Origin of the sequence: Pedobacter steynii (assembly GCF_900103665.1) — a bacterium.
Taxonomy (GTDB): Bacteria; Bacteroidota; Bacteroidia; order Sphingobacteriales; family Sphingobacteriaceae; genus Pedobacter; species Pedobacter steynii.
This window is the reverse complement of sequence record NZ_FNGY01000001.1, coordinates 461,372-692,057: the sequence shown is the minus strand read 5'-3', so window position 1 is coordinate 692,057 and position 230,686 is coordinate 461,372. Positions and strand designations below refer to the sequence as shown.

At 40.3% G+C, this 230,686-nt stretch carries 182 protein-coding genes and 1 riboswitch (2 of these 183 cut by a window edge); of the genes, 55 read left to right on the top strand and 127 right to left on the bottom strand.

What is annotated here, in order from left to right; all coding sequences use genetic code 11:
- Nucleotides 1–671, bottom strand: the 5' portion of a protein-coding gene (locus BLQ87_RS02710) for a FecR family protein (protein WP_074604581.1). The gene continues 337 nt to the left of window position 1, outside the view; only the first 671 of its 1,008 coding nucleotides appear in the window; it begins with the start codon at nucleotides 669–671; the stop codon falls past the left edge of the window.
- A gap of 161 nt (nucleotides 672–832) precedes the next feature.
- Nucleotides 833–1,426 (bottom strand): RNA polymerase sigma factor, encoded by a 594-nt coding sequence (locus BLQ87_RS02705; protein ID WP_074604580.1) that lies wholly within the window; start codon nucleotides 1,424–1,426, stop codon nucleotides 833–835.
- Between the two features lie 429 nt (nucleotides 1,427–1,855).
- Between BLQ87_RS02705 and BLQ87_RS02700 the strand changes: the two genes are divergently transcribed.
- Complete coding sequence (locus BLQ87_RS02700; protein ID WP_074604579.1) at nucleotides 1,856–3,016, top strand: GNAT family N-acetyltransferase; 1,161 nt, start codon at nucleotides 1,856–1,858, stop codon at nucleotides 3,014–3,016.
- 36 nt (nucleotides 3,017–3,052) lie between these two features.
- Here BLQ87_RS02700 and BLQ87_RS02695 read toward each other — a convergent pair whose 3' ends face one another.
- Nucleotides 3,053–4,507, bottom strand: a complete 1,455-nt coding sequence (locus BLQ87_RS02695; RefSeq protein WP_074604578.1) for an amidohydrolase family protein — start codon at nucleotides 4,505–4,507, stop codon at nucleotides 3,053–3,055.
- A gap of 507 nt (nucleotides 4,508–5,014) precedes the next feature.
- Between BLQ87_RS02695 and BLQ87_RS02690 the strand changes: the two genes are divergently transcribed.
- From BLQ87_RS02690 to BLQ87_RS02665, 6 genes are all read left to right on the top strand, one after another.
- Entirely contained in the window at nucleotides 5,015–6,190 is a 1,176-nt protein-coding gene (locus BLQ87_RS02690) for a hypothetical protein (RefSeq protein WP_074604577.1), read from the top strand.
- 115 nt (nucleotides 6,191–6,305) lie between these two features.
- A complete protein-coding gene (locus BLQ87_RS02685) occupies nucleotides 6,306–6,956 on the top strand; it encodes a head GIN domain-containing protein (RefSeq protein ID WP_083361652.1) in 651 nt (216 codons plus the stop codon).
- An 11-nt stretch (nucleotides 6,957–6,967) separates the two neighbouring features.
- Nucleotides 6,968–8,494 (top strand): DUF4833 domain-containing protein, encoded by a 1,527-nt coding sequence (locus tag BLQ87_RS02680; protein WP_074604575.1) that lies wholly within the window; start codon nucleotides 6,968–6,970, stop codon nucleotides 8,492–8,494.
- A 50-nt stretch (nucleotides 8,495–8,544) separates the two neighbouring features.
- A complete protein-coding gene (locus BLQ87_RS02675) occupies nucleotides 8,545–9,150 on the top strand; it encodes an RNA polymerase sigma-70 factor (RefSeq protein ID WP_245723782.1) in 606 nt (201 codons plus the stop codon).
- Between the two features lie 12 nt (nucleotides 9,151–9,162).
- The gene (locus tag BLQ87_RS02670) at nucleotides 9,163–10,122 is read left to right on the top strand and encodes a FecR family protein (protein WP_074604573.1); all 960 of its coding nucleotides are present in this window, start codon (nucleotides 9,163–9,165) and stop codon (nucleotides 10,120–10,122) included.
- Nucleotides 10,122–11,912 (top strand): peptidase associated/transthyretin-like domain-containing protein, encoded by a 1,791-nt coding sequence (locus BLQ87_RS02665; protein ID WP_074604572.1) that lies wholly within the window; start codon nucleotides 10,122–10,124, stop codon nucleotides 11,910–11,912. The genes BLQ87_RS02670 and BLQ87_RS02665 overlap by 1 nt, the downstream gene beginning before the upstream one ends.
- On the opposite strand, the gene BLQ87_RS02660 is transcribed toward BLQ87_RS02665, so the two are convergent.
- The 15 genes from BLQ87_RS02660 to BLQ87_RS02590 all read right to left on the bottom strand — a co-directional run bounded on the left by BLQ87_RS02660 (nucleotide 11,909) and on the right by BLQ87_RS02590 (nucleotide 28,756).
- Complete coding sequence (locus tag BLQ87_RS02660) at nucleotides 11,909–12,592, bottom strand: SIR2 family NAD-dependent protein deacylase (RefSeq protein ID WP_074604571.1); 684 nt, start codon at nucleotides 12,590–12,592, stop codon at nucleotides 11,909–11,911. The genes BLQ87_RS02665 and BLQ87_RS02660 overlap by 4 nt on opposite strands.
- Complete coding sequence (locus BLQ87_RS02655; protein WP_074604570.1) at nucleotides 12,552–13,502, bottom strand: HTTM domain-containing protein; 951 nt, start codon at nucleotides 13,500–13,502, stop codon at nucleotides 12,552–12,554. The genes BLQ87_RS02660 and BLQ87_RS02655 overlap by 41 nt, the downstream gene beginning before the upstream one ends.
- Nucleotides 13,503–13,513: 11 nt before the next feature.
- Entirely contained in the window at nucleotides 13,514–13,990 is a 477-nt protein-coding gene (locus tag BLQ87_RS02650; protein ID WP_074604569.1) for a hypothetical protein, read from the bottom strand.
- A gap of 61 nt (nucleotides 13,991–14,051) precedes the next feature.
- The gene (locus BLQ87_RS02645) at nucleotides 14,052–14,480 is read right to left on the bottom strand and encodes a hypothetical protein (protein WP_074604568.1); all 429 of its coding nucleotides are present in this window, start codon (nucleotides 14,478–14,480) and stop codon (nucleotides 14,052–14,054) included.
- A gap of 141 nt (nucleotides 14,481–14,621) precedes the next feature.
- Nucleotides 14,622–17,390 carry a CHAT domain-containing protein gene (locus BLQ87_RS02640; RefSeq protein WP_074604567.1) on the bottom strand — a complete coding sequence of 923 codons (2,769 nt, stop codon included), beginning with the start codon at nucleotides 17,388–17,390 and terminating at the stop codon, nucleotides 14,622–14,624.
- A gap of 15 nt (nucleotides 17,391–17,405) precedes the next feature.
- Nucleotides 17,406–18,779, bottom strand: a complete 1,374-nt coding sequence (locus BLQ87_RS02635; protein WP_074604566.1) for a S8 family serine peptidase — start codon at nucleotides 18,777–18,779, stop codon at nucleotides 17,406–17,408.
- A gap of 12 nt (nucleotides 18,780–18,791) precedes the next feature.
- On the bottom strand, nucleotides 18,792–19,532 hold the full coding sequence (locus BLQ87_RS02630) for a hypothetical protein (protein WP_074604565.1): 741 nt from the start codon (nucleotides 19,530–19,532) through the stop codon (nucleotides 18,792–18,794).
- The gene (locus BLQ87_RS02625) at nucleotides 19,529–20,116 is read right to left on the bottom strand and encodes an RNA polymerase sigma factor (protein ID WP_074604564.1); all 588 of its coding nucleotides are present in this window, start codon (nucleotides 20,114–20,116) and stop codon (nucleotides 19,529–19,531) included. The genes BLQ87_RS02630 and BLQ87_RS02625 overlap by 4 nt, the downstream gene beginning before the upstream one ends.
- 322 nt (nucleotides 20,117–20,438) lie before the next feature.
- Nucleotides 20,439–21,023, bottom strand: coding sequence for a DUF6580 family putative transport protein (locus tag BLQ87_RS02620; protein ID WP_074604563.1), 585 nt, complete (start codon nucleotides 21,021–21,023; stop codon nucleotides 20,439–20,441).
- Between the two features lie 102 nt (nucleotides 21,024–21,125).
- On the bottom strand, nucleotides 21,126–22,229 hold the full coding sequence (locus tag BLQ87_RS02615) for a DUF5074 domain-containing protein (RefSeq protein WP_074604562.1): 1,104 nt from the start codon (nucleotides 22,227–22,229) through the stop codon (nucleotides 21,126–21,128).
- A 27-nt stretch (nucleotides 22,230–22,256) separates the two neighbouring features.
- Nucleotides 22,257–23,372, bottom strand: a complete 1,116-nt coding sequence (locus BLQ87_RS02610) for a PKD domain-containing protein (protein WP_074604561.1) — start codon at nucleotides 23,370–23,372, stop codon at nucleotides 22,257–22,259.
- A gap of 132 nt (nucleotides 23,373–23,504) precedes the next feature.
- A complete protein-coding gene (locus BLQ87_RS02605; protein ID WP_074604560.1) occupies nucleotides 23,505–24,608 on the bottom strand; it encodes a YncE family protein in 1,104 nt (367 codons plus the stop codon).
- Nucleotides 24,609–24,643: 35 nt separating this feature from the next.
- Nucleotides 24,644–25,495 (bottom strand): cell surface protein, encoded by an 852-nt coding sequence (locus BLQ87_RS02600; protein ID WP_143010310.1) that lies wholly within the window; start codon nucleotides 25,493–25,495, stop codon nucleotides 24,644–24,646.
- A 47-nt stretch (nucleotides 25,496–25,542) separates the two neighbouring features.
- Nucleotides 25,543–26,694: a YncE family protein gene (locus BLQ87_RS02595; protein WP_245723781.1), complete on the bottom strand. Its 1,152-nt coding sequence runs from the start codon at nucleotides 26,692–26,694 to the stop codon at nucleotides 25,543–25,545.
- A 1-nt stretch (nucleotide 26,695) separates the two neighbouring features.
- On the bottom strand, nucleotides 26,696–28,756 hold the full coding sequence (locus BLQ87_RS02590; RefSeq protein ID WP_074604558.1) for a TonB-dependent receptor: 2,061 nt from the start codon (nucleotides 28,754–28,756) through the stop codon (nucleotides 26,696–26,698).
- A 97-nt stretch (nucleotides 28,757–28,853) separates the two neighbouring features.
- Nucleotides 28,854–29,059, bottom strand: a riboswitch (cobalamin riboswitch).
- Nucleotides 29,060–29,172: 113 nt separating this feature from the next.
- Between BLQ87_RS02590 and BLQ87_RS02585 the strand changes: the two genes are divergently transcribed.
- Nucleotides 29,173–30,426: a serine hydrolase gene (locus BLQ87_RS02585; RefSeq protein ID WP_074604557.1), complete on the top strand. Its 1,254-nt coding sequence runs from the start codon at nucleotides 29,173–29,175 to the stop codon at nucleotides 30,424–30,426.
- Between the two features lie 12 nt (nucleotides 30,427–30,438).
- Entirely contained in the window at nucleotides 30,439–30,573 is a 135-nt protein-coding gene (locus tag BLQ87_RS34160) for a hypothetical protein (protein ID WP_262502357.1), read from the top strand.
- A 196-nt stretch (nucleotides 30,574–30,769) separates the two neighbouring features.
- On the opposite strand, the gene BLQ87_RS02580 is transcribed toward BLQ87_RS34160, so the two are convergent.
- The 4 genes from BLQ87_RS02580 to BLQ87_RS02565 all read right to left on the bottom strand — a co-directional run bounded on the left by BLQ87_RS02580 (nucleotide 30,770) and on the right by BLQ87_RS02565 (nucleotide 36,193).
- Nucleotides 30,770–31,648 (bottom strand): polyphosphate kinase 2 family protein, encoded by an 879-nt coding sequence (locus tag BLQ87_RS02580; RefSeq protein WP_074604556.1) that lies wholly within the window; start codon nucleotides 31,646–31,648, stop codon nucleotides 30,770–30,772.
- 204 nt (nucleotides 31,649–31,852) lie between these two features.
- Complete coding sequence (locus tag BLQ87_RS02575) at nucleotides 31,853–34,486, bottom strand: TonB-dependent receptor (protein WP_172664801.1); 2,634 nt, start codon at nucleotides 34,484–34,486, stop codon at nucleotides 31,853–31,855.
- A gap of 153 nt (nucleotides 34,487–34,639) precedes the next feature.
- Nucleotides 34,640–35,581: a FecR family protein gene (locus BLQ87_RS02570; RefSeq protein ID WP_172664800.1), complete on the bottom strand. Its 942-nt coding sequence runs from the start codon at nucleotides 35,579–35,581 to the stop codon at nucleotides 34,640–34,642.
- Between the two features lie 60 nt (nucleotides 35,582–35,641).
- On the bottom strand, nucleotides 35,642–36,193 hold the full coding sequence (locus BLQ87_RS02565) for a sigma-70 family RNA polymerase sigma factor (RefSeq protein WP_074604554.1): 552 nt from the start codon (nucleotides 36,191–36,193) through the stop codon (nucleotides 35,642–35,644).
- 1,187 nt (nucleotides 36,194–37,380) lie between these two features.
- Here BLQ87_RS02565 and BLQ87_RS02560 point away from each other — a divergent pair.
- Nucleotides 37,381–38,196 (top strand): hypothetical protein, encoded by an 816-nt coding sequence (locus BLQ87_RS02560; protein ID WP_074604553.1) that lies wholly within the window; start codon nucleotides 37,381–37,383, stop codon nucleotides 38,194–38,196.
- Nucleotides 38,197–38,293: 97 nt separating this feature from the next.
- Here the strand turns inward: BLQ87_RS02560 and BLQ87_RS02555 are convergent, their stop codons facing one another.
- Entirely contained in the window at nucleotides 38,294–39,238 is a 945-nt protein-coding gene (locus tag BLQ87_RS02555; protein WP_074604552.1) for an AlbA family DNA-binding domain-containing protein, read from the bottom strand.
- Nucleotides 39,239–39,358: 120 nt separating this feature from the next.
- Nucleotides 39,359–40,237 carry a DUF4238 domain-containing protein gene (locus tag BLQ87_RS02550; RefSeq protein ID WP_074604551.1) on the bottom strand — a complete coding sequence of 293 codons (879 nt, stop codon included), beginning with the start codon at nucleotides 40,235–40,237 and terminating at the stop codon, nucleotides 39,359–39,361.
- A gap of 594 nt (nucleotides 40,238–40,831) precedes the next feature.
- Between BLQ87_RS02550 and BLQ87_RS02545 the strand changes: the two genes are divergently transcribed.
- From BLQ87_RS02545 to BLQ87_RS02525, 5 genes are all read left to right on the top strand, one after another.
- Entirely contained in the window at nucleotides 40,832–41,299 is a 468-nt protein-coding gene (locus BLQ87_RS02545) for a hypothetical protein (protein WP_074604550.1), read from the top strand.
- A gap of 372 nt (nucleotides 41,300–41,671) precedes the next feature.
- Nucleotides 41,672–42,166, top strand: a complete 495-nt coding sequence (locus BLQ87_RS02540; protein WP_074604549.1) for a hypothetical protein — start codon at nucleotides 41,672–41,674, stop codon at nucleotides 42,164–42,166.
- Entirely contained in the window at nucleotides 42,159–42,755 is a 597-nt protein-coding gene (locus BLQ87_RS02535) for a helix-turn-helix domain-containing protein (protein WP_074604548.1), read from the top strand. The genes BLQ87_RS02540 and BLQ87_RS02535 overlap by 8 nt, the downstream gene beginning before the upstream one ends.
- On the top strand, nucleotides 42,752–43,177 hold the full coding sequence (locus BLQ87_RS02530) for a hypothetical protein (RefSeq protein ID WP_074604547.1): 426 nt from the start codon (nucleotides 42,752–42,754) through the stop codon (nucleotides 43,175–43,177). The genes BLQ87_RS02535 and BLQ87_RS02530 overlap by 4 nt, the downstream gene beginning before the upstream one ends.
- A gap of 354 nt (nucleotides 43,178–43,531) precedes the next feature.
- The gene (locus BLQ87_RS02525; RefSeq protein ID WP_074604546.1) at nucleotides 43,532–44,242 is read left to right on the top strand and encodes a hypothetical protein; all 711 of its coding nucleotides are present in this window, start codon (nucleotides 43,532–43,534) and stop codon (nucleotides 44,240–44,242) included.
- Between the two features lie 243 nt (nucleotides 44,243–44,485).
- Here BLQ87_RS02525 and BLQ87_RS02520 read toward each other — a convergent pair whose 3' ends face one another.
- Entirely contained in the window at nucleotides 44,486–45,634 is a 1,149-nt protein-coding gene (locus tag BLQ87_RS02520) for a PIN domain-containing protein (protein WP_083361648.1), read from the bottom strand.
- A gap of 466 nt (nucleotides 45,635–46,100) precedes the next feature.
- Here BLQ87_RS02520 and BLQ87_RS02515 point away from each other — a divergent pair, with 466 nt between their 5' ends.
- Together BLQ87_RS02515 and BLQ87_RS02510 are read left to right on the top strand one after the other, a co-directional pair.
- Nucleotides 46,101–46,997: a DNA-processing protein DprA gene (locus BLQ87_RS02515; RefSeq protein WP_074604544.1), complete on the top strand. Its 897-nt coding sequence runs from the start codon at nucleotides 46,101–46,103 to the stop codon at nucleotides 46,995–46,997.
- On the top strand, nucleotides 46,997–47,644 hold the full coding sequence (locus BLQ87_RS02510) for a hypothetical protein (RefSeq protein ID WP_074604543.1): 648 nt from the start codon (nucleotides 46,997–46,999) through the stop codon (nucleotides 47,642–47,644). Before BLQ87_RS02515 ends, BLQ87_RS02510 begins: the two co-directional genes overlap by 1 nt.
- Before the next feature lie 129 nt (nucleotides 47,645–47,773).
- On the opposite strand, the gene BLQ87_RS02505 is transcribed toward BLQ87_RS02510, so the two are convergent.
- Together BLQ87_RS02505 and BLQ87_RS02500 are read right to left on the bottom strand one after the other, a co-directional pair.
- Nucleotides 47,774–50,362: a DEAD/DEAH box helicase gene (locus BLQ87_RS02505; protein ID WP_074604542.1), complete on the bottom strand. Its 2,589-nt coding sequence runs from the start codon at nucleotides 50,360–50,362 to the stop codon at nucleotides 47,774–47,776.
- Nucleotides 50,359–51,288, bottom strand: a complete 930-nt coding sequence (locus BLQ87_RS02500) for a HamA C-terminal domain-containing protein (RefSeq protein ID WP_074604541.1) — start codon at nucleotides 51,286–51,288, stop codon at nucleotides 50,359–50,361. The genes BLQ87_RS02505 and BLQ87_RS02500 overlap by 4 nt, the downstream gene beginning before the upstream one ends.
- Nucleotides 51,289–51,527: 239 nt before the next feature.
- Here BLQ87_RS02500 and BLQ87_RS02495 point away from each other — a divergent pair, with 239 nt between their 5' ends.
- From BLQ87_RS02495 to fucP, 3 genes are all read left to right on the top strand, one after another.
- A complete protein-coding gene (locus BLQ87_RS02495; RefSeq protein ID WP_074604540.1) occupies nucleotides 51,528–53,186 on the top strand; it encodes a DUF6035 family protein in 1,659 nt (552 codons plus the stop codon).
- An 81-nt stretch (nucleotides 53,187–53,267) separates the two neighbouring features.
- Entirely contained in the window at nucleotides 53,268–54,842 is a 1,575-nt protein-coding gene (locus BLQ87_RS02490; RefSeq protein ID WP_074604539.1) for a hypothetical protein, read from the top strand.
- 164 nt (nucleotides 54,843–55,006) lie between these two features.
- Entirely contained in the window at nucleotides 55,007–56,239 is a 1,233-nt protein-coding gene (gene fucP, locus BLQ87_RS02485; protein WP_074604538.1) for an L-fucose:H+ symporter permease, read from the top strand.
- Nucleotides 56,240–56,692: 453 nt separating this feature from the next.
- Here the strand turns inward: fucP and BLQ87_RS02480 are convergent, their stop codons facing one another.
- The 5 genes from BLQ87_RS02480 to BLQ87_RS02460 all read right to left on the bottom strand — a co-directional run bounded on the left by BLQ87_RS02480 (nucleotide 56,693) and on the right by BLQ87_RS02460 (nucleotide 65,384).
- Nucleotides 56,693–57,814 (bottom strand): glycoside hydrolase family 76 protein, encoded by a 1,122-nt coding sequence (locus BLQ87_RS02480; RefSeq protein WP_074604537.1) that lies wholly within the window; start codon nucleotides 57,812–57,814, stop codon nucleotides 56,693–56,695.
- Between the two features lie 77 nt (nucleotides 57,815–57,891).
- On the bottom strand, nucleotides 57,892–59,700 hold the full coding sequence (locus BLQ87_RS02475) for a RagB/SusD family nutrient uptake outer membrane protein (protein WP_074604536.1): 1,809 nt from the start codon (nucleotides 59,698–59,700) through the stop codon (nucleotides 57,892–57,894).
- A 20-nt stretch (nucleotides 59,701–59,720) separates the two neighbouring features.
- Nucleotides 59,721–63,047 (bottom strand): SusC/RagA family TonB-linked outer membrane protein, encoded by a 3,327-nt coding sequence (locus tag BLQ87_RS02470; protein WP_245723780.1) that lies wholly within the window; start codon nucleotides 63,045–63,047, stop codon nucleotides 59,721–59,723.
- Between the two features lie 385 nt (nucleotides 63,048–63,432).
- A complete protein-coding gene (locus BLQ87_RS02465) occupies nucleotides 63,433–64,671 on the bottom strand; it encodes a FecR family protein (protein WP_074604535.1) in 1,239 nt (412 codons plus the stop codon).
- Nucleotides 64,672–64,724: 53 nt separating this feature from the next.
- A complete protein-coding gene (locus tag BLQ87_RS02460) occupies nucleotides 64,725–65,384 on the bottom strand; it encodes an RNA polymerase sigma-70 factor (RefSeq protein ID WP_083361647.1) in 660 nt (219 codons plus the stop codon).
- A gap of 248 nt (nucleotides 65,385–65,632) precedes the next feature.
- Between BLQ87_RS02460 and BLQ87_RS02455 the strand changes: the two genes are divergently transcribed.
- From BLQ87_RS02455 to BLQ87_RS02445, 3 genes are all read left to right on the top strand, one after another.
- Nucleotides 65,633–66,679, top strand: coding sequence for a S66 family peptidase (locus BLQ87_RS02455; RefSeq protein WP_074604534.1), 1,047 nt, complete (start codon nucleotides 65,633–65,635; stop codon nucleotides 66,677–66,679).
- A 107-nt stretch (nucleotides 66,680–66,786) separates the two neighbouring features.
- Nucleotides 66,787–67,326: a Crp/Fnr family transcriptional regulator gene (locus BLQ87_RS02450; protein WP_245723779.1), complete on the top strand. Its 540-nt coding sequence runs from the start codon at nucleotides 66,787–66,789 to the stop codon at nucleotides 67,324–67,326.
- A gap of 77 nt (nucleotides 67,327–67,403) precedes the next feature.
- Nucleotides 67,404–68,183 carry an alpha/beta hydrolase gene (locus BLQ87_RS02445; RefSeq protein WP_074604532.1) on the top strand — a complete coding sequence of 260 codons (780 nt, stop codon included), beginning with the start codon at nucleotides 67,404–67,406 and terminating at the stop codon, nucleotides 68,181–68,183.
- Nucleotides 68,184–68,353: 170 nt separating this feature from the next.
- Here the strand turns inward: BLQ87_RS02445 and BLQ87_RS02440 are convergent, their stop codons facing one another.
- From BLQ87_RS02440 to BLQ87_RS02345, 19 genes are all read right to left on the bottom strand, one after another.
- A complete protein-coding gene (locus BLQ87_RS02440) occupies nucleotides 68,354–70,090 on the bottom strand; it encodes a trypsin-like peptidase domain-containing protein (protein ID WP_074604531.1) in 1,737 nt (578 codons plus the stop codon).
- Nucleotides 70,077–71,300 (bottom strand): TlpA disulfide reductase family protein, encoded by a 1,224-nt coding sequence (locus tag BLQ87_RS02435; protein ID WP_143010309.1) that lies wholly within the window; start codon nucleotides 71,298–71,300, stop codon nucleotides 70,077–70,079. The genes BLQ87_RS02440 and BLQ87_RS02435 overlap by 14 nt, the downstream gene beginning before the upstream one ends.
- 137 nt (nucleotides 71,301–71,437) lie before the next feature.
- On the bottom strand, nucleotides 71,438–72,547 hold the full coding sequence (locus BLQ87_RS33150; RefSeq protein WP_083361646.1) for a TlpA disulfide reductase family protein: 1,110 nt from the start codon (nucleotides 72,545–72,547) through the stop codon (nucleotides 71,438–71,440).
- Between the two features lie 69 nt (nucleotides 72,548–72,616).
- Nucleotides 72,617–74,140 (bottom strand): PKD-like family lipoprotein, encoded by a 1,524-nt coding sequence (locus tag BLQ87_RS02420; RefSeq protein WP_074604529.1) that lies wholly within the window; start codon nucleotides 74,138–74,140, stop codon nucleotides 72,617–72,619.
- 31 nt (nucleotides 74,141–74,171) lie between these two features.
- Complete coding sequence (locus BLQ87_RS02415) at nucleotides 74,172–74,954, bottom strand: DUF4843 domain-containing protein (protein WP_083361645.1); 783 nt, start codon at nucleotides 74,952–74,954, stop codon at nucleotides 74,172–74,174.
- Between the two features lie 15 nt (nucleotides 74,955–74,969).
- A complete protein-coding gene (locus BLQ87_RS02410) occupies nucleotides 74,970–76,400 on the bottom strand; it encodes a RagB/SusD family nutrient uptake outer membrane protein (protein ID WP_172664798.1) in 1,431 nt (476 codons plus the stop codon).
- Nucleotides 76,401–76,410: 10 nt separating this feature from the next.
- The gene (locus BLQ87_RS02405) at nucleotides 76,411–79,683 is read right to left on the bottom strand and encodes a SusC/RagA family TonB-linked outer membrane protein (RefSeq protein ID WP_074604526.1); all 3,273 of its coding nucleotides are present in this window, start codon (nucleotides 79,681–79,683) and stop codon (nucleotides 76,411–76,413) included.
- A gap of 295 nt (nucleotides 79,684–79,978) precedes the next feature.
- A complete protein-coding gene (locus BLQ87_RS02400) occupies nucleotides 79,979–81,100 on the bottom strand; it encodes a FecR family protein (RefSeq protein ID WP_074604525.1) in 1,122 nt (373 codons plus the stop codon).
- Between the two features lie 70 nt (nucleotides 81,101–81,170).
- Entirely contained in the window at nucleotides 81,171–81,737 is a 567-nt protein-coding gene (locus BLQ87_RS02395) for an RNA polymerase sigma-70 factor (RefSeq protein WP_074604524.1), read from the bottom strand.
- A 638-nt stretch (nucleotides 81,738–82,375) separates the two neighbouring features.
- The gene (locus BLQ87_RS02390; RefSeq protein ID WP_074604523.1) at nucleotides 82,376–83,203 is read right to left on the bottom strand and encodes a DUF5672 family protein; all 828 of its coding nucleotides are present in this window, start codon (nucleotides 83,201–83,203) and stop codon (nucleotides 82,376–82,378) included.
- Between the two features lie 266 nt (nucleotides 83,204–83,469).
- Nucleotides 83,470–84,156 carry a glycosyltransferase gene (locus tag BLQ87_RS02385; RefSeq protein ID WP_074604522.1) on the bottom strand — a complete coding sequence of 229 codons (687 nt, stop codon included), beginning with the start codon at nucleotides 84,154–84,156 and terminating at the stop codon, nucleotides 83,470–83,472.
- A 48-nt stretch (nucleotides 84,157–84,204) separates the two neighbouring features.
- Entirely contained in the window at nucleotides 84,205–84,981 is a 777-nt protein-coding gene (locus BLQ87_RS02380) for a TlpA family protein disulfide reductase (RefSeq protein WP_074604915.1), read from the bottom strand.
- A gap of 464 nt (nucleotides 84,982–85,445) precedes the next feature.
- Nucleotides 85,446–86,078 (bottom strand): glycosyltransferase, encoded by a 633-nt coding sequence (locus BLQ87_RS02375; RefSeq protein WP_074604521.1) that lies wholly within the window; start codon nucleotides 86,076–86,078, stop codon nucleotides 85,446–85,448.
- A 49-nt stretch (nucleotides 86,079–86,127) separates the two neighbouring features.
- Nucleotides 86,128–87,714: a cysteine peptidase family C39 domain-containing protein gene (locus tag BLQ87_RS02370; protein WP_074604520.1), complete on the bottom strand. Its 1,587-nt coding sequence runs from the start codon at nucleotides 87,712–87,714 to the stop codon at nucleotides 86,128–86,130.
- Between the two features lie 520 nt (nucleotides 87,715–88,234).
- On the bottom strand, nucleotides 88,235–88,561 hold the full coding sequence (locus BLQ87_RS02365) for a hypothetical protein (RefSeq protein ID WP_074604519.1): 327 nt from the start codon (nucleotides 88,559–88,561) through the stop codon (nucleotides 88,235–88,237).
- 2 nt (nucleotides 88,562–88,563) lie between these two features.
- Nucleotides 88,564–89,037, bottom strand: a complete 474-nt coding sequence (locus BLQ87_RS02360; RefSeq protein WP_074604518.1) for a J domain-containing protein — start codon at nucleotides 89,035–89,037, stop codon at nucleotides 88,564–88,566.
- A 66-nt stretch (nucleotides 89,038–89,103) separates the two neighbouring features.
- Complete coding sequence (locus tag BLQ87_RS02355) at nucleotides 89,104–89,634, bottom strand: hypothetical protein (RefSeq protein WP_074604517.1); 531 nt, start codon at nucleotides 89,632–89,634, stop codon at nucleotides 89,104–89,106.
- 595 nt (nucleotides 89,635–90,229) lie between these two features.
- A complete protein-coding gene (locus tag BLQ87_RS02350) occupies nucleotides 90,230–90,643 on the bottom strand; it encodes a UPF0758 domain-containing protein (RefSeq protein WP_074604516.1) in 414 nt (137 codons plus the stop codon).
- 21 nt (nucleotides 90,644–90,664) lie between these two features.
- Nucleotides 90,665–91,153 (bottom strand): hypothetical protein, encoded by a 489-nt coding sequence (locus tag BLQ87_RS02345; RefSeq protein WP_074604515.1) that lies wholly within the window; start codon nucleotides 91,151–91,153, stop codon nucleotides 90,665–90,667.
- A 159-nt stretch (nucleotides 91,154–91,312) separates the two neighbouring features.
- Here BLQ87_RS02345 and BLQ87_RS02340 point away from each other — a divergent pair, with 159 nt between their 5' ends.
- Nucleotides 91,313–91,627: a hypothetical protein gene (locus BLQ87_RS02340; protein WP_074604514.1), complete on the top strand. Its 315-nt coding sequence runs from the start codon at nucleotides 91,313–91,315 to the stop codon at nucleotides 91,625–91,627.
- 237 nt (nucleotides 91,628–91,864) lie between these two features.
- Here the strand turns inward: BLQ87_RS02340 and BLQ87_RS02335 are convergent, their stop codons facing one another.
- Nucleotides 91,865–95,503, bottom strand: a complete 3,639-nt coding sequence (locus tag BLQ87_RS02335; protein WP_074604513.1) for an NACHT domain-containing protein — start codon at nucleotides 95,501–95,503, stop codon at nucleotides 91,865–91,867.
- Between the two features lie 210 nt (nucleotides 95,504–95,713).
- Between BLQ87_RS02335 and BLQ87_RS02330 the strand changes: the two genes are divergently transcribed.
- Nucleotides 95,714–97,114 (top strand): hypothetical protein, encoded by a 1,401-nt coding sequence (locus BLQ87_RS02330; protein ID WP_074604512.1) that lies wholly within the window; start codon nucleotides 95,714–95,716, stop codon nucleotides 97,112–97,114.
- Nucleotides 97,115–97,157: 43 nt separating this feature from the next.
- Here the strand turns inward: BLQ87_RS02330 and BLQ87_RS02325 are convergent, their stop codons facing one another.
- The 19 genes from BLQ87_RS02325 to BLQ87_RS02235 form a co-directional block, all read right to left on the bottom strand.
- Nucleotides 97,158–98,072: an SIR2 family protein gene (locus tag BLQ87_RS02325; RefSeq protein WP_074604511.1), complete on the bottom strand. Its 915-nt coding sequence runs from the start codon at nucleotides 98,070–98,072 to the stop codon at nucleotides 97,158–97,160.
- A gap of 79 nt (nucleotides 98,073–98,151) precedes the next feature.
- Nucleotides 98,152–98,328: a histone H1 gene (locus BLQ87_RS02320; protein WP_074604510.1), complete on the bottom strand. Its 177-nt coding sequence runs from the start codon at nucleotides 98,326–98,328 to the stop codon at nucleotides 98,152–98,154.
- A gap of 262 nt (nucleotides 98,329–98,590) precedes the next feature.
- Nucleotides 98,591–98,968 carry a hypothetical protein gene (locus BLQ87_RS02315; protein ID WP_074604509.1) on the bottom strand — a complete coding sequence of 126 codons (378 nt, stop codon included), beginning with the start codon at nucleotides 98,966–98,968 and terminating at the stop codon, nucleotides 98,591–98,593.
- A 67-nt stretch (nucleotides 98,969–99,035) separates the two neighbouring features.
- Nucleotides 99,036–100,034, bottom strand: a complete 999-nt coding sequence (locus BLQ87_RS02310; protein WP_074604508.1) for a hypothetical protein — start codon at nucleotides 100,032–100,034, stop codon at nucleotides 99,036–99,038.
- Between the two features lie 33 nt (nucleotides 100,035–100,067).
- Entirely contained in the window at nucleotides 100,068–101,135 is a 1,068-nt protein-coding gene (locus BLQ87_RS02305; RefSeq protein ID WP_074604507.1) for a hypothetical protein, read from the bottom strand.
- Nucleotides 101,136–101,137: 2 nt separating this feature from the next.
- Nucleotides 101,138–102,220 carry a conjugative transposon protein TraM gene (gene traM / locus BLQ87_RS02300; protein WP_074604506.1) on the bottom strand — a complete coding sequence of 361 codons (1,083 nt, stop codon included), beginning with the start codon at nucleotides 102,218–102,220 and terminating at the stop codon, nucleotides 101,138–101,140.
- Between the two features lie 21 nt (nucleotides 102,221–102,241).
- Nucleotides 102,242–102,463 (bottom strand): hypothetical protein, encoded by a 222-nt coding sequence (locus tag BLQ87_RS02295; RefSeq protein WP_074604505.1) that lies wholly within the window; start codon nucleotides 102,461–102,463, stop codon nucleotides 102,242–102,244.
- A 2-nt stretch (nucleotides 102,464–102,465) separates the two neighbouring features.
- Entirely contained in the window at nucleotides 102,466–103,083 is a 618-nt protein-coding gene (gene traK / locus BLQ87_RS02290; RefSeq protein ID WP_074604914.1) for a conjugative transposon protein TraK, read from the bottom strand.
- A gap of 29 nt (nucleotides 103,084–103,112) precedes the next feature.
- A complete protein-coding gene (gene traJ, locus BLQ87_RS02285) occupies nucleotides 103,113–104,318 on the bottom strand; it encodes a conjugative transposon protein TraJ (RefSeq protein ID WP_074604504.1) in 1,206 nt (401 codons plus the stop codon).
- 9 nt (nucleotides 104,319–104,327) lie between these two features.
- Nucleotides 104,328–105,014, bottom strand: coding sequence for a TerB family tellurite resistance protein (locus tag BLQ87_RS02280; RefSeq protein ID WP_245723778.1), 687 nt, complete (start codon nucleotides 105,012–105,014; stop codon nucleotides 104,328–104,330).
- Nucleotides 104,998–105,660: a hypothetical protein gene (locus tag BLQ87_RS02275; protein WP_074604503.1), complete on the bottom strand. Its 663-nt coding sequence runs from the start codon at nucleotides 105,658–105,660 to the stop codon at nucleotides 104,998–105,000. Before BLQ87_RS02275 ends, BLQ87_RS02280 begins: the two co-directional genes overlap by 17 nt.
- Nucleotides 105,644–106,327, bottom strand: coding sequence for a conjugal transfer protein TraI (locus BLQ87_RS02270; RefSeq protein ID WP_074604912.1), 684 nt, complete (start codon nucleotides 106,325–106,327; stop codon nucleotides 105,644–105,646). Before BLQ87_RS02270 ends, BLQ87_RS02275 begins: the two co-directional genes overlap by 17 nt.
- A gap of 142 nt (nucleotides 106,328–106,469) precedes the next feature.
- Nucleotides 106,470–106,856, bottom strand: coding sequence for a hypothetical protein (locus tag BLQ87_RS02265; protein WP_074604502.1), 387 nt, complete (start codon nucleotides 106,854–106,856; stop codon nucleotides 106,470–106,472).
- An 88-nt stretch (nucleotides 106,857–106,944) separates the two neighbouring features.
- Complete coding sequence (locus tag BLQ87_RS02260) at nucleotides 106,945–109,479, bottom strand: TraG family conjugative transposon ATPase (protein ID WP_074604501.1); 2,535 nt, start codon at nucleotides 109,477–109,479, stop codon at nucleotides 106,945–106,947.
- Nucleotides 109,466–109,843 (bottom strand): DUF4133 domain-containing protein, encoded by a 378-nt coding sequence (locus BLQ87_RS02255; RefSeq protein WP_074604500.1) that lies wholly within the window; start codon nucleotides 109,841–109,843, stop codon nucleotides 109,466–109,468. Before BLQ87_RS02255 ends, BLQ87_RS02260 begins: the two co-directional genes overlap by 14 nt.
- 2 nt (nucleotides 109,844–109,845) lie before the next feature.
- A complete protein-coding gene (locus BLQ87_RS02250; RefSeq protein WP_083361642.1) occupies nucleotides 109,846–110,208 on the bottom strand; it encodes a DUF4134 domain-containing protein in 363 nt (120 codons plus the stop codon).
- Nucleotides 110,209–110,268: 60 nt separating this feature from the next.
- Nucleotides 110,269–110,943: a hypothetical protein gene (locus tag BLQ87_RS02245; protein ID WP_143010308.1), complete on the bottom strand. Its 675-nt coding sequence runs from the start codon at nucleotides 110,941–110,943 to the stop codon at nucleotides 110,269–110,271.
- Between the two features lie 34 nt (nucleotides 110,944–110,977).
- Nucleotides 110,978–111,877: an RteC domain-containing protein gene (locus BLQ87_RS02240; RefSeq protein ID WP_074604498.1), complete on the bottom strand. Its 900-nt coding sequence runs from the start codon at nucleotides 111,875–111,877 to the stop codon at nucleotides 110,978–110,980.
- A 698-nt stretch (nucleotides 111,878–112,575) separates the two neighbouring features.
- Nucleotides 112,576–113,106 carry a hypothetical protein gene (locus tag BLQ87_RS02235; RefSeq protein ID WP_074604497.1) on the bottom strand — a complete coding sequence of 177 codons (531 nt, stop codon included), beginning with the start codon at nucleotides 113,104–113,106 and terminating at the stop codon, nucleotides 112,576–112,578.
- A gap of 602 nt (nucleotides 113,107–113,708) precedes the next feature.
- On the opposite strand from BLQ87_RS02235, the gene BLQ87_RS02230 reads away from it, so the two are divergent.
- From BLQ87_RS02230 to BLQ87_RS02220, 3 genes are read left to right on the top strand one after another with little or no spacing between them, the layout of a single operon-like run.
- Complete coding sequence (locus BLQ87_RS02230; RefSeq protein WP_074604496.1) at nucleotides 113,709–116,720, top strand: SusC/RagA family TonB-linked outer membrane protein; 3,012 nt, start codon at nucleotides 113,709–113,711, stop codon at nucleotides 116,718–116,720.
- A gap of 22 nt (nucleotides 116,721–116,742) precedes the next feature.
- The gene (locus tag BLQ87_RS02225) at nucleotides 116,743–118,170 is read left to right on the top strand and encodes a RagB/SusD family nutrient uptake outer membrane protein (RefSeq protein WP_074604495.1); all 1,428 of its coding nucleotides are present in this window, start codon (nucleotides 116,743–116,745) and stop codon (nucleotides 118,168–118,170) included.
- A gap of 33 nt (nucleotides 118,171–118,203) precedes the next feature.
- Nucleotides 118,204–119,529 (top strand): TlpA family protein disulfide reductase, encoded by a 1,326-nt coding sequence (locus BLQ87_RS02220; RefSeq protein WP_074604494.1) that lies wholly within the window; start codon nucleotides 118,204–118,206, stop codon nucleotides 119,527–119,529.
- 3 nt (nucleotides 119,530–119,532) lie between these two features.
- On the opposite strand, the gene BLQ87_RS02215 is transcribed toward BLQ87_RS02220, so the two are convergent.
- The 17 genes from BLQ87_RS02215 to BLQ87_RS02135 all read right to left on the bottom strand — a co-directional run bounded on the left by BLQ87_RS02215 (nucleotide 119,533) and on the right by BLQ87_RS02135 (nucleotide 143,104).
- Complete coding sequence (locus BLQ87_RS02215) at nucleotides 119,533–120,573, bottom strand: hypothetical protein (protein ID WP_074604493.1); 1,041 nt, start codon at nucleotides 120,571–120,573, stop codon at nucleotides 119,533–119,535.
- A gap of 386 nt (nucleotides 120,574–120,959) precedes the next feature.
- Nucleotides 120,960–121,463 carry a MauE/DoxX family redox-associated membrane protein gene (locus BLQ87_RS02210; protein WP_245723777.1) on the bottom strand — a complete coding sequence of 168 codons (504 nt, stop codon included), beginning with the start codon at nucleotides 121,461–121,463 and terminating at the stop codon, nucleotides 120,960–120,962.
- 318 nt (nucleotides 121,464–121,781) lie between these two features.
- Nucleotides 121,782–122,219 (bottom strand): TipAS antibiotic-recognition domain-containing protein, encoded by a 438-nt coding sequence (locus tag BLQ87_RS02205; protein WP_172664797.1) that lies wholly within the window; start codon nucleotides 122,217–122,219, stop codon nucleotides 121,782–121,784.
- A gap of 124 nt (nucleotides 122,220–122,343) precedes the next feature.
- Entirely contained in the window at nucleotides 122,344–122,937 is a 594-nt protein-coding gene (locus BLQ87_RS02200) for a Crp/Fnr family transcriptional regulator (protein ID WP_074604491.1), read from the bottom strand.
- A complete protein-coding gene (locus BLQ87_RS02195; RefSeq protein ID WP_074604490.1) occupies nucleotides 122,921–123,916 on the bottom strand; it encodes a helix-turn-helix domain-containing protein in 996 nt (331 codons plus the stop codon). The genes BLQ87_RS02200 and BLQ87_RS02195 overlap by 17 nt, the downstream gene beginning before the upstream one ends.
- 56 nt (nucleotides 123,917–123,972) lie before the next feature.
- On the bottom strand, nucleotides 123,973–124,542 hold the full coding sequence (locus BLQ87_RS02190; RefSeq protein ID WP_074604489.1) for a hypothetical protein: 570 nt from the start codon (nucleotides 124,540–124,542) through the stop codon (nucleotides 123,973–123,975).
- 108 nt (nucleotides 124,543–124,650) lie between these two features.
- Nucleotides 124,651–125,313, bottom strand: coding sequence for a cyclic nucleotide-binding domain-containing protein (locus tag BLQ87_RS02185; RefSeq protein ID WP_074604488.1), 663 nt, complete (start codon nucleotides 125,311–125,313; stop codon nucleotides 124,651–124,653).
- A gap of 382 nt (nucleotides 125,314–125,695) precedes the next feature.
- The gene (locus BLQ87_RS02180) at nucleotides 125,696–126,391 is read right to left on the bottom strand and encodes a DUF4369 domain-containing protein (protein WP_074604487.1); all 696 of its coding nucleotides are present in this window, start codon (nucleotides 126,389–126,391) and stop codon (nucleotides 125,696–125,698) included.
- A 51-nt stretch (nucleotides 126,392–126,442) separates the two neighbouring features.
- Entirely contained in the window at nucleotides 126,443–129,253 is a 2,811-nt protein-coding gene (locus BLQ87_RS02175) for a M16 family metallopeptidase (protein WP_083361641.1), read from the bottom strand.
- 100 nt (nucleotides 129,254–129,353) lie between these two features.
- Nucleotides 129,354–131,654 (bottom strand): GH92 family glycosyl hydrolase, encoded by a 2,301-nt coding sequence (locus tag BLQ87_RS02170; protein WP_394331812.1) that lies wholly within the window; start codon nucleotides 131,652–131,654, stop codon nucleotides 129,354–129,356.
- 175 nt (nucleotides 131,655–131,829) lie between these two features.
- Complete coding sequence (locus tag BLQ87_RS02165) at nucleotides 131,830–134,109, bottom strand: Gldg family protein (protein WP_074604485.1); 2,280 nt, start codon at nucleotides 134,107–134,109, stop codon at nucleotides 131,830–131,832.
- A gap of 2 nt (nucleotides 134,110–134,111) precedes the next feature.
- Nucleotides 134,112–135,047: an ABC transporter ATP-binding protein gene (locus BLQ87_RS02160; protein ID WP_074604484.1), complete on the bottom strand. Its 936-nt coding sequence runs from the start codon at nucleotides 135,045–135,047 to the stop codon at nucleotides 134,112–134,114.
- A gap of 32 nt (nucleotides 135,048–135,079) precedes the next feature.
- Entirely contained in the window at nucleotides 135,080–135,928 is an 849-nt protein-coding gene (locus BLQ87_RS02155; protein WP_074604483.1) for a hypothetical protein, read from the bottom strand.
- 10 nt (nucleotides 135,929–135,938) lie between these two features.
- A complete protein-coding gene (locus tag BLQ87_RS02150) occupies nucleotides 135,939–137,360 on the bottom strand; it encodes a RagB/SusD family nutrient uptake outer membrane protein (protein WP_074604482.1) in 1,422 nt (473 codons plus the stop codon).
- Nucleotides 137,361–137,371: 11 nt separating this feature from the next.
- Nucleotides 137,372–140,962, bottom strand: coding sequence for a SusC/RagA family TonB-linked outer membrane protein (locus tag BLQ87_RS02145; protein WP_074604908.1), 3,591 nt, complete (start codon nucleotides 140,960–140,962; stop codon nucleotides 137,372–137,374).
- A 269-nt stretch (nucleotides 140,963–141,231) separates the two neighbouring features.
- Nucleotides 141,232–142,362: a FecR family protein gene (locus BLQ87_RS02140; protein WP_074604907.1), complete on the bottom strand. Its 1,131-nt coding sequence runs from the start codon at nucleotides 142,360–142,362 to the stop codon at nucleotides 141,232–141,234.
- Nucleotides 142,363–142,525: 163 nt separating this feature from the next.
- Entirely contained in the window at nucleotides 142,526–143,104 is a 579-nt protein-coding gene (locus tag BLQ87_RS02135; RefSeq protein ID WP_074604481.1) for an RNA polymerase sigma factor, read from the bottom strand.
- A 334-nt stretch (nucleotides 143,105–143,438) separates the two neighbouring features.
- Here BLQ87_RS02135 and BLQ87_RS02130 point away from each other — a divergent pair, with 334 nt between their 5' ends.
- From BLQ87_RS02130 to BLQ87_RS02120, 4 genes are all read left to right on the top strand, one after another.
- Complete coding sequence (locus tag BLQ87_RS02130; RefSeq protein WP_074604480.1) at nucleotides 143,439–144,140, top strand: hypothetical protein; 702 nt, start codon at nucleotides 143,439–143,441, stop codon at nucleotides 144,138–144,140.
- Between the two features lie 471 nt (nucleotides 144,141–144,611).
- On the top strand, nucleotides 144,612–144,758 hold the full coding sequence (locus BLQ87_RS33685) for a hypothetical protein (RefSeq protein WP_172664796.1): 147 nt from the start codon (nucleotides 144,612–144,614) through the stop codon (nucleotides 144,756–144,758).
- Nucleotides 144,759–144,888: 130 nt separating this feature from the next.
- Nucleotides 144,889–145,230: a hypothetical protein gene (locus BLQ87_RS02125; RefSeq protein WP_074604479.1), complete on the top strand. Its 342-nt coding sequence runs from the start codon at nucleotides 144,889–144,891 to the stop codon at nucleotides 145,228–145,230.
- On the top strand, nucleotides 145,211–145,777 hold the full coding sequence (locus BLQ87_RS02120; RefSeq protein WP_143010307.1) for a GNAT family N-acetyltransferase: 567 nt from the start codon (nucleotides 145,211–145,213) through the stop codon (nucleotides 145,775–145,777). Before BLQ87_RS02125 ends, BLQ87_RS02120 begins: the two co-directional genes overlap by 20 nt.
- A gap of 73 nt (nucleotides 145,778–145,850) precedes the next feature.
- On the opposite strand, the gene BLQ87_RS02115 is transcribed toward BLQ87_RS02120, so the two are convergent.
- From BLQ87_RS02115 to BLQ87_RS02095, 5 genes are all read right to left on the bottom strand, one after another.
- Nucleotides 145,851–147,320 carry a leucine-rich repeat domain-containing protein gene (locus BLQ87_RS02115; protein ID WP_074604477.1) on the bottom strand — a complete coding sequence of 490 codons (1,470 nt, stop codon included), beginning with the start codon at nucleotides 147,318–147,320 and terminating at the stop codon, nucleotides 145,851–145,853.
- Nucleotides 147,321–147,551: 231 nt separating this feature from the next.
- Entirely contained in the window at nucleotides 147,552–149,564 is a 2,013-nt protein-coding gene (gene mobC, locus BLQ87_RS02110) for a conjugal transfer protein MobC (RefSeq protein WP_074604476.1), read from the bottom strand.
- 17 nt (nucleotides 149,565–149,581) lie between these two features.
- The gene (locus BLQ87_RS02105; protein WP_074604475.1) at nucleotides 149,582–150,508 is read right to left on the bottom strand and encodes a DUF5712 family protein; all 927 of its coding nucleotides are present in this window, start codon (nucleotides 150,506–150,508) and stop codon (nucleotides 149,582–149,584) included.
- Nucleotides 150,509–150,510: 2 nt separating this feature from the next.
- Nucleotides 150,511–151,086, bottom strand: coding sequence for a BfmA/BtgA family mobilization protein (locus BLQ87_RS02100; protein ID WP_074604474.1), 576 nt, complete (start codon nucleotides 151,084–151,086; stop codon nucleotides 150,511–150,513).
- Nucleotides 151,087–151,320: 234 nt separating this feature from the next.
- Entirely contained in the window at nucleotides 151,321–151,683 is a 363-nt protein-coding gene (locus BLQ87_RS02095; protein WP_074604473.1) for a hypothetical protein, read from the bottom strand.
- A gap of 229 nt (nucleotides 151,684–151,912) precedes the next feature.
- Between BLQ87_RS02095 and BLQ87_RS02090 the strand changes: the two genes are divergently transcribed.
- Entirely contained in the window at nucleotides 151,913–152,230 is a 318-nt protein-coding gene (locus BLQ87_RS02090; RefSeq protein WP_074604472.1) for a hypothetical protein, read from the top strand.
- Here BLQ87_RS02090 and BLQ87_RS02085 read toward each other — a convergent pair.
- A complete protein-coding gene (locus BLQ87_RS02085) occupies nucleotides 152,227–153,474 on the bottom strand; it encodes a tyrosine-type recombinase/integrase (RefSeq protein WP_074604471.1) in 1,248 nt (415 codons plus the stop codon). The two genes, BLQ87_RS02090 and BLQ87_RS02085, sit on opposite strands and share 4 nt — an antisense overlap.
- Nucleotides 153,475–153,635: 161 nt before the next feature.
- On the opposite strand from BLQ87_RS02085, the gene BLQ87_RS02080 reads away from it, so the two are divergent.
- The gene (locus tag BLQ87_RS02080; protein ID WP_074604470.1) at nucleotides 153,636–156,104 is read left to right on the top strand and encodes a penicillin-binding protein 1A; all 2,469 of its coding nucleotides are present in this window, start codon (nucleotides 153,636–153,638) and stop codon (nucleotides 156,102–156,104) included.
- Between the two features lie 190 nt (nucleotides 156,105–156,294).
- On the top strand, nucleotides 156,295–159,483 hold the full coding sequence (locus tag BLQ87_RS02075) for a basic secretory protein-like protein (RefSeq protein ID WP_074604469.1): 3,189 nt from the start codon (nucleotides 156,295–156,297) through the stop codon (nucleotides 159,481–159,483).
- A gap of 53 nt (nucleotides 159,484–159,536) precedes the next feature.
- Here the strand turns inward: BLQ87_RS02075 and BLQ87_RS02070 are convergent, their stop codons facing one another.
- A complete protein-coding gene (locus BLQ87_RS02070; protein WP_074604468.1) occupies nucleotides 159,537–159,884 on the bottom strand; it encodes a GIY-YIG nuclease family protein in 348 nt (115 codons plus the stop codon).
- Between the two features lie 134 nt (nucleotides 159,885–160,018).
- Here BLQ87_RS02070 and BLQ87_RS02065 point away from each other — a divergent pair, with 134 nt between their 5' ends.
- The 3 genes from BLQ87_RS02065 (at nucleotide 160,019) to bioD (ending at nucleotide 162,625) form a co-directional block, all read left to right on the top strand.
- The gene (locus tag BLQ87_RS02065; protein ID WP_074604467.1) at nucleotides 160,019–160,795 is read left to right on the top strand and encodes an XRE family transcriptional regulator; all 777 of its coding nucleotides are present in this window, start codon (nucleotides 160,019–160,021) and stop codon (nucleotides 160,793–160,795) included.
- Between the two features lie 98 nt (nucleotides 160,796–160,893).
- A complete protein-coding gene (locus BLQ87_RS02060) occupies nucleotides 160,894–162,021 on the top strand; it encodes an aminotransferase class I/II-fold pyridoxal phosphate-dependent enzyme (protein ID WP_074604466.1) in 1,128 nt (375 codons plus the stop codon).
- The gene (gene bioD, locus BLQ87_RS02055; RefSeq protein WP_074604465.1) at nucleotides 162,014–162,625 is read left to right on the top strand and encodes a dethiobiotin synthase; all 612 of its coding nucleotides are present in this window, start codon (nucleotides 162,014–162,016) and stop codon (nucleotides 162,623–162,625) included. The genes BLQ87_RS02060 and bioD overlap by 8 nt, the downstream gene beginning before the upstream one ends.
- 86 nt (nucleotides 162,626–162,711) lie before the next feature.
- On the opposite strand, the gene rplT is transcribed toward bioD, so the two are convergent.
- From rplT to BLQ87_RS02015, 8 genes are all read right to left on the bottom strand, one after another.
- Entirely contained in the window at nucleotides 162,712–163,056 is a 345-nt protein-coding gene (rplT, locus tag BLQ87_RS02050) for a 50S ribosomal protein L20 (protein ID WP_073229174.1), read from the bottom strand.
- A 74-nt stretch (nucleotides 163,057–163,130) separates the two neighbouring features.
- Entirely contained in the window at nucleotides 163,131–163,331 is a 201-nt protein-coding gene (gene rpmI / locus BLQ87_RS02045; protein WP_041887185.1) for a 50S ribosomal protein L35, read from the bottom strand.
- A gap of 26 nt (nucleotides 163,332–163,357) precedes the next feature.
- A complete protein-coding gene (infC, locus tag BLQ87_RS02040; RefSeq protein WP_008238148.1) occupies nucleotides 163,358–163,927 on the bottom strand; it encodes a translation initiation factor IF-3 in 570 nt (189 codons plus the stop codon).
- A 13-nt stretch (nucleotides 163,928–163,940) separates the two neighbouring features.
- Nucleotides 163,941–165,866 (bottom strand): threonine--tRNA ligase, encoded by a 1,926-nt coding sequence (thrS, locus tag BLQ87_RS02035; protein WP_074604464.1) that lies wholly within the window; start codon nucleotides 165,864–165,866, stop codon nucleotides 163,941–163,943.
- Between the two features lie 190 nt (nucleotides 165,867–166,056).
- Nucleotides 166,057–166,785: a (Fe-S)-binding protein gene (locus BLQ87_RS02030; protein ID WP_074604463.1), complete on the bottom strand. Its 729-nt coding sequence runs from the start codon at nucleotides 166,783–166,785 to the stop codon at nucleotides 166,057–166,059.
- A 35-nt stretch (nucleotides 166,786–166,820) separates the two neighbouring features.
- Nucleotides 166,821–168,125 carry an MFS transporter gene (locus tag BLQ87_RS02025; RefSeq protein ID WP_074604462.1) on the bottom strand — a complete coding sequence of 435 codons (1,305 nt, stop codon included), beginning with the start codon at nucleotides 168,123–168,125 and terminating at the stop codon, nucleotides 166,821–166,823.
- Nucleotides 168,126–168,170: 45 nt separating this feature from the next.
- Entirely contained in the window at nucleotides 168,171–168,881 is a 711-nt protein-coding gene (locus tag BLQ87_RS02020) for a head GIN domain-containing protein (protein WP_074604906.1), read from the bottom strand.
- Nucleotides 168,882–168,903: 22 nt separating this feature from the next.
- A complete protein-coding gene (locus BLQ87_RS02015; RefSeq protein WP_074604905.1) occupies nucleotides 168,904–170,796 on the bottom strand; it encodes a RecQ family ATP-dependent DNA helicase in 1,893 nt (630 codons plus the stop codon).
- Nucleotides 170,797–170,872: 76 nt separating this feature from the next.
- Between BLQ87_RS02015 and BLQ87_RS02010 the strand changes: the two genes are divergently transcribed.
- On the top strand, nucleotides 170,873–174,127 hold the full coding sequence (locus BLQ87_RS02010; protein WP_074604461.1) for an amidohydrolase family protein: 3,255 nt from the start codon (nucleotides 170,873–170,875) through the stop codon (nucleotides 174,125–174,127).
- Nucleotides 174,128–174,500: 373 nt separating this feature from the next.
- Here BLQ87_RS02010 and BLQ87_RS02005 read toward each other — a convergent pair whose 3' ends face one another.
- Together BLQ87_RS02005 and BLQ87_RS02000 are read right to left on the bottom strand one after the other, a co-directional pair.
- Nucleotides 174,501–175,121, bottom strand: coding sequence for a hypothetical protein (locus BLQ87_RS02005; protein WP_074604460.1), 621 nt, complete (start codon nucleotides 175,119–175,121; stop codon nucleotides 174,501–174,503).
- 26 nt (nucleotides 175,122–175,147) lie between these two features.
- Nucleotides 175,148–176,377 carry a BaiN/RdsA family NAD(P)/FAD-dependent oxidoreductase gene (locus tag BLQ87_RS02000; protein ID WP_245723776.1) on the bottom strand — a complete coding sequence of 410 codons (1,230 nt, stop codon included), beginning with the start codon at nucleotides 176,375–176,377 and terminating at the stop codon, nucleotides 175,148–175,150.
- A 17-nt stretch (nucleotides 176,378–176,394) separates the two neighbouring features.
- Between BLQ87_RS02000 and BLQ87_RS01995 the strand changes: the two genes are divergently transcribed.
- Together BLQ87_RS01995 and purE are read left to right on the top strand one after the other, a co-directional pair.
- Complete coding sequence (locus tag BLQ87_RS01995; protein WP_074604459.1) at nucleotides 176,395–177,534, top strand: 5-(carboxyamino)imidazole ribonucleotide synthase; 1,140 nt, start codon at nucleotides 176,395–176,397, stop codon at nucleotides 177,532–177,534.
- The gene (gene purE, locus BLQ87_RS01990) at nucleotides 177,534–178,025 is read left to right on the top strand and encodes a 5-(carboxyamino)imidazole ribonucleotide mutase (protein WP_073229193.1); all 492 of its coding nucleotides are present in this window, start codon (nucleotides 177,534–177,536) and stop codon (nucleotides 178,023–178,025) included. The genes BLQ87_RS01995 and purE overlap by 1 nt, the downstream gene beginning before the upstream one ends.
- On the opposite strand, the gene BLQ87_RS01985 is transcribed toward purE, so the two are convergent.
- Nucleotides 178,022–178,585, bottom strand: a complete 564-nt coding sequence (locus BLQ87_RS01985) for a YqgE/AlgH family protein (RefSeq protein ID WP_074604458.1) — start codon at nucleotides 178,583–178,585, stop codon at nucleotides 178,022–178,024. The genes purE and BLQ87_RS01985 overlap by 4 nt on opposite strands.
- A gap of 49 nt (nucleotides 178,586–178,634) precedes the next feature.
- Between BLQ87_RS01985 and pdxH the strand changes: the two genes are divergently transcribed.
- From pdxH to BLQ87_RS01965, 4 genes are read left to right on the top strand one after another with little or no spacing between them, the layout of a single operon-like run.
- The gene (gene pdxH / locus BLQ87_RS01980) at nucleotides 178,635–179,285 is read left to right on the top strand and encodes a pyridoxamine 5'-phosphate oxidase (RefSeq protein ID WP_074604457.1); all 651 of its coding nucleotides are present in this window, start codon (nucleotides 178,635–178,637) and stop codon (nucleotides 179,283–179,285) included.
- A 26-nt stretch (nucleotides 179,286–179,311) separates the two neighbouring features.
- Nucleotides 179,312–180,202, top strand: a complete 891-nt coding sequence (locus tag BLQ87_RS01975; protein WP_074604456.1) for a 3-hydroxybutyryl-CoA dehydrogenase — start codon at nucleotides 179,312–179,314, stop codon at nucleotides 180,200–180,202.
- Between the two features lie 35 nt (nucleotides 180,203–180,237).
- Nucleotides 180,238–181,260 carry a Holliday junction branch migration DNA helicase RuvB gene (gene ruvB, locus BLQ87_RS01970; RefSeq protein ID WP_074604455.1) on the top strand — a complete coding sequence of 341 codons (1,023 nt, stop codon included), beginning with the start codon at nucleotides 180,238–180,240 and terminating at the stop codon, nucleotides 181,258–181,260.
- A gap of 53 nt (nucleotides 181,261–181,313) precedes the next feature.
- Nucleotides 181,314–182,822, top strand: a complete 1,509-nt coding sequence (locus tag BLQ87_RS01965; protein ID WP_074604454.1) for a bifunctional GNAT family N-acetyltransferase/carbon-nitrogen hydrolase family protein — start codon at nucleotides 181,314–181,316, stop codon at nucleotides 182,820–182,822.
- Between the two features lie 67 nt (nucleotides 182,823–182,889).
- On the opposite strand, the gene BLQ87_RS01960 is transcribed toward BLQ87_RS01965, so the two are convergent.
- Nucleotides 182,890–183,102 (bottom strand): hypothetical protein, encoded by a 213-nt coding sequence (locus BLQ87_RS01960; RefSeq protein ID WP_074604453.1) that lies wholly within the window; start codon nucleotides 183,100–183,102, stop codon nucleotides 182,890–182,892.
- Between the two features lie 81 nt (nucleotides 183,103–183,183).
- Here BLQ87_RS01960 and queG point away from each other — a divergent pair, with 81 nt between their 5' ends.
- Complete coding sequence (queG, locus tag BLQ87_RS01955) at nucleotides 183,184–184,125, top strand: tRNA epoxyqueuosine(34) reductase QueG (protein WP_074604452.1); 942 nt, start codon at nucleotides 183,184–183,186, stop codon at nucleotides 184,123–184,125.
- A gap of 69 nt (nucleotides 184,126–184,194) precedes the next feature.
- On the opposite strand, the gene BLQ87_RS01950 is transcribed toward queG, so the two are convergent.
- From BLQ87_RS01950 to BLQ87_RS01920, 6 genes are all read right to left on the bottom strand, one after another.
- The gene (locus BLQ87_RS01950; RefSeq protein ID WP_074604903.1) at nucleotides 184,195–184,758 is read right to left on the bottom strand and encodes a TlpA family protein disulfide reductase; all 564 of its coding nucleotides are present in this window, start codon (nucleotides 184,756–184,758) and stop codon (nucleotides 184,195–184,197) included.
- A gap of 661 nt (nucleotides 184,759–185,419) precedes the next feature.
- Nucleotides 185,420–185,935 carry a hypothetical protein gene (locus tag BLQ87_RS01940; RefSeq protein ID WP_074604450.1) on the bottom strand — a complete coding sequence of 172 codons (516 nt, stop codon included), beginning with the start codon at nucleotides 185,933–185,935 and terminating at the stop codon, nucleotides 185,420–185,422.
- A 52-nt stretch (nucleotides 185,936–185,987) separates the two neighbouring features.
- Nucleotides 185,988–189,479: a DUF6443 domain-containing protein gene (locus BLQ87_RS01935; RefSeq protein ID WP_074604449.1), complete on the bottom strand. Its 3,492-nt coding sequence runs from the start codon at nucleotides 189,477–189,479 to the stop codon at nucleotides 185,988–185,990.
- Nucleotides 189,480–189,529: 50 nt separating this feature from the next.
- The gene (locus tag BLQ87_RS01930) at nucleotides 189,530–193,369 is read right to left on the bottom strand and encodes a hypothetical protein (protein ID WP_143010306.1); all 3,840 of its coding nucleotides are present in this window, start codon (nucleotides 193,367–193,369) and stop codon (nucleotides 189,530–189,532) included.
- 347 nt (nucleotides 193,370–193,716) lie between these two features.
- Nucleotides 193,717–195,579, bottom strand: coding sequence for a M1 family metallopeptidase (locus tag BLQ87_RS01925; RefSeq protein ID WP_074604446.1), 1,863 nt, complete (start codon nucleotides 195,577–195,579; stop codon nucleotides 193,717–193,719).
- Nucleotides 195,580–195,659: 80 nt separating this feature from the next.
- The gene (locus tag BLQ87_RS01920) at nucleotides 195,660–196,643 is read right to left on the bottom strand and encodes a 3'-5' exonuclease (protein WP_074604443.1); all 984 of its coding nucleotides are present in this window, start codon (nucleotides 196,641–196,643) and stop codon (nucleotides 195,660–195,662) included.
- Nucleotides 196,644–196,830: 187 nt separating this feature from the next.
- Between BLQ87_RS01920 and BLQ87_RS01915 the strand changes: the two genes are divergently transcribed.
- The gene (locus BLQ87_RS01915; RefSeq protein ID WP_074604441.1) at nucleotides 196,831–198,804 is read left to right on the top strand and encodes a DUF3857 domain-containing protein; all 1,974 of its coding nucleotides are present in this window, start codon (nucleotides 196,831–196,833) and stop codon (nucleotides 198,802–198,804) included.
- A 2-nt stretch (nucleotides 198,805–198,806) separates the two neighbouring features.
- A complete protein-coding gene (locus BLQ87_RS01910) occupies nucleotides 198,807–200,708 on the top strand; it encodes a DUF3857 domain-containing protein (RefSeq protein ID WP_074604439.1) in 1,902 nt (633 codons plus the stop codon).
- Here the strand turns inward: BLQ87_RS01910 and BLQ87_RS34155 are convergent.
- The 6 genes from BLQ87_RS34155 to mqnE form a co-directional block, all read right to left on the bottom strand.
- Entirely contained in the window at nucleotides 200,705–200,827 is a 123-nt protein-coding gene (locus BLQ87_RS34155) for a hypothetical protein (protein ID WP_262502356.1), read from the bottom strand. The genes BLQ87_RS01910 and BLQ87_RS34155 overlap by 4 nt on opposite strands.
- A 3-nt stretch (nucleotides 200,828–200,830) precedes the next feature.
- Nucleotides 200,831–201,352, bottom strand: a complete 522-nt coding sequence (locus tag BLQ87_RS01905; RefSeq protein WP_245723775.1) for a C40 family peptidase — start codon at nucleotides 201,350–201,352, stop codon at nucleotides 200,831–200,833.
- Complete coding sequence (mutS, locus tag BLQ87_RS01900) at nucleotides 201,352–203,961, bottom strand: DNA mismatch repair protein MutS (protein ID WP_074604438.1); 2,610 nt, start codon at nucleotides 203,959–203,961, stop codon at nucleotides 201,352–201,354. The genes BLQ87_RS01905 and mutS overlap by 1 nt, the downstream gene beginning before the upstream one ends.
- 81 nt (nucleotides 203,962–204,042) lie before the next feature.
- Nucleotides 204,043–204,768, bottom strand: a complete 726-nt coding sequence (locus tag BLQ87_RS01895) for a menaquinone biosynthetic enzyme MqnA/MqnD family protein (protein ID WP_074604436.1) — start codon at nucleotides 204,766–204,768, stop codon at nucleotides 204,043–204,045.
- A gap of 7 nt (nucleotides 204,769–204,775) precedes the next feature.
- Nucleotides 204,776–205,387: a histidine phosphatase family protein gene (locus tag BLQ87_RS01890; protein WP_074604434.1), complete on the bottom strand. Its 612-nt coding sequence runs from the start codon at nucleotides 205,385–205,387 to the stop codon at nucleotides 204,776–204,778.
- Nucleotides 205,387–206,580 (bottom strand): aminofutalosine synthase MqnE, encoded by a 1,194-nt coding sequence (gene mqnE, locus BLQ87_RS01885; protein ID WP_074604432.1) that lies wholly within the window; start codon nucleotides 206,578–206,580, stop codon nucleotides 205,387–205,389. The genes BLQ87_RS01890 and mqnE overlap by 1 nt, the downstream gene beginning before the upstream one ends.
- A gap of 186 nt (nucleotides 206,581–206,766) precedes the next feature.
- On the opposite strand from mqnE, the gene BLQ87_RS01880 reads away from it, so the two are divergent.
- Nucleotides 206,767–207,375, top strand: coding sequence for a YdeI/OmpD-associated family protein (locus BLQ87_RS01880; protein ID WP_074604430.1), 609 nt, complete (start codon nucleotides 206,767–206,769; stop codon nucleotides 207,373–207,375).
- Here BLQ87_RS01880 and BLQ87_RS01875 read toward each other — a convergent pair.
- Nucleotides 207,372–209,552, bottom strand: coding sequence for a S41 family peptidase (locus BLQ87_RS01875; RefSeq protein ID WP_172664795.1), 2,181 nt, complete (start codon nucleotides 209,550–209,552; stop codon nucleotides 207,372–207,374). The genes BLQ87_RS01880 and BLQ87_RS01875 overlap by 4 nt on opposite strands.
- A gap of 170 nt (nucleotides 209,553–209,722) precedes the next feature.
- On the opposite strand from BLQ87_RS01875, the gene BLQ87_RS01870 reads away from it, so the two are divergent.
- The 5 genes from BLQ87_RS01870 to BLQ87_RS01850 all read left to right on the top strand — a co-directional run bounded on the left by BLQ87_RS01870 (nucleotide 209,723) and on the right by BLQ87_RS01850 (nucleotide 219,383).
- Nucleotides 209,723–210,301, top strand: coding sequence for an RNA polymerase sigma-70 factor (locus BLQ87_RS01870; RefSeq protein WP_074604425.1), 579 nt, complete (start codon nucleotides 209,723–209,725; stop codon nucleotides 210,299–210,301).
- A 95-nt stretch (nucleotides 210,302–210,396) separates the two neighbouring features.
- Nucleotides 210,397–211,566, top strand: coding sequence for a FecR family protein (locus BLQ87_RS01865; RefSeq protein WP_172664794.1), 1,170 nt, complete (start codon nucleotides 210,397–210,399; stop codon nucleotides 211,564–211,566).
- Between the two features lie 209 nt (nucleotides 211,567–211,775).
- A complete protein-coding gene (locus BLQ87_RS01860) occupies nucleotides 211,776–215,150 on the top strand; it encodes a TonB-dependent receptor (RefSeq protein ID WP_074604421.1) in 3,375 nt (1,124 codons plus the stop codon).
- Nucleotides 215,151–215,175: 25 nt separating this feature from the next.
- Entirely contained in the window at nucleotides 215,176–216,813 is a 1,638-nt protein-coding gene (locus BLQ87_RS01855; protein ID WP_074604418.1) for a RagB/SusD family nutrient uptake outer membrane protein, read from the top strand.
- A gap of 44 nt (nucleotides 216,814–216,857) precedes the next feature.
- Entirely contained in the window at nucleotides 216,858–219,383 is a 2,526-nt protein-coding gene (locus BLQ87_RS01850) for a zinc-dependent metalloprotease (RefSeq protein WP_074604416.1), read from the top strand.
- A gap of 115 nt (nucleotides 219,384–219,498) precedes the next feature.
- On the opposite strand, the gene BLQ87_RS01845 is transcribed toward BLQ87_RS01850, so the two are convergent.
- From BLQ87_RS01845 to BLQ87_RS01815, 7 genes are all read right to left on the bottom strand, one after another.
- A complete protein-coding gene (locus BLQ87_RS01845) occupies nucleotides 219,499–220,101 on the bottom strand; it encodes a hypothetical protein (RefSeq protein WP_074604414.1) in 603 nt (200 codons plus the stop codon).
- A complete protein-coding gene (locus BLQ87_RS01840; RefSeq protein ID WP_083361637.1) occupies nucleotides 220,098–223,487 on the bottom strand; it encodes a DUF6443 domain-containing protein in 3,390 nt (1,129 codons plus the stop codon). The genes BLQ87_RS01845 and BLQ87_RS01840 overlap by 4 nt, the downstream gene beginning before the upstream one ends.
- 12 nt (nucleotides 223,488–223,499) lie before the next feature.
- Nucleotides 223,500–226,268, bottom strand: coding sequence for a hypothetical protein (locus tag BLQ87_RS01835; protein WP_143010305.1), 2,769 nt, complete (start codon nucleotides 226,266–226,268; stop codon nucleotides 223,500–223,502).
- 346 nt (nucleotides 226,269–226,614) lie between these two features.
- Nucleotides 226,615–227,565, bottom strand: coding sequence for a hypothetical protein (locus tag BLQ87_RS01830; RefSeq protein ID WP_074604409.1), 951 nt, complete (start codon nucleotides 227,563–227,565; stop codon nucleotides 226,615–226,617).
- Between the two features lie 296 nt (nucleotides 227,566–227,861).
- Entirely contained in the window at nucleotides 227,862–228,854 is a 993-nt protein-coding gene (locus BLQ87_RS01825) for a cytochrome-c peroxidase (protein ID WP_074604407.1), read from the bottom strand.
- A 10-nt stretch (nucleotides 228,855–228,864) separates the two neighbouring features.
- Nucleotides 228,865–229,632 carry a sulfite exporter TauE/SafE family protein gene (locus tag BLQ87_RS01820; RefSeq protein ID WP_074604405.1) on the bottom strand — a complete coding sequence of 256 codons (768 nt, stop codon included), beginning with the start codon at nucleotides 229,630–229,632 and terminating at the stop codon, nucleotides 228,865–228,867.
- Between the two features lie 143 nt (nucleotides 229,633–229,775).
- On the bottom strand, nucleotides 229,776–230,270 hold the full coding sequence (locus BLQ87_RS01815) for a lipocalin family protein (protein WP_074604901.1): 495 nt from the start codon (nucleotides 230,268–230,270) through the stop codon (nucleotides 229,776–229,778).
- A 114-nt stretch (nucleotides 230,271–230,384) separates the two neighbouring features.
- Here BLQ87_RS01815 and BLQ87_RS01810 point away from each other — a divergent pair, with 114 nt between their 5' ends.
- Nucleotides 230,385–230,686: the 5' portion of a trans-sulfuration enzyme family protein gene (locus tag BLQ87_RS01810; RefSeq protein ID WP_074604403.1), read on the top strand. The gene runs 814 nt beyond the window's last position; only the first 302 of its 1,116 coding nucleotides appear in the window; it begins with the start codon at nucleotides 230,385–230,387; its stop codon lies beyond the right edge, outside the window.

Sequence of the window (230,686 nt, the reverse complement as noted above, 5' to 3'; positions counted from 1 at the left end):
CCTGTTGCGCCTGTATGATCTAACTTAGCCACCTGTACCTTGCCTGTGGCTACCGATACCACCACCTTTTTAAATGCATCTATCTTAAAAGAGGTCCCAAGGACCTTAGTCTGGACAGCGCCTGTCTGCACAGTGAATGGATGATTTTTATCAGGCTTTACCTCAAAAAAAGCTGCTCCTGAGAGAATTACCTCACGATCTGCCGAACCGAATTTTTTAGGGTAGCGAATGCTGCTCAATGCATCTAAATGTACAACAGAACTGTCGGGCAGGGTAATGACAGCACGTTGTCCCCTAGGATTGGTATATTCCAGCATTACAACCCGCTGATGTTCCGTTATGGCGGTCTTCTGATTGGCATTGAAGTACCACAAGCACATGCTAAACAGTATTAAGCATGCAGCTGCATACCTCATCCATCGGCTATACCTAGAAAAACTATAAGATTTCCTGTTCGCATAGTTTTCTCTGAAATGTTGGTTCCAGCCGGCGTTTTCACTGTCAGTATAGGCGGTATGCTCAAATGTTTCAAAATCTTCTTTCAACAGTTCTTCCAATGCCTCTTTCCATTCGGGCTGGAACAAAAACGCCTCTACCTGCTGCTTTTCACTAGTGCTGCATTCTTTACGTATGTATTTTGTCAATAACTCCCGGTCAACTGATACCGCCATATGCTGATCTTTTATAAGATGCGTTATTAGTTAATTCGTAAAAAATGGAGGAGTTCCCCATACAGAAAATCATTTCTTTCACAAAAAACACACAACACACTGAATACCAGATATTTTTTTTTTAAAACAAATAGATAAAAGCAGGAAAAGACTGGAGAGAACTATAGAAAAAGGTGATAGATGAGACTCGTGATCCCAGCAATGGTAAGGGATTTAGAAACGTGTTTTCTGATGGAGATGACCGCATCCGACAGGTGCCTGTCGACTGTTTTAGTAGACAGCTCCAATTCTCCTGCAATTTCGCGATAGCTCATTTCTCTTTCGCTGCGCATCTCAAATACCAGTTTTTGTCTGGGGCTTAAGCTATCCATACCGGCCCGGTATAAGGTTTGCAATTGATTGGCGAGTAACCTGCCATCGGCATTTTCTGTACTCTGCGGTTCTACAATTAGTGCTTCCAGGTCTATGGTTTCCAGTTTTCTTTTTCGGTAATGGTCGATAAGAGAAACCTGAAGAATACGGAACAATAAAGGGCCAAGGGACATGGTATCCTGGTAAAGCTGTTTTTTCTGTTGCCAAACTTTAAGCATGGTATCCATTGCCAGTTCTTCGGCAAGGCCGGTATCATTGGTGTGCCGTAAGGCAAACTGATGTAGTTTGCCAAAATGCAAGCTAAAAAGGGCATCAAATGATTTTTCATCCCCGTTTCTCCAACGGGCAATCAATTCATTTTCGTCCTTCTGCTTTGCAAACATTTTAACCCATATTTAAATTGCCCAAAATTACATAAGCAAGGGATAATGGCATATTAAATATCTGTTAACTAATTGTGTTACTGGCCTTATATCAACCTCGCCACACGCTGTCTTTCCTGTCTACAGTACCTGCCACTGATTAAATGCTATGGTCAAGACTGAAGCCCATTCTTCTTAAGCAATAAAAAAATCCTGTTTCCATCACTGGCATATGCAGTCCATATGCAGTTCAATTCCGTTTTATTTTTATTAGTGATTATTTAATCATTAACAGGTAGTTGATAGGTCAATCATTGGTCTGAAAGACCTGTTAACTATGTATTTACAATAACGCAACTATTAATTTTAATTAACAACATCCAATAATCATATCAAAAACATTTCGTAACTTGTTATTACACGAATGAATTACTTAATTATGAAACAGATATGGGAAAATTAATAAACGGCATATTTGGCGGATTCCATGGAAGAATCGGCAATTTGGTTGGTTATACCTTAAAAGGTAAATACATCATCAGGAAAATAGGAAGAAGTTCTAAACCGCTCACACCGGGCAGGAAAGCAAACTGCCAAAAGATGACACTCGTAAATGAGATTCTGAGCCCTTCCCTCCCGGCTATACAGGTAGGATACCGCCTTATGGTGGCAGGAACAGACAAAAACGAGTACAACGAAGCGGTTTCTTATAATAAAAGAAATGCCCTTCAGGGTGCATATCCAAACCTCAGTTTGGATTACAGCAAAGTATTATTGAGCATGGGAACACTTCCTGCAGCGATTCATCCTACCATCAGTCAAACAGACGATAAAATCACCTTTAACTGGGAACCAACAGCTGATCAGGCCTATCAGTATGGGAACGATCGTGCAATGCTGGTGGTCTATTTCCCTGATTTAAAAGTATCCCGCTGCGATTTGATCGGTTCAAAAAGAATTGAAGGAGCACATACCCTCAATATCGATCAGGAACATGTACATGAACGCATGGAAGCCTACATTTCTTTTGTCAAAGACAATGGAAGAGAAGTTTCGGATAGTGCCTATGCAGGTGCTTTAAATGCCCGTAAAACCTTGGAAATTTTAGAAAAAGCGGATCCGGAAGCGGAGCGCTCAAACCGGGATTCCGATTATGCCGGTTCGGATTTTGACATCATCAGCTATCGGGAGTATCTTTTGGCTTCAGGCATCGGAGTTCCGGAACCAAAAAGTGGACCGGACAAAATAATAACCAGCCGCTGGTCGATATATGTGCTAAAAAGCAGGGTCAGTGATCAGAGAATTGGCGATTGCTACCTTAGACTCCAACAGAATGATAAATTTACTGCCGAAATGAAGGTTAGCATTGCTCATGAAGAGCAACGTAAGGGTTATGCAAAAGAAGCATCATCAGTAATGATATCCCTCCTGTTTAACAAATCAGAAGTTAACCGCATCGTAAAAATCGTGGATGCTCAGGATTCCGCTGCAATAGCTTTGATGAAAAGTCTGGGCTTCAGAGAAGAAGAACATTTTAAAGAAAGTGCATTTTCAGATGGTAAATGGATCAGTGAATATCAGTTTGCGCTGTTAAAATCGGATTGGGTGTAATTTTTCCTTTATTTGGAATTATAGTTCAACCATCTGTTATTTCCCGCGACCGGGAAATGCAGGGGATTTTTTCTGGCTTAAAATAGTTTGCTCAAACCGTACAAAGTCATTATTCAGTTTAAGCAACAGCTTTTTCTTTACCGATGGCTCCTTGATAAAGGAGTAGTTGATGCTGTTATAGACTATTTTTTTAATATCTTCATAGCTAAACTGAGGATACCTGCCCGCCAGCAAAACGTATTGCTCCGTTAAATTACTCCTCAGTACTCCTGCATCATCTGAACTGATGACCATGGGTACCCCAAATTCTTTATATAGGCTGATCGGGTGCCGGTCGTCCTTTACCTTCAAAATAAACTCATTGCTGGTCAGGTTGATTTCTATGGCCACATCTTTCTCTTTCATATAGTTCAGCAAGTCGTAACTTTTTGACTCATAAGGCAAATCCACCCCATGTCCAATACGGGAAGCACCCGCCTCACGTACCGCAGCATTGATGTGCCAGCTCAGTTCTTCTGGTTTTACCAGGCCCAAAGTCAGCTCTCCTGCATGCATAGAATACTTCACCTGAGGATATTTCTTATGGCAGTACTTAAACATCTGCATGTGCAGCCAGTAATCCCGCATTGCGACATCGTTATTTTCGGGCGACAGAATATTTACACCAACAATTAAAGGATTTTTACTGGCGGCGTCAAATGCAATCAGCAACCTTTTAAACACCTCAGTAGCTTCCAGAATTCTAACCGTATAAGTCTGATACCGCATGGTGAAGGACTCATCGTCTATTTTTAACGATTCATGCAGCTTGGTCACCGTATTTACACTAAAGTTATCTGCACAGGCGATCACGTCTTTTTTAAGCAGCTCCTGATACAAAGTATCCAATAACAACTGGCATTGCTGCACATCGTTTTGTTTTTGAACGAACTGAAGCCCGGGATTGAAACGCAGGTTTAAATCGTCCGTTCTGCCACATTTGGCAGAGGCAAGCATCGTCTCTATATAACTGACATTTTCCTGGACCGCCCTTTTTTTAAGTTCCAGTAAGCCGGAATCTATAGTGTTTTCACTTGCAATGTCAAAATGAGAGAAAGAGTCGAAAAACTGTCTATCAGACGGCCCGCTAACCCCATTATAGTCTTTAACAGACCACCTTTGTAATAACCTGAACTTATATTCGTCCAGCTGCCCTTCTTTTTTGATCTCGCTTAACTTCATCCATTCCTGGTCTGCAGAAGGCCTTTTGTCTTTAACTTCTAACGTGGTTTTGTTGATAAAGTAATCCTGTGCAATCACATAGTTCACAAAGCTTTCTGCATACACAGAACCACTATAGTGATGATGAAGGTCTCCTCCCTTAGGCATTTGCGAAAAAAAGGCAGTCAGCTTTGCAGGATTGTTCCTGATTTTCTCCAGGTAATGATGTACCGTTTGAGCAGAAGCAGAAAAAAACAGAAACGTGAGAATGGTGGTCAGGTACTTTTTCATGGATATGGTTTAGTCAGGCGTTTCTGACCTAGCCACAATATTAAGAAAATGATTTAATTAATTCTTATGTTCCTACATATACCACCCTGCATTTGCATCTCCGGATGTTCAGCGACAAATGTACCTATGCTGGTAACACATCATTTGGATAAGGCACCGGCCGTATCACATCTTTATGTGACCACTACTTGTATTTAAATGCAATTAATTGATCCCAATTTTGTAGAGAGATCAGATTTAAAACACCCCGACCAAATGAGTACAACTCTCCTGATAGCCGGCCTGATGTTGAGGCCCGTTTATACAAAAAAAACGGCTAAAACGTTCCTCCACGGGATGAAACTTATTGTATTTGCTTAGGTACATATAAAAAGCTGCTGTAGAATTGTCATTCCTCGCCACCACCCCGGTGAAAATGCAGGCGGTTTTTTCGTAACAGTTATTTTTTTCAAACCCGACGTAGGGGTAAACCTTCATCTCGTTGTCTCATTTTAAAATAAGACAGAAATGAACACATTTTACAACGAAAAAACGCAACCGTCTAATCCTTTCAAAGGCTTTTTAAAAGCTTTGGGATTTACCGGACTTTTATTATCTGGCCTGAATAGTTTTGCACAGGATAAGAATCCTGGAAAAATCCATATTGGTTTTGTCTATCCCCTGAGTACCAACGGAACCCATGCTCCTTTAGACACGAACCGCTTTTCTTTTCACCTCCTTGCCGGTGTATCCTCTGTAGAAAAAGGCTTTACCTTCGCTGGATTTTCGAATATCGTCCGTAATGAAGCCACGGGAACACAGTTTGCGGCATTCTCTAACCATATTGGTAAAAAAGCCGAAGGACTGCAAATTGCAGGTTTCGCAAATACTTATGGGGAAGGTCAGGGTGCTGCTTTTGCGGGATTTGGAAATATTTCCAGAGGAAATGTCAAAGGCGCGCAACTTGCTGGTTTTGGAAATATAGCCAGGGACGTAGATGGCGCTCAGCTTGCCGGTTTCTTCAACAAAGCAACCTCCGTTAAAGGTGCACAACTCGCTGGTTTCATGAACCTGAGCAACAAGGATGTTTCTTCCAGTCAACTGGCGGGCTTTATTAATAAAGCCGAAAACGTAGGTGGTTCCCAGTTTGCAGGTTTCATCAATATTGCCAAAAAAGTGAAAGGTGTTCAGGGTGCCGGATTCATCAATATTGCAGACAGCAGCGACTACCCTATCGGCATCATTAACCTGGTCAAAAATGGAGAAAAAGGGATTAGTGTCACAACTGATGAAACCACCAGTACCATGCTGTCTTTCAGATCGGGTGGCAAAACATTATACGGCATCATCGGGATCGGTTATAATTTCAAGAATAAAGATGAAGTCTATGCGATGGAGGCTGGTTTCGGAGCACATTGGTTCCAAAGCAAATCATTCAGGCTAAATACGGAATTAACGGGTATGTCGGTAGAGCGTTTCAAAGCCGGAGAATACTTCAAATCTTCTCTAAAAGTATTGCCTGCATTCCGGATCGGAAAACACTTCGAAATCTTCGGTGGCCCTTCACTTAACTTCATCAGTACCAATACTACTGAAGGGAGGAACTTACACACAAAATTCATCCATACCTGGGGAAACAAATGGGGAAATAGCCTTCAGGGCTTATACATCGGCTACGGAGGTGGAATCCAGTTTATCCTTTAATCAAAAAAATACAAACATCAAATTATGAAACCATCATGATCTTACAGATCACACCACAAAATGATTTAACAAGATCATGATCGCTTCATCACCATTAACAAACAAATAAATTCCAATGAAAAAGATCATTACCATCATGTTCATCAGTATCGTCCTGATGTCATGCACCAAAGAAAAACTGACTGCGAGTGGGGATAAAATCACAGAAACCAGAACTCCTGGCAACTTCAACGGTGTCAATATCAGTGGCTCTAAGACAATTTATGTCAACTATGGAACCGAATATAAAGTAGAGATTAAAGGTTCTAAAAACCTGATTCCCTTCTTCAAAACAAGCATTATTAACGACGTTCTTTACCTCTCTTATGAGAAAGTCAATGTACTGCATGACGACCTGGAAGTCCTGGTTACCCTTCCTCAAATTAAAAATGCGGCCCTGAGTGGCAGTGGGAAAATTCTGATTTCCGGAGACTTTCGATTAACCGATAAATTGAAAACTTCTGCCAGTGGTTCGGGAGAAATCAGGGTAGATACTCCTTTTGAGGTCAATGACCTGCTCGTTAACATTTCAGGTTCAGGAAAGATCAATCTTGAAAAAATAGTAGCAAAGGATGCCGATGTAGACATTTCCGGAAGTGGTGATGCGAGAATCAGCATTACAGAAGAGCTCAAAGCAAGAATCAGCGGAAGCGGAAAGCTTTACTATACCGGAAATCCTGAAATAGATTCCAAGATCAGCGGATCAGGGAAATTGATCAAATTTTAATCCTTAAAGTCATGGCAGCAAATACCTCTACCCGGGCAGATTTCATTTCTTTATTTGGAGCAGACAAGATCAATATGGAAGCGATGATCTCCTTACAGGAAAAAGCGCCAAATATTGTAGCTTATGCCCTTCCGGCAGTATTCCTGCTCACCATCATTGAGTTTATTTTCTCTCATTTCGGGGAGCATAAAACCTATGAAAAAAAAGAAACATTGGGTTCCTTACTGGTAGGACTTGGAAATCTTGCTGTGAATATTCTGATGAAAGCGGTCCTGATTTATGGCGCTGTCTGGATTTACAATTTGCTGCCATGGCGAATGGAAATGAACTGGTGGACCTTAATCCCCTGCTTTATCCTATACGATTGCTATAGCTATTGGTCGCACCGCAGCTCCCATTTCAACCGTTTTTTCTGGGCCACACATGTCGTACACCATTCTGCAGAACATTATAACCTTACCGTGGCCTTCAGACAAAGCTGGGTACAGCACTTTAAAACAGTATTTTTTATTCCTCTGGCGATCATGGGATTTCATCCGGTCATTTTCCTCGTAGCGAGCCAACTGAGTACACTCTATCAGTTCTGGGTGCATACAGAAGCGATCGGAAAACTGAGCCCTTTTATAGAGAAATACTTCGGCACCCCATCTAACCACCGGGTTCATCATGGCAGTCAGGCGAAATACCTGGATAAGAATTTTGGCGCCACGTTTATGATCTGGGACCACCTGTTTGGCACCTTTCAATATGAAGAGGAAAAACCGATCTATGGACTAACGACCCCATTAGAGAATAAAACAAATCCTTTTGTCCTGAATTTCCACGAGTATAGGGATATGATGGAAGATGTCCGGAAAAGTGATGGAATCAGAGAATGCCTGTTTTTTATTTTCGCCAGTCCGGGAAAGATCCACCTCCATAAACTGAAACGCGATCCGCAACAGGCAGCGGAAAGAGAAAGCAGTGGCCATACGAAAGCAACGGCGATTATACTGATGATTATGCTGCTGTTAAACCAGGTCCTCAATGCCCAGCCTGTCCGGGAAATTCATCCGCTTCCCGCTCCTGAAGGGAAAAATCTGCCAACCCCTACCGGCAAGCATCTTTTGTTCTTTCTGCAGAGAACTCCAGACGCGAACACCGTGATCTATGAGCTCAATTACAAAGAAGATGGAACACTGGACCCGGAGGCACCCGTTAAGGGCTCCTGGATCAGATATGAAGAGCAGGGGAAGACAAAAGAGCTGACCACTATTGAAAAAAAGTTCGCCTATGGATTGAAATGCAAAGCCCTGGGGAATGACCAGTATGAGATCCGTCTGGTTGCCTATAAAAAGATGCCCATGTACCTCCTGAAATCAGGGCCGGACAACAAATACCACATCTACATTAAAGATGAAGGCAAAAATCTGCTACTGAAAAGGGTGTTTGTAAAGGTGAATGGCGGCTCCTTCTGGTTCCCTAAAGTGACCTATATCGATCTGATTACGGCGAACTCGGAAACCGGAATAGAAATCTTAAAAAGAATTAACATTTAAAAGAATAGATTTAACTACAGTCAGGATAAAAGCAAAGGAAACTAATATATTTGAGTAGAATTATACAAGTGAAATTAACCGATCCCGTTTCCGAGCCCCTCGAGCAACGCTATGACGATGCTGCTTTTGAGCTAATGTTCAAAACGCATTACAAGGCCTTGCATGCGTATGCCAATGTGATGCTTAAAGATGATGACCTTGCAGAGGAAATCGTACAGGGCATGTTTTTAAAATTCTGGGAAAAGCGCGAACTGCTAAACATCCAGACTTCCATAAAATCATACCTCTATAAATGCGTTTACCATGACTGTCTGAATCACCTTAAACACGAAAAAATAAAGTCTAAACACCAGGAATTTACTTACCATACCATGGATACACATCATGAATCCGCTTCGGCGAAAGTAGAGCTTACGGAACTGGAAGTCAATCTGGGAAAGGCTTTGAATGAATTGCCGGAACAATGCCGGACGATATTTCAAATGAGCAGGTTTGAGGAATTGAAATACCGCGAGATTGCAGATCAGCTGGGCCTGTCTATCAAGACCGTGGAAAACCAAATGGGCAAAGCCCTGAGGATATTGCGACTGAAACTCGCCGATTTCCTGACCCTGATTTTATTGGGAATCCTATATTATAAAGATTTTTTGAATTAAGCAAGAACAGCAATGACTGATGAATTATTGATAAAGTTTCTATTGAAAGAGACAAGTGAGGAAGAAAATACAGCCATTCAGGAATGGCTGGCTGCTGACCCTGCGAATATTTCCAGCTTTATTCAATTTGAGAAAATCTGGGAAGCTGGTAAGACCTTGGCACCTCAAAGTAAAGTTGATGAGGAACAGGCCTGGAACAAGTTCAGGGAAAAAACTTCCCAACTGAAAAAAGAAGCTGTGGTGCTTCCGTTAAAGAAAAATTATACCTGGTTAAAAGTGGCAGCAGTATTTGTACTTGCCATTGGGGCATGGACCCTGTACCAGCTCATGACACCGGTTGCCTATACCAATCTGACAGCGAGTAACGAAGTGTTGATTAAAACCCTGCCAGATGGATCAGAGCTCACCATAAATAAGAACTCTCAACTGAGCTATGCCAGTGATTTTAAAAATGACCGGAGTGTACGCCTGGATTCCGGAGAGGTTTTCTTTAATGTGGCTCATGATAAGACCCGTCCTTTCGTGATCGAAGCAGATCAGGTCTCTGTGGAGGTGGTAGGAACTTCGTTCAATGTAAAACACAGCATGAAGAAAACTGAAGTTATTGTCGAAACAGGAATAGTGAAGGTAAGACTGGGTAATGAAGAGATCAGGCTCATTAAAGGGGAAAGGGTTTCGATCAGCAACAACAGCAAAAAGCTAGTGAAAGCGCAAAGTGAAGATCAGCTCTATAATTATTACCGCAGCAAGCTGTTTATCTTCAAGGGGACTCCTTTGTCAGAAGTGGCGGAAGTTCTTAACGAAGCCTATGGTGTGCATATCAGTGTAGATCCCGCGGCAGAAAAACACACCCTATTTACCACTTTAAAATTGACTTCCACATTGGATTACAATCTGGATCTCATTTGCGATGCCTTACAATTAACCCGCTCAGGTAACCAACAGGACATCCTGTTGTCTAACAAAAAGTAATGAATATCAAACTGACCCTTCTGTTTCTTTTTTTATATGGCGCTGCTGAGGCCCAGACCAGCATAAACAAGTACCAGCAAAACCTCTCCAAGCGGGTCAGTTTTGACATCAAACAGGAAAAGGTGAGTTCGGTGCTCAGTAAAATGAGTAAAGCCGGAGATTTCTATTTCGCTTATAACGGGGTCTTGTTTTCGCAGGATAGTCTGGTGAACCTGAACGTCAGGAATGCGCCGGTCCGCGATGTGCTGGACAAAATGTTCGATGGTAAAGTCGACTACAAGGAAAATGCGGAATACATTATCCTGCGCTATGCCGTAAATCACCTGACGATTGAACCGGAGAACATCACCACTGCCGAAAACCTGTATATGATCAGCGGATATGTGATTGATACCCAAACGGGGAAAAAAGTAAAACAGGCCAGTGTATACGAAAAGAGATTATTGCAGTCGACATTGACGGACAATGATGGTTTTTTCAAATTGCGTTTCAAAGGAGATCATAAAGAGGTGATCCTGAACGCAAGTAAAGAAACTTACAGAGATACGGCACTCGTATTTCTTGCAGACATCACGATCAAACCGGAGTCTTATGATGATCCTGACAAAGAAAAAGGAACCTTTTTCTCCAATGCGATAGAAGATCTGGGGATCGGCAGGTTTTTCATTTCTTCTGCCCAGCGTTTTCAGAACATGAACATTCCCAATTTCTTTGCAAATACCCCATTTCAGGCCTCCTTCACTCCCGGACTGAGTTCTCATGGCATGATGAGTTCCCGGGTGGTCAACAAAGTCTCCCTCAATGTACTCGGGGGTTATACCGCAGGAGTAGACGGCTTTGAAATGGCGGGGCTGTTTAATTTGAACAAGGGTAATATGAGGAAATTTCAGGCGGCCGGACTTTTCAATGTGGTTGGGGGTTCGGTAGAAGGGTTTCAAATCGCCGGACTACACAATGATGTCAGGGATAAACTGGATGGTGTACAGGCTGCAGGTCTGCTGAACGTCGTAAAAACAGATGCAAAAGGGGTACAAATTGCCGGAGTAGCCAATATTGTGAGCGGAAATATGAAAGGCGTTCAGGCTGCAGGTTTGGTTAATATTGTGAGCAAGGAAAACGATGGCGTTCAGCTGGCCGGGTTGGGAAATATCAACTCCAGAAGCTCCCATGGCGTATCCATTGCCGGGCTTGGGAACCTGACCTCCGATACCGCTTCAGGTGTACAACTGGCAGGTCTTTTCAATTATGCGAGAAAGAATACCGGTTTTCAGCTGGCATTGATTAATTTCTCCGATACATCAACAGGAACGAGTCTCGGTTTGCTCAACTTTGTGGGGAACGGTTATCATAAAGTGAGCCTTTATGCCAATGAGCTGACCAATACAAATGTTGCCTATAAAACCGGAAATGCAAACCTATATAACGTCATCTTTGCGGGAACCAACTTATCCGATTCTTCAAAGGTACATACCATTGGCCTGGGCTTCGGACATGACTTCATCTTCAGTAAACGATTGTCCCTCGCTCCGGAACTGAGCTTTCAGTATTTGTACCTTGGACATTGGAAATATGGTAACACTTTAACCAAACTTCAACTGAACCTTCAGATTCAATTGTTTAAAGGCTTTACCATTTTCGGCGGACCATCCTATTCTTATTATAACAGCGATGCGCCTCCGGGATCAAGTGCTCCGGGTTACAAGCAACAGATCCCTCCCCGAAAGCACGATACTTTTAGTGGAAACAACCAGGGATGGTATGGCTGGAATGCCGGGATTACGATTTTCTAGGTTAGCAACTGCAGGAGCTCTTTCAGGCCTTCGGTAGCGGTCTTTTCAATTCTGACTACCTGTTTGCGGTTTCTTACCTCCGGAATCTTTGGATCGATGATGTATCTCGGGCTTTGTGAAGGAACAAAATTAATCAGTCCTGCTGCCGGATATACTGCCAGTGAGCTCCCAACGAGTATAAAGATATCTGCGGATTCACAGATTTCGGATGCGGTTTCTATCATAGGAACAGCTTCTCCAAACCAAACGACATGCGCGCGCAACTGGCTTCCCAGTTCACAGCGGTCGCCCATCTTTATTTCCCATCCATCTATGGGATAAGTTAGTCCGGGATTAAGATCTGATTGAGAACGGGTAATCACTCCGTGAAGGTGAATCACATTGGAAGAACCGGCCCTTTCGTGCAGGTCGTCTATATTTTGGGTAATGATATGCACATCATAGTATTTTTCCAATTCTACCAGACCACGGTGCGCATCATTGGGTTGCGCCGCCAAAACCTGCTTTCTTCTCTCGTTATAGAAATCCTGCACCAGGTCCGGATTTTTTTTCCAGGCTTCCGGCGTGGCGACATCGTATACGTTATATCCTTCCCATAATCCGTCGGTATCCCGAAAGGTTTTTAATCCGCTTTCAGCGCTAATTCCTGCACCCGTTAAGACCACTAATTTTTTCTTCATAAGTATTGCTCTTCCGATCAAATATAGCTAAAAAGCGTAAATTTGGTTTTCTGAATAAGACTCCTCCAAAGGCACTAAGGTCGAAAACGATCATAATCCAGGCAAACATTTGTAAGCCCATCACTGCGGCGATAAAAACATGCATTATGATGACTCCGATTAGAAGGCTGGCTTGCATTTTACCCCACCTGATCCAGATAAGGAAAGGGAAAAACAGTTCTATCGTCAGTGTCCCCCAGGTCAGTACAGCCGAGATCCATGGATAACTGGCCAGCGACTTGACAAAAGGGGTCAGCTCCGTATAAAACTGAGGCTGGTTGATCGCTTTCCAAATGGCGGTACCATTCATCCATTCCTGCCCTCCAAACTTGGAGAATCCGGCAGTAAAATACACAATACAAAGATGGATCTGTAATACACGCAGGTATAAATTGAGCCGATCCGGGGCAATGACCTCTGTGCTGCCTTTAATGAGCCGATCGAAAGAAAAAACCTTTTCCACCGGAAAAATCAAAGTATAAAACAATAAGCTGAATAGAAATCCGTCAAAGCCGAAAGCCAGGAGGTTATAGCCGTTAAAGACCATCAGATGAATGAGCAAACAGATAAAGGCACTTATTTTTGTCTGGAATCCCAACAACAGGAAGCAGGCTGCAAGTCCGAATACAGTGTAAAGGCTGGTCAGGAACAGGTGCTCATTTTGGATTCCAAAAAAGTCGATCACCTTGGGCAGAGATATCACGTAAGATATATCCAGTGGTTTGGTCAGCACCTCCTGAATGATCCCATGCTGACTAAACAACATGTCCAGCTGATCGAATTCTACCCAAATTTTTGCCAGAACGGTGAGGGCAACACCTATGCGCAAGACCGCGAGTTGGATTGCATGATTAAAAGTAACAGGTTTCATAGTACAAGTATTTATTTATAAGTGTATGTTCCATTGCAAATCTCCCGGAAACGATTTGCCTTTCTGGATAAGCGATATTCGTTCATACTTGGAGGCATGTACTCACCTATCGAAATATAAGTAGGTCCGGCATCGGGATATTTGGCAAAAATATAAGAAGCAACTACCCTCGACATCAGCTCGTAAGCTTTATGGTTCCTGAAGGTATGCAGGACAGAAGAAAAGCGGCAGTCCAGGATGTCTTTCCCAGCACCAAAAGCATCTTGTTTAAGCGTCTTGTGGTCGATAAGGGTATAGGTTTTAACGACAGTCTGATTACCTACGTTTGGAGAAAAAAAACTGTATCCAAAGCCCCCACCCGTCCAGGAGCTATACCTTAATATGATCCCGTCGTAAATTTTATTTTCGGAGATTTCCATCAGACCTGATCCCAAAACAACCATACAAAGATGGAAGATGAGAAAGCCTTTAAGTAATTTATGTTTCATGACTTAGGGTTTAAAAAAAGGGGGCGGAAGTTTCCGCCCCCACAATAGAGATGATTGTTAATTACAGACCTCTGCCTTTAACCGCATTCAGTTTAACAGACTGTACAGATTTTTGCGTTAAGTTGGTATTCAACTGCGAGATAATTGCATCCTGAATGGCCTTTCCTTTGGTAATTACCTTTACGGCAACGATGAAATCAGCAGCGGCTATGCCACCGTTGACACCCACCTTGGAACCGCTCAACTTCCCAATCGTTCCGATTGGCGCAGTACCATATACTTTGGAACTGGAACGACCTCCTTTGTTGGTAGTTACCGTTAAACGATAAGTAGAAGGATCTTCGTTTTTAAGGCTGGCCAACACTTTATCTACTTCACTTTGAGAGCTCGTGTTAATGATGATACCTTTGGCGGTTTCCTGAGCTTTTAATTGTGTGGCTCCAAACATCAGGAACAAACTTGCACAAATAGGGATAAATAACTTTTTCATGGTTTTGGTTTTTAATGGTTAATTAATTTGATGAATTATCTATAGATTCAACACATTAGTCGCAAACCAGGAACAAAGGGAAACAGGTTTAAAAAGTTTTTTTTATTTTTCTTAATAATCGGCCATTTTGATAAGATCAGCCTATCTTTTTAACAGAAAAAAATCCAGGACGGTCAATCCCAACAACAGGATCATTGCGATCCCTGTAATCAAAAATATACGGATCGGCGAGTGCTGAATTCCATCTGTATTCCCGAGTACGATCGTTGCAGCCCAGAAATAAGGGAGGTTGTACAGTTGATCATTCTCCTGAAGGAAATCAAGCTTTGCCCGATTTAATGCTTCATCTTTAGGAAGTCCCTCCTGCAGGTATTTATAAAACAGTTCGGTTAACTGATAGGTCGTTTTATTGTCTACCTGCCATAGGTTGGTAACGGTACAGGGCACACCTGCAGTCATAAATGCCCGGGCCAGACTAAATACCCCTTCCCCTTCTGCATGGTGGCCCACACCGGTATTACAGGCAGACAGCACGATGAGCTCCGTATGGGGGAAGCTCATCTTCTGAATCTCTGAAAGAGAAACCGTAGAATCTGCGAGGTACAAGACAGGTTCTTTCTTTGTGCTGTCTGCCGCAGCATGGGCATAAATCTGTACAATCTGATACCTGTTCAGGTGGTCTAAAAAACCTGCTCTGGTCGCTGCTCCGTTAATGATGAGCCTGGAGGTTTTAAAATTGCGTACGATATTTCCCAGCGATTGATTTGCACCGGGAAGGGCCGCGAGTTTAAAATTACGGTTGTAAGCAGAAGGAGCTATCCCGAGAAAAGTATGCTCCTCTGCAGCGGGTAGATTGACCTTTTTCATCATGACGCGCATGGAATGAACATAGCTGAAGATGTATTTCTTAGCCAAAAAGCTACTCCTGTCCAGCGAGTCTGACAATAAGGCTTCAAAAGGGATAAAATGATCATCCAAAGAGACAATCACCCTTCCTTGCGGGATAGCTAAGGGTTTAATCAGTTTATGGTACAACTGATAGGCGACCTTTTCATAACAATCGTAATACTGGTTCAGTAATGATTTATCGGCACAAAGGGTCAGCAGGTTTTTCGTATCCTTTCCGTAAGACTTATAGGGAATTCTTAATAATTCTTGTCGCCCGGGAGCTAAAAACAAAGCATACACGATGGAATCACCGGTAAAATACTCGATCAGGGATTGCTTCTGGTCCTGAAGTTTAGCCCTGACCGCCTCATAAGGATACACAGAGTTATCGTATTTATATTGATAGTAGATTGGATATTTTAGTTCCAGTCCACGGATAAATGCTTCCCAGTTGTCCTGGGATTCATACCATTTCTCCAAAACCTCCTTATAATGTGCATCGCTTTTATTCATAGTCAGGAGCTTCATACTGAGTGTATAGGTTTTTACACGCCACCGTTTTTCTATCCTGCGGTCTTTTTCAGCGATGTAATTCTCTGCAACGAGTTCACAAAGTTTGTCGTTGAGCAACACTGCCCTGCTTTTTTCAAAGAAGTAATACGCTTTTTCTATATTTTGAAGCTGAAAGCAGACTTCTATCGCTTCCGCATACATTTCCTTCGTTTTTTTTCGCCAGATGAGTTTGGATTGCTCCCCATCCTGTTTCCAACGCATAATGTCTACTGCCTGATCGGCAATTTCATACGTTTTCAAGGCAAGCTGCAGGATTTTCTTATTCTTTTCTTTTCGATAAAGCCCGAGCAAAGCAGCGCCTTTATTGGCCAGAATCGTAGAAACGAAATAGTCATTGGAAACCAGCTTCAGCATGTCGCGGCTGAGGTTACTCTTTATCGCCGTATCATTAAAATTTAAGGGCAGGATGTTCAATGCTTTCTGATAATACTTCAATGCTTTATGAAAGTCCTGTTTTCGCCAGTACACCACCCCAATATTTGAATACAGACCTGCCAGTTGATAACTATCCCCACCCTTTTGGGCCATTTTCAGGCCTTCATTATAATAGTAAACAGCTTTTTCGCCCTGCCCTAAACCATGAAGGTAAACGCTGCCCAATTCCAGAAAATCCCGGGAACATTGCTCCCAGTTCTCCTGCTCTTTATTCAATTCCAGGGATTTATGGTAATATCTTAAGGCCGCAGGGATTTTTCCTGATTTCTGAAGCAGGTCTGCATATACAGAATAACTCGTAGCGAGGTGTTCCGCTCCCCCATCTTCGTTCTCCAATAGGGATATCGCTCTTTTTATGCAAACTTCAGCATCGGAAAACAATCCTGATTCAATCTCCGATTGTGCCTTTTGTGCCAAAAGAGGTGCCATTGCAAGTAAATCCTTCTGCGCTTCTGCAAATAAGATCCCCTCATCAGCCTGCTCCATACTTTTTTGATAATCGCCGGTTTGGAAGAAAGAATAGGCTTTTTGTTCGTAAGCCATAAAAACGATGGCCCGTTTATCAGGATACCTTCGCCCAACATCGATACAACGCTCAAAATAATGGTGGGAATCCTTCAAAAAGTGAATTTTCTTATAAAATATGCCAAGGTTAAAATAGCTGTTGGTCAGAAATGAGGGGTCGAGACCTTCCCCTTTACCAGTATTTACGGCCACCGCTTCTTTCGTATAGATAATGGCCCGCTCCAGGTCGCCGGCCTTGCTGTAAATATCGCCTATGCGGTGTACAATCTGAGCATATATCCCGTTTTTTAAGGGATGGCACCTGATAAATCCACTCTGCAATGCTTTCAATTGCCCGATCTTATCGGAATAGCTGTCGCTTACATTAGATTGAATACCGGCGACAGCATTAATGATTGCTGCATCCCCGGGACATTGGCCTTTTGAAATGAAAGCATAGCAAAAGAAGACCAATACAAAAAAGGTACGCTTGAATGAAAAATATCGCATAATGAATCCGCTATTTTATTTAACACAAGCCCCGTCACGGATGTGTTTCCTGGCAAGCGCCGGATTATTGACCAGAATATGACCACTATGGTCTTCATTCATCAGGACTTTAAGCGCCGAAAGAAAATCTGCTTTCTTAATATTGGGCACATACAAGCTTTTCGTACAATTTGCCCCAATGAGTCCAGTGGCAATTGCGGTAGCAAAGGAGGAACCGCTAATCAGCACTTCCGGTCCGCTGGTATCAAAGGGCAGTTTAAACTTCATCCCCTCTTTTGAAACCTGATCTGCCAGTACGCCCAGGTCTGCATATTCTTTTGAATAATTCTGACTGGCGCTTACTGTCGTTCCATCAGTGGTCGTTACCGTAACCACACTATTGGTAATGGTACTCAAATGAGCAGGATAGAAATTATGAATCTCCAGATTGCGCAGCTGACTGTCCGTTAAAACCAGGCCGTGTTCCACCAGGTACAGCTGTTTTGCCAGCGCATCCTCTGCATCAATTTTATTTCCGGAGGCGGTGACAAAAAGAATTCCCTGTTTTCTCAGCACATTGCTGATCAGCGTTTTTAAATAAGGGATAGGAAGTTCATAGTAATAATAAAAGCCCCAGCTTGCATTAATCAGCTGTGCACCTTTTGCAATGGCGAAATGAATGGCACAAATGATCCCAAAAAGATCTCCTTCTCCATTCTTATCATGCGTTTTAAGCGGCATAATTTTCAACCTGTTTTCCTTGGATTGCTTAAATTCATTGATGATGTACTGGCTCACTACGCTCCCATGGCGGCCGGCATGGTCATCCCGGAAATCGGCATTATCGGAAACGAAATTCCAACCTGCTTTTTGGTCCTTATAGCAGTCGCCGGCTACAGTCCCTGCTGTTTCCTCCCATAAATAAACCGGATCTATCAGATCCGTGTCTATACCGGTATCCAATACAGCCACGATAATCTCCTCCTTGTTTGCATCAAGGGCTAATCTCCTTCCTTTCTTTAGTTCGCTCCGTTTGACATCCCTTTCAGGAATGGTATTCAAAAAATTCAGAGAATAAGATTCCCCAACGGTAGTTGATTTAGGACCCGAGCCCGCCCTTACAGAATCCGTATTCACCAGGGTATGAATTCCCTTTGCTGACCATAATTGCACCGGGATCTTACAATTGCCACAGGAACTGATCTTAATCCCATCGGTATTCAGGAAACCGCTCTCCCGAAAAGAGACCTTAATGATATTGATATCTGCTGTTGTGGGGACCTTTTTGAAATACAGCAAAATCTGATCTTTCCGATAACTATTACTCAATAACCTTTCGGCCTTGCTATTGACTTTTTTAATCCAAACGGGAGGATTCTTCCGTTCAGATTGTACTTGATTCTTATTCATAAATAGGGATGTTTATAATTTTTGTAACCAAATTTCTGCTTCTTTACTGCCTGCCAGATTGCGGTCAACCACTTCTTTCAAGAGTTTTTTTGCGATTTCTTTGTCATTGCCGGCAGATCTTTTCATCAGGACCAGTGCTTTATAAAAAAGACCTGGGTTACTGTACAAGTCATAATCCGCCAGGCGGTCGAACTGCACAATGGCATCTTCATACTTGTGGGAAACGAGGTAGGTGATTCCCAAATTTTTAACGGCTTCCGGCTCAGTCCTCCCCGGTCCGGTCATGGCGCTGAAGATCTGTGCTGCTTCCTCATACTTCTTAGCATTGAAAGCCGCAATCCCTTTTTGCAACTGATCTGTTGTTTCTGCTCCTCCCATATTCAGCCCGAGTGTACTAAAGTTGGCCGCAATGTAATCCTCAGATAACTGTGTTTCATGGGCTGTTTTCCATAGCAGGAACCAGCCAAACACCAGCATAATACAGGCCGCAGCTAGGTAAATTGAAAGCTTTCTAATCCGTATTCCTACTTTCGTTGAATTCCGGACAGGAGCCAATTCGGCATAAAGCAAGGCAAATTCCGCTCTTTTTTCGGCTTCCAGGTGCTGCCGGATCGTATCTCTCATAGAAATATAGCCCGCTACCTCTGCTGCAAAATCAACATCGTTAACACAACGTTCTTCAAAGGCCCCACGCTCCTCTATAGGGAGTAATCCTTCAAAATAGGCTTCTATGATATGTAATGAATTGTTCATCTTAGCGTTTGTTCCACATTAACGTTTTTCTTTAGTCTTTCCAGACAACGCAGGCGACTGGTTTTTACCACATCAGGGGAGTTGTATTCCATAAAGCCTGCAATATCTTTGTCGCTATATCCATCTTCAAAAAAAAGTAAGATCTGCCTGCATTTCTCTCCCAGCGCGATCAGCTTCTGCATCAGGTACTGCCGTTCTTCCTTCATCAGGAGTTGCTGAACCGCAGTTCTCGCCTGATCAGGCAGCTCATACACCAGGCTGTCGATCGGCATGGCTTGATTTACCTTTCTTTTATTAGTCGCATCTTTCCTTAAAAGGTCAACACATTTGTTGGAAAATATTTTATAGCCATAAGATTTGAGGGCAGAACGCCCCTCGAAACTACCTTTGACGATGTTATCAATGATGCTGATAATGGTATCAGAATATGCGCTGGCCGCATCTTCTTCAGCCATACCGTACTTTTTTGTGCCTTGATGGATAAAATAAAAGAAGGTTTTGTACAAATCCCGTTCAAAAATTCTTCGCTGTCCCCCACCTGCTTTCAACCCTTCCAAAATTGCTATATCTGAGTCTTCCCCCATGGTTCAAGATATTAAGCTTAATGTAAGTTATTGGTTACACTAGGGAAGTTAGCAAAAATAACTTAGGTTAAAAACAATATTCAAACAGAACATTAAATACTGATCGTCAGCATTTTAAAACACCAGCAAAAGAACAATGCTAAATCGAAAAATCTAATTCCGAAATCCTAAAAAGAAGTTAAAAAAAGATATGCAGTTGAGACATGGCTTTATTGGCCCGGAGTGGATAGCCATGGTTCAGGAAATAAAAAAGCATAAAAAAATCCCGGGTTCCTCATGATGGCTCATGGGAATCCCGGGATTCAATTTATAGGATAGCTGACTAAGCGGCTATTCTGCTATTCGTTAAACTCAAATATGGATATTTAGCTTTAAGCATTTCAAAAGCACCAAACATCACTGCTCCGTAAGCAACGGTTCCGTAAAGGAAGCTCTTCTCATATGGAATAGCTGCGGTTAAACAGGCAATGTAACCAGCAAACGTAGGTGGGTATAAACCTGGAACATACATCGCACTGATGTCACTAACGATCCAGTGTATAAGAACAGCCACAACTGCAGAACCGATAAAACTTAATACCGTCACTTTATTCATCATTACTTTACCTACGACTACCATCAGGATGAACGCGATATACGTCCAATACCATCCGCCATAGAAAAACCCGTAACCTGAAGTTTTCGCGATGAAAATATCGCTCAGTAATAAAACCAGTAATGGAAAAGCAAAGGCCTTCACATTGTTATTGAAGTATGCCCCTCCGAATAAAGCGATAGCCCCTACTGCAGAGAAATTAGCGATCACTTTAAAGTCACCGGAAAATGGAGCTGCAACACGGATAATGCTGACAAAGATGATAATCAATAGCAAGATCATCGTACGCGGATTGAATTTAGATTCAGACATGTTCATTTAAATTATATAGCAAAGTTATATTTTTTCTATCGGATAATAAAACGGGGAAATCCCTGTTGTGGAATTTCCCCGTTTTTCATTCATTTATTGGCCTTAGTGAAATACAAACATCGCCGGGAAATAGTATTCCCCATAGGTAATGGTTTTATTCAGTACGCCTGTTTTGGCATTGTGGAAATAAAGCTTATTCACCAGGAAGTTTGCTCCGAAACCATCCTGAACAGTTCCTGTAACCAGCTCATCTGTCTTAGCATAGTAGCCTATGTTATTTTTATAAAAGGATTGTTTATCCGGGGTGGTGATAAATGGCTGATCCAAAGAAGCCTTATTACCGTTGATATATCTATATACAGTTTTTCCTCCACCCCAGCTATTGGCCTTAACTAAGAATACCGTATTTTCTGTACTTGAAGCAGTGATAGGTGAAGAATACCAGGTAGACCAGGTGGTATTTGGCGTAAATGGAAGTTCTACGCTATCCGTTGCTAAAGTTTTAGGATCCGATTGGTAAAGATATTTACCAGCGGTGTACCAAACCTTACCGTTAGGTGTTCTGGCAAAACCAAGGGTTACCCCTTTGATCTTTTTCGCCACAGAATAATCAGCAACATTATAAATCACCGCGCCATCAGACTGAGATAGTGCATAGACATAATTTTCTGCTTTTAACATATCTCCTGTCTGTCCTTTGGCACCCAACAGACGCATCATTGGTTTATAGGTTTTAAGGTTAACCAGGTAAATTCCATCAGAACTGCTCAAAAGACCATTGTTATCATCTATTCCGACAAATGCACGCCAGTCGTACTCCGAGGAAGCAGGGATTCGTCCCACTTCTTTCATCGTTTTTGCATCGGCAACGACAACCGGCCCCTTGGCCTTGCTCACTATGTATAAATTGTTTTTGAACATCGTTCCAAACTGAACTGTAGAACTCGTTGGTTCAAATCCCTTTCCAGGATTTTCTTTCTGAAAAATACTATCCTTCAAACTCGCAGATGCGGCGTCAAAAAAGCTGACAGATCCGGTACCATGACCAAACCATCCTTCATTGATGATAAAAAATCCATCTTCATATTTACCCTTTACCGGGTTCACTTCCTGCTCTGCTACCGGAGCACTATCTTTCTTGCACGAGAATAGTGCAGCGGTTAAAATTACTGCTGCTGCTATTCCTTTAAATTGTTTTATTCTCATTTATGATTGTGGTGTATTTGTATTCGTTTAATTCGCTTTCACAAGGCTTAGGTCTTCTACACCTATCACTTCCGTAGATAATTCACCTAACCAGCCCATATTGGCCTGTATTGCCGTCTGGATCTTGATAAAATCAATTCCACCGAGCGCCACAACTTTACCATCTTTATCTACTGCTTTTGCAATGTCGATTTTATCGCCGCCAGCCGTATTATCTGCATAACCCCATGCAAATGGAGCGCTGGTGATATAGGTCGGAACAGTCATATCAATCCCTGTAGATGGCAATCTTGAACCTTTCAAGGTATATTCATTACCTGTTACCCATTCCGGAAAATAAGACTGCTTGTGAAAAGTATTGGTTTTAACGACTCCTGTATTGCCATCGCTGTCTTTCCATGGAACATCGGCAGTAACCGGATTCGGCTTGGTATAGGTAACGGAGTAATCCCGTTTATAGCCAGGCTTATTGAATTCACTGCCTGCGATTTCATACCAGGTATCATCCGCCAATCCATTTCCGTTTTCATCCTGCATCACCCAGATAATTCCCGGCTCGGCAAAGTTTGGCATTGGGTTTCCATAGACCATAATATCGTCTTTGTTGACTTCATTGATCACCGTATGGTCGAAACCAAGGACGATATATCCACCCCAGGCACCAAGGGTTACCATTCCCTTTTTGCCCAATATTCCCTGGGCACTGACCAGGTTTCCGGGTGCTTTATTGATAAACTGTCCCGGTGCAGGGTTATATTCCAATAACCTGGTGACAAAGCTACTGCTGCCAGGTGTGGCAGGGACCGTAGGTACACCTACATTTAAAACATAAACATAAGTAAATGACCCTGTTTCAGCTTTTGCGGTATAGGTAATGTTATAAATTCCTGATTTAGGAGGTGTAAATGCAAATGAACTTTCTGTGGTTTTGATCACGCCATCAAGCGTCCAGGTCTGTTCCACGGATACCCCATTCTCAATACTTGCTGAGAAGGCGATTTTTTCATTTACTTTTCCGTTTAACTCTTTATCAGTGATGCCCATCTTCACAGCTGGTGCCGGTTTTTCTTCTTCATCCTTTTTACAAGATGTCAGGACGCTAAAACCTAATAGCGCAAGAATGAGGTAATGTTTAATTTTCATTGGGATATAGTTGTTTTCATCGGTTATGAAGCGATCATGATCCCGAGGTTCATTTCGTGATGTGATCTGCGAGATCATGATCGTTTCATTTGTGTGTGTGTTTGAGCGCGCAGTATTTTTTGTTAAAACAAATTATTTATAGCCGTATCTGAATGCAGCAAGCTTAGGCATAAGTCCTGTGTCAAAAGAGAATTTCTTTATGCCATCAGCACCAAAACAGAAAAATTGAGAAGCATCGGAATCACCAAAGAAAACATCCTGACTTAATGAATTTACAGTCAGTCCATAAGGCGTACCAATCTTTGTGTTATCTTTAATAAAATCTACCCCCAATTCGTTAGTACCAAGATTAAACTGTTTAAGGGTATAAGTTGGCCAAGTACCACTGATCGCATAAGCTTTAGCGCCATCAATCGCCAAAAACTCCAGACTAATTTTATCATTTGAGGCCACTTTAGTATCAGTAACACTGCTTATTTTATCTACAGTAGGCTTAAGATCAGCATAATTACCTTTCGTAATCACAAACAGATCTCCAGTATTGGTCGCTGAAATATTTGTAGGATTAAACCCTACAGGGATAGACTTCGACTTGCTAAAAGTATTTAAATCTACGACCGATACAGAAGCATTGTCTGCCGTTCCATATTGGAAATGAGCAGAATTTACCACGTATAATTTATTATTGACAATCGCCATTTGCTCCAATGCACCGCCAACAAGGACTCTGGACTCGACCGCCAAACTTGCCGTATCAATTTTAGTGATCTTGCCATCGTAAGAAGATACATAAGCCTTGTTTTTATTGAAGACCACATATCTTGGCAGAAAGCCTTCTGTTGCATCCGACAAAGAAATACGTTTAATGGATTTTCCGGTAGCAAGACTCATTACTTCCAGATAAGAATCTTTTGCTGCCTTAGTTGTACCCACAATGACACAATACAACTTGCTGCCATATTGCTGTAAATCATTTGCATTTGTACCCAGAGAAGTAGAATTCTGCTTCTTAAAATAATCCTTTTCTACTGTTTTTGCGGCAATATCATAATAGCTGATGCTACTGTTATTTGTTCCCGGAGTAGCTGAATAATATCCTTCATTCAGCACATATACACCAAGGGTAGAAACCGGACCTGGTACGATATCGGGCATTTTATCCTTCTTACAAGAAGAAAAACCAGCCATCAGAACTGTGGCAAGTAAAATAGATTTTAAAGTAATGTTTAGTTTCATATTCTATATTTTTATAATGTTTAGGTTGTGTACATTTATTTAACAAGACTCAGGTCTGCGACACTTGAAATCTCTGTAGAAAGCTCCCCTACGGCTTTCAGGTTTGCCTGAATACCCGTTTGGATTTTGATAAAGTCTATGCCCGATAAGACCACACTTTTCCCATCTTTATCTACCGCATTTGAAATGTCAATTGCATCTCCGGATACCAGGTTATCTGCATATCCTGATGCGAAAGGCATACTTGTAATCAGCCCTGGATTTGTCATATTGATATTAGATGATGGAAGTAATGAACCTTTTAAGGTGAGTTCAGTGTTACTAAGCCAGTCCGGATAATAAGATTGGCTATGAACAGTATTCGCGCCTACTATTCCTGTATTTCCCTGATTGTCTTTCCAGCTAACATCTCCTGTACTGGGCACAGGTCTTGTATAAGTCACTTCGTAATTCCGTAAATACCCTGTTTTACCAAATTCACTTCCTGCGATCTCATACCAGGTATCGTCAGCTTTACCGTTTTTATTGTCGTCTTTCATCACCCATACGATTCCTGGTTCCGCAAAATTTGACTGTGCGTTTCCTTTTATCATTAAGTCTGCAAGATCCTTTCGGTTAAGCACGGTATGGTCAAATCCAAGAACAATGTATCCGCCCCAGGCGCCCAGACTTACCAGCCCCTCTTTTCCTAAAATGCTCTTTGCCGCCGACATGCTGCCCAGGGAAAGATTGATAAACTGACCAGGTGCAGGCGCATACTCGACTAAACTGGTCACAAACTGATTACTTTCAGGAACAACAGGAGTTTCAATTTTCCGGTCCTTTTTACATCCAAACCATAATACACTTGCCAAAAGCGTGATACTCAAATAATGTTTAGTATTCATTGTGTTTGATTTATAATGATTTAATTGTGTCATCTTTAACGCCTTCTTTACCTGTAAACAAAAGCAAAATGAGCTGGGATATCTCCCGTTGTCACCTTCCATTTCTTTACCCCTTCCGGACTAAAGCAATACAGTATTCCCGGTGAAACATAATTCCCTGCATCGGTTACAAATACTTCTTTCGTAAAAGGATTCACAGCAATTCCATAAGGGATCACGATATTATTATCCGTTCCGTCTGTAATAAATTTTTTGTCCAGCACTTTCTTACTGATCACATCCAGCATACCATAAGAAACGGTCATCTTTCCGGTATGATGGCTCCATTCAGAACCATAGAAATAAACAACGTCATTACTGATCGTTAAATTACTCACTGCAATATCATATTGTAGTTTTACCTGATCTGTCTTTGTATCGATCACAAATAACTTGGAATTGATATCCAGATAATCCCCTCTGGAAGTTACGTACAGGTCGCCAAATCTATCCGCCTTTAAACGGTGAAGATTGATTGCAACATCAATTCTTTTTGTTTCTGTAAAGGAGTTCAAATCAATAACTGAAACGGTACGTTCATAATTGTTGGGGCTGTAACCTCCTGAGTTGGCTACATATAACTTATCGTTAACAATCGCCATTTCCTCCGGCTGCCGTCCCACTTTCACCCTTTTTACTTCTGCCAAAGTAGTCGTATCGATTTCTGCGACAATTCCATTCGGTTCTGCAGGATTCCCAACCTGACCTAAGTAAGCACTTACATAAGCCTTACCTTTATTAAAGGTGATGTACCGGCAATTGGTGATGTCAATTTGCTTGATGCGCTTACCCGTTTTCGCGTCTAACACCTCCACCTTATTAGAAATATTAACAACGATATATAGTTTAGAACCATACACTCCTGCATCATTGCCCACATCTCCAAGGCCTTTTACCTGTAATGGGTTGGCTTCGCTGTAGATATTCCTTCTATATTGTCCGGCTTCAAAGTCTATAAAGTCAAGAGAAGCTTTGTTCATTCCCATGTTGCCTTCGTTGACCAAATAAATACCTTTAATAGGGTCATTAGGTCTTGGCGGAAATAAATATTCCTTTTCTTCCTTCGGTGGTTGAAGATCTTTTCGACAAGCACTCATCAGCGCCATTACTAACAGCAAAAGTGTGAATGCATTTTGAAATTTATATCCGATTTTCTTCATGTCAATAATCATAAGTCAAGCTAAAACGATACGAACGGCCAGGCATTGGATAATTCGTAATCACCTCATATGGTTGGTTTAAAAGGTTGTTCAATTCTGCGGTAACCTTAACTTTCCTTTTCTGGATCATGGCATTATAATGTATGGCGAGATCATGTGTATAAAAAGGTTGTACATAATTGACCGCAATATTCGCAGACTGGTCATAACGTTCGCCAGTATACAGGTAACTGTAATTCAATGCGAAATTTTTATAGGCTGCACTGGCCAGAAAAGTAATGTTGTGTAAAGGGACGTACGGGATCTGTTCGTTATAAGTCGTTGAAGCAGGATCTGAATCCCGGGCCTGCTGGTAGGTATAACTAAGGCCGGCATTCAGGCTCAGATCTTTATTGAGCTGCCAGGAAGACTGCATATTTACATCCAGACCTTTCACCTCTACTTTTCCAAGGTTTCTCATACTCCACATGGCCTGTGAGGTTCCCGGAACGGCAACGATTTTATCTTTAACCTTATTAAAATAAGCATCCGCCTGTATAGAAAACTGGGTTAATGCCTGATCTTCGTATCCTTTTATATAAGTAAAACCGAGATCATATTGTTTGGTATACTCCGGCTTAAGCACCCTAAACTGATAAAAGGTATAGTACAGGTCATTAAATGTTGGCATCCGGAATATGCTTTTGTAAAAAGAACGGATTCTAAATTCCTTTTGGTCAAATGGCTGCCAGGACACCATTACAGTTGGTGTAAGCTCATTCCTGTTCCCGGATGCAGGCCCGCTTTTCACCTTATCGTAGGTTAAAGTACTTAGCAGATTTGCCTGGATGTCCAGTCTCTCGAAATGAAGTTGTGTAGCCAGTACATTTAAAAAAGTGTTTCTGGTCGGATAGGCAAAACGGTAAAGATTGGCGTTCATATCATTAATCTGATAATCTGTTGACCAAACTACGTCCCAGAAATCATTGATTTTTAGTTTATTTGCCAACGAAAGGTACAATTCCTGCTGATGATACTTATTGTTCAAAAGTCCGTCTGTCGTTACAATATTCGGATCCAGGTAACGTAAATAATCGTTTGAATATTTCACAGTAGCCATCAGGCTATACTTTCCTATGTTCTTTTCATAAGCAGACTGTACAAAGAAATTCCGATTCCACTGACGCTGAGAAAAGTGCCATACGTTGGCAACTATAGCCCCAGGTAAACCGTGATTGTCTTTATAACCATACAACTTAACACTCCATTTACTGCTATCCCGAAGAACTCCGTTCAGCCCCAGTTCCAATCTCATGGACTCGACATCACCATCAGTCCTTACTCCGGTAGTATCCCAGGCACCATTTGTAGAACGGAATTTATATCGCCCATTGGCTTTCTTAAATTCAGCACTAACGGTACTGTAAGTATGATCGGTTATTTTTGTCTGCCACAATAGCGAAGGGTTGACCAGCCCAAAGGAACCTGTTCTGAAGACTCCTTTAATCCGGTTACTCCTGCCATCTTCAAAACTGGGCGTTCTGGCTTTCAGGTATAAAGAGCTTGCCGAAGCAAAGCTTTTCGCAGATTGAAAAACATTACTCTTCTGTCCGTTATACAATTCAATCTCTTCAATATTATCCAGCGAAAACTTCCCAAGGTCTACTTGTCCGTTCTGCGCATTCCCAAGCTGAACCCCATCGTAAAATACAGCGGTATGATTGGTCCCGATACTGCGGACATTGATGGTCTTCAACCCACCAATACCTCCGTAGTCTTTAAGTTGTACGCCGGAAAAGAAACGGACCGCATCTGCAACGGAAAGGCTGTTCAGCTTTTCCAGATCCGCACCGGAAAGAATTTGCAAGGGAGTAGAAGACGTTTGACGTCTGGTGATTTTTATCGTTCTGATCTGTACCTCTTTCAACTGGTTTACCTTCTCCAGGGAGTCTCTCCTGGATAATTTTACTGAATCCCGCTGTGCCAGTAAATTTAAGGGCATAATTCCCCCAAGCCAGCTGATGGCCAGGAAAGTAAAAAAACAAGGGTTTATACCTTTAATGGTAAAATTGTTTCTTCTCATTTTTGTTGTGAGTTATTACCCACAGCAAACAGTTAGATCAAGGAAATGAAATACAAAAAACAAGCACTCACTCCAAGCTTCAATCCCCGAAAGCTATGAAATATTACACCTATTGGCAGGTCTTCTGACTTACTCCCGGATATTCTGCCTTCCCAATCTTTCACCGGAAAATTCCGGATCAGACAAGTGGCTTCGATTTGAATACCGTTATGGAGCTTACAGCTGCGGGACAGTTACGGAATCACACCGTATTCCCTTTTAATCCCGATGCTACCACCAGGAACCAAAAAGCGAGGCAAAGGTACTCAAATATCCAGCTAACAACAAACTTTTAGAATTGATCTGCTATTTAGCATTTCCTTGCTATCTTAGGACTACCATTCGTTTAACAATAAGACAATAATAATACGACAACGATGAAGACGAAAATCCCCACCCTGCTCATCCTGATGTTCAGCCTGAATACCATGGCCCAACAGCCTGATACTGTCCTCATCGAACAATTGATGCGCAACAATCCAGAGCTCTTCTCCAATATACTGAACCACCCGCAAAAGAATCAGGTACAATTATTATATACACAGGTAAACAGAAACAATAAAAACATCCCCAGCTTCAAAAGCTATAGCTATAACCTGGATAACCACAGGTACTTCTATCCTGCCAGCACTGTAAAACTCGCTGCAGTCATCTTTGCCCTGGAAAAAATCAATGACCTGAAGCTAAAAGTAAAAGACCTTAGCTCCAAAAACACCATGATCACAGATTCGGCCTATGCCGGACAAACAAAAGTATCCAAAGACAGCACAGCTGCAGACGGCCTTCCTGCTGTAGAACATTATATCAAAAAGATCTTGCTGACCAGCGATAATGATGCATTTAACCGTCTCTTTGAATTCATTGGACGTGCGGAAATCAATGCAAAACTAAAAAAACATGGCTTCAACGACAGCAGGATACTAAACAGACTGGCCATCGGCGATTCAGGTGAAGCAGCAAAGCATACCAACCCCATCAAATTCTATCATAAAAACACGCTGATCTATACTCAACCAGAGCAGAATGACCCCAAAGAATATCCCCTTCAACTGACCAATACCGTCATGGGAAAAGGATATATGGACAGTACAGAACAGCTGATCAACAAGCCCTTTAACCTGGAAAATAAAAATGCTTTTAGCATTTCCGATCAGCAAGCCATGATGAGGAAGCTCATCAGCCCTGAAGCATTTCCGGAAAACGAAAGGTTCAACTTAACCGCAGAAGATTATAAACTCATCTACACCCAAATGAGCAAGTTACCCACCGAAAGCATTTACCCATCTTATAATGCTACAGAATTCTGGCCTGCCTATGCAAAAATGCTGTATTATGGCAGGGAAAAGGATGCAGTCATTGAACCCAACATCAGAATATTCAACAAATACGGAGATTCCTATGGCTTCATCATTGACAACGCTTACATCGTAGACCTGAAAAATAAAGTAGAGTTCTTCCTTACCGCAGTGATCCAATCGAATGATGATGGCATTTATAATGACAATAAATATGAATATGAGACGGTTTGTTATCCTTTCATGGGAAATATAGGGCGCATCATTTATCAATATGAATTGGAAAGGAAACGTGACAGAACCCCAGACCTGAGCAAATTTAAACTGGCCTATTAAGTCGTCTATTTAATGAAAAAAGAAGCATTTTATTCAAAGACTGAAATCTTTGCCCTGAAGGGGTCAAATCTTTCTATGTCTTTTCATAATACGCATCTTTTTTCTGAAAACCCACAAGCTAGCCAGCAAACGATTAAAAAGCCATAGCAATTACCTAAATCCGGTATATTATAAAACAACATGTCGAATCTTTTATTACCTACCAATAGCCAGTTGTATTTCCAACTAACAGGTAAGCATCATGCTATTCAGAAAAAAGATGCATTCTGTGAGAGGGCATAGAAAGATTTGACCCCTTCAGGGCAAAGATTTCAGCCATCGAATAGATTGCTTCTTTTTTCTGTTAATCTTGAAGAAGCGCTTCCTTTATTTCAGCCAGTTTTTTCATTTCTGCTTCCGCAAGCACCGGGAACTTAAGATCCAACCGGGTAAAATGTTCTTCAAGAATCTGACTGATTGCCAACCTTGCGTGCCACTTTTTATCAGCAGGAATAATATACCATGGGGCCTGTTCGGTAGAAGTCTCTTCTATCGCCATTTCATAGGCTTCCATATATTCCTTCCATCTCCCCCGCTCTGTAATATCTGTGGAGGAAAACTTCCAGTTTTTCGCAGGATCATTGATGCGATCCAGGAATCGTGATTTTTGTTCGTCTTTGGAAACGTTTAAGAAGATTTTGATGATTGCAGTCCCATTGTCAGAGATGTGTTTTTCGAAGTTTCGGATACTTTCATATCTGTTTTTCCAAAACTTGTCGTCTATATTCCTGACGTCCTGATAACCTGGAATATTTTCGTTCAGCACATACTCCGGATGGACTTTACAAACGAGTACATTCTCATAGTGTGACCTGTTATGAATACCGATCCGGCCTCTTTCGGGTAATGCTTTATAGTGGCGCCATAGAAAGTCATGCTCATATTCTTCGGACGTCGGGGCTTTAAAACTGTATACCTGACATCCCTGTGGGTTTAGACCCGACATCACATGAGAGATTGCACTGTCTTTTCCTGCCGCATCCATCGCCTGAAAAAGAATAAGAACAGAATGAGTATTGGACGCATAGAGTGTTTCCTGTAGTTTACTTAGCTTTTCTTTAATTTCTTCCAGCTCCTGTTTTCCATCTTCTTTTTCCTGATCACCGTTGTAACTGGTTTGGTAGTCTTTTAATAAAACTTTCTTGCCCGGAACAGCCAGGTATTTTTCAATCTCTTTTTTCATTTTTATGATTTATCAGTCCTGGAACCGGCAACAGAAAATTACTGTCAATTGCCGTTTTAATTTAAATATAATGATACAGATACATATTATAGCATATACCATTCCAATAATGTACCGTTCACGAGTAATAATTGCCTTGTACGAACAAAAAAAGCGAATTTCATTGCTGAGATTCGCTCTTTATATGATACTTAAGAGATATATTTAGAATTTGAATGCAATCCCTGCTAAGTAATTCGACGGTTTTTGCGCTCTTCCATCAATAGCCCATGATTTTACATTACCTATGTTATTAGCTTTCAAACTGATCCTGAATTTTGGCTGATCATAAAAAGCTGCTGCGTCTATAAAGGTATATGATGGCAGGATAAAGGTATATTCTGTAAAGGTACCAGCGGTGGTTCCGGCCATCAGGGTGTTGGCAAAATAAGATTGGGAAACATAGTTTCCACCTACCCCTAAACCAAAGCCCTTTAGCATGCCTGTTGAAACCGAGTAATTGATCCATAAATTCCCAACATTGGCAGGGGTTTGTGTGGCCCTTCTGCCTAAGATTAAATTAGAACCTTTGGTATATTTATTCTCGTTGTAGCCATAACCAGCCACAATGTTCAAACCTTCTGCCGGATTGGCGATCAATTCAAAATCTACTCCTTTACTTCGCTGGGTACCATCCTGGATCAGAAAATTCTGACCGCCACGATTTTCAAATCTGGTCGAGTTCTTCACATCAATGTTGTAATAACTTAAGGTTACATTCAGTCTTTTACCAAACAGATCCAGCTTTATCCCACCTTCAATCTGATTTGCCTGTTGTGGCTTAAAAGTGCTGATCGTCCCGTCAGGCTGTGTCGCATTTGCCAGATTCTTAAAACCATTCTGATAATTCATAAAAATTGATACCTGATCTTTTATTGGTTGGTAAATTAAGCCCAGTTTCGGGGAATAGGCTGTTTGTTTATAGTCCCCTATCACATTACTATTGGCATTATTACGCGTACCCTTATTGATAAATCGATCTGCACGTAAGCTCAACATTGCCATAAACTGATCCGTAAAATTGATCAGATCAGAAGCATACACACTATACGTATCCTGCCTGAAATTTTGTGTTGGCGGATTCAAAGCCGCAAAAAGATTATTTGCCTGAGGCAAACTTATATTCGGGATATTCTTCGTTAAATCAATTTCATCCAGCGTAATTACCCCGAAGTGCATCTGCCGATACTGTGACATGTAATCCAGGCCTACTACCAAACGGTTACGTATCGGCCCTGCTTTGAAGTCGCCTGTAAAATTCTGTTGCACTTGCTTGCGTCCCCATTTATCCGGCATCCAGAGGCTGATCTTTCTTGAAATCTTGGTCTCATTTATCCAGGAATAATTGAACTGGTTAAACTGGTCATACGTACCCAGTGAATAGGCATAATTGGTCTGAGACTTCCAGTTCTCTGAAATCTTGTATTCCGCCTGTGCAAATACATTATTGGAAACCTGGTTCTGACTCGCCAGTGAATTGTCGATCAAACTCTGCTTGTAATCAATTGGCAAATCTTTAAAACTCTTGCCATTGAATAAGCCAGTTGGCACGGTTAGTAAAATGGAAGACGTACCTTTAACCCTGGTAATATCAGCATCTAAAGTAAGCTTTAAACGGTCATTGACCTGATACGTCAAACTCGGCGAAACCACTTGTAAGTTTTGGAAACCCTGATCCTGAAAGGAGTTCTCCTTATGCATTGCCCCGGTTACACGGAACAACAACGACTTGTCAGCATTCAATGGTAAGTTCACATCCGCGGTAAACCTGCTCAAATCAAAACTACCCTGGCTATAACTGATCTCTCCTCCAAAAGTTTCATAGGGCCTTTTGATCACATAATTTACAAGACCGCCAAAAGATACCATCGCCGAGCCAAATAAAGTGGAAGAAGGGCCTTTAATGGATTCTACACGTTCCACAGTAACAGGGTCAATATTGGTTTTCAACCAGGTTGCCATTCCATTACGGATATTGTCATTGGTCGTGAAGCCACGCGCAGTTACCGCAGGCATACCGGCTCCAGACCTGCTCACTACCGCCCCGGGAATATTCTTGTAAGACTCATCCAGCGTAGTCGCCATCTGAATGGTAATCAACTCCTTTCTAACCACACTATAAACCTGAGGATTTTCCAGATTGGCAATTGGCAAACGGGCAACAAATTCGCTTTCTTTGCGCCCGTATTTATTCACCTTTGCGCCGTTCACGACCACTTCTTTTAGATCCTGCTTGCTCTCATTCATAACAAAATCTACTTTTACTGCCTCAGCTGAACCTACCTGAACAATTTTGCTGCCAGTTTGTAAACCTACATAGGTAGCTGTTACCGTATAAGTTCCTGCAGGAATATTTTTAAACGCATAATTCCCCCTGGCATCCACCCCAGTACTGCGTAAGCCACGGATAGTTACGGTAACCAAACGGGCCGGCTCACCATCCTTTGTATACACCGTTCCGTTAATGCTGCCCTTACTCTGCTGGCGCACCGCAATATCGTTTCCCGTCGCACTGAAACGAAGACCCGATTTAACAGACAACTGGTTTAATATATTCTTCAAAGTACCGGAGGCAGGATCCAGTGTAATATTTTTATCCAATAAAGCATCTATTCCGGCATGCATAAAATTGAGACCTGACTGCTGACTAAGCTGCTCAAAAACAGCACGAACAGCTAAAGTTTTTGGCGTAATGGAAACCACCTGATCCGGATTATTTTGCCCTTTGGCGATCGAAAAGACACTCAGTAACGAAATCGTTAAGCACATCGAGAGCGCTGAACGTAGTTTTAAATTCATATTTTTGTATTTATTCATTAATTGCAAGATTGATGGTAATTTCTGCTACCGGCGTGTTAGCGCACGGCCGGTGGCTTCTTATACTAACAACCGCTACGGACTACCCTTATTGCTGGCTCTGCTCATATATGATATTAATTATTGTTTCAAATATTATAATGCTTTATAAATCTCAATCTCCTCTCCGCGCTGTTTGAACTTCAACTCAGAAAAATTCTCCATGAGTAACAAAACCCTGGAAAGTGCCTGTTCCTTAAACCTGGCTGTAACCAGGACACTCAGGTCCAAATGTTCAGGATTTTTAAACCTCACCCCATAGTACTGCTCCAATTTGACAATCACCTCAAATAACGGCGTTTGCTCAAACCACAAAGTCCCCTCCTTCCAACTACTCACCTGCTCCGGGACAACCTGTAAGACAGCAGTAATCCTGTGCTTAACCTTATCAAAAGAAAGTTGCTGACCTGGCTTCAAAATATGCGACGTCCCAGACGCTCCCTTAAAACGGATACTACCCTCCGACAAAGTAACGGCAAGCCTGGACGACCCCTGTAAATTTTCTATATTGAATTTGGTACCCAATACCCTAACCTGAGAACCGGAAGTATGCACAATGAAAGGCTTAGCCGGATTATGAGCGATACTAAAAAAAGCCTCCCCGGAAATGAGGTTTACCTCCCTGCTTTTACCGGCAAAAGATTGCGGCGAACGAAATACACTTCCACCAGCTAAAATCACAGAACTAGAATCCGAAAGCCACAAGGTGACCCGCCTGCCTACCGGAACCTCATAAGTTTTCATTGCTGCCAATTGTTCAGGAGCAACATCAGATTTGAACAAGAAAAAACCACAGACCAGGATTAGGCAGGCTGCGGCGGCAACAGAAAGATAGCCCCAAAAATCAGAGGTAGCAGAAATCGGGGTGATTTTTTCCGTAATCCCTACCCATATTTCCTGCTCCAGCCCGGTATCCATAAATTCAGATTCCAAATCATTATCTCCAAATTCAAGCCAGTGCTCTACCTCCGCCTTTTCGGCATCACTACAAGCTCCCTCTGCATAACGCTTTACAAGGTCAGGATTTAACTTATTCATGTTAATAGATACCATGAGTAAGGCGATACCCTACGGCAAAAAGAAAATAATAGAATAATTTTATTTTTTAGTGAACAGCGTATGGGGAATCAGCACTGATCGCAACTGAAAAAGAGCCTTGCTCATATGCTTCTCCACCGTCTTTACGGCAATACCTAACTCCATGCCAATCTCCCGATAAGTCTTTTCCTGCATGCGGCTTAAAATGAAAATTGTCCGGCCAGGTTCCTGGAGTGCATCTACCTGATCATGAATCTGGAGAGAAAACTCTTTTAACGTATACAACGTTTCGGGATTATAGCGTAAGACTTCAACCTTATCTTCATACCCGGTCTGTTCGGTAACAGGCTGTTTCAGTTTTTTATCACGATGATATTTCAACACCTGGAAACGTGCGGCTTTACTTAAAAATACCTCTGCAGCTTTCGGCTCCGGAAAAACCAGTTCCCTTTCCCAAACCGACACAAAAATATTTTGGGTCATATCCTTTGCATCAGATTGATCAGCGCAATAATACAAACACAAACGGTATATCCTGCTCCAATGCAGTTTGTATAATTCTTTAAAAGAATCATCCTCATAAATGTTCCGTCTGTTAGACCGTGTATCCATTGCTTCGCTGAAATGCGCAGCAAATATATACCTATTTAGAATTAGTACAAATAAAAGATTGCTCTTTAAATTCAGCAGGAGTTAAATTTCCTGGAATTCATGGAATCACAATTGTCGAAGCCAATGATTCTCAGCACTAACGCATGATTTCATGCGCTAAACTAAAGTATAAAAAATGTTTAAACCGATTAGTTTTTTAAGACTAAAGCTTATTTTGCAGGAATCTAAATTCTCAGTAATAGGGTTTGGACTGATCAGTAGCTTGTTCGCAGTGGAGCAAAGGCCTCTAGATGCAAATTGATTTCATGTTTCCTTCTCCAATAATAGAAAACGTGTCAACTCCTAGCAAGGATGGTGTTTTTCAGGGTAAATCAACATTTAATGCAAAATCAACCTGGCATAGATCAAGGCAACTGGAGAAGGACTGTTTCCGCTAATAAAGATTAGCATTTCTGTACCAATCTTTGGATGTAGATTCCGGATGATGACGATAAATAAGGATTACTACCAATAACAAAACAGAAACGACAATTACCCCTAGCAATGGGCTGCTAGTTGATTCTTTTGATTTTGGCTGTGTGAAACCCAAGAGGAGTTCCAAAATTATCCAAAGTAAATTTGCCATATCCAGTTATATTATTTGTACTAAAATAGTTAAGCTAAATCAATATTCCAATTTTATTTCCCTGTCAAACATTCATCACCGCCAGGGGTTACCACTTAACTTTTAGACAGTTGTCAAGCTCCTTTACATCCTTTCTTTAAGACTCAGGACTCCTCCCTTATTCCCTGGGACCTTTAATTTAAATATAGAATAAAATTTAAGTAAATTAATTACGTTAAGCGTCAAACATAAAAAACCTCATTAAAACACATTTAAGGCTGAGTTTAGACTTCAAAAACATTCAAAATCATTGATTCTACACACCAATTATACCCGTATTTATCCCCTTTTTGTATAATAAATCTAACCATTTTTAGAGCGACAGACTATTAACAACGCATAATCTCAGATAAGATTGAGATTCTTTCCATCACTAGAAAAAAACCTCTCGCAAAAAAACTCTAAACAAACCATCTTACTTTTATTTTTGAGGATTATATAACAGGCTTGGTTGGTTGTGTATATTTGAATAAACGGCTTCCCGCTTAATTTAAAACACTGAAAGAATTTATAACCGCTAAAAATGGACGACAAAAAAGTATATTCACCCGTTGCCCTACCTGATTTTAGAATGGTAAGACCAAAAGCCTACCTAGTGGAAAAAAGTACTTTTGTCTATCAAAGTCATCAGACCTCAGTGTTTATGCTGACCAAGGACAGCGGCATTAGTTTTTTCACACCAAATGGCGTCGCAATGTTTCTCAACAAAGCAAGAAAAGAATACTCAGTAGCAGAATCAATCTACTGTACGCTAATAAAAGCCAAATTGAAACCAGGTTTAATTTACGTGATAAAGCCCGAGGAACTCTGTCAACTGTATGATTATTTCGAGAGTGTGCAATCCTGCATTATCATGATCTATTCTGCAATTGAAGCGATCTGTAACGTAGCAATTCCAGAAGACTATACGATCACAAAAAAAAATGGAAAGGGCATCACAGAAATTTGGGATAAAACTGCAATAGAAAAGTGGATGCCCACTGAAGAAAAAGTTGGAAAAGTTTTACCTGAGATTCTAAACGTAGAAAGTCCGAAAACACTGCCATTTTGGGAAAACTTCAAGAAACTCAAAGAAATCCGCGACAAGATCATTCATCAAAAGCAGTCAATAGGTAAACCTAATGAAATCGAATCTGCTTTCTTGAATATTCTACTTGAAGAATCGATTTTTAATAAGATTAAAGCTGGTTCCGATCTCATTGAATATTACTGCGAGATGGATCAGACCCATCAATACTTTCCAATGATAAGAGCCGATACTCCAATAAGAGTTCATTTCGTTAATGACACCTCGGAAATACCAGGATACAAGGTGTCATCTGAACGACGACAACAATAAGCTTTCCAATGACAAAACTCAAGGATCCCTAGTTAACTTTTGGTTTAAATAATGGCGACTAGACACCAGGGAGAGATGTAATTATTTCTATTATACCTTAGGAAATCAAATCTGAATTATAATTTACCTGAATTGTATTTATAGCGATAACGCCACTGATCGGCTCTGCGTTGTCTGCATAGACCGTCCATTTTATGCTCTGTGATGAATCAATAGGTCTGGTAGCCAGCTCAATTTCGGAAAAATCTAGTTTTGTTCTTAGTCGGGGTAGAAGCGGATCGTAACGCGAGGGTCCATAAGTATAAGTTGGAGCCAAGCCCGGTCCCCAGGTTTTGACATCAATAAGGTCACGTATGGTATTGTCACCAAATCGTTCCGCAATTTCCTGATCCAATTCCCTGGGATTGGCCAATAAACACACAGGGATCTGTAGATAACAGTTGATATACTGTGCTAAAACGCTGCCTGTATTTCTTGCAAAAACTTTCAAAAAGCTGGTAGTCCTCTGAAAGTCAATGCCATTTGTATTTATTTCAAACTCGATCGCTAAAGAAGGGTGTTTTGTCCGGTTAAATACATCCCTGATCTCATAATCATTCATCGGCTGTACGTTGAAATTGTATCGCCTGTAGTAACGATGATCAAGCGCTTGGTGGGCAGTAACACTTTGTTTTATATCTACAACATATACGACTTTGTCATCATCATCGTCTATAATAATCGGAAAAATTTCATAACTGATTAACCGGGGCTGTATTGTACTTTGAATGATAGCCTCCAGCCACTCTTTTGATATGGTTTTCCTGTCAATAGGATCAATCTCACCTACTAGGTGCCTGTTAGAAGGATTCTCTTTAAGCCCATAGATAATAATTCCCCCTCCAGCATTAGCAAACGCGGAAATGTCTTTCGAGATCTCCTTTTTCGCGGTATCCTTGGTGGACAAAGCGCCACTAGCCTTAAATTCAAGCATTTGGCTTTCCTCGATTTTGCCGCTTATAATACTCTCGAGATAGGTTTGAGTGTATAAAGTATTAGACATAATTACACATATTTATTCCAATATAATCAGTCTATTGAGCAACCTACAATATATTTGATGATTTACAATAAATAATGGTTTTAACGAACCAAAACCATATAAAAACTCTCGATTTGGATATTAAGCTTTTGCTGGTGATCCAATGGTTGCCTCGAAAAAATGCTGCCCGATAAATCCGACTTTACGCATTCGTTTAATCGTTTTTCTTAAAAAGCCCTCATTCTTGCAGGCAACGGTTTTATAAGCATAGTTGACCAAGTCAGAATTAATCCTGAAAACGACTTCGCTATTCTGGTCTTTGATTTCCACAAGTGTCGTCGGATAATGTCCCATTGCAACAGACCTGCCAAGTATAAAAAGTTTATCAGATATTGGTAAACCAAGCTGAATTACCCGTCCAGTTTCAAAATTTTCTCTAATCAAAAAACCGGATGTATCAGGGACAATAAAATGATCGGCTGATTTAATCGATACTATGGCAAAGGTCATCGGGTCCATTTTCATTAACATTTTTGTGGCTATATCTATGTAGCCTTTAAGGTTTGAATAAAGCACCTGATCATGTTTTAACTTCTGCTCAACTATTCCTCCCGCACTTTTGAAATGTTCATCAAAAGAGGCCAATGCATTATCCAGCCCCTTTTTATAATGTGGATTTCGGTACTCACCGACAAGAGCCATCAGGGCCAAAAAATTCAAGTCATTATAGATAGTACCAATTAGCGAGTGATCATCATAAAGTCGTTTTATCGATTGAATATGCTTGGAAAAATTATCCTCAAACATTACCCTAAGTTCATATTCCATGGACTGCTGATCAATAACATCGCCAACCAAACGGGTATTGAGGTTATTTAAACTAAAAATCTTTTTTGTGCCAGGCTTATGATAAAAATTGTTGATTTCCTTATCATAAAGATAAATGCGCTTCTCCTGGGTATTAAAGAACTCTTTAAGGTGACATTCGGATACATAATGGTGATTTACTGGTGTAGACATGAGCGTTCGTAATTTATTAAAGATACTAATTAAGCTAAGTTACCCAATGATCAAACTCCAGCACTTCCTTATCAACAATAACTCGCCTTTATCTCCTTTTTTAAGGCTTAATTTTTAAAATTTTCATTGATAACCTCCAAATATTTAGTGTTACGGATATCTTTTGGTTGATGTTGAAAAGAAATCTTTAAATGATTCATTTTTATATGTGACCTTCAGGAAAAATGCGCTCAATGGAAAATGAACTAGAGACAAAAAAAATATCCTTCCAATTTAGTCAGACTGATTTAAACTTTCTTGTTACACCAATAAAAGAATCTCATAGGGATTCTTTTATTGGTTCAAGTGTCAGCAGATGGACGTGAAAGCTTAATTAAATTTCACGGGTTTAACGGATGGACAGTAGTGGGTGGTCAAAGTATCTACACCGATATCCTATCTATCTTAGGGAAGCTTATTGAAACTGAATACCCTGAGTTATTTTAAATATAGCATCACAAGTCAGGTATGACTGCTGTACTAATGTGATCATTCCTTTAACTAAATATTATATAAGTAATTACTTAACTTTACACTTATATAAATTACGCTCAGATGGAAAAACCCTGGATTCTAGAAATCCCAATTCTTAAAACTTTAAGTCTTACTCTATTAGCTGTTCATTGTATGGGTATACCTCTAGTGTTAGGTATTAACACATATCCTAATTTCTTCGCAACTACAGACTTTTTAAAGTTGATTTTTATTACCACTAGTTTTGGAGTCATTTTTACTTGCGGGATATTTGCAATCCTATTATTGAAAGAAGTTATTAGCAATAGCTACCGTGCCTATGATGTAAAATTGTATGAAACACTCTTAGTTAATATACTCATCTGTTTTTGCCTGGGTGACCTCACGTTAATCGCTCACTATATGTCAGATAGAATAATTTTAGATATACCTGCCTACACTATGTTTTTCTTGTCTGGTGTATTTGGGGTAGTGATGTATGATGTTCTCAAAAAAGTTGGCAATAGAAGAAATCAACCAGATGATGATCTACCTCCCACCGGTGAATAAATGATCCGCTTCTTTGGCTGTAATCTGCTGCACCATTTGTCCTAAATCGAATGAGATATGATCTTTTTGATATCAGTGTATAACTCTGGTAGTTCAACCACAAAGAATTTTTGAGGGGAACCCATTTTTTCTAAATCTACAACCAGTCTAGATTGTAATCAGAAGGAAGACAGACTACCTGATGAATTGAGGCTCCGAACATATCCGTAGATTTCAACTTCAATGGTAATTTAAAAGTATAAACTTCCAAATTTTATATAGATTAGACCTGAATTCCAAGAGTCTAACAGCCTCTAGAATTGTCAGAAATTTTATTTATAAGTAAAATTTCGTTAAATTTATCCCGAAAACCGAATAAAATTGTATATTTAAGTGAACTTTAAAATTACAAAACTTGAATCATTGAGTGGATCTAAAGCTTCCATATATACAATTTTACCTGAAGGCAGAACCACTTCATTATTTCATGACTTTTTGATAAAAAACAGTGTTACCAATGAAAAAGAGGTACAAGATATACTGGGAAGAATTAAACTAATGGCGGATAAAGAGGGAGCAAGAGAAGGTTATTTCAAGCTGAATGAAGGTAAGATTGGAGATTCGGTATGCGCTTTGTATGACAGACCAGGATCTAAGGTTCGGCTTTATTGTATCAGGATGGGTAACACTGCCATTATATTGGGCGATGGTGGACCAAAAAGTAAGTCAATCAGATCCTGGCAACAGGATCCAGCTTTATCAAAAAGCGTAAATGAACTGATTGAAATACATGAGATGATATATGAACGGATACTTAATAAAGAGATTCGATGGGCCCCAAATTATAAAGATTTAATTGGCGATCTAGATTTTAACGAAAATGAGTAAGATAAATAAGGCGGAAGAATTAACAGAGAATGCGCTGATACAATCACTACTTGGTAAAATTGATCCTGCCGAACAACAGCGGATTGGGATCAGAATGAAAGTTGCAGGAGTGATTGCTGATCAGCTAGTCGAGCAAAAATTATCCAAAGGCCAGCTTGCGGAGAAACTGGGGAGAAATCCATCAGTTATTGCCAAGTGGCTAAGTGGTACACACAATTTCACTATTGACACTTTGAGCGATATCAGTGGTTGTCTAGCAATCCCTATGTCCGCGTTTTTCACAGAACCGGAAGAACCCATACTTTCTTCTTTACATTTTGAAGTCAAAGATCTGTTTCAAGGAATCAGTCGATATGCTCTCTGGTCCGATTTTCCGATTGTAAGAAAGAACATCCTAGCACTCCCGACTGATGTCGACTATATAACAAAAATGTATTCGAAAGTTACTGAATTTCGAACTCAAGGAAGTTTTGAATCAAAGACAGGCATAACCCCAAGTTTTATCCAACTTAAAATCCATGGTGATCATTTTGCCGTTTCGGATGAAAAAATAGAGCATATAGACCCTAAGTCTCTTTCAAAAGTATGAGCAAGTCACAAAATCAAGAAATCCTTTACCATTTATCCAGTATCGAGCTTATTGGTACGGAGCTTAGCATACCTGCAGATTTCACAAGCAAGGAAACCTATGATTATGATGTGAATGTGGAAAGTCGTTTAAATCATAAAAACCAAATGGTCCGGCTAAAACTGGAAATACAAATCAAAGCTGGAGAAATCAGGTATGGTAGTCTAAGCTCAGTATTTTGGTATTCTATCGCTAATTATGATAAAGTATTCATGAAAAATAAATCCGGCATATATAAAATCCCAGACGGCCTTCTACTTTCTCTGAATGCCATTTCCATATCTACAGCCAGAGGCATGCTGTTTTCTGCCTTTCGAGGAACAGCTCTTCACAATGCATTATTACCGATCATTGATGCGAAAGATTTTTTACAACCCCATTGATCATCAAAAGAATTGTATTCAAACCAATATTTAACATATTCATTAGAAGTCCGATCCAAAATAATAGATGAATTCAAATTTTATATATTATATACTTCTATAGATATAAATGTTGACCATTTCGGATGGATACACCATTAGAATTCTTAAGTAATCATCAAAAGATGCAAATGGAATTGAATTTTGGCTTGAAAATACTGAGAGACTTAATCTCCAAAAAAAATCATCGGTAATATATACAAAGACTTCATTACTTTTTAGCTTTATACATACAACAAAAAGCAACTATTTGAAAATTCTAGCAGAACCGCAGCGTGAATTACTCAGGTTTCCAATTTTATTTATTTTTATAGAATGTTAATAAAAGAACTCATAGACCAGTCAAAGAAACTGGGCTGGGATAAGATGATTTATCCATTATTTAGCTTATGGCAAAAGATGCTTACTATATTTTTAATACTGCTGTTTGTTACTGCCTTGGGCTACACTATTTTTTGTGGTATACGGGATCTTAAGAGTCTACAATTCTATATCGCAGTCCTGGGACTATTCATCAACTTATTTGGAGGAATCTTTATTGTGATGAAGATGTCAGATGCTAAATGGAAACTACTGGAAAGGAGATTTCAACACACTCAGCGCATCAGTAGTCCAGTTCTCTCATATGATATCTATGTTGATAAAATCAAATCTGTATTTATACGTCATGATTCTTTAAACAGAGAAGATATTGCCTTTATCATCAATGGATTAAAGTATCAGGGTTCTATACCTTCATACAGATATAAAATATTCAAATTCTCCTATGCTATATTTTTCGTTATTCTCGGCATGTCTTTGAAGTCCTATAATGCAAATCAGGACATGAAATTTGAAGATCTATGGAATAATTTTTTGTATTACACGCTAATTTTAGGAAGCTTAGGTCTTTTTATAGGTATAATTGAGAGAGCAGTGGTCAGAGACTTTTACATGTCCTGGATGAAGGATAAATATAACATAGAACTGATACGGTATCTGGAGGAGATTTCCCTCAGCATTAAAAAACCAGCCACAACAGAATAGGTCAGGATTTAGGTTTAATAAGAATTAGCTTATAATAATTAACTTCTTTCCCACAACTGGGCGCAAATTTATAGTTCTTTTTTTACAAATCTAGATGAGATACTATGTTGTCCAATTTGGGCTAATTTTAAGTTTATTGAATTCCTGTAAGTGCATCAGACAAAAAGGAATAAACTAATGCTAATCTGTAAACAATAGCATAAATAACAATGGAAGAAATTACTTTGAATACCTAAAGTTAGTTTAAGACGGGCGATAGTAATAACCATCAAGTTTATCGATTAGGTCTTCAGCCAGTGGAACACTCGTATATGAGCAATTTATAAAAACCTTTGCCGCATTTTCATAACCTTTTTCATCAAGTGTAGTTTGAAAAGTAATTTCTGCAGTCTGCGTGAAGGTAAATGTTTTACGAACATCATTTTGAGTTGAGCCAAACGGCTTGTTACTTTCTTTATTAAAAAAAGCATAAGAATAGTCGTCGTAAGTTATTCTAGCTGAGAATGAGATATCATAATCCAATTGCAAAACTGTTTCACCATTTTTAACTTTATCTAATACAGTAGAATAATCATGTAATTCTAAGTCATCGATTTCAATATCCTCTAACTCTAAGTCATATCCTGTTTCATTAACAAGTTTCTCTTCAAATGCTTCGGAAATTACTTGCTTAATAACTTCCTCATGCTTTTCAAAAACGGATTGTATCCAATATTTCCTCTTGTCTGTATCATTCTGGCTATTAATCAGACTGAGTATATCTTTTAAAGATTTAACCGTCAAAATTGTGCTTGACCTCGTTTCAAACATATCATTATCGCCAGAAATCATATAAATCTTTTGGTTTGATGTCTTACACCAGTGTTCAATAGATGAAAGTACGATCGCATCAGGAAATTCGTGTTTCTTTTTTCCTTGTCCAAAAGGCTTAGATTGCTCAAAATACTTAGTAACAATATCAGTCAAATCTGCAGTGTGGTATGGAATGAACTCAATATTAGCTTCAGTAAGAAAGCTGTTTAAATCTATAGTTATTTTATCTAGTTGGCTATCGAATTCTATTTTTGGCAAGTCCAGATAGGGCTTAAACTCTTCAATATTCTTTAAGATCTTTCCTTTATTAGCAAACTTCTTCTTAAATTCATTGAGATCCTGAATTGCATTCATCAAATCATTTGCCGCATTATGAATAATTTCGTGACGGGTAATCTCAGTCATAAAAATTTTAACAACACCACTTTTACCAAATTCGCTGAGCCGTTTCAAGTTTTCACTTTGGAAGTAATTATTAGCAACAAAAGCCTGTGTATCGATATAAATGTTTTTAGTCTTCAGTAAAGACGTATTTGATGTCTTAATGATTGGTGGATTTGGGGTCTTGAGCATAGGCATAAAAGTATCACTATAATTTAATATTTCTCATTCTTGCTCAATAGATTTATAATGATCATATCGACTGAGGTATGCGGGTTAGCTTCTCTAGAAGATTTTTTTAAAGGGTGTCTATAAACCTATATCCTTCTAAGCAACCTCTTTCAAATCCGGCCAACATTTGCGACATGAAATTGATATCAGATTATAGCAATTATTAGCAGGAAAGTGATAATTTTGCAGACTAACAGCGTAAATTACTAATTTTTTTAGTATTTTTGCAAATCAATACAGAACAAAGTATTGAGAACATAACATTGTTAGTAAAAAGATAGGTCCCATTTTCTTGTTTATTTGTGATTTAATTACTTACTTACAATAAACTTGAACATAATAACTATCAGAATTAAAACGATCTCTCTAATAAAAGCGTTATAGCATTGTTAAAACTTTGCAGAAAATTGTACAAGTTTAAAATTTTAAAATCATGATAGCCGAGAAAAAAAGGACAAATGTTTTTAGAAATTCAATTTCGCCATTAACAGAAATTGCAGCGTATGAAGCATTGTGGACCAACAGAAAAGCTAGTTTTAAATCACTTTCGGAATTATTCAAAAGTCAACCGGGAAGCAAGCCGTCGGATTTTGTTAATGCTGATCAGATATCAGAATTATTACCAACTATCAAGGATCTGGTTATAAAAAAAGATTCAAAATATAATGTAAACCTATTAATAAAAAGCACGTTTGATTTTCCTGACAGACTTAAAGATGCTAAAGAACCTGTTCAGGTACTCTATTATTCCGGGAATTTAGATTATCTAAATACGCGTTCGGTAGCGATCGTGGGCAGTAGAAACCCTTCCCCAGAAGGTATTAAACGCGCGGCCAAATTAGCTAAATTATTAGTTCAGGATGATTTCACTATTGTTTCCGGCTTAGCCCAAGGCATAGACACAGTTGCCCATAAAACAGCCATTGAAGCTAAAGGAAGGACAATTGCGGTAATCGGAACTCCGCTACATGATTTTTATCCAAAAGAGAATAAAGAGCTTCAAAACTTTATCGCTAATCAACATTTGTTAATCAGTCAAGTTCCATTCGTGAGATATACCCAACAGGGAATTCATGGTAATCGTTTGTTTTTTCCTGAAAGGAATAAGACAATGTCTGCTTTGACAGAGGCCACAATCATTATTGAGGCTGGAGAGACATCTGGAACCTTAATTCAGGCCAGGGCAGCAATACAACAAGGACGGAAGTTATTTATCTTAGAAAGCTGTTTTCAAAATAAAAACATAACCTGGCCAGCGAAGTATGAAAAATTAGGTGCTCATAGGGTTAAAGAATATTCAGATATTATTAACGTACTAAATCAACATTAATGGTTTATAACCCTCTCGCAATTGACGATTTAGTAAGAAGTGCACACAGACATTTAACAATTGAGGACGAATGTTACTACGTAATGGTTTATACTTCAAGGAGTGGATGGGCCTATAGTGATGAAAATAACTTGATCAGCAACCTCAAAAAAAAGATGGACAAGAAAGGGACATCACAGTGGCCGCATAAAGAAAGAGCTATTCAAACCCTTGGGCAGATATTTCAGAATACTTTACCATTAATTATAGATTTTGAAACAACGACCATTGTGCCAATCCCCCCTTCAAAAAGCAAAACTGATCCATTGTACGACACCCGTCTAAACCAAATATTAGATCTAGCGACTAAAAACAAAAAGGTAGATATTAGGAATTTAATTGCGGTAAACGAAAGTGTTGAAGCCACGCACACCTTGGAAGAAGCAGGCAAAAGAAGGCCGACTGTTGCTGAAATTAAAGAGAACTATAGCTTCGACGACACCTTAGTGCCGAATTTAAAGCCCATAATTATGCTATTTGATGACGTACTGACTACTGGCGCGCATTATATCGCCTGTAAAGAAGTAATTCAAGCTGGATTCCCAGATGCAGAAATTTATGGTTTATTTATTGCCAGAAGAGAACTTCCACCAGAAAATTTCGAATAGTCTCATTATAGTAGTCATTTAACCATCTACCCCTATTTTTATCTTTGGTCTTTGTTTTTTTTTTAAAACTGGCTTGGTGATTCCGTATTCTTCATTTTATCAATAAAGTTATAAATCAGAGGACTAACACTAAAGCATCTTATTAATTTCATCATATTCAATCGAGTTGTGTTTAAATAGACTTATAAGACCTTCTTTATTTACCCCCTTCAACCTCCCCTCTTCAACATTTAGATATATTCTACCCCGAGCGAAGATTGACAATGCCGTATGACGAGACAAACCAACATTTTGTAAGGCAATTACAGTTCTGTTCTGTGTTCCGTATTCTAATAAATTTGCCCAATTCTCTCCAGCCTTATCCTCTCCCAAAATACTCAACAACATCTGATAGTAGTGATTAAAATATTTTTCCAATAAAAAACGTAGAACGTACTCAATATCATCGATTACATTTTCTATGACGATATTCATGTGTTTAACATTACCTTCTTCAAACGGAACATAAGTACTGAAGTCAACTTCCACGTTAGCTTTAGCATTCGTATAATAATCAATTGATTGCTGAATGATCTGATTTAAATTAAATCCTTTAATCCATTGAGTCATCAAAGTTGCGTAGTAGGACATGCTATTTATATTATTCAACTTCTTTTCAGCATCAGGCCAGTTGTAAAGTACATGGAATTTTTCGAGTAGTGATTTACAGGTTTCATAAAATCCCTCACTATTACTATTTGGTAATAGAATACTAATACCGTTTTTGTGGTCTTTTACTAGGCGATCATATACCAGCTGCTGGATATTAATATTAATTGAGGGATTGCTATTTAATACATTAAACGGCACAGTAATATTCTGCCCCTTCTTTTTTGCTAAATCAATAATCGCTTCTTTTTTATCTGCAATCAGCTTATTAATAATGGGACTTTGATAAGTAGACTTTGTTTGCAAACTATCTATGGAGATGATATTGGCGATATATTTCAATACATCTTTTTCTACCTGTGTACCAGAAATTGATTCCTCTTGTAGAATCTTCTCGATTTTTTTCAAATTTGCATCAATGCGAGAAATCACAGTAGGAGTAATCTTAATCTCCTTCTTCTGTAAAATTGAATCTTTATTATCCCAATTGCAGTCATCGTGTCGGATACAATAAATATTACCTGATAGTTCCACATTTAAACGTCCTGCGCGTCCCACAAGGTTCCAAAAATCTATTTCCTCTAGTTTATTGCGACCATTTTTGTTGTTGAGTACAAACAAATTCTTTGTAGGCATATTTACACCTTCCAATAATGTTGAAGTACAGAAAACATAGGTTACTAATTCATTTTTATATAAATACTCTACCAGGTTTCTGATGAGCTGAGGTAATCGTCCATGATGATAAGCTACCCCTTTAGTCAATAAATCTGCTAAATAATAATCAGAATGAACGTATTCTTTGATTTGGACAATAGCCTTTTGCACCTCAGGATGAAGATCATTATTAGCGGGACGGGAGTCAGCGAATGTTTTAGCCAAATTTATCGTCTTCTGTTTACTATTATTATAGATTAGATTATTTTGCCCTCGTCCTAAATAGGTGATCACGTCAACAACTGTCTCAAGGCGTTCATCAAAAGGCAATAATCTATTTTGGACTACACTTTTTTGGATGGTCTCTAAACGTTTTTCGATTAAATCTACAAAATAGATGTTTTGCGTAACCGGTGATTCACTGGTTTTAAAGATATTACCGATGGAATTCCGATCGAAAAGATTCAGAAATACCTCAGGATTGGAAACATTAGGAGAAGAAAAATAAAGTTTCAGATTTTGCCCATATTTAATCAAGGATTTTTCAATCGCTGCATAGGTAGTAATACTTCTGGTGTCTTTTTGTTGTGCTAACTTATGTGCCTCATCTACGAACAAAAAACCAACTGAGGTTTGATGGTCATTACCTAAGAATGAAATTAATCGCTCAGGGGTCAGCACCATTATATAATTAAAACTCTCTTCTGTCAGTTCGTTTACACTGGAATTGGTAATAATCTTATATTTAAAAGTCTTCAAATCTGCATTCAAATCATTCTTTAGGTCAAGTGCAAATTGATTAATTAATGCCCTGGTGGGTACTATAATTACCATATTTTCCCTTGGAGCGTTTCGAATGATTTTTTTTATAAAGGCTTTAATAATAAAAGATTTACCCATAGAGGTAGGACCAGAAAAGCTAAATTCAGTACTGCTAACCAACTTGGAATAGAGCTGATATTGAGCATCTGTAAATACCAGATCTTTTTGGTAAGGTACTGCTTGTAAAATTTTTTTGGATTCCATCTGCAAAATCCTATAGAATGGAATCTCAGCTAGGTTTTCATTCTTTTCTTCCAAATAGTTTATAGCTGGGAAATTGCCTAATTTCGAATAAACGGCCTTGGCCACTGTTCTGTAAAAAACATTCGATGAGAAAGTGGAATTTAAATGAGTGATAATTTGATAAGCATACCTTCTCGCCTCTACATCATCAGAATTAGAAAGTAAATCGGCATATCGTAGTGAGTCCTTCAGCTCTTTATTCGATAACATTTCAACATGATCATCAAGTTTACCATCGAAGTTAAAGTTTGCAGACGCGTTTGCTTGTGCACATTTATCCAATAATCCATAAAAATAAGGCTCATGTAATATCTCAACAGTAAGTTTATCAATTAAAGCAGTGCTCATTTTGTCAGTTGATTAATAATGTCGATTCGGGTGTCGGCAAGACTACTAAAAGGAATGACGTAGACATAAAAGCTATAACCGACAAATTCAGCTTTTTTAATTTGATAATTGATAGAAGCGATACTGCCCTCCAACTCGGCTTTAATTTTATCTCTAATATGAATCCTGAAATCGGAATTTGATTTTTGAAGCTCATCTTTGGTGATCTCCAAATCAAATCCCAGAAATATTCCAAATGAATGATCCATATAGGTAGTATCCTCCTTAGCGCTAGGGAGTAAGATTTTCTTCAGCGTTTGATATGCAGAATCATCAAACACTTCTTTAACTAACTGACTGTTGACCAAATCTAATTCAAAGTTCAGCTTATTTTTTCTGTCTTCTAATAAACTAGCTATAGAGGAAAAGGCTTGGTAAATGCCTTGTGTAAGGTTGGCATGTAATTTAGATTCACCAAATACCAATTGATAATCCTTATCCGAAATTTTCAATAAATGAACACCATCAGCACCATGAACATACATCTGATTTGATGTTTTAACCTCTAGTTTACTTAAAATTTTTGGTGCATTTAGATGACACTCCAGTAAGCAATATAATAACAATTCGCCAAGCTCCCCTCCCTCACCATTTGATGCTTTGGGATCTGCTCTCTCTTTTTCGACATATTCCCTTAATTTGTCTTTAGATTTTTTAATCAGGGTATTGAGTTCATCCTTTTGCTTTAAAGATTCTACTTCTGTTCTTGATAGCGCAAAATGGTAGAGTTTATTACCTAAAAGTTCAACCAAATCACCATAAGCAAAACTATTATTTGCAATTTTCAGCGTAAAAAGATTTAGCTTATTAGAGTTTTCAAGTTGATAATCGCTTATATCAGCATAAAAAAGATCTAAAAAATCATTCTGTATGGAAGTTTTTATCATTTGGTTAGATTGCGTTAGTCCTAAAATGCATATAAAAATTAATACACTCACCTAATTTATATAGATTTATTATTATATTTTTTTTGTTATCAAGAAATATTAACGCTGCAAAATTCTAAAAACACCGCATTTATCAAATTACTAAAAAAAATAATCTGTGGAAAAGAAAGCGTAAATATCTATTAATGGTTCAGTAACTTCGTAAAAGGGGCAACTACTTACAAGTAAAACATAAGAATGTGAAAGAACGTGCTATTAAACTGGCATTTGATAAACAAGCAGGCATTTTTTTAGACGCAGATGATGTGTTCTTCAACACTCGTGACGCTTTCGCAATAAGGGAAGAGTATAGTCGTAAAAAATTATTTTGTTACGAATGCGACCAATCTTTATATATCACAGCAAGTAAATTTGATCGGCTCTTTTTTAGGCATGGGCCAAATGCTGGGAGTTGCATACTGAAAGACAAGAAGTTTTCAAGCCTTGAGCTAACACTTTATAATGACACATTAACAGCAAAAGAAAGCCCAAGGCATCGTGATCTAAAAAACAAAATTGCTGAACTTTTGAAAGTTACTGATGGGGTTGAAAAAGATTCTGTCTTTGCGGATACTCACTATTTATTTCATGGGAAAGAAAAACGTCGGCCTGATGTATATTGCAAATATCAGGGAAAAGAGATAGTTTTTGAAATCCAGCTCTCAGCGCTTTCATTCCGCTACATCCTAGATCGCCGGGATTTCTATCGTAAAAAAGGAATATATCTTGTCTGGATTCTGGATGCTTTTGATGTGAAGGGTCAGAGCCATACAGAAAGAGACATTAAATATCTAAGTTCTTACCAAAACTTTTTTAAACTAGATGAGACCAGTATTGAAATGAGACTGGTCTGCACCTACAAATCACCTTATATCAACGAAAAAAATCAACTCCATAGCCCCTGGACCTCCAGGTCACTCACATTTGATCAATTAAGGTTCTGTTCCCAGGAGCTTCAGGTTTATTATCTGGATTATGCAAAAAAATTAAAATCAGAACAGATACGACTTGAAGAAATAGAAGAAAGTATCCGTCAAAAAGCCCAGGAAAAACAGGACCAAGAATATCGTCAAAGAAGTCAGCAAAAAGTTAGCGATCTAATAAGCAAAATGGCAACTTACCGCAGAAATCAATATGACTTTTATAAGTTTCCATCTATATTAGATGGGTTTAGTGACGGTGATTTATATGTATTGAATCAAAAGTTAAGCTTCGACAAAGTCCATAAACAAAAGACCCAATTAAATTACTACTTAAGTGCTGCAATAAACGGTGACTTTTCTTTTATCAATTTTTTGTTGGCAGAACAACGTATTGAATTCGATGTAAATAAAACTAATCTGGATGGCACAACCACGTTACAGGAATTACTCAATAATCCCTGCCTTTACAATCATAAGAATACGCTTCTTCCTTTTCTTTTTCAACGAGGTTATAATTTAAGCCAGAGAGATATTGATTTTTATGAAACCAGGCCTCATCCGCCCCAACAAGATATTGAAGCGGACATCGTTTTATTAAAATGTTGCAACAGTCTTTCAGAAAAAGGACTTTCGACGCAAGTTTTCCGAAATGCTAGGCTCATCACCATAATAGAAAGTGCAAAGCAAAAAAAGATCATTGGCACCAGATTGCCTGGTTGGCTTGCCTTTGCCATGAACGTAGTGATCAGCTATAAACGGAATTGGGAATATATTCAAGAGGCCTTTGAATACTACAAACTTACAGATGTAATTGTTGCTCATGATAAAAAGGGAAATTTTCAAAAAAAAGTTGCAGAATATCAACTCAACATGCCGGAACAACAGAAAGAAGTGCTAGAACTATTGGTTGATCTTTACCCGGAAGTATATTTTTAACTTGAATCCATCAATAGTAAAAAGATCATAAACTCTTGAGCCCCAATTACCGGAAGCAAAAATCTGCAAAGTAAAAGAACAATGAAGCCTAAATCCTACACGCTTCTAGAAGCTTATCAATATCTTAAGAAGTACCAGCTTTCTGACAGCCTTTATTTAATCGGGGCTGTTAATGCAGCTCTTAAATATGGTTCGGCACATTTGCAAACCGATGATATTCCTAAAGAGGTAGCCATCTGGCTCGGCCGTGCTACTCAACCTGGAATGAGGTTTAACATCTACACAAGTGCAACTCGTCTGGCAAGGTTACTTTTGCTTTCGGGAACTAACGACTACCGTGGAAAACCATTGTCGCTATTAGACAATTCACTGCCTTTTGCGCTTGATGTAGCTGGAGCTAGCTATGATCCTGAATTAGAGGATCAGTTAAAAAATGCTTCTTCTAATTTAACAAATAATATTTTAGGAAGGATAGGACAAACCCAGTTTCCATTACAAGGTAATAGGTTGAGTCTTATTGGAAGGGCATTGTTGTTATTTGAAATGCTGCCACAATCCGTAAACGGAAACTATTCAATAAATCAAAAGCTGACAGAATATTTCGACATCAACGTTATGGAATTTATAACCACGGGTCTGGCCTTATGGATCAAATGTGATGGTTCAATAGACTATAATCTTGAAATAGAAAGCCCTCTGGATAAATACGCCAATGATGCTACACAACAAGCGTTTTTAAAACTATCCTCAGGTACATCCGAAGACTATAAAAGAATCATCCGGGGTGAAAACTGGAAAGTTCCGAGCAAACTTTTTGACACCTATTTCCTGGAGCCCTTACTTCAAATGCCAGCTATTAAAGTAGAGGCCTCTTCCACACTAAAAAAAGGAGCTTACGTGGTTCCCCAGTCTAAATACCTACTGGATAGAGCCAGCACAGGCATATTTTACCTCTTGGCGGACAAAGAGCAACAGCTTGGTCAGGCAGCCGGTAAAATGAAACAAAATGCTTTTAGAGTTTACTTTGGCGATGTCTATCGTGCTTATGTCAAAACACAGCTCATGCAGGCAAATGGAGATACCCTGCTTATAGATCTGGATGAAGACTTTGAAAACAAATCGGGAGAAAAACTACCAGATTTCGCCCTCATCCAGGGAAACACCTGTATTGTTATCGAAGTAAAAACCTCATTACTTACCCTAAAATCAAGGGCTTTCTTTGATGAAGCCACAATGGAACAGGAGATCAAGGCTGGGAGTTTTAAAAAAGCAGTGATTCAGCTGTATGAATTCCGTAACCGCATCCTGCTAAATCAAACAGGTGATCCAAGATTTAAATTTGTCAGTGAAGTTATCAGCATTTTGGCGGGATATGAAGACATATTTGTACTTAATTCATATTTACTTCCAATGTTGGATGAACAATATGGCAAACTGACTAAAAACCTACAGCTTGCCTCTATTTCCGATATAGACTCACTTGGAAGCATTTTAGGAGAAGGCCAATCAATCACAGAGTTGATGAAACTCAAAATAAACAATAGTGAGACAAGGAGCTGGATGCTTGAGCAATACCTAAAAGACCATATTCATACTGAAAACAAGGTACTAAAGGAAGGATTCAACTCTTTACTAGAAAGGTTAAGAGTCCTCTGATAACAGAGTACAGCAAAAATACACTAGTACGCTGAATAAAAAATGCACTCATAAATTGCTATGATTAAAAATTACTAATGTTGCTAAATCATTTTAGTATAACTATGTTTGAATATACTTTTATAGTTAATAATCTCTGAACCAACCAAATTAAACATTGAGCCATGCAGAAAAAAGCAACCTTCACCGACAGAAAATTCCTTGTCACCCTCGTATTTGTCACTTCCCTTTTTATGTTCTGGGGCATCGCCATCACCATGGCTGATGTACTGAACAAACATTTTCAACACACCATGAGCCTGTCCAAATCGCAATCAGCATTTGTACAGTTTGCTGTTTTTGGTGCTTATGCCGTCATGGGCATCCCTGCGGGATTGTTTATGAAACGCTTTGGCTATAAAAAGGGCGTGCTTTTGGGCTTGTCCATATTTGCGGCAGGAGCCTTTCTTTTTGTACCGGCAGCCAATATTTCTTCCTTCGCCTTTTTTGGCATCGCCCTATTCATTGTGGGCTGTGGTTTATCTACACTGGAGACCGTTGCACACCCATTCGTAGCCTCATTAGGTGATCAGCGTACCAGCGATCAGCGCATCAATTTCGCCCAATCTTTCAATGCGGTTGGTGCTATGCTCGGCCCTGCAATTGGCAGTTATTTTTTATTGCGCAATAACGTGGAGGGCAGCACAGACTTAACATCAGTCAAGATCCTGTATGCAGTAATTGGCATAGTTATTTTACTAGTGGCTGTATCCTTTTCTTTTGTCAAAGTTCCGCCTACCACAGACCCTCATGCGGTTGCTGAAGTAGATGAAGCTGCGATGAACATCGATGTTGCTCCGGAGAAAAAGCTATTCGACCATAAACATTTTGTATGGGCTGTCGCGGCACAATTCTTTAATGTAGCAGCCCAGGCTGGTACATGGGCGTTTTTCATCAATTACGCTCACGAAAAAATGGGCTTTAGCGATGCTAAGGCAGGAAACTATATGGTTTTATTTATGGGAATGATGCTCGCAGGACGCTTTATCGGAACATTTTTGATGCGGGTAATTGCACCCAACAAATTACTGGCGATCTTCGCCTTAGGCAATATCGTTATGTGTATCATTGTAGCGCAAAGTTTTGGCCTGGTATCGTTCATCGCTTTACTGATGATCAATTTCTTTTTCAGCATTATGTTTCCTACCATATTTAGTTTGGGTCTTAAGAACCTTGGCGCACGTACCCAGCAGGCAGCCTCATTTTTATCTATGGGTGTAGTGGGCGGCGCATTTTTTCCATTTATCATGGGTGCGGTAGCCGACAAATCTGGTATTGCGACTGCTTATTATACTCCGATTATCTGCTATATCGTAATCTTCTTGTTCGCTTACAAATTTTATAAAGTAAAACACTAGTACACCAAATGGCTAAACTCTCTATTAAGGATGTCACATAGCGATGTAATAACTAATCAAAATGTTTTCCTTTGTTCCTAATGGCAGAGCCCATGAAAAACGGATCAGTACTGAACTTAAAGAGAAGATTCTTGAAACTATTGAGGATACCGGCTATAAGCAAAATTAGTTTGTGCGAGGTATGAGAATAGGGAAAGCAAATATCATCGGATTAATCGTAAAACATATTCTATGATATTTGCTTTCCGCAGTAGCCAAGATTATTGAAGAGGCCGGTTATAAAAGAGGATGTAAGTTCATCTACTCGTCACCAATAAAATACCGGTAGTCCTTTTCGAGCGGTATTTTATTGGTATAGAAGCAGACTAAGCAAATACAAAAAAATATTCCCGACAAAAAAAGCGGGAATATTAATGAGTAAGTCCAATAAACGTTCCTAAAAAGGCATTTTGATTAATTAGCTATCGGGTCAAACAATTGCATAAAAGCGACACCACTACTCGCTTCGAAGGACTGTATAACACCAGTTGGACATGCAACTTTGTAATCTCTGAACATGAGTGTTCTTTTTTGGTCGCGGTTTACCCAAGCTAGATTAATATTGTAGTGCATCCATTCACTATATTGGCTCTGTCCCGCATCGACGATCAACATTTGCATGTACTGCGCAAAAACTGCTTTTAACACTCCTTGTTCATTCCATTCGCCCTCTGCGGGTAAAACACCCTTACCATCAGACATTTTATTTTTTGTATAATCTGCGGCTAACTTAGCGTCCGTTAAAAAGTCCTGATCATTTGTAGCCTTAAACAACATAACTGCTGCTCCAATAAAAGTTCCCTGATTATAAGTGTAATCTTCAAATCCCGGCGGGTTATTACCAACTTTATGATCTGCAACCCTTCCTGTTGAAGTCTGAAACAGATTTGTTCGGGACCAGGTGTAGATATTCTTAGCCTTATCCATATAGTCTTGTTTTTTAGTAATGTTATATAGGGTCATTGCAGCGATAACAGTAGGATAATTAATACAAGCATTCTTTCCATCTACTTTCCAACTCCAACGCATACCTCCATCTATGGGATCGTATGAATTATCCCATACGTATTTGAAACCCGCTGTTGCTACATCCAAATATTTTTGATCGTTTGTCAATTCGTAAGCACGGGATAAAGAAATAATCCACCACATCATGTCATCATAAATAAAACCATTGATTTCTTTAACTTTCTTCCAGTCAAAATTAGAATAGGCCAGGGCACCTCCCTGATAAATTTCATTAACCAATTTTAGATGGGCCTCGCTTTTACTTCTTTTATAAGCAGCCATGGCGCTATCCCAGAATACAGCCTGTGTCCAACCCTCAGCAATATCTTTTCTATCGCTTTTACTGTAGTACAATTTCCTATTAGTATCGTAAAATGCAGTATTAAATGAGTCAAATGCATTGTTTGCGTCAATCAGACTAAATGTTTTTGGCTTTGTGAGTGAAGGAGACGGAGTTGCTGCGCCATCACTTTTTTTTCCACAGTTAGAAAGCAGCAGTACTAAACCTAAAGTTTTTAAAATATTCATAAATCAGAGTTTAAAGGAGTGAAAATTCAGGCAGCACAAGTACTGCCTGAATAATTAAAAATTAACGTAAAAAGAACTTACCAACCAGGATTCTGTATTAATAGTTTATCGACATTGACATCTTTGGAAGGTATTGGCCATAAATAATGTTTCTTGGTAAACACCCGGTTTTCAAATGGCACCACATTTAAGAACCCAGGAAGATTAGAAGTAATATTTAAACCATAGATGGGTCCATTATCCGTTACTTCCGCAATTTTCCAACGTCTGGTGTCAAAATACCTTACATTTTCAAATGCAAGCTCAACTCTACGTTCTTTCCTAATAGCTTCACGCATCTCAGCCTGACCTGCAGGAACTGGCAGATTTCCAGTTCCATCATATTGAGGAATGCCCGCACGTTCCCTAATCAGGTTTAAGTATTTCAGGATATCCGTATTACCTGGTTCGGCTTCATTTAAAGCTTCTGCATAGTCTAAATAGACATTGGCGAGTCTATACAAAATATTTGTCCGATTATCTATCGCCCATTTGCCAAGCCCCATAGCCTTGCGAACAATATAACCAGTAGTTGTGTAATCGCCCCCACCTGTTGCTTTTCCTGAATTTCCGTTATTGTAAAGCTCCGTTGTAATATCCCCATTTGCCGTATTTAACCAAGTACTACCATTGTAAGTAATGTTCACGTAAAAACGTGGTTCTCTGTTTACCCACTGGTTGTAGATTCCTACTTTAGTATACTTAGTGGCTACAGTTGCAAACCCCGAATTGACATATCCGGATTGTGAATCATCGATACTTCTCCCATTTGCTGTAAAGAAAGCATCCACCTGATTTTGAGTGGCCCCAAGTCCACCAGAACCCCTCGAATCAGAGTTTTTACCGTTATGGTAGGGTGTTAACTCATATTGTCTCGACCCTATTGAACTTTGTACACGAGCAAAAATAACTTCAGAATTCCAGTCATTTAAGAATAGATCGCGACACGACAAGTATGGATCATAATTACCAGCAGCATCATTTTTTCGAAACAAACTATAGGTTCCCGGTACAAACTGAGTGATGAAAGCTTTGTAAACATCGGCCGCTTTTTTCCACTTATTTACATCAACAGATTGGCTAACTAGTTGTTTACCATCTGTATTTTTTAAATTCGACAGATCACTGTTACCGTTATACAATGGACTTGCGGCCAATAGTAAAGTTTGCGCTTTAAAGGCAAGAGCAATACCTTTTGTAATGCGCCCATAGCTGTCATCATTAACGGCAACTAAAGGCAAATCTGCAGCTGCTTTGTCCAATTCAGTCGTTACGTAGGTAACGCATTCATCAAAGGAATTTCTTGGCAGCTGGATTTCTTCCGCGGGAGCATCGGGAGGAGTTACTGTTTCTCCAAGCAAGATAACAGGCCCAAAAAGACGCATAATATAAAAGTAATACATAGCCCTCAGCGCTCTGGCCTCTGCTTTGTATTGTACTTTCAATTCAGGGCTCATGTCATTGGAAACCTTATCGACATTAGCCATAAAAAAACTCGCAGAACGGATTCCACGATAATAGTTATTCCAGAAATCTCCAACAAAACCGGTATTGGCATCCCAACTACCAATGTTCATAGAGTTGGATTGCACAAAACCCCATACAAAATCGGCTTCATCCGAGCCCCCTGTCCAAAGGCCGGCATTCTTGTTACCACCGGGATTTCTTTGTCCAAATTCATCAGGAATGTTATTGTAAACATTAGCCAGAAATTTTTCCGCGCTTGCCCTATTGGCAAAAGTTTCTTCCAGCGTTAGTCTGTCATTAGGAACCTGATCCAGATATTTTTTGCATGATGACGCAAGCGTTAAACATGATATTAATGAGATATAGATAAACTTTTTCATAATTCTATTTATCAAACGAGTTAAAATTTAACATTTAATCCAAGGGACACATTTGCAGTCATCGGATACTTTGTTCCGTTCGCCCTACTTCTATCTACTGGATTGGTATTCAGCTCAGGATCCCATAGTTTAAATTTGCTGAATGTCAGCAGGTTTGTACCGATTGCATATACTGCCACGTTACCCAATTTAAATCTTGAGGTGAAGCTTTTAGGGAGGTTATAGCTAATCTGAGCACTTTTTAATCTCAAAAAATTAACTTCTTTTATCCACCATGAACTTTCCAATGAGTTGTTTACATTTTGGGCTTCACCATAAGCCAAACGAGGGTAAAATACCTGTTGACTAGGATTCTCGGGAGTCCATCGGTCGGTAATATTACTGAACACATTGCTCTCTCCTCCATTAAATGGAATGATCCCATTGCCGCCTAGCATAACATCAGCATTTTGCAGCGCCTGGAATAAAGTGCTTATTGCAAAGCCTTTATAAGACAGGTTAAATCCAAAACCATAAACCAGGTTAGGAATGTCTCCCCTTCCTATTCTTGTTTTATCATAATCATTAATTACACCATCACCGTTAAGATCTTTGTATTTAATATCCCCAGGTAAGATGCTCGCCTTAGATCCGGGTACTGCGCTTGCGTCTATTTCTTCCTTAGAGTCAAACAACTTCTCAGCTACGTAACCGTAGCGGGAAAGTACATTATCACCAATGCGGTTCATCCATGGATAAGGTTGTACCGGACGGTCATCTTGTAACAATTTGTCCTGGTTATAAGTAATGGTCCCTCTAAGGCCCAGGTCTACCTGCCCTATTTTTAGATTGTATTCTAATGTAGCATCAATCCCTCTATTATCTACAACACCAAGATTTCCCCATGGAGAGTTTGTTAAACCTATAAACCCTGGAATAGATCCTCTTTGCAGGAAGATACCCGTACGGTGTTCTTTAAACACATCTACTATTAAATGCAGATTGTCATTTAAGGTACGGATCTCCATTCCTAAATCTTGTTTTCTTGATTCCGCCCAGGTAATGTCTACTCCGTAATCGGTGACATTGATTCCTTTGTAAGTGGTAAAATTCTTTCCGAATTGATAACCATTGTCATTTTCAGAAACCAGTGTTAAATAGGCAAATCTTCTTCCGTTAATTTGTCCGATTCCCGTCACCCCATCAGAGTATCTGAATTTAAGAAAGGATATGGTACTTTTAATTGGCTCCCAGAATTTCTCATTTGAAGGAATCCAACCGATTCCAAAAGCAGGAAAGGCGCCATAACGTTTCTGTGGTGCAAAAAGCTCTGAGCCGTTGTATCCAAAATTGAATTCCGCAAAATAGCGATCATCATAGGAATAGGTCGCACGGGCGGCTAAACCCAACATACGCCTAGGTATAGAAGCCGTAAAATCTCCTGCAAAAGGTTCCGTCGCATCGCTGGCATACCCCAATAACAAGGCACCTACTCTATGTTTTCCAAATGCACGGTCATAGTTTAAAGCCGCTTCTGTATAGGTTTTTCTGTTTCCATTACGATCCGGATTGAAGCTTAAATAGTTACCTCCGCTGGTAAACGTTTCTCTTAAGTTTAAGCTACCATCCGCTTTATACGGAGAATTTGTTCCTGGTAGATTCTCAGGAAAGTAAGTGCTCTCTCTTTTTGACCTTTTAATGAAATTTTGGTTATAGGAGTCGAAAGAAAACATACCTGTTGCTGTTAATCCCTGGGTTAGCATACTCAAATCCTGAGTTAACCTCATATTGGTATACAACTGATTTTTAAATTCAGTACGGTATCCTCTTCGGGTTAAATCTGCATATGGATTTCTCTGTCCGCCGTTAGAAGCTTTTCCAGGAATAAAATCACCAGGATACATGACCGGATAGATCACAGGAGTAATGTCCATAGCTGTTCCAAAAATATCCTGGGTATTTTCGCCTGGATAGTTTCCGGTCGAAGCATAGCCTTGCAAACCAAGATCGAGTTTTGTGGTCCTGGTTAATTTCAGATTTAAATTACTGGTAAAGTTATATCTCTTATAATCCAATGAGGAATTGTATTGTTTCAGGCTGTTGGTCTTTAAAAAACCTGTCTCATTGTAATAAGCTAAAGACACGTAATATTGCGCCTTGTCTACACCTCCACTTGCGTTTAGATTGGCACGTCTGTTATTACTGGATTTGTTCAGGATCTCGTCCATCCAATTGACATTTGGATAAAGTAAGGGATCAGCCTTTGAAGCCGTTTTATCGATATAATCCTGCGTATACTGCACAATTCCACCCCGGCCAACACTCGCTTCATTAGCCATATTCATATAGCTCAGTCCTTCAGCCATTTCTGGTCTTTTAGTAAATGTACTGATGCCTTCGTTGTAGTCAAATAAAATAGAATTCTTACCCACTTTACCCGTTTTTGTTTGCACTAAAACCACACCATTGGCCCCTCGCACACCATATACAGCCGTCCCGGATGCATCCTTTAATATCGTGAAGGACTCGATATCTTCAGGATCAATATTGTCGATTGAACGCTCTACCCCATCTACTAAAACTAAAGGATCGCTTTTATTGCCACCGAAAGTGGAGATACCACGAATCCAGATGTCAGCAGTACTTCTTCCTGGCTCGCCACTTCGTTGTACACCAACCACGCCTGCAATACGGCCGGCCAGCGATTGCGTTACACTCGCTACTGGTTGTTTAAGTTCTTTAGCATTGATTGTAGACTGAGCACCGATCAATGAAACTTTTCTTTGTGTTCCAAAACCCACAACAGCCACTTCTTCCAGGGCATTGTCACTTGGTTTAAGTGTAATACTCAAATTTTTATCTCCGGTTACCGGCACTTCCTGAGTTTCATATCCGATATAGGTAACGACCAATATTGCCCCTGGTCCGGGAACTGTAATGTTAAAGCTACCATTAACGTCTGTTGAAGTCGAAACCAGACTGCCTTTAACTTTTATACCAACACCAGGTATTCTTTTTCCGGTTTCATCTACGACGATCCCTCTCAGTACAATTTGCTGGAGCTTCTCTGAAAAATCAGACTTTTTAGTGAGAAAAATCGTTTTATCTACTAAAGCATAACTAATTGCCAACCGCTTAAAACAAGCATCCAATGCTTCTTCCAGAGAGACATTATTCACCTTTACCGAAAGGGTTTCTTTTGCGGGATCAAAGTCGTTACTCAGAAACACGTAGCCTGTTTGTCTTTTTATTTCTTTCAGTACTGCCGAGAGGGATTGATTATTTTCTTTCAGCGTAACTCTCTGTGCAATGACGGAGGCGCTTGCCTGTACCAGGGCTATCATGAGGATGAAAGTGGTCAGTTTCATTTTCAATAGCAATTTAGGGCCTATCCAAAAAGTGGACAGACCAGGGTTAAAAGCACTTATTTTCATTTTGCTTAAAAATTGTCCAAATAAGAAGCATGGCAGAGAATTTTGATCACAGTGAAGAGATGTAATCTCGATGCCGTTTCTTACATTTGGTTGGTTTGGGTTAATACAGAAATTGTTGAATTCTTTTTTTCCGATGATATCATCAGAGGGATTAACTCAAACTTATATCCAGGCAATGGCTCTAATCATTGTCTGGATTTTTCATTTGAGGCCCCTGCTAGGCTCAGTTCCGCAATCGTATATCTCTTTCCATGTTCATTTAGTTTATTTGGTTAAAAATTATTTGCTCGTTTAATGGTTTTGCCCAAAGGCGCATGTACTAATTAGAAATGATCACTATTCTCTTTCTGTCGGGTTCTTTACTATTCACTTCCACCCGAAATTTTATCCTGGCATAGCTTAAAATCCGCAACGCTTTTGAAGCGTTTAGATTCCGGTAAATTTCTCCGTTAAATTTATTGGTTGGCACTTTTCCTTCATATACTACATCAAAGTTGTACCACCTGGAGAATTGGTTCATCACCGTATAGATATTGGCATTCTCAAACTTAAACAATCCATTTTTCCAGGCCACCGCCGTGCTAGTATCTACTTTTTGAATTTCGATATGCTTACCCACCAGGCTCTGCTCTCCGGGAGAAATGGTCCTTTCAAAGATACCCTGACGTTTAACTTTAACACGACCTTCCAGCAAAGTCGTAGCAGTTAGCTCTTCCTGTTCGTAGCTATTGATGTTAAAATGTGTACCAAGGACCTCGACTTCCTGGTTTCTTGATTTCACAATAAAAGGTTTTTTGGGTTGCCCCTTCTCCCCTCTGGACACTTCGAAATAAGCTTCACCTGTTAACACTACGGTCCGCTCTTTCAGACTGGCCAGTGAGGTGGCGTATTTCAAAGATGAGGCGGAGTTCAACCAGACATGAGTTCCATCCGGGAGAACCACCTGATATTGCCCACCTGCGGGAGTAGAGATGATATTGTATAAGATTATCCCTTTATTTTCTTCCCCGACAAGAGGTACACCTTTGAGCTGGTACAATAATTCTCCTTCGGCAGTTTTGGTAATGCTTACTCCTGCTTGTTCTGTAACAATCTTTCCATTTTCAACATCCGTCAAGGCAATACGTTTTCCATCCGACAGCGTTAAATAAGCTTTATCTCCTCCTGCTTTAATGTCGTTCGTCGCTAAATCCTGAATTGTCACTTTATGTTTAGAATTAAAGTTGTTATAAAAATAAAGACCAGCTGAAATAATGACCAAAAGTACCGCCACAAGTGCCGTTATTCTTTTCCATAACTGGAATACAGTGCTTTTATTGGCTGAAATTTTTATTTTTTGTTGTAACTCATCCCAGGCTTGCTTGCGATCTGTCGCAGCCATAAAAAGGAGTTCAGCTTCCATCCCATTTTCCTCCAGCAAGCCGTTAACAAACTCCTGCTGTTCAGGATGCTCATTTAACCAGGATAAAAACTCAGTTCGCTCTTGAATATCTAATTCATTACGTAGGTAGCGAAGTATTTGTTCAGCACGATTCAATAAGGGAGATTTCTCTTGCATATCTATAATGATCCCTTCAGATGAATTTCGGGTGAAAGACTTTGTCTTTTTTTTTAATTATTTTTGAAATGCTGCAAAAGTAAGGTCAGCGCAAGGAAAGTTTCTGGGTTTAGTTTTAGCCTGAGCAACTCCAAGGCTCTTTTTTTTTGTGTTTTAACGGTATTTATAGAAATGCCGAGCTGATCCGCAATTTCTTGATTTTTCAATCCTTCAAGGTATCCCATTTTTGAAATCTTTCGACATCCTTCGGGAAGAGACGCTATAGCAGCATAAATTTCACCAATCACTTCGGCCTGAATCATTTTATTCAATACGCAGGCCTCTTCAACAGGGTCAGGATCCTGGAGTTTTCTATATTTATCTACAACTTTATCATGTCGCAGGTGTTTCAAACACGCATTTTTAATATTTACATAGAGAAAATTGCGAACCTGTACCAGATTTGAGGAAACATATTCCTTTTGATTCCAATAACTTGTGAAGGCTTCCTGAACGATGTCTCTGGAAGTTTCTTTATCATGAATGATGGTCCATGCATAATACAGTAGGCGATCGTAATAAGACCTATGAAGGAGTTCTAACAATAGCACATTATCAGCAGCAGATTTAGCTACCTCTGCTTTTAACTTCTTTTGACCTATAATCATGGTTGATTGGTATTCCAATTTTAAAGCTAATATAAAGCTATGCTTTGAACTTGCAAATATAACCATCACTTAATCAATGATATTTCCTGTTCCTAATATAAGCTTGGTTTTCATTATTTCAAAAACCTCCTTAACTTGATTTAATCTCAAACGAGAGATTCTGGAAATGGTGAGCTACTCATATTAGCCAGTTATCCATTTTTGTTATGAATCTATGTCGACAATGATTAACGACTAATATATTTGATAAGAACTTTTAAAATCATTAAATCTCAAGTTGTATATTTCCATGGTTTTACTCTTTTTCCTTATTTATGAATAACCTCATTAAACCCAAACCACTTCAAACCGGGGACGTAGTAGCTGCGGTAAGTCTCTCTGCCGGACTTGCCGGGACAATCCCATATCGTTATGAGATAGGAAAGAAGCAGTTGGAAGAGGAATTTAGCATCAAACTGATTGAAATGCCTCATACCCTCAAAGACATCACTTCAGTAAAAAATAATCCAAAAGAACGCGCCGCCGATCTGATGGCCGCCTTTTCGGATCCAGAAATAAAAGCGATTTTCACCTGCATTGGAGGAGAGGATTCCATAAGGATCTTACCCTATATAGATTTTGAGGTGATAAGGTCAAATCCAAAAATTTTCCTCGGCTATTCTGATACAACAGTAACCCATATGATATGCCTTAAAGCGGGTCTAACTTCTTTTTATGGACCAGCAATACTCTCTAACTTCGCCGAGAATCAAGGCATTTTATCGTTCACTGCTGAACAAATTCGAAAAGCTATTTTTTCAACTATCCCTGTCGGCAAAGTACACGGTTCCCCTGTATGGACCGCTGCTCATCTGGATTGGTTCGAACCGGAAAATCAAAAAATAAAAAGACCTTTATTATCAGCGCCGGATAGGAAACTGCTTCAGGGGCAAGGAATTGTTAAGGGAAGGCTTATAGGGGGCTGTGTTCAGACCCTTATTACTATTGTTGGAACCGAGCTTTGGCCAAATGCTGAATCCTGGAATAGCGCTATCATATTTCTGGACATATCAGAAAGCGAATTACCTCTGAATATTTTTAGATACTTCCTTAGAAACATAGGAACTCAGGGCATCCTTCAAAGCATTAACGCTATCATATTGGGCAGACCAGGAGGACAACGCTCGATAGATGAATGTGAAGCCTATGAAAATGAACTTATCAATATCATCGCCCTGGAATTTGGGCGTCCTGATTTGCCCATTTTAAGCCGAATGGATTTTGGCCATACTGATCCGATGATGACCTTACCCTACGGTGTCCTTGCAGAACTGAATTGCAGCGATCTATCCTTTTCCATCAAAGAAAGCGGAGTAGAATAGCCTGCGTTTCAAATACCAGAACAGTTGTAATATCAAATCCAAATAGCTAAGTTTATTACATGGACCTGACTGAAAAACTAGGCTATGCCTTTCAACAATTTTCTGGCATGAGTAAACAGGACTTTGAGCTCTCCCTACCCTACTGGAAAACTATAGACTACAAAAAGGGTGATTATTACAATCAGCAAAAATCGATTTGCAAATACTTGGGTTTTGTGGTACAGGGTGTATTTCGTTCTTATATCATCGACGCAAAAACAGGAGAAGAAAAGAACATTTTCTTATACTCCGGTAATCAGTTTGTAGTTTCCTTCAAAAGTTTTATCCAGCAAGTTCCCTGCGATTACCATACGACCTGTTTAACGACAGCAACAGTTATTCATATACACATTGCAGACCTGCTGAAACTTTACAAGCAATCTCATAAATGGGAAAGTTTTGGCCGTTTACTGGCTCAGGAAGCGTTCAACATCGCTATAGAACGTACCGAAAGTTTCCTTTTTCTAACACCAGAAGAGCGTTACCTGAACCTGATCAAACATCATCCAGACATCTTTAACGCCGTACCACTCTACCATATTTCCTCGTATCTCGGCATCCAGGGACCGTCACTCAGCAGGATTCGTAAAAGACTATCACATAGATAATACGATTTTAACCCAGGTTAAACATTTCTAGACACATACTTCCCAACTTTGTATCGTTAACCTTAACCAATAAAAAAATGATACAGTCAAAAACAATTATCCTCATTCACGGTCTGTTTGTTAACAATACAAGCTGGGCTGCATGGAAAGCCTTTTTCGAGCAAAAAGGATACACAGTTTACACTCCTGCCAATCCAGGACATGAAGGAAACCCTCAGGCTCTAAGAAACCAAACTCATCCTCAGCTCACACAAACCAGCTTTGAAGATGTCGTAAATAATATCATTAAACTCATCGACACACTTCCTGAGAAACCTATCGTGGTAGGCCACTCGTTAGCAGGGCTTGTTGTACAGAAATTGATTGAACTAGATAAAGCAGTTGCTGGAGTAAGTATTGATGGAGCTCCTCCAAAAAATGTACTAGCCCCATGGTCTACCATTAAGGTTGTTTATCCGGTAGTCGATTTTTTTAAAGGAAACTCGCCTTTCATGGGCAGCAAAGCCTGGTACCGAAAAGCCTTCTTTAACAATATGTCGCTAACTGAAAGTGAACAGGCTTTCGAAGACATAGCAGTACCAGAGAGTAGAAAGATTGCCAGAGATACGCTATTAAAACCATTTGCTAAGGTTGATTTTAAGAAAGCTCACCAACCATTACTTTTTATAGCCGGAGAACAGGATGCAATCTTCAATCCTAAACTTACCAAAAAAATTGCTGGAGCTTATAAAGATCCGAACAGTGTAGTTGACTATAAAGAATTTCAAGGACGAAGCCATTTCATCGCTGGTCAGAAAGGCTGGGAGGAAGTAGCACAATATATTGACCAATGGATCAGCGAAAAATTAGTTGCCTAAACTCGGGTTTATTTTTATGATACAGAGCCTGATCACAAACGTGACCAGGCTTTATAATTTTCAAAACATTACAATTCTTTAGCTTCTAAGCGCATCATAGATTTGCCTCGTCACAAATGTTAAAAAAAAACAGGATTATTTTAGAAAGACAGGACCCTTGGCTATGTTTGCTACTTGCCCAATTCTCTTGTCTTTAAAACCCGGTTATGCTTCGTAGAATAATCCTTCATGCTATTAATAAGGTTATAAATCAACGCGGATGGCATAATTAAAGTCCCCGTCCTGCTAAACCTTGCGATATTAATTCCATAAAAATTACCATCTGCATCGTAAACCGGCCCGCCGCATTCCTCAGGTTTAATGATAGCATCATGAACCAAAACCTGCTTAAAACCATCCAACCTCCTGCTACGACCACCATCAAACTGACTATCAGGATGACTGTTCCAGTTGGGCAAAAATCCAAGGAACACTGGCAAATCAAATCTGACACTGTCTCTGACTCCCTGAATACTTATCCTTTCCTCCGGAAAATGCTTGCTTAACTCAGCACCATAATCCTGAGGCACATAGATACCAACACGATTAACTCCGGTCAGCTGATCATACTGTTTAAGACCAGCTTTTTCTGCTGGACTTCCCTTTGCAACATTCCTCAACATAATCTTACCATCAGAAAATATAGCACCAGCACCAAAAAAACCAACACTAAAAAACCTTGATAAAGAAAAATATCTACTGCCCAGCACGCTCATTCTATACTCATGACCAGGCAACACAGAAATCAAAAATTTACCCAAATCTTCAGATCCTGTGCCCACAGTATCAGGTTTTTCGTTAAGCTGAATTCCATTTTTCAATCTCCTTTCTACCTGCATGAGTACCAGATCATTTTCTTCATCCCTATTTAAAATTTTAACAAGATCATTTTGCCCTGAAGAAAGTTCCAACTTCACATGATCCCCTACCATCGAATTTTTGCTCAGCAGATAAGTGTACCGATTGGCCTTTCCCAATTTTCCCACGTCTAATAAAAATGGTGTGCTCAACACACGCTGCATTTTACCTTTAATAAGACTATTGATCCAAATGCCTGTAGTTACAGCCTTTAAGTTTTTCGTTATCACCTCCCCACTAATACTTTTTACATGAACTAATCCTGCCCCTGTATCTACAGCAATTACATCTTCAGTCAGGCGCTTTAAATCGGTATAATCTACCGGAAGGTTTAATTTTGTCCAATATTTTCTATAGGTATCAACAGGAACATCAAAATTATTTTTTTCTGGCGCGTATATGTAACTTCTTAGTCCAATGACCCGGCCCAGAAAATCAAATAACGGACCGCCAGAATCTCCCTGCTCCATTTTACAGCTGGATTCAATAAATCCCTTATCGGACACAGGCTTAGAAATATAGCCAAATCTAACAGTTGGCAGAGGCTGGTCTAACATCACCGGATAGGAAATTCCAATGCAGGGATCACCACTGTTCAATTTGCCAGACCAGCCAAGTGGCGCATAAGGCCACCTGCCTTTGTCTTTTATTTTTAACACCGCAGCATCAAAAGACCCTATTCTTCCTAGTCCAGTAGCAAGGACCGTTTTTCCATCTGGAAAATACAGCTTATATATTCTACCTGGAAAAGCGGCATGTGCAACCGTGAGAATATGCCCCTCAGCAGTTACAGATACCCCACTAAATTGACTGCCTATATTAGCTTGTCTGAGCGTATCAAACTCCGAGATCTTTACACAGGCATCGTAAGACCTAGAAATTGCCTTATTGATTCCTTTTTCAAACTGTTTACGCTCATGCTGACTAAACACAGCCAAATGAGTAAACAGAATTCCAATTAACAAGGTAAGCGAGTAGATTTTCATCCCCGGAGACTTAGATTTTTTCACTTTTTAATTTTTCTTTAAAAATTTCTGATAGCTTATTTTCTAATACCACTCCACGCAGATTTTTGGAAATGATCACACCATCCGGATCTATAAGTATATTTTGAGGTACCGAACTAACTGCATAGCGCATACCAACCTCATTCTTCCAGCCTTTCAAATCACTCACATGCAACCATGGAAGACCATCATCCGCTATTGCTTTTAACCACAAATCTTTTTTTTCGTCCAGGGAAACAGCAATTATTTCAAAATTATTGTCCCTAAATTTATCATACACACGTTTCAAATTAGGATTTTCTAACCGGCACGGTGCACACCAGCTAGCCCAGAAATCAATCAATACATATTTTCCTTTCAGCGAAGCAAGCAAGACAGGCTTGCCCTTTGGATCGTTCTGCGTAAATAAAGGAGCTAGTCTGCCAATGGCCGTTTTAGATAACAATGCTTGTTTTGCAAAAGCCGCCTTACCTGCATGGCTATTCCTAAGATTCTCCGGAAAAAGATCCAGTAGCTCCTTTTGCATAGCGGCATCAAAAATTTCGTTTCTAGCTGTAATCAAATCCCAGCTTACATAAGAATTGAGATGTGATTTAATAAAATCATTCTGTATCGGCTCCATGTCCTTGGATACAGCCAAAAGCTTTGCAAAAATGACATCATTCTCCTGACTTTTACTTTGCTCTCCAGCACCAAGTTTCGCCCTGCCCTCAATAATTTCCTTCTTTCTTTCAAAAAAAGGATTGAGGGAGGTCTGCAATGCCTGATATTCCCCATGTGCTGCAGAACCTTTTATTATCGCCGTTTTTAGGGTTTGCCCCTTAATCCTTATATCTCCTTTATCCAGATAAAGAAAAATTCCATCCCGACCAATAATTTCATCATCAAATGAAATTCCGATAGCGAAAGCAGGACTAAGATCTGCTTTTATAATACTCAAGGTACTTTTAACCGGATGACTTAAAGAACCTTTAAAAGCAAAACTGCCGTTAACGAGCATTGTGGTATCGCTAATTAACTTACTGCCGTCCCAGTACTGGAGAACTGCCTGTGAGGATATTTCCGGTTGATCAACTTTCCCTTTAATACTAAAGCCCAAAGGATTGGACGTCTGTCCCTCCGCTATACTTCCCAAAAAAAGGACTGCCAAAATTATACTCTTTTTCATAATTTTTATTGTATTTGTAAACTCATCCAAATCAATTGATTCCAAAGGTTCTTTTAAAGCGTCGATCTCAATATTGTCCGCAAGTGTCCATTCGATTGACCTAAGAAGCTCAGGTTATGAAGTAGGTTAGACACTATAAATTAATCTCAACACGCTGGCTCCTGTTGTCATATTTTTTCAGCTTAAATTTTTTCTTTAAAAATCTCCTCAAGCTTTTTCTCCATTTCAGTTCCCCCATTCGGATCAGAACCGAGTTCTTTAAAGAGCAGCTTGCCTTCTGGAGAAATGAGAAAAATATTTGGTATTGCTGATACAGCGAACCCGATTTTAGCAATTTGCTTGGTATCCAGAACCTGCGTCCAAGGCAAATTATCCTCTCCCACTGCCTTTAACCAGTTCTTTTTATCCGCATCGATAGAAACGCTCAAGATCTCCAGTCCTTTTTTATGAAGCTTTTCATAAACGTGTTTCAGGCGCGGAAAAGATGCTCTGCAAGGGCTACACCAACTTGCCCAAAAATCAACTAAAACGTAACGCCCTTTATACTTGCTAAAAGAAATAGCCTTACCCTCAATATCATATAAAGTAAAATCAGCAACTGTACTTCCCAATACTGAATTTTTGGTTCCCTGTATCATTGCATTAAGCTCTTTCCCCTTTTCAGTTGCCTTACCCGCTGCCGATAGTTTATTATACAGCTCTTCTTTCAGCACTAAAGGATAAGCAACTGTTAGGTCGGCAAGCGCATATGTTGTCGCATATGAACCAGGAAATTTACTTACCTGTTCTCTGAGCAGGTCCAGCATTTTCTCCTTTGAAAGGCGGTCGCGTTCCAACATCAACGCATTATAATTTGGTGTCCCCTGATCCAGAAAGGCAGATCCGAACTTCTTTTTCAATTCTTCATTAACCTGTCTATGCATCGCAATTTCTTTGTTGTTGAAGTCGTTAAAAATAGTAGGAGTTTCCAGACCTGAGAATTTGACGACATAACTTTGTACGTCCATTTGGGCATTGATTGTTCCGGCCTTATCAAACACCACCCGGAAAGGACGATATCCGGGTTCGTATTCCATGTGCATGAAAAGTGCCTGGGGACCTTTAAATGCTATTTCAAGCGCAAACCTGCCGTTTTGAATCGTCGCGCTGTCTTTGTAAGCATTTAAATCTGTGATGTAAACCTTGTTTTTACCTTTTGTATCCCCGGTTACTGTGCCCTTAATAGATACCGTTTGTGCAGACGCACCTGTTGCAGCCAGTAATAATACCAGCATTAATTTTAATGATGTCATTTGAATTTATTTTGTGTGATTAAGTGAAGAGAATTGCCTGAAAATCATTCAGGCAATTCGGGCTTACTGTTATTTCGGATAGCGCTCTCTATAAGTGATGTCTTTTATTTTTCCAAAGCCGGCATAGCTTTCCAGTAAGACCAGATCTTCATTAACAGCCGGTACGGTAAACAATTCAAGTTTACCATTAGAAGCCGAGGGCTTAGCGGGATCGTAACTTCCAACAATCAGCTTATTGCTATACTTTGATGTAGCTGCACCAAAGGGGTATACGAAAGGATGAAAACGCAGCAAGGTGATTTTTTCCGACCCTTTATCCAACATCAGTTTGCTCTTTTTCAGAAACATATCATACTCATATAACTTACCTCCTACGCTATAAAACACATAACCCAAATCAGGGCTTACCGCAAAATTTTCAGCCAATCCGATATCCGTGGCATCCATCACATCCCAATAGTTTTGCTGAAAACTCACCCCAAATGCAGCAAGGCTGATTCTGGCCAGGTAGAAATTTGCAGCTCCCGGATCTTTAAGTACAGCAAAAACATCCCCATTAGCAAAAGAGCCATTATACGTGGTACTTTCCATATGCACCAGATCTTTACCTGTCGTAAAATTAAAAAGTGTCCCAGAGGGCATTTCAGAGCAACTTACTGTAGAAGGCTGATGATTTACAAATTTCCTATTGGTGGCATCATACAAAATGCTTGGACCATAAGTAGAGAAATCTCCTTGTATCACGCTGGCTACAAATGGTGCCGCCCGGAATTCTGTTACAGAACCGGTCATCACATTTATCGGCACGCTGTAAAGGTATCCCGAATCGTCTTTATAATAATAAAACTTCCCATCTTTATACAGATAACTGTTACTTCTGCTCCCCTTTGGTTGTACAAAATCCGCAAGAAAATTATCTGGCACAGAAGGCATCAAGGTTTCATAAGATATATACATCTTAGGATCCCAAGCAAAGGACTCAGGATCTATCTTGGTGGTACCTGTCCCCATTGCAGAAACATAGATCCCTTGTTTGGAAGATTTGTAAGGGAAATAACTGACATCTACGGCAGCACCTTTCAATTTTAAAGTTGAACCCGTTAATCCCAACACATCATATACGGGTGCATACACCTTATCTTTTAATGAAACCATATCCAGACGTGCTGTTCCGTCAACATCTCCCAAAACCAACCACCCCTCATAGATAGGCGTTACGATCGAAATACTAAACATTTTGGCCCATTTTACGCCAGTCTGGGTGTCGGTCACCCTATAATAAACATTATTATGGGTACCAGGTGTCAACTTAATCTCTGTATTGAGATTCCTGGTATTAGCAATATCGATCCGCACTCCTTCGGCTGAATACCATTCATATTGATAGCGTCCTGCATCTGCGGAGTTATCCATAGTAAAATTCAATTCAGGGGTAATGACTAACGGCTGCCCAAGAGATACTGTATAACTGGCTGCTATCCCACCAATCTTCACTTCATTAATATCTTTTATATCACCAGTCAAACTATCCTTCTTGCAGGATATCATCAGCAGGGTTAAGCCGATGATTGAAAAACATATTCTTTTTAACATCTTATTTTAATATTTAGATGAATACCTACTGTTATTTTTGAGCACCAACGCCCATGACCATTTCATCTTTTTCATTCGCTTCATAAACCGTATTGCCAGCTAATCTTTGAGCGTTCAAATACCGCTGCATAGCAATTCCGTAGTTTTGAACGACCTGAAAATCGACATTAGAAAAAGCTGGCCCACTAAATTCCATTGGATTAATCTGGAGCACCTTAATCATGAGATAAAATTTCTTAGCCGAAAATGTTCCAAGATAAAACGGATACCAGCTTAACGGCTCCTGCAAAATATCAGTTGAAAACAACCTGAACTGGCTAAAACTACTCGTCTTGCCATTACTCAATTTCAGATCCTGTAAACCAGTGACAAAATTCTGATTGGGCGCCAATTGAAATACCAGTGAAACAGCCTTTGTTTTCAGGTCTGGAGTACGGTGCATTACAACCTGCAGAGAATCCACAAGCTTACCTGCAGGGATCTTAAAATCCTCCCGATAAAAGTCATAATGGACACCTTCTTTTGCTGTCGATTCGGCTGCAACTTTAACCGTATAAGAGCGATCTACATTGGACACATCACCCGAAGCGCGAACAGGGATTTTCACTAAAGAATCCTGAAGATTATTTGTTAAGGTAAAGGATACCGAAAGGCTATCCGTTCCCCAACCTGTTATAGGAACTATCCCCGTAGAGAAGTATATATTTTGGGGGCCACTATAATATTGCAGCTCCTTCTTTTTGCAAGACGCAAGCATTACCAGCATCAATGCACATAGTTGTATCTTTTTCATCATTGAAATTTTAAATCTCATTGTCAGCTTAATTAATTACCTGCCACTTTCCGATTCAGGAATTGGCACTACGTATTGCTGCGCGCTTACCGTTAAATTACCACTTGCCGCAGAACCATTTGGAATAGCAGTCAGCGCTCTTCTTTTGTAATAATAAAACAGTTGGCCCTCTCCAAAGAACTCTCTCACATACTCATTTTGAATTTCATTCTGGAGGTTTGCTGTTAAAGGAAGATCTTGTAATCCACGCTTTTTCAGCACTGTATTCAGGTATTTAAATGATTCGGAAGGATCAGTATGGCTTTCGGCAGCGATATAATACATTTCTGAGATCCGGATCAGAGGTTGAAAAAACCGTCTGAAATCTTCAGAATCGACAATTACACTTTCAAACTTAAAAAAGCTAAAATCACTTGTTCCGCTTGGCGGCACCCTGAACCAGGAAATATACCGAAAGTCACTTGGTGAATAATTTCCAGATAAACGCTGTTTATGTGGTGCCAAAAGATTAGCCGCACCGACATCATACCTGAATAATACATCAAACTGTTTATATATGTCCAGATTTTGTAATCCGAATAAAACTTCAGAACTAAATTTCCTATCGGTGTAAGCTGGCGTAATCGCTTGCCCATCATTAGTCCAGGTGAACCACTTACTGGCCTCGGTGATCACCTGTGCTGCGTAGGAAAGTGCCTTTTGTTTATTACCCGCATATAGATTTGCCCTGGCCTGTAGTGCTCTGACTGCATAATAATTCATATGCATATTCCTGTATTTGTAAAAAACGTCCGCATCGTTTGGCGCTGATACTGTTTGTTTGCCGTCCAGAATGATCGGATCATTAGCCAACAAGGTTGCAGCTGTGTCCAGGTCACTAAGGATTTTTTCCATAACCACATTTGCAGGTAAGCTACCGCTACTTTGTGTTTGGGCTTTCGTATAATATGGGATTGATAGCGCTGTTGGACTCGTCGAATAAACAGGACCAAATAAACGCAGTAGATCCAGGTGCAACATGGCTCTCAAACCATAAGCTTCACCTTTTAGTAAACTGGCTTTACTAACCGATAAAACCCCCGGACTGTTGTTTAGCTGACTGATAAATATATTGAGGTTCAGGATCTGTTTATAGCTTGTACTCCAGATGTTATCCATTGTAAAAACGACCCTGGCATCATTGTAATTGTAGGCGGCATATTGAGCCCAGTTATGATTAAATGCACTCAAATTATAGCGTTGCGCCATTACATCAAGTGTACTCATAGTGAGATTTCCTCCGTAGAGATTTGGTCCCGCCATATTTACATAGACACCATTCAGGGCTGTTTTAACTCCATTCTCGGTACTAAAAACCTGTGATTCCAGGAATTTGTCGTTTGGTTTTACGTCCAGGTACTTTTTACATCCTGTTGCACCTACGATGCAAACCAGACCTGTAAGAATTTTTATGATATAGTTTTTCATCTTCTTATAATTAAAAGGAAACATTAAGACTGGAAGAGATGGTATTGGCGAAAGGATAGTCAATGCCCCTTTCGGCCTTCACACTTGCTACGCGGAATATATCATTCATATAAACATTAAACCTAACGCTCTTTATTCCTAGCTTTTTCATAAGCCGGGTATCGTTGATCCAGTATCCCACATTAAATGATTCTCCAACGATGAAATTATTTCTTTGAACAAACCTTGAGGATATAGGCGTGCGGTCAGTAAGGGAAATCCCTTTAAACTGGGCCCTGTCACCTACATCTTGCCAGCGGCTATACAAAGCCCTTTTGTCCTGATTTAAATAAAGACTGTTGATATCTATATTTTCAACTTTATTGTATAAAGCCTCATTAAACAGATCGCCTCCAAAACTATATCTCAGGTTGACCCCGAACTGAAACCCTTTATAACTTAGATTACTGCTGATCACCCCCTCAATGTCAGGACGGGAATTACCTACCACCTTAATGTCATTTACATTGTATGTAAAAGTATATTCTCCCTGAGCATTGATAAAAAGTTCCCGGCCGGTTCCAGGGTCGATCCCAGCTGACTCTACAGCCCATATATCGTCGGGGCTGTGACCATCTGTATACCTGATTAACGAGTTGTTGGCAAGCTGCTGACTATTTACAGAATTAAGGATATTATTGAAATTGCCATATTTACTTCTCACCATACTGGCTAGTAAACCAATGGACCAGGTCAGTCCATTTGGCCTGAAATATGGTGAAAAACGGACGTTTGCTTCCAATCCTTTTGTAGTTAAATTTCCTGCATTGGTCGCATAACCAGATATTCCAGTTGAAGAGGGAGGGTTGATAAAAACAACCAATGGATTTGAATATTTATCATAAGCATTCAAAGTCGCGCTTAGGCGGTTGTTGAACATGGAAAGATCTATCCCTACACTAGTTTGTAAAGTCTTCTGCCACTCCAGGTTCTCGTTCCCAAAAGAAAGTACAGAAACACCCTGGCCCAATATATTCGTATTAGTTGCATAACCATACGTAGAGATGGATGAAATACTCGCAAACCCTTGGTTTCCTGTAGTGCCCACATTTCCCCTTAAACGTAGCAAGCCAACACTACTGTTTTGTAGAAAACTTTCGTTGTGTACATTCCAGGCAGCTCCTGCCGACCAGAAAGGCGAATACTGCTTTTGTGACCCAAAAGCGGTGGAACCATCAAGTCTATATGTAGCATCAATTACAAAGCGCTGATCGTAAGTATAATTTATACTGGCGAGCACATTATTCCTACGATATATCCTACTGGCACGCTGAGGCTTAGAATTGGGCTGATAACTAAAAGCAAAAGACGGATCGCCTGCGGTACCCAGCGGAAAGCCTGTTGCCACCAAACCAATACTTTCGTCTTCCTTCTGTTCAATATCAGCCCTGAGGTTGGCATTAAACAATTGTTTTTCAGTAAATGCCTTGGCAAAGGTAAACATCAGGTTGGCATTATAACTCAAATTATCCGCGCGGGTTTGCTTATAAGAACCGCGTTCATAAATTGTAGAATTTTGAAACATGGTATGCTCCGGCGGAGTATAAGTTATATTTTTAAGCCCGCCCCGGTTCAATTGTAAACCACCGTCCAGTTTAAATGAATTGTTGAAAGTAAAAACTGCCTGAAGATTATTTTGAATGTTCAGGTTGGTAGTACGGTTCTGGTTATCTAAAGTCGCATTATATAAAGGGCTACCAATATTTCCAAAACCTGCAATGATGCTGGTACGCGGCAATGTTTCCAGATACATCAGCACCTTCCCATCTTTATCATATGGTGTATTATAAGGATTGGCTCTGGAGAAATCTGAAAACGAACCATAAGGTGATTCATCAGCACGGTAACCATTTACATACAGCTTATTGGCTATGCTCACCTTGTTTTTTCTATAAACCAGGTCAACGTTCGCTCCCCAGGTTTGCCTGCCGGAGCCCTTCATTAATCCTGTGGCATTCCTGAAATTCAGACCAACACTATACCGGACCTGCTCATCACCCCCATCTGCATATACAGAATGGCCATTTGTGAAGCCGGTTTGACCAGGTACTCTAAGCCAGTCGGTATTCACGCCTCTGCGCACATTTGCCAGGCGGGCATAATACAGGGTATCTAAAGTGGCCTGAGTTAAATAACTATTATTGCCATTGAAGGTAAAACGTCCTGAAAGCCTTTCAAATTCTAGCTTCTCAGCAGCATTCATCAAGTTGTAATCACTAAGATCCAACATTTCAACCCTATAATCGCCTGTATAACTTATACGCATCGTACCAGGTAAAGGCACCTTAGTTTTTATCACGACCACACCATTTGCAGCTCTTGCGCCATATAGTGCCGTTGAAGCCGCATCTTTTAAAATTGTGGCTGAAGCTACCCTATTCATATCAAGATCAACAATAGTTCTCAGGTCAGTCTCAAAACCGTCCAGGATGAACAGTGGCTGATTGGGATCTCCTCCAAACTGATCTTTAAGTTCTGTCTGGGAAAGACCGCTCTTTCCACGAAGCTCTATAGTAGGTAAAGTATTTGGATTTGAGCCCATCCGGTTATTGTCTAAAACAATAATAGAAGGATCCAGCGTTTTCAAACTCTGGATGATATTCTGGTTGCCAATGGCTTTTAACTGATCGCCCGAAATGGTTACCGCAGCGCCGGTAAAACTGTCTTTTTTACGATCCATCATACCGGTAACCACAATCTCACCCAGGGATGTTTTCGTTTCCAGTAAGCTGATATTAATAACACGACGGTCGTGAATTTTGATTTCCTGAGTTTTGAAACCGATATAAGAAAAGACTAACACATCAGTACCCTCCACTGTAAGGTAATATCTTCCCTGGCTATCGCTGGTGGTCCTGGTTTCTTTTCCTTTTACCCGGACTACCGCTCCGGGAAGAGGCATTCCCAGCGAATCAGTAACCTTACCGGAAAGCTGGTAAGGTGCGACCATGGTACGACTTTCCAGTGCGCTGATCACCACGGTCTTTTTTACCACTTTATAGGAAAAGGGCAAATTTCTCAAACAAGCATCCAATGCAGCTTCGAGTGGAACATCATGCAATTTGATATTGACCTCAATGTCGGAAAGATCTCCCGGGTAAAAAAAAACGTAGTCAGTCTGTTTTTCTATATTCCGCAAAGCTTTTTCAAGAGAAACATTTTTTTGGTTCAGCGTAATCTGACCAAAACCCTTAGCACCGACCTGCAGTAAGGAGAACAACATCAATATCGTCGTCAATTTCATGATCCTGACTATTTTTAACGTTAATGGGGGCCACGCACAAGGCATAGCTATATTAAAAGCATTAATTTTCATACTTTTGAGTTTCTGGGTTAATCCGTGAATTGGTTGTGCAATTAATTTATCATCCTGAAAAGGATGAAGGGTCAGCTCAGTATATTGCGCAGGAGTGTGCCAACACTTCTGCGTTTTTCTGATTAACCTGCCGGAATCATCAAGGTAAGTTTTTAGTCATGGTTTGGTTGGTTTAGGTTAAAGAATAGTTGATTTTTGGAACGCGCATAAGCGCGTTTTTAGGTTATGGATATATGGTCATCCTTCTGCCGGTGATTTTGAATTTTACCTTTGAAAAGCTCAATACCTCGAGCACGTCATTTAAGTTCATATTTCTATAGACCTTGCCATTAAAGGTCCGCTTGGGTACCGGCCCTGCAAAGTCGACATCAAGATTATACCAGCGAGAAAGCTGACGCATCACCTCACCCAGGTTACTGCCTTTAAATACAAAGAAGCCATTTTTCCAGGCAACGACTTCATCTACATCCACCCTTGAAACACGCGTTACGCCGTTGCTTAACATCGCCTGATCACCAGGGAGCAACACTATATTGTTGTTAACTTTTACACTACCTGTCAGCAAGGTGGTTCTTGTACTCAGTTCATCCGTATAGGCATTTACGTTAAAATGTGTACCTAATACCTCCAGCTCCTGCCCTGCTGTGCGCACCTTAAAGGGCTTTGCTTTATTATGGGCAACTTCAAAATATCCTTCACCCACAAGTGTTACGATCCGGCTATTTCCTGTGAACTTCGACGGAAAAAGCAACTTACTGTCCGCGTTCAGCCAGACATGAGTGCCATCGGAAAGCGTCACCTGATAAGTGCCACCCCTGGGTGTTGAAGCAGTTAATGTTTCTACATCTTTGTTCTGTGAAGTCTCTTCCTCCGAAACTGATTTACTTTCTACCCGGGTACCATCATTGTACTGCAAATCATCTGAACCCAATACCAGTCCGGTTTTCGCATCGCTCAACTGTATAGTTTTACCATTCCCCAGTTTTAGCGTCGCTGTGTTCTTTCCTGGAGCAAGACTTGGTATAACATTAGAAAACTGTTCAACATCATCCGCTTTTTTGGAATAGTAAAATAAGCTAACGCCAAAAATAACAAGGGCAGCAACTGCCGCAGCAGCGATACACCACCAAATAGGCAGAACTTTTGCTTTCTCTTCATTTTGCTTCGCCCAGAATTTTTTAAGTCCTGCCTGCTGTAGTTCAGCAACTTCCGAATCGATCTCATCCAAACTAATCATCTGTTTCTGAAACGACTCGCAGGCTGAAATGTATAAAAGTAATTCCTGCGAACTGGCAGTGCCAGTTTCAATTTTTTTCGCCAGTACGATCAGTTCTTCGTTACTCATTATTATTGCGTTTATAATAAGAGAGTACCTTATCTCAGAAAAGTATAGACAAGAATTAAAAATATATTTTTTAAAGGAAGAAATACATCCAGAAATGCATGTTGCCAAGGTTCTCCCTTAACTTACCGAGTGCGCGTTTGATCTGAACGGCAACGGTTCCTTCGGATATCCCAAGTTTGGCAGCAATCTCCCTATTACTGAGTTGCTCTTCTCTACTCATGCGAAAAATCTCCTTACATTTTTCAGGAAGCTGGTGAATAGAACTGTTGATCACGGCCTGAAGTTCCTTGAACTCCAAACTTTCATCATTTATAGTAAAACTAGTTGTATTAAGGGATGCAAGTACGTGATTCTCCCGGATCATGCCCCGTCTGATGTACTTTGCAGCCTGATATTTTATTGCAGCTAATAAATAGGATTTCAAGTTATTGATCTGGTGATAAGCCCTATGCTCCCAAAACCAGGAAAACACATCCTGAACCATATCATCACATACAAATTTGTCATCGATCATATGATAGGCATATCCAAACAAAGCTCTGTATAACCTGTTATAAACTTCGTTAAACGCAGCATGGTCACCTTCTCTTACGAGAACGAGTAACTGTGTTTCACTTTCTTGGTTGTAAGGAGACATTTTTTCCTGCGATGATTACCTGTTATGATATTAACTTTATTGCACCAATTATATGTATTAATTCTGAGATTACCAGTAAAGTTCTTTCCAGCATAGTAGTTTTATAACCTCCAATCACATAACCAACAGTGCACAAAGAGTGGATAAATTCATATGGCAAAACTCGCTAAAATCACCTAAATATTTAGCCGTTTTTTATTCCAAGATTTTATATATGTAATTGAATTCCCAAGATTTTTTAACAGAAACAAGCCATTGCTTTGATCGGGTATTTATTTTTGTGTCCGTCATATAGCTCCTTAAAATAAATTAAAGTAAGACTGGCATTTGGTGTCAATCCTCCATAAATTTATTAAGGCCAGTTGACCCCATAGCGATTCCGGCAAAGCAAAGTAATTAAATAGGAAAAGTGGTGAACATGGGGGGAATTAGCCTACTTCTTGCCATCAAAAAGCCTACCTAACCAATCCATGATTATTTGAAGGCCACAGTTAAGGAAAATTTCAGTTAATAGTTCCATACAACAATTAACAAGATACAAAATTTATCCCAACTTCTGCCCTTCATCCCGGAAGTTATCCTGGCCTCTAAGCCAGATATACATATTTAAATCCTGAAAATTCAACCTTACCCATTTATTAGATAAACTTTTTTACAGCATTTAATAAAGATTGTTCATATCCAAATTCCTCCAAAGTTGGCATCCAAAATGTAATGTGCTTATTAAAAGCGTGACACCCAAAAGGACAATCCATGTTGTTAATGTCGCAAGAAAGCATTAAATCATTTTCGAATGAAAACCTCAATGCAACTTTATAATCCGGTATTTTAAGGTTTCTTCTTTTTCTATTCACCTCAATCGACCAAAATACATCCTCATTGAAGCAGACTTCTGTTCGTTCTTTATAAATTTTTGCCTCGGTTTTATATTTAATGGTTAGATCGTGAAATTTTTCAACTTTTCTCAACGATAAACCACCGTTACCTACGACGTTAATTAACTGCCTATAGTCTGGATGTCCGTTGGTTTGTTTATTATATCTCCGGAATAAATATGCTCTAGCTAACAGGATGTATTTCTGCCAAAAATTCATTTGTTCAAACGAATATAACCAAGGCGCACCTATGTAATCGTACCCCTTTTCACACCAATACTTTAGTTCATCAAAAAAAACCAACGCATCAAGTTGATAGATTAACATAAATTCATATTCATTAAATTTGCTATAAAATTGCGATGACAACATTAATTGGTTATAGCCATGCACGTTTAAAAAGAAATGGTCGTCAAAAGAAATGACATGTGTAAATCTGGAATCTACCAGATTTATATCCAATGACTTCGGCTTAATAGCGATTATTGGATGTTTTGCCAGTATATCAAAACACTGATTGAGAGAAAATCGATCGTCATAACTTAAGTTGGTCTTGTAAATAGGGATAACTACGGCAACCTGCTGCTTCATAACTAATTAATTAATTAATTACAATTTAACTTTTTGATACTTTGAGGAAGCCTTTTAAGCAGCGAACTCTCCTGAGTAATAATCTCTGCGGCAGCTTGCATACCATTTTTCAAGACAAACTTTTGATCTATAACAAACCCTTTCATGGAAACTCACTCCTGCGGGTAACAATAAGAAGAAATGAGTGATAACATAATGGATATCAAAACAGTTGATTTCATTTAAAAGTGAATATGAATGTAGGTTGTAAGTAGATTAACTTTCATTTAGGTTACCCAACTGTTTAGCCAATAATGAAGCGCAACCGCCTCATTTAGTTTAGTTTGTAATTCAGCTGGCACCATTTCATCATTAAGCAACACGTCCACTTCCTCACTAGATAAAGGGTATACATATTTTGGATCAATTATCCTCAATTCCAGTTTATCCCTGTGCTGCTGATATACCCTTGTAACCATATATGGACCAGTAGAATTCAGCACATCTAAAATCTTATTTGGAGTAGGCTTTAACGGCTTTATTGACTCTTTGATCAAAAGTCCAATAAATGGATGTTCAGGGATAGAGGCCAGAAATGCATTGCATAACAGATCAGGTATTTTATGCATTGCACAATGAGCGGGTGGTTCGATGGAGATAGTACAAACATCACCCGTTAATAAGGACTCAAGGTTCTGAAAGCACTCAAAATCCATATCTACATATACGCCTCCAAATTTGAATAATACCAAGTATCTAAACAGATCAGCCCTTTGAATATTTGCCGGGAAATCCAGGTAGTTCTGTAAGAGACCTGGAAAATTTTCCGAAATAAATTCCAAGCAAGCTTCATCTGTCCAAAAGCAGTATTGCCAGTCTGGATGATATTCTTCCCAAGTACTTGACATTATGCTTAAATGTTTAGGAATTTCTTCGTTTTTCCAGGTCTGATGAAGGATTTTTGGGATTTCCATGGTGGCTAATCTAGCAGGGATTAAAGTTTTGTGAACATCATATTAATATTACAGATCATGAAGGACTGACTTCAAATCTCCAACATCGCCAACAGCCTTTATGACGAATCCATTTTTGTCAATAATAATGTGGGTTGGATATGAAAAAACCTTTAGCTTCTCCAGAAGAAACGGCTTCTGATTTGGAACAACATGGTAAACAAATTTCACCTTTTTAAGAAAAGCAGAAAGCGCTTTCGCTTGATCAAATGCTAAACCTATAAATAATATATCCTTTCGATCTTTTTGTTCTGCTACTAAATTGTTCAACTCTGGCATCTCCTGAACACAGGGAATGCAACTGATATACCAGCACTTAAGCACAACAATCTTTCCCTTGACTATCTTATTGCTGTAAGTTTTTCCATCTAAATCTTTAAAACTGAAGTCTGGGAATTTCTTTCCTTCCCATGTGTAATAGTTGAAATACAATTTACCGACTTCTTTAATAACCGATTTAAGTACCAAATCCGTTTTCTGAGGAAAAGGAAATAACCGAAAAACCAATGAATTAGTGCCTGCATTAACTCGCAATGGCAAATATTTTCCTTCGGAAACTTTTTTTAGAAACAGCCCCCGGTCTATAGGTTTATGATTTTCATCGTAAGCTATGAAATTGCGTGATAGCAACAAATATTTATGCCTATAGGCTCCCCAGCTGTCCATATCTTTCAGTATAGCAGACGGAGCTACCATAGCAGTTTCCTGCTTTGCGGACTGCCCATTTGTACAGGAACTACAACATAACAATAATAATAAAAGCTTAAAAGCAATATTTCGGTTCATCTTTGCTATTTTTAGATTATATTTTTCACACGTTAACAGTACCGCTGCTGACAATCATTTTACTTTTTATAAAGCGATACTCTTATATAGATAGCCAGTGTGTTAAACTGGCTATCTGAAACACTAACAAGGCCATTTAGCCGACTTAGTATCAGGGCAAACTGACAACGAACTTAAGTTCTGTGTGCAAGAGCTACAAATTAATGGATTATGTTTCCAGCAGCACATATAACCTCGAAGGTATGAACCTCCTCCAATCCCGGTACTACTTTCCTCCGGTCCGCTTGGTCCACCCTCTGAACCATAATCGGTTCCACCTCTAATTTTCCTGAGTTCATCTCTACTAAAGACTTGTCCTAGCTTAATTTTTCTGTTCATAATTTAAAATTTACATTGATTGAATCTATCGAACCAAGCATGATAGTGTATGCTACATATATTGAGATGAGTACATGTAAAAATGATTAAAGCCAAGAGTGCAGCCAGTAATGGATCATAGCCTTGCTATCGGTAGATTCTGGCATCTCCTTAATTTCACTATAGTCGTAAAGAAACACATCTTTTACTTCCAACATCGATTGCTTAGAATTAGGATTTTCAGCATATACAATATTCATCCGCATCGGTCCGGAATATATAAGTGTACTCATTGAGTCTCTTTCATTATTCGTGAAGATTTGAATAATATTTGTTGCTAATTTCAACAGATAAGCTTCCCCTTTTTCTGCGGCAAAAGCTTCAGAAGCTATACTTTGATCTCTTGGATCTCGTAAAAGAAATCCCTGAGGATGATTGAAACACAATTCTTTAAAGAGCTCCATTGAAAGCAGCTGGATATCCCAATCATAGTAATGACCTCCGTAATGATAAATGATTAAGTACCGCGCCAGATCTGCTGCCTCTGCATGGTTTCTTGCAGTTAAAAAAGGCAGCACTGCCTGCGGGTAATATTTTGTCAAAAACTTTTCAATACGAGCGTCTGTCCAAATTTTGATTTTATAGCTTTCGCCTCTTAAGGCCGTCCAAGAACTCAAACACCTTCTTACCACATTATTCTTTTTTGGGCCTACAATTTGATGGATAATATTTGGAACCATGCAAGTGAATTTATTGATAGTGAATTTTTAAGTGATTTAATGATCGCTATTAGTTAAAAAGGTAGATTATATCTTCTAATCGATATGGGGCAGGTAGTTTATAGCCATCAATCAAGATCGTTGGGGTAGCACCAATTTTAGCCTCCATACACCATTCATTATGCAGCTCAGCTATTTCCTTTGATTCCTGGTTTATTTCGACAGGGAAGCCTCTCGCCCACTCTTCATAATTTTTATCCTTTTGAGCATACCATTCTTCAACTGCTTGCTTTAAAAGGGATTCCCCGGATAAACTATTTAAGGCGTTGATGTGTACAGCAACTTGTGTTGAAGGGTCTTCGATATCATCACTACTGGCAAAAATGATATTCAGCTTAATATCTTCTCTATAAGTAAGCCATTCTTCGACCATCCTGTGAGCCGTAGCGCAGGGACCGCAGTATGGGCTACTGACTATCGTAATCGTATTTTTCGCCAATGGATTACCCAATTGGACTGGTTTCAAGCTGTCAGGGATCTGGAAATGCAGTTGACTACCTAGCAACTGATAAAACAAGGAACTATTATATTTGAATTTTTTCACTTGCAGCTTGAGTGAGCTAATTTGGGCAGCATCTATAAGAAATGGTTTGATGAATGACCAAATCGCAACCGGTGCCAAAAAACATAAGATTGAAAAAGGTGATATATTTCCAACTACCCCTAAAGAACCCGTAAAGAAAAATACAGCGGTCTCTAGCCACAGAATTACCTGGACCGTACAGCACAACACACACCAATTTTTTACCCGGTATTGATAGGTAAAAGAATACACTGTATATGGCAATGAGGCAACGTTCAGCCACCCCAACAGATGAAGTGTTTCAACATCTTTATTCAACAGCAAAATTGAAGACCCTGTAAAAAAGCAAAAACCGACTTCGCTCCAGCTTAGCCAACTGGTAACATTTGCAGCCTCAGACAAAAGGATGTTATTGCAACCATTTTTGTTTCCAAGTGTACAAAGGTTTTGAATAAATGGATTTCTGGAATCAATGCTATGTGTTAATAAGAGTAAAGTGACAAAAACTCCTATCAAATTTAACCCTAGTAAGGAAGACTGGATCCAACTAAGTCCATTCCGATCTAAACATAAAAACACGATCAGAGCCAGCACCAATATTAAGAAAGGAATTCTTAGGATCTTTATCCACCCCTTGACAAGATTATCCCAATATTTTTCTTCTCCACTATTTGATTCCTTCTGAGCGTATAATATCACCCCGTCCCATTTGACTAAGAAATCTCCTTCATTCATTACTGCATCAAATTTATGCTCATCTTTATACCTAACTTTCCCGGCCTCAATTTCAGTGATCAGGATGAATTTCTCTTCTTCTCCTACCATATGGGCAATAAAAGGAAAGGAAATATCTTCAGGATTATAATGTTTTTTTTCTATCTGGTAGATTTGATGAGGCACTTCCCATCCATAAAGGCAATCACTTAACGACAAGAGGCTGGGAAAATCTGGATGCTCTTCAAGATTTCTTTTTATGGTGTGAAATGAGACAGGTATATTTAAAGCTTTAAGTAGCGCTGTTAAAACACTAATGGAATTCGACCGATCTTTTAGGACATTAAGTAACGGAGGCATAAAATCGACAATTTATATAATTAAAAAATAAGAGATTTATTGATATAGCCATAATAAACCGAGTCAGCATCTAAAATCTGGATCTTTCTATATATGATTAAATCAAATCAGGGTTAATAATTTCCCAAAAATTAACCCTCACCATCAGCAAAGCCTATAAGTAAAAAAACTAACTTGCTTAAAAACGATGTAGTACTTAAATGTAAACTCGAAGAGGTGATAAGATTTTGATCTAAAAACCGTGTATTTTCTTAATACACAAGGCGTATTTAACAAAGTAAGGACAAATGGTCAGCGTTTTCCCGAGTTTTAAAAGATGTAGGGAATTTTTTAGGTAAAATTTAGATCTTATTTTTGAGCAGTAAATTATCATATGAAAGAATTAATTAATTTAGATTTACTAAATATTGTATTAAAAATTTAGTCTGGCAACCTGTACTGTGCTGGGCGTTAACTACATACTACGCCCCGTTTTCTTTCAGAACTAAGTGCTTGGGCTTCTAAAGGCAGATTGTTAGTTTCAGCGATTATGCCTTCGTTTAAATAGTTTGTTGGCCTGAGCGATATAGGAGTTTACCAGCAAAACAACCTCCTGAAAACTCAGATCAGATTCACCTGCTTCATTTTCAAAATAAACTGTTGTCTCTTCTACCATTATATCAGTTTTGAGCAATTGAAACTTAGGATACCCCGCAGCGGGATTTGGAAAAAAAAGTTGCAGGATTACCTCATCATATTCTGCAACAGCAGTTTCAAATAGATCAATATCAGTCGTCATGTCCTCAAATTCCACCACAGTCTGTTTATTTAGCTGTATCAGTGCCAGTCTTGTCAGTTCAGTTCTCACAACTATGCAATCCTTTTACGTTTATCCTCTTTAATAATTTCACTACCATACTTTGCCCTGATCTCATCCAGGGATTTTTTTCCACCTTTGGAAACCTTAAACTCGGCAGTACGGAAATACCAAGCCTGTTTTTTAGGAGCGAAAAAGAAGCCTGCTTCTTTAAAGATTGCCCTGTGGGGGTATGTCTCACCAGTGACCCAAATCCAGTAGCTAACAACCTCAATCAGGATACCGCCCAAATGGATAATTTTTTCAATAGCCTGCCTGTAGCTTTCGGAAAATTCCATTTCCTTCTCGGTTTCTTCCTGGGAAAGGTTGGCACTACCAACCGCTTTTGCACTTGCAAAAGCATATTCTTTGTTGATCTCCTGCATTGTCAGTGTATCGCCTCCCAGATCGGGATGATACTGTTTGGCCAGTTTTTTATAAGCGGCCTTTACTTCATCAATCGTCTGGCATTCATTAAACCATTTCATAAAAAAGTATTTAGGGTTAAAAACTGAAGGAAAAGCCCCCTATCCCAAATAAGGGGCTAATAACAGTTAGATAGGAATTACAATTTCAGCCTCAACCTCCGCCAAACGCTCAGTAAAACGAGTAGTCATAAACTCCACTGTACCACCAATAACCATAGCACTTTCCGTACGAAAAACGTTGCCCTCTCCATCACGAATAGTAAGCTCACAGCCCTTAAAACTGATATTACTTTTAGCCATATCATCCTCATCATTCTGCGCAATGACAAAGGATTTCAGTTGATCGATATACCCATTATACCTATCACGTAAAGCCGTTTTTTTCGCCAAATCAGCAACAAGCTGTAAAGTCTGCTCTAAATTCAAGGCAGGTTTAACACCTACCACAGGTTCACGTTTAGGCTGCTCACCAGCTACATTAACATCAACTTCCGCATCATTAACCGCCTTTACATCTACTTCTTTAACCTCCGCTTTACCCCCATCCAAAGTGACAGCCGATGGTGAATTATTAGGTTTTATACCTGCCAAAACCGGATTAATAGTGTGATCTGCTTTACCGTTTGTATTATTATTATTTATTGCTGTAGTTTTCATAACATTGAATTTTTCAAGATTTAAAATTGAACTGAACTAAGCCCAAAGGGCGTTAAGCTAATACCAACCAGCTTTTAAAGCTGGTCTGTTGGTTTTGGCGGTGGGTGGGCTTCTGCCTATTGCTATCCTCATGGTTCTTGCCTTTTAAAAAAGATCAGTCGGCTGAAGCCTCCTGTCTTTTTGATATCACCCGCACCTGAACACAATCCGGTTGCTATGCAAGGCTTTGCGGGAAAAAAAACCTCGGCCGCGTAGCGGCCAGGGAAGATTTTTTCCCAGCAAACCCGTTAGGGCTTGCCTTGCTGAGCAACAGGATTGTTCAGACCTTTGTATCTAAAAAGACCGGGTAGTTCTTTACAGTGCACTTTAAAAAGGCTTAAAAGGCACACTGTTATAAGCTACCTGTCTGGCCGGTTTGCTGTCCGTCTGGCGTGACCAATTTATTTTTCCGCTATGCTATTCCTTCCTAACTGTCCCCGCAGCTAGTTTAATTTGCATTTTCACCCTGCAGCATTGGCAAAGCGTAGCCCCCCTGCCAGCTAAACCGACAGAACGATTCTCCTCTGAGCTGAACTCAGACAGACAAATAAAAAACTTAATTGATTTTAATGATCCTCATAGGCGAATAAATACGCCTGGCTATTTCAAAGGCAGCAATAATAGAATTGGATTTGGCAATACCCGTTACCTTAAAGCGGCAGAGATCGGCATAGTTCAAAGCAGATAAATGGTGTAATATATTATCGACACTATTCAGCATTCTTTCCGCCAGAGCAACTGCGGTTTCATCAGGTATTCCCGTTCCTATAATAATAGCTAGCAGTTCCGCATTATTCATGGCATCAGTTCCAAGATCGAACATCTTTTCCCTTGGCCTTTTTTCAGGCTCCCAGCTTTTGATCCCCTTCTCACGTTGCTGTTTATTCTCCCTGTAAAGCTCCCGAACAGTCTTATCCTTCCTATCCAGATAGGCGGCACTTTGCACCAAAGAATTAAGGGCAAGTACCATATTTAAGAAGTCCTCTCACACTTACAAACGGACTGAATGTAATTGATGTCGTTGAAAGGGAAACTTCAGTACAACTTCTACTTTGGTATTAAACCGGCTTTTAACAGCCGTATTGACCTGACCAATAATTTTATTAAAACTATCAACCTCGATATCAAATAGTCGCTTATCTTCCAAGGTTTCAGGTTTATTAAAAGCCGTCTCCAAGTAAATTGTATTCATTTCCCTGTAGATCTTAAGATCATCATGGGCGTGATGAGCAACCATATAACTAACTACCTGATCGACCAGCCGATCCAAATGATAGGATTTGATGTAATCCTTGCTCATTCCATGAGGGACACTAAAAACGGGATGCGTATTTAGCCGCAGCTGGTTTTCCTTGACCTGTACATCCTCAAAATCCAGAACATAAAGTCCTTCCTGATCATACACCTCTTTAATAAAAGTAAAAACCTGGTCTTTTTTCGGTGTAACATAGACAACTCTGGTTAATGGCTCGAATTTCATATTATCCCCTATTTCTTCCTATTAAAAATACCAAATAAAAAAGCCTTAAGCAATAAAAATAACATCTTCAACATCAAAATAAAACAACATTGCAACCGACATTTTTAACCAAAGCATATTTTTTATAAATTTATTCATCAATAAACCAAATAGTTACAGATGTCAACATCAAGCCTAGAGCCTCAATGCGAAAATTGCGGAAAGCCATTATTTGGCAGAACAGACAAAAAGTTCTGTAACGACAACTGCAGAAATCACTTCAACCGGATCAAGGGTAACCAGAAAAAATACAAAGACCCAACACCAAATTCGGAGATATTCCAGATCATAAAACGCAACCATGAAATTTTAAGCGCTTATAAAAAACTAAAGCTCGCAGAAGGAACCATTCAATTTGTCGAACGCGATGACCTCATTCGAAAAGGATATCATTTCAAATTCTTCACCAGTATTTACGTAGATGCAAAAGGATGAATATGGAAGTACTGCCTTGATTACGGCCTTAACGAAGATCAACAAATAGCCGGAACCATACGCTGCGCAATCAGCTACAGCCCCGAACAGGTAATACTGACCAAGAATGCAATTCCCTAATCATAAAAATTGGGGATACAGGCTCATTCACAAATTAAAAGGAACTACAATCTCATGTTGTATTTTGTCCTGTAATTCTTCGCTTTTGAAATTATGATAATTGCAATAAACCTCTAGCTAATTCAAACTGCGTTCCTTAACCATATGTGTAACACTTTCCTTTATCTCAGAAAAAACCATTCTAATCTCATCTGAAGGAACAAAAACATCAAATAAATGTAAATGAGTTCTTTTTCCCATTCCGTCTAAACAATCTGCCAAAAAGTTAAATTCATGTAATGTAGTAATCTCCTTAGCATAAATCTCTAGTGCCGGAGTGATCCTTTCAATAGATAAATTTCTTTGGTTTAATGTACTAATCCAACTACGGGCAGAATGGGATTTTGTATATTTTTCCTCCCTCATCTCTGCAAGCAGATCTTGAGTATTAGGCAAATAATAGCTTTGTTGTTCTGATTTAAGAAATGGTAGCAGATCATTCAGAACCCAGTCCTTGTAGCCTAATCTGTAACAAATCTGGGCAATGCTATTCAACGAATAGTCAGAAAAGTACTTCAAATAAGGATTAAGCCGCTTAAGAAAGGTATTACTTATTCTCCCCTGCATAGTCGGGTTCCAAAAGCCAAATGTAGAATTAATGTGCTTGAATAAGGAATTAGGATCATCAATTTCATGGATAGCCTTATCTACAAGCTTTAATGCACATTCTGTTTGAATATATAACGCTACCTGAACACCGTACACATTTCGATTGATCATGTCCCAATTTTCAAGTAACAGTTCCTCAGCATCATTTACTGGTATCTTCATCAATAGCCTGGTTAATATCTCAACCATACTAGTAAGCTCGGATCTATTTCTTTCCATTTGAAACAGAAATGAAACTTGCTTTTTTAACTGGTCGGTCCAAACATGATAGGCATATTGAATTAGCATCGTAGTATCGGTATTCAAAATATATTGATCAATAACTGTAAAATCACTTGCGATCATCCTTTGGCGAATTACTGACATATAAAGTACATTATCTTCTTGCTCCACTAGTTTTGAATACTTGATGACATCGCCTGGCAACGCGTTGTCTGCCCAGTACTTGTAACTAACCCTTCTTCTTATATCTGGATTACTATGATCCATCCAATATGTCCTAAGATAATCCAAAGACTTATCCGGCATCCTGTAACCACATCTTGTAATAGCCCACTTATCACTAGGATACATTACAGAAAAAGCACTTCCAGGCCGAGCTTCTTCGATTTTGCCAGCAATATTCGCTATTGTCCTTTTAAGTGCCAAAGGGTGGTCGAGTAATTCAAAAATGGAAAGAATAATAAATTCATAATCCGTGTACAGATCGTCAAGAATAGCTACCTGCTCGTCAGTTAACTTCCACCTTACATTAGAAAATTCATGTTCCGTTTCGTTTCTTACTCCCTTTGGATATCCATGGTCATGACCTTCATCTGGTAAGTTTATAAAATAATCTAATCCATCTATCAGCACGTCCTTGGTCTCATCATTGATGCAATTAATAATCGACCATAGATAATACGGACAGAGCTCCTTTTTGTCTCCAGTGTTCCAGGCAATTTTTAAGGTTCGCGGAAGACTGGAATTTTTCAAATAACCTGCAATTAAAAAACCTCCTTTTAAGGTATCCTCGTTTAATTCATTCTCCAATAATATGGATTTAAGATCCCGAACTATCTGATTATAATGGTAATGCTTTACATGGTCCAGAATCTGATCCCTTAGCTCATTACCTATTGCAGGTTCAAAATCCCCTAGATTTGCAAAATATCTAATGCCACTTAGACAATCACCACTTTTAAAATTCGCCATATTAATATTTCGTTTTGATGGCAATCTAGAAATGATAGACTGCATATCCGAAGTATCTGTATCCAATAAATCCCAGGTAATAGAAGCCATCATGGAGCTATTATTAGACGGAAAATCATTTTGATTTACCCATTTGCTCAATAAATCTTTAACCTGTTGCAGATAATTGACATCACTTTCACCCTGCAAATATTTAATGCAATAAAATAATGCCACAGGATTTTTGTCTCCAATTATTGTTAAAACCTCTTGAACAGGTTTAAGATCGGCTATTGCGATAGCCAACAAATTAGAAAAGAAAGGATCACTTATGATTTCATCATTGTCATGAATTGAAAAAAGCAGTTTTGAAAAACCTTTAGAAAGTATAAAATCTCTTACTCTATCATGCCTGAATTGGATTCCACCATCTTCCTTTACAAACAACAGTTCACGATCTGTTGCAAGTGCATCAAACAATGCGATAGTTTGTGAGTCATGTGCAAACCAAGTGGATAAATCATCATAGCTGGGGTCAACATTTTTGTTTCTCAACATCGTCTCCCCAATTAAGGTTAAAATATTTTTTTGCTTGAATTGAGGATAATTTAATCTCTCAGCTGATAAGGCCAATTTGTCATAGACAAAATCCCCTAAGACCAGTGTACCTTGATTTATCGAATAACTTCCTGCTTTTTTTATCCTCTCCAGATTGAATCCTATTAACAGAGGATCATTTCCAGTGCGATTACAAAGCTCTTTGAGTTCCGGTTTTGTTAACTTAACCTTACCAGATAACCCATTAATAATGAAAGATTCCACCACTTCATTGTCAGGAACAGGCAACTTAAAGTAATTAAAACCAGCTCTCTTTTTCTCTAAATTCTCAATTTGCTGAAAATATCGTGGCCATATTGGACACAATATTTTAAAATCGATTATTCTGGAATCATTTTTAATTTCCAAACTCCAGGATATCAATTTGTTCAGAACCTCTGATCTGTTTATACAATGATTAACATCATCAACAACGATCACCAACTCCTCTTCATCAAAGAATTTTCTAAAATCATCATTAACAAACAATTTATCATCGTATGATTTAAGGAATAGCTCAATTAAATGAAACACATTGTTTGCCTGAAGTACCATTTCAGGTTTAACCCTAAACCCAAATGAAGGATGACTGATCAACTCGTCCAATAATCTGTAACATAGTGTACTCTTCCCCATGCCTGAGTCAGCAATAATCAGAGTTAATAAATTTGGTTCTCTGTAATAATGCTCAACCAAATCTTGCAACTGCCACTCCTTATCAAGCGATTCAGAATCAATAAATGATTCTGCCTTATATTGAGCCAGGTTCTGTTTTAAAATCTCAAAGACTTTTTCAATAGACAGCAGCTCCCGATCAATGTTAAGGAACTGCTTTCGCAGATATTGCCCGTGAGCATCAAGATCAAGAAAGGATGAGATTGCACTAAGTTCTAACAACTCAACAGAAACATCATTATTTTCACCGCATGCGACGACCTTCTCCCACAACGCTTCATCGACCATTTGATTCGTAGTTAAATAAACGGTGAACTCAGCAGAAGGAATCCGCTGTTTAATTTCTTTAGCGCGTTCAATTACCTTAATAAGATCACCATTACCGGTATCCGATTTTGGTTTCTTTCCCTTATACGTTGACTTATCATACAACCACTTCCTTTCAAGATTAGAATCATCAGTAGTATGTTCTACAATGTGAAATTTATTCCCATCTACAGAACAGAAAGAGTCCAGCTTACCTTTTACCGTTTCTCCTTTTTCATTAAGCCCACCAACTATTAGATTTGAAAGATCTTCATATTTTTTCCTTAAAACTGCATTAGCAAGTTGTTCATATAAGGCGCGATCGGTAATCGCTTTAACATGTTCTGCTGTGGTCATTAAAAGCTTAGTTTATTTGAGAACTAATAAGGAATAAAACATAAATATGTTACATATTTCACTAAAAAATGTAACAAAATGCAAAAAACATTAATGTATGGTTTTATATTTAAAGATTAGCGACCTTAATTGATCATATCTGAAGCACTTAAAATATCGACTTTGGGATATAATAATTTAGAAGATTAGAAATAATTAACACCTTAGCATATGATCAGAATATATATGGACTGGAATGTCATGAGTCAAATGAAAGCTGGCAGGCACACAGAGTTTTCTGAAATCATTGCCGACAAAGACAAATTCTTCAAGCTCTACTCCACTTCTCATATCGGAGACATCGCAGCAAGTAATCAAAATGAGTCTAATAAAGTAAACATCGATTCCGACCTGGAATTTATAGCAAATTTGACTGGTAACTACTGCGTATTTAATACCGGCAAAGAAGTAATCATTGAAAAAAGATCCCCACAAGAGCTTTACGCTGATAAAACAGATCTTAAAGACATTTTGAATATACTTGATTTTGACATCAGCGAATTAATGCCCAATGCAGAAGACCAGGAAATCGCTAACCTGATCACGCCGGCACTAGACTCATTAAAAAATTTACCTATAGATGATGTGTTCAAGCAGGCGTTTGAGAATCCAGAAACAGCAGCCCAAATGAAGCAATTTTTGCCTGATCTGGAAAACAATTATACGCCTGCGGGCCTATTTAATTCCCTATTAAACATGTTTCACAGACTTAATGAAAAAGGAGATTACAAACAACTTCGTACAATAGTACAAAACGGCACCAAGATCAACCGTGACAGGCTTTATGATACTTCGGATCCTTACAAGATGATAGATGCCGGTTATCAAAAACTTGGCATCACTTATCCTGATGTAACAGATTTAAATCCAAACGCCCCTCAATGGTACAATCAACTTACCAATGAGTACCTAAAACTTGACATGCACGGCTATCAGGAAGACCAGGTGAAAATTGATAAAGGAAGGAAACAGACCTTTCGCAACACGATGGAAGATGCCTTTCATACTGCATTTGCTACCACATGCGACTTTTATATTACCAGTGACAAAAAGAACTATAAAAAAGCACAAACGATTTATGAAAAACTTGGTATGAATTCACTTGTGATGAACCCTCAAGAGTTTATTCAACATTACAAAGACTGGCTTCACTTCAAGGGAGAAAGGTTTTTGCGCATAATCCCAGCAATTCTTAAGCATGTAGAACCCCGAGTTAGTGAAGATGGTAACCAGCGTACTTATTTCGGCTGCTTCTTCCTTTTTGACTATTTCAACAAAATCACTCACATTACCGACAATGAAACTGAAGGCGGCAGCTTCCTTATGCTTTCAAGGGAAAAGCCTACAAATTCAAGGCATTTATTCGGAAACGAACTCGATGTGCTGATCAGGAAATTACTAACTGTCTTTGGAAATGACATAGAGCAACTTGATGGATTAGATGAAAAAACAGAAGCAGCTCAGATTAGAGAAGGCACATGGAAAGGCAGAAAGTGGATTCATAATAAATTACTTTATAAGCTAAGGGTCTTAAATGGCTATCTTCAGCTTTATATTTCTAACAGTCAGTAGATAGAATTACGGCTAAACAATATTGCTCACGTCACCAATATTTTCAGGCCAGCGTATTTTTAAAATTTTCATAGAAAGCGGCATAATTACCATCGGGAGCATTAATAGGCAATATCTCGACCCCCAGCGCCTGCAATACATCTATTCTTTCCTTTTGACGCTGTACACTAAATTCAGGTATGATCCAGCGGATGGTGTTGAGCAGTCCAGCTCCCTTACGCTTTAATCTTGCCCGGAAATTTAGGATGAACCAGAGATGTGTCTCGGTAAAGTCCAAACCAAAACCAATAATATCGATATCTCTTGTAAAGAAAAGATGCACCCAGTTTTCCTGCGCATTATCCATGAGCTGGGCAAGTCCTTTTCCGGAATTGTCTTTCAAGAGATTATGGATTTTCTCCAGGTAATCTGCATAATGTTCAAATCCAATTAAGATCGAGGCCTCAGGAAAATTAGTTAGCTTCCCATTATAGCCGTTATCACATTCCCCGTGTATATGCCAAACTTTATAATCACTGACCTTATTATAACGGTAAAGGCTGTATTTAGGGCGTTTTAAATGTTTACCCTTTGCCTGGTCAAACAAAGAAAACAAAGATCTTTCAATACAGTAATCATAGTTGGTAGTCATAAAATGTGCGTAATATCCAGTTGCTATAATAGCAGGCAGAATAGGATTTGGTTGTAATTTGAGGGCTTCAGCTCCCATGAGCTGTTTAAGTTTTTTCACATTATCCTCCACAATCTTATTGCGATCGATATCAAATGAAATCTGCTCAAAAAAGAGCTGATAAGGCTTATTCCTTCGCTCTACATTTACCTTAGCTTTCCTGCAAACCTCTCGTAACAAATCATCCCATGAAATCGGATTGTCCAGTTGATTCATGCCATTACCAAGGAAAAGATACTTTTCCTCAGCTTTGTAGTATTTTTTAAGCGATGTATATTTTAAGGCCATGAATTCATTGATCAGGATGAGAGAATTGATATTTGCTATTCATATAAAAACCCGGCAAGCCGGGTTTTAAGTAGTAAAATTATTTCGTGTTTTTCTTAGCGGTCACCTCATTGCGGATATCCTGGGCAAGCATCTTCGCACTTTGCAATGCCCCACGCAACCTGGTACCAGCGGCTTTATTCCCTTTTTCAAAAAATGCAGTGGCATCTTTTTCAGCTTCAGCAATCAGTGATTTCAATTCTTCAAACTTTTTCATACAATTCAGATTTTGTTTATAATTGGTTATACAATAATACCATTAAACGGTAATAAAACTCAGCTAATTCAAATAAAGCCTTTTGAGATTGTTAATAACTACGCCTGGCATCAACATACCATTAGCCTCACAATAGTTTTGTGAGCTGTAAAATTTTGCCGCGAACACCTGATTCATTGTTAATAATCCCCTGCCTGCCAACATTCGACGACTAAACTAACTGGTTTTATTTCCATACATCTTTTTGATTTAAAACATACCCCTAGTTAATAGAAATACCTTTGGAGTGATCTATTTTAAGACTTTTTCCATCTGCAATATCAATGGTTACTCCATATTTCTCTTTGAGCTCACGTTCTTTAAGCAGATACACCCCCATGTCCTTGGTCAGACTATCGCGGTCATTAACAATAATGGACTGCACCCTTCCTTCAGCATGGGCAAGGGTCATTTCAAGATCCTTCCAGGCATTTCCTGTGAAATTGCCACTGACAGCCTTATTTTCAGCAAAAATCATGGGCATTTCAATTTTATGAATGTCACAATGATCTTTGAGCTGTTTAAGCTTTTCATTCACTACAGAATCATCGTGCACATTATCAACACGCATATACCCAAATGCAAATTTTTCCTCCTTCATATTTTTAGATTTAAAGGCCGGGAAATTCCCAGGCCCTGGTAAACATTAAACTATAAGAGCATAAACTCTATCTACTCATCTCCTGAGAGGCAGCCGCATCCTTTTCCACCTTCTTATCATTCTTTTTGCCACTGTTAATTTCCATGTTTTTCCCAGGCTCTTTTAGAAACTGTTCACGTTTTTGCACACCGCCATCCTTATCAAAGAAATTAAGTTTTTTATACCGCGCTTCCACTTCAATGGTCAGTTCTAGTCCTTTACCGTCCTTACCAATTGCAGTAATAACTGGGCTATCCCCATTACTTAACCTGGTCTCTAATGCAGCAAACTGCTTAGGATCTGCCAGCTCCTTGATGTTGTATTTTTCCAGTTCAGCCCTAGGATCAAAGCGTTCCTCACCACTAAACTGCAAGACCTGGTAATTGTCCCTGAACTTAGGAGAATCAAAGTCATACTTGATCCAGGCCGAGTAAATCTCTCCTTTCAAAGAATTCAGCATATCATCCCTATGCACATACTTACCCTGGATCAGGTTTGCACCCTGGGGAATGCTAGTCCCTTTGCCCCTATCCAACCATACCGTCTGTGTTCTTGGCACCAACCTGAATGTTCTTTGAAATTCAGCATTAATGGAATCAATCTTTCCATCAGTCATGGTAGCGACAACCTGGCTATCTCCAAAGGTCTTTCCATAAGACAGGGCGCTTTCACCCTTCTGTTGTTTAAAAAGATCAATCGCCGCAAGCGTTCCCTCTATTCCCTGAAACCGTTTTTCTCCATCCCTTTCCGGCAGGGTCACAAAGAACTTTAGACCCTCATCCAACACCTTTCCCTGGTTATAGGCCACCTGGAATTTACTGATGTAGTAATTCTCAGATCGATTGGATTGATTGATAAACGTAGTCGCTTCCACTTGTCCGCGTTTAGCAGCATAGAGGTCAGTTACCGCAATCCGGTCGACACCGTTTCTCATCTGCTCCTCCAACAGCACAATAGATTTTTCACCCATCCCGAGCTCCCTGGCTTTGGATAATACATTGTCAATACTCTCTAAATTTGAATTCATGGTATTTGATTTTTATGTAAATGAATAAATGAATTACATGGATAAACCCTGATCAGGACTATTTGAACGATCTTTTTCTATAACCTTATTCTTAATCAGCTCAAAGCCTTTGGTAAGATTGGGCGACTCGTGACGGAGACTTTTTAGCAGCATATCCTTAGTGATTTCCTCCCCGAACTCGTTGCGAATGATAAGTTGATTTCCCCTTGGATGCGCCTCTATAAAAAACCTCCGGTCAGCAGGGTGAATCCCATTCATGCGAAACTGGTTACCCTGCCTAAGATTGAGCAAAACCTCTGAAGAGCTGAGCTTGTAAAGCTTAGTTTCCTCAGCAAGTTCATAGAGTTTCCGTTTGAGTTCATCGCCCTTATCATCGAAAACTTCGAGCTTTAATTCCTCGCCCTTTTCTCCTCTCCCTAAACGAATCCATTTTCCCGCATCCAGTTCAGCAGAGGGAAAGACATAAACCGGCCTTTGTTCTACAAAGTTCACCAGCTGCTCACGGTTTAGGAGATAATCTCCAGGCAAGGAAACTGAGACATTATTTGCCGGATCCGCCGAACCACGAAGACTTAAGTTAAGGTCAGAAAACATGAAAAGGCCCTTTTCATCCTGTTGAAAAACAGGGGCAATACCCAAAATCCGGTTATCGTCCATCTTACCCAGCACTTTAAAACTCACATTTTGCTGACCATATTCCAGATAATGGTCCAGCACTTTAGCAATACTATCCAGTCCTCTTTGCTCAAAGATTCCCTTTAGCGTTGAAATATTTTGCGCCCTGAGCTGCTGCAGATCACTAAAAACCTTTGGTTTATCATATAACAAAGCCTTCGCCTGATGCAGTAAACGTAAAAATCGGTTTGGATATAGCTGTTTCTGGAGCTTTGAAGTCACAGAACTTATCATCGCCACATAAGGCTTTTCTGTATCCACTGGCCGCTCAGAAAGCCGGTATAATCCTTTGCGCAAATATTCGTATTTCTGCCGTGCGATTTCCGCATCCTGCTCGCCGGTTTTCCCTCCGAGTTGCCGAAGCTCATTTTCCAGCTTCTCCCAGTTCTGCCAAAGCACTTTCGCCCTGTTCTGTTCCGTTTCCACAACTACCTTCTCCCTGCCTGGTTATTACGCAGTAAGACCTTAAAACCAGCTTTGAGTGGAACGCGTATCTTTCGCACCTTTTTTGTTAACAAGCTCTTTGCAGCATCAATACCCGCGCCGGCTGCCTGAACACCAATAGACTGGTCCATACTCAAAAACTCCATGCCTTGAACCGCATCATTAAAGCCTGCCCCAGCAGCTATACCCAGCTCAGCAGCAGGGGCATCTAATCCTGCCATACCATCCAGGCTATAGACCGACAGGTTTACCGGAATGATCGAAGTTCCTAAACGGATATTCTTAATATTCAGCAGCAAACGGTGGTTACTCAATTGACTAAGAGCAAAAATCTCATGACCTTTAGGGATCAGCATAGACCCGATACGTAAAGTATCCAAAAGCTGAAGCTTCACCGATGCACCCTGACCAACTTTTTGCTTGTCCACGATAATTGCCGGAATGGCCCTAAACTGGCTGTCAGGAAGCAAAGGCTGAGCAGCAACCTGTGCTCGTAGTTTCTGCGTCACCAGTTCGGGGTTCTGGATGGAAATGATCTTGTCCAGCATGCCATTCAACTGGGTGACTTCCGGATCTTCCTCCCTTTTATCCTGCATAGACCTCATCAAAAATTCCAGGCGATCCACATCACTTTTAATTGAAGCTGGCTGGCCATGAACTGAGCCCGAAACATTCCTAACCGCAGCAGCAACCGGCGGACTGGGTTTCGACAGTTCCGTATTCAATGCTTCCAGTTTTGCAGTCAGCTCAGTAGTCGGATCCACGGCATTCTCCTTATGAATCCCAGGACCTGAAACTGTTGCCAAGCCGCCACCGGACAAACCAAAAGATTTAACCTTAGCCGAATCCCTGGCTGTCATTTCATAGATACCGAGTTTGTCACCTGGCTGAGCCTTTTTAAAAGCCGCATCAGGCAGCGTTTGGTTGATCCCCGAAACATTAAGCTCATTAGCTCGGCCACCGGAACCACCCCCCAGGGCATAAAACATCCCCGCAAAGATCAGGAGCAAAAAGACAGGCGCGATCATCATCACCTTCCTTTGATTGATTTTCTGTTTAGTTTTCATAAAATATAACTTGATGAATGATTAAAAAAATGCGCTTAGCACCAGGTAAAAGCAATAAATCCCGAAAGCTGTACCCAGGGCGACTAGTACCGTCACTAGAACTGGAAGATTAACTTTGCGTAAAGGATGATTGATCCGGTCAGCCAGTCCCTGTTGCAGCTTAAGTAGCCTAAAAGCCAGCTTTTCTGCTACTTGATCAACATCAGCAGCACGACGATTACCTGTTTTCCAAAAAAGTCCCATACTTAAAATTTTAAAGGCAAATCCCTATTTTCCAGGATCTCCCAGTTCTGAATTAGAAAGCCATGCGGGTTATCATCTGTCTTTACCTTCAAATCACGCACTTGTCCCTGGCTCACTAAACGCCTGTACACCGTACTGCTAGATCTCACCAGTTTCTGGGTCGCATAACAGCGAAAAGTATAGGGCTGAACATTTAAAGCCAGCCCTATACTATCCACCGTAATTTCCTGGGAAATATTCGCGCTGATCAGGTTATTGTAATAACCCGATTCCTTCAGGTTATCATACTGCTTTTTTGCACTCTGATCGGCCAGGTACAAGGACCTGGAAACCGTAGCCCGGATGGCCTTATCCTCAGGACTCAGGTTAAAAAAAAGTTCATGAAAAGTCTTGATATGATCGCGAAGCTCCACCGGCAGGTAAACATCACGGCCAGCGGCAACCGCAGAAAGCACCTTACCATTATACAGGATATATACCTGCTGGCTTTGTTGGTGCAGCGTGCGGCAAAACATGTAAATACCAAAGCATACCACCAGCACATTAGCCAGCAGGAAAGCCACAGAAAAGCTTTTAATGTGCTTAAAAGCCGAGTCAATATTTTGAAGTTGTCTAAACATCACCATAGAAAAAAAAATGAAACAAGAAGCTAATTACCCGATAGTTTATCCTTGAAATAATCCTTACCGGCGCCCTCAGCCATACCGTACGACGCCTTTCGATAAGCATCCCCATGACCATCTGCGCTCATCCCGGATTCACGCTTGCCACCAAAGGAAAGATTCGATCGAACACTACCTTTGAGCGCTGAGGCAGTACTGGCAACGATACTGTTTACCTTCATCAAAATGGCATTTCCACCACCTGCATGTACCACATAATTGGCCACCGTTGGCACTGAAAAATACCCCAGGATACCAATGATCAGGAAAATAAAATAACAGATGTCGGTCGTAGAAAACAGCGTATCCCCACCGGTCTGGATCTCGGAAATGTCCAGTTTGATCATGTTCTGCTGAATCTTTCCCAGAATAGCCCCAAAGATATTGGCAATCGGTAGCCAGAGGTAAATATTGATATACCGCGCTATCCAGACCGAAAGTGTATGCTGCAAGCCGTCATAGACCGCAAAGCCAAGTACCACCGGCCCAAGAATTGCCAGCACGATCAGAAAAAAAGTCCTCAGGGTATTTACGCAAAGTGCCGCAGCCTGGTAAACAATCTCCAGCACCTCGCCAATGAAAGTCTTGAAGGCATGTCGCATCTTATAATCCTGCTTATCCGCCCAAAACCGAAAATCGTTATAAACCGATTCGATCCAGCCTTCAGACTTGCCACCGGGATCATCCGGATGGATCAGGTCATACCAGATTTCCCGGTTGCCCAAACCATCCACTCCGACCATGGCCTTCCACTTGTCGGTCTTTTGCATCGCCAGTTCTTTCTCCTTAAGCAAAACTCTGATCGCCCGATCACTATCTCTAACCATCCCCTTAGTTCCAGCCAAAGACAAACCTAAAACGCCGTTCATCGTCCAAATTACCGCTGGAAACAGCAGAATAGCCAAGCCCAAGGCAAATGGACGAAGCAGCGGGTAAACATCAATCGGTTCCGCCTGGGCGATCTGCCGCCAGACCCGCGAGGAAATGTACCAAAGGGCACCAAAACCAGCTATTCCACGACCGGCAGATATCAGGCCTGAACACAATGGCATCATCTGCTCATAGACCTGGTCCAACACCGATTGCAGGCTACCCACCCGTTCGCCCATACTTTGGGCAAAAGAACCAAAAGGCAGGCACAACAGTCCCAGACAAAGGCAAATGCCTAAGTTTCCAATATATAATGTCTTCATAAAAATTAGCTAATAGAGGTCCGACACACTTTTGAGTTCCATTTTTTGTTTATCGCGCTGAAGGGACAACCCCAAGGCCTGGGCATTAAAAGTCCGCAGAAAAACCAGCTTGTCCTTTACCCTTGCATAGATCCGGTCAATAGCAACCAGGCGCTCCTGATCCGACATTCGCAATTTTGCCGCAGTAATCACCGTCAGCAACTCATCCAGGTTATCCAAAGACAGCTCAAAAAGATTCTTATATACCCGCCCCAGATAATCCAGCTCCGAAGGGTTGAAATTTCCCCCGGCAGAAAACCGCTTAAACGCATTCTTATACTCTGAAATCAGCTGCTTCTGATAGGTGATGATATCCAGCACCCTGCGGTACTTTTTGATCTCAGGATTCACCAGCATCAACCCGTCGAGAAAAAACTCATGCAAGGAAAAGTTCCCAGAAGTAATATCCCGAACCGCATTGTATCCGGTAACCAGCACCGTATAACCCTTTTTAGCATCTTCCAAAATGTTTTTCAACTGGCTGAGCTTTTCGACATTCAATAGCAACTGCTGCACTTCGGTACTCTGGGCAGATGCCCTATAGCCCGAGGCAAGCAGTAAACTAAGAACCAAAAGCAAATCATACAACACCGAGCCCAAAACTGATTTCCATATTTGCCTGAAAAAAGCAGGGCCTAATCTATTCCACGTTTCCATAAGCTTTATTTAAAAAGTGAACTGATCTTAAATCCATTTCCTTGCTGCCCACAAGCCCCTGAACATCAGCAGCGAAAGCCCTGGTAAAGGCCGCTTTGTTCTGCATCGACTTATACAACTCATCGAGTTTGTCCAATCTGGCCTTATCATCCATTTCCAAAAGACCTGGACTGATGATCAGCAGCAGCATTTCCAGATCCATGGCACAGTCCATCAACACTTTTGCCTTAACAGACTGAATATAGACCCGGTTGGCATCAGAAAGCAGCCCAGATGATCTTCCCAAAGTCATCCCGGAAAAGCCTTTAACAATCTCTTTCTGAAAAAGAACAATTTCTGCCAGTTTAAAATGGCTACGGATATAAGGACTAACCGAAGACAGCGAAGCAATGAAAGCTGAATGCAGCGTAAACTCTCCCGTAGTCAACTTTTTAATCGTATTCAATCCCGAACCCGCAATATCATAGCCTTTCTTCGCGTAACCTAAATACACCTGCAAGGCGGCAATCTGCTGCACCAGGTATTTTTTCTGCGTCTTCTTCTGCTTAAAAAACTCCGCAAAAGTCTGAGCCGAGGACAGCAGCGGACAAAAGCCCAGCAGCACCAGGTATAAAAAAGTAAAGCATTTACTACTCCTGTATTCCATAAATCTCCTTTAAAGCCGTCACCTCATCCAAAGACTTCGCCCTTTGAATACTGGTGCCGATGTTAACAGCATTGAACTTTTTTAACGCCGAGTAATTCTCATCCATAGCATCAGCCGCATGGGAGATCAGCTCCAGACGCTCCCCGTCAGTCATTTGGGTCTTAAAGGAGTTCACCACTAAAATAATCTGGTCCAGATTCTTCACACTCTCCTCCAAAATCCCAGAGTAAACCTTTTCCATATACTCCAACTCCGAAGGCTGAAAATGCCGATCCTTTTTAAACAATCCCCAAGCCCATTTATACTCATCAATGATTGCCAGCTGCTTGGTCGTCAAATCCTTCAGCCGCTTGTAATAAGCAACTGCCGTTTTAATTTCCCAAAGCTCATTGTAATAGCCCGAATACAACTCCTTCTGACGGTTAGTCCAATCAGCGATTTCTGTCAGCTTCAATTTAGACAGCGTATTTTCTAACACCTTCTGCGCATTCTGCAGCCAGATCGTCTGATTTTGTAAACGCTGGACTTTCAAATCAACAGCCTTAATTACCTTCTTAACCCCAGCCTTAATCACCTCTACCACCGCAATCTGTGCAGTTGCCCCCTTAGGAAGGCCCACCATCAGCGTCATCGCACTTACCGGCAAAATCACCATATATTGTTTCATAGCTCCAAGCGTCCTCCTGCTGACGCGGTTAACAGATCCAAAAAAGTATTCAAAAACACGCCGAGCGCCATCAAAGGACAAAGACATCCCAGTCGGCCAAGAAATGGCCGATCGCAGTTTAAAACCTCTCATAAAAAATGGATTATAATTTCAGTTTCCGATACTTACGCTCCCCCACAACAATCATCCCTGAATCCGGATAAATGCTGATCAGTTTTCCCGTTTTCAAAACCTGCAGCAGCTCAGCCTTCTCATCAAAAATCGCCACCCAATTCTGCTGACGCAGCTCCCTGTCCATCGGCCTCCCCTGCTGCTTGCGCTGAAAAGCCGTCTTTCTGAGGATTTTGTAGTCCTGCCCACCAAGTGGCGCAATCACTAGCGTATCCCAGGCTACGCTAAATTCCCCTTCAGCGGAATTCACATAGCTCCCTGGCAGAAAATCCCGTTTAGTATTTCCGCCAAAGCGATTACAAGACCACAGCAGAAAAATCGGACATAAAATCAATACTAATAATTTCAATGTTTTCATGGCACTCTATTTTGGTTGATTTAAAAACTAAAAATTTGAATACATATATATAAGGTATAGGATATCAATCATCCTGAAGCAAAAGCGCTCAACCTCCCCTTGAACGGATCTCCTCAGCCAAAGCTTCAATCCCCTTCTGCATACCCCCAAACCTAGCCGCATACTCCTGCACCAAGACCTTCTCCTTCTCCTCAGTAGTATAGGTATAATATTCCTCCAGACTTACCTCCACCCTGTACACTTTGGTATGCCCGCTACCTAGAATCACCGCACATTCTTTATACTTACGCTTGGGATCATTGGCCTTATTCAAGGAAAGAATTAAAGCCTTATCCTTTTCAGTCAGCCCCAAAAGCTCCTGTATCTGATCAAACTTATTCTGGTACTTACTTTGGTCTAAAAGAATCTTACAATCCGAATTATTGATAATGGCATTCTTTACGATCGGTGAGGAAATGACATCCTCAATTTCCTGAGTCACCACAATCGGCTCCCCGAAGAACTTGCGCATGGTCTTAAACAAATATTGCACATATTCTGCCATGCCCTGGCGTGCAATCGCCTTCCAGGCCTCCTCGATCAACACCACCTTACGAACCCCTTTCAGCTTTCTCATCTTGGAGAGAATCATCTCCATAATCACCAGGGTCACCACAGGAAACAAAATCGGATGATCCTTAATATTATCCAGCTCAAACACCACAAAGCGCTCATGCAGCATGTCCAGATTCTGTTTAGCATTCAACAAATAATCAAACTCCCCACCGTGGTAATATGGATTTAAAACATACAGGAAATTCGAGACATCAAAATCCTTTTCTTTTACCTTACCATCCTCCAGCACCTGCAAGTACTCAGACATTAAAAACTCATAGAAAGAATTAAAGCAAGGAAAAACATCCGCATTGCTGTCCAAAAACGCATAATACATCGTCAGCGCATTAGATATGGCCACATACTCAGACCTGCGGTAACCTTCCTCATCCTTCTTCCAAAGCGCAAGAAGCAAAGTCTTAATGCTCTCCCGTTTTTCGGTATCCAACACCTCCCCATCTCCTAAAAAGAAAGGATTAAAAGAGACCGGATTCTCCTCGGTATAGGTAAAATAATAGCCACCGACCAGGTCACATAATCCCCTGTAACTATGCCCGATATCTACCACCACACAATGCGCCCCCTGCTCGTAATAACTCCTGAGCATATGGTTCAAAAGGAAGCTCTTACCCGCACCAGATGGCGAGCAGACAAACTTCGAGCGGTTGGTAATCCAGCCCAGACGCATCGGCTCATCGGAAATATCCACATGCACGGGCCTACCCGAAAGCCTGTCCCCAAAGCGAATCCCAAAAGGAGAAAGCGAAGACTGATAGGAAGACTCCTGATTAAAAAAACAAGTCGCCTGCTCCAAAAAAGTATCAAAAGTATCATTCATCGGAAAATCAGCCTCATTCCCCGGCAGCCCCGCAAACCAAACCTGCGGCGCCCCGGCAGTCTCCAACTTCGCAATAGCATCCATCTTAGCCATTGCCGCACTCACCATATTTTTCACTTCAGCAGCCCCCGAACTACGACTCCCCACCTCCAAACGCCCTCTACTCCCTCCAGCACGGTTTCTGCTTTCAACACTCTCTCCAGTCCAGGTCAGCACATTAAAATGGGCCTTCACCGGAAGCCGCTGCGCGGCAATCGCCTCATTTAAAAAATCATTCACCGCATCCCTGGAAATCGCATTCTCGCGTGAATAACCCGACAAACTCTGCAAACGCAGCTTTTTCGCTTCCAGCCGCTTTAAAGTCAGCTGAGCATCCCCGATAAATACATACTGGTTATAAATGTGGTTACAATCCAAAAGCTGCCCCAAAGGCGTAGCAAAGCCCAGACTAAACTTCGTTCTATCCGAAGAATACTTATCGTAATTGATCCTGGAACCACAAAGCGAAGGTAAATCCACAGTATCCGCGAAAGTAAAAAGCTGTAAATGCTTATCCCCCACCTTCAGTCCATCCTTAACCTGAATATCACCAATCATCGAAGCCTCATCTTTCCCCAGAAGAAAACAATAACGCTCGATCAACCCGGCAGCATTTGCAGTACTAGCCAAATCATCATTACCCAAGCCCTCCATGCGAACAAACCCCGTATCCTCCAACACCTGGCGAAACTGCCCGCAAACATCTATAAAATCCGAAACCAAAGACCTGTCAATACTAGAAGGTGGCACAATAGACTTGCGTAAAATATTGCTGTAAGCAGAAGAAGAAAGCTTACGACCGGCAGGTTTCTTAGTCAAAAACACAAAACACTCATGAGAGAGAAACTCCCGTTCGTTAAAAAAACGCTCAGAAGACCTAGACAAAAAACCGGAAGCAGCAGAACGTTCCACATTCTCAAAATCTGCCCGGTACCGATCCTGCATAAACCAATCCTGCTTATGAAAAACACTATGAACAGGGAGCAAACGGATCGCCTTCACCCAACCCTGATGATAAGCCTCATACTCAGCAGTAGAAAGCGAAAAGATTTCCGGCAGCGAAAGCTTAAAAGCCACCGTAACATCCCCCTGCATGGAAATGATACAATCATTCTCCACCTTATACACCGGAAGTAAATTAAAAGCCTCCATAACCAAAAACCGTTAAAACCAGAAACAACAAAGGCAAACCATCAGGGCCAGACTTCAGCCCGGTAAACAAATGCCGCGAACGAAAGACAACCACCTTAGGTAAACCACGACGCGCAAAAAACTTCATCAAACCATGCTCCCCAAAGCGAAAAGACAAACGGAATACCCCATAGAACAGCAAAGCACCCAACCCCAGAACCAAAACCAGTAGCAGATACAAAGCCATTCCCAGAATATACCCCATGACAAATACCAACAGCAAAAGCACCAAGCCTATAGCCAGATAAGCAATATACTGCGCCTTCAATCCCTTAAACACAATCGGCTTAGACACCCCCTTATTGATTTGATATATACTACTCATGATCACACCCCGAAAAAAGACTTCAACACCGTAGCCACAATCACCAGAAAAATACAACTACCAAACCAGGCAGCAGCCACCTTATTGGTATCCGGCTCCCCCGCATTCCACTTATTGAACACCTTAACAGCACCTATCAAGCCCACCACCGCACCAATGGCATACACCAGATCGCAGCCCGTATCAAAATAACCCCCAACCTGATCAGCCGCCGCGCGAATTCCCGCCTCACCATCCTGGGCAGAAGCCCCAAAAGGAAGCAAAACAGCACACAGCGCAGACAATACCACAAATGCCACCAGTGTAAAGCCCAACAGCAAAACCCTACTAAAAACCTGCTTAAACAAACTATAATTAACTTTCATAACCAACAACCTCAAAAAATGAAACCATGAACATAAGCACACCAAAACCACAGCCCCCCCCTAATCCCAAAGCGACTCTAACTCCGCCAGCGTAAGTAAAAAAGGCACATTTCCCGACACAAAAGCATTCAACATAGCCAGCCCAGGATGAGAACCCAGACCAGGATAACTCTCCTTCACCGCCCCCACCAGCCTGAAAAAATCCACCTTAGACCCATCTTCCCTTGCAAGAATTGCAAAAACCTCTTTCAGCTCAGCAATCACATCCCCCATCAGCACAGAAGAAGAAAGATCATCAACACTAACATCCCCAGCAAACACCACATCAGAAGCAACCACTCTGGACACCCCTTCAGGCATTTTAGACTTACCCATTAAATCAGGCCCATTTCCAGTGGAACCAAAGCCAGCACCAGGACCACCACTTAAATCCTGACCCAAACCCAAAACAGCAGAACCAGCAGTACTCAAACCTGGAAAAGACTTACCACCAGAAACCCTATACATTAAAAACAGCCAGAGATACCAGCCCAGCAGCAGCGGCAAAACACAGGCAAAAAAATCAAACCAAGTAAATTGCTCCAACATCAGATCAAAAATTAAAACGCCACCCCATTGCAGCGAAAAAGCAATACAAAGGAAAAAAGAAGCCAAAAAATAAAATCCCACATGGGACATTTCACAAGAAGATCGGCCCAAAATCCAGCTAGAACAGCCATCTATATTATATCCCATTTAATGAAACTACCTTACGAACCAAAGCCTTCACCTACCTACCTTCCCTTAAACCACCACCAACCCAGGCATCCGTATCCGACATCTTCTTCAGCAAAGCCTCACGAAGCGAATCCGTAAAATGCGTCTTACTCAAACGCTTACGCGCCTTCAGATCCTCAAATCCACGTTTAGGCACACCAAGATTCACCCCAAAGAAATCTCCCAACCCCTCAAAAAACTCCATAATCCCCGTCTCCCCATCATTCACTACCCCTTTAAGATGCAAAGCATGCGCAAGCTCAATCAAATGCACCACCTCCGAAGTCCACTGGAACGGCGTATGCAAATCCCCCTGTTCAGTCACCGAAGCAGAATCCGACAGCACAGGAGGCGAATCCAGAGCAGCAACCATACCCAACAGATCCGCCCGCAAACGCTCCTTAGCCAAAAACAAAGCAAACAAATACGCCGTTTGCGGCACACCCTCAGGCACATCCATGGGCAATAAAGGACAAAGCACACTAAACTCATCCAAGCCCCCAATAGAAAACAACAAATCATCCAACTCCAAAGCCCCCAAACAGTAATACCCATAATGAAACTGGTAACGCAGAAAAAAACGATCAATCCCCGCAAGTTCAGCTAACAAATACTTACGCCGCTCCTTAGGCCCTACAGGCAGCTCAGAAGCAACCACAAAAAATCCATGGTAATACAACTGCAATCCTTTAAGCTGCACATAGACTTCCTTAAAATAAAACACACCGAATACAGAATCATCAAACATCCCAGGATCAAACAAAACCTCCAGTTCTGACTGAGCATCACCAATCAACACCAACTGCATAGACAAACGCTCCCTTGGCAAAACATCCTTAATAGGAACACCAGCCAAACCATCCATCAGCTCAGCCAATACTCCCATCGCCTTAATCTTCAAATCTTCATTCATAAATTAGATTTTAAGTAAACGATTAAACAACAGGAAAAAAACCTTGGCCAAAAGCCAAAGCCCAACAAATGTGAATTACCGAAGTAAAAAAGACAATGGGGAAAACTCCCCATTTTTATCAAATAGGGATAAACCCCTAGTAGAAAAATAAAAAACCGAATAGTAGATTGTGCGCGCAGGAAAGCGGGAAACAGTAGGGAGCGACAACCCCTAATTTGAATTTAGAAATACAGCATAAAAAGCAATTAAAACCAAGTTCTATTAACTAAATATTAACCCTCAAAAAGGTGAATACTTATTAAATAACTGGAATAGTAATGCTCATACCAGGCATTTACATCAGATACGACATAAATAAAAGAATATTCAACAGAAGAAATCCACACGGACTATAGCAATTCAAAAGCTATAGAACCGGCGTATTTACCACCTTCATAGAAAGCTTTCTCATGATACTCACCAAACGTTTAATTATTGGCAACATTCCAGTATTCACATGGGGATATTAAAAAAACCACGTCAACAGGGGCTACAAACCAAATAGCTACATATTCAATTTCTAACTCATTAAAAATAAATGCAATAGAAGTAACATGGTCAAAAATCAATAAGCTCGCCTAATTTAAAGGCTTAAAAACACCATAAATTAAAAATCATTGTTACAAAAGTTTGCTAAAGTATTCTTAAAGAAACAATGACTACGAAGTTTTACGACTTTTCTTTTTTTCAAGCAGTCTCAAATTAGCTTCTTCTTCAGAAGAATTTAGTTGAAGATCTTTAAAGAGAATATTAAATAAAGTCCCGGGTTTTGTCTTAGTGGCTAGTTCGATTAAATAAAGTTCATGTGCCGCAGGATTAACTTTATTTGCTTTGATCTTTTTAATGCGATAGACTGCTAAGCCAGTCTTGTCCGCTATCATTTGTATTACATCCTTTTGAACATAATTAAAAAAATCCGAAATACTCTGAAAATCAAACTTTATATCCTCTGCGCTATTTAATCTTAATTCTGGATACACACCAAGAAGCATGTCTTTAATATCGATCTTACCAACCTTAGCAATTAAAAATAATTTATTTGCTCGAATAGTCTCGATATCTCCACTTCTCAGCTGACTTAACTCCACCGTAGGTATGCCAGTTTTTGCATGAATATCAATATTCGAAATCTTCTTTGCTGTCAAAAAAGGGCCTAAATTATTTACAGGAATATAAAGTTTCGTTACCATAAAAAGCTAAGATAAGGAGCTCATCGTCGCAAAAATTGGGAAGAAAATTTACTTTGAATTTAGCATTATATTTATTAGCAAATATCAAAGTATTATAGGTATATTTGTTCTATACTGATGTATCCAATTGTATGATATATAAATCATTACAAATGTGGGACACAGTAAAACAGGCATTAATTAAAGAGTCTCGATTACAAATTCCGACAATTTGCAACGATCACGAGACGGTAGATTAATGCCCATAGTGATAATATGCGTACTTTTGTACGACTATAGCACTGTGGGCTCTATCGAAAACCGGATCGTAGGTGTCGGAACCTTGTAATACGGTGATAGAGCCCGCTATAGTTTTGTGCATCTATATATCGTCAGAGGCTCATTAGCAATAATGAGTAATGAAAGACAATACCGAACTTCAGCAATGTTTTCATCTATTTAACAAATGGAGGTGTATCGCTTTTGTCTTGTCTATTCCAATCGGCCTGGCCCCCATTGACAGGATCTATCCTCTCAAACCAAAAGCGCCAGTCTGAAAAACAGCTCAATTAAACCAGATAGAATATTATCTAATCAAGCTTTCTTAAACTAATCAAATTTTTATGAAAAAAACTATACCAGCTATAGTCCTGGCCGCGCTTTGCTTTTTTTTTAGCAACGTAAGTAATGCACAGACCATACAAATCACTGGTGTAATCACCGATCAGCAAGGACAGACACTCTCAGACGCAACAATTCAAATCGTAAACCAAAACATCAAAACAAAAAGCAATAAGGACGGAACATTTACTATAACCACAACAAGGTCAGAAGGCATATTAAAAATAAGCTACCTCGGATACAAGAGTAAGGAAGTCCATTTTATTGGCACTCAACTAAAACGGCTAAGCATTCTACTGGAAGAAAACAAGGATGTTTTTAAGGAAGTAGAAATCAATGCAGGATATTATACAGTTAAAGAGAAAGAACGTACCGGATCCATTTCAAGAATAACAGCCGAAACTATCGAAAAACAACCTGTGAATAATGTGCTGAGTGCTATGGCTGGAAGAATGGCCGGGGTTAACATAGAACAATATTCAGGGATAAACGGAGGTGCATTTAAAGTAGAGATCAGAGGCAGGAATAGTCTCAGAAATTCTTCAGACGACAATGGTAATCAACCATTATACCTTATCGATGGCGTGCCGTATCCAGCGACTTCATTAACCTCAACAAACCTTAACGTAGAAGGGATCAGTGGTGTGTCAAGCCCTCTGAATTATATCAACCCTGGGGATATCGAGAGTATTGAAGTTTTAAAAGATGCAGATGCTACTTCTATTTACGGTTCAAGAGGTGCAAACGGAGTAATACTGATCAAAACAAAAAGGCCAAAGGCTGGTAAATCCAGGCTTGATTTGAATTATAACACAGGAATTTCCCGGGTGAGCTCAAAATTGGAACTATTGAATACACAGCAATACCTTTTAATGCGGAATGAGGCTTTTAAAAATGATGGAGCCTCACCTGTATCTACTGATTATGATATCAACAATGTATGGGATAAAGATGCTTACACGGATTGGCAAGAGCAGTTAATCGGAGGTGTGGCTAAGTCCAGCAACATTCAATTTTCTGTAAACGGAGGAAATGAGCTGACTCAATTTTCTTTCCGTAGTAACTACAGCAAATTCGGCACCGTTACGCCAGGTAATTTCTCTGATAGAAAAGGGTCGGGATCTCTAGCGGTTCACCATAATTCAATTGATGGTAAGTTGAAGATGTCCTTCTCAGCGAATTATCTGAATGATAAAAACGAGTTGCCGAGACAAGATTTGACACAGTTTATCAAATTGCCCCCAAATGCGCCTGCATTAACTGATACCCTGGGTAATTTAAACTGGGCATTGAATTCCGAAGGCGCGTCGACCTTTTCCAATCCTCTGGCCGCTACAAAACAGCCTTATTTGGGTAAAACAAATAATTTCATCTCCCAGGTATCTTTAGATTATGAAGTTCTGAATGGTTTGAAATTAATAGGAAGATTTGGATATACCAAAATTCATCTTAGAGAGCAAAGTCTAACCCCAATATCTTCAATGGCCCCCTCAATATTTGCCACCGGAGCACATACGATATCGTCCAGTCAAATAGAGACCTGGATTGTGGAACCACAATTAAGTTTTAAAAGAAAAATAGGGGATGGAGATCTGAATGTATTGCTGGGTGGCACTTTTCAGAGTGATGCACAAAATGCCGAAGGTATTTTTGGATTTGGTTACACCGATGACCTCCTGTTGAAAAGCATTGATGCAGCACCGGGAAAATATGCAAATTCAACCTCTAGCGAGTATAAATACAATGCAATTTTCGGTAGGGTTAACTACAATTACAAAAGTACATATATGATCAACTTAACTGGAAGAAGGGATGGATCCAGTCGGTTCGGTCCCGGAAAACAGTATGCGAATTTTGGCGCAATAGGTATGGCCTGGATTTTTACAAATGCAAACTTCATCCGCCAAAATTTACCATTTCTTTCATTTGGGAAGCTTCGCGGAAGTTATGGGATAACCGGTAGCGATCAAATTTCAAACTATGGTTACCTTCAAACCTACTCAGCAACCCAGCCCTATCAGGATGGTACTGGATTATTCCCCACAAGAATCGCCAATCCAGATTACTCCTGGGAGACAAATAAAAAGCTGGAGGTTGCAATCGATCTGGGTTTCATGGGTGACAAAATCATACTGAATGCAGGCTACTACCGGAACCGGTCGTCTAATCAGTTGGTGGGCTACACACTCCCCGATATTGTCGGTTTTTCGTCAATACAATACAATTTACCGGCAACAGTACAGAATTCCGGTTGGGAGTTTGAACTAAATACAACCAATATCAGGAAAAGCTCATTTAGTTGGAAGAGTGCGATCACCTTAACAATACCGAAGAACCGCTTATTGTCTTATCCAAATATTGAAGGATCAACATATGTAAATATCTTTACCGTAGGCGAGTCTTTGTATACCCCCAAAACTCTGAACTTTTTGGGAGTCAATCCGAATTCCGGGCTTTATTTTTTTGAAGATTTAAATAATAATAACAACGATGTAGAGCAAATTGATAGAAGTACCGCGAACAAATCCTTAGCCAGCCATTGGTACGGCGGGCTTCAAAATTCGCTGACTTATCGGAATTTTTCTTTGGATTTATTTTTTCAATTTGTGAACAAGACAAGTAGATATCCTTTTGCTGGTACTTTCAGTACACCCGGAACTATAGGGAACCAGCCAATTGAAGTGATGAACCGATGGCAACACATTGGAGACAAAGCGGATATACAAAAGTTTTCTCAAGCTTACACTCCCGGAGGGGCCGATACGAAGGCATTTTACAGGTATTATTCAAACAGCTTTATAAATGCTTCCTTTATTCGGATAAAGAATCTTGCATTGTCATGGAACGCTCCTTCACCATTAGTAAAAAAAATGAATGTCGGTAGCCTCAGGCTTTATATTCAGGGCCAAAACCTAGTAACTATTACTAAATATCCTGGAGATCCAGAGGTTGATAATATGCTTTCCTTACCCAGCCTGAGAACCATAACTGCAGGCATTCAAATCGGGATTTAAAATCAATCTTAATTATTTAATTATGAAACCTACAAGATTTACAATACTTCTAATTCTTTCTGTCACCCTGAATTTGGGATGCAGAGAATTCTTAAAAATAGATCCTCCAACAAATCAGGTTGATACAGAAAAGGTATACGCGAATGAAGAAACTGCAATTGCTGCTATCAGGGGCATTTATGCGCAAATGATGTCAGGTATGGGGTTCGCTAGCGGCTGGTCATTTAGTGTGACGGTGCTAGCAGGCAGGTCTTCTGACGAGTTTATCAACTTTAACTCAGATAGTGAGCGGATCCAATTTTCTACAAACAATATTTCTCCTGCCAACTCAGCTTTGCGAACTTACCTTTGGCAGGAGCCCTACCAGATGATCTACGCTGCAAATTCCGTTTTAGAAAACTTAGAACGATCAGGCAATTTATCTGTTCAATTAAAAAAACAGCTAGAGGGAGAAGCAAAATTTATTAGGGCAATCTGTCATTTCTATCTTACGAATTTGTTTGGTGAAATTCCTTATGTACTTAGCACGAACTATAGAGTAAATGCAGCCATGTCGGCGAACACTAGCGTCCAGATATATACTCTTTTGATCAGAGATTTAACCGATGCTGCGACCTTATTAAAGGACGACTACATATCCGGCGAACGAATCAGAGCCAACAAATGGGCAGCAATTGCATTGTTATCTAGGGTATATCTTTATAATGATCAGTGGGCCGAGGCTGAAATTGAAGCCTCAAAAATCATTAAAGAAAAGGGGCTATACAATCTTGTAGATGATTTGAATGGTGTTTTTCTAAAAAACAGCAAGGAAACAATCCTTCAGTTTGTTGTCCCTGTTTCTTTTGGGTACAATACAAAAGAAGGACTCACCTTTATATTAAGCGCTGCTCCAACAAATACAGATGACGTTAGCTTAAGCCCGAATTTACTTTCGAGTTTCCAACCAGGCGACGAACGTCTGAAAAAATGGGTGGGAGTCTTTGAAAACCCGGGTGGTAGCTGGTATTACCCTAACAAATATAAGGTGAAAATTGGAGCTAATCCCGTAACTGAATATTCTATGGTATTGCGATTAGCCGAACAGTATTTAATTCGGGCTGAGGCCAGGATTATGCAAAGCAAAATTGCCCTGGGCATTGAAGATCTAAATTCTATCAGGGAAAGAGCCAGAGCAATTCCCACTCAAGATATTTCAGACCCACTTCCTCCATTGTCTTTAGAACTGAATAAGCAGGATGCGATAACAGCGGTGGAAACTGAACGAAGAATAGAGCTATTTTCAGAATGGGGACACCGCTGGCTTGATCTCAAGCGAACCGATAGAGTTGATGCAGTGCTGTCGACGTTAAAATCTCCGAACTGGGAGCGTACCGACGCGCTTTATCCAATCCCAATTACAGAGTTGCTTAATGCATCGAAGCTTAAACAGAATCCAGGATATCAATAGTTAAAAGTTAACCAAGTACTTACATATACAAACATGAAATCAAAAATTATTAGAACGGCGCTGCTATTAGTAATGCTGGCCATCCAAACAAATGCCCAAAATAACCCTGTATCGAATCAAAGGATAAATATTGGTGATATTGTTCCGGATTATCAGACTGCTAATATATTAAACTATGCAAATGACAAATTGAATTTACAAGATTTTAAGGGTAAAATCCTAATTCTTGACTTCTGGACTTTTGAATGTACAGCTTGTGTTTCATCCTGGCCGAAATTGCTTGCATTGCAACAGGAATTTAAAGACAAGATCCAAATTTTATTGGTTAATGAACGGGGCACAACGCAGCAAGTTCAAAAATTTGTTAAAAGACAGGAAAAAATTAACAAGTATGTGATGAACCTGCCTATTGTTTACAATGAAAGTAGACTTAGTGAGTTTTTCCCTCATAGTTTTGTTCCCCACGTTATTTTCATCGATCAACACGGTATCGTTAAATACATCCCGCATCCACTTTATTTGAATAGAGAAACAATAAAGGCAATATTAAAAAACAATGACCTTCAACTCCGGGTGGTTAGCGACAATCCGGTTATGGCTCAATCGAAACCTATATTTATCAACGGTTACCTAACTGAAGATCCTAATGATACCAGATTAGTATGGAGTTCAGTCATTACTCCCTACATGAACAATGCCATGGCAGTTGCTCATTTCGGAAGTAAATCCATACTTGATGGTAGGGCTTATGGCTGGATAGCAAACCATTCACTTGAAGCGATGGTTAGAATTTTACAAAGTTACAAGGCTGATCCTCAAATTCCTGTTCCGCTCTCAAGAAGGATCATCAAGGATCTGGATAGCACAAATTATGTAGGCAGAGTTGATGGTATTTTACAACTAAAGAATTTGTACACGGCTCAGCTCACTTCAGAACGAAATATCTCCGTCAAAATAATCAAAAAGAAAATGCTTTCAGATATACAGGAATGCTTTGGAATTGAAAGTTCTTGGGAGAAGCAGCGAAAAAAGTGCATTGTAATATCTAAAAGTGGCTATCAAATCCCAAAGTACAAATCTGGAGAAGTGGAACTGGCCACGACAGATAATTTTGTTAAATTTAATAATGTCACCATTTCGGATATTATTCAGAAGCTAGAGGACGGCCTTCTTTTTTACACCGACTATCCGATTTTGGATGAGACAGGTATTGAGAGTAAATTGGGCAGAATTAATCTGGATTCGGATAAAAAGATAGATTTCCGCATTTTACAAACGGCCCTAATAAAGTTCGGATTAAAACTTTCTATCGAGGAACGCGAAATTGATATGCTGGTAATTACGAGAAATAAAGTATAAATGTTAAAGATCCGGCCATTTTATGGTATATCTGCTAAGATAACGGCCAGAAAGCGTGTAGATATGATCGCCTATAACACTTAACTGTGTTATAGGTTCTTCTTGCTGGTTTGGTATATAAAGTGTGGATAAATAAGAAGAATTGTTTAAATCATAGATATCAATCACAGTTGAGTTTTTGAACCGCAATTCATCCTCATGCTTGCCTATAATTTTGGATTGGACAAGCAAATAGTCTTTCCATATTGCACACCTTACGTTAACAATTGTAGCTCCAGATGCTAATACTTTTGCTCCTGTTGATTCAATCGTAGATACGTTCACATTCGCCCGGCTGATGGGATCAATAGTACTGAACTTTTTAACCAGTTTTAGATTGCTATCAATTACAAGCACCTCATTTCTGTAGAAATATACGTATACGAACAGCCTGTTTTTTCTGCTAAATACGGATGTTCCAGCGGTACAGAAAAGTCCGTCAACTTGCTTTTCAAAAATTGTATCATTCTCAATTTCTGATTGAAATTTAGACATTTTCCTTAAGCTATTTTCTTGAGTTCTTGAACTAACATATTCATATATAAAAGCGCTTTCGTTCAATGCGGTAACATTATAGAAGTAGGGATGTTTTATTGATACAGCCTTTGCCTTCCAGGTTCCCGTCAAACCATGATATAAGGATTTATCAGGACCATACGAAAGATAAAAATGATTAGAATCGACTTGAACCCTATGTAATAGTCCTTTAGCTGAGCCAGCATAATCTATCTGGTGGGATATAGCGTCGGTTAACGAAGTATCTATTTCTAATATATTTTGTATGGTATAATTGCCTAAATAGACTTTATTACCTTTGTGCCCTGCAATATAGTAGGAATTGAAACCAAGATCAAAGGCTTTAATTTCTAGCACATTATAGTCGATGTTTCTCTGAAAATTATAAGATATTTTGCTGAGATTATAGAAATAGACCGCCAAAATTATTCCTATCGGGAATAAGGATAATACAAAAACTGAAAGCAAGGTTCTTGAATACTTTTTCATAGGATCATTTATCAAATAATCTACGGTCTATTATGGCCGTAGATTATGGTTATGCTAACTTTATGGATTCAAAGCTAAGCGTAGAGAACAAGTCCCGTCCGGACTTGTTCCAGTGTAAGTTACACCGCTAATTGTACAAAGTGGTGCTGTGGCACTAGGAAAACATTTAACAGATGTATTACATGGTCCTGGAGTACCTTGTATCTTGGCTGGCACTGCGAATTTTGAGGTATTTGCATGGCCCGCATACGCTCCGCCGATTGCAACTGCTGCAACCAATGCGGTAAAAAATAGTTTTTTCATAATAATATTTTTTGTTCTTTTTTGCCTACTCTAGGATACGGGTTTTCAGCTTCTCCCGATTCAAATTGCGCAATAGAATATTTTTAATTAGCCTGCTTAACTCTGCTTTTATATAGGGTGAATTTTCCTTGCAAAAAAATGGCTACTACGGCCAAAAACACAAATATGATGTTGAAAATCAGATGCGCTGTCCATCCCAGTTTTTCTAAAATCCCTCCACAAGAACATGGGACTCGCTCTGCGAAGGTTAGAATTACGATAATGTATAATGTAAACATGAGCATCAAGCTAAATGAAGCGTAAAGTCCAATTACCAACGTTCTTTTAAAGTACAATAGAATACAAATTAGAATTTCAATTGTCGGGACTAACCAGGCTATTACCATTGCATAATCAGTCAGTAAAGGTGACTGCCCCAGTTGCACTTTAAATTTTTGAAAATCCAATATCTTATTGAATGCAGCATATAAAAACAAAAGAAAGAATAGTCCGGAGATAATTTCAACAATCAACTCTGGAGTAATTCTAAACTTCAAACTTAACAAACTGAAAAACCTATTTACTCTATTTGACTTTCTTGTTTCCATATCGTTCATATTTGATAGAACCAATTTCTGAAATTCCAAAAAGAAAACAGCCGTTCGACACTGCGAAAAACCATAGTTAAAAACCGCAAATAAACCAGTTAACCAACTATAAAAAAGCAGTTCAAACCCCACACAAAGGCAGCAAAGAAATACTTCAGCTGAAATTCAAACCTAAAAATCAATTAAACCCATTCATCAAAAAGAAGCATAAAACCGGAGTTTAAAAAGAAATAATAATCTTTCTACAGAAAGCAAAGACAAAAAAATGCGCTGCTTTCTTGAAAAACAGCGCATGTAAAACTGACGTAAAAAAACAAACTACAAAAGGTGATGATCAGCATAATAAGCCATTGCCTTGGCAATAAAAGACCACAACACTGGATCAGATTTACCACCCAGCAGCGGAAAGCGCCAATCAGTCAGATATAACTTCCCCAAGCCTTTATAAGTTTCCCCCTGCTTATCTAATGCACTAAAAGTCCCCCAAAGCCTACGCGTATTCAGGTAATGTTCATGCACCAAAGCCTGAACAGCAGCAGAGGAAGGCAGCTTCGCGCTAAGCTCAACAAACGACGCAGACAACTCCCGTTGCCTTGCTACCAATGTCTCAAAATCCCGCTTAGTAAGCGCCCCTAAATAACCTTCAGCATGATCAACCACCACCACCTTAGTCTCATAATTCTTAACCACCACATTTCTGTAACCAGCAGCCTCATCTTTTGAAGGCCGGTCATACAAATCATTTAATTCCAACATGTTCTTCTTTTTTAATAAATCCATGGTATCCTCCACGGTGTAGAGCAATCTGTTAAACCGGACTCTTTTCAGCGTCAGCAAACGCTTATAATTTCTAAACGGCAGCATCGGATCAAACCAAAGACTAATACTTAGTTCTTAGTTTACTTAACCGATCCAGAGACATCCCCATAAACTCAGCAATGTATTGCCGCTTGGTTAAGCAAAACAGCTTATCCAGTAAGTCTTTATTCTCAACATACCTTTCCTCAGTATTCATGTTATTTATCCGCTCCTGATGCCCCATCTTTAGCCTGGCATCAGTATCCCGGATCATTTCAGTCACTTTTTCCGTATCACCAAACATCCTCTTTAACCTTTGCCAATTATCATAACTGACCATTATCATACGGCAATCTTTCAAAAGCTCAATGGTACTCTGGGAAGGCTGCTGACTAAAAAAACCAGGAGTGGTGTATACAAAACTAAAAGGGAACCAAAACCAGATCGTCCGCTCTTTAAAGCTCCATTCATTTACCCTAATCTCCCTAGCCAGCCCATCCAGCATAAACCAAACCATCTCCTGCCGCTGCCGGAAATTGAGAATCCTGGCACCTTTATGATAGACCATCTCAAAAAGCATAGGCCTGAGCAAAGTTTTAAACCTGGTACTCAAAACCATAAACAGCTCCATCTGCTCAATTAAAATATGAAATGCCTCGTCAGATATCGCTTTCATATGGCACATTATTTAAACTACTACTCCAAGGCAAGCTAACTACCTGTAGCCGCTTTAACCCGAACCCCAGTAACTGTAACAGTTCCATCTTACTCCTCGCACCGGTCTTAACAAAAATATTCTGTACATGACGATCTACCGTCTTACCAGCAATAAACAGCAAACCTGCGATCTCCTGGTAAGTCATACCTTTACAAAGCAAAGCGGCAATCTCCACCTCCCTGTCCGTCAGTTTATGAACTTTACAATTCTGCTCAAAATTCAACTCCCCCGCCTGGTCCAAAGCCAACAGCTTAGCGTGTTCAATCCTGTTTAAAGCAACAGAGCGGACCATATACAAGATCGAAAACCCAATAAAACCCAGATTTGTGACTAAAGCCTCAACCCACTGCTTCACATGTAGAACTGAAAAGACAGATAAACAGACCCATGGGGTCACTGCAAAACCAACAGCAGACAATTCCGTTAAAGAATACGGATGAGCAGAATCACTCTTTAATCTGATCTTGTTACAAATCGCAGACAAAACCGACCAAAGTAGCACCAAAGAATAAATAAAAGGAACCAACATACCCCAACTCAGCGCAAAATCCAAATCCCCAGTTAAAGGATAAACTATCCCTAAAAATAGCACATAAGGAAGCATCAGGAAAAGCCCCACTCCATAAAGTGCATGGAAACGCAAATCCGGTAAATTAAAAGCCTTATAAAAGTACCAAGGAAAATAACTCGCTATAAGAAAACCCGAACCATAAGCAAGAATATTCTGCAAGACAACAGAAATACCCAAAGCTTCATCCGGAAACAATCCACCGGTAACGTTGTAAAAAATCAATAACGCCAGCAAAATCAAAAACCACAAGCGGCGCTTATCCTGCGGACGAGAATAATAAAAGAACAATTGGCAAGTCAATATCATAAGCTCCAGAACTACGAAGACAAAAGTGAGCAGGTGCATTTCAGAATTAAAAAGTAGCATAAGATTTGAGCCGTTAATAAACAATGAGACACATTCATTTTATAGTTATGACACCATCAATAACTACGAAAATAGAGTTGGTACCCTAATTGATCCAGCCTTTTGTAAATATTAAAGCTAAAATACTGATACCAAGAAAGCTTCTTCAAGGTAAAACTCTCCAGACAGGACTTTCTTCCTATAAATATTCCTTCCACAATTAGATCAAAAAGGAGCCTGCAACTATAATCCTTTCGCTGCAACCCCGGCAGAACACCAATAAACCAGAAGCGATAAATCTTGCTAGAGAGATACCATTTATTAGTTTGCATTTCCCTTCTTAATCCTCCTGGCATCCACGCAAAGCCAGTGACCTTGGCTACCCTTTTTAAATTACTGTAGATATACTTAAAACCCAATCGTACACGACCGGGAAAAAACACTAATCTAAGGGGATTTTGGTCGCAATAAATTATGTTAACGCGATAATTAGAACAAATATTCACGACATAATCAATAAGACGTCTCATATGGAGTAAATTACCCATCTTCCCCCCCACCATATCTAATACATTTTTGTTGTCTTTTAAGGCTCTCGTTAATACTCCAACAATATGCCCCTTGTGCTCAATTTGGGCTTCCATCATGTTTTAATTTCGCATTAAGTAAATATCAACACAAAAATAACCACATAGATGGCATATCGACTTGGCCAAACACAAGTCAAATAGGGTAAAATATAAATATTCACAAGACTACTGATTTAATTTCGGATATATTTTTTTCATAAGGGTAGAAAAGTGATATTGATCGATATTCAGGTAACTTGCAATATCTTTATATTGCATAGGAGCCTGTCTTGCAGGCCGCAGCAGGATTGGATACAAATCAAAAAATAGCTTAATTTTAATCTTCCCTGGTAGGCGGTGCAGCTCATCCTTAACCCGATTATTTTTAAACATTCCGGAAAGCGTCTTAATAGTCAACATCTTGACATCATCAAATCCTTCAAACAAAATATCCATATCCTTCACAGTTAAATAAAGAATACTAGTCTGCTCAATAAACTCCAATCCAGTGTCAGCCCGAGTACCATTAAAAAAACTATCTGGATTCAAAGCGATCTCACCAGGCCCAAATATATCTATAACAACTTTACCACGTACTGGATGCATGTAATATGTGAACCCCATGCCATGTGAAATAAAAGCAGCGACATTTGCATATGTGTTTTCTGCATAAAATGAATTACCATATTTAAAATACAGGCCCTTTAATAATTTTGTTAGGCCAGATTGAAAACTGCGTTTATCCTTCATCTCCAATATAGAATTCAACAAAACAAAAAGGCGTTTATACGCCATTGGATGAATAATGGAAGAGATAGGTTCCTTGTTTTTCTTTTTACTATTCGTCATTGTGAGATTGTTAATTCCATAAGGACATTCTGATGATTAATTCTAACTTAATTAAAGGAATAGCCCGGATTACCCGGACTATTCACACGCACCCAACTAAAAAACAACTATTAACCAAATGGTGGCAGGTTCCATCCAGACACGCTACATCACCAACTATAAACCGTTCCTTATGAGTTTCGTTACGAGCTCTCTAATTAAGAATGCAGCCCAATTATATTTTATTCTTCCATTTTTAGGATGGCCCAATAAATTCTTTTTCATCAAATATTTATCTGCCACTTCACGCTTCATTATAAAATGGGGTTGTAACACCTCCCCTTAATATCGCATTGATGAAATATGTGAGGGTATAAGATGCTTATTGATTTTTATCAAGTCCCTAAAGCTTCGAATTGAGTACCTTTCCAGATGGAGAGTTGCGCAATTGAGGTGACAACGTATTGAATAATGCTTTGATTTTCTTAACATCCACATTTTCTTCGAATGCTTCCATTAGTGTCTGCAAACTAATAAAAGATGAAGGATGGGATTTTACATATTCATTTAACACTGCGCGGCGTTTAACCCCTACATCCTTTAATTTGGCATCCATCTCATTCTTAAATTCAGCACTTTGTTGCTTGGTTTCAGGAGCGCTGTAGAAATCCGTGACTATAGCATTCATAGATGCGTTTATAGGTTTTAATAAAACCATAAATTTCTTATTCTCTTCATTTAGTTTTGAACCGGTAACAACAGCATTTTTGAGGGTACTGGTAGTAGCAACGGTGATATTTCCGGGCTCAAGGAAAAACACCAGGGCATCAGCTTCTTCTCCAAGCGCTTCGAGACCAATACCCTTATAGTCCATGATCAATCGTGCCAGCTTAGGCTCTGGTATTGTACCTTTAAATTCAAAGATACCATTCGGACATGGAGCAGAAATGGTCTTCATCTTACCATTTAGCTTGTAGTTTAAGTAAATTTTAGCCTTAGCAGTTCCCTTGCTTATCTTTCCTTTTAGAAGGAAATTGCCGTCTATTGCCCAGCCCACTAAAGGCAGCATAGTTATGATAATTAAGATTATTTTTTTCATTTTGTGTTGATTTACAAGACGTCTTTAATCGCCTTTTTCATGATTAGTTATTTATTTTATATTCTTTTCTGGCAAGGACACAAACCGAATACAATTTTCTCCGCTCAGGTACAATTTCGAAGCCTTAAGAATCGAGTTGCTGTTAATGTTAATTAAAAGCTTCTCCAGATCCGTCACTGCTTTCAGCTCTTCTCCCTCATCCACCTTCTTCACTATATATTGTAACCAGAAATCATTAGTTTTCCGCTGTAATGCAACTTGTTTACGCACCCCAGCCTTATATTTTAATAATTCATCCTGGGTTGCTCCAGCTTTTTGCAGGTTTGCGATATCCTTTTCTACAAGTTTGACCAAGTGTGCTACATGTTCAGGGGCACAGCCAAATGCTATCTCTAAAGAGAATCGCTGGTCTGGGTCTTTTGTCATACTGGATTGTACCGATGGGCTGTAAACTTCACCTGCTTTCTCTCTCAAACTGGTTAGCAATCGATAGGACAGGATTTCGGATAATGCCTGCAACTGTCTGCCCTCCTCTTCACTATACTTACAATCGCCGTGATAAACTAGTAACACACTGGCTTTTTGACCTCTTCCAGCTTCAATTATCTTGGTCAATCTCCCTTTCGGCATCTTTATATGTATCTCCACGGGTTTTTCCTGACGATTTTGGAACGGTAATGCACCCAGATAATGTTCCAGTAAGGGAGCGATGCTATCGGTATTGAAATTACCAACAAAAACGAAGTTAGCATCTGAAGCATCGGCAAAGCGGTCTTTGTATATGTCGAATGCTTTTTCAAGACTGATGCTATCCAGCCTTTCCAACGTCATGGGACTCATTCGATAATGATAACCACTTAACACATTCCCTATGGTATCTGCAACTACGTTTTCTGGATCATCATATTTGGTTTTGATTCCTTCTCTTAAACGGGCAACCGCATTATCAAACAACACCGTGTCTTTACGCGGGGCAGTGTAACGCAGATATATCAGTTGCAATGCAGTTTCCAGATCACTTGTCGAACAACTTCCATTGATGCCTTGGGCGCGGTCACTGATATACACCCCTACACTAACAGACTTTCCATTCAGCATTTTAGAAAGTTGATTTGGAGCGTAACCAGCCAATCCACTACCACCAATTACATTTGCAGCGTTCGAAGCACTCGGGTAGTCCGCATCTGCATATTTATTAATACCCCCTGGAGCAAATGACACAAACAGAATTTGATCATTTTTATAAGTGGTTGGTTTCAACCATATTTTCACTCCATTGTTTAGGATTATTTGTTGTACACCAACAGCAGAGATGTTATTGCGGGAAACAATCTTTCCGCCCTTAGAGAGCTTGCTTAATAGTGTATTTTTAACAATCGCAGGTTTGTAAGCCTCAAATAATGACGAGCTTGCTTTAGCCAGCCAGCCCACTAAAGTAGCTGAGTCAGGCAAATTGGACTTTTCCTTCTCAGGTGCGATCAGCAAAATGTCTCTATTGATATCCACCATGTATTTTGCTGCAAGAGATTTGATGTCTTCGATTGTAATACCGGGAAGTTCCTTTTTTACAAAATCATATTCCCAATCAAATCCTGGCGAAGCTGATTCATTAAGAAATAGCTGTTGATATTGTGCAACATAACTCTCTGAAGAAATTTTACTTTGTTCGCGCCTTTCCTTCTCTAAACCTGAACTGAAACTTGTTTTAGCTTGGTCCAATTCCACTTGTGTAAAGCCGAAACGTTTCACCTGTTCCAACAACGACCATGTAATGCTAAAAGATTCCTTTAAGCCACCTGGCTTGGCTGTTACAGCATATGCAAATTGCGTAAGCCCGCCCATAAGGTTACCAATGCCAGCTTTGACATTAATAAATGGAAGGTTAGGCTGCTGAGCTAATTCATTCAAGCGATAAGTCAGCATCTGATTGAAAAGATTTCGTTTGATGGTATTCAGGTAATCTGTCGTAGTTTTCATCTTTGATTCTGGATGCTTAACCACTATTTTGAGCTCAGTTGCAGTAACCTCAGGATCAGTGAGCAGCAAGAACTGATTCTTACCTGTGAGTTCAATTTTATAATCAGGTCTTGCCCTTTCGTTTTCCGGGTTCTTCAGATCTGAAAACTGTTTTTTGATTTGCTGTTCGACCTGATCTACGTTGACATCCCCGACAACAATCAGCGCCTGCAGGTTTGGACGGTACCAATCGTTGTAAAATCGACGTATTGCGTTTGCAGGTGAGGTCAGTAAGACACTGTCTATCCCAATAGGTGAACGACGGCTATACCTAGAGTTGTTCAGGATCACAGGCGTTATTTTTTGCTGTAACCTGTTGCTGACACCTTCAGTAAGCCGCTTCTCTTCAAGAATAATCCCTCTTTCCTTATTGATGTCTTCTGTCTTGAGTAAGGCGCCCCTTGCCCAATCACGCATAATACCCAATCCTTTACTAACTAAGCTTGGATCATCTGTAGGAATAGGGAGTTGATAAACAGTTTCATCATAGGAAGTGTATGCATTAAGGTCTGCTCCAAAGCTCACGCCGACTTTTTGCAGATAGGAGATCAGCTCATTCTTAGGAAAATGCGTAGTTCCGTTAAAATTCATGTGCTCCATAAAGTGAGCCAATCCTTGCTGATCATCATCTTCAAGTATAGAGCCCACTTTATTGACAAGATAAAACACTGCACTCTTTGCCGGCTCATTATTCTTACGGATATAATAGGTAAATCCATTCGCTAACGTTCCGGTTCTTACAGCTATATCCAATGGAACAGGCTGAATTTGTTGCTGGCTTTTGACTGGATTAATACTTGCTAACAGGACAATTAATCCCGAGACAGCCCAATAACGGTTGTTCATAATTATTTTTTTTATTCTACGTAAGCCTTCAACATCGATGCAATGTGAAAAATAACAACCGTCATTGAAGGCTATAATTAATTTATTATTACTACTGTAATCATTCCTTTGCTGTAGACAATGAGTAAGGAAAATCTAAAGCATTAGTACCCCGCTGCAGGTTAGGTTTAGCAGACATATCGAAATCCAGAACAGCTCCTTTTAGCAATTCAGCATGGCTTAACCAGTTTTTACTATACAGCTTACCATTGTACTTTAATGCCTGGATGTACTTATTATACGCATTGTTGGCTGGGGCATTGATCACAATGGTCTTACCATTCTCTAGACTTAAAGTCACTTTTTTAAACAAAGGTGCACCCAATACATACTGGTCAACCGCTGGAGTCACCGGATAAAAGCCAAGCGCAGAGAAAACATACCAGGCAGAAGTCTGCCCATTATCCTCGTCACCACAGTACCCGTCTGGAGTAGCATTATACATTCTGTTCATGGTTTCACGTACCCAATACTGAGTTTTCCATGGCGCACCAGCATAATTATACAGATAGATCATATGCTGTATGGGTTGGTTTCCATGTGCATACTGCCCCATATTCGCAATTTGCATTTCCCGGATCTCATGAATCACCCCGCCGTAATAGCTTTCATCAAAAATGGGAGGAAGTGTAAATACAGAATCCAGTTTCTTCACAAATTTCTCTTTGCCACCCATCAGCTTAGCCAAACCATCAATATCCTGGAACACAGACCATGAATAATGCCAGCTGTTTCCTTCAGTGAATGCATCACCCCATTTGAACGGGTTGAAAGGAGATTGGAACTTACCATCTTCATTTTTACCACGCATCAAACCCGTTGAAGGATCAAACAGGTTTTTGTAATTCATGCTGCGTTTCTTAAAGATCTCTATTTCTGAAGCCGGCTTACCCAATGCTTTACCCAATTTGTAAATCGCAAAATCATCGTAAGCGTACTCCAGGGTCCTGGCTGCATTTTCGTTGATTTTTACATTATAAGGTACATACCCCAATTCGTTATAATATTTAACACCCCGACGCCCGGTAGCTCGTGGCCCTTCATTATTAGCCCCATGTAATACAGCATCCCATAAGGTATTGATATCGTAGCCGCGTAAGCCTTTAATGTAGGCATCCGCAACAACAGAAGCAGAATTATTTCCAATCATACAATCTGAGTAACCGGGACTAGACCACTCAGGTAACCATCCACCCTCTTTATAATCATTAGCAAGACCTTCCTGCATCTCTTTATTGATAGAGGGGTACATCAGGTTTAAAAAAGGATATAACGCCCTAAATGTATCCCAGAATCCTGTGCCGGCAAACTTGTAGCCAGGAACAGTTTCCCCAGTAAAAGGGCTCCAATGAACGATCTTATTGTCTTTATCCAGCTCATACATCTTATGAGGGAAGAAAAGAGCCCTGTAAAGACTGGAATAAAAAGTACGTGTCTGATCTACAGTGCCACCTTCTGCAGCAACTCTACTTAAGGTTTTGTTCCATATCGCCTTAGCTTTGGACTTAGTCATTTCGAAGTTGTCATTTGCCAACTCCCTTTTCAAATTGAGATCAGCCTGTTCAATACTGATAAAAGAAGAGGCTATTTTCATATTCACCTGCTCGCCTTTAGTAGTTTTGAAACCAACAATAGCCCCCGAGTGATCCGCTTTTACTTCAAGTTCGCCATTTAACAATTCTTTTCCTTTCCATCCATTTGCAGACGTGAAAGGCTTATCAAAATAAGCAACGAAATAATTTTTAAAACTCTCATGAACATGGTGAGAATGCCTTGTACTATAACCTATTATCTTTCTTTCCCCAGGAATGATCTTAATGTAAGAACCCCTATCGAAAGCATCTATAACTACATAAGACTCATCCGATTTTGGAAAAGTAAAACGGAACTGGGCAGCACGCTCTGTGGGGGTAATTTCCGTAGTCACATCCGCATCAGCCAAGTAGACACTATAATAATAGGGCTTTACAATTTCCGCTTTATGCGAGAACCAGCTCGCCCTTTCCTCTTCATTAAATTTCTGTGTTCCCGTCACTGGCATGACCGCAAACTGCCCATAGTCATTCATCCATGGTGAAGGCTGATGGGTTTGTTTAAATCCCCTGATTTTATCGGCATCATAAGTATATGCCCAGCCATTCCCCATATTGCCTGTTTGGGGAGTCCAAAAGTTCATTCCCCAAGGCAGCGCTATTGTCGGATACGTATTTCCATTTGACAATGAAGGTTTACTCGCAGTTCCCATAAGTGGGTTGACCCATTCAACAGGATCAATAATTTTTCCTGTTACCTGTGCCGATAAAGACAAGCAGGCACCTAATAATGAGGCAGTCAAAAATATTTTAATCATATCTTTAATTATTAATCTTACATCAGTTTTTGAATGCTTTGATATAAACAAAGACTGATATACGTTACAGTTATCGCATTAAAATGAATTGGGTAATTAAATACCTTCGCATTTTATATTAACATATACTTCATATATCAGTCCCCGTTTAGCTAATCTGGCATTTATAAATACCACTCCTATTTCCTTATTTTCGTTTTCTTCTGATCAGCAAAATGACACTTCCAATCGCCAGTAAGGCAGGTATGATATACATCGCAAATATTTTAATGTAGGAAGCTTTTTTCATGCTGATAGCTATGTCGTTATCCACCGAAAGTGGACGCACTATATTAATCGGCACCTTACCGCCGGAGACATTATCAAGCATTCCTAAGATAAGCTCGTCTTTGGCAATTGAAACACCTCTATAGTTTTTTGACAAACCGAGATTGCTTAAACAATCTGCATCACCAACGATAAATATTTTTTGGGATTTACCGTTTATCTTTCGCTCCAACATCGCGCCTACGGTATTAGGCTTTTCCTCTTCCTTCGCATCGTCTATTTGGGGAACCTCGTCAATGAAATTGACTGTATTAAGCTCGTTCCAGCTGCCTACTGAGTCCGTAGTAAATAGTGGAGTATATTTGAAACCCTTATCTTGTTCAGGAACAATTGCGACAGCGCCAGGCAACATCAACTGGTACCCATATTTGAAATAGTCATAAAGATAGGACACCTTCCTCGACTCTAAAGTATGATTGCCAAACACCAGATTAGGTAGGCCAACAGTCTGCTTTTGTACCAGTTCTCCGGGAAGAAACCGTACACCAAACTGGTTAACGAGTGGATTTAGCGCAGCCTGGTGATTCACCTCCCCCAGTACAATTACATTCCCGCCAAGCTGAACAAACTTCATGATTTTTTCTATTGCTTCTGACTCGAATGGGACCTTTCCGTCCGCAATCACAATTAGAGACATGTCAGCCGGAATATCCTCCCCATAACTCAAATTAATCTCATCAACATCCATTCCCTGGTTAATCAGGGCCTGTCTGGAAGCAGGATTGCTCATTATATTACTATAACCGCGATCTGAGTCGTCGTTCAATCCACGTTGGCCATACCCTTGAATATATCCTATCTTAGGTAGCTTCATCACCAACCTTTTAAAGGCAGCTGTGATTTCTCTTTCCTCCGGAAGTGGATTAATTGGGTCATCGTATGTTCTCAGAAAAGCTTTTTGGCCATTTTCCCGTTCAATCAACCGGGTAAGCTGGTATTTCTCACCTGAGAGATCAATTAATTTGTCTATTTGATTGGGATCCAGGAATAGATCAAAATCAAAGCCCATAGTTTCGCATACTTTTTGGGCATCTTCACGTTGCGCTTTCAGTTCCTTAGGTGTAATCACTTTGACATCAGGCTTTCGATAGTAATACACATATTTCAGATTCATTTCTGGCTTGAATCTGGCATACTTATCAAAGCGGCTTTTGTCGCTATTGAATTCTGAAGGGCCAGCAAATTTGAAAGTTGGATGAAATAGATTTACATAGGTAGTTATGGTTAATCCACCAGTAACCTTCTCCATGATTTCTTGGCTACCAACCGACAAGGTATTCTCCTGGGTATGCATGACATCATGGTAAAACATTAATTTGGGTCTGGAAGAAAAATAACCCATAGAAACCGCGATAAGAACTGCACCAACATACTTAACCGCTTTCAAATACCAAGGGCCACTTTTCTTGATGGTTTGAAACCTGATGACTGTTAGGGCTAAGAAAAGGCATATCACAATAATGAAATAAAGGAAATCCTGTGAGGAGATCAGCCCCTGCAGAAAACTATCGGCCTTTCCTGATAGCCAAATCCAGTAGGTCAATTCTCTGATAAAAGGAATATCCTGAGCGATCTTTCCCGCATAATTTAACAGAGTTAGCACACAAAGGGTGCCCATTGCCGCTACTACTTGATATGAAGTCAGGCTGGAGGTAAATAAGCCAATCGCCGCGTATGCACAGATGAGCAAAAACAGACCCAGGATTGGTGTAAGCGCTTCTATCCATTGAAAATTCTGTATCAGAACGCCACCAAGCACCAGAAACGGAACCAATAATGACAGCAAAGCGAAACAATAACCGACCATAGCCAGGTATTTTCCCAAGACGATCTGCAGGTTAGATACAGGAGATGAATACAGTAATTTGATCGATCCACTAGCATACTCACGGCTGATAACGCCCATGGTCAATAACGGCAGATAAAAATACAGGTAACCCTTAAGGCTTTGAAAGGAAAAAATCATCTGTGAAAGGGGGAATATGGCATACCCTAAGGTTTTTCTTCTCGCCCAGTCTACATAATTATCTGAGATGATAAAGCCTAACTGGAAGGCAAACACGATCAGTATCAACCAAGCTACCGGTGAGTAGAATAATGTCTGCAATTCTGTTTTAGCTATTCTTAATATTTTTTTCATACTTATTTATTTTCGGTTTGTTTAGAGAGTTTAGCAAAAATTTCATCCAGCGAGCTTTTCTCTATTTTGAGTTCATATAATCCCCAATCCCCCAAAACACTTAACTGTAGAAAAGAATTCACAACTGCATTACTACCTAAATAGCGTATACGAAATGATTCAATACCAACTTTCTCCACAGAAGTGATGTTATTTGAAACAGCACTTAGTTCATTCATAGATGGCGCTGAATACATCGATACCAGAAAGCTGTCAGGTTCTATATAATTGTCAAATTCCATCATTGAACCTGCGAAAACCATTTTCCCCCCTTCTACCATTCTTATTTCATCGCAAGTAGCCTGGACTTCAGATAAGATGTGTGTGGATAAAAGGACGGCCCGCTCCTCTGCAATTTCTTTGATCAGTTTACGTACCTCCACAATCTGATTGGGGTCCAGGCCGTTAGTAGGTTCATCCAGAACCACAAATTTTGGACTGTGCACAATAGCTTGGGCAATCCCAACCCGCTGCTGGTACCCTCCGGATAAATTCCCAATGAGCCGCTTGCTAAAATGACTGATCCCGCAACGAGCTTTAGCATCTTCAATAGCATTTTTAATACTATTACTGGGCACAGACCGTAGTACTGCACAGTGGTTCAAATATTCATCCACTGTCAGATCTAAGAATAACGGGGCTTTCTGAGGTAAGAATCCAAGAAATCTTTTGGCCTCCTCTGGATGCTTGCGCAGATCAACTCCGTTAATAAATACCTGACCAACTGTGGGATTCAATGCACCACAAATGATGTTCATGGTGGTGGATTTACCGGCTCCATTCGATCCCAGTAAACCCATGATACCATTACGTTTGACTTCAAAACTAATGTTTGAGATTGCCCATTGCTCACTGTAACGGTGAGACAAACCGATCACCTCTACGACAGAATCGTTCATGATTTTTTTGCTTTATAGTGTGTTAAAAATTATTATTCAGCGTCTCCGATCAGCTGGAGATTGATTTTGTATTTAGAAAGGAAATAAGTTTGCATAACATCATATTTCTTTTTGAGAAGTGGAAATCCCAAATATTTTTCATTCCATTCGGATTTTTTCATTGACAGCATTGTTCTGATAAAAGCGCTCAGGTCTCGTCTTTTAGCGTCCTCAACAGTGATGTACTCAAAATAGCTGAAGTCCTCTGTGAATCCTCTGCTTTTAAAGTAATTCGATGAATTAGGGTCACTGCTGGTATTTACGGTGTAACTACTCACAGCAAAAAAAGATTCAGGGAGATCTATAAGCTTTTTATCGATCAACATTTCCCAAAACACAGAATTCAGTTGGTTTTTATATTCCAGTTTAAAGGCCTTATCCTGTCCCTGCAACTGGCTATTTACATACCCAAATGCCAGATTCTCAGCGCCAGGATTTACGGTTACCAGATATTTGACACCACCATAATTCACATAGAGACTGTCAGCCATAAAAATCCTGTAGGGCATACGCTGCTTTAAGAATTCGTCGGGATAAAATCTAAACCATTTGTCCTGCAATAAATCCAAAAAGTCTCCGACATACCGCGGATCTGCATTTGTTCCGCCAAATGCGCCTTGTCTCTTTCCAATTTGGTTCCAGTTAAAATCAGCTACACTATAATCGTACAGGAAATAGGTATTATATTTTTTGTAAAGTTCGACAATTCTGTCATCAGCCGGTGATTTTCCCTGAGGAAGTACATAATCTTGTTTCGGTGATTCGGAAGGCTTAATAGCAATATCCTTCTTACAACCAGCGATGAAACTGGCGACTAATATGGCAATCAATATTTTTTTCATAACAAAGCTATTATTGACCTACTCTCGGGGCTTGACTCCTAGAGGGGTTTTGGGTGAGTAATTTGTTGTTATTAAACATGCCATCTGGAATAGGCAGGGTATAGTAAGGATCATTTTGCTTCAGTGTAAAGGTTACTACAGAAGATCCAGCAGAAGCTTTGTAAGTATGTGTAATCTCCGGCATACCATATCTTCTAAGATCAAACCACCTATGGTCTTCAAAACATAATTCTTTTCTTCGTTCTTTTCTGATTTCTTCCCTGAGGACATTCGCATCATTGATAATAACATCACTATATCCGATAATCCGATTGTAGCGTAAAAGGTTTAGATCTGACAGGGCAGCCTGTAATGAGGCGGCGTCTCCTTTCAAAGCTTTTTCAGCATTAGCCTCTGCCCGATTCAAATAAGCTTCGGCAGTACGCATACCTTTCCCGAACTTACTGACTGTAAAGTCATTGGAGTATTTCGCCGGTAATGTTTGATCATTATTAAAGAATAATTTTGACCGGACATCAGCTTCTGAGTACATGGAAAGCAAATCAGGAGATGGGAGAAAACCTGGAGGAAAACTAACATCCTGAGATCCAAAATTCCATGCAAGCTCAGAGGAATTATAATCTAGAATGAAGTAAGGAGCGTTTTGGCCAGTAAGGTTAGTTAACGCTCCCCCCCGTTCCGCCGCCAGTGTAGCTGATGTAATAGATCTGTCCCATTCGCCCATATACAAATACACCCTGGAAAGCAAAATGCAAGCAGCTGGCAAGTTTATCCGAAAATCATTTCTGGTCACAGAAATAGCTTTAAATAAAGAAATTGCCTCCTCTAAATCCTTAACCATTTGATGATATACTTCTTGAACTGTATTTCTACCAATTGGATTTTCTGTTAGACCAGATACGAGTTTCAAAGGAACACCCGCAGCAGATTTATCTTTATTATAAGGAACTCCATAAAGATTGATTAGGTAATAATAATGAAAAGCACGCAGCGCCAGAGCCTCTGCCTTTACCCTGGCCACATCCTCCGTTGTTCCGGTTACATCGTCCGCGTAATCCAATACAGCATTACAACCTCGTATCCAACCGTACAGAAGCTCATAGGAAGTTAAACTTCCCGATAAACCAGGCAATGTATAAGTATTGTCATAAAGATTAGGCTGCCAGGTATAAACTGGAAAACGTGCAACAATTTCAGTTGTCCCCACTTGCGAACTTGCCGTGTTAAGCTGAACGTCGTCGTCCAGCATTGCCAGGAAATGGAAATATGCTGAAGTTGCTTGTGGATATCCGTTTCCAAGCAACAGCTCCCTTAAATCGATAGCGGTTTTAGGAATTATCTCTTCCTTTGATTTCGCCTCCAGAAATTTCTTACATCCTGTAACCTGAAATACGGAGATTAATAGGAATACATATAGAATTATATTTTTCATATACGAGTATCTTAAAAGTTAGCATTAACTGAAAAATTCAAAGTCTTCCTGGCTGGCCAGAATCCGGTTTCAGGATCAATTCCATTCCATTTGTCATCAAAAGTGAATAGAAAAGGATTTGTGCCTGAGAGCTGGATATTTAGACGCTTCAATCCCAGGTTGTTGATTAGCTTGTTGTTGAACTCATAATTAAGTGAAATCTGCCTGCACCGCACATAGCCTGCATCCGCTACCCTGGCATCTGAAAGATTGTATACATCGTAAGCGTTTGACAATAAGCCGTTCAACGTAGGTATATAGACAACGGACTCACCGGTCCCTGGAAGGGAAGGATACAAATTAGGATTGCGTTCATCACCTGGTTTTTTCCATCTATTAATCAAGTCTCTGCTAGCATTCTTTTCTGGGGTAATTTCCCTGTTGTTGTAGATAGCAGGAAGGCGTTTTTTTGCCCCGAATGAGACAGCAAACTGTGCCATCAATGAAATGTTTTTATACCTCATAGTGGAATTAAATCCTCCTGCAAAATCGGGTGTCAATTTCCCTACAGCAATCAAATATTTGCTAGGGTCATCCGTTCTCTGATCAAAATTTTTAAAAAGCGGGTGGCCATCTTTAGGATCTAAGCCTGCAAACTGGTAAGCATAAAATGTAGAGAATGATGATCCTTTTTTTATGACTGTGCCATCTAGATAATCATCTAACTCATTTCCCCTTCCATTATCCAGCAATCTGTTCTTATATACGCTTCCATTGAGAGAGATCAGCCAACTGAAATCACGATGTCTAATGGCTTCGAGATTGAGCGTAAGTTCATATCCTTTGTTCTCTACTTCAGATCCTCGGATGATTCCTGAGGATACGCCATTTTCGTATCCAACATTTCGGCTTGACAATACATTACTAGTCTTCTTATAAAGATCAAAAACTATACTGAGCCTCCTATCGAGAACCACAATTTCAGTTCCGAAATTGTACGACTTCGTTTTCTCCCATCCAAGTCCAGGATAAGGTAAAGAACGAATAGTCAAAATATTTTGCCCAAAGTAAGGATCAACTCCAGCGAATGTGGCAATTAGGTAAGGAGAAACTTCTTCAACTGCATTTCCCTGTACCCCGTAAGAAGCGTATACATTAAAAGCACTTAGCCATGTTAACTTTTCCGCAAATCTTTCATTAGCGATTTGCCATTTTCCAGCAACTGACCAGATTGGAAGAAATTTCTTGTTCTCATCCTGTCCAAATCGGTTTGAAGCATCTACCCTGCCGTTGACATTGAACACGTATCTGTTTTTAAATGAATAAATCCCAGAACCATAAGCACTTACAAAGTTATTCTGTCTATCTACAACTCTTTGATTTAGATAAGCATCTCTGAGTAAGTCATTTACCCTTACATCAGTAGCACGAAGTTCATGGGTGTAGGTAGTAGGCAAACTTACAAACGATTCCCCTCTATCACGCAAGTAGCCATATAAAGTGTTATATGTTCCGGTCATCTTCTTCGCGCTGACTTCAAACCCTGACTGTACAGTTACTCTGTGCGCGTCCTTGAACAATTTGTCAAAAACCAACGAGTGTCTCATCAGATAAGATTGGGTCGAAATATCCTCTGTATATAGTACACCCCCATTAGGCAACCTGCTAGACTTCTCTTGCACACTATTCGGTGATACAGTGTCATATTCATATCCTCTAAGACTAGTGGAAAAAAAAGAGCGTTCAGTTCCATAGGATTTTGTACTTGCGTCCTGAGTATTGGATGAAAATAATCCCCGGTATTGTAGAGATGAAAATACTTTCACGCCCAAATCTAGATTACCTCCAAAATTTTTAGCTGAATTTCTATTTCCAGTTGAAGCCAGCTCATTCATGATATTGTATCCATAGCTGTTTTTACCGTTGTATACCGTACTGGGAAAACCAGCCCATTTTTCATGAAAAAAGAACTTTCCATTGTCAGTAAAAGCTGGAATGACTCTGGAGGTGTTGTAGGCGTAATTGAAGGGATCAATATCCTTCCAAAAGCCATCAACAGTTCTTGACCCCGCATTTACAATAAAATTCAAGGTAACCCTGTCTTTAATTTTGAAAGTACTGTTGGATGTTGCAGAAAAAGACAATTGATCATTGCCTCTGGCTTCACCCATTTGACGAATAACACCAATGGAGGCTCTGGTAACAGCATTATCAGATCCACCACCCATACTGATGTTGTAATTCTGGCTAACTGGTGTCCGGAACAATTGTTTAAACCAATCCGTATTCTGCCGTTCCATTTTCATGTACTGTATGTCAAATTCCTCCTTAGTAATCTGCTTGTTCAACAGCTTGGAAATAATATCCTCATAACCAATCTTTAGTATCGGCGATGAAAAGCTAATCTTTGCATCATACATTTCCTTCGAAAATTGCATCCGCTCCTGGGAATTCATTTGATTGAACATGCCGTAGCCGGGCTTTTGACCCACACTGGTTGAAAAATTAAAGGAAGTTGATAACGGGCCTCTTTTTGCTTTTTTGGTCGTTACCACAATAACACCATTTGCAGCTTTTGATCCATAGATAGCTGTCGCGGAAGCATCTTTTAGAACTACCAAAGACTCAATATCATCTGGGTTTAGCCAAGATATGGCATTACCAGCAATCTGCCTGAGACTTGCGAAGTCTGTACCTCCGGCGCTAGCATTTGAGGTATATGCCGGCTGAGGATCGTACTGAATTATCCCGTCTACAACCCAAAGTGGTTCTTGGTTGCCTAACAGCGTAGATGTTCCCCGCACACGAACTTTAGGCGTGGATCCAACCTGGCCACTGTTTACCTGAACGTCAACACCAGCGACAACCCCTTGTAGCATCTGATCTACAGACACTTCACCAAGTGTTCTTATGTTATCCATTTTTACAACTGTAGCAGCACCAACAAACTGATCTTTAGAAATATTCTGATAACCGTTTGAAATAATTACAGCCTCATCCAAAACTTGGACTTGCTCTTGCATGACAACTCGTAAAGATAACACTCCGCTCTTATCGACCGATCCGGTGGTCTGTCCAGATTTTACCGAGCGGGTAATTCCAATAAATTTATCAAGGTTTATTTCGAGTGACTTGTATCCAACAAAGGAGATGATTAGATGGGAGTCGTCATCGATCTTTCCTAAGGAGAAAAAACCCTGCTCATTGGTACTTGTTCTTGTTTCTGTACCCTTTACACTGATGGTTACCCCAGCCATTTCCTCTCCCCGCTCATTCAATACCCTTCCTATGATGCTAATTAATTTCGAGCCCGATGATGCCTTCACATCTACTTTCGGCCGGATCACTATAATTTTCCCCGAAATCTCATAGGTTAAAGGCTGATCCTTCAAACAAGCCTCCAGGACAGATTTTAAATCTAAATCCTTTAGTCTAACGGATACTTTCTTGCTTGTCTCCAGTACATTATCTTTGTAAAAAAAGACATAGCCACTTTGTTTCTTAATCTGGGCAAACACCATTTCAATTGGCGCATTATGTACGTCAATACTAATTTTCTGCGCGTAAACCGATGCAGAAACTTTAAAACAGCATAAAATCGTTAATAATATACTGAGCTTCATAACCTTGCATATTAGGTTAGATACCCCCCGCTTTTTTTCCTCTAAAGGATGCAGAGTGCATGTAAATAAATTCATACTTTTGTTTAGTTTGGGTTAAGTTGATAAATCTGTCTAGGATCGTTCAATCAGGAATTACATTCCCCCAGATATTACCGGAAGTGCTCTGAACAGCACCTCCGGTTTTTATATCCGTAGAATTATTAACACCTAGTTTTAATTTTCTTTAGGATTACTTCATAGGCTATAGGTTAAATTTCTAATGCTGTTTATTAAGGTAAGATTGTCAGTTTTCGTCCTTTCAATTCAAAATGCACCTCACTCAACTCCAGTATTTTTAAAACCGAAGAGAGGCTTTCCCCACGTGACACTTCACCTGTAATGGTATAATCCGGTACTTTTTCCTGATACTTTACTTCGATGTTATACCAACGTGAAATCTGTCTCAACACACTTTGAATATCAGTTTTCCTGAATGCCATGTTTCCGTCTTTCCAGGCTGTTGCCAAAGCTATATTCGCTTCAACAACCGCCAGGCCGTTCTCGCCCAGCTTAGCCTCCTGCCCAGGTCTCAATAGCCTCTCCTTTCCTCCTGCAAGGACCTGAACCGAGCCTTCGAGTAATGTCGTAGCTGTTACAGGCTCATCCGTATAACTGTTTATATTGAAGTGCGTACCCAAGACACGCACCTGCTGGCGATCTGTACTAACTACAAAAGGATGCGCCTTGTCCTTTGCAATCTCAAAATACGCCTCACCACTCAGTTTAACCCGCCGCTCCCCAATTTCATTAAGTGCAAAGTCATAGGTTAAACTTGAAGCAGCATTCAACCACACAAGGGAACCATCAGGTAAACGCACCCTGTAGGTCTCCCCCTTGGCGGTAGAAAGTATATTGATTTTATTTTCAGTTGTCTGTCCCTGTTTATTCAGTTCATATAATAACTGACCATCGGCAGTTTTAGTAATGCTAATACCAGCCTCTTCAGCAAGCTCTCCTTTTGACGCTTCAGACAACACAATCTTCTTACCATTGGCTAACGTTAAAGTCGCTCCAACTTTACCTGGAGCAATGTCACTTTTATAAGCTGTTTGGGAACTTTGATCAGTTAATTTGCTTTGGTTATAATAAAAGAGTCCTGCACCAATAGTAATTGTCGCTACTACTGCTGCAATGGCAGCAATACGCGGCCAAAGCTTAAGCTTTTTTGCTTTAGGAAATCTTACCGCTTCAATCGCTTCCAACATACTTGTCTGAGCAGAAAAAAGGTCTTCATCGGATAAACCGGTACTTCCTTCCATATTATACTGATGCAGCCAACCTTTCAAGATCTGCTCTTCTTCCGCAGAGCATTCTCCTGCATTGAATTTATCTACCAGATGTTCAATGTTTACGATTTTCATGTTTGGTCTATATAGATTGTTGATCCCTCCAGCAAGCTGATTATACAACATAGACAATCCAGCAAAAGCAATTGGCTAGTCGGATGTTAAATAAATCTTCAGAAAAACCAAAACATCCAACCAACATCCTAATTATCAATTAGATATCCTTAATTATTTTTTTTTATTTATTAAGGATATAGAGAACAAAAATCAAAATACCAAGTCTATCTTTCAGGTGTGCAGAGGCTGCTTTGAGATGGTTGGACACCGTATTTTCGGAGATTCCCAATTGTGTTGCAATCACTTTGGTACTCAGGTATTGTTTATATTTGAGCTCGTAGACTTCACGCATTCTTGGTGGCATAGCTGCTATTTCCCTTTCGATCATTGCAGTAATGTCTTTCTCGCGAATCAAGAAGTCGGTTTCTATTGTGTCCACGTCAATGTTTAGATTGTGCAACTGTGCATGTTCACGGACGATCTTATTGTGTTTCCAGATGTTCAAGACTTTGTTAAGTATGGATTTATAAAGAAACCCAGATAGGTATGTTTTCAGGATAAAGCTGTCACGCTTTTCCCAAAGGGTGATGAAGACCTCCTGGACGATATCCTGAGCTTCTTGTTTGTCCTGGAGTTTGCGGAAGGCGTAGTTGAGGAGCAAAATGTTATAACGGTCGTAGATTTCTAAAAACGCAGCATTATCACCTTTGCGTAATAGTGCGGAAAGTTCAGCATCGCTGTGTTTTTTGTATTCATTCATTTTGCCGTTCCCCTATTATTTTGCGAAAAGAAAGGCCAATAATATGCAACTAATTGTAATTAACCAAACCTCATGTTAATAAAACCTCCTGCAGGGTGTTGTGGCTTTGTATCCTGAACTTCTATGAGAGATCCTGATCATCTTTCGTCAAAATAGTAAAAGTAAGATATCAGCAGCCTGCATCGAATAATAATTCCAAACATATTACAATAAAACCTTTTTCCTCCTATTATACCAAGATATAGCTTTATCCTCGATTGTCCTGGTTGCGGCCAAATAACCAAATTCGAAATTGTCTACTACTGGTATTAAAGCAAAATAGATATCTTCGATAATGATATCTATTCCAGTGCTCTCAATCCAAAATCATGGTTTCCGAATTTTGAACATTCAAAATTATTTTGACCTGACTACTGCTCTTAGCACCTATCATAACTATCCACTAAATGGGGGCATTTCTGTTATCCCAGAACTCGAAATTCAAGATATTGCACACGGTTTTTTTTATCTTACCCAGATCTGCACCCTTCACGAGTTAAAGATACTTACTGACTCAGGTAAGGATTGTGTATACTCAAACAACGGAACTGAACTGAAAGACACAGAATCTATTGAGATTTGTCATTATCATACTTACCAAATATTAAATAACCAGATAACAGATATGTTTGGTCATATTCAAAAGGCTGAGTTTTATGACATTCCATTTCTTGAACTGTTTCCGTGGTGGAAAGAAGTTAACTACACTATTAGGTTTCAAACCTGGTTTCAATATAGCAATGGATCTGAAGCAAAAAAAGGCATCAAACCAATTCTGAGTTTTGAATGGGGTTTGGCAGCTCATGCAGCCAAAGAAAATGATAAATGGAATTTGAATCATGAAAGCTTTTCTAGTGATGATGAAATTAATAAGAGTGTGGTCCGTTATGATGAAAGTGATCCTGCAAAGATTCCTTGCCATTTCCCACACCTCATGAACGAAGTGCAAACATTTACCAGAAGTCACCCTGAATTACAATCGAATTATACACCATGAGACAGTAAATAAAATATATAACGAATTTCCTAATCACACCATTTCAGACTATAAACAATCTTCCTGATGCCGTCGCTGCCGAGAAATGTTAACACGTCGAATATAATCTTTGCTTGTCTTCTCTAATGGATAGATATCCTTTAATATGCTTATTGATTACAATTTCTTAAGTGAGATTATTTTCCCCTGTATAGCATAATAATAATCCAAAGAATTGACTTCTATAACTGAATCTGACCGGACTCGTCCACTCTGGAATCCTTAGTTTGATTTGCTCATCCAAAAAAAACTCTTGACAATCAAACTCATTCTAAAACTTTTAATTTTCAACATTTAAAAATAGCAAGTAAAACCTATCTTTGTTTTTCATTCTTTGAAATCAAAAAAATTAAGATAGCCCTTACGGGGTGGGGACTTGTTACCTGCGGTGGTTTGATTCCAGTTGCTCTTCTCATATTAGCTTTAGTAGTAATGAAATATTCATTAATAAAATCAAGAAAGGAGAACACAACTATGGAAAAAAATAAAAAGATATCAAAAGCAAAAAACGGAATACATGCAACATTGGAAACGGGTTGGGCGATTGGGGCTTCCATTGCAGGAACTCAGGTTCTTTAAACTAGAAATTGGTTATGTAATCTATTGCAGATCGTTATAGTTTTTAATCAGCTTAGCCATACTTTACAAGTTTCCAACCAAATTTCTACTTTATTTTTTTATTTTCGGTGCCATCAGCTTTAAAAAACAAATGAAACCTAGCTTTACCTGCCTGTACTTCCTGGAAAATGAAAAACACCTCATTTTAGAGATCAAACGGACTGACCTGCCCCAAGACGCGGAACTTTCCGAAGTGTTCTTATGGCTGGTAATGGAGAAGGAAAGAAAACTCATTTTGCCTTTAACCTTTCGTTCGATGGACTCCTCAGGCGAAGTTCAGGAAAGGTTTTTTGAACAGGGTTACTTGAAATTCAATAACCTGACAGGAACCTATATTGAGAAATTCAACTCTGGCCAACACCAGCTGGGAAACAAATCCGGTAATCCATTACAGGCGGAAATAATTGATATTATTGCCGAATATTTGGCCTGAATTGATGCTTAGCGCTATTAACCTTGAAAACGAAAAACTCTTGATCCACCCATTCCGCCCAGAGGACTTGAGAAGGTTTGAAGTACTGACAAAGGATATTTTTGATATCCTTTCAGATGAGCAGACCTTGAAATTTATACCAGGTAAGCGGTTAAAGAGTTTGGGGGAAGCAGAGCTATTTTTACAAACCTCGATTGTTAACTATCATTCTGGGCGCAATTATCTGCATTTCATTACACATAAAGAACTAAATAAGGTGATCGGTATGATTGATCTGATCTCTCCAGAGGTTGCGAAGGAACACTACAAAATGGATCATTATCCCTTTTTCCTAGAATTCTACTTGGGAAGTTATGCCAGTGGCTGCAACATCATGACTCAGATACTGCCTCAATTTGTAGACAATTTAGTTCTGCAGGGAATTGCTAAAATTGGTGCGGTGGTGCGTCGTGAGAATATCGCTGCCAGAATAGTCTTGGAAAAAACGAACTTCAAATACAAAGCGTCATTTGACCCCGTGCAGGATCTATATGAAAAAACAAGCTGATATTTACTTCCAATTAGACTTCAAACCCATCCCAATTCCCAAATCTGATTTTGCATAAAATTTAATAAAACAACTACTTTTTGTTACCCACAAAAACTTCAGGAATAGACGGAAGAACAAGCCAAGGAGCAATTTTATTATAGGATCTTCCCATAGATTGGAGAAAATCAAGACCTTTTTTTGACGCACTAATAGTCTTAGCCCAATCGGAATCAGGATCGTTGATTTGTTCAATAATTCTTTTTACTCTTTTGAAAGGAGCTTTCTTAATTGCTTCTGGACTTTCTATATTTTCGTCAATATCTAATAATTCTGCATCTATTATTTCAAGCTCCTTTTTTTGCTCTTCATTTAAATGCTTAAAAATTTCTTCTTTAAATTTCAGGAGTTCATTTTGCAATACAGGAAAATCAACTTTAAAATCGACATATGATTGTGCCATAGCCCTAGCTGAAGAATTTGCGGAGCTTGTCGAGGTAGTTTGAATAAGAATAGGTTGTGGATGAGACTTTTCTAAGCTTAATAAACTGACGAGGTCGTTTACATGCTCTTTTAGTATTTTAGTTTCCATGTTTTTTATTTCTATTTGCGTCTGCATATGGCGAACTTGAGTTCTAAGCTCCAAAATGGCTAATTCCTTTTCATGCCCATTCATTTCACGTTCGAATCTTGGATTTATATCTTCGGCTTTATTTTGAATAAAGTCCATAAAAACAATAAGATATTTTTTATAGTAATCAATATCAGCCTGGGGAACTTTGATACTTAATCCCAACTCATCTTCTACGATTTCTGAGCTAATTCTTACACCTGAAAGGTTGTAAACATAGATGTTAAAATAAGTTAGATACTGATGAAATGCAACCTTTAACTGAGCAGGAAGTTCAATCCGCGTGGTAATATCGTTGTCAATATTCGCAGGTGGATTATTAATAAAATAATGAAGTAATTGAAACATTCCATTATTTTCGGGAAGAATCCCTTGAACGGTACTGGAACTTGGAAATACGAACGGATTACCGCTTAAAGAAATATTCTTGAGATTACCTAAATATCCGATTTCTCTGGGCAACTCCTTAAGTTCATTGTCTGCCAATTCCAAATGTTGAAGATTAACCATTTTTCCAATCGTTTCAGGAATGGCTTTAATCTTGTTTGCCCTAAGAGAAAGCTGTTTCAATTCAGACAACCTAGCAATATCATCTGGGATCTCATCGATATTATTTTTGGATAAATTCAAAATCGTAAGTTTATCCATTTTTAATAGAACCTCTGGAAAGGTAGAAAACTGATTATTTTGTATATTTAAAATTCTTAAAGAGTGAAGTTTAGCTATCTCTTCTGGCAAATCTTTTAGATAATTACTACTAAGAAAAAGATCTCTAATATTCTCGATATCAAACAATTGTGGAGGAAGTTTTTCTAATTTTAACTTTGATAAATTTAATGCCCTCAATTTAGAAGATGCTTTAAAATGTTCGATTCGTTCTTCTGCAATCACATATCCTTCTTGAGAATCTTTTGGTGTTTTTTTCTTTGACATAAAGCGTTAATTTTCACCTAAACTATTGAATAATTTTATAAGTTTACCAATTCAATTTCCGTCAATATATATTATACTCAATTTCAACCATATCAAGCGGTATGGGTAAATGTGACCATTTTACCTGTTTTTCTCAAATCAACGTGAACATTCGTGTTTTCATTGCCGAAAACATCGAAATTGACCGTGAAGCTAACATCTAGGATTTGGATTAAGAGGAAACCATGTAAATCAGATCTTTAATCCAACTGGGTTTTCTGAATCTTTAGCGGAATCTTCCTGTTTGGGGAAAGATGCCCTCTCCCTGATTTTATTACATTCCTGCTCAATTAAAGCGGATATCTCCCACTTAATCTTAACATAAACCTCCGTTACTTCCCCAAATGACACAGGCGTTACTACAGGAATATCCTTATAGCCAGCTTCTTCCACAGCAATAGCTTTATGATCATTCTGGATCTCACAATGAAACATTTTTAAAGCAATCTTTTGATCTGGATTATCAGCCACCATCCCAACAAATTCCCCTGAAGACAGAGCAGCAATTTTACTGGCTGGAATCGCATAATCCATCTGCGTAGATTTAGAAATGGAAATATCGCTGCTATTAATACTCTTGCTTTCCTTATCCTGAAGGATTTTCCCGAAATTTTCACTTAACTTCTTAGCCGTGCCCCCAGTCACCTGTCCGCTTATAATGTTGCCGACAATGCCTACAATCACATCTGCCTGGTCTGCCCCGTAATCCTTTTTAAGCTGGCTAAAATCCTGTACGGCTAAAGTCGTTGCCACTTTGTTACTTCTGGCGGTAGCGATCAGGCTATCCATATTGTTAAAATAAATGGTTGGAAATTCATCAAACACCAAGCTGCTTTTCAATTGAGATTTGCGGTTGACCAGTTTAATCACCCTGGAAATGTAAAGTGACAATACTGCTCCGTACACCTGTAATTTCTGAGGGTTATTACCCACGCAGACAACCTTGGGTTCATTCGGATTATTCACATCCAGCGTAAAATCATTTCCGCTCAATACATAGTAAAGCTGTGGTGAAGACAAGCGAGCCAATCCAATCTTAGCCGAAGCAATTTGCCCTTCCAGTTGTGCCATGGCCTTATTCTGGTAAGCTGAAATAAACGGATTAATCAACACCCGAATCTCCTCCTCCTCCATCAGCACTGCAAACAACTGGTCATAATCCACCTGCATCAACTCAATCACATGCGGCAGTGTACAATACTTGCCCCCCTGGTATTTCCTGAGGTACCAGATCACTGCTGTTAAAAAGTTAATCGGCGATTCCACAAAAAAATCACCCTGCTTTTTAATCCAGTCTCGGTTGAGCCCCATCATAATCGTACGACTGGCTTCGGTGGCATCAGTGAGGTCGTCCATACTCTCCGGGGCCAGGGGATTACAACGATGCGTCCTGCTCAGGTCATCAAAATTGATGATATAGAATTTTGGCTTTACGGCATATTTTGAATAATACTGAAGCAACTTGTTATAAGCGATCTTACTCAAATCGTCATATTTAAAATCATAGATAAACATCGAAAAGCCCTTTTTAATGTGCTGGTCAATGATGTGACGGATCACGAAGTAAGACTTTCCGGCTCCTGGCGTACCAGCTACCAGTAAACCACGGAAAGGATTAATAAAGTTGATCCAACTGGCCCTGATTTGATCCTTTAACTTGTATTTAGCAGGTAGGTTAATGGAATACTCATTTTCTAACAGGCGCTCTTCCTGGGGGAAAGTCTCATTCATTTCATTAAATACATCCTTCTTTAGGCTCTCTTTGATCAGACGGGAAAGCCGGCCACCTCCTGTCAGAACCAATAAATACCCAAGAACGGTTATACCGATATAGCAAACGGTTAATGGCTGTACAGGTGCCGGAACATATAAAACCAGTATGCTGATAAAATAACAGATCAGGCCACTCACCAGATAAGCGATAATGCTGTTCCGCTGAATTTGCTCATCCTTTTTGCCGCTAACCCCAATCAAAGAAATGCACAAGAAAAGCAGCGCAACGAGCTTTGGATTCCAGAGATTGTCAAACAATGCGGTATGAACGATATTGGCTAACAGGCGATCTGTGATCGCCGCAGTCCAGCCCCACATTTTAAAAGCCTGGTAACAGACCTCGTAAAAATGAATACACAACACTGCAATACTGATCAACCGGGTAAAATCCAGAATCTTTCTAAGACCCTGAATATCTTCTCCTGTATTCATTTAGATATATTTAAAGTTTAAAAACTAAGTTCAGATTGTTGCTGAGCGCCTTTCTTTCGTTTTTTCTTTTTCTTCAGTGCGGGCACGGGATCAAAATCCGGTTTAGCCAGTAGAACCTCCAGTAGCGTTGAGGTATTCACATCCATTTTGACAAGAGATTTTAATTCCAAGCCCAAATCTCTGGATGCCTGGTCCATCTTCCCCTTCTCTTCCCGTAAAGCCAATTTTTCTGCCAGTCCCCCATTTGCCAGGGTATTGGCATATCGAAAGGTATCCGTGAGTGGACGACTAAAATCAAACATTTCATCGAAGACCTGCTCACCGGAGTTTTTAAAAGCTACTCTGTTAAACTCCCCCATTTTACTGGAAATCTTTTTATTGTGTCCATCATGGTTAGTACCAGGGCTCAACTTGATCTTGTCGGTAATATCCTTACGACTGACAATCACCTGGATGTGCATCTGCTCCCCTGGTTTTAGATCTCCTCGCTTTGCCGTTCCGTTTTTCACCTCTTTATCATTATGCCTGTAGTACCGATGATTTTCTAATTTTGCGAACCAAAGTAAGTTTCGATTATCATTCACCTTCGCTCTTTTAAAATTTCGGGCATACTCATCCATGATTTTAATAGCATAAGACTTCAGCTGATCCTTGGCACCTTGTTCTCCATACATTTTTTTAAGATGAGCTATCTCCTTCTGGCTTGGACTGATATTGAGCAAAAAGAACTTAGCCTCATTCTTACACAATTTGGCCTTATTCTCATCGATTCTGTTTCTAACCTCATAAGGTGCATAGCCGCTACCAATACCATTAAACCATTGTTCAGGGTTTAACAGTTTATAGATCCGGTTCTCTTTCTCCAGGTAGTGCACCAATTCCCCGCAACTCCCCCTATTCCCTCCCTTATCCTTCTTTTCGCTATCGGTAATGTTCAAAAACATAATCAGAGGCTTTCAACCTGGTTACGCACCCTGTCAGCAAGTTCTTCCTTCTCCTTGGCTTTAAATGAGCCCAGTTCTTCCCTAGCCTTGATGTAGCCATTCAAAATTTGGAGCATCTTTACTTTAAGCTTAGCCTTGGTCTCCATCTGTTCCTTAAGCACTTTCATAAGCTGGTCAGTCGCAGCAAATTTATCTACCTGTTCAAGCTGATGTTTAAGTATCGATTTATTGGCACCAATCACCTGCTCATTGAAAAAGCGAACAATATCCTTTTGATTAGTGATCATCTTGTCCATAGCCTCCTTCATAGGGATTAGCAGCAAATCCTCTTGGTTCTTGATAAAACCAACATAGGTTTTATGGCTTCGCACAAGCGTGCTCTTCAGCGCATCATCATTCAGGTCCGTAGGATCTTTTTTGTTTTTGTAGAAGTAATCTACCATTTGACTAAACAATTCACGCCTGCTCCTACCAAGCGCATGAGAGATCTTGACAAACCTCTCATCCGTTTTTTGAGAAAACTTAACAGTTTTCATATTCAACAGGTTCTCAAAGTTCTCTACGCTTTCAACTTCCATAAACTTGAATTAGGTCAATACAGATTTCCATAAGGGGGTCGTTTTTCATGGTTCAATTCTGCTTCATGCAGTCAAAGAATTCCCGGAGAATTCTACAAGGCCCCAATGCAGCGCATAGGGGCACAAGTAAGGCTCTGCCTAACTTCCGCTTGCTCCTTCTTTTTAAAGAAAGAAGGACGACAGCCGAGATCCGAGGCGGTGCAAATAAACTCCAGGAAATTTTCTAACTTGGGTCTAGTCCCCTGTCACATTCCCTTCAACAAAAGCATCAAACAGGATCGGCTTACCGTTTTGATTGGCATCAATAACAAGCTGCAAAGTTGAGCCAAAAGGAACATAACGGACTTCCAGTTCTCCAGCAAGGAAAAGACCATCCTCACCAGGTTTCTTGTAAACTGACAGACTAATCTTTTTCTGGGATTTGATGATAGTAAAAAAGCAATTAACCGCCATATAAGTCTTGGACCACAGCATAAAATCCAACTTGGCCTTATAACTGCCCAGCGGCACATCCTCTTTGTAGTAAGAGTAATTCTTTGGTTCATATCCCGCTTCCAAAGCCGGGAAGAATTCCAGTACAGTTGTTTCTCTGTTCATCTTTTTTTGAATTTGTTGAGACAAAATTCCAGAGTTACAATCGCGATAAATCCCATATGGGACAAATAGACCGCTTCAAAGCATGTTTTACCTTTCAGGCCCTGAAAATTGAACGGGACAACCAGGCTACCAACGGAATTTCAATCCATAAAAAAAAAGCAAATCCTCTTGCATTAGGTATTTGTCCCATATGGGATAATATTCGATTACTATATCTGATTATTGAAGTATGAGAAAAGAACAAACTATACTTAACGTAAAAACTTCATCGGGTTCAAATAAAACTCGCAAAAGACATACTGCGCAGGAAATCAGGGGAAATATAAAATTATCTGAAGTTATTGACAAGATACCCAAGTTTGAGCAAATTGAATTGTTTTTAAAAGACATTTTAGCTGTTGTCCAACAGACTAAATACGAGGTAGACTTTATTAAAGCGATCTACACCAAGCCATCAGCTCTTGCTCCAAAGAAAAAAACATCAAGAGAGCAGGAAAAGCTAATGCTCAAACACAAAATATTAACTAGAGGCAAACGCATCTATTAAAACTCAGTTTCGGATCTTACAGAAATGATCTCTTTTTTTAACTTGCTTTTTATGTAGTCCTGGGTTTGGCTAATTGATGCATGACGATTCACTTTAGAAAGTTTTTCGATGCCTATACTTTCATAGCTATTGTAATTGGAAGTGTGCTTTAAAGCATAAAATTTCAATTTCGAAGACAGATTATACTTTCGTCTCAGATAGGCGAATTTATTGGAAAAGTAGCTTTCAAATCTTTGGTTGGGCCCTGGCTGGTTTTTACCCCCAAAAAGATAGAAATCAGGTTTATTGATCGCATCTCCAAGATAGCCTTTGATTTGGGTCATTATATTTTCAGATAATAGAAAAGTAGCAGGATTCCCATTTTTTGTTGCGTTGATCATCCTCCCTCTTTCCATAACTTCTACTGGAAATGTTAATAGGTTATGTTCGAAGTCAAAAAAACTCATCTTAATTCTTAATTGCTCTTTCCCCCTAATTCGATATGAATACAACAAATTAGCGGCAACCAGCAAATCGTTAAAATTAGGATCAGTAGTTAACAAATCCTTCACCATTTTTAATTCATCATCTTCATAAATTTTATACCTGGTTTCTAGATTTTTAGTGGAGTAGCGATGTGCACCTTTTGTCGGACTAAAAACAATTAATCTTTCAATAATCAGAAAATCAAAAAAGTAAGTCAATCTAGATAAATAGCTATTGTAGCTAGCTTTACCAAGATTTTGTGCTTTTTCAATATATCGCATAAATTGATCTATGTCGTTTACCGTAAAGTATGAAGGCTTAGCTTGATAAAGCTCATTTTCGACCAGAAACTTTGTAAACAGATTGAAGACATTTTTGGTGGAATTTAATTCTCCCTTTTGGATTTTTTTATCTTCAAAATGTCCATCTCTCACTTTCAGCCAGGATTCTATGCATTCCTGCATGGTAGATGACCCGGTTAACTTCTTATACCCTGGTAATGTTTTATTAATCGGATCCCATCCAGATTTGATTAAATCAATTAAAACCTCTATGAGTTTGTTCGCCTGTTCTGTGTATATCTTTGGCTTGGCATACCTGTCGATTCCGTTTGACCTTTTGATCTGTTTTTCCTTGCCGGTTGCAGGATTTAAGTAAGAAAAATGAACTTCTATTTTATTATCTTTGCTAATGTTTTTCGGCACGTAAAGCCTAAATTCGTAGTTATTCCAGGTTCTAAGAATCGGATTTTTTTTGTTTTTATTTTCCTGACTAACCATACCAAAATGAATATAATTATCCCCGCATTTATACCCGTAAGTTACAAAAACCGCCTTGAAATAGCAAATAAATCCCTTTCCAAATTAATTACGTTAATTTGTACTGCAAGTTTTAACACAATTTAACACAAACTGTTTTACGTTTTTTTGATCTTTATCCCATGTTTAAAGAAATTCGCAATAAGTATATCCGTTATCCAAGCATATTCCTATTTTGCATTATCATCTTCTTTTGCGCGTTGCAACTCAACTTCTTATGGTTATTTGGTTACTCGCCATCCTATAAGGACATTAAAGCCCCGACCCTTAGTGTAGGCTCTGAGCTCTATACTTCCGATGGAAAACTGATTGGCCGCTATTATAAAGAAAACCGGACGCCGGTAAGTTTCAATGAGATTGCGCCCAGCGTTATCAAAGCATTGGTAGCTACTGAAGATGTTCGTTTCTACAGCCATATGGGGATAGATTTCCGTTCTTTGCTTTCCAGCGGACTCTCTACCGCTACCGGAGATAAACGTGGGGCGAGTACCATCACACAACAGCTTGCCAAAAACCTTTACCGCACCAGATACAACAAATCACAAGGGTTCATTAAACATATTCCTGTAGTCCGAACCATCGTGTCCAAATTAAAGGAATGGATGACAGCCGTAAAACTGGAGTCTAACTATCCTAAGGACGACATCATCACCATGTACCTCAATACCGTATCCTTTGGAAACAATGCCTATGGCATTAAGACTGCTGCAAGGGTTTATTTTGATAAGCAAACCAATGAGCTGGAAGTTCCGGAATCCGCATTACTTGTGGGCATGCTGAAAGGTACAAGCCTTTACAATCCGATAAAGAATCCTGCTAAAGCGCTGGAACGCAGAAATGTGGCCCTGGCTCAGATGAACAAATACGACTACATCACTGCTGCAGAGCTGAATACGTATAAAAACACACCTATTAAACTTAAGGAAGGTCGCGTAGATGAAGGAAGTGATGGCGATTCCTACCTTAGAGCGGCTGTAGACAAGTACCTGGAGAAATGGGCCAACGACAACGACTACGACCTGTACGAAGATGGGTTAAAAATTTATACCACCATCGACTCCAAGCTTCAGAAATATGCAGAAGAAGCTGTGGCTGAACAAATGAAAACCATCCAGAGAAGATTCTACAGTGTTTGGGGAAAGGAAGATCCATGGGAAGATTCTGAAAAGAAAAAAGTAGACTATCCGGATCGTGCCATGCGCAAATTACCGATCTATGCCCTCCTGGAAAAAAAATACAGCAATACACCGGATTCTGTGACTGCTTATTTCAATAAAAAGAAAAAAATGAAAATCTTCACCTGGAAAGGTGACCGCGATACCCTCTTCTCTACCATGGATTCTATTCGTTATTATGGAAAAATCATGAATACCGGAATGATGACGATGGACCCTTTCAGCGGTAAAATCAAAGTCTGGGTTGGTGGGATCGACCATAAATTCTTTAAATACGACCATGTTAACCAGAGTAAAAGACAAGCAGGGTCTACCTTTAAGCCTTTCGCCTACCTTGCTGCATTGCAGGATGGCATGAGCCCTTGTGATAAATTCACGGATAAGCCGGTTAAAATCAAATATGAAGAAAATGGCAAAACGGAATATTGGGAGCCTAAAAATGCCGACTGGAGCTATAGCTATCGTGAAATGTCGCTTCGTTGGGCACTGGGTAAATCAGTAAACACCATTACCGCACAGGTGACAGAAGCTGTTGGTGCAGAAAATGTAGTAAAATGGGCACATGAATGCGGAATTGAAAGCCCGCTAAAATCAGTCCCATCCGTAAGCTTAGGCCCAAATGATGTTTCCGTATTTGAAATGGTAAGAGCCTACAGTACTTTCCTGAATGAAGGCGTAAGAACGGAACCGATCCTTGTTGAAAAGATCACCGATCAGGACAATAATATCATTGAAGAGTTTAAAGCGAAAACAAAAAGAGTACTTTCCGAAGAAATTGCATGGCTCATGCTTTACATGCTCAGAGGAGGAATGGAAGAACCGGGAGGAACTTCACAAGCCCTTTGGGAATGGGATCTTTGGAAAAACAACAACCAGATTGGCGGAAAAACAGGAACCTCATCTGACTATGTAGATGCCTGGTATATGGGCGTTACAAAAGACCTCGTGACCGGTGTTTGGGTAGGATGTGATGAACGGACTGCGCATTTCAAAAACGGAGAAACAGGAGAAGGATCGAGAACAGCCTTACCGATCTTTGCCAAGTTTATGGAAAAAGTTTACCATGACCCAAGTACAGGATATACCTATGGTGCATTCCCTAAATCAAAAGTAAAAATTACCAGAGAGATCAATTGTCCAAGTCCGAGGATTCGGGTAGACACTGCCGTCTCAGATAGCCTTTCAGTAGATTCTACCGCCTTGGCTACCCCTGCAGTAGAAGAACAACAACAACCGGTACTGAAGGAAGAGGACATCATCAAAACAGATGAAAAAAAGGTTCCTGAACCGGTCAAACAACCTGTTACTGAAGTTCCCTTAACGAGAAAGGAAAAAAGAGAACTGAGAAAGAAACAGCGGGAAGAAGAGAAAGAAAAAGAACGCATCAAAAAAGAGCAGGAAAAGAACAACCAATAAAAGCAGATATAATGACGATGCCCCGCCCTCAAAAAGGTCCGGGGCATTTGCTCTAAGCTCCCTGCTGAAATTACTACCTGCTGTAGCGTATTCCCTCTCCCGGACGTTCTCTTTGAAATAACTGATGCCAGCCAGTAAACTTAATAAGACAATTTTGCGTAAATTTAAACACAACCAACATAATCACGCTATGAATCTGAGCTCTACTCTCTTTAGACGATTACTCCCTGTTCTGATTATTCTCCTCGTATCTGCAACTGCTGTCCGTGCCCAGGTTTTCGGACAAAACATTGTTAGGTACAAGAATGAGAAATTCAAAGTCCTGCAAACGCCTCACTTTGAGATCTACTACTACCTTAAAAATGAGAAGCTAATCAAGAAATTTGCACAGGATGCAGAGACCTGGTACAAAATGCATCAGGAAATCTTCAGAGATACCTTTTTAAGGAAAAACCCAATTATTCTGTATAATAACCATCCGGATTTTCAGACCACAACGGCCCTGAACGGAGAAATCGGAATCGGTACAGGTGGGGTAACAGAAGCCTTCAAGAACAGGGTAATCATGCCGGTTATGGAACTGAACAACCAAACCCGGCATGTACTTGGACATGAGCTGGTTCACGCCTTTCAATACCACACTTTACTGGAAAAAGACTCCATCGGACTGGAAAGTATTAGCCAGACGCCATTGTGGATGGTCGAAGGGATGGCAGAATACCTATCTATAGGAAAAGTAGATGCTTTTACCTCCATGTGGATGAGAGATGCACTACTCAACAGAGACATCCCTTCTTTAAAAGACCTGACCAACTCCAACAAATACTTTCCTTACCGATATGGACAAGCCTTCTGGACCTTTGTTGGTTCCGTTTATGGTGATACAACGATTGTTCCTTTGTTTAAGGCCACTGCCAAATACGGGTATGAAAATGGATTGAGGTATACCTTCGGATATGACGACCGTACCCTTTCAGGCTTGTGGAAAAATGCGATTGAAGCCCATTACCGCCCGATGTTAAAGTCGGACAGTTCTCAGGTGAAAATTACGGGAACAAAAGTGATAGACAATAAAAATGCAGGGAATATGAATGTAGCCCCGGCAATCAGTCCGGATGGTCAGTACCTCGCCTTTTTATCGGAGAAAGACCTCTTTGGAATCGACCTCTTCCTCGCAGATGCAAAGACGGGGAAGATCATCCGAAAGCTCAGCAGTCAGATTTCAAATTCCCATATTGACGACTTTAACTTCCTGGAATCTGCAGGAACCTGGTCGCCGGACAGTAAACAATTTGCCTTTAGTATCTTCAGCAAAGGAAGAAACCAGTTGATGATCATTGACGTAGCTACAGGAAAAGTAAACCTGCGTGCGCCAATGGGAGAAGTGACACAGTTTGGAAACTTATCATGGGCCGCCAATGGCGATGACATCGCTTTTTCAGGTATGGTAGAAGGACAAAGTGACATCTTCTCTTACAACCTGAAAACAAAACAGGTGACCCAGATTACCAACGACAATTATTCCGATTACGCACCGAATTATGCTCCGGATGGAAAGAAGATCGTCTTCTCTTCCGACAGAGCTTCTATGTCTAAAAATGCGAATACAGCCGTTCATCCGATTAACCTGACGATCTATGATATCGAAAGCAAAACCCTGACTGACGTTCCGGTATTCGCTGGTGCAAACAATTTAAATGCACAGTTCTCGGGCGATAGCAAAAGAATTTTCTTTCTTTCCAACAGAGATGGTTTCAGAAACATGTATGAGTATAACCTTTCTGATCAAAAAGTAAAACAGCTGACGGACTATTTTACAGGGATCAGCGGAATCACGGAATTCTCTCCGGCCATGTCCGTTTCCAGAAATGATGATATTGTTTACAGTTATTACCGTTCACAACGCTATACCTTATACAACTCACCACTGAGCAACTTCAGGTCAAAAGCCGTAGATGCGAATGAAGTGAATTTTGATGCGGCAGTCCTCCCTCCTATGGAGAACCTGGGTGTCGACATCGTGAATTCTAACCTTGCAAATTTTGAGCGTTTTGAAAAAACAACCACAGACTCCATGAGACTGGTTCCTTACAGACCTAAGTTTAAACTGGATTATCTGGCCAATAGCGGCGGAGTAGGCGTTTCTACCAGTCGTTTTGGAACGGGTGTACAAGGTGGTATTTCCGGACGTTTCAGTGATATTCTCGGCAAGAACCAAATCATCGCCAACCTTGCCATCAATGGGGAAATCTATGATTTCGGTGGTTTAGTAGGCTACATTAACCAGTCGAGCCGAATCAACTGGGGTGCAGCAATTTCCCATTCACCGTATGTATCAGGTTTCAGAGATGTTGTGGCCGAACAACTGGATGGACGCACCGGAAAAATCAACGTATTCAATGACCGCACAAATATCATTCGTACTTTTGAAGAACAGGCGCAGGTATTTGGTGCCTACCCATTTAATAAAGTACATCGCTTTGAATTGGGTGGTGCTTTCTCCCGCTATAGCTATCGCGTTGACCGCTTCAGCAATTATTATGAAGACCTTGGTGGCGGCATTAGCGGAGGCTATCTTGGATCAGATAAAAAGAGGATTCCTACTGAACAAGCTTCCAGAGAACTGGGCTTTTCACTGAATTCGTTTACGATTATGCAGGCCAATGCCTCATTTGTTGGCGACAATTCCATTATGGGCATTACCTCTCCTCTGGATGGATTCAGATACCGTGTGGGTGTAGAGCAATATTTTGGCGATTATAAATTTTATGCCCTATCCCTGGATGCCAGGAAATATATCCGCCTGAAACCATTTACCATTGCTGCCAGAACCTTCAACTATATGAGAATAGGTAAAGATGGAGAAAGACTTTACCCTTTATTTATAGGCTATCCTTATTTCATCAGGGGCTATGAAGCGAATTCGTTTTATAAAAGCCGCAACTCGACCAGTGGAGATTTTGACATTAACCAATTATCAGGAAATAAGGTGGCTGTTTTCAATTTTGAAGTTCGCCTGCCTTTTACCGGACCAAAGAAGTTAGCACAGATTCCTTCCAAGTTCCTTTTTACAGACCTTAACTTTTTCTTTGACGCAGGATTGGCATGGAATCAGGGCAATAAGATCGTATTTAAAAGTCAGCCGACCTACACTACTCAACCTGGAAAAGATGCCCAGGGAAATCCGAAGGTAGATGCGGCAGGTGATCCAATTCTGGAACAGGTAACTAATGAGCGTGTTCCTGCGATCAGTTTTGGGGTGTCCTTGAGGGTCAATGTATTTGGCTATTTTGTACTGGAACCTTACTATGCTTTTCCATTACAACGTAAAGACGTTAAAGCCGGTGTATTTGGGTTAACCTTTGCTCCAGGCTGGTAAAATCATTTGAACGGAACACCCCGGCAAACGGTTGGGGTGTCCCGGTTCAAAATCTATGATAGAATAAAGGGAAGATTCACCTGGTTCATCAGTTTCTTACTGCTGATGATATGTTCAAAATCCAATCCGATCGTCAGATCAATCCAATCCGGATTACAAGCCCTTACCATCCGCTCCTTCTGCATTCTGGTAAACCTGCTGATCACTTTAAACCTGCTCAATGCCTGAGCTTCAGTTTTGAACTCTTCGAAATAAACCAATCTTGTCAGCTGCTCGCCGCAATCAAAAAATAAACTAGGCATCTGCTTATAAAAATCAAGCGTCTTAATTAAATCAGAACTCATTCCAACATGTAAACTCTTGCGGTTTCTATCAGTTACGATATATACAAATTTCTTCATGACTAAAGGATTAAATGATATAAACTAATTTAGTTAGTACAGCTATTTGGTATTCGAATAAATATTACTAACTTTATTGGTACAATAATACTAACAATATTAGTAAAAACAAATAAATTTTAAACTTTTATTTTATGTCAAATATTTCCTCCAACCTGAAATACCTAAGAAAGAAAAAAAGCCACACACAGCAGCAATTCGCTGATGCCATGGGTATTAAGAGATCGCTCATCGGAGCGTACGAAGAAGACAGGGCTGAACCTAAATATGATTTGCTAAAAAAAATAGCAGAATATTTTGACCTGACCATAGATGAGTTTATTAACGAAAATATAAACGATAACTGGAAACCCAAGCCAAAAAGCCAGGGCTCTAACCTCAGAATTCTCAGTATCTCTGTAGATAAAGACGATAATGAGAACATAGAAATGGTGCCAGTGAAAGCGAGTGCCGGTTATCTGAATGGATTCTCTGATCCGGAATACATCAAGGACCTTCCTAAATTTCAACTCCCACTCCCCTTCTTAAAGCAAGGGACCTTCAGGGCATTTGAAATTTTAGGAGATTCCATGCTGCCGATCCAGTCGGGAAGCATCATCCTTGCCGAATACCTCGACAACTGGAATGATGTGAAGACCGGGGAAACCTATATCATCATCAGCAAAAATGAAGGAGTAGTTTATAAGAGAGCAGGAAACCGCTTTAAGGAAAACAAAGAATTGAAACTGATTTCTGACAATAAGGTCTATGATCCTTATACCATTGCCTCGGATGAAATCCTGGAAATATGGAAAGCCAAAGCTTTTATCTCTTCCTCCCTTCCTGACCCTACACCGGAGCCTTCTATAGAAACACTGAGCAGCATGATGGCACAAATGCAGAAATCAATCTCTCAGCTTAACAAAAACTAGAGAGAAATACATTAGCTTAATCAATCGGAAACGCTGATTTGTCATAAAATTAAAATAAAGAAAGCAGGTTCCTCCTGCTTTCTTTATTTTTGAACCTTATGAACAAAGCCGAGCAGTTTATACAAGAGCGATTAAAAGCGAGAGCGGATAGCGGATCATTAAGAAAACTATCCAAACTCCATTTGCCTGTCGACTTTTGCTCTAACGATTACCTGGGTTTCTCGAGATCAGCGGTACTGAAAGACCGCATAGAAAACATACTCCTGCAAATCCCTAATCTGAGCATCGGCTCAGGAGGTTCCAGGTTGCTCAGCGGAAACCATGTCTTTACGGAAGAAACAGAATCCCTCATCGCCGGATTTCATCAGGCAGCAAGCGGCTTAATTTTCAACTCCGGTTACGATGCCAATGTTGGCCTGATCTCCAGCTTAGCACAGCGTGGTGACACGATCATCTCTGATGAACTCATTCATGCCAGTCTGATCGATGGGGCCCGCCTGAGCCATGCCAGCAGGTATACCTTCAAACACAACGACATAGCAGCACTGGAAGCCAAACTAAAACTGGCTACCGGTAATATATACGTACTCGTAGAAAGCGTCTATTCTATGGATGGTGATCTTGCCCCACTAACAGCGATTAATGCCTGCTGTAACCGCTATGGTGCAAACCTGATTGTCGATGAAGCACACGCCTTAGGCATCTTCGGAAAGCATGGAAAAGGAAGGATTCAGGAACTCGGACTGGAAGTATTTGCGAGGGTCGTTACCTTTGGCAAAGCTTTAGGCTGTCATGGGGCCATTGTACTTGGAAGCCCTGCCCTACGCGAATACCTGATTAATTTTGCCCGGTCCTTTATCTATACCACCGCCGCACCGCTCCATACGATCGTCTGCATTCATGCAGCCTATCAATTACTCACAGAAACTGATCATACCCCAATCATTACCGAAAGGATCAAACAATATACCCTGACTATGGAACTGGCCGGAATAACGCATAAGTCAAGCGAAAGCAGCATCCAAACCATTCTTTACAACAGTGCGGCCGAAGCAAAATTTGCCGCAGAAAGCCTGCAGCAAAAAGGACTGGATGTCCGTCCCATTTTAAGCCCGACGGTTCCTAAGGGAAGCGAGCGATTGAGGATATGCCTCCATACTTATAATACCAATGAAGAAATTCAAATCCTGACTAGTCAGCTGGCCTTATTAAAACAACATGAATAAAACTTATTTTATTACCGGAATTGGAACGGGTATCGGAAAAACAATAGTGAGTGCAATCCTGACCGAAAAGCTACAAGCAGATTACTGGAAACCCATTCAATCGGGAGACCTGGACAATAGCGACAGCCTATTGGTCGCCCGACTCATCAGCAATCAGAAAACAGTCATCCATCCGGAACAGTTTAAACTTAGCCAGCCCCTTTCCCCGCATTTATCAGCAAGAATAGATGGCATTCACATCGAGGCTGCAGCGATAAAAGCTCCGGCAACAACGAACAACCTGGTGATTGAAGGCGCGGGCGGTTTAATGGTTCCCATCAACGAAGAGGAACTGATCCTTGACCTGATTAAAAGCTTATCTGCAAAAGTGATCGTCGTTTCCCAGAACTACCTGGGTAGTATCAATCATACCCTCCTTACCCTGGAAGTACTGAAATCAAGAAAAATCGAAGTGGAAGGCCTCATTTTCAATGGAGCTGCCAATGAAGAATCCGAGCGTTACATCAGCACTTATTCCGGCATCCCCATCCTGGGAAGAATCCCTCAGCTGGATAACCTGGATAAGGAAAGTGTGCAAAAAGCAGGAGCGCATCTCCTCTTCTGACAAAAAATACTTTCTAACAAAAAACATTGCGCATAAAAAAAGGGAGCTAATAGCTCCCTTTTTCTTTATTAAAATAATCTTACGATCTATTTTACTGCATCAATTACAGCTTTGAAAGCTTCAGGATGGTTCATTGCTAAATCAGCTAAAACTTTACGGTTTAAACCGATGTTTTTAGTAGCTAATTTACCGATCAGTTGAGAGTAAGAAATACCATGTTGACGTGCTCCAGCGTTGATACGTTGAATCCATAATCCACGGAATTCTCTTTTCTTAACTTTACGGTCACGGTATGCATATTGCAAACCTTTTTCTACCGTATTTTTAGCAATGGTGAAAACCTTACTTCTTGATCCCCAATAGCCTTTGGCCATATTAAGGACTTTTTTCCTTCTTCTTCTCGAAGCTACTGCGTTTACCGAACGTGGCATAGTGTGTTGTTTTTTGATAAACGGTGTTGCGTATTACAGCAAACTTACTACCGGGTACCTGGTTAAAAATTTAATTATTTACCGATGGCAAGCATACGCTTAACGTTGCCCATATCAGCTGCGGACACCATTGAAGTGTGACCCAAATTACGCTTACGTTTAGTCGACATCTTAGTTAAGATGTGGCTTTTGTAGGCATTCTTCCTTGCGATTTTACCTGTTCCAGTAAGCGAAAAACGCTTTTTAGCACTGGAATTGGTTTTCATTTTTGGCATAACCTGTGTTTATTTATGTAATTTATTTATTTTTTAGCAACTTTTGGAGCCAGCGTTAAAAACATACGCTTGCCCTCTAACTTAGGTAATAACTCCACTTTACCGATATCTTCAAGCGCCTGTGCAAACTTAAGCAAAAGAATCTCTCCCTGCTCTTTGTAAACAATTGCTCTACCTTTAAAGTGTACATAAGCCCTAACCTTCTCCCCGTTCTCCAGGAAACTAACCGCGTGTTTCAGTTTGAACTGAAAATCGTGATCGTTGGTATTAGGACCGAAACGGATCTCCTTAATTACGGTCTGTTTTGCGTTTGCTTTAATCTCTTTCTGCTTTTTCTTCTGCTCGTAAACAAACTTACTGTAATCAATGATCCTACATACCGGAGGTACTGCATTTGGAGAAATCTCAACCAGATCCAATTCCAATTCGTCGGCAAGGGCTAAAGCTTTTGCCAAAGGATAGATCCCCGGTTCAACATTATCTCCAGCTAATCTAACCTCCTGAGCTCTGATAAACTGATTAATATTATGTTCTGCTTCTTTTTTCTTAAAAGGAGGACGTGGTCCCCTGTTAAATCCTGGTCTGCCTAATGCCAAATTTATATACTATTTAAATTGTTATTTCTTTGATTAATAATTCACTAAACTCCTGCTGAGTCATTTCTCCTAAATCTCCCTCACCATGTTTACGCACTGATACCTTTCCTTCTGCCATCTCTTTTTCACCGATAATCAGCATATAAGGTATTTTTTTAACCTCTGCGTCTCTGATTTTCCGTCCGATTTTTTCATCCCGAAAGTCAATCAAACCGCGAATATCGGAATTATTTAGTTCATCTGAAACTTTTTTCGCATAATCTTCATATTTTTCGGAGATCGGAAGAATGATAAACTGTTCAGGCGAAAGCCATAATGGGAAATTACCTGCGCAATGCTCGATCAATACCGCGATGAAACGTTCCAGGGAACCAAACGGGGCCCTATGGATCATCACCGGACGGTGTTTTAAGTTATCGCTGCCTGTATATTCCAGTTCAAAACGCTCCGGTAAATTGTAATCCACCTGAATTGTTCCCAACTGCCATTTTCTTCCCAAAGCATCCTTCACCATAAAGTCTAACTTCGGACCATAGAATGCCGCTTCACCATATTCTACCACAGTAGGTAAACCCTTTTCTGCAGCAGCCTCGATGATCGCCGATTCGGCCAGATGCCAGTTTTCATCAGAACCAATGTATTTCGATTTGTTCTCCGCGTCTCTTAAAGATACCTGTGCGATGTAATCGTTGAAACCCAAAGATTTAAACACATACAATACCAGGTCAATCACTTTCTTGAACTCTTCTTTTACCTGGTCAGGGCGACAGAATAAATGGGCATCATCCTGAGTAAACCCACGAACTCTTGTCAGCCCGTGAAGCTCTCCGCTCTGCTCATAACGATATACTGTTCCAAACTCTGCAAAACGCAAAGGAAGGTCTTTATAAGAACGTGGTTTAACTTTATAAATCTCACAATGGTGAGGACAGTTCATCGGTTTAAGAAAAAACTCTTCTCCCTCCTGTGGAGTTTTGATCGGCTGAAAAGCATCTTTACCATATTTCTCATAGTGACCTGAAGTAATGTACAGGTTCTTATGACCAATATGAGGGGTAACCACCTGCTCGTATCCGGCTTTACCTTGTGCTTTAGTTAAAAACTGAACCAGACGTTCACGCAATGCAGCACCTTTAGGTAACCACAATGGCAAGCCCATCCCTACTTTCTCAGAGAAAGCAAATAATTCCAGTTCCTTACCTAATTTACGGTGATCTCTTTTCTTCGCCTCTTCAATCATGTGAAGATACTCAGTCAGTTCACTTGCTTTAGGGAAAGTAACCCCATAAATACGGGTTAACTGTTTTTTTGTTTCATCACCACGCCAGTAAGCACCAGCCACATTCATCAATTTTACCGCTTTAACAAAACCGGTATTTGGAATGTGTGGCCCACGACAAAGGTCAGTAAACTGTCCCTGGTTATAGAAAGTAATTTTTCCATCTTCCAGACCTTCTAAAAGGTCCAGCTTGTACTCATCTCCTTTTTCTGTAAAATACTTGATCGCATCTGCTTTAGAAACGCTTTCCCGAACAAAAACTTCTTTCTGTTTGGCCAGTTCTAAAATCTTGGCCTCAATTGCCTTGAAATCATCTGATGAAAACTCCCTGTCGCCGAAATCTACGTCATAATAGAAACCGGTTTCGATCGCAGGACCTATACCGAATTTTGTACCCGGATATAAAGCCTCTAATGCTTCCGCCATAATGTGCGCAGAAGAATGCCAGAAAGTAGCTTTACCGGCAGTATCATTCCAGGTTAACAACTTTACAGATGCATCCCCTTCGATCGCTCTTGAAGAATCCCAGATTTCACCGTTAACTTCGGCTGCTAAAACGTTGCGCGCTAATCCCTCTGAAATAGAGAGCGCGATTTGATGGGCAGTTGTGCCCTTTTCGTACTGACGACTGGAGCCGTCAGGTAATGTAATGTTAATCATCTACAACTATGATTTTAGTGAATTAATTGATTTATAAACATTTACAATAACTTTTATTTTACGTGTAATAAAACATTATTGCAAAAAACGAGAGACAGTCTCATCGTCTAAAAGCAAATATAGGGTTTATAATTTAATTTTTCTTCGCCCGACATAAATTCCAGCCCTAAAAACAGGGTATGGAACGAGGTTAATAGTCTAACCATCCGTTCGCTAAAACATCGGCTAAATGCATTGTTTTTAGAGGAATATTATTTTTATCGATATATCCCTGTAAATGCATCAGACAGGAAAGATCAGTCGAAATCACATATTCCGCTCCCTGTTCCAGCGCATTGTTTACCTTTTGCTCCGCCATAGCAGAAGAAATCGCATCGAATTTCACAGAAAACGTACCACCAAAACCGCAGCACATATCGGTATCTTTCATTTCTACCATTTCCAGGCCATGAACCTTAGACAACAATAGCCTGGGCTCTTCTTTGATCTTACATTCCCTCAGTCCGCTGCAGGAATCATGATAAACTGCTTTTCCTTCCAGCTCTGCGCCGAAATAATCCCGTTTCAGTACATTGACCAGAAAATCTGAAAGTTCAAATATGTTGGATTGTATGTTTCTGCATTTATTATGAACAATCGTATTGGTAAACAAATCACTGAAACCATTCTTTACCATCCCCACACAGGAAGCCGAAGGCGCTACAATATAATCTGTCTCTGAAAAATCGCTCAGGAACTTTGTGCCGGTTTCTTTCGCCTGTTCCCAGTATCCTGCGTTATAAGCCGGCTGCCCGCAACAAGTCTGGGCAGAATTATAAAACACCTCACAACCCGCTTTCTCTAATAGCTTTATCGTATTAAATGCTGTTTCAGGATATAACTGATCAACAAAGCAAGGAACAAATAATTCTATCTTCATGTGTATCTATTGGTCTTATTAAAAATGTATGATGGTTAACCTTTAACCATTTTTGGTGCTACTTTCCTAAGCAGTAGCAAAAATATCAATCCTAAAACAAAAAACGAGGCCAATGCAAGCACAGAATTCCGCATGTTTCCTGTTTGTTCCTCAATATAAGCAAAACTAAAAAGTCCGATCACTACCGCCAGTTTTTCTGTTACATCATAAAAACTGAAAAATGAAGCCGTATCGGGTGTATGCTCAGGAATAAATTTGGAATAAGTAGACCTGGATAAAGATTGGATCCCTCCCATAATCAGGCCAACTACTGCGGCCAACCCATAAAACTCATATTCATTGGTAATGAAATAAGCAGCAATACAGGTCATCACCCAAATGCCAACCACCAGGATCAGCACGCTCACATTCCCGATCTTTTTTGCCAGTTTAGACATCCAGATTGCGCCCAGAATAGCGACTAGCTGTATAATCAGGATCACTGCAATTAATTTAGAGGTGCCCAGGTGTAAAGTTTTCTCTCCAAATCCGGCAGCCGCCAGCATCACCGTCTGCACCCCCATAGAATAAAAGAAAAAGGCAATCAGAAAGCGCTTCATCACTTTCATACTTTTCAGTTGTCGCCATACCTTCGCCAGCTCCCCGAAACCGCTGTGCACTACATTTTTGTTAATTGCCGTATAATTAGGACTACCTGCAGGTAATCTGTTAAAAGAAATCTGTGCAAAACCAATCCACCAGATCCCGACCAAAAGAAAAGACATCCTTGCCGGTAATGAGCCATCAGTGATGCCAAAAAGTTCAGGTTTCAGGACAAAAATAAAACAAATGAGCTGCAACAAGACACTGCCGATATAGCCATAGGCATAACCTTGAGCGCTAACCCGGTCCTGTTGATCTTTTGTTGCAATCTCGGGCAGGTAAGAATTGTTGAACAATACCCCGCCGATATAACCCATTGCAGCAATGATGAAACAAATAATTCCGAGTTCCAGGGTGTCCAGTTTAAAGAAGAACAGCCCCATACAGGCAATACCGCCAATATAGGTGAAGATCTTCATGAATATTTTCTTATTCCCTCTGTAATCCGCTGTGGCCGATAGAATGGGCAACAGGATCACCATCATCAAATAAGCCAGGGAAAGCGCATAATTCGATAAAGCTGTATTTGTAAACTTAAGCCCAAAGAAAGTCACCTGATCCCCATGAGCCGCCGTCGTGGTGATAATCGTATAATAAGCAGGAAAAATAGTTGAGGTGATGACTAAATTATAAGAAGAATTTGCCCAGTCAAAGAAGGCCCATGACTGGATAACTTTCTTGTCGTTTTTTTGTTCCATGTATTAAATAAGGCGACTAAAATAGCTAAAAAACGGCAATTACGGCTAATTTACTTTCTCCAGCTTAGCTGCTCCTGATTTTTTCTCCTCCACATTCTTTGGATTTCCTTTATAATAAATTTCACTCGATCCCGAGGTCTTCACTTTTAAATCATTCAACACATTGATGTTGGCTTTTCCTGTTCCATCAACAGTAATATCATAGATACCGGCCACAAAATCAAAGGCTTCTACTTTAGAGGTTCCGCTTGTTTTTAACACATGGGTTCCCGTTTGGCCAGTCAATGTCAGTTTACCCACACCATCAATTTTTGTGGTTACCTTACTCGCGCTGATGTTTAGTTTCACATCAGAACTACCACTCAGGTCCATTTTCAGGTCTTTCACGTAGACTGGCCCTTCACCAATCACCCGTACCATTCCACTGGTATTGAGTTCGGTCAGCTCGCCAATCCCTGCATAAACCACAACAGAATCTGTTCCGCAATAGCTGCCATCTTCCAGTTTAAGTTCCAGTTCAGATCCGCTTACTCTCGACCTGATATGGCTCATCACATTTGAATCCGCCTGAATCTTCACATTATAGGTACTGTCCTGTGTCAAAACCAACTTAATTGTTCCGCTCACTTTGATTTTATCATAGCTTTTCAGCTCCACCACTTTACTCGTCTGAATTCCGGAATCTTTCACACATTCAGCAGTACATCCTGCCAATAAAACAGGGATAGCGAGCACAATAAGGTTTAATTTCTTCATAGGTATATTGATTTGTTGCAATTTAAAGATAATAGTTTTTACCGTCAGTTTTAATTTTTCCGGCATCCAGCAATTCGCGGATCCTTTCCAGCTTTTGATTTTCGCTGCCGGATTTAACACCTGTTACCAGGTCTTCGATTGTTTGTGTCTGCGTTTGCAAGAGCTTCATCAGCTCAAAATCGATGCGGTCTGACAACTGGTCGAGATCATCTTCTTTCTTTTCCGCCAGGCAAACATCACAAACGCCACATTTGTCGGCATTAGGCTCATCGAAATACCTCAATAGCTGGACATTCCGGCATTCGGCGTTCTCCGTATAAGCCAGGACTGCATTGATCTGGTCCAATTGAATCTTTTTCCTCAGTTTGATGTATTTTACATCGATATCCATGTGGACAAAATCAACCCTTGGACGGATATATTGCAATTGTGGCTGATCAGACTGTGGCAAATAGGACAACAATCCCTGTTCTTCCAGGTTACTGATCATTTTCTTTGCCGTACTAAAAGACAATCCTACTTTTTTAGCGATTTCATTTTCCTCAATTTTCACATATTGATCAAATGCCCCGCCATAAGACCTTAAAATTGCCTTGATCAATGGATCATATCCTGCATTTTCAATTTGAAAACGGTACACGTCTTCATGCGAAGCAGTGAACAATACCCGGGAAGGTAAAAAGATGTTTTCCGACAAAGTCAAATAGCCATCATGTTCTAAAAACTTCAGGGCAGCCATTGTTTTGATGACCCCAACATTAAACCTCTTGCAAAAATCGGCCAGGTCAAAATTAAAGGTAAGCCCTTCTCCCGCGCCAAAGGCCAGCTGAAAATAATTGCCGAGGTAATGGTATGTTTTTTTAATGTCCTCTACCGTTGGAAAATGATCTGCGTACTTGGCCTTTAAAGCCATCTGATCGGACTTATTGGCCAGCAGTACCGCATAGGCCTTTTGTTCATCCCTTCCGGCACGACCTGCTTCCTGATAATATGCTTCCAGGCTTTCCGGTAAATCCAGGTGCACTACAAAACGGACATCCGCTTTATCGATCCCCATTCCGAAGGCATTGGTAGCCACCATCACCCTGATCTTATTCTTTTTCCAGTCTTCCTGCTTCCGGAAACGTTCATCTCTTGGTATTCCCGCATGATAGAAATCCGCAGCAATCTGGTTTCTCATCAGGAAAGAAGCCACTTCTGCCGTCTCTCTCCTATTGCGAACGTAAACCAATCCTGTCCCTTTCACATTCCTGACAATATCAATCAGTTTTTTATACTTATCTTCTTTATCCAGCACGACATAGCTCAGGTTCTTACGTTCAAAACTCTGAACAAATACTTTAGGCGTGGTAAATTTTAATTTTTCGATGATATCTGCACGTACAAACTGAGTTGCAGTGGCAGTAAGTGCCAACACCGGCACTTTAGGATGAATCTCTCTGATTTCGGCAATCTGCTGATAAGGAGGTCTGAAATCATATCCCCATTGGGAAATACAATGCGCTTCATCCACCGCAATCAGGTTTACGTTCATATAGGAAATCCGAACCCGCACAATTTCGGATAATAATCGTTCCGGCGACAAGTATAAAAACTTTATTTTCCCATAAATGCAGTTGTCGAGCAGGATGTCGATTTCTCTTTTTCCCATCCCTGCATAAATTGCGACGGCCTCAATTCCTTTCGCTTTCAGATTTTCGACCTGATCTTTCATTAGGGCAATCAGCGGGGAAATGACAATACATATTCCTTCCTTTACCAATGCAGGTATCTGGAAACAAAGGGATTTCCCTCCTCCCGTGGGCAACAATGCCAGGGTATCATGGCCATTTAAAACGGAACTGATAATGTCTGACTGTAATGGTCTGAAAGAATCAAATCCCCAGTATCTTTTTAGTATCTCTGCTTCACTCATAAAAAGGTTACTCATCAAAACTATAAAAATGAACTGATATTATTAAATTGCGGGCTAATTTATACGACACACCGCTATGAAGAAATCTTTACTTCCCCTATTTTTTCTATTCATTTTTCAATCCGCATTTTCTCAGGAAAAGAGTTCCCAGGAAAAGAAGTGGGATATTGAAAAATACCAGGGTCCTACAAAAAATTTCAGTATAGATACTGATGAAGGGACCTGGATGAACCTCGATGTAAGCGGGGATGGTAAAGATATCGTTTTTGATTTGCTTGGCGATATTTACAGCATGCCCATTACAGGTGGATCGGCGGTGTTACTCAGCGGAGGCATAGCCTGGGACATTCAGCCCCGTTTCAGCCCGAATGGCAAATACATTTCTTATACCAGTGATAAGAATGGTGCAGACAACATCTGGATCATGAACCGCGATGGTTCCAATAAAAGACAGGTGACTAAAGAAACCTTCCGCTTACTAAATAATGCGACCTGGATGCCAAATAGTGAATACCTGGTCGCCAGAAAACACTTTACCGGTTCACGTTCCCTTGGTGCAGGAGAAATGTGGATGTATAGCATTTATGGTGGTGAAGGCGTACAGCTGACCAAGAGAAAAAATGACCAGCAGGATGCCGGAGAGCCCAATATCAGTCCTAATGGCAGGTATCTTTATTTTAGTGAAGACATGGCACCGGGCCCAAATTTCGAATACAGTAAAGACCCAAACGGATTGATCTATGCCATTCGTCAGCTGGACATGACCACAGGAAAGCTGAGCAACCTGATTGCACAGCAAGGTGGTGCCGCCAGACCGCAAATATCTCCCGATGGTAAAATGATGGCCTATGTAAAACGTGTCCGCTTAAAATCGGTGATGTATATTCAAAATTTGCGCACCGGCGAGGAATGGCCGATATATGAAGACCTTTCTCACGATCAACAGGAAACCTGGGCTATCTTTGGTGTGTATCCGAACTATGCCTGGACGCCAGACGGCAAAGGACTTGTGTTCTATGCAAAAGGAAAAATCAAAAAAATAGACCTCGCCACACTGACAGCAAACGACATCCCTTTCCGGGTAAACAGCAGTCAGACTGTTCAACAAGCCCTGCATTTCCCTCATAATGTCTACAGCAATGAGTTCGATGTAAAAATGATCCGTCAGCTGACCACCTCTGCGGATGGCAAAATGGTCGTTTTTAATGCAGCCGGATTTTTATACAAAAAAGAACTGCCCAATGGAACTCCGGAAAGGGTAAGCAATGGGATCGACTTTGAATTTGAACCTAAAATCAGCAATGATGGAAAATATGTAATTTATACCACCTGGAATGATGAACTAAAAGGAGCAATTAAAAGAACAGACCTGAAATCAGGAAAAACCATTAGCCTAACTGACGAAAAAGGGTTCTACTACTCCCCTTCTTACTCTAATAAAGGTGATAAGATTATTTTCAGAAAAGGCATCGGAAACGATGTGCTCGGTTATGCCTATGGCAGAGGAACAGGAATCTTTATCATGCCAGCCAATGGCGGTGCAAAAACCCTGGTTTCTGACAACGGTATTAAACCACAATTCAATACCGACGATACCCGCATTTATTTCCAGGGAAATGAAGGCGGAAAAAGAGCATTTAAGAGTGTAGACCTGAATGGCGGGAATGAAAGAACACATTATACCTCTACTTATGTGACTCAGTTTACACCAAGTCCTGATGGCAAATGGATGGCTTTTACCGAATTATTTAATGTATACATCACCCCAATGGTAACCGTTGGAACTCCCCTGGAACTGTCTTCTACCAACAAATCAATCCCTTTAACCAGGGTGACTGCCGATGGGGGGACTTATATCCACTGGAGCAATGACAGTCAGAAGTTATTCTGGACCTTGGGAGAACAATACTTTAGCAGAGAGATCAGCAGCGCTTTTAACTTCACAGATTCAGGAAACCAGTCTGTTAGAAAACCTGATACTGCAGGTCTTTCCATCGGACTAAAACTTAAAAGCGATGCTCCTACCGGATTACTTGCTTTAAAAGGAGCAAGAATAGTCACCATGAAAGGCGATGAGGTAATCGAAGAAGGTACAATTCTGATCGAGAATAATAAAATCATTGCCATCGGAAAAGCCGCAGAAATGACCATTCCGGATCAGGCCAGGGTAATTGACGTGACCGGAAAAACCATTATGCCGGGGATCATAGACGTACACGCACATTTAAGAACCAGCCCGGATGGGATTTCACCACAACAGGACTGGTCGTACATGGCTAACCTCGCCTTTGGGGTAACTACCTCACATGACCCATCTTCCAATACGGAAATGGTGTTTAGTCAGGCTGAAATGTTAAAAGCAGGAAGAATGGTAGGTCCGCGTTTATATTCTACCGGTTCCATCTTATACGGTGCAGACGGAGATTTTAAAGTGGTCATCAATAGCCTTGATGATGCCCTTTCTCACCTCAAAAGATTAAAAGCAGTAGGTGCATTTTCTGTAAAATCATATAATCAGCCGAGAAGAGAGCAGCGTCAGCAGATCCTCGAAGCAGCCAGACAATTAAAAATGGAAGTCGTACCGGAAGGTGGATCTACCTTTTTCACGAATATGAATATGGTGGCCGACGGACATACCGGAATTGAACACAGTATTCCTATGGCACCGGTCTATAAAGATGTAACCTCTTTCTGGAACAATACCAGTGTAGCCTATACGCCGACCTTAATTGTAAGTTACGGTAGCCAGTGGGGAGAAAACTACTGGTATGACCGTACCAATGTATGGGAAAATGAAAGGCTGATGGCCTTTACCCCACGTGCCATTATTGATGCCCGTGCCAGAAGAAGAACAACTTCAGAATATGGAGATTACGGACATATTGAAGTGGCAAAAGCCGTTAGACAAATTGCGGACGGCGGAACAAAAGTAAACCTTGGTGCCCATGGACAGATTCAGGGATTAGGCGCACATTGGGAATTGTGGATGCTGGTACAAGGAGGAATGACTCCTTTACAGGCGATCCGTAGTGCCACCTTAAACGGTGCTGCTTACCTTGGCATGGACAAAGAAATCGGTTCATTGGAAACGGGTAAACTAGCCGACCTTATTGTGATGGATGCGAATCCTTTAAATGACATCAGAAATTCTGAAAAAATTAAATATGTAGTCATCAATGGCAGAATCTATGATAGCCTTTCTATGAATGAAATTGGCAGTCGTGAAAAGCTACGTGGCAAGCTCTGGTTTGAAATGGGTAAAGGGATGATTTATAGCTTCCCAACAGGAATCGCAGAAACCTGGACGTATACCATTCCTAATTGTGATTAACCTGACCTGACTGTATTACTTTAAAAAAAAGAGCATATTCTTCAAAGACTGAAATCTTTTGCACGCTGAAGGGCGGCAAAATCTTTCTATGTCTTTTTCAGAACATGCTCTTTTTTTTAGAAATACTGCAAGGAATATTGCTCAAGCACTAGCGAAACCTCGACCCGTCCAGACATAAACGCTCCTTTTTTCGCTTTAATCCTATTTTTAGGCATCATGCGATGGTGCGATACTAGTTTTAAATAAAAATGTCCATTTGCTTTGAAGACATTCGAATATTTGCCCTTCAGCAAAGATTCGGGGATGAAAAGGAGATGGACATTTTTATTTATTACCTTTTTGGAGCAGAAATATTTTCAGGCACCCTGACTGATCAATACAGGTCATTTGAATAAGGCACAAAGTCCTGCAATTTTGGAAGGGGACGGACTTTAATGATTTCCCTGTTCTTCGTTGTTTTTTGCTCAGGGTCATCATATTCTTCTGTTCCGAGGTAAACGCCGGTAGACAAGTTAAAGTCTGCAAAACTTACGCCCAGAGGATTCATAGTCCTATAACTGTACCCGATCAATTCAAAATTCCCATTTTGATATCGGAATTTATGCATGAAGTATCCTCTGATCAACTGACATTGCAGCTCAATTACTCCTCTTTTGATGGTTACTTTAGAAAAACCATATCCATCCCGGTATCCATCTTTTCCGTTAGGAGACTGCTCGTTAATCGCTTTGTCAGTCTGGATGTTTAGGTGGTATCCTCCACCCTTTTTGGCAAAGTATATTTCCAGGCGATAAGGAGAGGTATCTGCAATAGTATCTTGAGTAACGACCACAGAATCTGCCAGCAAATCTCTATTCAGATCTCCTTTAGCCATCGAAACTACTACATTAAAATTCTCCTGTGCACTAAGCCGGGTAGAAGAAACCATTAAAAGAATCGGAGTAATCACCAAAAACAGACAAACAATCCTGATCAATTTGGTATGGCTATTCATTGTCGTTATTCCTTTTCTTTAATGTACTAAATATTTTGAGCGATCACATAACCGTTTGCCCAGGCCCATTGAAAATTATATCCGCCAAGCCATCCCGTTACATCAACGCATTCTCCGCCAAAAAACAAGCCTGGAATACTTTTACATTCCAGCGTTTTTGAGGAGAGTTCATTCGTATCAATTCCACCGCGCATCACTTCCGCTTTATCGTAACCTTTATCCCCTGCAGGTTTTACTTTAAACAGGTGGATGGTTTTCTGAATCAATTCCAGTTCAGTTTTTGTTAGCGAGGCGACCTGCTTTTCAATTGGTAGAAATTTCGCCATGGCATCGGTAAATTTCTTAGGATAAATCCGGTTAAACAAGGTCGATAACATCAGTTTGCCATTCGCCTTGCGTTCTTCTTCGATTAGTTCCAGTATGTTTTGTCTGGGCAGCAAATCAATATTAATCTCCTCTCCTCTTTTCCAGTAGGAAGAAATTTGCAGGATCGCAGGTCCGCTCAGGCCCCAGTGGGTAAATAAGATGTTCTCCTCGAAAGAGATTCTGTCGTTGCTTACTTCACAGAAAACCGAATTTCCTGACAGCTGTGCATACCAGTCTTCATCTTTTCCGGTGATCGTTAAAGGAACCAGTGCCGGTGCTGTTTCAATGATCTTCAGGTCGTGTTTTCTGGCAAAGCGCAAGGCAAAATCTGTAGCGCCCATTTTAGGGATTGGCAATCCACCGGTGGTAATCACTAACTTCGGTGCTTTTAAGCTGCGCGATTTATTTCCTCTATCAAAGCGAACCTCAAAGCCGGCCGCTGTTTGTTCTATTTCACTGACCTGCGCATCACAAATGATCTGCTGACCAAAGTCCTCACAGATATTGGTAAATGCCGCTACGATGTCTTTTGCATTCTTTCCATCAGGAAAAAGTTGTCCCAGTGTTTTCTCTTTTCCTGAGATTCCGTAAGTTTCAAAAAAGCTGATTGTATCTTCTACCGTCCATTGGGTAAATGCAGATTTAGAAAAGTGTTTGTTGTTGGAAATGAACTGTTCATCAGTCGCAAACAGATTGGTATAGTTACATCTGCCCCCACCGGAAATCAGAATTTTTGCTCCCGGTTTATCGCTTTTTTCCAACAATATTACCCTTTTTCCTAAATAGCCCGCTTGAACCGCACACATCAAACCGCAAGCTCCGGCGCCAATAATTATAGCATCTACATCCATCAATCCGTTTATATTGTTATTTTTGTGCAAAATAAGCATAACTTTTTCATATCGATATGGCAAAACAAATAAGTGATTTAAAATTAGGCATATTAGGTGGCGGACAATTGGGCAGGATGTTGATACAAGAGGCCATCAATTATAATTTAACCACTTTAATTTTAGATCCGGATACAGACGCTCCATGTAAACACCTCGCAAACTACTTTGAATGTGGTTCTATCACTGATTTCGACACCGTATATAACTTCGGCAAAAAAGCAGACATCATTACTATTGAAATAGAAAAGGTCAACATTGAAGCGTTGGAACAACTGGAAAAAGAAGGCAAACAGGTTTATCCGCAATCCAGGGTGATCCGTTTGATTCAGGACAAAGGTGTTCAGAAACAATTTTTTAAAGAAAACAACATTCCTACTGCGCCATTTCAACTGGTAAATACCAAAGAAGACATGCGCAACAGTCCTTTTCCATTTCCTTACATGCTGAAACAGCGTAAAGATGGTTATGACGGTAAAGGGGTAATGAAAATAAATAACCTGGCGGAGATCGAAAATGCTTTTGATGCCCCATGTTTAATCGAACAACTGGTAGATTTCGAGAAAGAAGTAGCTGTAATTGTTTCCAGAAACCCTAACGGAGATGTGAAAACATTCCCAATGGTGGAGATGGAGTTCAATGCAGAAGCAAATCTCGTAGAATTCCTGATTTCGCCTTCTACTTACCCTGCTGCAATCCAGCAGAAAGCGGAAACCATTGCTAAAAACATTGCTTCCTCCCTAAACATCACCGGATTGCTGGCGGTAGAGATGTTCATCACTAAAAACGGAGATATCCTGGTGAATGAGCTTGCTCCACGCCCGCATAATAGCGGACACCATACCATCGAAGGAAACTATGTTTCTCAGTTTGACCAGCATTTACGTGCGATTTTCAACCTTCCATTAGGTGATACCCGTACGATCAACAATGCCGTGATGATCAATCTTCTTGGAGAAAAGAACCACAATGGTGTGGCGAAATACCAGGGATTAGAAAAGATCATGGCCATTGAAGGGGTATACGTACACCTTTATGGTAAAAAATACACCAAGCCTTTCCGCAAGATGGGACACATCACCATTGTAGACCAAAACCGCGAGAAAGCAATTGAAAAAGCCAATTACATCAAAAATACACTAAAAGTTATTTCCTAATGAGCATACAAGTAGGCATTATTATGGGCAGCAAGTCTGACCTTCCTATCATGAAAGACGCAGCCGATATCCTAAAAGAATTCGATATCCAATTTGAAATGACCGTTGTGTCTGCTCACCGGACTCCGGAAAGAATGTTTGAATATGCAAAAAATGCAGCATCAAGAGGGTTAAAAGTGATCATCGCCGGTGCAGGTGGTGCAGCACATTTACCTGGAATGGTGGCTTCAATCACTACCTTACCTGTGATTGGTGTTCCTGTAAAATCATCCAACTCTATTGATGGATGGGATTCTATCTTATCTATTCTTCAAATGCCAAATGGCATTCCTGTAGCTACTGTTGCCTTAAATGCAGCGAAAAATGCAGGCTTACTGGCCGCACAAATTCTTGCTACAGCAAGTCCTGAGCTTTCTGCAAAAATGCAGGCTTACAAAGATGATCTGAAGAAAAAGATTGAAGAAAGCGCGATAGATCTTGAAAATTATTAATTAAGATTAGGATCCAGCGGGAAATTACTCACATGGGCATATTTAGGCCCAAGATTGATGATCACTTCCTTCCAGAGTTCCTCTTCATTGTTAGAGAATACCACATCAGCCTGAAACTGATCGGACACAATCCAGGTATTCTCTTTCATTTCATTCTTTAGCTGTTGGCCCGACCAACCGGAATAGCCGATAAAGAACTTGATGTCGGCCGGCTTAATGCTATGGTTGTTGATCAAAACCTTTAAAGTCTCAAAATTACCACCCCAACATACCCCTTTGGCAATCTCCTCCCCATCTGTGATCAGGTCATGGCGTCTGTGGATAAAATGAATCGTATCTATCGCTACCGGACCACCCAGATAAACCGGAAAATCTTCGCCTGTAAAGTCAGGCACTAAATCATTGAGCAACAAAGTACTGCGTTGATTCAGGATAAAACCTACGGTTCCTTCCTCCTGATGCTCGGTAAGAAAAACTACAGAACGCTTAAAATTAGGATCCATTAAGAATGGTTCTGAAATTAATAATTTACCTGCGGATGGCTCTAATCGACTTAACATTTCGGAAATTTAGCGATAATATTAAATAAACTAAAACCTATTTTTGTACATGGAGCTGAATAAAGAAAATCTACAGAATTTAAGACAGGAATACCGCTCAGCAGAATTAGCCGAAACTGATGTGGAAAGTAATCCCATCCTGCAATTTAAAAAATGGTTTACCGAAGCCGTAGACGCACAAATCTTTGAACCCAATGTCATGACACTGGCCACGGCAAATTCCGATGGCAAGCCCTCGGCGCGCATCGTCCTGCTGAAAGGTTTTGATGAAGATGGTTTTGTATTCTTCACGAATTACGACAGTGATAAAGGAAAGGATCTGGCAGAAAACCCTCAGGCTTCACTCGTATTTTTCTGGGCTGAACTGGAAAGACAGGTTCGCATTGATGGTGTGGTAAGTAAAATTGATGCGGAAGCATCTACCGCCTATTTTCATTCCCGACCGGCAGGAAGCCAGATTGGTGCTTCGGCCTCGCCGCAAAGCAGCGTCATTCCAAACCGGGAATCCCTGGAAGAGAAAGTCGCACAGCTGAGTACGGAATATAAAGACAAAGAAATTCCACGTCCGCTTCATTGGGGAGGATACCTGGTAGAACCGACACATATTGAATTCTGGCAAGGCAGGCCAAGCAGGCTGCACGACCGTTTGAACTACCAGTTGGTGGATGGTTCATGGATTATCAATAGATTAGCACCGTAATAATTGATTACCATAAAAAAACTTAAATGAAGAACATCGCAGTGATTGGCTCAGGAACAATGGGCAATGGAATCGCACATACTTTTGCGCAATTTGGCTATCAGGTAAACTTAATTGATGTAAATAATGAAGCTTTGGAACGCGCCATCAGCACCATCGGGAAAAATCTGGACCGTCAGGTAGCTAAAGGCACGATTACTGAAGCTGATAAAGCGAATACCCTGAAAAACATAACTAATTTCACACAGATTGCAGAAGGCGTAGCCAATGCAGACCTGATTGTGGAAGCGGCAACGGAAAACCTGGAACTGAAGTTAAAGATCTTTAAAGACCTGGATACTTTTGCCAAACCAGAAGCCATCCTTGCCAGCAATACCTCCTCTATCTCGATCACTAAAATTGCTTCTGTAACCAACAGAGGAGATAAAGTGATTGGCATGCACTTCATGAATCCTGTTCCGGTAATGAAGCTGGTAGAGGTGATCAGAGGATACGCCACAAGTGATGAGACGACTGCTTTTGTGATGGATCTTTCTACTAAACTGAGCAAAGCTCCGGTAGAAGTAAATGATTACCCTGGTTTTGTGGCCAACAGAATTCTGATGCCGATGATCAATGAGGCCATCTATACTTTATATGAAAGCGTTGCAGGTGTGGAAGAGATCGATACCGTGATGAAACTGGGAATGGCACATCCGATGGGCCCGCTTCAACTGGCAGATTTCATTGGTCTGGATGTTTGTCTGGCCATCTTAAATGTGCTGCATGATGGATTCGGAAACCCTAAATATGCACCATGTCCTTTATTGGTCAATATGGTGACTGCCGGAAATAAAGGAGTGAAATCCGGAGAAGGATTTTACAACTATGCCAAGGGCATTAAGGAAGCTGTTGTAGCGTCCAAGTTTAGCAAATAATATCAATTACAAGCCTTTTATACTAACTTTACCCCATGAACGAAAATCTTGATCCCAATTCAGAAAGCTTAACTCCCTTTGAACGTGATATTGAAAAAGTATTGCGCCCGCAGGAATTTGATGACTTTACGGGACAGGAAAAGATCATGGAGAACCTGAAGATCTTTGTAAAGGCTGCAAAGTTACGCGGAGAACCTTTGGACCATGTTTTATTGCATGGTCCTCCGGGACTTGGCAAGACCACCCTCTCCTATATCATTGCCAATGAAATGGGTGTTGGGATTAAAGTCACCTCCGGACCGGTTTTAGACAAACCCGGAGACCTGGCCGGACTGCTGACCAATCTGGAACCGGGAGACATCTTATTTATTGATGAGATCCATCGCCTGAGCCCACTGGTCGAAGAATACCTGTATTCTGCAATGGAGGATTTCAAGATCGACATCATGCTGGAAAGCGGCCCGAATGCCCGTTCTGTACAAATCTCTCTAAACCCCTTCACCCTGGTTGGTGCAACCACCAGATCAGGATTGTTAACTGCACCATTAAGGGCAAGGTTTGGGATCAACTCCCGCCTGGCTTATTATGATGCAAAACTGTTAACTACCATTGTTTTAAGATCGTCAGATATCCTAAAAACTCCAATTACCGAAGAAGGTGCTTATGAAATTGCCCGCAGAAGCAGGGGAACTCCCCGTATCGCCAATGCGCTGTTGAGAAGAACACGTGACTTTGCACAGATCAAAGGAAACGGACAAATCGATACAGAGATCGCCAGATATGCTTTAAGAGCCCTGAATGTAGATGAGCATGGACTGGACGAAATGGACAACAAGATCCTGGTGACCATCATTGATAAATTCAAAGGAGGCCCTGTAGGGTTGAAAACCATTGCCACTGCTGTTGGTGAGGATGAAGGAACAATTGAAGAGGTTTATGAGCCATTCCTGATACAGGAAGGATTCCTGATGCGTACTTCACGCGGAAGGGAAGTGACCGAAGCTGCATATAAACACCTGCAAAAGAACTTCCCCGGACAAACAGGCAAACTATTTTAACCAATCTGCTCATTTAGGCATCATTTCTGTTCTTATTCGCTAAATTAACGGATATGAACATAGAAACAAGAAAACTCACCTTAGCGGATTACAATGATTTGAAAGAATCAATGCAACAGGCCTATGAGACCCTGGGCGGACAGATATGGAGCAAGAGCAGCATTGAAAGATTACTTAAATTATTTCCCGAAGGTCAGCTCTGCATTGCAGTAGACGATAAAGTGGTGGCTTGTTCCTTATCCATCATCGTAGACTATGATGAATATGGTGATAAACATACCTATAAAAATATTACCGGCGATTACTCCTTCTCTACACACGATTCTGAGGGGGATGTATTGTATGGGATAGAAATATTTGTAAGCCCTGAATTCAGGGGATTAAGGCTCGGCAGAAGGTTGTATGAGGCAAGAAAAGAGCTTTGTGAAAGCCTGAACCTGAAAAGCATCATTGCCGGAGGCAGAATCCCCCGTTACCATGAATACGCAGCAACCCTGACACCAAGACAATATATTGATAAGGTAAAAGCAAAGGAAATCTTCGACCCTACCCTGACCTTCCAGATTTCCAACGATTTTCACGTCAGAAAAGTACTTAAAAATTACCTGCCCGGAGATCATGAATCTAAGGACTATGCGACCCTGTTAGAATGGAATAACATTTACTACCAGGGCATAGATGCTTCGGCACGATCTGCAAAAACCATCAGAATTGGACTGGTACAATGGCAAATGCGGCTGTTCCCGGACATTGAAGCTTTTTATGAACAGGTGGAGTTCTTTGTAGACGCAGTGAGTGGATACAAATCAGATTTTATCATGTTCCCGGAGTTTTTTAACACGCCTTTATTACAACCCTATAATCACCTGCCGGAAATGGAGGCCATGCGTAAGCTGGCAGAGCTTACGGAAGAAATCGTGAGTAAAATACAGGAATATGCAGTCTCCTACAACGTAAATGTGATTTCGGGAAGTATGCCGATTATAGAGAACAACAAGCTCTACAACGCTACCTATCTATGTCATAGAAGCGGCAAAACGGAAGAATACCGGAAAATCCACATCACCCCTAACGAACAGAAATACTATGGAATGGTGGGTGGGGATAAGATCCAGGTCTTTGATACGGATTGCGGAAAGATCGGAATCCTGATCTGTTATGATGTAGAATTCCCTGAACTGAGTAGAATTTATGCCGATCAGGGCATGCAAATCCTGTTTGTTCCCTTCCTTACAGATACACAAAACGGTTACACCAGGGTCAGAAGATGCGCGCAGGCCAGAGCCATTGAAAACGAATGTTATGTAGCCATAGCAGGATGTGTGGGCAATTTACCGAAGGTGAACAACATGGACATACAGTTTGCACAATCGGCCGTATTTACTCCATCCGACTTTGCCTTTCCTACCAATGCCGTAAAAGCAGAGACCACACCAAATACAGAAATGATGCTGGTGGTCGATGTAGACCTGCACCTGTTGGATGAGCTCCACCATTTCGGAACCGTAAAGATCCTGAAAGATCGTCGTACAGATCTATATGAAGTGAGGTTACTCAAATAAAACGTTATCGGAATGCTTTTACCTTCTGGCAGCAGCATTCCGATATTTCCCATAATTATTCTTTTAATCAGGCATGTCTGAAAAACAGCCAGTAGATTAATAATGCGATAACCAATATTGGAATGATCCATTTCAATATCGGGCCGGCTCCATTCTTATCATATTCATTTACCGCCTGAGGTGAGGGACCGGGATTATCCTGATGTTTGGCATAATTCGTTTCTATTGGTACATGCGGTTTTAGTGGATCCTCTTTGTGTTGTGGATTGTTGTCTTCCATGATTTCCAATTTTTATTCCTTTATGTTAACAACATCCTATCTCCTAAAAGGTTTTCCCGCTAAATCTTATCTTTGTAGCCGATGTTGAACAATTCCGCGAAATATAGCAAGATGATTAAAGCCGAAGCCTTAAGGCTGGGCTTCATGCAATGCGGAATTGCCAAAGCAGGATTCCTGGAAGAAGAAGCGCCAAGATTAACCAAATGGCTGGAAAACAACCACCATGGGGAAATGGCTTATATGGAAAATCATTTCGACAAAAGGCTGGACCCAAGGTTATTGGTAGACGATTCAAAATCAGTCATCTCGCTTACCCTCAACTATTTTCCCGAAGAAAGACAGGCAGACCCTGATGCACCCAAAATATCGAAGTATGCTTATGGCACGGATTATCACCTCGTGATTAAGGATAAGCTCTTTCAACTCCTTAACTTTATTTCGGAAGAGATCGGCGAAGTCAGCGGACGTGCTTTTGTAGATTCTGCTCCGGTGATGGACCGGGCATGGGCAAAACGTGCAGGTATTGGCTGGATCGGTAAAAACAGTAACCTGATCAATAAAAAGAGCGGTTCCTTCTTTTTCCTGGCAGAGCTGATTATAGATCTTGACCTGGAATACGACAGCCCATTTGAGACGGACCATTGCGGAACCTGTACCAAATGTATTGACGCCTGCCCTACCGATGCGATCTTATCGCCCTTTATTATCGATGCTAAAAAATGTATTTCCTACCTGACCATAGAGCTGAGGGAAGAAATTCCGCAATCCTTTAATGATAAGATGGAAAACTGGATGTTTGGCTGCGATATTTGTCAGGATGTATGTCCCTGGAACCGTTTTTCAGTTCCCCATTCAGAACCTAAGTTTCAGCCCAATGAAAACTTGCTGCAAATGAAAAAGGAAGATTGGCTGGACATCACTGAAGATGTGTTTAAAGCCATATTTAAGAACTCTGCAGTGAAACGAACCAAGTTTAAGGGGCTGACCAGAAATATTGATTTCATCAAAACTGTACCTAAATAAAAAGGTGCCCAGGTTTTATCCGGAGCACCTTATATAGCTGATGAAGTTGACTTTTACGTCTTATCGATTTTACTTTAACAGCTTGTCAATAAATCCGGTGATCTCCGGATCACTGTAATCTGCAGCTCCTAAATGATGAAAGGCCAGTTTACCAGACTTATCCAATATTACCGTGGTTGGCATTGAACCTGCAAAATATTCCTTTGGGACTTCACTTTCCGGCAAATAAACCGGTAATGTATATCCCTTCTTTTTCATAAAACCGCTGGCTTGTTTATATTTTCCGTCTACATCAACCATGATAAAAACCACCTGCTCATTGTCTTTATATTTCGTATATAAATCCTGGATAGATGGCATTTCAGCGATACATGGAGGACACCAGGTTGCCCAGAAATTGATGAAAACAACTTTCCCTTTTAACTCCGCAAGGCTGATGGATTTTCCTTTGCCATCTGCAAAGGTAACCTGCTCACCACCGGGTACAGCCACTGCCATATTTGTTTCCGGCACTGAATCTTTTGGTATTGCAGGCGGCTGAATCAAACCTACTTCCATCAGCTTTTGAATCACCCAGCCTTTGGCACCAGGCTTAAATATAATGGTAAGTACAAACAGGATTGCTACTGCCATCCCGATGTTTGAAAATGTAAACCAGTTTTTTTTATTTGTATTGTTATGTTGATCTTTTATTGAGGTCATGGGGTATATTTATGAGATTATTACTGAATTCATTCGCCTCGCTAAACATTGGAGGACAACTAATTTTAGGAATAAAATCCTATAGGAGCAATAAACTGTGCCGCAGAAAAATAGACGTTTTTTGCCGGCGAAACCAGGAATATGGGATCGGAAGCTGACTAAGTCTTTTATCGGTGGGCAGAAGAGAAATCAAAAATCCAGGTAAGATGAAAAACAAAAACGGCAGCATGCTGGCTGTGCTTGCCTGAGTCCTCGATTTCAGTGCTCCTGCTCTTAAATTACTTTGCATGTTGCAATCAGCTATTCCGACTTCCGGTTTAACCTGAAAAGGAGTAACAGTTTTAGTCGTTCTAACCAGAACTGATTGTTCAAAAACGGAGGCGGAGAAAAAGTAAACGATGCCCTGTTTCAAGGCACATGAAGATGGCAGACATAAGGTCAGTAATAAAAAAAATGCTAAAATACGGCTGAATAATCTGTTCATGGGGTATAAAAATAACTATTTAAACTATAAATCCAGGGTTTCCATCCTGGATTTATAGTTTTTACATGGAAACGACTGTCAAGGATGTATATACAGATCGGTATCTAGTTAAAATTTTGGATCATAATACAGTCCTGCTAATTTAAATCTCAAGACTTCTCGTTCTTCAGGTAATGCCAAACGTACCTGAATCCCCATTTTGTTCTCTTTTACTTTTGTAAACTCGATTAAATCCTTCAGAAATTTTGAATTAATAGAATCTTTATAAGACGCAATCATAATACCTTTTGTACCTCTTGAGCTTTTCTGATATAAAACATTTCTCTCAAAGAATTTTTGCTCGAAACCGTTTGGAACACTAAATACCCGATTGGGTTGAAGGCCAAGGTATTCGGGCTCATCACCATCAAAAAATGACTGCGGTCTTTCTTCAGGCATACAATAAAAATAAAAATTGCCGGCTGAGTCTATAATAAAAGTGTATGGAGCATATTTAAATTTAGGGGGGACAAGTGAGATTCCATCCTTATTGGTATGCTCAATTTTAGCCAAACTATCACTTTTTGAGATGATATAAAGATCATCATCAAAATGGTTACAAGCTGTTGTTAATAATAAACTCATAATTATGATTGAAAAGAGAGTTCTATTAAACATATTCATATATAATTTCATATTATTTGTGTGCCTTAACTTGCTCATTATAGGATTTTGTAAACTTTGTTGTGCTATTTACAGCATCTAATTGTCGACTATAATTCATGAAAGCTTTGGACTTTCCTTGAGATAAGTTTTTATGATCGACATCTCCACTCTGGCTAATTGACTCTAACCTTTTTTCGTAAGCTTTAGTTCCTGGTTGAATAGCGCCACTATTTAGGTCATTTCTTAATTCTCTTAATCTTGCTTGATCTGGGAAAGCATGTACAAATGCCTCATGTCCTAAGGTTAAAGTCGCTTCATCTACTCCACGTCCAGAACTTAGCCAAATTTCCTCTACTACCATTTTTCTAACGTCATATTTGTTGTCAGTCCCGCCATAGGGATCCTCATTTAGTTCTTCCCGATCTGTAGGTTTAGTGGTTCGCGTTATTCCAGCTACTACCACACCACTTCCTCCCCCAACACCACGACTAGTTCCTATTGCAAGTAAATCATTAGCAAATTCACCATCACTACCTCCTTTATACACATGATTCTTGTCGCCCATTTTTATAGTGAATGATTGACCTTTTTTTAAATATGAAGCAATAAAAGCAAGCCCATTTTTTGTCTTTAAGAATTCTACCAAGGCTTTCTTATGCTCTTCATCAGTAAGTTGGGAAACATCAACATCACGTCCATCCGGATCTATTAGTGAAGCTGGGTTATTCATCGAATAAGAATATGGAGTAGCGCCATAATATTTCTCTGCCATAGGATCCATCACATTCCACCTTCCAATTACCGGGTCATAAAATCTTGCCCCATAATCATACTGTTCTCCTAATTCTTCCTGAACCTCTTTCCCGTTATAAAGATATTTATTTGGTCCTGCACTGACAACTTTACGTTTACCAAAAACATAAAAATTATCTGCCTGTAAGCCCTGAAGTAACTTTGTGCCCGGATGTTGATTAAAGCTAAACCTCACATTCCCCAAGTGGTCTGTCAGGTTGTATTCATAACTATAGCTTCCTGAATTATTTCTGGCTACCCCTTCTTCAGTTTGGATTATATCTATTACTCCATTGTTATATTCTATTCCTGAAATATAGTCCCTGGTAGTCCCACTACTCAGTTTCCTTAACTTCTTACCTGTCGCATCATAAGTATACGTGAGGTCTACCTTTAGTTTTACAGCTGTAACAGGGAGATTCAGGATATTGTAAGTCAGCTTCACTCCTGTCCGTCCATCAGTCGTCACATTCCCATTATCATCATAAACATAAGTTCCTGTAACAAGAGGAGCGCCAGTAATGTTCGTCAACTGGTTACCCGCATAATTGTAGGTTCCCAATCCAAGTCCGCCTCTATTCATCGTTTTGATATTTCCCATCACATCATAACTTAGCATTTCAGTCATCTCCGAATCGGTACCATTGCTACTGATAAGTCGGTTTAATTTGTCATAACCATAGACAAATTTATTCGGCAAGTTAACACCTACTCCCCAGTTCTGGTTTGCGATGTTACCATTGTACTGCGGAATGGTGCCATCATTATACTTTAAGTTGAGGCTAAATTGATCAGAAAGACTACTTTTCATCCAACCTCGTTCATTATAGCCATATTCAGTCTTTTGCAGATAGCTAATACCATTATCCGTGCTATGCAGCTCCTTTTTTTGTAGCTGACCGATTTCGTTATAGCTTAGTTTGCTCAACACCGTTTCTGGACCAGAATTAATCTGTTCAATGGTAGCCAATTTGCGTCCCACATGATCATATTCATAACGAGTGGCAATGGTGGTAATCTTGCTACCTGCAGTATGTTTCCTGATACTTGCCTTTAATTCCCCGGCAAAATTCCAGGTATTAAAAACTTCATCTGTTCCATCCAAATGATGCTGACTTTTAGTCCGGATTACCCTAGCCTCTGCATCATAATAACTGGTACTCAGCAGCATCGTATTCAATAAGGTTACTCCAGCTCCCAACAGATTTACTTTACTTCCTGTAAGCAAACCTTTCACCGACCCGTTTTCTCCGGACAAAGGCCCGGTAAAGCCATTGCCATAGAACGTATAATCATCGTAATAATTGATCGTATAATAATAAGTCACCAAATTATGCGCAGGCAATGTCTTATTGGTATATCCCGTACCAGTTCCAAGCCCGTTGGAATTCGTATCGTCACGAACTTCCCACAAGTCAGGCTGATCATTTATATTCGTTTCCCAAGCTGATCTTAGCAAATCACTGTTGATGATCCCTGTCATCACCGTCCTTCCAAATGCATCATATTTATTAAATAACCATTTACTACTTCCTCTTTGTAAAATGTCCTGGCTCAGAACAAGCTGATCCAATTTATTATAAACCATATGTTCCCAACCTTTACCTGGAATTTTTTTTTCAATCAGACGCTTTCTTCCATCATATCTGTACTGGTAACAAAAATCATCCAGAACAGTCTGCGAAGGTATAGCAACTCCATCGGCTAATGCTCCCGGAGGTAAAACGAAACTAAGATTACCCAGGTCATCATAGACATAATAGGTAGAAAGGGTTTCCATTGTCCCGCTTTCATTTTTATTAAAAGTCCGCTTCAACACCACCTTACCTTCTTTATCTTTATACTCTTCCGTAGTTCCTTCCTTTCCATTAGTCTCCACCCAATTCTCGTCCTTACTAATCGTCAGGTACAACTGACCTACCACATAATATCCTGTGCCCCCAAGTGTCCGTTCATGTGCCGGTCTGGTTCCCCCTGTAGCCTGAGCGGTATATAACCGAACCGAAAAGCCTGTAGTTGCAGAGGTCAGGTTAGAATTATTCGTTCCGTAACTTATCTTCCGAGTATGACCAGCGTTCAATTGCCAGTCTGCTCCCGGTGACCCCTGCTCCAATATTCTGTTTAAAGGGGAAGCCTCAAACTTCGTTTCAGCAAAAGCAGCAGAAGGGATCGGAACTACGCCTGCAGAAGGGTTCTTATAAAATACATCCTGATCAGTGATCGCAGTTGTCTTGTAACTGCCACTACCGACCGTCGACGTAGACACATAGGGCAGATACTTTTTAGATTCCCGGCCAAAAGCATCATAAGCGATAGGTTGAACAAGATCTCTGAATCCAGGACTCCCCATTACCATTACCGTTTGAATCGGACGGCCAAGGCCATCGAAATATTGTATACTTTGGTTTTCATCACAAACCTTCCGCTGAACCTTAAGATCAGCTTCAGTCTTAACATCAGAAACTTTAAAAGTCCGGGTTAAGATATAATTCTGATTAGTACTCGGTACAGAAAGCAGGTCGACACACTCCTGAAAATTTGCACCGATAAAAATCCGGACATTATTTCCTTCAGGAATATGAAACCCCGGTTTAAGTGTGATGCTTTTGGCCGCCCTGATTTCCTTTTGATTGAGATAGGTGTCTAAAACAGGGTTTTGATTCTCCTGGCCTTTAACAGAGCAGTTGATAGCCAGCAACAAAATGCATGATTGAAATAGTTTATTTTTCATATTCAGATATAACTCCCTCGGGCGCTGAGGAAGAACAGATAATACATAGGTTAATTAAAGTTCATTTTTTGTTCAGGAACATAGACTTCAAACGGATCTGATGCGGATATGCTTCCATCGGATAACTTTTGAATTACTGTAAACCTGTAAGTTCTATTGCTCAATGGCAATGAAACGACCTGGCTCAGTGTTCCTGAGCATTGGAGATTGGTCTGAAATTCCTGACTAGTCGACAAATCTATATACTTCAGCATACAGGAAGTCGTGGAACTACCAGGTAGCGTAATTGAAAATGTAAGAGAATTAAAGTACAATTCTGTGAGGGATAACTTCGGCCTGTCAGCCTCAATTAGCCCTGGCGCGTAGTTATATTCAAATCGTTTAACAATATTACCCTTATGATCTTTGATTAGAGATAACCTTAACAAATCATCGTATACATAGAATGTTTTAAACTGACGCGGGTCAGTCATACTTGTCATACCAGCTAGGGGTTTATAAGTATAGCTCGTAACCATTGCGTCTTTCAGCAAGGGATCAGTTCTTAAAGGGGCAAGAAAGGCTCCAACTATCGCATCAGATGGAGAGGGCTGGGACGTAAACGCATTCATTTTATCGATTCCTCCAAGAACCGATTCAACGGTATTATAGTCCGAATTCTTGATTTCCGCTATTGCATACTGTTTTCCGTAACCCCATACATATACCGTATTGTCCTTCTCCTCTTTAGATACGGCTAAAAGATTTCCCTTTTCATCAAATTTACTATACCGAATTCTTATTTCATCTGCTCCATTCTTACCACTATTGGTTTTGGATACGTTAGGCAAAACATATCCTGTTACCATGTCAATCTGATAGTCAATTGTCGACACTTCCTTTTTACCATTCTTAGTCGTAATCTGTGACAGCTTTGAATCCAGCTGATGTTTAGTAATTAAGGCAGTACGGGCAGCTTCTTCCTGTCCCGTTAATATCAGGTCCAACGGATATTTGCTCTCTGAAACGAGGGTATCTTTATTGCTGCTGATACTAATCGTTTTCCCTAACTGATTGTGCTTCGGATTATTCTGATAATAATAATCTTCAGTTTGGACAACTGCCTTATTGTCATCATCATAGGTAGTAATGGTCTTAGATTTCAGCTTATCCAAACCTGTCTGTCGCATAAAATAAGGCAAACGAAAATCCTGCGGTGGTCCAACCAGGTAATTAGCTCCCATTCGATAGTTAATTCTTGAAGTATAGTCAGCAACTCCATAACTAAACAATGGGCTCTGAATGCCATTACCTTTATAATTTGTAATATCTTCCGAATTAAAATAGGTGGGTGCACTATCGTAAAAGTCATCCGGTAAATCCGAATAGCCATTGTCAATTGATTTTATGTATTGAAAACTGATCAGATCAGTATTAATCTCCGAAATATACTCTTCCGCGGTATCATAATAAGTATAATCTTCCTGAACCCTTACCTTTTCCTTGTTAAATAGCTTTTTACTGAGCAGTTTACCTCTTTTCCACTCATTAGGTTCTATCGTAGCTAAATTCAGATAAGGGTAATTCTTACCAAAATAAGGTTCAGTAAAAGAGAAAAAATAATTGGTTTTCAAATTGTTCGCGGAAGTATTAAAATCGATGTCATATTCATTGACATACTCATAACCTAAAAATGCTCCGGAACTGGTCTCTAATGGCAAAACCGAATTTGACTGAATAGTTGATCCCCAACGCATTCCACCACCTAAGGTAACATCATCGAAAAAAAATCCAAAATTATAATTGAAATATTTGGGAAAGGAAACAATTTTACCTGAAGTAACTACAGGCGATACGGGATTAATGGTTTCTTTTGTGTAATCAAAAGATTTCTTTTTGGAAAGCAGCCCCTTGTTGTCATAATAATTGATGTCTTTTATACGTATTCCCCCGACATTTACCATTTTTTTTGTCGGATTAAGTTCTCTCCAATACGCTGTAAAACCGAGATGATAAGGTTGTCTTTCAGCACTAGGATCTACATACTTAATGTTATAAGTCAGAGTCACGGTCATTCTATAAGTACCAGGTTCAAGCACAAGCGGCAGATCATTATCTCCTTTCCTTATCGGCGCTCCCTGGCCTAAACCAGCTTGAGTAGTATTAAAGTCTTTGAAATATCTTAAATAACCACTAGGTTCATATTTTTCCAGTTTAAAATTTGCGTTATTTGCAGATTGCGGCATATTTGCTTCTTGCGTAGTCAAACCGAAATTAGTACCACATCTCCAACCCAAACCAATATAGGGATATCCATTATCGGGGATGGTGAATGTTTTATAAAAAACCCTGTTTCCATCTGAATCTATAAAATCAGGTTCGGGATAAGAGGAGTTCCGGCTATGACTGCTTATTGCTATTCCTGCAGATTTCTCTTCTAAATTTTCATCCTGATACCCACTTAAAAGAGGTCTTGGTATACCTTCAATATTGGCGGTATTATTTTCATAAACAAACTCGGACTTTCCTCCTTCCGGATAAACAATTGACCTCAGAGAGAAGGCCTTAGACAAATATGGGCTAACGCGGCGATCTCCTCCGTTGCCTAAAAAATTCGGAATGAAAGAAAGCGACTGAGCATTTGGTATTCCGTTGTAAAAGCCCCAATGATCCTGAGAATAGGTAAATTTAGAAGGAAGTAACATGTTCTCGTAATAATTAAAACGATAGTTGGCAGCAGCGGTATGATCCTTTCCTGTAATCGTTATGCCATCTAATTTCAGACGCTCAAACTTATAAGATGCCGGGACCTTCGTGTTTACAACAGGATTCATTTTATCCAGCATATCATACTTATTCCCATAGAAATAACTATACTGAAATTCAATTCTTTTAACCACAACACCGGATTTATCACTGATGATGATTTCAGCTAATTTCTCATTCTCCATGTCGCTTCTTCCGGTAGTTTGGAATTCGATTGTTCCACCAGGAAAGGAGATTACTTTCAACCTGTTGTCGTTATTAATAAATTTATCAACTTTTACCTGCTGATTTACTCCGGAACGTCCTCCCATGGTTGAAGTATAAGTACTATATGTTGCGCCCAAAAGCTTATAATCATCATGACGAAAGGCTTGATAAGAATAATTGACTTCTTCGCTGTAGTTATTAGCCACTTTTTTTATCGGCCAGGAATTTATGATACTTCCTCCCCCCATAAGTTTATTTTGGGAAACATAAGTACCATCACCAAAATCAACGGATAAACCGTTAGGCAACTTCATATTGATCGTATACAAGGAGTTTATCGTTGGAACTTTTTGATCATCAAGACTGGTTATAGCTATATCTTCTTTGGGAAAAGTTATGAATTTACCCAATTCCTGACTGAACATCATCTTACCGGAAGAACCAACTGCAGAATAGTAAAACTCATCCGGCATATAGTCTTTTCCTCCAAATTTAGCTGATCTAATATTATCAGTCCTTAAAACGACAGCCGCATTGTCGGCAGGAGGTGGTAAAGAAAGATAACTAGCTACGCTTTCTCCAGAGCTTTTTGGAACCATAAACTTTTCCTCATCAGGCGTTCCTCTTACTTTTCTCGAAATCTGGCCGCCATAATCAAGCGTCCATCCCAGGCCCACCCAGGTCGCTTCCTGGTCGACCTTAATTCCCCCACTCTGATAGTTTAAAACGATAGGAATTGTAACTCCTTTTATATTAATTTCATATAATGGAATACTAATATTGGGAATTCCCGTATGCACTGAAACAGGAGTTTCAATCGATCGGTTAAATGCAGATACTTCCGGACTTTTGAAATAAATATTGGTAAGATACGGCTGACCAAAGCTTTTGGCCATCAAGAGCAGCATGCAAACTGCTAAGGCAAAGAATTTTCTCATAATTATTAAGGGATTATATTCCTATTTCATTGCATGAATACGCAACAAATATCTAAAATATAAAAACACCGCAAATGTAGAAAATTAGCACACCATATTTAAGACTATTTTACACCAAAAACATTATTTAATTTCTTTTAAAAAACACATGATAAACATATTAATTATAAAAAAAAATCATAACACATTTAATGAAAACATCAACAAAAACCTTATTCCCCGAGATGATCACTCACGATCTCAGCAGAGATGATATAACACGAACATACCTTGTAGTTGAAAACAGAAATAAATACTCATAAAAAAAGGAGCCTTTTCAGACTCCTTTAATCAAAATACCTCGGCAATTACAAACTCAACACGTTATCAGACTTGTCTTTATCTGGCACATGGGCGCTCCCCAACGCTATTGTTTTCAATTTTTTCTTACCTGAAACCCTAAGGTTGATCTTTTGATCTCCAGTTTCCCAAACAGCAATACTTTGATGAATTTGCATCTTTGAGCCATCTTCATACGTCAGTAAAAGATCTACGGGCAAAGGCTTATTGCTTTTATTTTCAATCACGATTTCATACTCTTCTCCTACTTTATTCGCAGAAACAATGCCCATATCCGTTACTCCTTCGTCAAAAAACCAGCGTTTCCAGAACCAGTCCATGTTTTTACCGGAACCTTCATTCATGCTGTAAAAGAAATCGAAAGGCATCGGGTGTTTTCCCTGCCATTGACTGATATAATGATGTAAAGCTTTGTTAAACAACTCATCACCCAGGTAATCCTTTACAAAAAGATAGCCCAGAGCTGGCTTAGGATAAGAATTGGTGAATGAACCCACGCCTTTAAGCTCAGTGCTTAACGTAACAATCGGAACATCATCTTTAGAGCCCGAAGACATTCCCGTTGGTGCCACACCATACTCATCGACCATTGTCGTGTCAATCATAGGTCCGATCAGCCATTCCCCGATGGTTGCCCAGCCTTCATCCATCCAGGCATATTTCGTTTCATTCGTTCCCATATAAAAAGGGAACATGGTATGAAAGATCTCATGAACCGTCAGCGTGATCGCATCCTGTCTTTTTTCTACCGGGTTATCATTTACCATCATTGGATATTCCATCTGGTCAAGACCATCAAAGATCGTCTCATGCGCATACGGATACGGCCATTTAGGAAAAACAAAACTCATCGCATGAACCGTTTTACGGGCGAAATCAATCACCTCATAATAATCCTTATGAATCGGATTAAAGGCAGCATCTACCCTCGTCCTTCTTCCAGTCAGGGAATCTACCACCAGACTGCTGGACTTCCACAGGTAATGATCACTCGTAGCAAAGACAAAATCCGTTACATTTTTAGCTTCAAATTTCCAGGTATTGTAAGCCTGGTCGGCAGTAACGGCTTTATTTGCCAGGTCTTTATCGTCAATTACATCGATTACCGCATCTTCCTTTTCTGCTTTAGCCAATCGCTCTGCGATGTCTTTTTTCAGCACTTGTTTTGCATTCAGCAAATCTCCGGTAGCCCAGACTACAAAGTTTTTAGGAACCGTGATTTCCCCTTTGAAATTGCAGAAATCATTATAAAACTCTACGTCTCCTGTATAAGGGAATTTGTTCCAGCCATCCACATCATCATATACCGCAACACGAGGGAAGAAATAAGCCACGAAATGAGAACCTTCATCCACCTGACCAGTTCTCATATGAGAACCTTTGTTCAGGTCGTATTTGTATTCAATTTTCAACTTGATGTGTTTCCCCGGAGCCAATGCAGCGATTGCCGCCTGCATGTTTGTTCCTTCAATTGTCATTGCCTGCTGGTCAAGCTTGCGGCCATCAGCCTGCATGGAAAAGATGCTTACCCCTTCGTTCAGGTCCCGGTCATTAAACTTGGTTTTTCTTTCCACGCCCTGCTTATACAGGTTTGGATATAGCTTAAACCACAATTGTTTCAGCGTATCCGGGCTATTGTTATAATAAACCACATCTACCACCCCCTTTAATTCTCTGCTGGCAGGGTTAAAATTAACCTTCAGCTCATAATTGGCGGTATTCTGCCAGTATTTAGCTCCCGGTTTCCCCGTCACAGCCCTCGTTCCTTTAGCATAAGCAGCCTGAATTTCAGCAGGAACGGGTAAGTGCTGTTGTGCAGAAACCAAACCGGACCAGCATATGGATACCAGCAAAAATGAGATCTTCTTCATAAGTATATTTTGTTTTAACAAAAAAAGAGGTTGCCGGAAATTAATCCAGACAGCCTCTTTATATTTTTTAAGGATTTATGCTATTTTCCAAACTTCATTTTCAGTTGCTCTAACATATCGTTAGTCACATCAACAGCAGGCTTCGACTTTTTTTGAGGCGCAGCTGAGGGATTGGGTCTCGCATTTGGATTAGGTCCTGGATTTGGCTTCGGCTTATTCGCCACAGCTTGCTGTTGCTTTTCCTGCTTTAGCTGTTCCTTTTTTTTGTTCCAGCGGGTCCAGATCTCTTCCAGTTTTTTCTTGGTATAAAGCGGAAAATCTCCCTGTTTCATCCATGCATAATAACTTGGCTCCGTATCAAACACCTGTTCTACCGTTTTACCTTTGTGCTTACCAAAGTTGAAGATTTCCTGATCCTGATCATTGAAAACCATTCTTCCGGCAAAATCCACCGGTTTATTCATATTGGTAAAGGTATGCAGGGCATCTACATCATTCTTTACCGGTTTAGAGATCTTACCCTGCTTATCTTCAAACTCAGTGTCACTGTAACGCTCAATCTGAGCAAGCAACACATGGTAAGTAGCAGTAATATCTGCTTCGGCAGAATGCGCATTAATGATGTCTTTATCGCAATAAAACTTATAAGCAGCACGTAACGTGCGTTGTTCCATCTGGTGAAAAATATTCTGAACGTCTACAAATTTCCTGTCAGACATATCAAAATCTACTCCTGCTCTTAAAAACTCTTCCAGTAGTACCGGAATATCAAATCTGTTGGAATTGTAACCTGCAAGGTCTGCTTCTCCAATGAATGCGGCAAGTTCAGCAGCTACATCTTTAAAGGCAGGCTCATTGGCGATATCCTTATCATAGATCCCGTGAATCAGGGACGATGCCAAAGGAATCGGCATTTCAGGGTTAATGCGCATTGTTTTGATCAGCTCCGCCCCATCGGGCATCGCTTTTAAAATGGCAATTTCAACAATACGATCTGCACCTACATTTACACCTGTAGTTTCCAGATCAAAAAAAGCAAGAGGGCGGTTTAAATTTAATTTCATTAGTATATGTTGCTATTTTTAAAGGTTTGAATCCCCGGGAATTCATTTCATAACGCTTTCGTAGCTTTTCAAAAGTCGTAAAAATCATCCATTAAACCTGAACTTATTTAGCATTGTATAAAATAGTGCCGGCGCTTTTTTTTTCTTCGGAAGTACCTTACCTTGGCGATTAATTAGTTACGCTCTTATGAAATACTTTTACCTCATATTATTTTTGATGGTTTGTTCGGTGAAATCCATGGCCCAGGATTTCAAATTTGCGGGAATCAGTCATGAGGATATCGCCTTGAAAAACACGGTATTGGACAGCAATGCCAATGCCATCGTACTCCGGGAATTTGGAACTGCGATGATGGATCACAATGATGCTGATGGCCGTCTGGCCATTGAATACCTATACCATGTCCGCATTAAAATTTTCAACAAACAAGGTTTTGAAAGCGGAAATATCATTATCCCACAACGCATTAATGACGACCTGGAGGATGAAATAAGGGACATTAAGGCAGTTACCATTAATTATATAGATGGTGTTTTTAAACAAACAGAGCTCGATCCTAAGAAAATATTCAGGGAGAAAAGAAATAAGTATAGTGCGGCAACCAAGTTTACCATGCCCAATCTGATGGATGGAAGCATTATTGAATACACTTACCGAATGAGAATTCCAAGAATTTTCAACTTTAAATCCTGGGAATTTCAATCCGGTATCCCTAAGCTGCACAGCGAATATATTGCAGTAATTCCCGGACTCTACAATTATAACGTTTCGCTCAAAGGGGCAATGAAGCTCAGCTCGAGCAATGCAGAACTTCAAAAAGAATGTATGCGGATTTCGGGAACTAATTTTGATTGTTCCAGGATGACCTATATCATGAAGAATGTTCCTGCCTTTATTGAGGAGGATTATATGACGGCTGCCGTCAACTTTAAATCGGCCATTAACTTCGAGCTGTCCGACTATCATTTATGGAATGGAGGCAAGAGGAATGTCACTAAAACATGGAAGGATGTCGATTACGAACTCGTTTCGGAAAAGTCTTTCGGATCACAGATGAAGAAAAAAGATGCTTTTAAAGAGCTGATGCCTGAGATTCTTAAAAACACAACCGACGACCTGAGTAAAGCACAAGCCGTATACAATTACATCAGCAAAAACATCAAGTCCAATGGTTTTATAGGCATCTATAGCGAAACCGCTGTTAAAAAAGCATTGGAAACCCATACCGGAAATACCGGCGATATTAACCTTTCGCTCATTGCAGCCCTTAACGCGGCCAACCTTGATGCAGAAGCGGTGATTCTTTCTACCCGTGAATATGGATTGGTAAATAGCCTTTATCCGGTCATCACTGATTTCAACTATGTCGTAGCGAAAGTCAACATCGGGGAGCAAAGTTATTTGCTGGATGCTTCCGTTCCGCTCCTTCCTTTTGGCTTATTGCCCCTGCATTGTATCAATGGACAGGGAAGGGTAATTAACCTGAAAAAACCTTCTTACTGGTATGACCTTAAGGCCAGTCAGAAAGATTATACCCGCTATAATTTAGTCGCCACCCTAACCAAGGATGGGAAAATAAAAGGGGAACTGCTGACCTATTCCTCGGGATATGCTGCATTAAAAAAGAGAAGAGATATTCTTGCGGCCAACTCTGTCGCAGAATATGTAGAAAAACTCGATGAAAAAATGCCAAAGATCAGCTTCGGCAAGTATGAGATTCAAAATGTAGATAGCCTGAACTTACCCCTGGTAGAGAAATACGAAATAGAAATTAACTCTTATAACGGCACGTCGGCCTCACAAATCTTCTTCAGTCCTTTCTTTATTGACAACATCAGCAAGAATCCTTTCAACCTGAACGAAAGAACCTATCCTGTAGATTTGGGGACCAGCAAGGAAACCAGGTGCAGCATTCAGCTGAGCGTTCCTGAGGATTTCGTTCTGACAGGCCAACCTAAAGACCTCAACATTGGGTTGCAGGAAAACGGAGGAAGATACATGAGCAACACCACCTTCGATAACCATATCATTAATTTCAACCAGCTGCTACAACTGAACAAACCAATTTATCCATCAGAGGAATACCTTTCCCTGAAAGAGTTTTACAGCAGGATCATTCAGACACAAAAAACGGAAATCATCTTTAAAAAAGCGAAATAGTTATGATCAGGAATCTATTCCTATGTTTATTGACATTCATCAGCATCCCTTGTTTTTCCCAGCTGGAATATGCAGCTGATAAAATCCCTTCCAGCCTGAGAAGCAGGGCTAATGCCGTGATCCGGGAAATGGAAACTACCGTCGACATGCGTGCAGTGGATCAGGTGATCATAAAGGTTAAAAAGGTCGTAACTGTTTGGAACAAAAACGGCGATCCAAGAGCAGACCTGACCATTTATTACGATAAAAGCAGCAGCATTCAACGCATCAGAGGCCAGGTACTCGATGCCATTGGGAATGTAAACGCCAAATTTACACAAAGTGATTTTACGGATCACAGTGCCGTTAGTGATGGCAGTATGTTTATAGACTACCGCTTGAAGCACTTTTCGCCCATTGTTACCACTTATCCCTATACTGTGATTTATGAGTACGAAATCAGGAACAAACAGAACCTGATTATTCCCGACTGGTATGCCAATCCTTATGCTGATCAATCTGTAGAAAAGAACAGCTATACCTTTATCTGCAAACCAAATGAGGAGATCAGGATCAGGGAATACAATTATAACGACAAACCTGAAGTCCTGAAAACAGAAAAAACAACGACTTACACCTGGCAGGTGAGCAATAAACCGGCTTTTAAATCAGAGCCCTTTGCTCCTGATCCGGACCTGTACCAGACCTATGTAAAGATTGCCGCCAGACAGTTTAGTTATTACGGCTATAAAGGAAGTTATCAGAACTGGGAAGAACTCGGCAAATGGGTTTATAATGATTTGATCAAAGGGCGGCAAAGCCTTCCGGAGCAGACCACTGCAGAAATTAAGGAGCTCGTTAAAGGAACAGACAGCGATCGTGAGAAAGCGAAAAAGATCTATCAGTACATGCAAAAGAAAACCAGGTACATCAGTGTACAGATTGGAATCGGAGGCTTTCAGCCGATGCCCGCTGCAGAAGTTCAGCAACTCTCTTATGGAGATTGCAAAGCATTGGTGAACTATACCCAAAGCCTTTTAAAAGCAGCAGACATTCCTTCTTTGTACTGTGTTGTAAATGCAGGAAGAAACAAGAAGAGCATGGATCCCGACTTTGCGAGTATGGAACAGGGCAATCACATTATCCTGGCAGTCCCCCTTAAAACAGATACCGTATGGCTGGAATGCACCAGTTCCGATAGCCCTTTTGGTTTTCTTGGCGATTTCACCGACGACCGTACTGTTCTTGCCTGTACGCCTGAAGGAGGAAAACTAATAAAAACACCTGCACTGAGCAGCAGTATGAATTTACTGGTCAGAAAGGCACAGCTGAATGTAGATGCTGAAGGAACAGTTACCGGAAAGTTAAACACCAGGTTCAGCGGGGCTCAGTACGACAACTATCAAAGCCTCGTTGCGCAACCCTATACCGAACAACTGAAATTATTAAAAGACAAATACGATATCGACAACATCAATTTCAACGATTTTAAACTCGTTCAGGACAAAGGTACACCACCGCATACCCTGGAGTCTTTTAAACTGGACATACAGAAATATGCAGCTAAAAGTAACGATCTGTTTTATCTGGAATTAAATGCCTTCAATAAGACCCGCAACATTCCTGAAGTCAGGAACAGAACTTTACCAGTCTATATCAACAGGGGCTTTACAGATGAGGATGAGCTCAGTTATGAGCTTCCGGAAGGCTTCAAAATGGAGGCCAAACCAGAGAATAAACGGATCATCAGTCCTTTTGGCACCTACAGTTCCGAACTTAAAATTGAAGGGAAAATATTGACTTATAAAAGGAAATTTCAGCTGAAGGATGGAAATTACCCCGCAGCGCAATACCAGGAGTTCAGCAATTTCATGAGCAATGTAAATATTGCAGACCATGATAAAGTGGTCTATAAATTAAACTAGCTAAGGATCAGAATGCCTAATCCGATGCCGATGATCATGATCAGGTACATCAGGATTTCAGTTGTTGCAAACTTCTTATATTTTGTCCAGAAGGAATCTTCTTGTTTTGGTGCTGACATATCTTAATTTTTTATAGAACCTGCTTTCACCATTGTCCTTTGGTAAGCGGGTAAGCTCAGGTCATCTACCACTACACCACGTGTAGTTGAAGCATGAACAAAGTAATTGTTATTGAGGTAAATCCCTACATGATCTACTGCGCCGCCGCCAAAAGAGAAAAAAATCAGGTCTCCTTCTTTAAGCTGACTGATGTTCTTCGTCCGGATCACCGTTGCCTGGTCGCTGGACCTTCTTGGCAGCTCGTTTCCATAGATGTTCTTTTGCAGTAAAAATGCGAAACCCGAGCAATCAATCCCCCGTTTATCCAGGCCCCCCATCCGATACCTCACTCCTGTCCAGTCGTTAATGAAACGGTACAAAGGTTTACTCTTTAGATTTGACATGGCTATCGCTGTCCTTGCCGCCGTAGAAGTACTCACTGTTTTCTTTCTGGAACTACAGGCAACCAGTACCATCAGCACCATTAAAAAAAGTAACGATTTAAATCTTCCTTTGAGAACGGTGTGATTGGCTTTCCTCATCATTATTCTTTAATTATTCGTTGTATTTCATCCAGCTTCAGCAAGGCCTCAACCGGGGTTAGCACGTTTACATCCAGGTTATTCAGGGTATCCCTGATTTTTAACAATACCGGATCATCAATGGCAAACATGTGCAATTGATAGGCCTGGTTCTGTACTTTCTTAATGCTGTCTTTGATGCTCTGACCTTCGGTCCTGTCGATCTCCAGTTTTTTAAGGATCTCGTTTGCCCTGTTGATCAGCTTAGGCGGCATTCCCGCCATCTTAGCCACATGAATACCGAAACTATGCTCGCTACCACCAGGAACCAGCTTTCTAAGGAAAATCACTTTATTGCCCACCTCTTTGATCGACACATTAAAGTTCTTAATGCGGCTCATCGTATTGGCCAGTTCATTCAGCTCATGATAATGTGTGGCGAAAAGTGTTTTTGGTTTTGCCGTAGGATGCGTATGCAGGAATTCTGCAATCGCCCAGGCGATGGAAATTCCATCATAGGTACTCGTTCCACGGCCAATCTCATCCAGCAGGATCAGACTGTTGTCGGAAATGTTATTCAGGATGCTCGCCGTTTCATTCATCTCTACCATGAACGTACTCTCTCCTGAAGAAAGGTTATCCGAGGCACCCACACGGGTGAAGATCTTATCCACTAAACCAAGCGTTGCTGCTTTTGCAGGGACAAAACAACCCATTTGCGCCATCAATACAATCAATCCTGTTTGTCTCAGAATCGCCGACTTACCCGACATATTGGGTCCCGTAATGATGATGATCTGCTGGGTTTCATTGTCCAGGAACACATCATTCGTAATGTATTCTTCCCCTACCGGTAACCTCTTTTCTATTACAGGATGTCTTCCACCTTTAATGTCCAGATTTTTGGTCTTGTTCACCACGGGTTTCACATAATGGTTTTTAACCGCCAGTTGTGCAAAACACAACAATACATCCAGCTGTGCAATAGAGAAAGCATTCAGTTGAATTTGTTTGATATAGGCACTCACCAGGCCCATCAGCTCTCCGTACAGGCGGATCTCGATCTGCATGATCTTTTCTTCCGCACCCAGAATCTGCTCTTCATATTCCTTCAGCTCAGGCGTGATGTAACGCTCGGCACTCACCAGGGTTTGCTTCCTGATCCAGTCGGCAGGCACTTTATCTTTATGCGTATGCGTCACTTCCAGGTAATATCCGAAAACATTATTGAAAGCTACTTTAAGAGAAGGAATGCCCGTAATGGCGGCTTCTCTTTTTTGAATTTCTATTAAATAATCTTTTCCACCGAAGGAGATTTTGCGCAGGCGGTCCAGTTCTTCGTCAATACCATCAGCGATCACATTTCCTTTGATCAGCAATGCAGGAGGATCCTGTTGCAGCTCTCTTTCCAGCTTTTCCCTAATGCTTAAGCAAGGATCCAGCTGATCGGCGAGCGCCATTAAGAAAGGATTGTTCGAGGCGGTAGCAATTTCTTTTACTGACTCAATATGATACAAGGCCTTTTTTAGCTGACACAGTTCTCTAGGTCCCACTTTCAGCAAGCCGACTTTAGAGATCAGGCGTTCCAGATCACCGATCTGTTTGATGTGGTTTAAAAACTCTTCCACCAATGCTTCATCTTTCACCAGGAATTCCACCATTCCAAGGCGCTCCTGAATCGGCTTCAGCTCTTTCAGCGGCATGATGATCCAGCGGTGCAGCAAACGTGCACCCATTGGCGTTGAAGTATGGTCGAGCACCTGAAACAGCGTTACCGCATTGTCGTTGGCAGAGCTCACCAGCTCCAGGTTACGGATCGTAAAACGATCCAGCCACATGTATTTATCTTCCTCTAAACGGGAAATCGAAGTAATGTGTTTTAAATTGCGGTGTTCCGTTTCATTCAGGTAATGAAGCACTACCCCTGCTGCGATGATGCCGATCTGTAGTTTATCTACCCCAAAACCTTTCAAAGAATTCACTTCAAAATGTTTCGTCAGGGTTTCCGTAGCATAATCAGTCGTAAATGCCCAATCGTCCAGATGAAAAGTGTAAAACTTATCTCCGAAAAGCTCCAGGAATTCCTTCCTTTTACTTTTCTGAAAAACCACTTCATTTGGTTTAAAACCTTGTAAAAGTTTGTCGATATATTCAGCATTTCCCTGAGCTACATAGAACTCACCGGTAGAAATATCCAGGAAGGAAACGCCCATTCCTGCTTTATCAAAATAGACCGAAGCCAGGTAGTTGTTCGACTTCTGACTCAGGATGTTATCGTTATAAGCGACACCCGGAGTGACCAATTCCGTTACCCCACGTTTGACAATCGTCTTGGTCGTTTTAGGATCTTCCAACTGGTCACAGATCGCAACCCTTTGTCCGGCGCGAACCAGTTTCGACAAGTAATTGTCTAAAGAATGATGAGGAAATCCTGCCAGTTCAATGTGTCCTCCAGGACCATTTCCCCTTCTTGTCAATACAATTCCCAGAATCTGAGAAGTCTTTACCGCATCTTCACCAAATGTTTCATAGAAGTCGCCAACTCTGAACAATAGTAATGCCCCCGGATACTTTGCTTTAATCGCATTGTACTGTTGCATTAAAGGTGTTTCTTTAGTCTTATCTTTAGCCAAAATGTATTTTAGTTTACAAAACCGTAAAGATAGCATCTGAATGCATAATCCATACGGTTTGTGGAAAATTTTAATAAAAACCTATAACTGTTCAATATAGGATAAGAACAGGGTTAAAGCTTCGCGCTTTTTATCCGTCAGTTCAAAATCCAGTTTATGCATCAGGTAATCGTCCAGGTCAAAATTCGCGATTGCCGGCAGCTCTTTCAGCAATTCCTTACGATGAGAAAGGCCAAAAGCCAATGCTGCATTAAATTCTGCGATAAATGTTTCCGGGATTGTTTTGTTCGCTACCCATGCGGCATATACGAAAGGTAATCCGGTAAATTTCATCCACTCCTCTCCCATATCATAGGCGTAAGGATGCTCGGATTTTTTGCCAAAAGTGCGGTCGCCAATCAGGACCATTGCATCTGTTTCCGCTTCCGGATCGGTCGTATACGTCACTTCCTGTTTCCAGTGAAATTTCAACAGGACCTTTGCCAGGTTATTGGAAGTCCGGGAATGGCTGTCGAGCCTTACCGTCCTGATTTTCTGGGTGGGAACTTTGCTAAAAACAAACACTGAATTTACGGCACCTACAGAACCGATACAATAATCGGCAACGATGTTCGCATTGGGTACCATTGGAATGGCGGCGACAGGAATCAGGCCGATATCCACCTGGTTGTTAATCAATTTTGCCGCGCAATCTGTAGGGATATCTAAACTTAAATCTATTTTAGTCAGCAGTTCCGAATGTTCAATCCCATAAATAAAAGGCTTGGTATTGGTATAGGAAACTGCAGAAATCTTAATCTTACTCAAAGGGGAACTATTTTAAATGATCCGTATTGTTAAACTCGGTGACCACATATTGATCTCCGGTCATTTCAACTTTATAAAGGGTGGTATTCTGGTGAGGGAATTCTGTCATTTCGCTCAACGGCCTTCCGGTTAATAAACACAGGAATAAGCGCATTGCCCGTCCATGCATACAGATTAAAACGGTTTTTTCGTCTTTAGCACCCCTGATCACTTCCAGGGCTTGTTTCTGACGAACAATTACATCCGCCGGACTTTCACCACCTTCAAAACGGGCGTCATAATCTCCCGACTGCCATTTCTCCATAATGCTTTTAAAGGCGGCCATGGCATTTTCATCATTTGGCTGCCCTTCCCAGGTCCCCCAGGCCAGCTCATCCAAACCCGACAATTGTGTCCATGGTAATCCCGCATCAATAAAGCCTTTTACCGTTTGGTGAGTTCTTTTGAGTTCAGAAGTATAAACCTTATCGAAGGCTACGTCTTTATATTTCGCATAAAATGCATCGGCTTGTGCCCTTCCGGTATCGTTCAGATCGCTGTTGATCCCTCTTCCCTGCACAATACCCTGTTTATTTAGTTCGGTTTCACCATGTCTGATGATGTATAGTTCTTTATCCATTAATTGATGACGGGCAATTTATAATATTGTGGTTTTACCGTGCCTTCGAATACGAAATCGGTATAATCGGTAACCACATTGTAAAGTGTATCTCTTTCTATCGGTTTACGGTTCACCTGTTTGATCAGGTTCACCAGTTCCTCCGTATTCATTGCAGGATGTTGTTCTTCAGCCCCTGCCATAGAATAGATTTTAGTGGTATCGTCTAAAGTACCATCAATATCATCTACACCAAAGTTTAAAGAAAGTTGTGCAGTTTGTCTGCTGATCATTGCCCAATAGGCTTTGATATGGTCGAAATTGTCCAGGTAAATCCGGGCAATTGCATAATTCCTTAAATCCTCGATGACAGAAACTTCAGGTACATGGTCCATCTGGTTATTTTGGTTCCTGAATTTCAGCGGAATAAAGGCCTGAAAACCGCCTGATTTATCCTGTTGCTGGCGTAGTCTTTCCATATGGTCTACCCGGTGCCAGAATTGCTCGATATGGCCATACAACATCGTCGCATTGGTTTTCATGCCCAGTTTATGTGCCTGCTCATGAATGTCCAGCCATTGTTCTGCATTACATTTATCGTGGGCAATCTTTTCCCTTACTTCCGGGTGAAAGATCTCTGCACCCCCCCCCGGCATAGAATCCAGTCCGGCTTCCTGCAGGTATTTCATGCCTTCATAATGCGTCAGTTTTGCCTTTTTGAAGATATAGTAATACTCTACCGGCGTCAGTGCTTTGATGTGCAGGTCCGGGCGATGTGCTTTTGCACGTCTGAAGAAATCGCTGTAAAAATCAAGGTTTTGTTTAGGGACTACACCTCCGGTGATGTGAACCTCTGTGACCGGTTCGTGATCGTACTTTTTAAGCACATCCATCATTCCTTCTACGCTCATTTCCCATCCTTCTTCACGCTGTTTAATCAGTCGGGAGTAAGAACAGAACTTACAGTCGTACACACATACGTTGGTAGGTTCAATATGAAAATTGCGGTTGAAATAGGTTTTATCACCATGTTTTTGCTCCCTGATGTAGTTCGCTAAAATCCCCAGGTAGCCCAGTTCGGCATGTTCATAAAGGTAAACCCCTTCGTCGAAGGAAATCCTTTCCTGGTTCTGAACTTTATTGGCAATGGCTTTAAGTTCTGCAGACAGATTCGTGTCGTTTAAAAGTAAAGCCAGCTTTGAATTAGCATCCATGTAGTATGATATAAAGATGAACAAAAGTAGTATAAAATCAGCAGATACCCGTCTTTTTAACAGGTTTTAGCTGTCAGCATTGTGTAAAAGAGCGTTAGCATAAAAAATGAAGGCTTATGAGAAAGGAATTTAAATTTTGACTATTTTAGGGTATGCCATATGTATGGTCCTTTATGAAGATACGCCATGGAAAAATACGACCCAAGAGTAGACGCCTATATTGAGCAGGCCGCGGCCTTTGCCCAACCGATCTTAAAACACATCCGGAAGCTCGTTCACCTGGCATGTCCGGAATTGATAGAAACCATGAAATGGAGTTTCCCTCATTTTGACTATAAGGGAACCGTCTGCAGTATGGCTGCCTTCAAGAGTCATTGCGCCTTTGGTTTCTGGAAAAGCAAGCTCCTCCCCGATCCGCATCACCTGTTGAGTGAAGAAAAAGAGCAGGCGATGGGGCAGCTGGGGCGGATCACCGCTATCGCAGACCTACCCGAAGAAAGTATTTTCATCACCTATGTTCAAAATGCAGTCATCCTGAATAAAGAAGGGATTAAGCTGGAGAAAAAACCTGCGTCAGCAAAAATAGAACTTGTGATTCCCGATTATTTTGCCCGGAGTTTAGCAGAAGCTCCTGCAGCCCAGGAGCATTTCGATCAATTCAGTTATTCTCAAAAAAAGGAATACCTGGAATGGGTTGTGGAAGCAAAAACAGAAGAAACGAGGCAAAAAAGGCTCGCTACAGCCCTGGAATGGATTGCCGAAGGGAAGTCCAGAAACTGGAAATACCAACGTTAATTCCTGGCAAACGCTAAAGCTTTATCCAAGACTTCGTCGCGGCCTTCCTTCAAACCCGCTGGAGTAGAACGTACCACAATGTCAGGTATTATTCCTTTGTAATGGCTTTTAGTACCATCCGCGTTGGTAACTTTTGTTCCGGTAAAAAAGACCCGAAAATTTTCAAACAGGTTAATATCCTGCACTTCCCCATTCGTACCAGAGGTTGCTTTGCCAATAATTGTTCCCAGTTTCAATCCCTTAACATAACCTAGAATGCTCTCCGACTGGCTCTGTGAGCAGGCATCTGAGAGGAAGATGATCTTGCCATTAAAGTAGGGAGGTTTAGGCCCCAGATTCCATCCCATACTTTCAAAATCTTTGCGGTGGTTTCCCGGGCTTAGTTTTGGAACATGCAGCCATTTGGTGTGTTCTGAACATTGAAGCAAATGACCAAAGATTCCACTAACACTTTCTTTTGGATAGCCTCTCATATCAAAGATGATTGACTTGGCGTGTGCTAACCGGGATAAGGAAGCATTGATGTTTTTCATTACGGAATCGCCTGCCAGGTTGAAATAATAAATATCGTCTGAAAGCAGACCGTCTTTTGGAACATATCCTGGCAGCGCTATCGGGCGATATTCCTGGGCTGGACTCAACCTGGGAATTTTGAAAGCAGTACGAACGCCATTATTATTGATGATCAGCTTCACTGAATCGGATAAACCGTCAAATAATGCCAGGAGAGATTTATAGCTTCGCCATTGTGGAGAACCTGAAATAAGCCTGAATTTGGAATCAAATGTTTTCTGTGCCGACTCCCCATCAATCGAATCAATGATGCTGCCCACCGGTATATAAGTTAACGAGGAATCTAAAACACGTTTGACATAGATTTTGCGGTCAATCATTTCCGTTTCTATATTAACCGATTGCTCTTCAATTCTATCTGAACCGGCGTAACTGATTCCCATATGGCCGTCGTTTAATTTTGCGGACATCAGTCTTAGTGATGTTAAAAAATCCTGATTATTGTTATCTTTTATCGTTCTGGCAAATAAGAAGGAAAACAACTTTTCAGGATTAGTCTTCGTATCCTCCCAATAGGGAAAAGCAAATTTCAGGACCGATAAGGTGATGACCAGATTCGCAAGCCGGGCCTCCTGAGCATATTCCTTTGGCTTTTTCGACCAATAATCTTTGATCTTTTTTTGGAACGCGATGAATGATACGGAATCTACTTTAGGATAAGTAGCTGTTTTTGTGGCATAAAGCGTACCTGGAATGGAAGCATATATATTTTCACCTGGTTTTATTGAAGTTATCGCTGAAATTGAGGCCGGTTTAGTAAAATAAAATCTTTTATCCTCTGCAATACTTAAAACAATATTCACAGGGGCATTACTCCCTTCCAGTGGCGCTTCAAAATCAAATGTTTTCTTACCCTCTCCGGAAAAAACCTGAATGTTTGGCCTGTTTATTCTAACAATCCTATGTTTTGGAAGCCTCAGTGTAAAATTGACATTCTTCCCGCCCTTAGGTAGATTTCCCTGGAATCTGTACCGGATCGTTTTTCCAGTGATGCGGTTCGTATTAGATTTATTCTTCAGTTGCTCAGTACCATCAAAAGCGGCAATAAATAAATTGTTCTGGTTGCAATCAGTTTCATCTCCCGTTACCTCCACGGTAAATTCATAGCGGCCATGAATTGTCTCGTCTAATTTAAGGGTAGATACAGGATAGTCGATATAATTCAGCGCTATTGTATCTCTATTATTTCTTTGACTTTTATATAACGGCGAGCCATTAGGTAAAGCTAAACCACGATGTACCCAGTTGACCAGCTGATATTCCGATGGCTTTTCCGGTATGATTTTACTTAACACCCTATGTTTTGCTATGGGAACGCTATCAATAACGACTGAGGGGGCGATTGCTAACATCAATGCCTTTAATTCTCGAATAAGCTGTTGATCATTCTGAGCAGACATGACCTGATGAACACCATATAATGAAAAGAAATACCAGTTCAGCTTTGCAACTTCGTCCGAAGGATGAAAGAAGCGAACATAACCGTATAGTTCTGAAAATGCTTTTAAGTTTCTTTCTTTTTGTTTAAGCGTTTGCGCTGACGTAATACTATAAGTCAAAATTAGTAATAAGACGAAGAAAGGCTTAAGTCTGTTTGGGTTCATACCCATGAAACTAGGTATTGTAGGAACAGCACAAATGTTATTTAACCTTATTTAACAAAACTGGCATAACCACACTAACCAAAACGAAAGTTAAAATGTAACAAATCAAGCCATATTGCTGATTTATACCAAAATAAAATTGATTTATCTTTACATTCGCCCCGGGATATATGGGGGGTTACGTTAATTTTTCTGATCAGGAACTACTGGAAGAACTCCGGCTGGGCAATAGAGTTGCGTTTACTGAACTCTTCAACCGCTATTGGAAGAAACTACTGGCCGTCTCCTATGCCTATACCAAAGACCGTTCTTCGGCAGAAGAAATTGTCCAGGAAGTCTTCATTGGCCTTTGGAACAGAAAGGACCAGCTGAACATAAAAACCCTCGAACCCTACCTCGCTACGGCAGTCAAATTTTCCGTCTTCAAAAGCATCCATCAGCAGAAAAGAAGAGAAGAACTGACGATGTTAAACTATCAAACCGAACTTGTGGCATTGGATGAGGAAAAGATCCATGCGAAATTCCTTCAGGAGTATATTGACGGCATTGTAGAACAGCTCCCTGAAAAATGCAGACTTGTTTTTAAATACAGCCGCAATGATGGCCTATCTATTCCGGAAATCGCCGCTGAGATGAACATCGCCGAAAAAACCGTCGAGGCCCACCTGACCAAGGCATTGAAAACCATAAAGAAAGACCTGAACAGTTCCGGAACCTTCCTCATTGCCCTCTCCCTGCTGATCAAATAAGAAAATCTGTCTTTTTTAAATTTATTTTAAAAAGCACTAAGGGTAAACCCTGTTCCCAATGTACATCCCGGTAATTAGCCCAGTTGCGCATGACTATGAAAAACGAAAAACCTTCCTTATTAATTCAAAAATACATCAATGGGACGGCCAGTCCGGAAGAGCGTGAACAGCTCCTGAACTGGTACCGCTCGCAACAGCCGGAGACCGTAGAATGGCCTGCGGCAACGGAAACCGAAGAAAAGCAAGTCTATGACCGCATGCTTTCTAATATTGACCAGCACATTGACGCTTCATACCCACAACCAAGACCACTGTCTAAATGGTATTATATCGCTGCTGCTGCCGCAATATTCATGGTGGGTTCTTTTGCAACCTTTCTCTATCTCGACAAAGCAGCACCTGAAAAAATACAAGTGCTGGCTTTTAAAAATGACATTAAGCCCGGTGGCAACAAAGCCATCCTGAAACTGGCCGATGGATCTGAGCTTGTTTTAGATGGCGCAACAAAAGACAGTTTTGCACATCATCAGGACTTAAATATCGCCCGGATCAGCGACGGACAGCTGGCATTCGACAAACAGCCGAAAGATGCACAGACCGATTCCGGAGCACCTAAATACAATACCATCAGCACCCCTAAAGGCGGGCAATACCGCATCATTCTTCCTGATGGCACAAAAGTATGGCTCAACGCCATTTCTTCCATCCGTTTCCCAAGTTATTTCAGTGCAGGCGAAAGAAGGGTAGAAATTACCGGGGAAGCCTATTTTGAAGTCAGCAAAAACAAGCAGATGCCCTTCCGTGTGATTTCAGGACAACAGGCCCTGGAAGTACTCGGCACCAAGTTCAACATCAATGCTTATGCAAATGAGCCTCAAATCAATACCACACTGGCCGAAGGCAGCATCCGGTTAAACAGAATCAACGTTTCCGAATCCAGCATCCTTAAACCCGGCGAGCAGGCACAGTTAAAGACTGGCGGCAAGCTTGGGGCAAAAATTGTCCCTGCCGACCTCGACGAGGTACTGGCATGGAAAAACGACGCCTTTGTGTTCAACGATATGCCAATCACCGAAATTATGCAGCAGATAGAACGCTGGTATGATATAGAATTGGTTTATAGCGGAGCTAAACCCAACCTGCGTTTTACCGGTATCATCCCAAGAAGCAGCAATTTATCCACCTTCCTGAAAGTACTGGAAGGTAGCGGAGGCCTGAAATTCGGTATTGACCATAAAAAAGTATTCATTCAAAGTACCCGATAAAAATTACCAGATCAACAAGAACAAATTACCACCACAAAATCAACAAACTACATGAAACCTGCCACCTAAACCAGCATCGCAGGTAAGTCAGAAATAACCAACCCGGTTCGCGGCCGGGAAGGTCAATGCTCAGGCTTGCCCTAAAGAGTATCCGGTAATTAATTACCGGGATTGCAAATCTTCATCTTAAACCCAAACATTTCAAATTTATGAAAGTACGACTACATTCTAAAGTCAGAAAAAAAGTATTCATCATCATGAAACTAACCATTATTATCCTGATTACCTTAGGTATTCAGGTAAGTTCGGCTTCTTTTGGCCAGAGAGTAACCATCTCCAGACAAAATACCGGCTTAAAAACCATCCTGCAAGACCTGAGAAAGCAGACAGGCTATTACTTTATTTTCAATAATGAAGTCATCCGGAATTCCAGAGCACTTTCCCTGGACCTTAAAAATGTGACATTAGATGAGGCATTAACTGAGATCTTCAAATATCAGCCACTGACCTACAGCATTGAAAAGAACATTATTGTAGTTAAAGAGCGACTTAAACAGATGCTTACCGAAAGAATTGCTGCAAAAACAATCACTATTGAAGGACGGGTAACCGATGATAAAAACCTTCCTTTACCAGGGGTAACCATTGTGGTCAAAGAAGGTAAAGGCATCGCAATCACCAATACTGAAGGCTTTTATAAGATCAAAGCAGAAGAAGACCATACCCTGCTCTTCTCCTACCTTGGTTTCAAAAGAGAAGAAGTAGCTATCAACAAAAGGACACAAATCAACGTGACCATGACCGTTAGCTTTAAAGAGCTGAACGAAACAGTCGTTGTAGGATATGGTACACAACAAAAGAAATTAGTAACCGGCGCGATTGGTGTGATCAAAGGAGAAGACCTTGCACAATCGCCTGCAGTGAACATTTCCAATACCTTAATGGGTCGTGTAACTGGTCTTTCGACCTCCATGAGCGCCTCCGGCGCTCCGGACCGTGACCGTTCTTCCATCAAGATCCGCGGGATGGGTGAAGCCCTGATCGTAATTGACGGAGTGGCCAGAGATCCCGGTGTAGCGAGTCTGGAAATAGACAAGCTGGACTACAATTCGATAGAAAACATCAGTGTATTGAAAGACGCTTCGGCCTCTGTATACGGTGCCAGAGGTGCCAATGGGGTTATTCTCATTACCACTAAACGTGGTAAGTCCAACAAAATATCTATGAACTACAATGCGAATTTAGGGATCCAGCAATCTACGCGTACCCCAAAATTCCTCGATTCCTATAACTATGCATTGCTGAACAATGAGATGTTCGACAATGATAAGGCTGAGAAAGGCTCTTCTCCAAGAACAAAATACACCGACGAAGAAATACAGAAGTTCAAAGACGGATCTGATCCGGACCGTTATCCAAATACAAACTGGTATAAGGAAGTACTGAAAAGTTCTGCACTTACCCAGAAACACAACCTCAGCCTGAATGGCGGAGGAAACAATTCCCGTTATTTCATCAGCGGTACCTATACCGGTCAGGACGGATTGATCAGTACAGCCGGCATGAAACGCTATGGTGCAGTGAGTAATTTCGATCTCGATGTGACTTCCAATACCACCGTATCTGTTGGCCTGAATTACATCAATGAAAATGTGAAAGGTCCCGCAGCCTATACAGAAACGATTTTCAACAGAATGGCAACATTGGGCTCGGTTACTCCTGCCCGCTTTGCCAATGGCCTTTACAACTTTGCCGGTTTTGCAGGGAATCCGCTAACCGATGCCATGGAAGAAAGTGGTTACAATAAGGTCAACAGAAACATTTTCAGTGGTTCCTTAAAAATAGCACAGCAAATTCCATTCATTAAAGGGCTTTCCGCTACGGGTCTTGTCACCATTGACAGAAACAATTCCCTGACGAAAGGTTTTACCGCACCTTTTCCGCAGTACACCTTATCCGCAACCAAAGAGGAATATATCCAACAGAATAAAACAGAAAAAGCTTCCTTAAACCAGGATTTCAGCCAGAATAGCAACCTCAACGTTCAGGTTTCCCTGAACTACAAAAGGCTTTTTGGTAAACATTCCATTAGCGCACTTGCTTTGTACGAGCAAAATGAATCCAAAGCGGAGTTCATGAGCGGATCGAGGAGCAATTTTCCGGTCTCTACCATCGACCAGTTGTTTCTTGGTGATGTAAATTCTCAGAAAATTACAGGATATTCTTCGGAAAATGCGCGTCAGAGTGCCATTGCCCGTTTGGTATACAATTACAACAGCCGCTATATCATAGAAGGTAATTTCAGATATGACGGTTCTCCTTACTATCCGAAAGGTAAAAGAAGGGCTTTATTTCCTTCCTTAGCCGTAGCATGGGTAATGTCTGAAGAAGACTTTATCAAAGACCGTTTCAAATTTATCGATGAGCTCAAGATCCGTTCTTCCTACGGTAAACTGGGAAATGATGGTGGTTCATTATATACCTATTTCTACAACTATGCATTTTTCCCGGCAGGTTATGTATTTGGTACATCCAACGGCATTGCTCCTTATACCAGGATCACCAATGGCTCAGTACCCAATACCAATATCACCTGGGAGAAAGTAAACTCTTTTGATATTGGAATCGATGCCACCTTATGGAAAGGTTTACTGGGTTTCGAAGCAGATTATTACAATAAATACAAATACGACATCCTGCGCTCAAAAGGTTACGATGTACCGAGTACCTTCGGGCTTACCGCGCCGCTGGAGAACTTCGGTAAAGAACGTTATTATGGATTTGAATTTGCCCTTTCTCATCAAAACAAGATCGGACAGGTAAGTTATTCTGCCAGGTTAAACATGACCTATACCAAAAGCAATGTGGTCGACTACGGTGAGAATGACACCATGCTGCCTGGTTTACGTCAGGAAGGTCGCCCGGTCGGGGTTTCCAGAATCCTGAAAGCCGATGGCATCTTCAGAGATCAGCAGGATGCAGACAGCTGGCCAAAATACCTGGTTAGTCCGGGAGGAACACCGGTAAGCGGTAAACCTGGCGACATCAGATATGTAGATTTAAACGGAGATGGTGTAGTAGAGCTTTACAGCGGCAGTCCTGACCGTGGCGTACAGACTAAGTATATCGTCCCTCCTACTGTTTACGGATTGTCATTGGGCATGAAATGGAAAAATTTCACCGCGGATGCTTTCTTCCAGGCTTCTACGGAAGTATACATCAACTATTCTCCTGCAACGGATTTAAATAACTTCTACGAACAGCACATGGACAGGTGGACGCCTACTCATCAGAATGCAAGTTACCCACGTCTGCTTTCCAACTACGAAGCCAACAGGTATCCTTCCACATTTTATGTAAAAAATGGAAATTACATCAAGCTTCGTACGGCTCAATTGTCTTATTCTCTTCCTAAAGACCTCATCAACAGGGCTGGAATTTCTTCACTGACGCTGACTGCACAAGGGCAGAATCTATTTACCATCAGCAACAACAGAAGGTTTGATCCGGAAATTTCCGGAGGATTTGCAGACTCTTATCCACCGCAAAGAATCTTCTCTTTTGGTTTACGTTTAGGCCTTTAATTTATTCATCAAATCATCAACGAAAATGAACCTTCCTATTTCAAAATATACACTTGCTATTTTATTTACCGGCCTGCTCGGCCTAAGCTCCTGTCAGAAAGATTTCCTCGACAGGAAGCCGATGAACCTGATTTCAGAAGCCGATTTATGGAATGACCCCGACCTGATTAAAATGTCATTAAATGAATTCTATTCCTTCATGAACACTGGATTTGCCACTACTTATATTCCCGCTTCCTACAGCGACGACTTACAGGTGATCGGTGTGGAAGAAGGCAAGATCTCCACTTTTCTGACCGGTGATTTTACCAGCACCAATTTTCCATTAAAAAATCTGTGGAAGGACAGCTATGCGCAGATCAGAAAGATCAATTATTTTATGGAACGGGCCTTGAAGGCTCCTGTGCTGTCGGACGTACAAAGAAAAGAATTTGTGGCCCAGGCACGCTTCTTCAGGGCTTACGTCTATTATCAGGTATTCAGTAACTTCAAAGACGCCCCGGTTTTGCTTCATGCACAGCCCGTGGAAGAGGCTCAGGATAAACCGGCAAAAGTGAGCCATAAAGAAGGTATTGCTTTTATCATTGAAGAACTGGACAAGGCGGCGGCTGACCTTCCGGCGACCTATCCTAATGATGAGCTTGGCCGCGTCACTTCGCCTGCAGCAGAAGCTTTTAAATCACGTATTTTGTTATGGGCTGCAAGTCCGCTGAACAATACGTCAAATGACCTGTCTGCCTGGCAAAAGGCCGCAGCAGCTGCTAAAAAAGTAATGGACGGAGCTGCTTTCAGCTTACAGCCGGATTACAACGATCCTTTTCTTAAAAAGAATGTACTCGTAAAACCTGAGGTCATCCTTGAATTCCGTTACAATGGGTTAAAAGGAGAAAGACAGCATGGTTTTGATAAGAACAACAGTCCGGCAGGATACGGAGGAAGAGGCGTAAACGGCCCTACTCAGGAACTCGTGAATGAGTACGAAATGAAAAACGGAAAAATGACTACGGAAGCAGGCTCAGGTTATGATCCTGCAAATCCTTATGCTGGCCGTGATATCCGTTTCGAAAAATCGATCCTGTTCAATACCGCTCCGTTTAAAGGCCGTCCGGTAGAAACTTTTACCAAAGGTAAAGACATGCCAACTACCAATGCCAGTCCGACGGGATATTATACCCGGAAATTTATTGCGGAAGATTTCGATTACAATAAGGATCCGAATACCACCAGCAGCACCAACTGGATCATCCTTCGTTATGCGGAAATCCTGTTGAATTATGCAGAAGCGCAAAATGAAGCAGTGGGACCTGATGCGACAGTTTACCAGGCCATCAATGACATTAGGAAACGCGTAAAAATGCCGGAACTGGCGGCAGACTTAACTCAGGAGCAAATGAGGGCAAAAATCCGTCATGAAAGAAGGATTGAGCTTGCTTTTGAAGATCAGAACAGGTACAATGACCTTCGCCGCTGGAAAGAGGCTGCGACCGCATTAAACAAATCGGTAAACGGCGTAACGATTACTAAAGCGACCAATGGCAGCTTTACTTATGCCCCAAAAGTATCGGGCAGCAGGGTATTTACAGATAAGAACTACTGGATGCCGATTCCATTGGTTGAACTTGGCGTAAACCCGAACCTAAACCCACAAAACCCGGGCTGGTAATTTTTCTAACATACACACACATCAAATATCAATTTAATCCTTTAATGAATTTCAGATCCACTTTATCAACAAAAAACAGCAGCCTGACCAAGGCTGCTGTTCTGATCCTGCTTTCAGCATTCACCATCGCTGATGGTTATGCTCAGAAAACCAAATGGCCAGGCAGTATTGCCGGAAAGTCAAAGCAAGATACGACAGCAAAAACAGCGGAAATCAAAAAGAGTAACCTCAAAAAGTTTTCAGAAGTCATCCCTGCCGGCACCAAAGCCGATGGCGGATTATTCAATATTTATAAAGTAGACCAGAAATACTATTACGAGATTCCGGATTCCCTGTTGGGCAGGGAAATGCTCGTGGTAACCCGTTTTACTCAGACACCGGTAGCATTGAAAGAATCAAGGGCTCAATATGGCGGAGAAATGATCAATAACCAGGTTTGGAAATGGGAAAGACGCGACAAGCAGATCTTTATCAGAGTACCAAGCTATACCTACGTAGCGGATGCATCTTCTGACCTGCATCAGGCATTAGAAAACTCCAATGCATTGCCAATTCTTGCAGTCTTTGACATCAAAGCTTTCAGCAGCAATGGCAAAGGTGTTTTGATTGACATCACCGACTTTTACAATGGTGATATTCCGGGAATGTCTCTTCCTGAAGGCTTGAAAAAGACTTACAAAATCAGCGGAATTGACAATACCAGATCTTATGTCGATACCGTAAAAAGTTTCCCTCAGAACGTGGAAGTAAAAACGGTAAAGACTTACAGAAGCCCGGAACTTCCGGCAGATAAAAGTGTTGGCGCCATGACTTTCGGATTAAATACCTCTATGGTATTACTTCCAAAAGAGCCAATGAAAGCCCGTACAGAAAACAAAAGGATCGGTTATTTTACAGAAAGGCAACTGGATTTCAGTGTCAGCGATAAACATGTTACCCCTACTGCCTATATTCAGCGCTGGAGATTAGAGCCTAAAGATGAGGCTGCATATAGCCGTGGTGAACTGGTAGAACCTAAAAAACAAATTGTTTATTATATCGATCCTGCAACCCCTAAAAAATGGGTACCCTTCCTGATTCAGGGGGTGAACGACTGGAATACTGCTTTTGAAGCCGCAGGTTTTAAAAATGCAATCGTGGCTAAAGAAGCACCTACTGCGCAGGAAGACCCGGAATTCAGCACAGAAGATGCACGTTATTCGGTGATCCGTTATTTTGCTTCTTCTACAGAGAACGCCTATGGTCCAAGGATCGCAGATCCAAGGTCAGGAGAGATTATGGAGAGCCACATCGGCTGGTATCACAATGTGATGTCTTTATTGAGAAGCTGGTTCTTTGTACAGACCGCAGCCATTAACCCGGCAGCCAGAGGTACGGAGATCAGTGATGCACAAATGGGCCAGCTGGTTCGTTTTGTTTCTTCTCATGAAGTAGGACATACACTGGGTCTATTGCACAACTTTGGTTCCAGTGCTGCCTTCCCGGTAGATTCTTTACGTTCTAAAACCTTCACGGCTAAATATGGTACAGCACCTTCCATCATGGACTATGCACGTTTCAATTATATCGCACAGCCTGGTGATGGCATCACCGAGATTTATCCTAAAATCGGTGCTTATGATCAGTTTGCCATTAAATTCGGTTATACCTATTTCCCTGCTCAGCAATCGGCAAAAGAAGAGAAAAAGGTACTCGATGCGATGATCATGAAGAAATCAAAAGATCCGGTCTATTTCTACGGGAAACAAGGTTCTATTGATCCGCGTGCACAAAGCGAGGACCTTGGCGACAATGCCATGAAAGCCAGTACTTACGGAATTGAGAACCTGAAGAGGATTCTTCCAAACATTGAGAAGTGGACTTACGAGCCAGGAAAAGAACTGGAAGATGCGAATGACTTATATTATGAAGTGATCCGCCAGTACAGACGTTATGTAAACCATGTGGTTTCTAATATCAGCGGATTGCAGGAAGATGTAAAAACAGTAGATGAGCCGGGCGCAGTTTATTCTTATACACCTAAAGCAAAACAACAGCAAGCCATTGCTTTCCTGAACAAACAGGTCTTTACAACACCAAACTGGTTATTAAACAAATCGATGATGGCCAGAGTAGACTATGGTGTGGTGAACAACCGCATTATGGAAATGCAAAACCAGGTGCTGACTTCCCTGTTGGAAACTTATGGTTTCGCCAGGATGATCGACGATGAGGTTAAAAATGGAAACAATGCGTATACGGTAACCAATCTGCTGACCGACCTTCGCGTAGCGATCTTCGCGAATGAAACACCTGATGTATTCAAAAGAGCTTTACAAAGAGCTTATGCGGATCGTTTAGGGGTATTGTTGAAGCTGGATAAACCGGTAGTAGAATCTTCATATGCGATCATGGGCATCACGCCTTACAATCCAAACAGCTCTGACATGAGGTTATTGGTTCGTGCAGAGCTAAAAAAACTGAATGCGAATGTAAAAGCATTGCAGGTAACGGCAACGACACTATTGATTAAAAGTCATTATGAAGACCTTGCGGACAGAATCAACAAGATTCTGAATCCAAAGATCTAGTCGGTTTTTTGATCATAAAAAAGGGGTTGTTTTTTCAAACAACCCCTTTTTTTATAAATTTCAGGTTTACGTCCTCAGCTTCCCCAAGCATCGCGACATTCCTCTATCTAAAATCTTATTTCTCCATAACTTTCAAAGCCTCATTTTGCTTTTTACTAAGAGAACCAAATACCTCAACAGTGATTTCATTACGTTCTCGAAATTTCGTTACAGCAACTAGATCCGTAATATTATACCCCCAGTAAATAGTATTGTCGCTCCTGTTGGTTAAAACGTTAATAGCACTATCAATTTCTCCTGTTTTTATTAAGTGGGTCTTAATGAGTTCCCATTTACCTTGATTTAATTCATATTTAATTACTGTTGTTTCAGAATCACACGATAACAGTAAATACTTTATGCTCTTGTATCTTTCGCCACTACTATTCAACTCAACAATAATCAATGAATTAAATTTATAATCATTTAATTGTTCCTCCTTAGAAAGACTATTTAGAAAAGCTTGTCTTTCAAATATAGATACCTTATCCTCTCTTTCGTACTTTAAAATTTTCACAAGTTTATCATCATTTTGATTCACCATGTTAATTTGAGTTTTCCTTTCCCATATTGGCAGAACAGACAAATTAAAATTCTCCGAAAAGCTTTGTGTACATTTATAATCCCTGCAAGCTGAGGAAAATATAACGACTAAAACTACTATGCTTAAATATCTCATGGTCTTATAATTTCAACTGAAGCTCTTTGTTTAGCCCCTTGTTCCCTTCTAATCGCGTTATCAATTTTATCTCTCACTTTAATTTCATCTTTAGGCATAAATACAACCTTTTTATCTCGATCTGGATCTCGAACTGTTGACTCTTTCCCCGTTGCTTTCCCTTCTATTCCATCTTTTGCATGTCCAAGTTCATGACCTAAACCAACCTGAGCTGGCCTCCCCGTTGATCCATCCGCATTGACAACATTATTCCCCTTGTCTTTTGGATTAAATGATATGACAGAGCCACTCCCTCCCTCCTTCTTACCAAATGCCGCATCCACATTATTAAAAATGGTAGTATTACCTTTATTTTCCCACTCATTGTATCCTACCACTATATCATGTTTGCTATTCACCAAAGAAGTAACTAAATCCGTTCCTACGGGCTTAGGACCACCGGAAGGAGTTCCAGACATCTCTACTTTACCGCCTTTTGTTAATGTTAATTTCTGATTTGTTAATAATTGAAGTTGACCAAAAACTTGTTCCCGGTATGCTTTTGTACCAACAATAATTATATCTTCAGGTGCCATCCCATCAGGATCTGTAAACCTAATTGGATTATTAAAACCATAATTATACGGTGAATATCTCCTCATCTTATCAGAAAGCGGATCTATTGTACTAAAACGCCCAATTACCGGATCATAGAACCTAGCCCCGTAATCATATTGCCCTAACTCCTCTTGCAACTCCTTGCCATTGTAAAGGTATTTATTGTCACTTGAAGCTGCAAGTACCGGCTTTCTTAATCCAAACGCATAATAGTTATCTCTTTGGATAGCCTCAGTCAAATTGCCATTCGGATTCCGGTAAACAGTTGCTCGTACATTCCCTAAGTGATCCGACAGATTATACTCATAACTGTATGTTGATCCGTTAAGCCTGGCGATTCCATCTTCGACCTGAATAAAGTCAATCGTTCCGTTTTTATATTGAATACCATCCAGATAATCTGTAGTTTCTGTCCCACTGACCTTCCTAAGTTTTGCACCTGTTGCATCATAAGTATAGTTCACACTAAGTCCGATTTTACTCGCTGTAACCGGAAGGTTCAGGTAATTATAGCTGAGGTTTACTCCGTTTCTTCCGTCTTTAATCACATTTCCATTAGCATCATAGTTATAAGCCCCAGTAGCCAATCCTCCGCTAACCTGCGTCAAACGGTTCCCGTTATAAACATATTTACCTTTTACTCCATCCCTGATTAAACTGTCAATGTTCCCCATTACATCATAGGTCAGGATTTCGGACATTCCGGCACTTGTACTGCTACCATTAGTCAGCCGGTTTAGTTTGTCATATTGATAAATGAAACTATTGGAGAAATTTGCCCCACCATTCCCCCAGTTTTGACCAGCTATATTGCCGTTATACTGAGGTTTTACTCCCTCATTATAACTCAGTTGAACGCTGAACTTATCACCAGTAGTTCCATTTAGCCAGCCGCGTTCATTATAAGCATATTCGGTACTATGTAAAAAAGCCAATCCCTGGTCGGTGCTGTGTAGTTTTTTATTTTTAAGCTGTCCAAGGTCATTATATTCCAGCTTGTTTAAAACAAGTTCCTGTTGTCCGTTGATGCTTTGAAAGCTCGCCAGTTTTCTCCCTGTATGATCATACTCAAAACGATTGGAGATCGTCGTAATTCCTTTTGAAGGATGCTGATGAGTCCTTACCTGGGCAACCAGCTCTCCTGCAAAATTCCAGGTATTGTCAATAACATCGGTACCATCCAGGTTGTTTTGTGATCTGGTCTGAACATTACGTCCCTCATCATCATAATAGTTTACTGTCAATAGAAATTTATCAGTCCCGAGTATCCTTACCTTTGTACCGGTCAGCAGGGTTTTCGTTCGATCAGCTCCAACCTGATTACCGGTTGGAATTCCAAAAATATTGCCTGCAAAGTCGTAGCTGTCATAATAATTCACGGTAAGCCAGTCAGCCCCAACCTGTGGAAATGACAATCCATCATAGTCAGTACCAGTCCTGCTTTCCCAAAGAACAGACTGTCCCTCCACTGTCGATTGTAAAGAAATACGACCGGCGACATTAGTGTACAAGCCAGTAATCACCACCCGGCCAAAGGCATCGTATTTGGTAAACAACCACTGTCCACTAACCCTTTGATTAGCATCTTGCGTCAGTACCACCTGATCTAATTTATTATAGATAAGATGCTCCCAGCCCTTTCCTGGCAATTTCTTCTCAGTTATCCGCTTCCTGCCATCATAATGATACGCATAAATAAACTGATCAAATGCAGCATCAGCTTCCGTAAAACCATTCAATACACTCTGCCCGTTCTCATTTACCGCAGGAGGAAGTACATAGCGAAGGTTGCCCAAATCATCGTACACATAATAAGTACTCAAAGCCTTTGTATTCGTTTCCCAGATCTTTTTCAATACCACGGCACCACTAAAATCTTTAAACTCTTCTATGGTACCAGCTTTTCCGTCTGCCTCAACCCAGTTTTCATCTTTTGTTATCGTTTTATATAATTTCCCGGTAAGATAAACTGTTGCTGTAGCTCCATTCGCATTCACCTCCCATAGCTGTACTTCGTTCAACAGATTACTGCTGTATTCCATTTTCACAGTGTGGCCTGACGAGCCTGAAGCTGCTGGTTGCCATGTTACCCCTGGAGCTCCCTGCTCCATCGTCCGGTTTAAGGGTGACGCTTCAAATATCGTTTTTGAAAATGCAGCATTGCCTGGAATAGCTTTTACACCCGGAGCTGCCCAACCTGAGGGATTTGTAGGATTAATATAAAAATCATTCTGTTCTGCAATGGCGTTGCTCTTATAACTGCCATTGCTTGTGCCCAGTGTCCCCGAATAAGGCAGGTATTTCTTATCCTCTCTTCCAAAAGCATCGTAAGCCATAGGTTGTACCAGATCCCTGAAAGTAGGGCTTCCCTGTACAACGATACTTTGTAATGATCTACCCAATCCATCAATATATTGAACCGTTTGGTTTAGCTCACTCGTATTTCTTGCAGAATCTATGTTTTGTGAACTTACATTCGGCATTTTAAACACCCGGGTCCGGATGTAGTTTTGATTCACCGAAGGGCTCCAGGCAGACGGGACATTTTGTACAAAACTCGTCCCTGTGAAAATCCGGACCTCACTTCCTTTTGGAATAAAAAAACCTGGCTTCAAGGTAACGCTTATCGGATCTTTAATCTCTTTTTCATTATTATACCGATCAAGTATCTTCCCTTCCTGGGCAGTGGCTAAACCAACTACAGTTTGCAATACGATCAGGATACCTATCTTTTTCAACTTCATACGAAACAACTGTGCATACAAGTAATAACTTAATTTCTTTTTCATCAATGAGTGCGCTTATGGTTTTAGATGGTATTCGTAAGATTTAACAATATTCCCCTGCTGATCTTTAATATTCAGTAGTCGTTGGAAGTGATCATATTCATAGTAGGTTGTTTGCCCTTTAGCATCTGTCTGACTTGTTACACCAATTAGTGGTTTATAGGAAACGCTACTAATCTGCGTATTTGGAAGTCCGGTTCTTAATGGATTAATAAAACTGTCTATCGCAGCTTTATCCGGATTTGAATTGAGAAATGCATCTATTGCTGTTTGTCCTAAAATATTTCTTACGGCGGCATAATCGCTGTTCTTTATTTCAGCAACAGCGTATTTACCATTATAACTCCACAGGTAACTAGTCTGCTTAACCGTATCGGTTCTTACATTTAATGGGTTGCCATAACCATCATAAGAAAGCACTTCAACTTGTTTATAGTCAATGCCTCCAGATGGGGAAATGATTTCTTTCTCAAACCTTGCAATTCCATTGTACAGCTTATAAAAAATTCTATCGGAAAAAATATCACGATCATTTTTTGTAATTTTACGAAATACAGTTTCATTAACTCTATTTTGTGAAAGATAATATTGGTGTGCTTGTATTTCCGGCGTGCTAAGATTTAAGGAGCTATTGTCGGAACCGGCATAAAATGAATATTCATGCGTAGTTAAGCCGTCACTATTTGTCGAATAGGTATGAGATGGTAATAAAATCACATCATTTTTATAATCTAAGAACTGAGTGTTTAATACCTCCAAGCCTCCCTCGTATGTTCTGTTTTCTACTTTCCTTAAATACAATGGTAATATGGCTAATCTGAAATCTGACTGCCCAAACTCTCTGGGATAACAACGTCCTTGCATATCATTAATTGAATAAGAAAGATCTGGATGCATCAATCGAAGCGTTTTAATCCAAAATCTTTTCTCCATTGGATGAGTTGCATCTTCCCAAAACCCAGAAGTATTATTGGCAGGAATTTCGTAATAGTACTTCACAGAGTTAACCAAACCATAATTCAAGCCCTCTTTTTTGTACGTATTTTTAGCAGTCAAAGTTCCTCTAATTAAGCCCAATATATCGCTCCTATTGTGATAATTAAGAGCTTCTGGATCGTCATAACTATAAACTGTTTTCCCCCCAGCCCCATCGATACCATTGTACTCGGTTACTAAGCCGTATGCGATCGACGTATCGAAGAATCTGGAAACATTATCAACAATAGGACTAGTTTGTGTTGATATGGTATAACAAGTGAACAACTGTAGAGAACTGGAAGGTAAATCATTATTAACTGCGCAATTTGATGGATTATTACCAAACAAATAACTTTCTTCCTGAGTTTCAAAAGCCAATGCGTCATTAAGTGGTTTTTCATACTCAAAACTCTTTGTCGATAGCAATTGATCATCAACATCATAATTACGCAAAGATTGGATCCTTAAACCGCTAACGTTTCCAGAATTAAGTGCATACTCATAACTCGTATGACCTCCTGTGGGATAAGTGACTTTATTTAAGATTGACGCCTGTACATAAGTAAGATCAGCAGTTCGCATAATATTACTTCCTGTTGAAATATCATACCCGTAATTATTAAAATAACCACCAAAATCAATTCGAGTAGAAACCCGTTCCGGTAGGTTTAAAGGATTATAACCAAATTTGTAGGTTTCTGCGACTTTACCCTGACTATCTTTCTGAGATATAGAATCCAGTTTTAAGCGAAGATTGTTGTCGTTCGATGAACCAAAATAAGTTTGATTCAAAACCCAGGAATTCATTAAGACATCAGAGCCGCTTGTTGTATTGTAAAATTTAATTTCGTTAAGTTTCTGGGAACTGGTATTATCGGCTCTTGTACTATAATCAAATATTACCTTTTGACCATTGCTGGAAACGATTTGGCTCAACCTGTATTCCTGAACATAGCTGGTATTTGTACAGATGACATTCTGAGGTTGTGCATCTACATAACATCTGGAACATTGATTATCGACTAAACGTTTGTAGGTTGCACTGGGTGCTTCTGGATTGTTATAGGTATCCTTAGAATACGTAAAATTCAGCTCTTCTCCTTCATAAGTGATTACTTTTGTAAGGGCGAAACCTGGATTTTCTGAACCTGGGATCAGCGTTCCATTACACATGCTTGAAGTGGAGGATATCGCCATGCGATTAAAATAAAATTTATTTCCTTTGGAGTCCTTAACAAGAAATTCTAATGAATATTCGCTAAACATTTCATCATTTTTTTTCAATGAAATACTAAGATCATTTCTCGGACTTGTATAGCCAGCTCCATCTTTAATTAAAAATTTACTATTTATTACAGGCGTACTTATATAAAACAAATCAGGTTGATACAGATCATTTGCAGCTATATGTCTATCCGCTTCATCGACATCCTGCCAATTAAAAAATATGTCTTGTGTATTTGAACAGTCACCATCATAAGGATCGTACCTTTTTGCCAGATAATAAGACCTTTTGACTTCTGGTTGTTCATCTCTAACGTCCATTAATCCCATCACTTTACAAGATATAAAGCCACCTGCATTTACTACCCAACCAAGACCCGCCGGATTTGCAAATTCTTGTACTTTATTACCTCCTGCATGATAACTAATGCTCAACGGCCATTCAAAGTTTTTAAGTTTGATTGAACCTAAAGCAAAACTTATATCAGGTATTCCAGTGTAATGGTTAACAGGGGTATCTCCATATCGCTGAAAATTAGCCATCGCAGGGGCTGCAGGTACAAATCTTGTAAGATTAGCCATAGTGAAGTCTGTTTGATAATTCACTTGTGACACAGCAGGATAGACATTCGACAATAATATAGTTATCAGTATTAATGCAATTCTGAATTCTGAATATACGCACTTTTGTTGCTTCACATATTCATTCCTATTTGTCAATGAGAAAACTGGCAGAAAAATTTGTTTCATTTAAGTTGGATAATGGCACTTTCTAAATACTTGAGCTACTAGGCAAACAAATATCATTAAGGCGTTAATAATTTGTGTTAATTTAATAAATAACTAGCACTTACTTAAGTTTTATTAATCGTTATTGTTTTTCGTTATTACAGCATGCTTTAGCTAATCCATAAGTATCAGCAATCTTTTACTTTACCAAAAGCAAATTGATCTTGCTTTCCAGGTCCTGGAGTCTTTTCCCATATTCATTATTAACCGCGTTAACCTTGTTTAACTGTTTATCCTTCTCAATCAAATGGAGCGTTAACTCTTCTATTTTCTGTAGCAATTTCGCATTCATTTCTCCGAGCTCAATCCCATTCTCTTTCACTTCTTTTGCAGAAGGGATCCCAGGCAAATGACCCTTTTCCTGAATATGTTTTTCTATCTCTTTTAAAGTAGGAAGCTGATAGTCTTTATCGAATACATAATCCGGCCAAACTGTACTTTCTACCTTAATTTCTCTAGCTTTGATATTTCCTTCTACGGCAAGCTTAGCTGAAGGATTGTTTGTACCAATACCTACGTTTCCGCCATTGGGGTTTAGAATGATCGCAGTATAAGATCCTGTATAAGCCTGAGACTGCAATTCTGCATAGTTGGAAGAGGTATTGTAGGCTAATGAAAGTCTTTTTTCCGGATTTGTTGTACCTCCAATTAAAACCTGCGAATTAGCCGGAGCACCTGAGGTATTGGCATCTGCCTGGACATGAAATTTTGATAAGGGATTTATAGTTCCTATTCCGATATTACCGGAGGTCACCCTTAAACCAGCCCCCTGAATATCAACATAACTCTTGCCATACAGCGTTCCCGGATTAAGAATAATACCTGTATCCCAGACTAGCCTTAATTGCTGATAGTTAGGCTGAGTCCAAGCCCCTTCTGTTCTGTGAATACCGTAATGCAGAGGATCAGGGCTATACCATGTTATACCATCTGGCCCATCAGATCCATCATTTAGATTATTGAAACTTAATTTAGCTTTCGGATCAACTGTACCAATTCCGGCGTTCCCCATTGGAGGAAAAGTATTCGTTTGCGCGTTTGAAGCGATAACCCAGGTCATAAGACAGGTTAAGAGGCAGATTTTTTTCATAGTAAGTCTATTGGGGAGGTCTTGACTGATTGCAGAAATTTAGAATTTCCCGCTTAAAGCATCCAGTTCTAAATTTCTATCCTATCGATTTTCATATTTGAGATGTGTTAATTTTTTTTCTAAAGAGCGTATTTCCACGCAGATTATTTTAATCAGGCGGCAAATATAATATTCTTAAAAAATATTACACCCATCAAATTTATCGAAAAATATTCTGTAATGCACAAAGCAACTGATAGAATTTGTGTTCTGTCAAAGTCCAGAAAAAAATGCACTAAACAGCACGTAAATACGGTTTATTGAAGCGTGGTTTTATTGATAAAAGCATGGTCTGTTAATGTCTTCAAAAACAGGATGATCTTTTTCTGCTCTGCGCCCGTTAAAGGAATTCCTGTTTGACCATGCTGCTGTAGCAAAGGATCCAGTCCGGCTTCTTTCTTTACTCCGGAAGCATAATATTCCAATACCTCTTCCAGTGTATTGAACCTGCCATCATGAAGGTAAGGACCGCTCACTTCTGCGTTTCTTAAACTCGGTACTTTAAATTTCTTTACCGGATCATTGGCCATTGCTGTTCCTATATTCCTAAGCGATTCGTCACTGAACAAATCCGTAGCATGACAGGAAGCACAATTGTCTTTAAACAATTTCAATCCTTCCTTTTCATCCGGACTAAAAGTATCTTTCTGCTTTGCCACCAGCTGATCGTAGCGGGAATTGGCAGAAACCAGCGACAACAGGTATTGTTCAATTGCCCCGGTAATGTCTTTAGCTTTGATTTCTTCAATGCCAAAAATCGTTTTAAAATGTTGTTTATAAATCGGGGATTGATTGATTTTCTTTACCACGTTATCCATTGTCTCCCCCATCTCTGCCGGGCTTATAAAAGCATTGATCGCGGTATTCTGAAGTTTTGTTTCCCTACCATCCCTGAAATAAGAATGTTTCCATTGCAGGTTCATCAGCGCCGGGGTATTTCTCGTCCCTAAGATCTGATCATTTACCCCTTCATTGATCTTAATGCCCGCACTGGAGTAGGCATCGACCTGATTGTGACAGGAAGCACAGGCCAGCTTTCCATTTTTGGACAAGGATACATCATCAAACAGCTTTTGTCCGAGGGTGATCCCTTCTACCGTTAAGGCAGGGTCCTTTTGAAAAGGAGCAGGAAAGTTGACAGGTCTCCTCACCGCAACCACCGTTTTTATCGTGGACAGGCCAAAAGCAAGACCTAAAAGAACCGTAGAAAATGTAATAATCGCAACAACAAAAAGTTTATTTTTCTTCATTTAAAATCAATTATGCCTTGATAAAGATATCATAGGCAAACCTCAGGATCGTCCCGAAAACAACGATCAGAAAAAAGATCCTGATAAATTTATTGCCTTTTAATAAGGCCAGTTTAGTACCGAGGAAAGATCCCCCGACATTACAAAAAGCCATAGGAATGGCAAACTCATAAAGAATATGTCCGGTACTTCCGAAATAGCAGATAGCCGCAATGTTCGTGGCCATATTGATCAGCTTTGCACTCGCACTGGCATGCAGAAAATCATAACCCAGTAAAGCAATAAAGGCAAGGATAAAAAAAGTTCCCGTTCCCGGTCCGATCAGTCCGTCATAGAAGCCAATAACAAAACCGAAGAAAAGGCCAATGGCCATTTGCTGGAACAGGCTATGGTCTTTGTGCTGGTGCACCCCGAAACTCTTATTGAAATAAGTATAGACCGCCACGGCAATCAGTATGAAAAACACTACCGGTTTAACCACAGTATTGTCGATCAGCGTAATGCTATGCGCACCAAGGATCGCCCCGACAAAAGCCAGCATGGCCACATAGATCAGTAATTTCCAGTTTAGTGTTACATTCTGCGAATATTTCCAGGCGGCGAATGCCGTTCCTGATAGCGAAGGGATTTTGGTAGTTCCAAAAAGAGTAGCCACGGAATACTGTGGCAAAACGATCATGATGGCTGGTGTTTGGAGTAAACCTCCCCCACCAACAATGGCATCAATAAATCCGGCAAAAAAGGAGACTATACAGAGTATAATCAGATCTGTGACCATAACATTTCTTAATTGCCGCAAAAATAGCGTTTTTTAAAGTGCAAGATGGCCGAAACGAAGGTTATTTTTTGTGGGCAGGGTGTAAAAAAAAAGAGGACCCACACCACTGAGTCCCCTTAACCTAAACCAAAATTTACTAAAAACTATTTTGCTGCTGCTGTAAAGTTTAACACGATATAAGCAGTCGAATTACCATATTCTACCGGCGATTTGATCACCAATGATGTTTTTGTTGAAGAAGAAAGTACCAATCTGTAACCTTCAGTTACGTTTTTCGCTTTATCACCTTCATATAATTTCTTGAACTGGAAAGTCTGATCCGGAACACTTGCCGACCAGTAAATGGTCTGTGTTTTTGCTGCACATGATGCACCACCTGGCAAGCTGTAACTTCCATTACCACTATTTGTTAATCTCCAGGTACTTCCCACAAAGCAATTAGCTGAGCTCTCACCAAACAATGTTTTTACAGATGACTGAGGAATGCCTTCATAAGTAATGTCGTTTAGCACCCAGTTACCTGTTACATCGCCACGCTTAACAACAGTTTGAGCAGCGCCACCACCTTTTGGTGAACAACTTTGCAAAACCATTAATGAACTGCATAAAATGGCTGCTATCAGGAATATTCTTTTCATATCAATTTGTTTTTCTTCTCTAATACATAAATCTTGCCAAAACTTCAACAGAATAATTTTTACCTTTAGCATTGTTGTACCAAGAGCCTTAATTCACTATTTATCCTCCTGAAAATGAAACCAGAAACTTTAGCGATCCATTCCGGAAATTTGTATGAGAGCAGCACAAAAGATGTCACGCCGCCTATTAATTTGTCCACAACTTTTTTCAGAGATGAGGACGGTGGCTATTCCGGCGGACATATGTACAGCCGTGTAAGTAACCCGAACCGTTCAGCACTAGAGCAAGTATTAACAGATCTGGAGCATGGAGCTGATGCCTGTGCCTTTTCTTCCGGTAATACGGCAGGTATGTCTCTTTTTCAAGCCTTAAAACCAGGAAGCCATATCATTGCTCCTGACGACATGTACTGGGG

What these genes read in the sequence shown, in the direction of transcription:
- BLQ87_RS02705 (WP_074604580.1), bottom strand. Translation starts at nt 1,426, where the DNA reads ATGTTTGCAAAGCAGAAGGACGAAAATGAATTGATTGCCCGTTGGAGA.
- BLQ87_RS02700 (WP_074604579.1), top strand. Translation starts at nt 1,856, where the DNA reads ATGGGAAAATTAATAAACGGCATATTTGGCGGATTCCATGGAAGAATC.
- BLQ87_RS02695 (WP_074604578.1), bottom strand. Translation starts at nt 4,507, where the DNA reads ATGAAAAAGTACCTGACCACCATTCTCACGTTTCTGTTTTTTTCTGCT.
- BLQ87_RS02690 (WP_074604577.1), top strand. Translation starts at nt 5,015, where the DNA reads ATGAACACATTTTACAACGAAAAAACGCAACCGTCTAATCCTTTCAAA.
- BLQ87_RS02685 (WP_083361652.1), top strand. Translation starts at nt 6,306, where the DNA reads ATGAAAAAGATCATTACCATCATGTTCATCAGTATCGTCCTGATGTCA.
- BLQ87_RS02680 (WP_074604575.1), top strand. Translation starts at nt 6,968, where the DNA reads ATGGCAGCAAATACCTCTACCCGGGCAGATTTCATTTCTTTATTTGGA.
- BLQ87_RS02670 (WP_074604573.1), top strand. Translation starts at nt 9,163, where the DNA reads ATGACTGATGAATTATTGATAAAGTTTCTATTGAAAGAGACAAGTGAG.
- BLQ87_RS02665 (WP_074604572.1), top strand. Translation starts at nt 10,122, where the DNA reads ATGAATATCAAACTGACCCTTCTGTTTCTTTTTTTATATGGCGCTGCT.
- BLQ87_RS02660 (WP_074604571.1), bottom strand. Translation starts at nt 12,592, where the DNA reads ATGAAGAAAAAATTAGTGGTCTTAACGGGTGCAGGAATTAGCGCTGAA.
- BLQ87_RS02655 (WP_074604570.1), bottom strand. Translation starts at nt 13,502, where the DNA reads ATGAAACCTGTTACTTTTAATCATGCAATCCAACTCGCGGTCTTGCGC.
- BLQ87_RS02650 (WP_074604569.1), bottom strand. Translation starts at nt 13,990, where the DNA reads ATGAAACATAAATTACTTAAAGGCTTTCTCATCTTCCATCTTTGTATG.
- BLQ87_RS02645 (WP_074604568.1), bottom strand. Translation starts at nt 14,480, where the DNA reads ATGAAAAAGTTATTTATCCCTATTTGTGCAAGTTTGTTCCTGATGTTT.
- BLQ87_RS02640 (WP_074604567.1), bottom strand. Translation starts at nt 17,390, where the DNA reads ATGCGATATTTTTCATTCAAGCGTACCTTTTTTGTATTGGTCTTCTTT.
- BLQ87_RS02635 (WP_074604566.1), bottom strand. Translation starts at nt 18,779, where the DNA reads ATGAATAAGAATCAAGTACAATCTGAACGGAAGAATCCTCCCGTTTGG.
- BLQ87_RS02630 (WP_074604565.1), bottom strand. Translation starts at nt 19,532, where the DNA reads ATGAACAATTCATTACATATCATAGAAGCCTATTTTGAAGGATTACTC.
- BLQ87_RS02625 (WP_074604564.1), bottom strand. Translation starts at nt 20,116, where the DNA reads ATGGGGGAAGACTCAGATATAGCAATTTTGGAAGGGTTGAAAGCAGGT.
- BLQ87_RS02620 (WP_074604563.1), bottom strand. Translation starts at nt 21,023, where the DNA reads ATGTCTGAATCTAAATTCAATCCGCGTACGATGATCTTGCTATTGATT.
- BLQ87_RS02615 (WP_074604562.1), bottom strand. Translation starts at nt 22,229, where the DNA reads ATGAGAATAAAACAATTTAAAGGAATAGCAGCAGCAGTAATTTTAACC.
- BLQ87_RS02610 (WP_074604561.1), bottom strand. Translation starts at nt 23,372, where the DNA reads ATGAAAATTAAACATTACCTCATTCTTGCGCTATTAGGTTTTAGCGTC.
- BLQ87_RS02605 (WP_074604560.1), bottom strand. Translation starts at nt 24,608, where the DNA reads ATGAAACTAAACATTACTTTAAAATCTATTTTACTTGCCACAGTTCTG.
- BLQ87_RS02600 (WP_143010310.1), bottom strand. Translation starts at nt 25,495, where the DNA reads ATGAATACTAAACATTATTTGAGTATCACGCTTTTGGCAAGTGTATTA.
- BLQ87_RS02595 (WP_245723781.1), bottom strand. Translation starts at nt 26,694, where the DNA reads ATGAAGAAAATCGGATATAAATTTCAAAATGCATTCACACTTTTGCTG.
- BLQ87_RS02590 (WP_074604558.1), bottom strand. Translation starts at nt 28,756, where the DNA reads ATGAGAAGAAACAATTTTACCATTAAAGGTATAAACCCTTGTTTTTTT.
- BLQ87_RS02585 (WP_074604557.1), top strand. Translation starts at nt 29,173, where the DNA reads ATGAAGACGAAAATCCCCACCCTGCTCATCCTGATGTTCAGCCTGAAT.
- BLQ87_RS34160 (WP_262502357.1), top strand. Translation starts at nt 30,439, where the DNA reads ATGAAAAAAGAAGCATTTTATTCAAAGACTGAAATCTTTGCCCTGAAG.
- BLQ87_RS02580 (WP_074604556.1), bottom strand. Translation starts at nt 31,648, where the DNA reads ATGAAAAAAGAGATTGAAAAATACCTGGCTGTTCCGGGCAAGAAAGTT.
- BLQ87_RS02575 (WP_172664801.1), bottom strand. Translation starts at nt 34,486, where the DNA reads ATGAATTTAAAACTACGTTCAGCGCTCTCGATGTGCTTAACGATTTCG.
- BLQ87_RS02570 (WP_172664800.1), bottom strand. Translation starts at nt 35,581, where the DNA reads ATGAATAAGTTAAATCCTGACCTTGTAAAGCGTTATGCAGAGGGAGCT.
- BLQ87_RS02565 (WP_074604554.1), bottom strand. Translation starts at nt 36,193, where the DNA reads ATGGATACACGGTCTAACAGACGGAACATTTATGAGGATGATTCTTTT.
- BLQ87_RS02560 (WP_074604553.1), top strand. Translation starts at nt 37,381, where the DNA reads ATGGACGACAAAAAAGTATATTCACCCGTTGCCCTACCTGATTTTAGA.
- BLQ87_RS02555 (WP_074604552.1), bottom strand. Translation starts at nt 39,238, where the DNA reads ATGTCTAATACTTTATACACTCAAACCTATCTCGAGAGTATTATAAGC.
- BLQ87_RS02550 (WP_074604551.1), bottom strand. Translation starts at nt 40,237, where the DNA reads ATGTCTACACCAGTAAATCACCATTATGTATCCGAATGTCACCTTAAA.
- BLQ87_RS02545 (WP_074604550.1), top strand. Translation starts at nt 40,832, where the DNA reads ATGGAAAAACCCTGGATTCTAGAAATCCCAATTCTTAAAACTTTAAGT.
- BLQ87_RS02535 (WP_074604548.1), top strand. Translation starts at nt 42,159, where the DNA reads ATGAGTAAGATAAATAAGGCGGAAGAATTAACAGAGAATGCGCTGATA.
- BLQ87_RS02530 (WP_074604547.1), top strand. Translation starts at nt 42,752, where the DNA reads ATGAGCAAGTCACAAAATCAAGAAATCCTTTACCATTTATCCAGTATC.
- BLQ87_RS02525 (WP_074604546.1), top strand. Translation starts at nt 43,532, where the DNA reads ATGTTAATAAAAGAACTCATAGACCAGTCAAAGAAACTGGGCTGGGAT.
- BLQ87_RS02520 (WP_083361648.1), bottom strand. Translation starts at nt 45,634, where the DNA reads ATGCCTATGCTCAAGACCCCAAATCCACCAATCATTAAGACATCAAAT.
- BLQ87_RS02515 (WP_074604544.1), top strand. Translation starts at nt 46,101, where the DNA reads ATGATAGCCGAGAAAAAAAGGACAAATGTTTTTAGAAATTCAATTTCG.
- BLQ87_RS02510 (WP_074604543.1), top strand. Translation starts at nt 46,997, where the DNA reads ATGGTTTATAACCCTCTCGCAATTGACGATTTAGTAAGAAGTGCACAC.
- BLQ87_RS02505 (WP_074604542.1), bottom strand. Translation starts at nt 50,362, where the DNA reads ATGAGCACTGCTTTAATTGATAAACTTACTGTTGAGATATTACATGAG.
- BLQ87_RS02500 (WP_074604541.1), bottom strand. Translation starts at nt 51,288, where the DNA reads ATGATAAAAACTTCCATACAGAATGATTTTTTAGATCTTTTTTATGCT.
- BLQ87_RS02490 (WP_074604539.1), top strand. Translation starts at nt 53,268, where the DNA reads ATGAAGCCTAAATCCTACACGCTTCTAGAAGCTTATCAATATCTTAAG.
- fucP (WP_074604538.1), top strand. Translation starts at nt 55,007, where the DNA reads ATGCAGAAAAAAGCAACCTTCACCGACAGAAAATTCCTTGTCACCCTC.
- BLQ87_RS02480 (WP_074604537.1), bottom strand. Translation starts at nt 57,814, where the DNA reads ATGAATATTTTAAAAACTTTAGGTTTAGTACTGCTGCTTTCTAACTGT.
- BLQ87_RS02475 (WP_074604536.1), bottom strand. Translation starts at nt 59,700, where the DNA reads ATGAAAAAGTTTATCTATATCTCATTAATATCATGTTTAACGCTTGCG.
- BLQ87_RS02470 (WP_245723780.1), bottom strand. Translation starts at nt 63,047, where the DNA reads ATGAAACTGACCACTTTCATCCTCATGATAGCCCTGGTACAGGCAAGC.
- BLQ87_RS02465 (WP_074604535.1), bottom strand. Translation starts at nt 64,671, where the DNA reads ATGCAAGAGAAATCTCCCTTATTGAATCGTGCTGAACAAATACTTCGC.
- BLQ87_RS02460 (WP_083361647.1), bottom strand. Translation starts at nt 65,384, where the DNA reads ATGGTTATATTTGCAAGTTCAAAGCATAGCTTTATATTAGCTTTAAAA.
- BLQ87_RS02455 (WP_074604534.1), top strand. Translation starts at nt 65,633, where the DNA reads ATGAATAACCTCATTAAACCCAAACCACTTCAAACCGGGGACGTAGTA.
- BLQ87_RS02450 (WP_245723779.1), top strand. Translation starts at nt 66,787, where the DNA reads ATGAGTAAACAGGACTTTGAGCTCTCCCTACCCTACTGGAAAACTATA.
- BLQ87_RS02445 (WP_074604532.1), top strand. Translation starts at nt 67,404, where the DNA reads ATGATACAGTCAAAAACAATTATCCTCATTCACGGTCTGTTTGTTAAC.
- BLQ87_RS33150 (WP_083361646.1), bottom strand. Translation starts at nt 72,547, where the DNA reads ATGACATCATTAAAATTAATGCTGGTATTATTACTGGCTGCAACAGGT.
- BLQ87_RS02420 (WP_074604529.1), bottom strand. Translation starts at nt 74,140, where the DNA reads ATGTTAAAAAGAATATGTTTTTCAATCATCGGCTTAACCCTGCTGATG.
- BLQ87_RS02415 (WP_083361645.1), bottom strand. Translation starts at nt 74,954, where the DNA reads ATGAGATTTAAAATTTCAATGATGAAAAAGATACAACTATGTGCATTG.
- BLQ87_RS02410 (WP_172664798.1), bottom strand. Translation starts at nt 76,400, where the DNA reads ATGAAAAACTATATCATAAAAATTCTTACAGGTCTGGTTTGCATCGTA.
- BLQ87_RS02405 (WP_074604526.1), bottom strand. Translation starts at nt 79,683, where the DNA reads ATGAAATTGACGACGATATTGATGTTGTTCTCCTTACTGCAGGTCGGT.
- BLQ87_RS02400 (WP_074604525.1), bottom strand. Translation starts at nt 81,100, where the DNA reads ATGAGTAACGAAGAACTGATCGTACTGGCGAAAAAAATTGAAACTGGC.
- BLQ87_RS02395 (WP_074604524.1), bottom strand. Translation starts at nt 81,737, where the DNA reads ATGTCTCCTTACAACCAAGAAAGTGAAACACAGTTACTCGTTCTCGTA.
- BLQ87_RS02390 (WP_074604523.1), bottom strand. Translation starts at nt 83,203, where the DNA reads ATGAAGCAGCAGGTTGCCGTAGTTATCCCTATTTACAAGACCAACTTA.
- BLQ87_RS02385 (WP_074604522.1), bottom strand. Translation starts at nt 84,156, where the DNA reads ATGGAAATCCCAAAAATCCTTCATCAGACCTGGAAAAACGAAGAAATT.
- BLQ87_RS02380 (WP_074604915.1), bottom strand. Translation starts at nt 84,981, where the DNA reads ATGAACCGAAATATTGCTTTTAAGCTTTTATTATTATTGTTATGTTGT.
- BLQ87_RS02375 (WP_074604521.1), bottom strand. Translation starts at nt 86,078, where the DNA reads ATGGTTCCAAATATTATCCATCAAATTGTAGGCCCAAAAAAGAATAAT.
- BLQ87_RS02370 (WP_074604520.1), bottom strand. Translation starts at nt 87,714, where the DNA reads ATGCCTCCGTTACTTAATGTCCTAAAAGATCGGTCGAATTCCATTAGT.
- BLQ87_RS02360 (WP_074604518.1), bottom strand. Translation starts at nt 89,037, where the DNA reads ATGAAATGGTTTAATGAATGCCAGACGATTGATGAAGTAAAGGCCGCT.
- BLQ87_RS02355 (WP_074604517.1), bottom strand. Translation starts at nt 89,634, where the DNA reads ATGAAAACTACAGCAATAAATAATAATAATACAAACGGTAAAGCAGAT.
- BLQ87_RS02350 (WP_074604516.1), bottom strand. Translation starts at nt 90,643, where the DNA reads ATGGTACTTGCCCTTAATTCTTTGGTGCAAAGTGCCGCCTATCTGGAT.
- BLQ87_RS02345 (WP_074604515.1), bottom strand. Translation starts at nt 91,153, where the DNA reads ATGAAATTCGAGCCATTAACCAGAGTTGTCTATGTTACACCGAAAAAA.
- BLQ87_RS02340 (WP_074604514.1), top strand. Translation starts at nt 91,313, where the DNA reads ATGTCAACATCAAGCCTAGAGCCTCAATGCGAAAATTGCGGAAAGCCA.
- BLQ87_RS02335 (WP_074604513.1), bottom strand. Translation starts at nt 95,503, where the DNA reads ATGACCACAGCAGAACATGTTAAAGCGATTACCGATCGCGCCTTATAT.
- BLQ87_RS02330 (WP_074604512.1), top strand. Translation starts at nt 95,714, where the DNA reads ATGATCAGAATATATATGGACTGGAATGTCATGAGTCAAATGAAAGCT.
- BLQ87_RS02325 (WP_074604511.1), bottom strand. Translation starts at nt 98,072, where the DNA reads ATGGCCTTAAAATATACATCGCTTAAAAAATACTACAAAGCTGAGGAA.
- BLQ87_RS02320 (WP_074604510.1), bottom strand. Translation starts at nt 98,328, where the DNA reads ATGAAAAAGTTTGAAGAATTGAAATCACTGATTGCTGAAGCTGAAAAA.
- BLQ87_RS02315 (WP_074604509.1), bottom strand. Translation starts at nt 98,968, where the DNA reads ATGAAGGAGGAAAAATTTGCATTTGGGTATATGCGTGTTGATAATGTG.
- BLQ87_RS02310 (WP_074604508.1), bottom strand. Translation starts at nt 100,034, where the DNA reads ATGAATTCAAATTTAGAGAGTATTGACAATGTATTATCCAAAGCCAGG.
- traM (WP_074604506.1), bottom strand. Translation starts at nt 102,220, where the DNA reads ATGAAAACTAAACAGAAAATCAATCAAAGGAAGGTGATGATGATCGCG.
- BLQ87_RS02295 (WP_074604505.1), bottom strand. Translation starts at nt 102,463, where the DNA reads ATGGGACTTTTTTGGAAAACAGGTAATCGTCGTGCTGCTGATGTTGAT.
- traK (WP_074604914.1), bottom strand. Translation starts at nt 103,083, where the DNA reads ATGTTTAGACAACTTCAAAATATTGACTCGGCTTTTAAGCACATTAAA.
- traJ (WP_074604504.1), bottom strand. Translation starts at nt 104,318, where the DNA reads ATGAAGACATTATATATTGGAAACTTAGGCATTTGCCTTTGTCTGGGA.
- BLQ87_RS02280 (WP_245723778.1), bottom strand. Translation starts at nt 105,014, where the DNA reads ATGGAAACGTGGAATAGATTAGGCCCTGCTTTTTTCAGGCAAATATGG.
- BLQ87_RS02275 (WP_074604503.1), bottom strand. Translation starts at nt 105,660, where the DNA reads ATGGAATACAGGAGTAGTAAATGCTTTACTTTTTTATACCTGGTGCTG.
- BLQ87_RS02270 (WP_074604912.1), bottom strand. Translation starts at nt 106,327, where the DNA reads ATGAAACAATATATGGTGATTTTGCCGGTAAGTGCGATGACGCTGATG.
- BLQ87_RS02265 (WP_074604502.1), bottom strand. Translation starts at nt 106,856, where the DNA reads ATGAAAACATTGAAATTATTAGTATTGATTTTATGTCCGATTTTTCTG.
- BLQ87_RS02260 (WP_074604501.1), bottom strand. Translation starts at nt 109,479, where the DNA reads ATGGAGGCTTTTAATTTACTTCCGGTGTATAAGGTGGAGAATGATTGT.
- BLQ87_RS02255 (WP_074604500.1), bottom strand. Translation starts at nt 109,843, where the DNA reads ATGAGTAGTATATATCAAATCAATAAGGGGGTGTCTAAGCCGATTGTG.
- BLQ87_RS02250 (WP_083361642.1), bottom strand. Translation starts at nt 110,208, where the DNA reads ATGAAAGTTAATTATAGTTTGTTTAAGCAGGTTTTTAGTAGGGTTTTG.
- BLQ87_RS02245 (WP_143010308.1), bottom strand. Translation starts at nt 110,943, where the DNA reads ATGGGATATAATATAGATGGCTGTTCTAGCTGGATTTTGGGCCGATCT.
- BLQ87_RS02240 (WP_074604498.1), bottom strand. Translation starts at nt 111,877, where the DNA reads ATGAATGAAGATTTGAAGATTAAGGCGATGGGAGTATTGGCTGAGCTG.
- BLQ87_RS02235 (WP_074604497.1), bottom strand. Translation starts at nt 113,106, where the DNA reads ATGGTAACGAAACTTTATATTCCTGTAAATAATTTAGGCCCTTTTTTG.
- BLQ87_RS02230 (WP_074604496.1), top strand. Translation starts at nt 113,709, where the DNA reads ATGAAAAAAACTATACCAGCTATAGTCCTGGCCGCGCTTTGCTTTTTT.
- BLQ87_RS02225 (WP_074604495.1), top strand. Translation starts at nt 116,743, where the DNA reads ATGAAACCTACAAGATTTACAATACTTCTAATTCTTTCTGTCACCCTG.
- BLQ87_RS02220 (WP_074604494.1), top strand. Translation starts at nt 118,204, where the DNA reads ATGAAATCAAAAATTATTAGAACGGCGCTGCTATTAGTAATGCTGGCC.
- BLQ87_RS02215 (WP_074604493.1), bottom strand. Translation starts at nt 120,573, where the DNA reads ATGAAAAAGTATTCAAGAACCTTGCTTTCAGTTTTTGTATTATCCTTA.
- BLQ87_RS02210 (WP_245723777.1), bottom strand. Translation starts at nt 121,463, where the DNA reads ATGGAAACAAGAAAGTCAAATAGAGTAAATAGGTTTTTCAGTTTGTTA.
- BLQ87_RS02205 (WP_172664797.1), bottom strand. Translation starts at nt 122,219, where the DNA reads ATGTTGGAATTAAATGATTTGTATGACCGGCCTTCAAAAGATGAGGCT.
- BLQ87_RS02200 (WP_074604491.1), bottom strand. Translation starts at nt 122,937, where the DNA reads ATGAAAGCGATATCTGACGAGGCATTTCATATTTTAATTGAGCAGATG.
- BLQ87_RS02195 (WP_074604490.1), bottom strand. Translation starts at nt 123,916, where the DNA reads ATGCTACTTTTTAATTCTGAAATGCACCTGCTCACTTTTGTCTTCGTA.
- BLQ87_RS02190 (WP_074604489.1), bottom strand. Translation starts at nt 124,542, where the DNA reads ATGATGGAAGCCCAAATTGAGCACAAGGGGCATATTGTTGGAGTATTA.
- BLQ87_RS02185 (WP_074604488.1), bottom strand. Translation starts at nt 125,313, where the DNA reads ATGACGAATAGTAAAAAGAAAAACAAGGAACCTATCTCTTCCATTATT.
- BLQ87_RS02180 (WP_074604487.1), bottom strand. Translation starts at nt 126,391, where the DNA reads ATGAAAAAAATAATCTTAATTATCATAACTATGCTGCCTTTAGTGGGC.
- BLQ87_RS02175 (WP_083361641.1), bottom strand. Translation starts at nt 129,253, where the DNA reads ATGAACAACCGTTATTGGGCTGTCTCGGGATTAATTGTCCTGTTAGCA.
- BLQ87_RS02165 (WP_074604485.1), bottom strand. Translation starts at nt 134,109, where the DNA reads ATGAAAAAAATATTAAGAATAGCTAAAACAGAATTGCAGACATTATTC.
- BLQ87_RS02160 (WP_074604484.1), bottom strand. Translation starts at nt 135,047, where the DNA reads ATGAACGATTCTGTCGTAGAGGTGATCGGTTTGTCTCACCGTTACAGT.
- BLQ87_RS02155 (WP_074604483.1), bottom strand. Translation starts at nt 135,928, where the DNA reads ATGAAAAAAATATTGATTGCCATATTAGTCGCCAGTTTCATCGCTGGT.
- BLQ87_RS02150 (WP_074604482.1), bottom strand. Translation starts at nt 137,360, where the DNA reads ATGAAAAATATAATTCTATATGTATTCCTATTAATCTCCGTATTTCAG.
- BLQ87_RS02145 (WP_074604908.1), bottom strand. Translation starts at nt 140,962, where the DNA reads ATGAAGCTCAGTATATTATTAACGATTTTATGCTGTTTTAAAGTTTCT.
- BLQ87_RS02140 (WP_074604907.1), bottom strand. Translation starts at nt 142,362, where the DNA reads ATGAAAATCGTAAACATTGAACATCTGGTAGATAAATTCAATGCAGGA.
- BLQ87_RS02135 (WP_074604481.1), bottom strand. Translation starts at nt 143,104, where the DNA reads ATGAATGAATACAAAAAACACAGCGATGCTGAACTTTCCGCACTATTA.
- BLQ87_RS02130 (WP_074604480.1), top strand. Translation starts at nt 143,439, where the DNA reads ATGATATCTATTCCAGTGCTCTCAATCCAAAATCATGGTTTCCGAATT.
- BLQ87_RS33685 (WP_172664796.1), top strand. Translation starts at nt 144,612, where the DNA reads ATGAAATATTCATTAATAAAATCAAGAAAGGAGAACACAACTATGGAA.
- BLQ87_RS02125 (WP_074604479.1), top strand. Translation starts at nt 144,889, where the DNA reads ATGAAACCTAGCTTTACCTGCCTGTACTTCCTGGAAAATGAAAAACAC.
- BLQ87_RS02115 (WP_074604477.1), bottom strand. Translation starts at nt 147,320, where the DNA reads ATGTCAAAGAAAAAAACACCAAAAGATTCTCAAGAAGGATATGTGATT.
- mobC (WP_074604476.1), bottom strand. Translation starts at nt 149,564, where the DNA reads ATGAATACAGGAGAAGATATTCAGGGTCTTAGAAAGATTCTGGATTTT.
- BLQ87_RS02105 (WP_074604475.1), bottom strand. Translation starts at nt 150,508, where the DNA reads ATGTTTTTGAACATTACCGATAGCGAAAAGAAGGATAAGGGAGGGAAT.
- BLQ87_RS02100 (WP_074604474.1), bottom strand. Translation starts at nt 151,086, where the DNA reads ATGGAAGTTGAAAGCGTAGAGAACTTTGAGAACCTGTTGAATATGAAA.
- BLQ87_RS02095 (WP_074604473.1), bottom strand. Translation starts at nt 151,683, where the DNA reads ATGAACAGAGAAACAACTGTACTGGAATTCTTCCCGGCTTTGGAAGCG.
- BLQ87_RS02090 (WP_074604472.1), top strand. Translation starts at nt 151,913, where the DNA reads ATGAGAAAAGAACAAACTATACTTAACGTAAAAACTTCATCGGGTTCA.
- BLQ87_RS02085 (WP_074604471.1), bottom strand. Translation starts at nt 153,474, where the DNA reads ATGGTTAGTCAGGAAAATAAAAACAAAAAAAATCCGATTCTTAGAACC.
- BLQ87_RS02080 (WP_074604470.1), top strand. Translation starts at nt 153,636, where the DNA reads ATGTTTAAAGAAATTCGCAATAAGTATATCCGTTATCCAAGCATATTC.
- BLQ87_RS02075 (WP_074604469.1), top strand. Translation starts at nt 156,295, where the DNA reads ATGAATCTGAGCTCTACTCTCTTTAGACGATTACTCCCTGTTCTGATT.
- BLQ87_RS02070 (WP_074604468.1), bottom strand. Translation starts at nt 159,884, where the DNA reads ATGAAGAAATTTGTATATATCGTAACTGATAGAAACCGCAAGAGTTTA.
- BLQ87_RS02065 (WP_074604467.1), top strand. Translation starts at nt 160,019, where the DNA reads ATGTCAAATATTTCCTCCAACCTGAAATACCTAAGAAAGAAAAAAAGC.
- BLQ87_RS02060 (WP_074604466.1), top strand. Translation starts at nt 160,894, where the DNA reads ATGAACAAAGCCGAGCAGTTTATACAAGAGCGATTAAAAGCGAGAGCG.
- bioD (WP_074604465.1), top strand. Translation starts at nt 162,014, where the DNA reads ATGAATAAAACTTATTTTATTACCGGAATTGGAACGGGTATCGGAAAA.
- rplT (WP_073229174.1), bottom strand. Translation starts at nt 163,056, where the DNA reads ATGCCACGTTCGGTAAACGCAGTAGCTTCGAGAAGAAGAAGGAAAAAA.
- rpmI (WP_041887185.1), bottom strand. Translation starts at nt 163,331, where the DNA reads ATGCCAAAAATGAAAACCAATTCCAGTGCTAAAAAGCGTTTTTCGCTT.
- thrS (WP_074604464.1), bottom strand. Translation starts at nt 165,866, where the DNA reads ATGATTAACATTACATTACCTGACGGCTCCAGTCGTCAGTACGAAAAG.
- BLQ87_RS02030 (WP_074604463.1), bottom strand. Translation starts at nt 166,785, where the DNA reads ATGAAGATAGAATTATTTGTTCCTTGCTTTGTTGATCAGTTATATCCT.
- BLQ87_RS02025 (WP_074604462.1), bottom strand. Translation starts at nt 168,125, where the DNA reads ATGGAACAAAAAAACGACAAGAAAGTTATCCAGTCATGGGCCTTCTTT.
- BLQ87_RS02020 (WP_074604906.1), bottom strand. Translation starts at nt 168,881, where the DNA reads ATGAAGAAATTAAACCTTATTGTGCTCGCTATCCCTGTTTTATTGGCA.
- BLQ87_RS02015 (WP_074604905.1), bottom strand. Translation starts at nt 170,796, where the DNA reads ATGAGTGAAGCAGAGATACTAAAAAGATACTGGGGATTTGATTCTTTC.
- BLQ87_RS02010 (WP_074604461.1), top strand. Translation starts at nt 170,873, where the DNA reads ATGAAGAAATCTTTACTTCCCCTATTTTTTCTATTCATTTTTCAATCC.
- BLQ87_RS02005 (WP_074604460.1), bottom strand. Translation starts at nt 175,121, where the DNA reads ATGAATAGCCATACCAAATTGATCAGGATTGTTTGTCTGTTTTTGGTG.
- BLQ87_RS02000 (WP_245723776.1), bottom strand. Translation starts at nt 176,377, where the DNA reads ATGCTTATTTTGCACAAAAATAACAATATAAACGGATTGATGGATGTA.
- BLQ87_RS01995 (WP_074604459.1), top strand. Translation starts at nt 176,395, where the DNA reads ATGGCAAAACAAATAAGTGATTTAAAATTAGGCATATTAGGTGGCGGA.
- purE (WP_073229193.1), top strand. Translation starts at nt 177,534, where the DNA reads ATGAGCATACAAGTAGGCATTATTATGGGCAGCAAGTCTGACCTTCCT.
- BLQ87_RS01985 (WP_074604458.1), bottom strand. Translation starts at nt 178,585, where the DNA reads ATGTTAAGTCGATTAGAGCCATCCGCAGGTAAATTATTAATTTCAGAA.
- pdxH (WP_074604457.1), top strand. Translation starts at nt 178,635, where the DNA reads ATGGAGCTGAATAAAGAAAATCTACAGAATTTAAGACAGGAATACCGC.
- BLQ87_RS01975 (WP_074604456.1), top strand. Translation starts at nt 179,312, where the DNA reads ATGAAGAACATCGCAGTGATTGGCTCAGGAACAATGGGCAATGGAATC.
- ruvB (WP_074604455.1), top strand. Translation starts at nt 180,238, where the DNA reads ATGAACGAAAATCTTGATCCCAATTCAGAAAGCTTAACTCCCTTTGAA.
- BLQ87_RS01965 (WP_074604454.1), top strand. Translation starts at nt 181,314, where the DNA reads ATGAACATAGAAACAAGAAAACTCACCTTAGCGGATTACAATGATTTG.
- BLQ87_RS01960 (WP_074604453.1), bottom strand. Translation starts at nt 183,102, where the DNA reads ATGGAAGACAACAATCCACAACACAAAGAGGATCCACTAAAACCGCAT.
- queG (WP_074604452.1), top strand. Translation starts at nt 183,184, where the DNA reads ATGTTGAACAATTCCGCGAAATATAGCAAGATGATTAAAGCCGAAGCC.
- BLQ87_RS01950 (WP_074604903.1), bottom strand. Translation starts at nt 184,758, where the DNA reads ATGGCAGTAGCAATCCTGTTTGTACTTACCATTATATTTAAGCCTGGT.
- BLQ87_RS01940 (WP_074604450.1), bottom strand. Translation starts at nt 185,935, where the DNA reads ATGAGTTTATTATTAACAACAGCTTGTAACCATTTTGATGATGATCTT.
- BLQ87_RS01935 (WP_074604449.1), bottom strand. Translation starts at nt 189,479, where the DNA reads ATGAAAAATAAACTATTTCAATCATGCATTTTGTTGCTGGCTATCAAC.
- BLQ87_RS01930 (WP_143010306.1), bottom strand. Translation starts at nt 193,369, where the DNA reads ATGAGAAAATTCTTTGCCTTAGCAGTTTGCATGCTGCTCTTGATGGCC.
- BLQ87_RS01925 (WP_074604446.1), bottom strand. Translation starts at nt 195,579, where the DNA reads ATGAAGAAGATCTCATTTTTGCTGGTATCCATATGCTGGTCCGGTTTG.
- BLQ87_RS01920 (WP_074604443.1), bottom strand. Translation starts at nt 196,643, where the DNA reads ATGAAATTAAATTTAAACCGCCCTCTTGCTTTTTTTGATCTGGAAACT.
- BLQ87_RS01915 (WP_074604441.1), top strand. Translation starts at nt 196,831, where the DNA reads ATGAAATACTTTTACCTCATATTATTTTTGATGGTTTGTTCGGTGAAA.
- BLQ87_RS01910 (WP_074604439.1), top strand. Translation starts at nt 198,807, where the DNA reads ATGATCAGGAATCTATTCCTATGTTTATTGACATTCATCAGCATCCCT.
- BLQ87_RS34155 (WP_262502356.1), bottom strand. Translation starts at nt 200,827, where the DNA reads ATGTCAGCACCAAAACAAGAAGATTCCTTCTGGACAAAATATAAGAAG.
- BLQ87_RS01905 (WP_245723775.1), bottom strand. Translation starts at nt 201,352, where the DNA reads ATGATGAGGAAAGCCAATCACACCGTTCTCAAAGGAAGATTTAAATCG.
- BLQ87_RS01890 (WP_074604434.1), bottom strand. Translation starts at nt 205,387, where the DNA reads ATGGATAAAGAACTATACATCATCAGACATGGTGAAACCGAACTAAAT.
- mqnE (WP_074604432.1), bottom strand. Translation starts at nt 206,580, where the DNA reads ATGGATGCTAATTCAAAGCTGGCTTTACTTTTAAACGACACGAATCTG.
- BLQ87_RS01880 (WP_074604430.1), top strand. Translation starts at nt 206,767, where the DNA reads ATGGAAAAATACGACCCAAGAGTAGACGCCTATATTGAGCAGGCCGCG.
- BLQ87_RS01875 (WP_172664795.1), bottom strand. Translation starts at nt 209,552, where the DNA reads ATGAACCCAAACAGACTTAAGCCTTTCTTCGTCTTATTACTAATTTTG.
- BLQ87_RS01870 (WP_074604425.1), top strand. Translation starts at nt 209,723, where the DNA reads ATGGGGGGTTACGTTAATTTTTCTGATCAGGAACTACTGGAAGAACTC.
- BLQ87_RS01865 (WP_172664794.1), top strand. Translation starts at nt 210,397, where the DNA reads ATGAAAAACGAAAAACCTTCCTTATTAATTCAAAAATACATCAATGGG.
- BLQ87_RS01860 (WP_074604421.1), top strand. Translation starts at nt 211,776, where the DNA reads ATGAAAGTACGACTACATTCTAAAGTCAGAAAAAAAGTATTCATCATC.
- BLQ87_RS01855 (WP_074604418.1), top strand. Translation starts at nt 215,176, where the DNA reads ATGAACCTTCCTATTTCAAAATATACACTTGCTATTTTATTTACCGGC.
- BLQ87_RS01850 (WP_074604416.1), top strand. Translation starts at nt 216,858, where the DNA reads ATGAATTTCAGATCCACTTTATCAACAAAAAACAGCAGCCTGACCAAG.
- BLQ87_RS01845 (WP_074604414.1), bottom strand. Translation starts at nt 220,101, where the DNA reads ATGAGATATTTAAGCATAGTAGTTTTAGTCGTTATATTTTCCTCAGCT.
- BLQ87_RS01840 (WP_083361637.1), bottom strand. Translation starts at nt 223,487, where the DNA reads ATGAAAAAGAAATTAAGTTATTACTTGTATGCACAGTTGTTTCGTATG.
- BLQ87_RS01835 (WP_143010305.1), bottom strand. Translation starts at nt 226,268, where the DNA reads ATGGCTAATCTTACAAGATTTGTACCTGCAGCCCCTGCGATGGCTAAT.
- BLQ87_RS01830 (WP_074604409.1), bottom strand. Translation starts at nt 227,565, where the DNA reads ATGAAAAAAATCTGCCTCTTAACCTGTCTTATGACCTGGGTTATCGCT.
- BLQ87_RS01825 (WP_074604407.1), bottom strand. Translation starts at nt 228,854, where the DNA reads ATGAAGAAAAATAAACTTTTTGTTGTTGCGATTATTACATTTTCTACG.
- BLQ87_RS01820 (WP_074604405.1), bottom strand. Translation starts at nt 229,632, where the DNA reads ATGGTCACAGATCTGATTATACTCTGTATAGTCTCCTTTTTTGCCGGA.
- BLQ87_RS01815 (WP_074604901.1), bottom strand. Translation starts at nt 230,270, where the DNA reads ATGAAAAGAATATTCCTGATAGCAGCCATTTTATGCAGTTCATTAATG.